The sequence below is a fragment of the Catellatospora sp. NPDC049111 genome, assembly GCF_040648615.1.
Taxonomy (GTDB): Bacteria; Actinomycetota; Actinomycetes; order Mycobacteriales; family Micromonosporaceae; genus Catellatospora; species Catellatospora aurea.
Window position 1 is genome coordinate 1 of the sequence record NZ_JBEZEB010000006.1, and the last position, 164,751, is coordinate 164,751.

Sequence of the window (164,751 nt, forward strand, 5' to 3'; positions counted from 1 at the left end):
CCAACCCGCAGCCATTCGTATGGAGAAAGTCTGCCGAGGAAATCCTCGACTCCCTCGCCAGATATCTACAACGGATTTCCGGCGCAGCACACTAGTGTGCTGCCGGTCGTTATCGGCCGCTGATCCTCGGGTACCGCCTGCGGCGGCCCAGGAAGGTACGCGGTGGCTGCACCGACTTCGCACGGCCGTCTGGCGCTGAGGACGGCATTGCCCGGTTCGTGACGCAGGAACCGGGCAACCGCACCAGGAAGGTGCGCGCTACCGGTGCCCGCTCACGCTCCGGTAACACGCTGAGTGATCGAATCACCGGCGGAAGTCGGCAATGAGCGAGGACTAACGATGACGCAGCTGGACACGAAGGAGACCGAAGCCGGGACCTGGCGCGTGAAGGTCCGCGCCGCCCTCGCGCCGGACTCGTGGAAGCGCGGCCCTGTGGTCGCCGCAATGGCCCTGCTGCTGGGTGTGCTCATGCTGTTTCACGAGCTGGTCCCGAACCGGATCGGGAACCTCGGCAGCCTGGTGGAGACCTTCCTGCCGTGGTTCGGCCTGGGCATACCGGTGCTGCTGGCCGGGGCGCTGTGGCGTCGCTCCCCCGCCGCCGGGGCCGCGCTGCTGCTGCCAGCCGCGGTGTGGCTGAGCCTCTTCGGCGGGCTGCTCGGCGACAAGTCCCAGCCGGGCGGCGACCTCACGGTGGTGCAGCACAACGTCGGCGCCGAGAATCCCGACCCGGCCGGCACCGCCCGCGACCTGGCCACCTCCGGAGCGGACGTGCTGGCCCTGGTGGAGCTGACCGAGCAGGCCCGGGAAACCTACGAGCAGGGGCTGGCGGAGGTTTACCCGTACCACACGGTGCAGGGCACGGTCGGGCTGTGGAGCAGGCTGCCGCTGTCGGACACCCGGCCGATCGACACCAGGATGGACGTCGGGCCACTCGGGCACGCCAAACCGGCCGAGGAGAAACTGGCCTACAACCGGGCGCTGCGCGCCACGGTGACCACCGGCAAGGGTCCCCTGGCGGTGTACGTGGCCCACCTGGGATCCGCCCGGGTCAACCCCCGGGGCGGCTTCTCGACCGGTGACCGTGACCGCAACGCCCAGGCGCTCGCCGAGGCCGTCGCCGCCGAGCGCAACGAGCGGGTGGTGCTGCTCGGCGACCTGAACGGCACGGTCGACGACCGCGCGCTGGCCGGCCTCACCTCGCGACTGCGCTCGGCCCAGGTCGCGGCCGGGGACGGCTTCGGCTTCAGCTGGCCGGCCGCGTTCCCGGTGGTGCGGATCGACCAGATCCTGACCAAGGGCATACAGCCGCAATGCTCGTGGGTGCTGCCCGCCACCGGCAGCGACCACCTGCCGGTGGCGGCCCGACTCGGCTGGTGAGCACAACGCGGCGAGCGGCGATCACGCCCGGCCGGACGGATGATAATAACGTCACACTTCGATATCCTTCTCTTTCTTGATGCTTTCTTTCCTATTACGAAAGCGTTCTGAGGAGGAGCGATGCCCCGCACCCGATCCCCCGTCGTCTCCGCGTGCCTCGCGCTCGCGTCGATCGCCGCCACGCTCGTCGGCGCCCAGCTCGTGACCGCCGCGCCCGCGGCGGCCGCCACGACCGCACCCCAGCTCGTCGTCAACGGCGACTTCGCCGACCCCGACGTCACCCGCTTCGACGGCGTCTACTACGCCTACTCGACCAACAACGGCTTCGGCAACGTGCCGGTCGCCTCGGCGACCTCGCCGACAGGGCCGTGGACGCGGCGCGGCAACGCTCTGCCGAGCCTCGGCGCTTGGGCGAGCGGCGGCCTGACCTGGGCCCCCGAGGTGACCCGCCGGGCCGACGGCCGATACCTGCTGTACTACACGGCCCGCAGCACCGCCGTGGGCAGGCAGTGCATCGGCGCGGCCCTGGCGACCTCCCCGATCGGGCCGTTCACGCCGGTCGGCACCCAGCCGCTGGTCTGCAACGGCGGTGAGGGCGGCGACATCGACGCGTCGAGTTTCGTCGACAGCACCGGCGCGCGCTACCTGCTGTACAAGGACGACGGCAACGCCATCGGCCAGCCGACGAGCCTGTGGCTGCAGGGCGTCGCCGCCGACGGCCTCACCTTCCAGGGCGCACGCGTCGAGCTGCTGCGCAGCGGGCGGCCCGAGGAGAACGGCGTCATCGAGGCCCCGGTGCTGACCAAGGTCGGCTCGCAGTACGTGCTGTTCTACTCGCTGGGCGGCTACGGCGGCGACGGCTACCAGACCAGCTACGCAACCTCGGCGTCGCTGACCGGGCCGTACACGAAGGCGTTCCGGTCGCTGCTCACCACCGACAGCGTCAACGGCGCGGTCCGCGGGCCGGGCGGTGCCGACGTGGTCCGCGACCCCGCCGGGGACCACCTGGTGTTCCACGGCTGGATCAACAACTACAGCGCCCGGGGCATGTACGTCGCGGCACTCGGCTGGTCCGGCGGCTTCCCCGTGGTCCGGGGCAGCCGGGTGCGCACCGAGGCCGAGCGCGGCACCCTGAACCGCTGCGCGATCCGCAACACCACCACCGCGTCGCAGGGCCAGGCCGTGGCGTACATCGACTACGCCGACAGCTGGGTGCAGCTGAGCGTCTTCGCACCCCGAGCCGGGGCCTACACGGTGTACGTCGCCTACGCGGCGGGCTTCGGCGACGCCCAGCACACGCTGACCGTCAACGGCGGCTCCCCCACCACCGTGAACTACCCGAACACCGGCTGGGAGACCTGGCGGCAGGTCCCGGTCGACGTCAACCTGGCGGCCGGCACGAACACGGTGCGGCTGACGTTCCTGTCCCGCTGGGCCGAACTGGACTACATCGAGGTGGCGTAGCCACGGTCGAGGCCCGGCGCCCGCAACGGGTCGCCGGGCCTCATGCCGTCAGGACGGGCGGCCGGTGGTGTACAGCCACTGGTCGAAGAAGCCGTCCAGTTGCCGGCCCGCGGCCTGCTCGGCCAGGGCGATGAAGTCGGCGGTGCTGGCGTTGCCGTCCTTGTGCCGCTCGGTCCAGGTGCGCAGGATGCCGAAGAACGTGTCGTCGCCGACGAGGCGGCGCAGCGCGTGCAGGGTCATGCCGCCGCGCTCGTAGACGCTGTCGGAGAAGATCTCCTCGCGGCCCGGGTCGCCGGGCGGGACCTTCCACAGGTCCGACTTCTTGTCGGCGTAGCGTTTGTCGTACTGCTGCTGCACGGTCGGGCCGCCGTCGTGCTCCAGCCACATCCACTCGGCGTAGGTGGCGAAGCCCTCGTTGAGCCAGATGTCGCGCCAGGTGTCCACCGAGACGCTGTCCCCGAACCACTGGTGCGCCAGCTCGTGCGCGAGGATGCCGGTGTCGGGGCCCTCGGCCCAGGTCTCGGCGGTGTACACCGGGCGGGTCTGGCTCTCCATCTCGTCCTCGACGCGGCGTTCGGCGACCACGATCCCGCCGTAGGCGTCGAACGGGTACGGACCGGCGATCGTCTCCAGGAAGTCGGCGACCTCCGGGGTCCGGGCCAGGTTGCGGTCCGCCTCCCCCACCGGGACCTTCTCCGCGATCGCGGTGATCACCGGCTTGCCCTGGTGCTCGCCCTGCGCCAGCCGGAACCTGCCGACCGCCATCAGCGCCAGGTAGGACGCCATCGGCGAGGTGACCTCCCAGCGCCAGGTGCTCCAGCCCGCGTTCTCGGTGCGCCCGCGCAGCAGCCCGTTGCTGATCCCGCTGTAGCCGTGGGGCACGGTCAGCGCGATGTCGTACAGCGCCTTGTCGCGCGGGTGGTCGTTGACCGGGAACCAGGCCGCCGCCGACTGCGGCTCGCCGACGGCCACCGCGCCGCGCCGGCTGGTGAAGAAGCCGTTGTTCTCGGCGTCCCCGTCCGGGGTGTCGGCGGGGCGGCCGCCGTAGACGACCTCGGTGGTGAAGACGGCCCCGGAGGCGACCGGCGCGGCCGGGGTGATCACCAGTTCGTCGCCCTCGCGCGTGGACTTGGCGGCCCGCCCGTCGACGGTGACCTTGCCGACCGTCAGCCCGTACAGGTCGAGGTGGAACCGGTCGAGGGCCTGAGTCGACTTGGCGCGCACCGTCGTGGTCCCGTCCAGCCGCCCGGTGGCCGGATCGAACTTGACCTTCAGCTGGTATCGCTCGACGTCGTAGCCGCTGTTGCCGTACGTCGGGAAGTAGGGGTCCCCGATGCCGGCCAGACCGACCTGCCCGGTCAGGCCCGGCGGGAGGAGGCTGCAGCCGGCCAGCAGCGAGCAGGTGGCGACCATCATCCCCATGATTCGGGCTTTTCGCATGGAATCACGTTAAGTGAGACACGGGTTCGGCGTGGACGGTCGGTGAAGCTGAGAAGAACCTGCGAACGCTTCCCGGTCGAACGCGGCGCATTACCTGCCAGGACCTGAGGGCCGGGCTGAACTCCGGTAATGCTTCTCGCTGAGATCGGCGAGCACCGCGACCCGGTCGTCGTGCAGGTCCGTCCACGGAAACGCGGCGTCCGGCTCCCGGCTACTGCTGCGGGTGAGGTGCACGACGGCGTACCTGCCGTCGTCCTGGACGCGGAACAGGATGTCGTCGCACCGGGTGCAGCGCGCGAGCAACACCAGGGGTTTGCCTTCCAGGACGTGCCCGGCGGCCCGCTCGTGCTCGAACTGTGCCAGCAGGGCGTGCCGCCGGTCGGGGTCGGCGGCGAGATCCGACCAGTGCGCGGGCAGGACGAGCCGGCCGTCGTCCACGATCACCGCACCGTCCGCCAGCAGGCGCAGCTCGCGCAGGCCTTCCGGGTACCGGTCGTCGTGGTACTCGACGACGTGGCTGTCCAGTAGTTCGAGGGCCAGCGCCGTGGCCAGGACCATCCCGTCGGCGTAGAACTCGTGCGAATCGTCGGGCGACGCGAACCCCGAGTCCGGCGGGTACTGATGGTCGAGGGTCTGGTCGAAGCGCTGCTTCCAGGCCGCCAGATGGCTGACGAGCGCCTCGCTGATCGGCAGGGACGCGGGGTCGCGCACCTGCGAGATCCCGTCGGCGTCGGTGACCGACAGCGGGTGGCCGCAGCAGTAGTCGGCGCTCATGACGATCCGTTGCCTGGTCATCGGCCGATGATCGCACCATCGGGCCGCCGGCCTCGACCGGGTTTGCCGACCCGGTCGAGGCCGTGCCTGGTCAGAACGTGTACGGGGTGGCGTACTGCGGGCGCAGGATCGTCGTGCGCGGGGCGACCTGGCGGATCGCCGCCTCGAACGCGGCCAGCCGCTGGGCGTCGGCGGGCGCGACGACCGGCGGGTTCTGCAGCGGCGTCTCGAAGTTGTCCCAGTGCACCGGCACCACGACCGCGGGGCGGTCCAGCGCCTCGATCAGGCGGGGCACGTACTCGTGCGTGGCGGTGCTGGACGGCAGGGCCAGCATGGCTACGTCCGGGTTCAGGCCGCGCAGGTTGCGCTCGACGAAGTCGCTGGCGCCCATGAAGAACACCGACGGCCCGCCGGTGACGGTGAGCTGGTACGACAGCGTGTCGCCCTCGGGCAGGTCGGCGATGGTGGCCGGGGCCGGGCTCGGCGGGCTGGTGCGCACCCCGGGGAACGCCATCGAGTACGACCCGTTGCGGCTGTGCAGCGCGGGCACGACCTCGACCGAGTAGTCGCCGAACGCCAGCACCTCCCCGCCCTTCACCGGGCTGAGCTGCGACGCGGGCACGCCCGCGGCGAGCCCGAGGTGGTACGCGGTGAGCGTGCCGAAGACCCGCGCGCCGGTGGTCGTCGCCACGTGCGGCACGTCGTTGAAGTGGTCCCAGTGGGTGTGCGTGACGAACACGGTCTCCGGCTTGCCCGCGTGCGCGGCCACGGTCGCGGCGTCGACGGTGAGCGCGGTGGCGGGGTCGAACGCGCCGGTGAACAGGCCGGTCGGGAAGCGGGTGACGTACGGGTCGATCAGGACGGTGCGAGCCCCGATGTCGATGCGCCAGCCGGAGGTGCCCAGCCAGCGGAACGTAGCCGTCTGCCGTTTCGCGGTGCTCGACCGGGGGCTGGGCGCGGCGACGGCCGGTGCGGCGACGGCCGGGATGGCGGCCATCGAGGTGAGCGCGGTGCCCGCGGCGGCCGTCGCGAGGAAGCGGCGGCGGCCGACCTGGTGCTCTGACATGGTGTTTCCCCTCGTGCGGTGGATCAAGGTGACCAGCGCAGCGAAACACCCGGCCGGCGGCACCGTCCAAGATGGCAGAGCGGCACCTGCCATATCGGTCCTGATATCACCCCAGTTCAGGCGTTAGCCGATGATGGCGGCAAGTGTCCTATGTCACTGTCCGCGCAGCTCGTCGACGGCCAGTTTCGCGGCCCGGCCGAGCACCAGGTCGAGGTCCAGGCGCGGCATGGACAGCCGCTCGGTCCTGGCGAACACCGCCACGGCGTAGCGGCCGCCGTCCGGGTACTCCACGACACCGGCCTCCATGTGCAGGCCGGGCAGCGTGCCGGTCTTGCCGGCGACCCGGACGCCGGGCGGGAAGGCGGCGGCGAGCCGGGTCCAGAACAGCTGCCGGAACATCAGCGCGCGCACGGTCGCGCAGGCCTGCGCCGGGCCGGCCTCGTCCCGCCAGATCAGCGCGAGCAGCCGGGTGATCTCCTCCGGGGTGCTGGAGTTCGTGTGCGCAGGGTCGTACACCCGCAGCGCCCGGACCCGCTCTTCGGGAAGGGCGGGGAAGATCCGGGCGAACTCGTCGTCGTCACGCGCGCCGACATCGGCGATCATGGTTTCCAGGATCTCGCGGGGCCCGCCGATCAGCCTGGTGCGGACCAGGCCCAGCTCCTGGGCGAGCAGCGGCAGCAGGTCCGGGCCGCCGATGCGGCTCAGCAGCATGTCGGCGGCGGTGTTGTCGCTGACGGACATGGTGAAGTAGGCCAGGTCGCGCAGCGACACCTCGACGTCGTCGGCGCAGCCGGCCGTCCCCCAGCCGCCGAGCCGGTCGCGCGAGCGGACCAGCACCCGTTCGGCCGGGTCGAGCGAGCCGGCGACGGCCTGCCGGGCGAACTCCAGTACCAGCAATATCTTGAAAATGGAGCCGATGACGACCTGGTCGTCGGCCGCGACGGCGACCTGCCGGCCGGTGTCGAGGTCGCGCGCGTGCAGCCACCCCCGCATCTCCGCGTCGGCGAACACCTCCGCGATCCGGTTCGTGATCAACATCTGGTCAGCCTATGGTCGGACGGTGGATCTCTCCAAACACCTGCGCTACTTCCTGACCGTCGCGGAGGAACTGCACTTCAGCCGGGCGGCGGCGATCCTCGGCATCGCGCAGCCCCCGCTCAGCCAGGCCATGCGGCGGCTGGAGGACGAGCTCGGCGTGACCCTGTTCGACCGGCTGCCCCGCGAGACGGCCCTGACCGCCGCAGGCCATGCGCTGCGCGACGAAGCACGGGAGTTCCTGGCCGCCGAGCAGCGGCTGCGCACCCTGATGAGCAGCGTCCGCGACGGCGCGCTCGGCACCCTGCGCGCCGGGGTGCCGCCGGAGATCCCGGCGGCGGCCCTGGGCGAGCTGCTGCGCCGACTGGCCGAACAGGCCCCCGGGCTCGACGTCGACTTGCAGGAGCTGACCACGGCCGAGCAGTTGGAACTGCTCGCCGCCGCCCGGCTCGACGTGGGCCTGCTGCATCAGCCGGTTGACGACGTGGACCTGTGCGCGGGCCCGGCCGTCCGCACGCGGCTGGGCGTGGTGCTGCCCCGCACCTCCCCGCTGGCCAGGTCGAACGAGCTGACCCTGGCCGACCTGGCCGGGCACGGCCTGGTCGTGTTCCCCCGCGCCACCGCGCCCGACTGGTATGACCACCTGCTGGCGGTGTGCCGCGAGCACGGCTTCACCCCCGGCCGGATCCGGCACGCCCGCAACCCCGAGTTCCTGTGCGGGCTGGTGCTCGCCGGTCAGGGCGTGGCGCTGGAGCGGGAGTCGGCGACCCGCCGCGAGCCGCGGGTCACCTGGCGGCCGCTGACCGGCGACCCCCTCTGGCAGCAGGTCGCGGCCGTGTGGCCGCGCCGCTCACCGCACCCTGCGGCGTTGCGCTTCGCCGCCGTCGCCGGTGAGGTCCTCACCCGGTCCGCGGGGCTGCCCGTGCCGGAGCGGGCCGAAGGAGCGCCTCCGCCGTGGTCGGTGGTCTTCCACACCGCCCCGGGCGTATGACCGGGCTCAGGAGTTGAGCAGCTCGCGGACCTCACGGGCGAGTTCTACCGAGGCCTCGATCTCGACCTTGCGGATGGACACGCTCTCGACGTTGAACCCGAACGGCACGCCCAGCCGCCGGCAGAACGCGGAAAGCTCGCGAGCCGTGGCGATGCACTGCTGGTAGGACTCCGTCAGCGGGTCCTCGGAGTAGCGCAGCGCGTTCTCCAGCCAGCGGGGCACGTCCACGCCGAGCCAGTGCAGGAACGACAGTGTCTTCAGCGAACCGCACACCGACAGCGTGAAGATCACCGGACGGGGCGCGACGCCCTTCTGCGAGCAGGTGTAGAAGTAGTCCGAGAGCATGCTCTTGGTCGCGTCGACGTCGTACACCACCTGCGTGATGAAGAACGACGCGCCGCGGTCCTGCTTGGTCAGCATGCGCAGGTGCTCGTCGCCGCTGCGGGTGTAGCGCTCGGTGATGGCGACCGCGCCGAGCGGCAGGTCGGCGCGGGCCCGGTCGCGCAGGGCGTACGCCTGGGTCAGGCCGGTGCGCACGCCCTTGTCCCGCGACGACGCGCCGACGAAGACGCTCAGCACCCGGTCGGTGTCCACCTCGCCGAGCCAGTCCGCCAACTCGGGCTCGGTGTACTTGCCGACGCACCGGTAGATGACCGCGGGCCGCTCCCAGCCGCCGAGGTGATCGCGGTGGAACGACACGGGGTCCATCGTCGGCAGATACGGGAACGGGCGCTCCTGCGGGTTGCGGTCGCTCTCGTCGTCGATGTCGTAGAGGATCAGCCCGTCGAGGTCCACCGTGGCCAGCCGGGCCAGGGTCACCTCGGCGATCTGGGCGGCCTGCTCGGCCGAGACGCTGCTGCGCGGCGGGGTGATGCCGAGCAGCAGCACCCCCGTCTCGGCCCGCTCCAGCATCGCGCGCAGGGACCGGCGGGCAGGTGCGGAGTCGTCAGCCATGCGCTCACGATATCGAACCTGCTCGTACCAAACCGACCCGCGTCAAGGCGATCCACGCCACAACATGTCGCACGCGACGGCATCGAGCGGCCCGTGGCCGGGTGTGCGGTGCCACCCGGCCACGTCCCGCTCAGTCCACGAGTGTGCAGAGGTTGGTCGTGGTGCCGTGGACCATCGTGAGGGTCTTCTGGAACGTGGGCGTGAACGCGACGCTGTAGACGCCGTCGATCAGCCACATGCCGCGCGGCAGGGTGCTGCCGTCCGCCCGGAACCCGAAGATCACCGGGCCGACCACGTAGTAGGTCATCGACCCGTCCGTGCCGTACTGGACCATCGCCGTGCCGCTCGCGTCGACCTCCGTGAACACCCCCGTCTCCAGGTTGGTGAACTTGACGATGAGGTCGCCGGCGTACAGCTCGCGCTTCGGCTTGCCGTCGGCGTAGGTGTCCAGGACGAGCTTGCGCACCTCGTCCCGGATCGGCTCACTGCGGATGGCGAAGTCGCAGCGAGCCCCGGCGGGCTGCTCGAAGGCGGCCGACGGGGCCGGCACCCAGCCGCCGTGCGCACCGGCTCCGCCGGCCGGTTCGGTGGCCTGAGCCGGCGCGGCCCCGGCCAGCAGCGCGGTGACCATGACCGCGGCCGCGATGACTGCTCGACGCATGAACGCTTCCCTCCTGTTGCTTCGTCACGTGCCGGGACAGCCTGGCGCGGCCGGCTCACCACGGCCTGACCACCGAAAAGGGGCCAATGAGGACGACTCACGTGACCCGGCAGCGGCGACACGCCGCCTTCGCGGTATGCCTCACCACCTCCTCCACAAGCGTCAAGGTCAACCACTCGGGCAGCTCCGAGCGTCCTACCGGTATGGAGTTCCGCCTGCTCGGCCCGTTCGAGGCGAGTCACCACGGCCGTCTCGTGGAGATCGCCAGCCGCCGCCAGGAACGCTGCCTGCTGGCCCTGCTGCTGCTCGACCTCGGGCACCTGGTCACCATCGACCGCCTCATCGACCTGCTGTGGAACGGCAGCGCTCCGGCCTCGGCGCGCGGCGCCGTGTACACCTACGTGGGCCGCCTGCGCGCCGCACTGAACCCGTACGGCGTGCGCATCACCACACGCGCCGACGGATACCTCGTCGAGGCCGACGACCACCGGGTCGACGTCACCGACTTCCACCGCACCGTGCAGCAGGGGCTGGACGCCGCCGATCCCGCCGTGCGGGCCGCCCTGCTCGACGGCGCGTTGCAACAGTGGCGAGGGCCGCTGCTGGCCGACGTGGCCGACGACGCGCTGCGGCACCGGCTCGACGGGCAGCTCGACGAGGCCCGGCTGGTCGCCGTCGAGATGCGCGCCGAGGCGCAGCTCGCCCTCGGTCGGCACGCCCGCGTGAGCAAGGACCTGGCCGGGCTCGCCGACGCGTATCCCCTGCGCGAACGGCTCGTCGGCATCCTGATGACCGCCCACTACCGCGCCGCCCGCCAGGCCGACGCCCTGCTGCTGTACGAGGCCACGCGCAAGGCCCTGGCCACCGAACTCGGCGTCGACCCCGGCCCCGACCTGCAGGAACTGCACCGGCGCATCCTCCGCAACGATGCGCGCCTGGACCAGCCGCGCCGCGCGGTGTACGAGGTGCGGATCCGCGAGGAGGTGCTGCCGTGGACCGTCGGCGGGCACCCCGCGCTCGACTTCTGCAACACCTTCGCCGGCTGGGGTTTGCCGACGCCGCCCCCACCCGGCGCCGAGTGGCTGCGCGGCTACAACACCTTCGCGGTGTGGTGCGGCTACATCGGGCTCGCCGACGACCCGACCGTCACCCGCCTGCTCACGCTCGCCGCCCGCGACCCGGCCGAGGCCGACCGGACCCTGGAACAGGCCCGGACACTTCGCGCACAGGTGTACGCCTGCCTCAACGGGCACGCCGACCACGCCGCGTTCGACGCCGTCGCCAGGGCCGCCGAGGCGGCCGCCAAGACGCTGGAGTACACCCGCGACGAGACCGGCGGCGGCCGCTGGCGGCCCGGCCTGGACGCCGGACTGCGGCTGCCCCTGCACGCCGCCGCCTGGAGCGCCGCCGAACTGCTCGCCGACCCCCGACGGCTGACCATACGGTCCTGCGCCGAATCCCACTGCCGGTGGCTGTTCCTGGACGAGGCCGGCATGCGCCGCTGGTGCAGCCTGGTGACCTGCGCCGGTTAGGGTTCCAGCGTCGCGGCCATGCCGAAGGCGGCGACGTGGTGCGCGCCGACGAAGGCGTTGCTCTCCACGATCTTTCCGTGCTCGATCCGGAGCACGTCGACGACCAGGGCCTCGTAGCGCGGGCTGCCGGGCCTGCGCAGGTAGCAGATCAGCGCGGGACGCCCGTTGGCGGAGCTGGGAAAGGTGCGCCAGTCGAGGGGACGGCTGAGGAACCGCACGACCGCGTCGATCCCGACGACCGGCGGCTCGGGCGGCATCGTGATGCGCACGTCCTCGGCGAGCAGGGCGCGCAGCGACGGCGGATCCGTGGCATCGGCGTACCGGCGCAGGATCTCCTCGTCCTCGCGGGTCAGCGGCGGGCGCCGCCAGTCGCGCGGGTCGGCCGGGGCGTGGTGGCGCACCGTGTGGCGGGCCCGCTGGAGGAGGCTGTTGACCGCGGTGACCGGGGTGTCGAGCGCGGCCGCGACCTCCTGCGGCCGCCACCCGTGGACGTCGCACAGCACGAAGGCAGCCCGCTGCCGTCCCGGCAGGTACCTGAGCGCCGCGATCAGGGCCAGTTCGACGGTCTCTCGGCCGGCCACACCGGTCTGCGGGTCGTCGGCGAGCAGGGCGTCGGGATAGGGGCCGATCTCGGTGGACCACTCCAGCAGGTCACCCGCCGGCGTGGTCCGGTGGGCTGCGGCTTTGCGGCTGTCGAGGAAGGCGTTGGTGGCGATCCGGTACAGCCACGTCCGCACGGACGCGCGTCCCTCGAAGCGGTCGCGGGCTCGCCAGGCGCGCAGGAAGGTCTCCTGCACCAGGTCGTCGGCGTCGGGGACGTTGCCGACCAGGTGGTAGCAGTGCAGGTGCAGGTCGCGGGGGTGCTCGCCGAAAGCAGCCTGCAGCCGTGCGGCCCGCTCGTCAGGCGCGTCGGACATGCGGTTCTCCCGCAGTTCGTTCGTCACGACGGTACTGACGATCGGCAGACCGAACCTTCATCGGTGACCGATGACGGAAGCCGCCCGCGCTCGTCTGAACCGTGACCGATCCGACACACGAGAGGACTACACCATGTCGGCGAACCCCGTGCTCCGCGCCGAGAACCCGCCCGTCGTCGACCGGCGGACCTGGCTGCGGGCCCGCGAAGAACTGCTGGCCCGGGAGAAGGCCCATACGCGCGAGGGTGACGCCGTCGCCGCCGCTCGCCGCAGGCTGCCGATGACCCTGATGCCGCCGGTCGCCGTGCAGGGCCCCGGCGGACCGACCCCGCTGGTGGACGTGTTCGAGGGACGCCGGATGCTCATCGCGTACTTCCACATGTGGCACGACGGCGAGCCGTTCGAGCAGCAGTGCGAAGGCTGCACCTTCTCCACCTGCCACGTGCAGGTGTTGGACTACCTGCACGCCCGGGACGTCACCTACGCCGTGTTCTGCCAGGGGCCGTACGCCGACAGTGCCGCGTTCGCGAAGTTCATGGGGTACCCGTTCCCCTGGTATTCGGCACGCGACAGCGATCCGGCCCTGGCCGACGGGCGCGACTTCGGGTTCATCGCCTGCTACCTGCGTGACGGCGACCAGGTCTACGAGACCTACTGGACCACCGGCCGGGGCGTCGAAGCGCTGATGACCAGCTACCACGCCCTCGATCTGACGGTGTACGGCCGCCAGGAGGGCTGGGAGGACTCCCCTGACGGCTGGCCGCGCGTGAGCGGACACCCGTGGCGGCTCGACGGCCGCCCGACCGCGCAGTGGAGCCGCCCCGGCGTACGCCCGCCGACGACCTGACCGGTCGGGACCTGCTCAGTCACCGACGCGCACGACGGTGGTCCGCGCGTCGGTGACGGCCTGCCGCACGATGGCCTCCAACCTGCGCATCTCCAGCTCCAGCCCGCAGGCGAGCGGCCCCGTCCGCACGGTCAGCATGCGGGCGGCCTCGGACATCGGCAGGTTCAGCGCCGCACGCAGCTCCTTCACGAGGCGAACCCGGTCGGCGTCCGGGACGGAAACCTGCAATCCGAACCAGCCGCCCTGCGCCCGCAGCAGAGCGTGGTCGTTCCCGTCGGCAGTCGGGCCGAGCAGGATTTCCACGGCGTACGCGCAGCCGGCGCACCGCTCCGAGGCGTCCCAGCGGATCCGCACCCCGTCCAGCCAGCCGACCACGTCGTACGTCGCCACACCCGCGCATTGCGGGCACTTGATCGTCGAGGTCGCGCTCTGCTCGTACGCCATCGTCGCCGCCCTCCGTGAGGGCGACAGCATACGGTCGCCTTCACGGCCGGGCCGCTGTGATCCGTCCCAGGAGGCGCGGCAGCGGTCCGGCGGGCGGTGTCCAGACGTCGCGGTCCTCGTAGGACCAGGCGTAGGTGGGGTTGCCGTCGCGTACGAGGTCGCGCAGTCCGGGGAGGCCGAGTTCGCACGCCGACCATTCGTACAGCAGCTGCAGGCGCGGCTGGATCACGCCGTAGTCGAGCATCCGGCCCAAACGGTGCTCGTGGGCGAGGTAGGCGCGCAGCTCCTCGGCCGGCGGGTAGCGGTCGGGCAGGACCCTGCCGAGCGACAGGAACACCCCGGCCATGCCCAGTCGCGGGTCCCCGAGCAGCCGGCCCAGCACGGCGAGCCTGCCCAGGGCCAGCTTCGGCGCGGCGACCAGCGCGTGCGTGTACAGGACCCGGAGCAGGGCGACGTTGAGGAAGAAGCGTTCGGGCATCGACTCGCGTTCGGCGAGCTCCCGGTTGTCCAGATAGCCGGCGCAGATGCTGGCGTTGTGGGCCCGGTACCAGTTGCGTGCCGTCGGGTGGTGGATGAAGGCGGTCCACAGCGCGACCGCTGGTGACGACGGGTCGCCCGGCAAGCCGCCCGAGCGGGCCATTGCTTCGCAGCCGTCGCGCAGCAGCCGGTCGTTGACGGCTCGCCACCAGCGACTGCCCGGCGGCTGCGCGGTGAGGGAGTTGAGCACGCCGCGGCGGGCCTGCCAGCGCATGAACGACATCGCGGCCCGCCGGAACGGCAGGTGCTGCGGGGCCCGGCCCTGCGGACCGTGGTAGGTGCGGGCCAGCAGCGCGATGCGGCGCAGCGGGTCGTCGCGTACCTCCGCGACCTGGGCGGCAGCCCAGTCTGCCGCGGGGTTCGGCGACCGCTCGCCGCCACCGCCCGGCCGCGTGGCGCGTGCTCGCGGCTCACGTCGGCCGAGGCGCACGCCTGTCCTTGCGTTGGGCGAGTTCCTCGTCGTCCACCAGGACGAGCATCGGCTTGCCGGGTTCGCACAGCATGGTGACGAGAAAGCGCACGCGTGCGTCGTCGCGGTTGTTGCCGTCCTGGTAGTGGATGACGTCACCGCCGGGCTCCCAGAACACCTCGCCCGCGCGGACGACCCGCTCGGGCTCGCCCTCCAGTTCGAACAGCATCTCGCCTTCCAGCACGTACCCGAAGGCCGGGCCCGAGTGCCGGTGCGGCGGCGTGCCGGGGTCGCCGGGCGGATACTCGATGACCACGGTCATCGCGTGGGCTCCCGCCGGGATGAACGGCGGCTGCGCCTCCTGCAGCATGGTGAGCGCCGTCTGCCACGCGGTCGACCTCGGCTGCCCGCCGGCCGGGTTGCTGCCTGCCATGAGAGATTCCTCCGTGATGAGATGGGTGGCCGATGTCGCCGTGGTCACGCCCGGCCGGCGAGGCCGAGGGTGAGCAGGTCGGCCATGCCGAAGCCCGCACCGGCGGACGGCAGGACCGGCTGCCAGTCCGGTTCCAGGCTCAGGTAGCTCAGGGCGTCGGCACGCTGCAGGCCGATGAGGACCTCCGCGACGATGCGGCCGCCGACCGGGCCGAGCCGGTCGCCGCCGCCGCGGTGTTCGGCCTCCTTGAGGATGTAGAACCACAGCGGGGTGCCCTGCGGCCAGCTCTGCTCCAGCTCGTCAGCGGTCAGCGGGTCCGCCCCGAGCAGCCCGGCGACGGCTTCGCCGCTGGGCAGCGCGGTCGTGTCGCCGCGCAGCAGGTCCCGGACGGCCAGCGAGCGGTACGCCTCCGTGTCGACGGCCCCGGTGACCTGCTCGGGCAGGCCGATGAGGCTGGCGGCGAGGCGCCCGTCGAGGCGTTTGGCCCGCTGCGCGGGCGGGTGGCCGGGCAGGTCGAAGATCTGGGCGAGGTCGAGTCTGCGGTCGGCGGGCACCGGGCCGAAGCCGACCAGGTCCGGGAAGAGCGGCACGGCGGGGCCGCCGTCGACGAGCCGGTAGGTGTGCCGGATCTGGCCGTGGCCGTAGCGGAACGCGGCGTCGGCGAACTCCAGCGGGATGTACGCCTGCCCCGCCGGTGGCGCGAACCACTGGCCGCCCTCAGCCAGCACCTGCTCGACCAGCTCCGCCCCGACCAGGCGCGGCAGGAAGTCGTGGACCGTGATCCACTGGTAGTGCCAGGTGAGGGTGATCCGGGCCTTGTCGAACACGTCGGCCTCGGGCACGCCCTTCTCGCGGAGCAGGTCGACGATGCGGTTGTGCGCTCGCAGCAGCGCCATGTGCAGCGACAGCGCGAACAGGTGCGAGTCGTTGCGGGGGTCGCCGATCAGCGCCACGCCCTGCTGGTTGCGCGGCACGTCGCCGCCGTCCGGCCCGAGCAGGAACTTCGCCGGATCGTGCACGTCGAACAGGAACGGCGAGCCGATCGGGCCGTCGGAGTAGACCATCTCCAGGTTGAGTTTCGGGGCGCGGGCGTTGCGCAGCGCCTCCGGGTCGACCCCGCCCATGATCGGCGAGCGGTCGGCGGTGATGTCGTGGGCGATGAGCTGGCCGAAGAAGGGCCAGCCGGCGGCCTCGGTAGCGTCGTCGCGCCCGGGGTTGAGCCGGTCCAGGACCGCCGTGGCGTCGCAGACCCCGCCGTCGACGCCCGCGCGCACCAGCAGCTGCGGGTCGGTGCCCAGCGGGGCCAGGCCGGGGAACATGCGCCCGTAGCGGGCCGCGCCGGTGGGCCGGTCGACGGCGCGCGCCATGCTCAGGCAATGGTCCCGCGCGGCCACCCGGCTGCCGTGCGCGTGTGCTGGAGCGCCGCTCACCTGCCGAGCGTATGCCTCGCCGTGGTCCGGTCCGGTCTGGTTGAGCAGATGGCCCGCCGTCATGCCCGCCTCCGCCTGCCGTCGTCGGGCCGGGAGGTGTCCTCCACGGCCTCCACCGCGCCGAGCAGGTTGCGCAGGCCGACCTCTTCGCTCTGGGTGTACGCCGGATCGAGCATCCACTCGTCCATGGGCGCCTCGACGGCCTGCTCCTCGGGCAGGCTCGCCGCGGCCTGGGCCAGTTCGGCCCTGACCTCGGTCTCGAGGTCGTGCAGGAAGGCGTTGTCGCCGGTCGGGGTGTTCATAGTTCCTCCAGGACGGTTCATTTCGCGGTGCCGTCGCGGCCCGGCCAGTCGCGGTAGCGGATCTCGCCGAGGGCCGCGCCGTCACCGGGCAGCAGGGTCCGCTCGCCCAGTTCGGCGCCGAAGTAGGCGGCGTGCGGGTCGGTGACGACCTGTCGCGGATCGTTGCGGCCGGCCAGGGCGTCGCGGAAGAACTCGTCCATGCGGACCGGTTCGGGTCCGGCCACCTCAACCGTCGCGTTCAGCGGCGCGCCGACCGCGACCCGGCCGACGGCCCGGGCCACCTCGTCGCTCGCGATGGGCTGGAACAGCACCGGGGCGAAGTGCACGGTGTCGCCGTCGGTGGCCGCGTCGGCCATGCTCTTCACGAACTCGAAGAACTGGGTCGCGTGCACGATCGAGTACGGGACCGGCGAGTTCTCGATCAGCTCCTCCTGGGCGCTCTTGGCCCGGAAGTAGCCGCTGGCCTGCAGCCGGTCGGTGCCGACCACCGACAGGGCCACGTGGTGCCCGACGCCCGCCGCCGCCTCGGCGGCCAGCAGGTTTCGGGTGGAGGTGGTGAAGAAGTCCATCACCGCGGCGTCTTCGAACGACGGCGAGTTCGACACGTCGATCACCACGTCCGCGCCGGTCAGGGCGTCGGCCAGGCCCTCGCCGGTGAGGGTGTTCACGCCCGTGTTCGGGGAGGCGGCCACCGCTTCGTGGCCGTGCTCGCCGAGCTTGGACACCAGCTTCGAGCCGATCAGGCCGGTGCCGCCGATCACCACGATCTTCATAGCGTCCTCCCGTTCGCCGGGACGGCCGGTCGCCGCCCTCTACCAGCTAAGACAGGGCAGCTGTAGCTCCTGTGACAGCCCCAAGACGATCATGCGGGTCTGGCGGTGGAGATCCGGGCGAGTTTGGCGGGGTTCATCACCCACATGACCTGGTCGATACCCTCCGGCGTGGCATGGATCGCCGCGAGCGCGACGCTGACGCCGTCCCGGGAGATCAGCACCGCGGGCCCGCCGTTGGCCTCGATCCAGGTGAACTCGGCCCCGGTCCAGAAGTGCGGGGCGAACGCCACGATGAACTTCGCCACCGTGGTCCTGCCGACGACGGGGATGCGGGCGGCGCGCACCGCTCCGCCGCTGTCGGAGTAGCTGACGACGTCGGAGGCGAGCAGCTCCTCCAGCGCGGCGAAGTCGCCCGTGCGGGCCGCCGTCAGGAACGCGCTCAGCAGCGGCCGCTGCTCGGCCGGGCGCACGGACTCGCGCGGGGAGTCGGCGACCCGCTTGCGGGCCCGGCTGACCAACTGGCGGGCGCTGTCCTCGGTCGCCTGGACGATGTCGGCGATCTGCCGGTACGGGTAACTGAACGCCTCCCGCAGCACGTACGCGGCCCGCTCGGTCGGCGTCAGCTTCTCCATCAGGACCAGCATCGCCATTTCCAGTGCTTCGCCCTGTTCCGCCCCTAAAGCCGGATCTGCGCTGGTATCGACTGGTTCGGGCAGCCACGGCCCGATGTAGGTCTCCCGGCGGGCACGGGCCGACTGCGCGGCGTTGATCGCCAGCCGGGTCGTCGTCGTGGCGAGGAACGCACCCGGATCCCGCACCGTGTCACGGTCGTAGGCCTGCCAGCGCAGCCAGGCCTCCTGCACGATGTCCTCGGCCTCGGCCGCGCTGCCGAGCATGCGGTAGGCGATGCCGAACAGGCGCGGGCGCAGGCTCGCGAACACCGAGGCAGCCTCTTCGAGAGCGGCCGCCGACGGTTCGCCCAGAGCCGGCACCCATTCATGCTAACGATCTTTTCCCGGCCGGGTCCGTGCTTCGCCGCTGGTGGACGGCCCGCCGGCCGGTCACCCGCCGATCGTCACCGCCGCGCGGTGCGCCCGCCCCGTGCCGCCGGGCTCTTGCGGCGTTCGGGGCGCTTCGCCGGGGCCGCGGGCTTCGCCGCCGGCTCCTGCTCCTGCCGTTCCTTGAGCCGCTTCTGCTCACGCAGCACCTCGGCGTGCGTGGCGCGTTCGGCGATCAGCCACTCCGGCGGGTCCGCGACCAGCTCCGCGATCTGCGCCGTGGTGAGCGCCTCGGTGATGCCCGCGCGGGCCAGCCCGCTGTTGGACACCCGCAGGCGAGCAGCGACCACGTTGCGCGGGTGCGGGCCGTCGCGGCGCAGGTCGGACAGCCACTGCGGAGGGTTGCGCTGCAGCTCGTCGAGTTCCTCGCGCGAAACCAAGCTCTCCTGGAACTCCTTCGGCGTGGCCGGCAGGTACACGTCCAGCTTCAGCGCCGCAGTGGCGGCCTTCATCACCTGGGGCTTCTTGGGCTTGGTCACCGCCTCAGCCTAACGGTCGGGTAGGTCGCCGCCGACCGCGGTGCCTGCCGTCACCGATCCGGGGACACCGGGCTCCCGGTACCCTGACCAGGTTGCGCCAGCCGCAGCGCTGCCCGTACGCCGGTGCCTGGCCGGTCGACGCTTCGGAGGTAACCGTGACCGACCCCGAGGACGCCCGTCCCGTGTTCCGCCTGCTGGCCGTGCCCGGTGTCACCGTCGACAAGTGGGCCCGGGTCTGGTCCGAGCGCCGACCGGAGGTCGAGCTGCGGGTGGAGCCCGCCGAGGCGGCCGAGGCCGCCGCGCTGCTGGCCGTGGAGGCCGACGCCGGCCTGCTCCGCACGCCGGTCGACCAGGACGTCTTCCACGCCATCCCGCTGTACACCGAGGTGACGGTCGTCGTGGTGCAGCGCGATCACCTGCTGTCGGCCGCCGACGAGTTGACGGTCGCCGACCTCGCCGACGAGATGCTGCTGAGCCCCTTGGACGATGTGATCGACTGGACCGGTGTGCCAGGCGCCCCGGCGGTCCTCGATCACCGCCCGGACACCACGGCCGACGCGGTCGAACTCGTGGCCGCCGGCGTCGGCGTGCTGGTCGTGCCGCAGTCGCTGGCCCGTGCCCACCACCGCCGCGACCTCACCTACCGGGTGGTCACCGACGCCCCGACGTCGTCGATCGGGCTCGTGTGGGCCCGCGACCGGTACACCGATCTGGTCGAGGAGATGATCGGGATCGTCCGGGGCCGGACCGCGAACAGCACCCGCGGCCGCACCCAGCCCGAACCGCCCGCCCGCCCGGCGGCCAAGGCCGCGCCTCGCGCCACTCCCCCGTCAGGCCGGACGCCCACACGGCGCGGCGGACCCAGCCCTCGCACCTCCCCAAAGCGGCGGGGCCGGTGAACACCTGATCGCAAGGCCGCGTTGCGGCACCCTCCTACGGTGTCGCCATGAACGGGGACCTTCTTTTTCTGCTGCTCGCGATCGCCGCGCCGCTGTGCGTGGTCGGCATCGCACTGCTGGCAGTGATCATGATTTTGCGCCGACGACGGCCGCGCACGCCGTTGGAGCAGGCCCGGCGGGCCGTGCGCGCCGCGTCTCGGCAGAGCGCTCGCCTCGGCCGGTCGGGCCAGCGCGGCAAGGGCTCGGGCAAGCAGTTCGACGACGCGACCTTCTACGGCTCGGACGGTGGCAGCGCCGGGTTCTGAACGGCCGCGCCTTCACCGACGGCATCGGTCAACGGCTGTCTCCGGTCGAGGTGACGGGATTGATCGACTCCTCGGCGGCCCGCCGTATGACTGGCGGTGGTCCGCCGGGCTGGGGGTGGCCGACCCGGACGCACACCTGCGGCTCGCCGAGGCCCGGCAGCAGCCGGCGCAGCTCGTCGCGGGTGTCGGCGACCTCGGTGACGTCGCTGATCGGCGCGCTGCCCAGGCCGTGCACTGCGGCGGTGAGCAGCATCGCGGACAGCGCCTGCCCGGCCCGCAGCCACGCCGACGGGGTGTCGTCGTCGGTGAAGACGATCAGGTAGCGGGCTCCCGCGTCGGTGTCGCGGCCGGGGTGCATGGTCTGGCCGCCGAACGGCGCGTAGTCGCGGATCGGCACCCGCCGCTGCACCGCCCGTACCGTGGTCTCGGTGGGCACACCCTCGCCGCTCCACGGCGGACGGTGCGTCCAGTCGGCGAGTTCGGCCCGGTAGTCGGCATCGGACAGCTGCAGGGCGCCGGCCCGCACGGCCGCCATGGCCAGCACCGGGATCTGGTCGATGTCGACCAGGTGGACGTGGGCGTGCTCCCGCTCGCCCGCGAGGATCAGCGCCCAGCAGGCGGCCTCGGTCACCGGCTCGGACGTGAACGGCCGGCGGTCCGTGCGGCGACGCTTGATCGCCGCATAGGTCTGCAGCTCGGCCAGCTGCGGCCGATGCGGGCCGACGATGCGCAGCTCGGCGAGCAGGTCCGGGTCGGCCGGGTCGGGTAGCTGCCGCACCTGCGCGTCGTGTCCGGCCGCGGCCAGGGCGGTGCGGGCGTGGTGCAGCGCGGCCCCGCAGCTGACGGTCAGCAGCCGGCCGGCCGGGTCGGCGACCGGGAGAAGGCGCTGGCGGTCGGCGTACAGGCGCAGCCCGTCCGGGCCGGCGTGCCAGCGCCACGGCTGGGTGTTGAAGACCGACGGCGCGGCGAGCGCGGTGCGGGCCGCGTCGCGCAGCGCCTGTTCGCGGTTCGTCTCGACTGCTGTCATGCCCTCACTGTCCGCCCGGCGCGGCGCGGCGGGCAGTGCCGGCGGGCCCGTGGCGGGCGGGGCGAGGGTCCCGGCCGGTGACAGGTCTTTGGTCCCTACCCGGGCGGGGCGGCCGGAGCGGAGAATGCGGGGGTGATCCGTGTGTTCCTGCTCGACGACCACGAGATCCGGACATCCTGCCGTTCGAGCAGGTCGTCACCGTCAACTGAGGTACGCGGGAATCAGCTGTCGTCGACCACGTTTCCGTCGCGGTCATGGACCGTCGCCGCCTCCATGAGGGCGTCGTGCCATGACCGCTCCTCGTCGGTGCCGGTACGCCAGTCGTCGCCGCGCGTCTCCCACATCGCGACGAGCCCGAGCAGCTCCTCCCCGGTTCCGGCGCTGAACAGGCGGCCGTCCTTCAGCGCGGTGTATTCGGCCGTGTACTCGCCGGGCCTGTCCTGCAGGTAGCTCAGCTCGACCCGGTAGCCCTTGGCGCGCAGAGCGAACAACGCCGGACCCCCGGTGTTTCCCGCGACCCGGATCACGACCCGGTGCTCCCCGCTCAACTACCGGCCCCTCTCGACGCATGCGCAGCTCCGCAAAGGATAGGCGGGTCCACGGTCCGGTCGGCGGGGAGTCTTTGGTCCCGTCACAAGGGGCCGTCGAACTCTGCTGTGACAGGTGTGACGGGCGGGACTCTGTGTGCAGACCCCCGACGTCCAAGGAGACGACGATGAAGCGCAGGACCCTCGACCTCATGTTCAGCCTCGGCGGCGTGGCCATCGCCATCCTGCTGACCGTCGCCGGCCTCGTGCTGTCGGCCAACGCGAACTTCGCCAACACCTACGTCGCCGACCAGCTCACCCAGCAGAACATCACGTTCAAGACCCTGGACACCCTCACCCCGGAGGAGCGCGAGCAGCCGGGCCTGGTCGAGTACGCCGGGCAGAAGATGACCACCGGCAAGCAGGCCGAGGTGTACGCCAACGAGTTCATCGGCCTGCACCTGAAGAACACCGCGGGCGGCAAGACCTACGCCGACCTCGGTGTGCCGCAGGCGCAGCTGCGCACGCAGGTGGCCGAGGCGGCCAAGAACAACGACCCGAACCTCGCCGCGCTGCAGCAGCAGCTGGCCGACGTCACCGCCCAGCGGGAGACCGTGTTCAAGGGCGAGACCCTGCGGGGCCTGCTGCTGACCACCTACGGGTTCAGCGAGTTCGGCGTCAAGGCGGGCCAGGCCGCGCTGGTCGCCTACCTCGCCGCCCTGGTGCTGGCGCTGCTGTCGATCGCCGGCTTCATCCACGCCTTCACGACGCCCCGAACCGTGGCCTTCGCCCCGGTCGAGGGTGCCCCGAACCGCGAGCGGATCGACGCCTGACACACCGACACCTGGGCGGCCCGCCGGCTCGGCGGGCCGCCCAGCCGTCTGCCCAGCCGATTCGCAGCAGATCACGGCAATTCTGCGGACTCGTACAACCATGCGTCACCCGGGTTCCGTTATGGACAGAGGTGCGCCGGTCACTCCCTCGACGGCGGCCTCGATCCCGAAAGGAGTCGGTGTGTTCCACATCAGACCCCGAAATCTCCTGCTCGCGCTGCCGATCGCGGTGCTCGTCGCCTCGGTCGGCGGCGCGGGCACCGGTGCCGCCGAGCAACCCGCTGTGGCCGCGACCGCGGCTCCCACCCCGCTGCCGGCCGGCAAGCAGTACACGGTGACGTTGCTGACCGGTGACGTGGTGACGGTGCAGACACGGCAGCAGGGCTGCCCGCTGGTCTCGGTCCGGCCCGCGAAGCCGAGCGGCGTGCTCCAGCGCACCTGCGGCCCCGACGGGCACGTCCGGGTCGTGCCGGGGCAGGCCGCGGCGCTGATCGGAACGGTGCTGGACGAGGCGCTGTTCGACGTGACCACCCTGATCCTCGAAGGCTACGACGACGCGCGGGCCAAGGACATCCCGCTGATCGTGCGGCAGGGCGGCGTGCCGCAGGCCAGGCAGTCGCTGACCGCCGGTCTGGGCCACACGCGCACGCTGGCCAGCATCGGGGCGGTCGCGGGACGGCACCCCAAGGCGAAGTCGGCCGACTTCACGAACACGCTCGCGCAGCTGGGCACCGCCCGTACGGCCGCCGGTTCCGGCACCCGGGTGTGGCTGGACCGCCGGGTGCGTACGACGGCGGAGGCGGGCGGCGCGGGCCTCGACGCGAACCTGCGCCAGGTGCAGGCGCCGCAGGCCTGGGCGGCGGGCTTCACCGGCCGTGGCACGAAGGTCGCGGTGCTCGACACGGGCGTCGACTTCACCCATCCCGACCTGAAGGGACGCGTAGCCCAGTGGGCCGACTTCAGCACGCAGGACGGTGACGGCGTCGACCGCTTCGGACACGGCACCCATGTCGCGGCCACCATCGCGGGCACGGGCGCGGCCTCCGGCGGTGCGCGGCGCGGGGTCGCCCCCGGGGCGGAGCTGCTGATCGGCAAGGTGCTCGACGACTCCGGGTACGGCACCGATTCGCAGATCATCGCCGGGATGGAGTGGGCCGCCCCGCGCGCCGACGTGATCAACATGAGCCTGGGCGGCTGGGAGCCGAGCGACGGCACCGACCCGCTGTCGCTGGCCGTGGACGCGCTGACCGAGCAGCACGGGGCGCTGTTCGTGGTGGCCGCGGGCAACGACGGCCCGGCCGACGGCACCGTGTCGTCGCCCGCCGCGGCGGCGTCCGCGCTGACCGTCGGCGCGGTGGACGCCGCCGACGTGCCGGCGGACTTCTCCGGCCGGGGCCCGCTGGTCAACACGTGGGCGGCCAAGCCCGAACTGGTCGCGCCGGGCGTCGACATCGTCGCCGCTCGCGCGGCGGGCACCGGGATCGGCGAGGTGATCGACGCCCGCTACACGGCGGTCTCCGGGACCTCGATGGCCGCCCCGCATGTCGCGGGCGCGGCCGCGATCCTGGCGCAGCGGCATCCGGACTGGAAACCGGCGCAGTACAAGGCGGCGCTGGTCGGTGCGAGCGAGCCGCTGACCGGTGCCGACCCGTACACGGTCGGCGCGGGCCGGCTGAACGTCGTGCGCGCGCTGCGCGGCGCGGTCGTCGAGCAGCCGGTCGTCAACCTCGGCACGTTCCCGTATCCGCAGTCGGGCATCGCGCGCACGAAGCTGTCGTGGTCGAACACCGCGACGGAACCCGCCAAGTTGCGGTTCAGCGTGGCCGTGGCCGACCGGAACGGCACGACCGTGCGACGCGCGGCGACCCTGTCTGCGTCGTCGGCGGTCATCGCACCGGGCGCGAAGGCATCGGTCGGCCTGCGGATCGACCGGTCCCGGCTCGCGGCGTCGCCGGGGCTGTACACGGCCGTGGTCACCGCGCACACGTTCGGCGGAGGGTTCGTGTCCAGCACCCCGGTGACCTTCTACGTGGAACCGCCCACCCACGAGCTGACGCTGACCTCCACTGCCCTGCCGCAGACCCCCGAGGGCGCGGACGCCTGGGTCTCGGCGGTCGTGGTGAACCTCGACGACCGGGCGCTGTACGCGCGGCGCTGGGAGGTCCCGCTCGGCGAGACCGTGCCGCTGCGGGTGCCCGCCGGCCGGTACAGCGTGCTGGCCTCGATCTGGGACATGCACGAGTCGGCCTGGCGGATGGGCCTGGCCGGTGATCCCGATGTGGCGGTCGGCGCGGACACCGCCCTGGTGCTCGACGGGGCGCGAGCCAAGCCGGTGACGGCGACCGTGGACGGCGTCGAGACCGTCGCGAACGCCGTCGGGCTCACCTACGAGCAGACGCCCCGGCACGGGCCGGGTTGGTCCGACTACGCGTTCGCGTGGGGTGAGGACGCCCGGAAGGGCAGCGTGTTCGCGACCCCGGCGGCCGGGCCGGGCATCGGCACGTTCGACGCGTACGCCTCCTACTCGCTGGTGGCGCCCGGCGACGGGCCGAGCCCGTACCTGTACGACCTGATCCGGCCGCTGGGCAACGGGATCCCGGACGATCTCGCCTACCGGGTCGACGCGGCCGAGCAGTCCCGGCTCGCCCGCATCGACCAGCGCTTCCACCTGCTCGACATCGCGGACACCTACGCCGGGCACAAGCGGTACGGGTACAGCCCGTCCGGCGGGTACATCGCCGAGGCCGACACCGACGGCCTGTCGGGCGATCGCGTCGACTATGTCACCCCGGGCTTCGCCTGGAAGGACGAGGCGTTCTTCAACGCCAACGTCGGCTACGGCGTGGTGACCCAGGAGTCTCTGCGCACGTATGAGCCAGGCAGCCGGCAGCAGAAGGTGTGGGTGCGCCAGCCGCTGCGGCCGGACTGGTACGACGATCCGGTGCCGTCGTCGAGTGGCTGCGTGCCCGCGCCGGTGCGGCGCACGCGCGGCAACCTGCACGTCGAACTGGTCGACCTGACCGACGAGCACCAGCGCTTCGACTGTCTCGGCTGGGGTGACGGCTGGTCGGCGACGACCCGGACGCTGACCCTGCACCGCAACGGGGTCCTGCTGGGGCAGCATCCGGAGTCGTTCGGCGACTTCGCCGTCCCGGCGGCCGCGGGCACCTACCGGCTCACGTACGACCTGGACGCGAGCGCCCTGCTGCCGGTCTCCACCCGGGTGACCACGGCGTGGACGTTCCGGTCGACGGGGCCCGCGGGCACCGGCAGCGCCCCGGTGGCGCTGCTGTCGGTCGACTACGCGCTGCCGCTGGACGTCGCGAACCGGCCCACCGGCGGTGTCGCCGCGTTCAAGGTCCGCCAGGCGCACGGCGTGCCCCGGCAGGACGTCACGTCGTTCCGGTTGTGGACATCGTTGGACGACGGCGCCACCTGGCAGCCGGCGGCCGTGACGGCACACGGTGACGGCTTCGGCGCGACGCTGCCGACGCCGTCGGCCGGACAGGCGGTGTCGTTGCGGGTAAAGGTCGAGGCCTCCGCGGGCAGTGCGGTGGAGCAGACCATCATCCGGGCGTATCGCGCCGGCTGAGGCACGTTTCCGGTTCACGTGCCGGGCTGGGCGAATGCCTGGCCCGGCACGTTTTCGACCGGCGAGTCCCACTAATTGGAACTCCTATTTCGCCGATAGGATATGTAGGATAGCGTCTTCGGCATGACCACTCGGCAGACCCCGCTCGACGCCACCGCGGTCGCGGTGTCGCGGGGCTGCTGCCGTTGCTGGACCACCGCCCGCGGCTGCTGCTGAGCGGCACCGCCTCCTTTCGCGACGAAGCCGACCACCGGCTGCCGCTTCTCTTCCCCGATCCACGGCCGCGCCATGCCGCGCCGTGCTCGTCCGTGCCCGGCCGACGAGTGCCCGTCGGCGGGAAACCCTCATGCCGCCCTCCCCCTGCGTCCCCGAACGACGAAGGAGACCCCCAGTGAAACCCCCACCCATGCACCGCCGCACTTTCCTGTCCGCGACCCTCGGCGCGGTCGCGCTGAGCCTGGCCGCGTGCGCCCAGGAGGAGACCCCGGCCGCGGCGCTCGCGCTCACCGCGCCCCTGCTGGAGTCCACCCCGACCGGCACCAGGCTGGTCGTGGGCGACAAGGAGCACCAGAAGGCGATCGAGTACTCCGGCGAGGTGAAGAACCTGACGTTCGAGGTGGAGTGGGCCAACCTCAGCGGCGGCCCGCAGACGCTGGAGGCGTTCCGTGCCCGGGCGCTGGACATCGGCTCGGTCGCCGACATCCCGCCGATCCACTCGCACTGGACCGGCATCCCCACGAAGATCGTGGCCTCGAAGTTCCGCCAGGACCCGCTCGACCACGCCATCTACCGGCTGGGCATCGCGCCCGGCGTCGCCGTCGCCACGCTGGCCGACATCCGGGGCAGGAAGGTCGCCTACAGCCCCGGCCAGGCACAGGGCGCGCTGGTGCTGCGGGTGCTGCACAAGGCGGGGCTGACCAAACAGGACGTCGACCTGGTCGAGCTGCCGAGCACCGGCGACGTCTACGTCAACGCGCTCGCCGCCCGGCAGGTCGACGTCGCCCCGATCGGCGGCGTGCAGGTCAAGCGGTACGAGACGAAGTATGGCAAGGACGGCGCGACGACGATCGCGCACGGGCTGCGCGACGACCCCGGCCACCTGTACGCGCCGGTCACCGTGCTCGCCGACCCGGCGAAGGCGGCCGCGATCCGCCAGTACGTGCAGGTGTGGGCGCGAGCCTGGCGCTGGCGCGAGGCCAACCCCGACGAGTGGATCGAGCGGTACTACGTCAAGGACCAGGGGCTGACCGTCGAGGACGGCCGGTGGATCGTGGCCAACTCCGGTGTCGCCGACATCCCGCCCACCTGGACCGACGCGATCTCCCGCCACCAGGAGACCATCGACCTGCTGGCCAAGGAGACGGGCAACAAGCCGCTGCAGGCCGAGGACCTGTACGACCGGCGGTACGAGACCGTCGCCGCCGACGCGCTCGCCGGAGGCGCCCGATGACCGCGTCGGTGCTCACCCGGCCGCGCACGTCCGCGGCGGCCGTACCCGCTCGCAGGCCGCGCCGCCGGCTCGGGCCCGGCCGGGCCATCCCATTCGGGGCGGTCCTCGGCCCGGTGCTGCTGCTGTCGCTGTGGGCGATCGGCTCGGCGGCGGGCTGGCTCGACACCCGCACCCTGTCCGCCCCCTGGACCGTCGTGACCACCGCGGGCGAACTCATCGCCGACGGTCGGCTGCAGGAGAACCTCGCCGTCTCGGCCCAGCGGGCCGGACTCGGCCTGGCCATCGGCACCGCCATCGGCACCGTGCTCGCCCTCATGTCCGGCCTGAGCCGGTGGGGCGAGGCGATTCTCGACGGGCCGGTCCAGATCAAACGCGCCATTCCGGGCGTCGCGCTGATCCCGCTGCTCGTGCTCTGGCTCGGCATCGGCGAACAGATGAAGGTCATCACGATCGTGCTCGGCGTGTTCGTGCCGGTCTACATCCACACCCACAACGGGCTGCGCAGCATCGACAGCCGTTACGTCGAGCTGGGCGAGTCGCTTCGGCTGCGGCCGGGGGTGTTCCTGCGCCGGATCGTGCTGCCGGGGGCACTGCCGGGCTTCCTGCTCGGGATGCGCTTCGCGGTCGTCGGGGCGTGGCTGTCCCTGGTGGTCGTCGAGCAGATCAACTCCACCAGCGGCATCGGCTACATGATGGAGCTGGCCCGCCAGTACGGCCAGACCGACATCATCATCGTCGGCCTCGTGCTGTACGGCCTGCTCGGGCTGCTGTCCGACGGCGCCGTGCGGCTCGCCCAGCGGAAGGCGCTGTCATGGCGACGCACCCTGGCGGACTGACCGGCACCCGCACGGTGCGCACCCGGGGGCTGCGGCGCGGCTTCGGCGAGCGGCTCGTGCTGGACGGCCTCGACCTGGAGATCGGCGCGGGCGAGTTCGTCGCCCTGCTGGGCCGCAGCGGCTCGGGCAAGAGCACCCTGCTGCGCGCGCTGGCGGGCCTGGACCGCGACGTGGCCGGCTCCGGCGTGATCGACGTGCCGGAGAAGTCCTCGGTCGTTTTCCAGGACGCCCGGCTGCTGCCCTGGCAGCACGTGCTCGACAACGTCGTGCTCGGCCTGTCCGGACCGGACGCGCCGCAGCGGGGCCGGGCGGCGCTGGCCGAGGTCGGACTGTCCGGGCGCGAGCGGGCCTGGCCGCACCAGCTGTCCGGCGGCGAGCAGCAGCGTGTCGCGTTGGCCCGCGCCCTGGTCTCCGAACCGGACCTGCTGCTGGCCGACGAGCCCTTCGGCGCGCTGGACGCGCTGACCCGGCTGCGCATGCACGATCTGCTGCGCGAGCTGTGCCGGCGGCACCGGCCCGCGGTGCTGCTCGTCACGCACGACGTCGACGAGGCCGTCACGCTCGCCGACCGGGTACTGGTGATCGACCAGGGCCGGATCACCGTCGACACCGCCATCGACCTGCCCGAACCCCGCTCCCACCGGCAGCCGCGGTTCCTGGCGTACCGGGAGTCGCTGCTGCGCTCGCTGGGCGTCGAGACGGAAGGATGACCATGCTGCACCTCAACGCGTTCCTGATGGGCGTCGGCCACCACGAGGCGGCCTGGCGGCTGCCGGAGAGCGACCCGTTCGCACAGACCGACGTCGAACACTTCAAGCGGCTGGCCCGCATCGCCGAGCGAGGAAAGCTCGACTCGCTGTTCCTGGCCGACAGCCCCGTGCTCTGGAACAGCATCGGGCGGCGGCCCTCCGGCACGCTCGAACCGACCGTGCTGCTCACCGCGCTGGCCGGGGCGACCGAGCACATCGGGCTGATCGCGACCGCGTCGACGACCTACAACGAGCCGTTCAACCTGGCCCGCCGGTTCGCGTCGCTGGACCACGTCAGCGGCGGCCGGGCCGGCTGGAACATCGTCACCACCGCGGGCGTGGACGCGGCCCGCAACTTCAACCTCGACGAGCTGCCCGCGCACCGGGAACGGTACGAGCGGGCGGCGGAGTTCGTCGACGTGTCGCTGAAGTTGTGGGACAGCTGGGACGACGCCGCGCCGCTGGGCGACAAGGACGGCGGCCGGTGGGGCGACGACACGCTGCTCTACCCGCCGGAGCACAGCGGACGGCACTTCCGGGTCGCCGGTCCGCTCAACGTGCCGCGCTGCCCGCAGGGCCACCCGCTGCTGGTGCAGGCGGGCTCGTCCGAGGACGGCAAGGAGCTGGCCGCCCGATACGCCGAGGCGGTGTTCACGGCCCAGCAGACCCTGGCCGAGGCGCAGGCGTTCTACCGGGACCTCAAGTGGCGCACCGCGCAGGCCGGCCGCGACCCGGACACCATCAAGATCCTGCCGGGCATCGTGCCGGCGATCGGGTCCACCGAGGCCGAAGCCCTCGCGCTGGAAGCCGAGCTGGACCGGCTGATCAAACCGGAGTACGCGCGCAAGCAGCTCGCCACCACGCTGCGGGTCGCCCCCGAGGACCTCGACCTGGACCGGGAACTGCCCGCCGACCTGCCCGACGAGGACGAGATCGAGGGCGCGAAGAGCCGGTACACGCTGATCGTCACGCTGGCCCGGCGGGAGCGGCTGACCGTACGCCAGCTCATCGGCCGCCTCGGCGGCGGGCGCGGCCACCGCACCTTCGCCGGCACACCGGAGCAGGTCGCCGACGCCATCGAGGAGTGGTACCGCAGCGGCGCGGCCGACGGCTTCAACATCATGCCGCCGGTGCTGCCGTCGGGCCTGGAGACGTTCGTCGACCACGTCGTGCCGATCCTGCAGCGCCGCGGCCTGTTCCGCACCGAGTACACCGGCGCCACCCTGCGCGAGCACTACGGACTGCCCCGCCCCGCCAACCGCCACACGCGGCAACCCGCCGCCGCCCACTGACCTCCAGAGAGGAACCCACCATGGTCGACTACCGCCCCTTCGGACGCACCGGGGTGCAGATCAGCTCGCTGACGCTCGGCGCGATGAACTTCGGTGCCCGGGGCAACCCGGACCACGAGGACGGCATCCGCGTCATCCACCGGGCCCTCGACGAGGGCATCAACGCCATCGACACCGCCGACGTCTACTCCCACGGCGAATCCGAGCAGATCGTGGGCAAGGCGCTGGCCGGCGGGCGGCGCGACGACGTCTTCCTGGCCACCAAGTTCCACGGCCAGGTCGGCGAGAACCCCCAGCACCGCGGCAACTCCCGCCGCTGGATCCACCGGGCGGTGGAGAACAGCCTGCGCCGCCTGGGCACCGACTGGATCGACCTGTATCAGGTGCACCGGCCCGAGCCGGACACCGACTTCGACGAGACCCTGGGCGCGCTGTCCGACCTGGTACGCCAGGGCAAAATCCGCTACATCGGCACCTCGACGTTCGAGCCGTCGGCGATCGTGGAGGGACAGTGGATCGCGCAGCAGCGCGGCCGGGAACGGGTGGTCAGCGAGCAGCCGCCGTACTCGATCCTGGCGCGGGGCGTCGAACGCGAGGTGCTGCCGGTGGCCCAGCGGCACGGCCTGGCGGTGATCCCGTGGAGTCCCCTCGCGGGCGGCTGGCTGTCCGGCCGGGACCAGACCGGGCCGGTGTCCCGCCGGGCCGAGCGTTTCCCGGCCCGGTACGACCCGGCCGTGCCCGCCAACGCGAGCAAGCTGACCGCCGTCGCCGAGCTGGCCGCGCTGGCCGACGAGGCGGGCCTCTCGCTGATCCACCTGGCGATCGCGTTCGTCCTGCAGCACCCGGCCGTCACCTCGGCGATCATCGGGCCGCGCACCCTGGCCCACCTGGAGTCCCAGCTCGGCGCGGACAAGGTGACGCTGTCCGCGGACGTGCTCGACCGCATCGACGCCATCGTCCCGCCCGGCACCACGCTGAACCCGGCCGACGCCGGTTACGCGCCGCCGTCGCTGGCCGACCCCGCGCAGCGCCGCCGGGGCGCGAAGGACGTCCGATGAGCGCCGAGTTCCTCTGGTACATCCCGAACCAGGCCAGGCCCGGCCATCGTGGCGACGACGCCGTCGACGGCCACAACAGCCTGCAGACCCTGGTCGGGCACGCCAAGGCGCTGGAGGAGCACGGCTGGGGCGGGGCGCTGCTCGGGACCGGCTGGGGACGGCCGGACACCTTCACCGTCGCCACCGCGCTGGCCACGCAGACCACGACGTTCCAGCCGCTGATCGCGATCCGGCCCGGCTACTGGCGGCCGGCGCACTTCGCCTCGGCCGCCGCGACCCTGGACCACCTCACCGGCGGGCGGGTGCTGGTCAACATCGTGTCGGGCAAGGACAACCTGGCCGCGTACGGCGACGCCGAGGGCGAGCAGGCACAGCGCTACGACCGCACCCGCGAGTTCCTGCGCATCGTCCGCCGACTGTGGACCGAGGAGAACGTGACGTACCACGGGGAGCACTTCCGGGTCACCGATGCCACCGTGGTGCCCCGCACGGTCGTACGCGGCGACCGCAGGCACCCGCGCCTGTACTTCGGCGGCGCGTCCGAGGCCGCCGAGCAGGTCGCCGCCACCGACGCCGACGTGCAGCTGTTCTGGGGCGAGCCGCTCGACGGCGTACGCGAGCGCATCGAGCGGCTGCGGGAGTTGGAGCGCAAGCTGGAACGCGAGCACGCGCCGCTGGAGTTCGGGCTGCGCGTCACCACGCTGGTCCGCGACACGACGGAGCAGGCCTGGGCCGACGCCGAGGCCAAGGTCGCGAAGATGGCCGACGGGCAGGACCCGGCCGCGCGCGACCCGCGCTGGCGGGCCGCGGTCGGGCAGCGGCGGCTGCTCGACCTCGCCGCCCGGGGCGAAGTGCTCGACGAGAACCTGTACACCGCTCCCGGCCGATTCGGCGGCGGCGGTGCGGGCACCACCTGGCTGGTCGGGTCGGCGCAGGACGTGGCGCGGTCGCTGCGGCGGTACCGGGAACTCGGGGTAACGCACTTCGTGCTGTCGGACACGCCGTACCTGCCGGAGATCAGGCGTCAGGGCGAGCAGCTTCTGCCGCTGCTGCGGGACGGACCGGTCACTGGTTGAGCTTGGACTGCCAGTCCGCGGGCACCCTGCCACGGGGACCGGGCGCGGGCTGGTCGTTCGGGTGGTGCGTGGGCGCGGCGAGCGCCGGCCCACGCATGAACTGCTCGGTCCGGTAGTCCCAGAACCAGTCCTCGCCCGGTTCGAAGCTGCAGATCACGGAGTGGCCGGTCGCCTTGGCGTGCCCGGTCGCGTGCTGGGCCGGGGAGTTGTCGCAGCAGCCGATGTGGCCGCAGGCTGTGCAACGCCTGAGGTGGAACCACCACCCACCGGTCTGTTCGCACTCCAAGCAGCCCGTGCCGCTCGGCGGTACAGCCGGGTTGATCACCGACTCGTCATATGCCATGTCTGACCTGCCCACCATGGCAGCATGTACCGCTGCCGCAGCTAAAGGATGACAGGATCACCGCGTTGCCGCAGCCGAATGGACTCGAAAGGGCAGGTCACGGCCTGCGGCATCGATGCCCGCCATTCATCCCCAGGCGGGTGGAGGTTCCACCGGCAGCCCCCACCGCTTCCGGAACTCGTCGACGAGTCGCCAGCTCCTGGTGTGGTCGATCGCGAGGTGCGCGCGTGCCTGCGCCAGCAATTCGATCGGGTTCTCCTCATCCTGCAAGACCTCGGCGACACGATCGGAGCCCGCGCAGAAAGCGTCCAGGACCGTCGCGGCGTAGTAGAGATAAGCCCGGTACTGGCGGACCAGACGAACCAACTCGATCATGCCAGGATCTTGGCCAACGGCACTCGCGGGACCTGTCACAGTGCCGATGTCGGGCGAACGGCCGCAGTGCTCGATCAGCGCAGGGCCGTCGAGCGCAGTCGAGGTCACGCTCCCCACCCACGAGAGTGCCGCGTCGTGCTCCACGCCCCGCAGCCTGCCCAGGCTGGCGAGCTGCCCCTCCGTCACCGACTGAAGATCACTTTGTACGAGTTCGGCGGCGATTCGTGCGAGCGGCACGCGCAAGGTCTCGCGCCGCGTGCGATCCACACGGCCACCGCCGGCTCGGCGGGCTTGCCGTTCGCGTTGCGCGCGTTCCCTGATCAGCTCGTCCAGCGCGGACGCATGCACGTCGAGCATGGCGCGCACGGTCCTGATGACGTCACGCGGCAGGCCCGCCGAAAGGCTGTGGCACAGGGCGATGAACGGCTCAGGCAGGACGATGAGGCGCCTGGCGAGCAGGTGGCGAACCTCGTCGAGGTTGAGCCTCGGCATCACGATCACCGCGTCGAACGCGCTGTCGAACGCCGTACGAAGCGTGAGCGCACGGCGCTCGAACGAGGCGATCGCGTCTTCCGAGAGAGACACGAGGTAATGGCAGTTGCTTACCCCGAAGATGGCCTTGATGTCGTTGAGGAATCGTTCGGCCTCCTCCGCCGAACCGATCTTGTCGAGTTCGTCGATGCAGATCGTCATCGGTCCGCTCCGTCCGGGACCGCCACGGGCGTCCCGGCCGAGCCGTTCCACAAAATCGCGGAACGCCCGCACGAGCTGCGGATAGGTCCGGGGTGTCTCGGCGCGTTGAACGGATTTCTTCTTCGCGGCCTCGATCCAGGCCGGAGCCTTCACCGTGGCGGAATGCTCGATGGTGTGCGTCTGCAATGAGCCGAGCGTCTCCAGGTGCCGTCGAGCCTCGACGACGATGGGCTCTTCGGAGACCGGCTGCCCGCCCGCGCGAACGTGCAGAGCGATCCCGATGACCATGGCCAGTGCACCGGCGATGCCCACCGTCCAACGCGGGTGCGCCAGCGCGCTGTGTGTCAAGACCTCTGGCAGCGGCCAGATCGCGGCGCCGACGGCCGTGACGAGTCCGATTCCGGCGAGCAAGGCCGGCCACCGCCGCCCGAGATCCCAGCCCGCCCGGCTCGGCGGGGAGACCGGATCGCCGGCAACGAAACGGCACACCTGCGTGAACAGCTCGATCAGAAACTCTCGCGAGTCATATCCGGTCGGTGCCGAGATCACCAGCGACAAGGCAGACGGCGTACGCCGCAGGCGCACGTCACCCATTGAGGACAGCAGCGCGCTCTTTCCGACACCGCGAGGACCACTGATCCCGACGCTGGCCGTGGTCATGTTCGCAAGCGTGCGAGACAACTGTCTGCTCGCACGCGTGGCGACGAGTTGCGCCGTCTCGGTGATCTCGACAAGGATCCGTGTCGGTTGCTGCTCACCCAGCCAGGTGACGTACGAAGGTGCCCGCTTGTCGAGTTCGTCGCCGACGAGAATCGGGATTCCCTGATGGACCAGGGCATTGATCCAGTCACGACGGGCACGACGGGCACGCTCGTACAGCTGCAGCCCAAACGTCGACGTCGGTGTCGGCCAGTCCGCGTCGAGGTCCGATGTCCAGGAACTTCGCGCGGCCCGCGCCACGGCGGCGGCAAGCTGTGCTCTGAGGAACGCCAGAGGGATACCGCCAACCAGTATCAAGGCCGGATCCCACAGGCCGGAGCTGATGTCGTCAACCACATAGTCGCTCACGAGAGCAGCGAGCACGGCTCCGCCGACGATGGCCAACAGCGGCCCGGTAAAACGGACCGGCTTCTTGTCGCCGCCGCGCAGCAGCAGATGCCGCGACCTACCCGGAGTCGTGATAAGAGCGAACAGTGTCAGGACGCCCAGCACCGCAGCCAGCGCGCCGAAATCGGTGTTCCCGGAAAGCGCTCCGGTCGCCTGCAAGGTGACGTTGAGCGCGACAAGCACAGCCGCCGCACCACACATGATCATCGCATTTCGGACCAGCGACAGCGCTCGACGCAACGCCGGCTCGCGGCTCGGGATGACCGCGGCGGCGTCCTCCTTGGCCTTGTCGAACCGCGCCCTGGCAACCCGGGTGACCTGCATGATGTCGCGAAGTCGGCCAGGTAGTCGCGCGGCCACGAGCCGCCGGACACCTTCCTGTTCCGCCGAGGTCGGCAGAACCGATGTGACGCTCGGACTCTGGAATGCGCGGTCCAGCAGTTCGTCCCGCAGCTCGAGGATCGACTGCTCCACGGGGGTCGACTGGCGCAGGCGTTCGCCCGCCTGGCCTGAAGCGCCAGGGCCTGCCGCGGTCACGCTGCGGACGGACATCCTTCACCTTCCCCAGCTGCGTCGCGGCCAGCTCACGTCATCAGGCACCTGGACGGTGGTGGGCGAGTTGCCGCTGTCGCGCCGTTCGGCGGATGCTCTGACCCGTCGAGCGCGTGAACCTCAGGCATCGCAGTCGGACGGTATCGCACGCGTCGAAGCCTGGGCAGGCGGATACAGCGCGTCGAGCGAGGACTGTCCACTAATCGACAACCGGTGCGCTCGCCCACGCCGCGCCCAACCGTCGCATCACACCAAGCCGGCGCGCACCAGCGGGAGCACGTGCTCGCCGACGCGGCGGGCCTCCTCCAGGTGCGGCCACGCGGACAGGATGAACTCGTCGACGCCGAGCGCCGCGTACTCGCTGAGCCGCTCGGCGACCTCGGCGTAGCTGCCGACCAGGGCGGTGCCCGCGCCCTCGCGGACCAGGCCCACCCCGGCCCACACGTTCGGCGCGATGACCAGGCCGTCGGCCCGGCCGCCGTGCAGGGCAGCCATGCGTGCCTGGCCGACCGAGTCCATGCGGGCGAAACGCTGCTGGGCGGCGGCGATGCGCTCGGGGTCCATCCCCGACAGCAGCCGGTCGGCCTCGGCCCAGGCCTCTTGCGAGGTGGGCCGGGCGATGACGTGGATGCGCAGGCCCAGCCGCAGGGCGCGGCCGTTCTCGGCGGCCAGGGCGCGCATCCGGGCGGCCCGCTCGCCGATCGCCGCCGGCGGTTCGCCCCACATCAGGTACACGTCGGACAGCCGGGCCGCGACCTGCTCGGCGGCCGCGGACGCGCCACCGAAGTAGATCGGCGGGGCCGGGTCCAGCGCCGCACCGAAGCCGCCGCCCTCGACCCGGTAGTGCCCGCCGGAGAAGTCGAAGCGCTCCCCCGCCCAGCAGCGCCGGATGACCTCCAGGCACTCCGCGGTGCGGTCGTAGCGGGCGTCATGGTCCAGGAAGTCGCCGTACGCGCGCTGCTCCGCGCCGTCGCCGCCGGTCACCGCGTTGAGGGCCAGCCGCCCGCCGGACATCTCCTGGAACGCCTCGGCCTGCTGGGCGATGAGTGTGGGCAGCGCGAATCCGGTCCGGAACGCGACGAGCAGCTTGAGCCGCTCGGTGTGCTGGGCGACCGCGGCGCACACGATCCACGGGTCGGGGCAGGCCGCGCCGACCGGGGTCAGCGCCGCGGTGAAGCCCGACTGCTCGGCCGCGCGGGCGACGTCGGCGAGGTAGCCGATCGACGCCGTACGCGCGTGCCGGGCCGCACCTGCCGCGACGGTGGCCGCGCCGACCTCGTGGCCGTCGCCCGACGTGGGCAGGAACCAGTGGAACGTCATCTGTGCTCTCCTCGGCTACCGGCCGACTTTATCCCACATCTCCGACCGGATTGCTAGCCTATTCGCCGCGAACCGAACGCGGTAGACCACGAAGCGATCACCCCTTGACGCTACCGGCCCGACTGGGCGAACAGCAGCTCTGCCGCGTCCTCCCAGGCCCGGACCAGGTCGTTGGTGTGTGGGGAGCGCAGCCACTGGATCTGCAGGCCGTCCATCATGGCCATGAGCTGGCGGGCCAGCGCGTGCGGCTCGGCGGCGACGTCCTTGGCGAGCGCGGCGAAGACGGCCAGGGTGTGCTCCTGGCGCGCGGCGAAGTAGTCGTGCGCGGGGTGGCTGGGCGCGAGCGACTCGGCTTCCAGGACGGCGAACAGCCGTACGATCTCGGGCTGACCGGCGTTGCGGCGCACCAGCGCGGCGCACATCCGCCGCAGGTCGACGCCCGGCGGCAGCTCGCCACCGGCCCACGGGGCGGTGAGGTCGGAGATGCCGAGCTGCGCGGCCAGCGACCGGGCATCCTCGGCGTCGCGGTGTTCCAGGACGGCGACCAGCAGGCCGTCCTTGGAGCCGACGTGGTGAAGCAGGCCGGGCACGGTCAGCCCGCACCGGTCGGCGACGTCCTGCATCGACAGGCCCCAGAACCCGCGTTCGGCGATGAGCTCGGCGGTCGCCTCCATGATCTGGCGACGGCGTTGCGCCGCGGGCAGGCGGGCGCGATCCCGCCGGTAGGCCGGCCCGGTCATCGGCACGCCACCTTTCGCTGAGCCCCTTGCCGCGGCGCGGCACAGGCTCTACGTTACAGCCAAGTTACTACCTACTAGGTGCTAGGTAACGTTCGCCGGAGTCCACCCCAGGGAGGAACCACTTGACCACCGACGCGGGATCATCCCGGCTCACCACCGCCGAGCAGGCCGCGCTCACCAGCGGCGGCGACTTCTGGCACAGCAGCGCCGTCGCCGACCTGCCGAAGATCATACTGACCGACGGGCCGCACGGCGTACGCAAGCAGATCGCCGACGCGAGCCAGCCCGGGCTGCTGGCCAGCGAACCCGCGACCTGCTTCCCGCCCGCCGTGGCCCTGGGCTCGACCTGGGACCCGGACCTGGTCCGCCGGGTCGGCGAGGCACTCGGCGAGGAGGCCCGCGCCATGGGCGTGTCGGTGCTGCTCGGCCCCGGCATCAATCTCAAGCGCAGCCCGCTCGGCGGCCGCAACTTCGAGTACTACGCGGAAGATCCGCTGCTCACCGGAGTGCTCGCCACCGAGTGGGTACGCGGCCTGCAGAGCCGCGGCGTCGGCGCGTCGCTCAAGCACTTCGCGGTCAACAGCCAGGAGACCGACCGGATGCGGGTCAGCGCCGACGTCGACGAGCGCACCCTGCGCGAGATGTACCTGCGCGCCTTCCAGCGGGTCGTGCAGCAGGCCCAGCCCTGGACCGTGATGTGCTCCTACAACCGGATCAACGGCGTGCACGCGTCGCAGGACCCGTGGCTGCTCACCACGGTGCTGCGCGACGAGTGGGGCTTCGAAGGACTGGTCGTGTCCGACTGGGGCGCGGTCGTCGACCGGGTCGCCGCCGTACGCGCCGGACTCGACCTGACCATGCCCGGCCCCGACCGCGCCGGGGACGAGGCGCTGGTGCGGGCCGTCGCCGACGGCACGCTCGACCCGGCGGCCCTGGACACCTCCGCCGCGCGGATGCGCGCCCTGGTCGAGCGCTCGGTCGCGGCCCTGGACCCGGCCGCGAGCTACGACGCCGACGCCCACCACGCGCTGGCCCGCGAGGCCGCCGGACGCGGCATCGTGCTGCTCAAGAACGACGGCGACCTGCTGCCGCTGCCCCGCCAGGACATCACGATCGCCGTCATCGGCGAGCACGCCCGCACCCCGCGCTTCCAGGGCGGCGGCAGCTCGCAGATGAACCCGACCCGGCTCGACGACGCGCTGACCGCGATCACCGCGCTGTTCGACGGGCCGGTGCGCTTCGCCGCCGGCTACACCGCCGACGGCGGCGGCGAGCGGCTGACCGCCGAGGCCGTGGACACCGCCCGGCACGCCGACGCGGCCGTGGTGTTCATCGGCACCGCCCAGGAGACCGAGGGCGCCGACCGGGACAGCCTGGAACTGCCCGCCGCGCAGCTCGCGCTCGTCGCCCGGGTCGCCGCGGTCAACCCGAACACCATCGTGGTGCTGTCGCACGGCGCGGTCGTGCTCACCAGCCCGTGGGACCGCGACGTGCCCGCGCTCGTCGAGGGCTGGCTGCTCGGCCAGGCCGGCGGCGGGGCGATCGCGGACGTGCTGTTCGGCATCGTCAACCCGTCCGGGCGGCTCACCGAGACGATCCCGCTCAAGCTCGCACACCACCCGTCCCACCTGGACTTTCCCGGCGAGGCGAGCCACGTGCGCTACGGCGAGGGCATCCACGTCGGCTACCGCGGCTTCGACGCCCGCGAGCAGGAGGTCGCCTACCCGTTCGGCTTCGGCCTGTCCTACACCAGTTTCTCGTACGGCGATGCCACCGCGACGGCCGACGACGGCGGGATCGAGGTGCGTGTCCCGGTGACCAACACCGGCGGCCGGGACGGGCGCGAGGTCGTGCAGGTGTACGCGAGCCTGCCGGGTTCCCGGGTCCGGCGCGCGGTGCGCGAGCTGAAGGGCTTCACCTCGGTCGCGATCGCGGCCGGGGAGACGGCCGACGTGGTGGTCCGGATCGACCGCGACGACCTCGCGTACTGGGATCCGAGCCTGCGCCGCTGGGCCGTAGAGGGCGGCGACTACCTGCTCGCCGTCGGCGCGTCGTCACGTGACCTGCGGTGCTCCGTCACCGTGAAGGTCGACGGCGACGACACCCGGGTGCCGCTGACGGCCGAGTCGACGCTCGGCGAATGGCTGTCCGACCCGCTGGGCGGGCAGGTGCTCGCGCAGGCGTTCGCCGCGGCGGCCGCCCAGGGCGGCGGTGGCCTGATCGGCATGGCCGCCGACCCGCAGATGTTCACCCTGATGGCCGGGGTGCCGTTGAGCCGGATGGCGGCGTTCCCGGGCAGCCCGCTGACCCTCGAAGTGATCGCGCAACTGGTCACCGCGGCCAATCCGTGACCGCGAGCGCGGGCGGACCGGTCGTGCGGTCCGTCCGCGCCGTTCACATTCACCTAACATATTTCAATTTTTCGCTCATTGACGGAGGAATACCCCGGCTATAGCGTCACGTGCGCGGCGGCGCCGAACGGCCGCGGATACGGGGGCGGGAACATGTCCGACGCGACGATCGACCGGCGCGCCGTGCTGCGCGGGCTGGGCGCGGCCGGGCTCGGTGCCGCCGCCTTCGCCGCCGGCGCGGACCCCGCCCGGGCCGCGACCCCGCCGAACGTCATCGTCGTGCTCATCGACGACCTCGCCCGCCGGGAACTGGGCTGCTACGGCAACACGTTCAACGAGACGCCGCACATGGACCGGCTCGCCGCCGACGGCACCCGTTTCACCGCGGGCTACGCGGCCGCGCCGGTGTGCTCGCCGACCCGCGCCAGCATCATGACCGGGCAGTATCCGGCCCGGGTGCGCATCACCGAGTTCCTCGGCCCGTCCGGCGACGACTTCCTGCCGCCCACGTTCCCGACCCTGCCCGCGACGTTGCGCGACGCCGGCTACCGCACCTGCCTCATCGGCAAGTGGCACCTGTCCGAGACGTACAGCGGCCCGGTCCGCGACCGCCCCGGCAACCCCTGGTCGCACGGCTTCACCGACGTCATCGCCTCGGAGCAGAAGTACATCGCCGACGGCGACTGCTTCCACCCGTACTTCATGCTGCCCGACCTACCGCAGCGCAAGCCGAACGAATACCTCACCGACCGGCTCAACCTGGAGGCGGTCGACTTCATCACCGCCGCCCACCAGCAGGGCACCCCGTTCTACCTGCACCTGGCCCACTACGCCACGCACACCGCCCTGGCGGCCCCGCAGGCCCTGGTCGGCAAGTACGCCGCCAAACCGGGCGCGGGCGACAAGGGCCGCAACCCCGTGCTGGCCGCGATGCTGGAGGTCGTCGACGACGGCGTGGGCGCGATCCGGGCGACCCTGGATCGGCTCGGCATCGCCGGCAACACCGTGATCCTGCTGCTGTCCGACAACGGCGGCGACGGCGGCGTCGCGACCAGCACCCCGCTGCGCGGCGCCAAGGCCACGCTGTACGAGGGCGGCGTACGCGTGCCGATGATCGCCTACCACCCCGCCGGACCGGCCGGGCGCGTCGTCGACACCCCGTTCAGCACCGTGGACTTCATGCCGACGCTGCTCGACACGACCGGCACAGCCCGCCCGGCGGCGGTCCGGTTCGACGGGGTCAGCTTCGCCGGGCTGCTCACCGGCGGCGCTGCCCCGCAGCGCGACACGCTGTTCTGGGTGTACCCGCACTGGCACAACCCGGGCGCACCGACCGCCTCGGTCCGCCGCGGCGACCACAAACTGCTGCGCTACCTGCACGACGGCCGCACAGAACTGTTCGACCTGGCGGCCGACCCGGGCGAAACCACGAACCTGGCCGCGACTCTGCCGACGAAGACCCAGGAACTGCGGGCTGCGCTGGACGCGCACCTGCGCGATGTCGACTTATTCCCGCCCGAGCCCTCCCCCACGAACCTGCCCACGGTGGTGACCGAGCACGAGTTCGACGGCGGTCTGAGCCCGTTCACGGTGCTCGCGCCCGCACCGGAGTCCCGGGCGGGCACGGTTCAGGCGGGCGGTGGGGTGCTGACCGTCGCGGCCGGTGGAGCGGCCGCGTTCGCGCTGCTGCGATCCGACGTGGCCGCCACGCACACGAACGTCGCCGCCATCGTGAGCCAGCGCTCATACGCCAACTCCGCCGCGCCCGGCCAGGACAGTCTGTTCGCGGGGCTCGTCAAGGACGCCTCGAACTACGCCCTGGTCTGGTACAACCACAAACTCAAACGGGCGGGCTGGGACGTACGCGTCGGCGGGGTGCTGACCGCCAACCGCGTCACCCAACTCGACAACAAGATCAACTATCCGGGCCCGAACGCCCGACTGGCCTGCGTCCTGCACCGCGACGAGCTGACCGCGTACGCGATCGGCAACGACGGCGTGTGGCAGTACCTGTTCACCGCCGACGTCGGCCGGCACATCCGGCTGGACGACCCCGCCGTGCGCGCGACGTACCGCTACGGCTTCGGTGTCCGCGTGGACGGGGGCACGCTCACGATCGAGCGCTTCGCCGTACGCCGCCGCTGACCGGGCTGCTCAGCGCGCCCGGCGGCGCTGGATCGCGCCCCAGATGAGCAGCACGATCACGGCCCCGATAACCGAGCCGATCAGACCGGACGGCCGCAGGGCCAGGCCGTCGCCGCTCAGCAGGCTGATGCCCAGGCCGCCGACGAAGGAGCCGATGAGGCCGGCGGCCACGGCTTGCGGCCAGCGGACCTCGCGGAAACCGCCCCCGCGCACGATCACCCATGCCAGCCAGCCGACCAGGAATCCCCATACCAAGATCGCAAGAATCAGCACGTAACGCACCCTTCACGTCGGCAGGCGGCCGCCCCGATGCGCGAGACACCGCGATTACAGTGTCTCGTACTGATTTGAGATGTTATGCACGAATCAGCAAGCCTGCGGCTCAGCGGATGATCACCGCACGCGGCGGGGTTGCCCTAAGCTCCCCCGGTGACCTGGCTACCGACCGACCTCGCCCCGCTGCTGGCACGCCTCTCCGAGCCCGACCGGCGCACCAGGGAGGCCGCCGCCGAACACCTGGCGGACCTGCTACGCTCCGGCGAGCTGCACCAGGAGCAGGCGGAACACGCCATCGGCAGGCTCGCCGAGGTCGCCGTGGCGCACCACCCCGGCGCGGACGCCGCGGCAGCCCGGTACGCGATCGGCGAGGCCACAGCCTGCTACCGGCCGCCGCTGGAGCGGGTCCGGGGTTTGGCCGCCCTGGCGGCGGACGGGCCCGCGGTGCTGGAGGACGTTCTCGACATCCTGGCCCGCACGCATGACCCCGCGGCCGAAGAGATCATCCGGAGCCACCGCGACGACCCGCGAGCCGACGTCAGAGCCACCGCCGAGCGAGCCCTGACCGAGCTCGCCGGGCGCATCCCGGGAGCGACTCCGCAGCGGTACGTGACCCCCGCGTACGCCGACCAGTGGACACGGGACGTGTCGGCCGACCTCGCCACGTTCACCGCGACATTCGAGCAGGAACGCGGCTACCCGTGCGGGGAGCACACCCTCGGCGCGGCCGCCGGTCAGGCCGAACTGGTCGCGATGACGGCGGGTGACCTCCGCCACGTCATGCCCTCGGAACTGCTGAACTGGTGCCGCCGGGTACGCGAGGTGAGCCTGCCCGACGTGGGCAATGGCCTCTTCCTCCATCCGCCGGACCTCATCGTGGCGCATGCCCTGGCCGAGGGCGTGCAGTGGATGGCCGACGGGAACGGTCGCCGCGAACGGGTGGTGGTGTTCGGCAGCGACGGCGGCGGCACCCTGTACGCGCTGAACCTCACCGGCACCGCCGTCCACCGCCTCCCGCCCGGTGAGGTGCTCGACGGGGTCTATCGCAGCGCTGACCTGCGGGCCGACATCATTGCCCCGCACCTGGTCGGCTTCCTCGACCTGCTCCGGGAGGCAGTCCATGAGCACGTCCGGACCGGTGCGGTGCCCGCCCTGTGATCACTACTGCCAGGGCGACTCGCGCGTAGGTTAAGGTTGCCAGCCGGCGAGTCGGTCAACGGTGTACGGAGAGATCGTGATGGCAACAGGGCAATCTGCTTCCACCGTCCCGGCGGCGGAGCGCCGCGGCTCGCGGCTGTTCGTGCTGGTGCTCGTGTTGGCCGCCGTGCTGGTGGTGGTGGATCAGCTGACCAAGTGGTGGGCGGTGGCGGAGCTGACCGGCCGCGCGCCGATCGACGTCATCGGCGACCTGCTGCAGCTGCGGCTCACCTACAACCCGGGCGCCGCCTTCTCCATCGGCACCGAGTACACCTGGGTGCTGACGCTGATCGCGGCCGCGGCCGTCGTGGCGATCACCTGGGTCTCCCGCAAGGTGCAGTCGCGGGCGTGGGCGATCGGGCTCGGCATGATGCTCGGCGGGGCATTCACCCACCTGCTGGACCGGCTGTTCCGCGAGCCCGGTTTCATGCGCGGCCACGTCGTGGACTTCATCGACTACGGCCCGTTCGTCGGCAACGTCGCCGACATCGCGCTGGTCGGGGGCGTGGCGCTGATCCTGGTGCTCAGCCTGCGCAACATCCCGATGGCCGAGCCCGACACCGCACCCGATCAGGCCGCCTCGACGCAGTGAGCCGTCGGCCGGGCCGCGGCGACGCCCATTCCATGCCAGCCTGACGGCCATGTACATCAAGGCGCGAATCCCACTGGTCTGCTCCTACGACAGCGAAGCCGATGCGGCGTACATCTACCTCGATCACCCCATCGCATCCGGGGCAGCGAAGCAGATGATTCCATTCGACCCCGCGGACGGCATGTTCAACCTGGATGCCGACGCCGAGGGCCGCATCCTCGGCTTGGAGATCCTCGATGCCCGCAGACACCTACCCCCTGCTTTCCTGCAAGCGATCATGGACAACAGCAAAGATCAAGTACGGGAAACCCCATGACGTGCCCTGGATCTAGATGATTTGTTGTCACCTGGACGACCAAAAATCATCTAGATCCAGTTGTATGCCGAAGGCAGGCCGTGATGGACGCCGGTTCAGGGTTTGCTGATGCGCAGCCGGGCGGAATGTTGGTCTGCGCGGCGGTGCAGGGTCGCATATCGTGGCTGCCGTGACCGACGCGCAGGTGTGGTTCGATCGGGCTGACGACCTCGCCTTGCAGGGCGGTCATGAGGAAGAGGCCGAGCGGCTTCTTCGCGACGCGATAGCGGCCGGGCATCGACCAGCGCTGGTGCGGCTGGCCGAGTTCCTGTGGCACGAGAGCGGCCGCGATCGGCAGGACGTCATCGAGGAAGTCGAGGAGTTGCTCTCGCAGGCGATCGACGACGTGCCTGGAGCAGCCAACGCGTACGGCAACGTCCTGGCCGACGCCGGGCAGGATCAGCGGGCGGAGGCGATGTTCCGCCGAGCGGTCGCCGACGGCGATCCGGCCGCCGCGACGAATCTGGCGTCCGTGCTACATGACCGCGGCGCCGACCTGGCGGCCTACGAAGTCCTGGTGTCGGCGGCCAAGAACGGCAACGACCTCGCCCACCAGATACTCGGCCACAACCTCGATCCGGCCGAACCCGTATGGGCCGAGATCACCGCCGCCTGGTCGGCCGCACGTCCAGCCGACGAGCCGCCCCAGTTCTACTGCTATATCCGTGGTACATGGGACCTGGACTTGACCCCTCGCTGAGCGAACCGGAGCGACCGGTACGAGGCCGGTCGGCGAACTGTCGCGGGAGGGCCATATGCGAGACGATCACCCGATCGACCGGCTCAGCGCCATGGTGGAAGGGCGGACGTCCGGCCCGGTCGCCGACGCAATGCGCGTGTTGTCTCAGCAGTTGGCCCGCCGTCGACATTGGATCCTCGGACCACCTGAACTGCTGAACGAATCAGGTGGCCCGGCGGGGTTCGTGCTGTCGATCCACACCGCGCGGCCACCGTGGGGCGAGGAGATGGACCCCGTGATCGACCGAGCCCACCTGCACGAGGTCAAGGACCTTCTCGGCGAGATCGGTCGATTCTCCGGCGAGCATCATGTCTCGTTTGCGGTTGACTTCGCAGGGGAAGAGATCGGCACCGTCGAAGACGGTCACCTGGACGAGGCGCTGACGATCGGCTTGATCGGCGAATGGGAGCGCGTCCTGGATGAACGAGACCGATAGACCCGTTGCGGGAATCAGCAGCTGGAGGCGGCTATCCAGCGGTGCAGGGTCGCCTCGGCCGCTCCGGTGTCGATCGCGGCGGCGCAGCGGACCAGCGCGGCCGCGATCCGCTCCTCCAGATCGCCCTCCCCGTCGGCCGTCGCGCAGGCCGCGGCCGCGTTGAGCAGGACCGCATCGCGCACCGGGCCGCGCTCCCCCGCGAGCAGTGCATGCACGACCGCGGCGTTGGCGGCGGCGTCCCCGCCGCGCAAGGCCCCGGGCGCGGACCGGGCGATGCCGAACCGCTGCGGGTCGAGCACCGCGTGCCGGACCTGCCCGTCGCGCACCTCCACGACCTGCGAGGTGGTGCTCGTGGACAACTTGTCGAGGCCGTCGTCGCCACGTACGACCAGCGCCCGGCAGCCGCGCCCGGCCAGCACGTACGCGAGCACCGACACGAACCTCGGGTCGGCCACCCCGACCAGCGCGTACGCGGGCCGGGCCGGGTTGATCAGCGGCGCGAGCACGTTGAAGATCGTCGGCACGCCCAGTTCGCGGCGTACCGGCCCGGCGTGCCGCATCCCGGCATGGAAGGCCGGGGCGAACAGGTAGGCGATCCCGGCCTGCTCGGCGACCTTCGCGACCCGCGCGGGCGGCAGGTCGAGCGGGATGCCGAGTCGTTCGATGACGTCACCGGAACCGGCCGAGGTCGACGAGGCGGCCCGCCCGCCGTGTTTGGCCACGGTGAGCCCGGTCGCCGCGACGACGATCGCCGCCATGGTGGAGATGTTCACGGCCCCGGTGCCGTCCCCGCCCGTGCCGACGATGTCGACGGCCGGGCCGGGAAAGTCGACGGGCGCGGCGTGGGCCAGCAGCGCGTCCGCCGCACCGGCGACCTCCACGGCCGTCTCGCCCTTGGCGCGCAGCGCGACCAGGTACGCGGCGAGCTGCACCGGGGTGGTCTCGCCGCGCACGATCTGCGTCATCGCCCACGCGGATTCGGCGGCGGTGAGGTCGCGCCGGGCGAGCAGCGTGGAGAGGATCGTGGTCCAGGTCATCGTCAGTCCTCGAAGGTCGGGCGACCGGTCGAGGCCTGTCAACGACGACGGCCGCCTCGTCCGGAGGCGGCCGCGGTGTACGCGTGCAGGGGGTGACCGCCTAAGTGGCGGGCCACCAGCCCTGTCGACGCGAGATCATGCGCGAACGGTAGCACGTATCAACGGACAGGGACCGCCCCGGACGGGCCGGGGCGGTCCCTGGTTCAGCGACGTGGGGTCACGCCGGGGCGGTGAACACGTAGCTGCCCGAGGGCAGGTGGTACGACGCCGCGCCCTGGCCGTAGCCGAACGGCACGGCCTGCGCCGGGGCGGTGACCGCGGCCGCCGAGGCCGCCGGGACCCGTACGGTCGCCGAGGTGCCCGCCGGGACGGTGACCCGCAGCGTGAGCACGCCGCCGGACACCGACCAGTCGCTGACCGCCTGCCCGTAGGGCGTCTGCATGGCCGACTTCGCCGAGGTCAGCCCGCCGCCGGGACGCGGCGCGACGAGCTGTGTCTGGTACCCCGGGCTGGCCGCGGACAGGCCGCCGACCTGCCGGTAGAGGAAGTCCCCGACCGAGCCGAGGCCGTAGTGGTTGAAGGAGTTCATCGACGGGGTCTGGAACGCGCCGTTGGTCTGGATGCCGTCCCAGCGCTCCCAGATCGTGGTGGCCCCCTTGCTGAGCATGTAGCCCCAGCCGGGATAGCCGGGCTGCAGCAGGATCTGGTACGCGATGTCGGCCCGCCCGTTGTCGGCGAGCACCGGGAGCAGGTTCTCGACGCCGAGGAAGCCGACGGTCAGGTGCCCGCCCGCTGCCGCGACCTCGGCGACGAGCTTGTTGACCGCCCCGGCGACCCGGTTGGCGGGCAGCAGCCCGAACGCGAGCGCCAGCACGTACCCGGTCTGGGTGTTGCCGGCGACGGTGCCGTCGGCGGCGACCCAGCGGTTGGTGAACGCCGTGGCGACCTGGTCGGCGAGCGTGCCGTAGCTGCTCGCCTGCGCGGTGCGGCCGGTCGCCGCGGCCATCCGTGACACCAGGCGCGCCGACCAGGAGAAGAACGCCGTGGCGATCAGGTCCCGGGCGGTGTCGTCGTTGACGTTGAGCCAGTCGCCGTAGCCGCCGGTGTTGCGGATCAGGTCCGCGCCGGAGGTGGACCGCAGGTAGTCGACCCAGCGGGCCATGGCGTCGAAGTGCTGGTTGACGACGTGGAGGTCGCCGTAGCGCTGCCAGAGGGTGTACGGCACGATCACGCCCGCGTCGCCCCAGCCGGCCGTGCCCGCGCCGCAGCAGGCGTCGGGTGCGGTGTCGGTGAACGCGCCGTCGGCGTGCTGGGCGTCGGTCAGGTCGTCGGCGAACTTGTCCAGGAACGCCTGCATGTCGATGTTGAACGTGGACGTGGCCGCGAACGAGGCGATGTCGCCGGTCCAGCCGAGCCGCTCGTCGCGGTTGGGGCAGTCGGTCGGGATGGACAGCATGTTGGAGCGCTGCCCCCAGATGATCGCCTGCTGGAGCTGGTTGATCAAGGTGTTGGAGGTGGTCAGCGTGCCGGGCTGGGACGCGCTGGTCCAGGCGGCCAGGCCGGTGACGGTGTCCAGGTTCGGGGTGCCGGGGAAGCCGGTCACCTCGACGTAGCGGTAGCCGTGCACGGTGAACCGCGGGGTCCAGACCTCCTGGGAGCCGGTGCCGGCCAGGGTGTACCGGTCGGTGGCCAGGCCCGCGGCGCGCAGGTTGTCGGTGTAGATGGTGCCGTCGGCGTTGAGCACCTCGGCGTGGCGCATCGTGACGACGGTCCCGGCCGCGCCGGTGACCCGTAGGCGGTTCCAGCCGGTGAAGTTCTGGCCGAGGTCGAACACCCATACGCCGGGCTTGGGCTGGTTGAGCGAGCTGGGGCGCAGCTCGCTCTGCACGGTGACGCCGTTGTCCACCTGCGACACCAGGCGCGGCGCGGTGCCGGTGCGGGCCGCGGCGGTGGCCCAGGAGGCGTCGTTGTAGTCGGGGCCGTCCCAGCCGTCGACGGTGAGCCGGTTGTCGTACTCCTCACCGGCGTACAGGTCCTCGGCGCGGATCGGGCCGGTGGTCACCTTCCACGTGTTGTCGGTGCGGATCACCGCGCTGGTGCCGTCGGTGTAGGTGATGTGCAGTTGGGCGGAGTACCACGGCTGGGTGCCGTAGCGCTGCGAGCCGGCCATGCCGAGGCTGCCGGAGTACCAGCCGCTGCCCAGCCACGCGCCGAGGGCGTTGGTGCCCTGCCGCAGCTGGCCGGTGACGTCGTACACCTTGTACTGCAGGCGCTTGTTGTAGTCGGTCCAGCCGGGCGCGAGCGCGTCCGCGCCGACCTTGGCCCCGTTGAGCCGGGTCTCGTGCAGGCCGAGCGCGGTGGTCAGCAGGCGGGCCGAGGCGACCACCTTGCTGATGGTGAAACCCTTGCGCAGCAGCGGTGCGGCGCGACGTACGACCACGTTGGACCCCCACGGGCCGCTGCCGTACGCGGTGAGCGCCCGCGCCGCGGCCCAGCCGCTGTCGTTGAAGCCCACCTGCTGCCAGCCCGTCGGGCCGGACTGGAACGCCTTCCAGCTCGCGTCGGTGGTGACGGTGGTGCCGCCGCCGATGGTGAGCTTGGCGATGACGCCGGTCGGCGACTGAGTGGTGTTCTGCGCGGCGACCGCGATGACGTTGTTCCCGGCGGTCAGCCGCCCGGCCAGGTCGACGACGGTGGCCTGCTTCCACGAGTCGACGACCCGGGGCGAGCTGCTGACCTGCGTGCCGTTGACCCACACGTCGGCGGTGTCGTCGCCGGTGACGACCAGGCTCGCCTGGGTGGGCGCGGTCGACAGGCTGACGGTGCGGCGGAAGTAACGGGTCATCGGCGGGAGTCCGGCGATCGGGTCGCCTTCGGGATACCAGATCCAGCTGGCGCCGCTCAGGCCGTCGGTGACGGCGGGCTGGCCGATGTAGGAGGCCTGCCACTCGGCGGCGGGGTTGCGCAGGCCGGTCTCGAAGAACTGGGTGGTGCTGTACGCGCTGACGCGGCCGTGGGTGTCCCAGACCCGCACCCGCCAGTAGTAGCGGCGCAGCGAGGTCAGCGCGGGACCGGCGTAGGCGACGTCGACGGCTTGGCGGCCGACGACCCGGCCGCTGTCCCACACGTCGCCGGTGCCGCTGCCCGCGTTGGCGCTGCTGCTGGCCACGATCACCTGGTACGCGGCCTGGAACTGCTGCCCGGTGCCGGAGGTCAGCTTCCAGCCGAACCGGGGCACGGCCGCGTCGACGCCCAGCGGGTTGACGCGCCGCTCGACGGTCGCCTCCCCCACCGCGAACGGCGACGTACCGGAACCTGCCGGTGCGACAACGGAACTGTTCCACGGGGCGACGCCGTAGGCGCCCAGGTCGGTGGCGGCGGGCCAGCCGCTGTCGTTGAAGCCGGGCTGCTCCCAGCCCGTCGCCGGGCTCTGCGACGCCTTCCAGCCGCCGTCGGTGATCAGGTCGGTGGTGCCGCCCGCCGTGGTCACCTGCACCCGGCCGAGCAGGCCCGCCGGGCCGGACGCGGTGTTCTGAGCGGCGATCGCCAGGGTGTTGGTCCCGCTGACCAGGGCGGGGGCCAGGTCGATGTAGAGGGCGTTCTTCCAGGAGTCGACGGCCCGGGGCGACCCTGCGAGGGGTTTGCCGTTGAGCCACACGTCGACGGTGTCGTCGCCGGTGACGACGAGCTGCGCGTCGGTGACCGTGCCGGAGGGCGCGGTGAAGGTCTTGCGGAAGTAGCGGTGGGCGGCGGGCGCGGTGGTGCGCGGGTCGCCTTCGGGATACCAGATCCAGTGCGCGCCGCTGACGCTGACCGGGGTGGCCGCGGCAGCGGGTACGGCGGACAGGACGGCGGTGGCGGTGAGCAGGACGGCGAGGACGGCTGCCACGCGTCCTCGGGGGCTGGGTGCGGGATCGGGACGGTGCATGGCGTCTCCTTATGAGAAGATCGCGTCGATTAAAACGTTTCATTGCACGGCCGGTGCCCAGACCCTAGGGCGCTCAATTAACGCTGTCAATATCTCGCGGTAACGCCTGCGACATACCAGCCAAGGTCAGCTAGCCTGCACCTATGTTGATCTCGGCTGGACCGGTTCAGTCGCTCGGCGCCGAGTCCGCGCCGCGGCTGCGTTTCGGCGAGGACGCCAGACCCGACGGCGCCTGGCGCGGCCGCCGGTTCCTGTGGCTGGGCGACAAGCCCGCCTACGAGCTGAGCTTCTGGTGCGGCACCTGCGCGTTCCTGTTCGAACGCATGGAGGGCGCGAACGAGACGTGCTCCATCGCCGACGTCGAGCACCGGCTCATCGACGGCCTGCCCGACATCGACCAGGACGTGGTGACCCGGTTCAGCGAACTGCTGCCACGCGGGGAATATCTGCCCCTGCTGCTGACTGTCGAACCCCGACTGGTCCGCCCCTCGCAGCCGGGCGACTACTTCACCGAGGAGCAGGTCGCCGTCTGGGGCCTGAACGCTTTCTGGGACCTGCCGGAGAACCCGCGCACGCCCTACTACCGCACCTTCGACACCAGGGTCGACGACGGCGCGCACCTGTTCGAGTTCGTCGTGCCGATGGTGCCGCCGTCCTGGAACGAGCCCGCCCGGGTCGCCGCCCACGCCGAGACGCTCGCCGACCGGAGCACGATGACCGCGGTCGCGGTGTCGATCCTCGACATCTGCGCGCCCGCCGACAACATCACCGGCGAGCACGCCACCCACTGGGCGCTGACGCACTTCCTGCTCGACGGCCACCACAAGATGCAGGCGGCCGCCCAGACCGGACGGCCGCTCCGGCTGCTGTCACTGCTGTCCGTCGACGCGAGCCTGGCGTTGCCGGATCAGGTCGCCCGGATACCCGAGCTGCGTGCCGGACGCTTTCCCGCATAGGCGTCTGGTGACTCCAGCTGGCCCTGTGCCCGCTCCCTTTGGGGCATTACGCGGGCGGCACCGCCAGGACGGCGACGACCGCCCGGTGGTCGGTGCCCAGCACGGTGCGCTCGCCGACGGATACGGCCACCAGGCCCGAGCCGTGCAGGACGTGGTCGAGCTGCACCAGGGGCGGCACGAGAGTCTTGCCCACGGGCCAGGTGCGGGCCCAGCCACGGCCCAGCTCGGCGTGGGTGTCGACGAGGCCCGCCGTGAGCAGGTCGCGCATCGGCGCGTGGTCCAGTGTGGCGTTGAAGTCGCCCAGGAATACCATGTCGGGTCCGGCCATGCGGGCTACCGCGGCGAGCGCGGCCATGTCGCGGGTCCACCGCTGCGGGTCGCCGACCGGGTAGTACGTGTGCACGGCGACCAGGCGTACGGTGCGCCCGCCGACGGTCACCGCCGCGGTGGTCTGCGGCCAGGCGGTGTCGGCGTGCAGCGGGCCGCCGAGGAACAGCGGGAGCCGCGAGTAGATCGAGGAGTCGTACTCGGGGTGCAGCTCGTGGTGGGGAAGCAGCCTGTCCAGCCCGGCTTCGGTGAGCGCGGCGATGCCCGCGGTCGGCAGCTGCTGCACGGCGAGCACGTCGATGCGTTCGTCGCGGACCAGGCGCACCAGCTCCTGCGGGTCCGCGCCGCCGACGTTGGCGTTGATCGTGGCCACCCGCAACTCGACCGCCCCGGGCGGGACCTGCCGCCCGTCCGGCAGGAACCGGGGAGCCAGCACCACGACCTGGGCGGCCACGAGCAGGACGGCGACGATCACCGCCCATCGCGAGCGCAACCCGGGGATGGCGAGCAGAACGCCCAGCCCGAGCACGCTGAGCGCCGCCGCGTACGGGACCAGCACCACGGGCACGGCCAGCGGGGTTCCCGCGTCCAGGCCGGTGAGCCGGACGAGGAGCAGCCCGCCCGACACCGCGCCGACGACACCGAGCGCCCACCGGGCGAGCGTCAGGGGGGCTCGTCCGCGCCGCCTGCCGGTTCCGGCTCGGCCGGATGCGCCCACGGGGGCGACGGCGGTGTCTGTCAACTGTCCTCCCCCATGGCCCGAATCCGGCGATCATAGCGTCTTTTGATCACGCGGCCGGGTCGGCGGCGGAGCGGGTCACTCGTCGCCGAGGTCGGCGGCGGTGATGCGCCGGCGGAAGACGTGGTAGGTCCAGCCCTGGTAGAGCAGGACCACCGGGAGCAGGACGACGAGGACCCAGGTCATGACCGTGAGGGCGTAGGAGCCGGACGCGGTGTTGGCCAGGGTGAGGTCGTTGGCCTCGCCCAGGGTGGAGACCATGACGCGCGGGTAGAGGTTGGTGAAGATGACCAGCACGCTGGTGGCCATGGCGAAGGTCGTGGCGGTGAACGCCCAGCCTTCCTTGCCTTCCTTGACCAGCCACGCGGCGGCGAGCACGGCCAGCACCGCGGCGATCTCGATGACGTTGGGAAAGAAGCCCTTGCCCGACAGGACGTGGGACCAGGTGATGTAGATCAGCACCGCGAGCGCGGTGAACGGGGCGACCCGGCGGGTGAGGCGGGTGGCGCGTTCGCGAACGTCGGCGGTGGTCTTCAGGGCCAGGAACGTGGCGCCGTGCAGCGCGCACAGCAGCACGAAGGTGAGGCCGACGAACAGCGAGTAGGGCGGCAGCAGGTCGGCGAAGGTGCCCGCGTACTCCTGGTCGGCGCCGATCGGCAGGCCGTGCAGGAGGTCGCCGAGCCCGACGCCGAGCACGAAGGGTGCCACGACGCTGCCGACGGTCATGAGGGTGCTCCAGGTGCGCCGCCAGCGCGGGTGGGCGTCCTTGTTGCGGTATTCGAAGGCCATGCCGCGGACGATGAGCGCGACCAGCGCCAGCACGAGGGCGAGGTAGAGGGCGGAGAACATGGTCGCGTACCAGCCGGGGAACGCCGCGAACATGGCCGCGGCGGCGACGACGAGCCAGACCTCGTTGCCGTCCCACAGCGGTCCGATGGAGCCGACGGCCATCTGCCGGCCGGCGTCGTCGCGGCCGACGACGCCGTGCAGCATGCCGACCCCGAAGTCGAAGCCTTCCAGGATGAAGAAGCCGGTCCACAGCACGGCGATGGCGATGAACCAGATGTCGGGCAGTGTCATGGCGGCCTCAGCGAGCGAAGGTCGGTTCGGGCGTGGTGACGTCGTCGGCGGCGGGCACGGTCGGTGGCGGCGCCTTTCGGGCGTAGCGCAGCATCAGCACCAGCCAGACCAGCGTCAGCGCGGCGTAGAGCAGGAAGAACACGGTCAGGCTGATCGCGACCGTGGTGGCGCTGACCGACGGTGACACGCCGTTCTTGGTCAGCATGAGGCCCTGCACGATCCATGGCTGGCGGCCGCTCTCGGTGAGCAGCCAGCCGGCGGTGTTCATGAGCACGACCAGGACCGGGGCCCAGACGGCCAGCCACAGGAATCGGTGCGCGGTCTCCAGCCGCTTGCGGTGCATCACCCAGAGTCCCCAGAACCCGAGCAGGACGATCACCAGCGCGAGGTACGCCATCACGCGCATGGCCCAGTACTGGATGAAGACGTTGGGCACGTAGTCGCCGGGGCCGTACTGCTGCTGGTACTGGGCGTTGAGTTCGTTCAGGCCGATGACCTGGCCGTTCCAGTGGTTGGTGGCGAGCAGCGACAGCAGGTGCGGCACCTCGATGATCTTCGTGGGGGTCTGGTCCTGCTTGCCGCCGCCGATCTGGAAGATCGAGAACGAGCACGGCTGGCACGTCTCCCACTGCGCCTCGGCCGCGGCGATCTTCATCGGCTGGTACTTGCCCTCGACGACGCCGAGCTCGCTGCCGATGAACATCTGGAAGATCATGGCGGGGGCCAGGAGGACGAGGGCGAGCTTCGCCGAGCGGGCGAACACCGGGGCCTCGGATCGGCGCCGCAGGTGCCACGCCGACACGGCCAGCATGACGACGCAGCCGGTGACCAGCGCGGCGAGCAGCACGTGGGCGTAGCCCCACAGGAACACCGGGTTGGTCATCACCGCCCAGATGTTGTTGAGCTGCGGACGCCCGGTCGTCGCGTTGATCTCGTAGCCGACCGGGTGCTGCATCCATGAGTTCGCGGCCAGGATGAACGCCGCGGATCCGGCGGCGCCCAGCGCCACGAGCCAGATGGAGGTGAGGTGGATCCGGCGCGGCAGCTTGCCCCAGCCGAAGATCCACAATCCGAGGAACGTCGACTCCAGGAAGAACGCGGCCAGGCCCTCCATCGCCAGCGGCGCACCGAAGACGTCGCCGACCATCCGCGAGTACGCCGACCAGTCCATGCCGAACTGGAACTCCTGCACCAGGCCGGTGACCACGCCCACGACCACGTTGATCACCAGCAGGGTGCCGAAGAACTTGGTCAGGCGCAGGTACTCGTCGCGGCCCGTGCGGTGCCAGACGGTCTGCAGGATCGCGGTGAGGAAGGCCAGCCCGATGGTGATCGGCACGAAGATGAAGTGGTAGATCGACGTCATCGCGAACTGAATCCGGGCCAGATCTACGTTCGACATGAGCGTCCCGCCTCCGCGACCAGGGAGTCTTCGCGCTCATTCTGCCCGCGTATGCTGCGCCTATATCGCAAAACTCCTAAAATGAGTCGATTGCCGATATTCGACCGGCAGGTGGCCGGCCGACCAGGCATCCGAGGCGTGCGGAGCCCGGCCGGCCGGGTGATCGGCTACTGGAAGGTGATGTGGTCGATGGTGACCGTGGAGTTGCCGCCGTACCAGAAGCCCATGGCCAGCTGGGACGGGCTGTTGCGGTTGATGCCGTTGGCGACCAGAGGGATGCGGATGTCCTGGTAGCCGGTCGTGATCACCGGATGCGCTCCCCCGTCGAGGGTGAAGTCGGCGAACAGCTTCGTCGACCCGCCGAGACCCAGGTTGAAGTGGGTCTGCTCGCCACCGGCCGCGCCCTTGATCCGCACGACCAGGTAGGTGTAGCCGCTCAGGTCCACGCCGACGTCGGAGCCGAACCACCCGCAGCTGTTGTAGCGCAGGCTCAGCGCCCCGCCGGTCACGATGCCGGAACCACCGCCGTCGAGGAAGCAGTTGCCGCCCGTCCACTTGCCGAGGTCGTTCTGGCTCGCGGACGGGTACGCCGGGGTGCCGTCGTAGTTGTCCAGGACCAGCCCGGTCGGCGGCTGCGGGGTCGCGTCCGTGGTCACCGAGACCGTGTTGCTGGCCGCCGACCGGTTGCCCGCCGCGTCACGGGCCTTGACCGTGTAGCCGTAGGCGGTGGAGGCGGTCAGGCCCGAGTCGGTGAAGGTCGTCCCGGTCGGGCTGCCGACCAGGGTCGCGCCCCGGAACACCTCGTAGCCGGTGACGGCCACGTTGTCCGTGGACGCGGTCCACGACAGCGACACGCTCGTGTCGGTCTTGCCGGTCGACGACAGCGTGGGCGCGCTCGGCGCGGTGCAGTCGCCCGAGCAGCCCGTCGTCGTCGCCGACACCGTGGCCGACTGACCGGACACGTTGCCCGCAGCGTCGACCGCCCGGACCGTGTACTGGTACGTCTGCCCCGGCGAGCGGCCGGTGTCCGTGAACGAGGTGCCCGACGCGGTGCCGACCTGCACACCGCCGCGGAACACCTGGTAGCCGGTGACGCCGACGTTGTCCGTCGACGCCGTCCAGGACAGCGACACGCTCGTGTTCGTCACCCCGGACACGGTCAGGCCCGTCGGGGTCGACGGGGCCGTGCAGTCACCCGTGCAGGAGCCTACGGTGACCGAGGACGCGAGCACGTTGTAGCCCTTGGCCGCGTCCCAGGTGCCGGTGTTGGCGAGCCGGATCGAGTACTCCGGCCGGGACTGCAGCGCCGCCGTCGGGTCCGGCAGCCACAGCGCCAGCTTGTAGTTGCCCGCGACCGCGCCGCCGGGCACGGTGACGTTCGCGGTGACGGTGCTCGCGCCGGCCAGCCAGCTGCGCGGGTCGACGCTGCTCAGCGGCAGGTTGTAGCGGTTGGTGCCGTTGTCGAGCACCAGGTAGGCGGTGCGGCTCTTGATCAGGCCGGACCAGCCGTCGTTGGTCAGGTGCGCGGTCAGGGCCAGGCTGCCCCCGGGGGCGACGGTGGTCGGGAAGGTGGCGTCGAGCAGCCTCAGGCGATACCCCATCTTGCGCTTGATGCGGGTGAAGCAGGTCTCGGCCGGGTCGTTGCCGCTCGCGGCGAGGTTGGCGGCCTTCCACTTGTCGGTGTTGACGGCCGCGTAGTCCTCGTTGATCTCGGTGAAGTTGAGTTTGTTCATCTCGGTCTGCGCGTTGACGCAGGCGGCGTCGTTGTAGCCGTCGGAGCCGCAGGTCTCACCGCCGACCATCTTGTTGAACCCGGTCGAGGTGGCCAGGTCGTACATCCACTGCTTCTTCTGCTCGATGTAGTACCAGCCCATCCAGGACGGGTTGTCGTAGGTGCCCATGTCGTTGACGTCGGCGAGGAAGCAGTCGTTGTGGAAGCTGATCCGGTCCTTCTGCGCCTGGGTCAGCCCGCAGCCCTCAGGCACGACGCAGGAGGTCGGGTCGATCATCTCCTTGATGTAGATCGGGTAGCGCATCGCCAGGGGGATGCTCGCCGGGGTGGTGTCGGCGATCTTCTTGACGATGCGGTACCGGGCGGGGGCCTCCTCGACCGAGGAGGAGTTGGTGAGGGTGCCGGTGTGCCACTCCCCCCACGCGCCCAGGTAGCCGGTCTCCAGGTGCAGCACGACGTCGGCGTTCGCACTGATCACGGCATTGACCTGGGCGATGTGGGCGAGGATCTGCGACTCGGCGACGCTGGCGTAGCCGTCCCAGGTGTAGGCGGGCCGCAGCACGATCTTCATCCCGGCGGTGCGGACCGCGGCCAGGCCGGAGGCGAGGTTGTCGAGCAGCGCCTGCGGCAGGGCCTGGGTCTTGTACTTGTCCAAGTGCAGGTAGCTGTGCACCAGGGTGTTGCCGTTGGCCTTGGCGCGGGCGAAGGTCCGGTCGAGCAGGTCGGGGTTGAACCCGGGAATGGTGGCGGCGTTGACGTAGTCGTTGACCGCCGGGTCGTTGATGATCTCGTAGCGGTTGTGGTAGCCGCGCTCCGGGTTGGCGAACGCGGTAGCCAGATCGGCCGAGTAGGTGACGGTCGCGGCCTGGGCCGGCGTGGCACCGAGCGCCACGGCGGCGACGGTGGCCAGTAACGTTGTCGCGGTGAACATCCGCATGAAGCGGGTGGGCATGGCAGCCTTCCTGTGCATCGGGAGGGTAGGCCGCCTGGCCGGGTCGGGAGCCCTGCCAGGCGGCCGGGCGGTCACTGGAACGAGATGTGGTCAATGGTGATGGTGGAGTTGCCGCCGTACCAGAAGCCCATGGCCAGCTGGGACGGGCTGTTGCGGTTGATGCCGTTGGCGACCATCGGGATCTTGATGTCCTGGTAGGACGTCGTGATCACCGGGTGCGCGCCACCGTCGAGGGTGAAGTCGCCGAAGACCTTCGTCGAGCCGCCCAGACCCAGGTTGAAGTGGGTCTGCTCGCCACCGGCCGCACCCTTGATGCGCACGACCAGGTAGGTGTAGGCGCTCAGGTCCACGCCGACGTCGGAGCCGAACCAGCCGCAGTTGTTGTAGCGCAGGCTCAGCGCCCCGCCGGTGACGACGCCATTGCCGCCGCCGTCGAGGAAGCAGTTGCCGCCGGTCCACTTGCCGAGGTCGTTCTGGTTCGCCGACGGGTATGCGGGCGTGCCGTCGTAGTTGTCCAGGACGAGGCCGGTCGGCGGCTGCGGCGCCGCGTCCGTGGTGACCGCGACCGCGTTACTGGCCGCCGACCTGTTCCCGGCCGCATCCCGTGCCTTGACGGTGTAGCTGTAGGCCGTGTTCGCGGTCAGCCCCGTGTCGGTGAACGACGTGCCCGTCGGGCTGCCGACCAGCGTCGCGCCCCGGAACACCTCGTAACCGGTCACGCCCACGTTGTCGGTGGACGCCGTCCACGACAGCGACACGCTCGTGTCGGTCTTGCTCGGCGAGGACAGAGTGGGAGAACTCGGGGCGGTGCAGTCACCCGCGCAGCCCGTGGTCGTCGCCGACACCGTTGCGGACGAATTGGACACGTTGCCCGCCGCGTCGACGGCCCTGACCGTGTACTGGTAGGTCTGCCCCGGCGAGCGCCCGCTGTCGGTGTACGTCGTCCCGGTCGGGGTGCCGACCTGGACTCCGTCGCGCAGCACCTGGTAGCCGGTCACGCCGACGTTGTCGGTCGAGGCCGACCAGGACAGCGACACGCTGGTGTTGGTGACGCCGGTGACGGCGAGGTTCGCCGGGACCGACGGGGCGGTGCAGTCGCCGGTGCAGGTCCCCGAGGTGCTGACCGCGCCGAGGTTGACCCAGCCGTCGGCGCCCTGGTTGGTGTTGGCGAACGACAGCGGCAAGCGCGGCCGCCACTGGTCGATGATCCAGTCGGTGAGCCGGCTGGCGGCGGGACGGGCGCGCAGCACGTCCTGGGTCACCGCCTCCAGGGGGTTGCGCACCTTCAGGACCAGGCTGTAAGCGCCTGCGGGCACGCCCGCGGTGCTGACGGTCGTGGCGAAGTTGACCGGTCGGCCGAAGTCGAGGTATTTCGGGTCGGCGCCGACGTTCCAGTCCGGGAAGGCGCGGATCTTCAGGGGCTGCACGGTGCGCAGGTCCCAGCTGGTGTCCCAGGTCTTCACGACGCTGCCCGCGCTGTTGCGCAGGCCGAGCTGCACCGTCCACGGGTAGTAGAACGGGGCGACGCCGTCGTTCTGCACCGTGACGCCGACCTTGAAGGTGCCCGAGGCGGTGGCGTTGAAGTTGGCCTGCGGGATGTGCAGGTTGTAGCCCATCTTGCGGACCCCGGCGGAGACCTTCGGGTCGCTGGTGCTGTACCCGCCCGCGCCGGTCTGGTTGATCATCCAGGTGATGTGGGTGAGCTCGGTCGCCGCGAGCACGTCGTCGACCTGCCCGGAGCCGCCCGGCCAGTTGGCGTAGAGGGTGCCCTGGATCTCGGGCCGGGCCTCGCCGCCGATGGACTGGGTGACCCACCGGTTCTCGGTGCCGGTGTTGAGCTGCAGCTGCAGGAACGCGTCCTCCCAGCCGTTCATCGACATCGGCAGGGTCATGCTCTTGAGCTGCCCGCCGTTGCGGAATTCCTTGTACGGCCAGGAGTCGTCGTGGAAGCCGATGTTCGCGGTCTCGGTGCCCGCGAGCGGGTAGCGGACCTCCAGCTGGATGTTGTCGAACGCGGTGTCGTACGCGCCGATGATGGTGCGGATCGTGGTGTCGGTCGGCATCAGGTTCGGGTAGCCGTCGGCCAGGTCGCGATCGTACGGCCAGGTGTGCCACTCGCCCCACAGGCCGACCAGGCCCAGGGACATGAACCCGATGCGCGGGTCGGCGGTGCCGCCCGACCCGGCCTTGTCGTAGCGGGCCGCGAACGCGTTGATGAAGGTGACCAGCGCGCTGATGACGTCCGGGTCGTCGTAGTCGGGGCTGACGGTGCCCCAGAACCCGTTGGTGCGCAGCGCCATCTTGCCGTTCAGGCACGGCGGGATGCCGTTGCCGGGGTGGGTGCCGCTGCCGCCGGGATACTCCAGGTAGAAGCGGAACGCGGTCTGGCGGCTCCAGACGGCGGCCTCGTCGAGCGCCTTCTCGAACACGCTCCAGTCGATGTTGGCGCAGTTGGCCGGGTCCTTCATCACCTCGTTGAGGGCGAAGTAGCTCCAGACCAGGCCGCCCGGGTACTTGGTGGACAGGTTGTCACCGGGGAAGAGGTAGGGGGCGAACCCCTTCAGCGGCTGGCCGAGCGCGGCGTCGGCGTAGGTGTAGGTGTGGGTGGTCAGGCTGGTGTCGGGGCCGGGTCCGGCGGGCGGCCGGGCGGGCGGACCCGCGGGTGCGGCGGCCGCACTGGTGGCGACCAGCGCGATCGTCAGCGCTGCCGCCGTCGTGGCGAGCAGCTTGCGTACGGATGGCATGAACCGTTGTTCCCTTCGGGACGAAGTGCAGGAACAGCAAGGGGTTCGGTGCGGGCGCCGCCGACGGCGTGCCGGCGGCGCCGTGGTGCGGTGGTGCGCCGGCGCCGTCAGCGGGTGGTGACGGCCCCGAGGTGCAGCCAGCCGGTGTGGATGTCCTGGCTGGTGTTGGCGAACCGCAACGGGATGCCGTTGGGCAGCGGGTTGGCCACGCGCAGCACGATGTCGTAGCTGCCGGGGCGCAGGCCGCGGGTGTCGATGCGGCTGGTCAGCTCGGCGGGGTCCTGGCCGGGCTGGATGCCGGCCACGGTCCAGCCGGTCTTCCAGCGCTTCACGATCCGGCCCTGGCCGTCGACGGCGGCCAGCTCGGCGCGCCAGTCGTAGTAGAAGGGCGCGGTGCCGCGGTTGGCCACGCGCACCGACACCCGGTCGCGGGACAGCGCCGCCTCGGTGACGGTCAGTTCGTAGCCCAGCGACTTGGCGGCGGCCAGGGCGCGGAAGTACTCGTCGCCGGTGTAGCCGTCGGGGGCGAACGCCGCGTGGTTGATCATCCAGCTGATGTGGGTCTGGTCGACGGAGGCGGTGAAGTCCTCGTACTGCCCGCAGCTGACCGGCTGCTCGAACAGGCAGGACTGGATCTCGGGGCGTAGCTCGCCGCCGATCGGCTCGCGCTGCCACTTGTCGGTGACGCCCTCGTCGATGAGGCGCTGCACGAAGTGCCACGACTGCACGGGCAGCGTCTCGAACGCGAACGAGTCGTCGTGGTAGCCGATCCCGAGTTCCTTGTTCTGCGCGCTCGGGTAGCGGGCCAGCAACCGGGTCTCGTCGAACGAGGTCTCGAAGGCATTCAGGATGCCGGTGAGGATCTCGGTGGACGGCATCCAGTTCTCGGGCTTGGTCCAGCCGTCGTAGGGCCAGGTGTGCCACTCGCCCCAGAAGCCGATGAGGCCGAGGGTGAGGAAGCCGATGCGCGGGTCGCCGTCGTACTTGCGCCCCAGCGCGGTGATGAAGTTCTGCAGGGCGCTGACCAGGCGCGGGTCACTGTAGTCGGGGGCGACGCTGACGCCGTTGTTGCCGAAGTCGTCGTAGGCGTGGGTGGCCAGGCCCTGGTCCAGCAGATACTGCGGGATGCCGGTGGGCTTGCCCGGGTAGTCGAGGTAGAACCGGAACACGGCCTGGTGGCCGCGCGCGGCGATGGCGTTGAGCTGCCGTTCGACGGCGTCCCAGCGGAACTGGTTCGGGCCGGTCATGACGTCGCGGACCGGCAGGTAGAACCATTCCATGCTGTACGGGAACGTCTGGTAGCTGCCCGCGTACGGCAGGAAGCCCTTGAGCGGGTTGTCGGCGGGCGGGGAGGCGTAGGCCAGCGGCGTCCACGCCGGTGTGGTGGGCGCGGGCCGGGCCGCGGCGGGGGTGCCCGCGGCGAGGGTGAGGGCCGCCAGCAGGGCGACCGTGAGGCGGACTGTTCTTCTCATGTGGGATTCCTCGGTCGGGGGTGGGCCGGCCAGGCCCCCGTCGCCTGGCCGGAGCGTGCGGGGCGGGGTCAGCCGACGGTGATGCGGTCGATGTCGGGAGCCCAGCCGGAGGGGTTGGCGAAGGTGATCGTGTTGTTGCCCGCGGCCAGGTTGAGGGTGACCGTGGTGGTGCCGACGGTGTCCCAGTTCGCGGTGGGCGCGAAGTTCACCGTCTGGCCGTTGACCGTGGCGGAGCGCGCCACAGCCGACAGGTAGTGGATCGTCACGGTGCGGGTGCCGCCGGTGCCACCGGCGACGTTGTTGAACGACAGGGTCGCGCCGCTGCCGACGTAGCCGACCTTCGAACCGCCCGAACAGGCCGCGCAGGATGCCACGGCCGCCGTGCCGGTCCGGGTGTTGCCGGAGGACTCGGCCTCATAGCTGACCGGTGACGTGCCGCCCGCATTGGTCGTCACGGTCAGCGGGCTGGAGGCGGCCGAGTAGTTCCCGGCGGCGTCATAGGCCTTGACCGTGTACGTGTAGGCGGTCGACGCGGCCAACCCGGTGTCGGTGAAACCGGTGCTCGTCGACGTCCCGACCGGGCTGCCGCCGCGCAGGATCTGGTAGCCGGTCACGCCGACGTTGTCGGTGGAGCCGCTCCACGACAGCGTGACCGAGCTGGCGGTCTTGCTCGGCGAGGCCAGGCCGGTGGGGATGCTCGGCGCGGTGGTGTCGCCGCCGCCACCTGCCGTGGACACGGTGATGCGGTCGATGTCGGGAGCCCAGCCGGACGGGTTGGCGACGGTGATCGTGTTGTTGCCCGCGGCGAGGTTGAGCGTGACGGTGGTGGAGCCGACGGTGGTCCAGCTGCCGGTAGAGGCGAAGTTGACGGTCTGCCCGTTGACCACGGCGGTGCGCGCCTCGGCCGTCAGGTAGTGGATCGTCACCGTACGCGAGCCGCCGGTGCCTCCGGCGACGTTGGTGAACGCCAGCGATGCCCCGTTGCCGAGGTAGCCGACCTTCGACCCGCCCGAGCATGTGGAGCACGCCGCCACCAGGGCGCCGCCGGTCAGCGTGTTACCCGAGGCCTCCGCCTCGTAGCCGGTGGGCATGCCACCGCCAGACGTGGTGGACACGGTGACCGTGCTGCTGGCCGCGGACCGGTTTCCGGCCGCGTCCCGGGCCTTGACGGTGTAGCTGTAGCTCGTCGACGCGGTCAGGCCGGTGTCGGTGAACGAGGTCCCGGCCGGGCTGCCGACCAGCGTCGCGCCGCGGAACACCTCGTAGCCGGTCACCCCGACGTTGTCGGTCGAGGCGGACCAGGACAGCGAGACCGACGACGACGTCTGGCCGGTGGAGGTGAAGCCCGTGGGGACCGAGGGTGCGGTGGTGTCGCTGCCGCCGCCGGTGCCGACGGTCACCGCGCCCAGGCCGAGCCAGCCGTCCGCGTTCTGGGTGGTGTTGGCGAACCGCAGCTTCTTGGCGTCGGCGTCGACGGCCTCGAGGGGGTTCTTCACCCGCAGCACCCACTGGTAACCGCCCTGCGGCACCGCGGAGAGGTTGACGCTGGTCTGGAAGTACTGCGGGTAGCCGAAGCTGCGGTACGTGGGATCGGCTCCCACGTTCCAGTCGGGGAACGCCCGGATGGACAGCGGCTGGACGGTACGCAGGTCCCAGGGGGTGTCCCAGGTCTGCACGACGGCGCCCGAGCTGTTCTTGAGCCCGAGGGTCATGGTCCAGGGGTAGTAGAACGGGGCGACGCCGGTGTTGCTGATCTGCACGCCGACGTTCGTCGTGCCGGAGGCGGTGTCCTTGAAGTAGGAGTTGCCGACGGTGAGGTTGTAGCCCATCGCCCGCACCGCGGCCGAGACGTTCGCGTCGGTGGGCGAGTACGCGGCGCTCCCCTCGTTGATCATCCAGGTGGCGTGGGCGAGCTCGATGCACGCCTTGAGGTTGTCGACGGTGCCGGACCCGTTCGGCCAGGACTGGAACGCGAACGTCTGGATCTCGGGGCGCAGCTCACCGCCGATCGAGCTGGTGATCCATTTGTTCTCGGTGCCGGTGGCGATGTTGCGCTGCAGGTGGGCGTAGGACGCGCCGCCCATCGACTGGGGCAGGGTCACACCCTGCAGCGGCGAGCCCTCGCGGAAGCAGAACGAGTCGTCGTGGTAGCCGATGTCGCGGGAGTTGGCCGCGCCGCCGGCCGCGTCGGCGTACCGGATCTCGACCTTGGTGGTGTTGAACGCGGTGTCGAAGGCGGCGACGAGCTGCGCCCCGTTGGCGTCGGTGGGCATGTAGTTGGGCAGCCCGTCGCCGGTGTCGGTGTCGTAGGGCCAGGTGTGCCACTCCCCCCACAGCCCGACCAGGCCCAGGTGGATGAACCCGAGCCGGGGGTCGCCGTCGTAGCGGGCCCCGAACGCGGCGATGAAGTTCTTCAGCGCGTTGATCAGGAACGGGCTGTCGTAGTCGGGGTGCGTGACGTTCCAGGTGGCGTCGGCGCGGGTGGCGACGTTGCCGTTGAAGCACGGCGGGATGGCGTTGGCCGGGTGGCTGCCGGTGCCGCCGGGGTAGGTCATGTAGATGCGGATGGCGGCCTGGTTGCCGTAGCCGGCGGTCTCGGCCAGCATGCTGTCGATGATCGACCAGTTGTAGCTGCCGCAGTTCGAGGCGCTGGTCATGATCTCGGACAGGCCGAAGTAGCCCCAGGTCAGCGCATGCGGGAAGCCGTTGTTCTGGTCACCGCCGGGCGAGTAGAACCTGGCCCAGCCTTTGAGCGGGTTGTCCACCGGCCCGGGGGCCGCGCTCAGGGCGTGGACCTGCAGGGACGGGTCGGGGCTGGCGGGCGCCGCGGGGCGGGGCGGCGGGCCGGCGGGAGCGGCTGACGCGCCGGACGGGGCGGCGAGCGTCAGGGCCGCGGTGAGGGCGGCGGTGATGAGGGCGGCCAGGACGGTACGGCCGCGTGAACGTGATTTCACGGTGATCTCCGGTGGGAGTCGGGCTGTTCTCCGGGCGGTGCGGGGTGCCTGTGCCACGCGGGCACACCACTGAGCCGACGCGCAGGGTCCACATAGGCCCTGGTCGGAGCGTTGGCACAGCGGTTCTGAGCTGGTCGTCCTCCTCGTCGTTACCGAAGTAATACGAAGAGGTGTTGACAAAATTTCGAAGGTCTACATCATTATTCGAGAGCGGGGCGGCTGGCAAGAGCCGACCGATAGACGGATCCGAGGACGTTGATGAGCTCGACAAAACCGCGAGACGACCGGCGGGCGGCGTGGCTGTTCCTGCTGCCGGTGCTGGTCGGATTCGCCGTCTTCTACGGCTACCCGGCCGCCCGGGGCGTGTGGTACTCGGTCACCGACTACAACATGCTCAACACGGCGACGTACGTCGGCGCGGAGAACTACACCAAGCTGCTGCAAGACGAGCAGTTCTGGAACGCCCTGCGGGTCACCGCCTGGTACGTGGTGCTCAACATCGGCTCGCAGACCCTGCTGGCGCTGGGCATCGCGTCGCTGATGCACCGGCTGACCCGCTCGGTCGTGCTGCGGGCGACGCTGCTGCTGCCGTGGCTGGTCCCCAACGTCACCATCGGCCTGCTCTGGATGTGGCTGCTGGACACCAATCTCGGCTTCGTCAACCAGCTGCTGCACACCGTGGGCCTCGGCCCGGTCGGCTTCTTCACCGACGAGACCTGGGCGATGCCGACCGTGGCCGGCATCAACACCTGGGCCTACACCGGCTACACGGCGCTGCTGCTCTACGCCGGGATGCTGCAGATCCCGCAGTACCTCTACGAGGGCGCGTCGATCGACGGCGCCGGGGAGTGGCGCATGTTCCGGCGGATCACGCTGCCGCTGCTGCGGCCGGTGCTCGCGCTGGTGCTGGTCGTGTCGCTGATCGGCTCGTTCCAGATCTTCGACACCATCGCGGTCACCACCAAGGGCGGCCCGGTCTCGGCCACGCAGGTCATCTACTACTTCATCTACCTGCAGGCGTTCAAGTACTTCCACATGGGCTACGCCGCCGCGGCGGCGGTCTTCCTGGCCCTGATCCTCGGCGTGCTCACCGCGATACAGATGCGCCTGCTGCGCGCCTCGCGCTCGGACCTGGCGTGAAGGGGACGACAGCCATGACACCGAAATCCTTCAACCTCGGACGCGCCCTGGCCTGGGTGGCGATGGCCGTGGTCATCGTGGTGACCGTCTTCCCGTTCTGGTGGATGATCCGCACGGCGCTCACCCCGGCCGCCGACATCTACACCGACAACGCGAGCCTGCTGCCCGAGCACCCGACACTGATCAACTTCCTGCGGGTGCTCGGCCTGACCACCGAGGCCGAAGCCCGCGCGGCGGGCGGCTCCGGCGCGCACCTCGACTTCGCCGGCTACCTATGGAACTCGATCGTCTACTGCGGACTGATCGCCGCCGTGCAGACCCTGTTCTGCGCGATGGCCGGGTACGCGTTCGCCCGGCTGCGCTTCCCCGGCCGCGACCTGGTGTTCGCGATCGTGATCGCGGCGCTGATGGTGCCGCCGATCTTCACGCTGCTGCCCAACTTCATCCTGGTCAAGGACCTCGGCTGGATGAACACCATGGCCGGCATGGTCGCCCCGACGATCCTGATGACGCCGTTCGCGGTGTTCTTCCTGCGCCAGTTCTTCCTGTCGCTGCCCCGCGACGTGGAGGAGGCGGCGATCCTCGACGGCAACGGCCCGTGGGGCATCTTCTGGCGCATCGCGCTGCCGATGAGCCGCGGCCCGCTCATCACGATCGGTCTCACCACGACCGTGTGGGCGTGGAAGGACTACCTGTGGCCGCTGCTGGTCGGCCGTGACGAGGAGAACCGCCTGGTCACCGTCGCGCTCGGGGTGTTCCTCCAGCAGTCGCCCAACACCCAACCCGACTGGACCGGCCTGATGGCCGCCTCGACGCTGTCGGTCCTGCCCGTGCTGCTCCTGCTCGTCTTCGTGGGCAAGCGGCTGGTCCAGTCCCTGAACTTCACCGGAAGCAAGTGACACACCCACCCCCGAGAAAGAAGGAAATGATGATCCGCACATCACGGGTCGGGGCGGCGCTGCTGACCCTGGCTGTGGCCGCCGGCCTGGCCGCCTGCGGCAGCACCGAGGAGGAGCCCGGCGCGGCCGTGACCCTCGACTACTGGCTGTGGGACGACAACCAGAAGGCGTCCTACCAGCAGTGCGCCGACGAGTTCACGAAGGCCAACCCGAACATCACCATCAAGATCAGCCAGGCGGCCTGGAACGAGTACTGGCAGAACCTGACCACGCAGATCGCCGCGGGTGACGCGCCGGACGTGTGGACCAACCAGGGCTCGTACTACCCGCAGTTCGTCAGCTCCGGGCAGATCCTCGACATCCAGCCCTATGTCACCGCCGACAAGGTGGACCTGTCGCAGTACCAGGGCGGCCTGGCCGACCTGTTCACCAAGGGCGACCAGCGCTTCGGCCTGCCGAAGGACTGGGACACCATGGCCCTGGTCTACAACACCGAGCACCTCAAGGCCCAGGGCATCGACGCCGCGTCACTGGCGAACCTGACCTGGAACCCGACCGACGGCGGCACCTTCGAGCAGCTCATCGCGAAGGCCACGGTCGACGAGAAGGGCCGCAACGGCCTGGACCCGGCGTTCGACAAGACCAAGGTCAAGGTGTTCGGCTACCTGCCGGAGTGGGCCGACGGCTCGCAGGGCCAGAACGGCTGGGGCAACCTGGCCGCCAGCAACGGGTTCACCTACCTGGACAAGAACCCGTGGGGCACCCAGTACAAGTACGACGACCCCAAGCTGGCCCAGACCATCGACTGGTTCAAGTCGCTGAGCGCCAAGGGTTACGCCCCCGCGCTGGACAAGGCGTCCACGCTGAGCCGTGACTCCCTGCTCAACGCGGGCAAGGGCGCGATCACCTTCGCGGGCTCCTGGATGATCAACAGCTACCTGGGTGAGGGCGCGAAGCTGAAGTTCGCGTTCGCTCCGCTGCCGGCCGGCCCGCAGGGCCGCAAGACGGCGATCAACGGTCTGTCGGACGCGATCTGGGCCGGCACCAAGCACAAGGACGAGGCCTGGAAGTGGGTCAAGTTCCTGGGCTCGGCCGAGTGCCAGAACATCGTGGGCGGCAACGGCGTGGTCTTCCCCGCCATCAAGACCGCCAGCGAGAAGGCCCTGGCCGCGCACACCGCCAAGGGCCGCGACGTGAAGGTGTTCGTCGACGAGGCCGCCGCGCCCGGTGGCACGTTCTTCGTGCCGATCACCGAGCACGGCAACGAGGTCAGCCAGCTCGTGCAGGACGCCATCCAGTCGGCGATCCTCGGCCAGAGCGACTCGGCCACCGCCCTGAAGAAGGCCAACGACCAGGTCAACGCCCTGTTCAAGTAGGCCCCGCACGAACCGGTGCGGCGGGACGCGCTGATGCGTCCCGCCGCACCCCCACACCAGCGACTCATTGCATCTCACCCGCCAAGGAGAACCATGGCACTGCTCATCGAGCTGGCCGGCCACACTTTCGCCCTCGAACACGACGGCCCCGGCAGCCCGCAAGCAGCCGACGGGGGCCTGGTCCTGCCACCGGGACGGGTCGCGTTGCTGCACGGACTGGGCGATGCCCTGTTCTACCGGCACGGGCACAACTCATGGAGCCCCTGCGGCTGGCGGCGGCTGAGCGAGGCTCCGCTGCGCATCGCCAACCCGCAGCGGCGGCTCACCGCCGACGACACCGTCTGGGACGACCCGGCCCGCCACCACTCCTCCGCGGTGGCCGCGCTGGACGCCGGTGACGGCAACGTCCTGCTGCTGGGCGCGCTCGGCCTGGGCGTGCCGCGGCTGGCCGCCGACCGGGACACCATCTCCGGCTGGTACGAGACCGGCGCCCACCCCTGGTTCGCCGCGTACGGCCCCGAAGACGAGGTCTTCGCCGCGTACACCCGGCAGTTGGCGCAGCGCCTGGGCAGCAGCGGCCGCCGCGCCGGCAACGTCTGGTGCTCCTGGTACGCCTACTACGAGACCATCACCGAGCAGCAGCTCGCCAAGGACGTCGACGACCTGCGCGGGCTGCCGTTCGACGTGGTGCAGGTCGACGACGGCTGGGAGCGGCTGGTCGGTGACTGGCAGCCCAACCACAAGTTCCCGTCCGGCATGAAGGCGCTGGCGGACCGGATCACCGACGCGGGCATGACAGCCGGGCTGTGGCTGGCCCCGTTCATCGCCCTGCCCGGCTCCGAACTGGCCCGCGAGCGGCCCGAGATGCTGCTCCGCGACTCCCGCGGGGAGCTGGTCATCGCCGGCAACAACTGGGGCAGCGGCTACCACGCCCTCGACCTGTCCCGGCCCGCGACCCGCGAGTACCTGACCGAGCTGACCCACCGGGTGGTGCACGAATGGGGCTTCAAGTACCTCAAGCTCGACTTCGTCAACGCCGGGGCCGCGCCGGGCGTACGCGCCGACGGCGGCGAGCGCGAGCAGTCCTACCGCGACGCGCTCGCGCTGATCCGCGAGGTCGCCGGGGACGACGTCTACCTGCTGGGCAGCGGCGCGATGCTGCTGCCGTCGCTGGGCATCCTCGACGGGCTGCGCAGCGGGCCGGACGTCGCACCGATGTGGCAGAACTACGCCAGCGACGACCCGTCGGACGCGATGGCCCGCAACGCTGTGGTCAACACCCTGCACCGGTTGTGGCAGCAGCCGCTGGCCGAGGTCGACCCGGACGTCATCTACTTCCGCAGCCGTCTGAACCTGCTCACCGAGCAGCAGCTGGAGTGGCTGCGGGACCTGGCCGACATCTGCCGGTTCCGGGCCGTGTCCGACCCGCCGAGCTGGCTGTCGGCCACCGAGCTGGACGACATGACCGGTTACCTGGCGGCGCGCCCGGACATCCGGCAGCTCGGCCGGTACGAGTTCGCCGTCGACGGGCGGCGGGTCGACTTCACCCCGGCGGTGACACCCGCGGCGCAGGCCTACCCCATCTCCTGAAGGCGGCTCCGGCCGCGCCGGCCCGGTTGCACTCCCCCGCCAGGGGAGCACGCAGCCGGGCCCGGATCGTCAGCTCACTGTCCGTGGGCTTGCCATCACTTCACGATTTTGTAAAGATCAAAGCGTATTGTGCGGGTCTTCCCGCACGCAAACAAGGGACAGAACGTGACAGAGCTAGCAACGACCGGAACGGATCTGTCGCGGCTGCGCGAGCTCAACTCGTTGAGCATCGTGCGGGCGCTGCGTGACCACCCGCCGTCCACCGTCACCGAGCTGTCCCAGCGCACCGGCCTGTCCCGGCCCGCCGTCGACGTCATCGCCCAAGGGCTGGTCACCGACGGCTGGGCCACCGTGCTCGAACCCGGCGCGAGCAGCGCCGTCGGCCGCCCCGCGCGGCGCTACCAGTTCCGCGCCGGGGCCGGGTACGTGGTGGGCGTCGACGTGGGCGTGCACAAGATCCTGGCGCTGCTGGCCGACCTCGACGGCAACATCGTGCAGTCCGTACGGCAGTCCGTCGCCGCCGAGGCCGCGCCCGCCGAGCGCCTCGCCGTGCTCGACGCCGTGCTCGACGCCTGCGTGGCCGGGGCCGGCAAGTCCCCGGGCGACATCTGGGCCGTCACCGCCGCGGTCACCGGCGCTGTGGACGCCGCCGGGCGGACCAGCTTCTTCACCCCGCTGCCGGGCTGGAAGAGCGTCGACCTGGCCGGGCACCTCGGCGGGCGCTTCTCCTGCCCGATCGTGGTCGAGAACGACTGCAAGCTCGCGGCCCTGGCCGAGCGGTGGAAAGGCGCGGCGACCGACGCCGACGACATCGTCTACCTGCTCGGCGGCATGCGCAACGGCGCCGGCCTGATCATCGACGGGGTGCTGCGGCGCGGGTACGGCGGCGCGGCCGGTGAGATCGGCGCGCTCAAGCACGTACGCTGGCTCAACGCCCCCTCGCACCTGCAGAACTGCCCCGGCGTGCCCGACACGGTCAGCCCCGACGACGCCGCGGCCTGGGTCTTCAACGCCGCTCGGCAGGGTGACAAGGCGGCCCGTGGCGCGGTCAACCGCTATGTCAAGGACCTCGCCGTCGGCGCGGCCGCGCTCGTGCTCACCCTGGACCCGCAGGTGGTCGTGTTCGGCGGCGGCTTCTCCCGGTCGGCCGATCTCGTGCTCGACCCGCTGCGCCACGAACTCCAGCGGCTGGTCCTGCGCATGCCCGAGGTACGCGCGTCCACCCTGGGCGCGGACTCGGTGGCCCTCGGCGCGCTCAAGCTGTCGCTCAACGAGGTCGACACCCGGCTGTTCAGTGCGGGCCTGTCCGCCCCCGTCGCCCCCCGCCGCCAGTGACGCCCCCGGCCCCCACCGCACCTGGGGCCGCTTGACCCCCGCGCACGAAGGAAGGGCACCTTCACATCGCTATGCGTTGTAGAAGGTGCCCTTCCTTGCCTCAGGCGCGGAGGAAGGCGAGCACGGCCAGGACGCGGCGGTGCTGGTCGCCGACCGGGGGCAGGTCGAGTTTGGTGAAGATGCTGCTGACGTGTTTGTTCACGGCCGCCTCAGTGACGAACAGGCTGCGGGCGATGGCCGCGTTGGCCTGGCCCTGGGCCATCAGCTCCAGGACCTCGCGCTCGCGGGGGCTCAGCCGCTGCAGCGGGTCCTGCCTGCGGCGCAGGAGTTGGCGGACGACCTCGGGGTCGACGACGGTGGCCCCGGCCGCGACCCGCTCGGCGGCCCGCGCGAATTCCGCCACCGCGCCGACGCGGTCCTTGAGCAGGTAACCGACGGCGTGGCCGCCGCCGGTGTCGAGCAGTTTCGCGGCGTAGGACTGCTCGACGTACTGGCTGAGCACGAGCACGGGCAGGGCGGGGTCGGCGTCGCGCAGGGTGACGGCGGCGCGCAGGCCGTCGTCGCTGTGGTCCGGGGGCATGCGCACATCGGTGACGACCAGGTCGGGGCGGTCGGCGGTCACCGCGGCGACCAGCGCCGGGGCGTCGCCGACGGCCGCGGTGACGGTGTGGCCGAAGCGTTCCAGCAGGCTGGTGAGGCCCTCGCGGAGCAGCACGCTGTCCTCGGCGATCACGATCCGGAGTGGCACGGCACCTCCACGTGCAGCAGGGTCGGCCCGCCCGGCGGGCTGGACAGGCGCATCCGTCCGTCGAGGACGGACAGGCGGTCGGCCAGCCCCGCCAGGCCACTGCCCGTGGCGGCGTCGGCCCCGCCCGTTCCGTCGTCGCGGATCTCCAGCACGAGCAGGTCGGTGTGCAGCCGCCCGGTGACCTCTGCCCGCTGCGCGCCGCTGTGCTTGGCGATGTTGGCCAGCGCCTCGGCCACAACGTAGTACGCGGTCACCTCGACCGGGGCGGGCAGCCGGTGCGGCAGCCGGATGTCGACGCCGACCGGGACCTGCGACAGCGTCGCCAGCTCGCCGACGGCGTCGGCGAGTCCGTGGTCGGTGAGCACCTGCGGGTGCACGCCGCGGATCAGCGCCCGCAGCTCCTGCAACGTCAGCGCGACCTGGTCCTGCGCGGCGGCCAGGTGCCGGGCGACGGGCGAACCCGGTTCGGTGTCGAGCCCGGCCAGGCCCAGCTGCACACTCAGCGAGACGAGGCGCTGCTGCGCGCCGTCGTGCAGGTCCCGCTCGATCCGGCGGCGCTCCAGCTCGAACGCGTCCATCAGCCGGGCCCGGGAGGCGCGCACCTCGCGCAACTGCGCGCCGAGCTCGTCGTCGCGCGGGGCGAGCACGGCGCGGGTGAACGCGGCCCTGGCCCCGGCCCAGGCGGTGATGGTGTACGGGGCGGGCAGCAGCAGGACGAACCCGAGGATGGCCAGCCCCCACACGTCGGAGTCGTCGACCGGGGAGAGCATCACGATGACGGGCACGGCGAGCGCGCCGAACAGCACGCCGAGGTCCATCCACCACAGCCCGACCAGCGACAGCGCGGTGAAGCCCAGCTCGCGCCAGGTCGCGGGCTCGCGCAGCCGGGTCGTAAGCCAGGCCCGCGCGCCCGGTGAACCGGGCTGCTGGTGCGGGTCGGGCGCCGGGTCGAGGTCGACCAGCCGCAGCCGCCAGCGTTCGAACCGGGCCACGTAGATGCCCGACAGCAGCAGCGCCAGGATCGCCAGCACACCGACCAGCACGATCAGCAGCACCAGCCCAGCCGCGGCGAGCATGAGCACGACCGCGCCGACCAGCCCACCGACGAGCACCCCGGAGACCAGGTACGCCAGGGACCGCCACGGCCACCAGGAGGTCAGGAACCGCAGCGGCCGCTGAGCCAGGGCCTGCCAGGCGGTACGCGCGTGCACGGCTCGACGGTACCCGCCGGTTGATCTCGTGACGGTAGTGCACGCACTACCTCCGAAGTCCCGTCCACGCCAATGCGCCCGCCACGCCGCACGGGTGGACTGGACGCCATGACGATCACCACATCCCCCGTCGCCGAGGCGGTCGGGCTGACCGGCGCCCGCAAGGTGTACGGGACCGGAGCCCAGGCCGTCACGGCGCTGGACGAGCTGACCCTGGCCTTCCCGTCCGGGACCTTCACCGCCGTCATGGGCCCGTCCGGGTCCGGCAAGTCCACCCTGCTGCAGTGCGCCGCCGGGCTGGACCGGCTGACCTCGGGCACCGTCCGCGTCGGCGGGATCGACCTGGGCGGGCTGAGCGAGCAGCGGCGCACCGTGCTGCGCCGCGAGCGGATCGGCTTCGTGTTCCAGGCGTTCAACCTGGTCGCGTCGCTGACCGCGGCGCAGAACGTAGAGCTGCCGCTGCGCCTGGCGGGCCGCCGTCCGGGCGCGGCGGCGGTGCGGGCCGCGCTCGCGGAGGTGGGCCTGGCCGACCGGGCCGCACACCGGCCGGCGGAGCTGTCCGGCGGCCAGCAGCAGCGTGTCGCCATCGCCCGCGCCCTGATCACCCGCCCGGACGTGGTGTTCGCCGACGAGCCGACCGGAGCGCTGGACACCGCGGCCTCGCGGGAGGTGCTGGGCCTGCTGCGGTCCGCCGTGGACGGGCAGGGGCAGACGGTCGTGATGGTCACCCACGATCCGGTCGCCGCCTCGTACGCCGACGAGGTGGTGTTCCTGCGCGACGGGCGGATCGCCGACCGGCTGGGCGGGGCCGCCCGGGTGCCCGGCCGGGCCGAGCAGATCGCCGGCCTGATGGCACGCCTGGAGCAGCGGTGATCGCGCTCGCTGCGGTACGCGGCCGGGCCGCGTCGCTGGCCGGCGCGTTCGCCGGTCTCACCCTCGGCGTCGCGCTGATCGCGATGACGCTGCTCGTGCATGTCTCGGCGCAGCCGCGCACCCCGCAGCGGCTGGCGGCCGCGCCGGTGCTGGTGCACGGGCCGGTCGCGCCGGACGCGGCCGGAGTCGGCAGCGGCGTACGCCCGTGGGCGGCCACCGACGCCGCCGCGCTGGCCGATCGCTTGGCCGGGCTGGCCGGTGTCGCGGCGGCGGTGCCCGACCGCTCGTTCTACGCGCAGCTCGTCGTCGGCGGCAGGCCGGTCGGCGACGCCGAGGACGCCGGGGCGGGGCACGGCTGGTCCAGTGCCGCGCTGGGCGGATACCCCCTGGTCGCGGGTGCGGCCCCGGATGCCGACGGGCAGGTCGCCGCCGACGTCGCGACCGGGCTCGCGGTCGGCGCGCACACCACGCTGCTGACCGCCGGCGGCCCGGCCGAGGTGACCGTCACGGGTCTGGTCGGCGGGCCGGGCGTGTACACGTCCGATGCCGCGGCGGAGCGGCTGTCGCCCGGCGTGCCGGTGATCGGCTTGCTGCTGCGGGCCGGGGCTGATCCGGAAGCCGTCGCGGCCGCCGCGCGCGACGCCGCACCCGCGGCGATCGTCGCGACCGGTGAGCAGCGGGCCGCGCTCGAGCCGGTGCAGCAGGCCAAGACCCGCTGGCTGGGGACCCAGCTGCTGATCGCGATGGCGAGCCTGGCGGTGTTCGTGACCGTGTTCGTGGTCGCCTCGACGTTCGCGCTCAACGTCGCGCAGCGGCGGCGCGAGCTTGGCCTGCTGCGCACGGTCGGGGCGACCCCGGGCCAGATCCGGCGGTTCGTGCTGGGTGAGGCGCTGCTCGTCGGGGCGGCCGGTGGCGTCGCCGGGGCGCTGCTCGGCACCGCGGCAGCCGGTCCGGCGGGCGTGCTGCCGGTGCGGTGGGGCCTGGCCGATCCGGGGCTGCAGGTCCGGCCGCAGCTCATGCCGGTGCTCGCGGCGGTCGCGGTCGGGGTCGGGGTCGCGCTGGTCGGCGCGTACGCGGCCGGGCGGCGCGCCGCGAAGGTGCCGCCGATGGCCGCGCTGCGGGAAGCCTCGGTCGAGGCGCGGGCCATGGGGCCGGGCCGCTGGCTGCTCGGCGGCGGCGCGCTGCTGCTCGGCGGCTTCCTGGCACTGCGCACCGCCACCGCCGAAGCCGACGAGCGGGTCAACTCGGCGCTGTTCGCCGCGATGGCGTTGACCGCCGCCGCCGCGCTGCTCGCCCCGGTGCTGGTGCCGCCGCTGGTCCGGCTGGCCTCCTGGCCGCTGCGCGGCACCCGGGGAGCCGGACCGATGCTGGTGCGGGCCGAGTCGCTGACCGCCGCCCGACGCACCGCCGCCACCGCAGCCCCGGTGATCGCCACGGTCGGGTTCGCGGTGCTGCTGTCCGGCATGGTCTCCACCATGCGGGAGGCGTACCCGGCCGGGCAGGCCGCGAAGCTGGCCGGGATCACCGTCGCGGTGCCCGACGGCACCCCGGGGCTGACCGAAGCCGCCGCCGGCGGCCGGGCGGTCCTACGGAGCCGGGTGTACGCGGACGGCCTGTCCATCGCCGCGTTCGGCACCGCCACCGGCCCGGTCAGCGTCGCGGCCGGCGTCGCCGACGCCCTCGGCGTGCGGGCCGGCGGCACTGTCGACGTGGTCTTCGCCGACGGGACCACCGTGCGGCTGACCATCGAGAAGATCACCCCCGACGGGCAGGTCGACGACGATCTCATCCTGCCGCGGGACCTGGTCCGCCGCCACGACCCGTCCGCGCTGGCCACGTCGGTGGTGGGAGTGGACGCCGCCGCGCTGGCCGGGCTGCCCGGGGTCGAGGTGCTCGACGCGAAGGCGTACGCCGAGCGCGGCAGCAGCGAGGACAGCCGGCTGCTGTGGCTGTTCGCGACGGTGCTGATCGCGCTGTCCGTCGGCTACACGGGCATCGCGGTCGTCAACACGATGGCCATGTCGGCCGAGAGCCGACGGCCGGACCTGGCCGTGCTGCGCCGCGCCGGAGCCACACCGCGGCAGACGCTGCGTTACGCGGCGGCCGAGGCGTTGCTGGTGGTGGCGCTGGGCGCGGGCCTCGGCCTGGCGGTGACCGTCGCGCCGCTGCTGGGCATGGCCGCGGGCCTGGAGCAGGAGGTCGGCGTGCCGGTCGCGCTGCGCCTGCACTGGCCGGTGCTGGTGGCGACCGTGCTGGCGACGGCCGCCGTGGCGGTGGCCGCGTCGTTGACGGCGACCAGGCGGGCGTCCCGGCGGTGACATCGTCCTGAGAACGGCCCGCGTCGACGTCCCGACGCGGGCCGTTCGGCGCACCGGACGGCGACGGGCGGCCGCCCGCTACCGTGTGCGCCATGACCGAGATCCTGCTGGCTGCCATCGTGGTGCTGCTCGTCGTCATCGCGGTGCTGCTCGCCCGGCGGAGCCGCCGCGACTCGACCGACCTGCTCGGATCCGCGATGGCCGCCCGCGAGGCCGAGCACGCCCGCGCAGCCCGGACCGGCTCGGCCGACGCAGTGCCCACCGAAGCCGAAGCCCTCGTCCAGCAGGTGCGGATGCTCATGAACCAGCGCAAGAAGATCGTCGCCGTGAAGCTCTGGCGCGACGCCACCGGGGTCTCGCTCGCCGACGCCGTCAAGGCTGTCGAGCAGATCGCAACCGGAGGCACGCCGTCGCTGCCGAAGGCAGGCGTGCTGCCCACGGTCGGGCTGCCGACCGGCTCGATGCTCGGACCCGAGCTGATGACCAACGCCCGCGACCTCAAGCGCCAGGGTCGGGCGATCGAGGCGATCAAGCTGGTACGGCAGCACACCGGCCTGGGTCTGCGGGAGGCGAAGGACGTCGTCGACGGGCTCTGACCCGTGACGTGTCACCCGGGCAGGAGTTGCTGCCCGCCGTCGATGTCGTACGTCGCACCGGTCAGCGCCGTGTTGGCCATGAGGTGCACGGCGAGCGCGGCCACGTCCGCCGGTCCGACCACTCGCCCGATGGGCAGCGTGGTGCGCAGCTGCTCGCGGCGCCGGTCGAGGTCGTCGCCGAGCAGCTCCGCCGACAGCGGGGTGTCGACGAACCCGGCGGCGATGAGGTTGACCCGGATCGGCGCGAGTTCCAGTGCGAGGTTGGCGGTCATCGCGGGCAGCGCCGCCGTGCCCATCGCGGCGACCGTCAGGCCGGGACGCGGGCGGCGAGCACCGGTGCCGCCCATGAAGATCAGCGTCCCGCCGGGTCGGACCCGGCCCGGGGCCAGCCGTGCCACGTTGATGGGCAGCCACATGTGCTCGTCGAACGAGCGACGTGCCTGCTCCACGTCCATGTCGGCGAGCAGCCCGTAGTAGGGCCGGCCGGCCGTGATCATCACGTGGTCGACCGGTCCGGGCAGGTCATGGAAGAAGCGTTCGAGCGCGGCCGGGTCGGTGGCGTCGAACGCGGCGGTCCGCAGCGCGCCCAGGTCGGCGGCGGCCCGCGCGAGGCGGTCGGCGTCACGGCCGGTGAGGATGACCTCGGCACCCTCGTTGCGGGCCAGCCGGGCGGTTTCCAGGCCGATGCCGGCGCTGCCGCCGATCACGACGACCGTGGCCCCGGACAGGACGAGCTCGCGCGGGTCGGTGGATGTGACGGCCACGACTCCTCCTCGACCGGTACCCGACAGTGATCAGGCTCTCCCCGGAGCGTAGCCGCAGACCGGCTCCGACCGGCGCTGGCCTGCGGTTTCCGGGAATCTGGAGCCGCGTGCCGGGAATCGCGGCGGGTGTGGGAGAGTTGTAGTCATTCAGTCGTGATTTTGCGTGTTCAGTAGTTGATCTTTTGACACCCGCGAATCAGGTCACGCGGGTGGTTTCGTCTTCCTCTTGGGGCGGATGTTGCCGCCGGGACAACGGCTGGGTGCCGCAGAGTGCGGCCCCATTCCTGAGGAGGAACGACATGGCACAGGGCACCGTGAAGTGGTTCAACGCCGACAAGGGCTTCGGCTTCATCTCCGTGGACGGCGGCGGCGCTGACGTCTTCGTCCACTTCTCCGAGATCCAGTCGAACGGCTTCCGCAGCCTCGAGGAGAACCAGAAGGTCGAGTTCGACATCGTGCAGGGCCAGAAGGGCCCCCAGGCGGCGGGCGTTCGCGTCCTCTGAGCAAACCTGATCACGGCCGGGAACCCATCGGGCTCCCGGCCGTGTCGTTTACCGGCCTGCTCGAACCTCACCACCGGATCTCAGACAGGAGTCGCATGGGCGCGACCACACCGACCGCAGTCGTCGATCACCTCGATGTCCCCCGTACCGCGCAGGGACCGAAGCCGATGCTCGCCCCACCGCAGAGCAGAGCAGGCGCGATCGCGATCTGGATCTTCGTGGTCACCCCCTTCCTCGCCCTGTTCGCCGCCGTGCCGATCGCGTGGGGCTGGGGCCTGTCCGGCGTCGACCTGACCCTCGCGATCACCACCTACCTGGTCAGCGGCTTCGGCATCGCGGCCGGGTACCACCGGCACCTGACCCACGGGTCGTTCAAGGCACGGCGCGGGCTGCGCGTCGCCCTGGCCGTGGCCGGATCGCTCGCTGTCGAAGGCTCGCCGACCCAGTGGGTCGCCAACCACCGCCGGCACCACGCCTTCTCCGACCGGGAGGGCGACCCGCACTCCCCCTGGCGCTACGGCACCAGCGTCACCGCGGTGCTCAAGGGCCTGTTCCACGCGCACATCGGCTGGATGTTCCGGCGCGAGGTGAGCAACCGGGCCCGGTTCGCCCCCGACCTGGTCGCCGACCGCGACATCCAGGTGGTCGACCGCCTGTTCGGCCCGCTGGTCGCGGTGTCGCTGCTCTCCCCCGCGCTGATCGGCGGCCTGGTCACCGGCACCTGGGCGGGTGCGTTGAGCGCCTTCTTCTGGGCCGGGCTGGTCCGGATGGCCGTGCTGCACCACGTCACCTGGTCGGTGAACTCCATCTGCCACGTCGTCGGCGACCGCCCCTTCGTCAGCAAGGACCGGGCCACCAACTTCTGGCCGCTGGCGCTGCTCTCCTTCGGCGAGAGCTGGCACAACTCCCACCATGCCGATCCGACCGGAGCCCGGCACGGCGTGCTGCGCGGCCAGCTCGACCCGGCCGCCCGGCTCATCTGGATCTTCGAGAAGCTCGGGCTCGCCCGGGACGTGCGCTGGCCGGTGCCTGAGCGACTCGACGCCAAGCGCGCACGATAGCGCCGTTCGCCGTCCGACAATGGGCGTATGCCGACAAGACGCGCCGACCCGGCGGCAAACCTGCGGATGCGCCGCGTGTACGACCCGCCCTCGCCCGAGGACGGCCTGCGCGTGCTCGTGGACCGGCTGTGGCCGCGCGGTCTGGCCAAGGAACGCGCCGAGATCGCGCGGTGGCCCAAGGACCTCACCCCGTCGAACGAGCTGCGCCGCTGGTATCACGAGGCTCCCGACGAGCGCCAGGCCGAGTTCGTGACCCGATACGATGCCGAACTCGACGACCCGGCCGCGCGGCAGGCACTGGCCGAGCTGCGCCGGGCGCTGCACGACGGCCCGGTGACGCTGCTGACCGCGGTGAAGGAGTTCCCGGGCAGCCACGTCGACGTGCTCGCCAAGCGCCTGACGGCCAAGGGGTGACGCGGCGCGCAATCCGTGCCGCGTCACCGCGGTGGAATCACCCACCCACGCCGGAGGCGAGGGCGTCGCGGAGATTGCCCAGGGCGTCGGCGGGGAGCAGGTAGCCGGAGCGGACGTTGCCGAGGTCGGCGTGCACGACCTTCGCGACGTAGCCGCCGCGGGTGCGGTACAGCCCGTCGAGGGTGGCCTGGTCGAACGGCTGGTGGCTGCCGAACAGGAAGCAGAACGACTGCCCGGCGTTGTCCCCGGTGTTGCGCGCCGTCGGCACCGTCACCTGGGAGTACCTGATGCCGCCGAGGGCCAGCCCCAGTTCGTCACGGGCCTTGGTGCCGTCGGCGTTGAACAGCAGCGGCGGGGCGGTCGGCGGCGCGGCACCCGTGCGCACCCAGCGCACCAGGTGGTCGTAGGCCGCCGCGGTGGCGTGGTCGACCGGGACCCGGCTGAACGGCGGCTGGGCGCAGTCGTAGACCGGGGCCGCTCCCAGGTCGCGGACCGAGATCGGGGCCCGGTACTGCTGGCCGCGCCAGCCGGAGTGGGCGCCGCCGGCGACCTCCCAGCGGCGGAACTGACCGGTGTCGGGCGACGGCCGGATCGGGGTGCGCACGTCGGTCTCCGACAGCACCTGGAACACCGGCTCCGGGCCGACCCGGGTCGGCGCGCTGCCGACGATGAAGGCATACCCGTCGAACACCGGCTCGACCTTCGGCAGGATGCTCTGGTAGTACACCGTCATCCGCGCGGCGGACTGCGAAGCGCCGATCGCGAGGACGGTGCGGACGTCGAGCCGCCCCAGCGGCGAGCCGCCCGCGCCGACCGCCTTCGCGGCCTGGGCGAAGATGTCGTAGGACAGCTCGTCGGCGACGTACTGTCCGCCGCCGGTGACGTCGAGGCCGCCGTACCGTGCGGGGCTCCAGCCGCGCAGCTGGTCGACGCCGACCCGCTGGGCGGACACGCCGATCCAGGCGTACCCGGCGCGTATCATGGCCGCGCCGTTCCACAGCGCGTCCAGGTCGTAGCCGGCGGTCACGTTCTGCCACTCGACCAGCGCCGTGCCGTTGAACCTGCGGTCGGCGGACGGGCGGCGCACCACGATCCGGGTACGGTACGGCACGTCGGTGGCCACCTGGTTGCCTGACGTGTCCCAGCCGTCGGCGACGCCCGACAGGTAGAACTCCTGCTCGACGTACCCCTTGGCGGCGAGATCGTCGGGAGTGGAGAAGAACGGATAGGTGTCCTCGACGGCCGGCGCGAGCCGGTCACCGGGCACCGTGCCCGGGATCGGCGCGGAGACCACCGGAATCGGGACAGGCGACCGCTCGCCGGCGACCGCGGGCACGGCCGGGACGAGTGTCACGATCACAGCGGCGGCGACGACCGCGCGGTACGTGCGACGATGCTTCATACACCAGCATCCTGGACAGCCGCGCCCGCGCCCGCATCGGCGATGTCACCAGTGTCGATCGCGTTCAGCGCGCTCCGGCCGCCGCCAGCACCTGTCCGATGTGCCAGTCCGCGATGCTCAGCATGAACTCGCGGCCGGGGAAGTCGCCGTCGGCGATGCGCAGGGGGCCCTCGATCAGCGCCAGGGAGTGCGCGAGCCGGTAGAAGTCCAGGCGGGCGGTGTCGAGGCCGGGTTGCCGCAGCGGTGCGTACGCGCTGCCGAACCGCATGCTCGTGAACGCGTGCTCCCATTCGACGTCGAAGAACATGGCGCCTTCGATGTCGATGAGCACAGGCCGGCCCTGCCCGTCGACGAGGATGTGATCGGGTCCGAGTTCGCCGTGGATCAGGCCGTACTCCTCGCGTGGCCGTACGGCGGCGGCACGTTCGCGGATCAGGTCCTCGATCCGGCTCTTCGACGGGCGCATACGCTCGGCACGTTCGGCGGCGACCGCCAGGTGCCGCACGGCCCGGTCGAGGACGACCTGCTCGGGCCTGCGGTCCTGCGGGGCCGTCCCGTTCGCTACGAGCGCGACCTTGCCGAGGTGCGGGCTCCGCTGCCCCGCCATCGCCCGCAGCGCGTCGCCGAGCGCCTGCAGCGCCGCCTCTGCCGCCCGCCGGTCACGTGCGAGGAGCGCCTCCAGCGTGCCGCCGCGGACGTCTTCGACAAGGGCCAGGTCCGCCGAGTGGTGGCTGCCGCTGCGGTCCATCAGGTACAACCTGGGTGTCCGGACCCCGATGGCGTCGATCTGTGCGCGGCTTGCCTCGAACAGGTCCGCACCCGAGGCGTCGGCGAACGGATCGGCGATGTCGTCGCCGCCGTCCGGCCAGTAGTTCTCGTCGTTGCCCCAGACATAGAGGATCATCGACCCGCCGTCGTCGAGGGTGAGCCGGTACACCCCCTTCTTGCTGCCGCCCGTGAGCCGGACCACGTCGACCGGTCGCCGCGCCGCGCCGAACGCCTCGCGCACGAGACCGGCCATCTGATCGTGCTCGACGAACCGCCGTTCCAAGATCGCCTCCTGAGTCCGGGTAGAGGATGCCCGCATGTGCGCACGTCGGCAACCGGGATTCGCGCGGCACCGCGGCGCTGCTCGTAGCGGCCTCGACGGGTCAGGCCGTGGTGGTGCCCGGGTCACCCGTTCGCCGCGAACGCGACCACCAGACCGCGGTGACGGCCACGAGGCCGACGGTGCCCGGCCCGGCACCCCACGCGAAGGCGGCGAACACGGAGTTCGTGAGCAGCCCGTACAGGAATCCGGCCGCGGCCGGAACTCCGATCACCGCCCAGGCGAGCACGCGCGGCCGCAGCGGCAGCACGGCCGCGTCCGCACGTACCGGCGCACGACGCCACCAGGCGACGACCCACCCGGCGACGATCGCGGTCCCGGCGACGTCGCTGACCCGCTGCGCCCATTCCCAGCCCAGCAGCGAGCCCTGCCGAGCCGCCAGCCACGGCACGTATTGCGGTCCCCACATCCAGTCGTGGGTGATGCCGTCCCAGATGAGGTGGGTCGCGGCTCCGATCAGGACCGCGGCGAGCACCCGAAGGACCCGGCCCCACGACGCGCGGTGGTAGGCGAGTCCCCGGGGCGCGTCGCGCGGAACGCGGGCGGCGATCGCGTGCGGCGCGAGGTCGAGCACCACCGGAGCGAACACCGACTGCCACAGGACGAAGGCGACCGTGCCGAGCACCAGGTCCGAGGTGACCAGGCCCCAGGGCGTATGCCCGAAGTGGACGATCTCCGGGAACGGCAGCATCATCGGCAGATCAGGGGTGACGGTGCCGATCACGAGAGCCGAGCCCGGCAGCCCCCAGCGGGCGAGGGCGAGCACGGCAGCCGGATGGCCTGCGGTGAAGGGCATCGCACATCCTAACCTCGCACGCGTGCCCCGGATGGCCCGCCGGAGTCCGGCAGGCTTGCCACAGCGGGTTCAGCGAAGATCGTTGCGGCTGATCGCGTTGCGGGCCATCGCCTCGTTGGCCAGGCGCACCCGCCGCCGCTCCCCCTCGCCGACGATGCCGAACTTCTCGTACAGGCGCAGCAGGTGCTGCTTGACCGCGGCCTCGGTGACGACGAGCGCGGCGGCGATCTCGCGGCTGGACGCGGGCTCGGTGAACAGCGCGCCGTCCAGCAGCGGCCGGCACAGCTGGACGAGCACGTCGCGTTCGCGGCCGGTGAGGTCCGGCGGGGCGGCGCCCGCCTCGGTGACCTGCCCGGCGGGCACGCGGCCGGACCGTAGCACGAAGCGGGACGCGCCGGCGCGGATCTCGTCGCCGTCGGCGAGCACGTGCTCCTGCCAGATGCGCCGGCCGTTGACGAAGGTCCCGTTGCGGGAGCCGAGGTCGCGTACGCACCAGCCGGCCGGGTAGTGCTCGAAGACGGCGTGCAGCCGCGACAGGATGCGGTCGGCGGGCACGGCGATGTCGTTGGAGTCGGAGCTGCCGAGGGTCACCCGGTCGCCGCCGAGCGGGATCGTCGACACACCCGTCGGTCCCCACATCTCCAGGTGGGCCGTCATGCCGCTCATCGGGCCGCCACCGTCAGGGCGTACTTCCCGCCGACGCCGGCTCCCCCGATGCTCAGGTCGTAGTCCCCCGCGGACAGGGCGTACGGCCCGGCCTGCGCGCAGCCGAGCGTGCCGGACACGACGGCGGCACCACCCGCCGGGGACAGTCGCCACGGCACGGGATCGTTGCACTCGTGGCCGGTCAGGTAGATGCCGCGCGCGGTGGCCAGGTGCAGCCGGTAGCGGGCCACCTTGCCTATGCCGACGGACAGGCTGCCCTGCTCCGGAAGCCGTTTCCCCAGACTGATCACCTGCGGGACCCCCTCGGTCTCCGAACCGGACGACGCCGCAGCATGCGGTCCTGCGGGCGGCGACGCTGCCGGGCCGCCCGGGGAGGACGGCACCCGGCCGGTCGAGGTGGACGTGGTATCGGGGTGGGCACCGTCGAGTCCGGCTGCGAGCGGGCCACGCAGTGCCACTGCGGCGACGACCGCGACGACCATCGCAGCGGTCGCCACCAGCGCCGGTGTGCGCCGAGACCGTCCTGGCGCGGCCCGCTCGACCTGTGGCCGGCCGAGCAGGGGTCCGGCCGGACCGCTGTCGTCGATCCTGGTCGGTGCGGGGTGGGGCAGGGCGGCGACCGCAGGCGGGGGTGTCCACTGCGCCGACAGGATCCGGGTGCCGGCGTCGATCGGGTCGGCGGCGTCGCCGACGAGTGCGAGCAGCAGGTCCCGAGCGGTCGGACGGCGGGCGGGCTCCTTGTCGAGCGCCCGGGTGACGAGTCCGCGCAGCGGCTGCTCAAGCCCGCCGAGGTCCGGGGCGTCGGACAGGATGCGGTGCATCAGCTCGTACGGCGTGCCGGTCCCGAACGGCAGGCGGCCGGTCGCGGCGAACGTGACGACCGCGCCCCAGCTGAAGACGTCGGTGGCGGTGGTCGCCGTGCCGCGGAACTGCTCGGGCGCCATGTAGGCCGGGGTGCCGACGAGGTCACCGGACTCGGTCAGGCTTGTCAGGTCGTCCGGTGCGCGGGCGATGCCGAAGTCGATGACCTTCGGCCCGACCCGGGACAGCAGCACGTTGCCGGGCTTGAGGTCGCGGTGCACCACACCTGCGGCGTGGATACCGTTGAGCGCGGCGGCGATGCCGATCGCCAGGCTGTCCAGGGTGGAGCCGCGCATGGGCCCGTCGGCGTCGATCGCGGCGGTGAGCGTCGGGCCCTCGATGTACTCGGTGACCAGGTAGGCGACGTCGCCGTCGGTGCCGGCGTCGAGGACCTGCGCCGTGCAGAAGCGCGCGACCCGGCGGGCGGCGGCGGCCTCGGCGGCGAACCGGGCTCGGAACCGCCTGTCGCGGGCGTAGTCCGCTCGAATGACCTTGACGGCCACCTGCCGGCCGGTGCTGTCCTGGCCCAGGAACACCACTCCCATGCCGCCCGCGCCGAGCCGCCCGAGCAGCCGCACCCGGCCCACCTGCCGCGGATCGCCAGGATGCAGGACCGGCGCGGGTGCGCCGGTCCTGCGTGTCCCGTCACCGCGGCCGGCGTCCAACGTCATCGCCGGCATTCTACGACCGTCAATTGACCGGCACGCGTAGCGCACCCTTCGCATACCGGTTCCAGGTGAGCAGGTACTCGCCGCTCGCCGGCGAGGGCACCAGGAAGCAGGCGAGCCCACCGGTGGCGGTGGCGTGCGGCGCGGGGTAGATCTGCGCGCGGCTGCAGTTGTCGGCGGTGGCGATCACGGTGCCGTCGGGCAGTCTCAGGTGGAGATCGCGGTCGAAGACCCAGGCGAACCCGGCGGCGGTGTCGTTCGTGGCGGAGAAGGTCAGCCGCAGGAACTCCTGGCCCGTCGGCGCCTGCCCGTGCAGGAGGGGTTCGTCGGCGCGCACCTCGGCGGCGGAGACCGTCAAGTACACGCCACCGGTCTTCTCCCGCAGCACCTTGCCGGTGACCGGCACAGGCCTGGGCTCCAGCGCGACGAGCCCGTCCGGGCCGGTGAAGGGGATCGCCGCCTGGCGGTCGACCGGCTTGCCAACCACGAGCACCGCGTCGGTGAGCACGAAGTGCTCGTCGACGGCGAAGGCGTACGTGCCGGGTTGGCTGCGCTGCGCCGGGACCTCGGGCAGTTGCTCCAGCCCGTTGTCCGGCTCGGCGTAGGTGCGGTCGCCGACGGTCAGCAGGACGTCGGACGTCGGCTCACGCGGGTGCTCGGGGCTCAGGTTCTGGAAGACGCCCTCGATCGTCACCGTCTTCGCGCCGGAGGACGACGTGACGATACGTGCCGTGCCCAGGGTCGTCTTGAACCCGGCATACCAGTAGGACTTGTTGATCTGGATCTCGGTCGGCGCCGCCGCCGCGGGGCTGCCGGAAGCGGCCGGGCGGGACGGGTCCGCCGGCCCGCCGCCGGAACCCGGGACGCAGCCGGCCAGCGCCAGCACGATCGCGGCCGTGACGGCCGGGAGCCGCAGCTTGCTCATCGCGCTCATCGCGTTCTGCCTCAGTCTCTCGTCGAGCCGGGCGGACGCCGGCTGCCGAGGACAAATATGTCGGCTGGTCGATGATCGGCGATATGGCAGCGAGGTGACAATTCCGGGCCGGCGGGACAGGCCGGTCTTACCTTCCGGTAAGGCCGGCGCGGCGGGAGACCGGTCGCGAGGGTTCCGTGGTGGTCGACACGCAGGTCACGGGGCCCCGGTCGGCCTGGTGTCCTGGATCAGCCGCAGTATCCGCACCGGCCCCTGGAAGTCCTGGCCGTTGTGCTGCTCCCGGGCCTGGTACATGGCCGCGTCGGCGCGGGCGATCAGGTCCTCGATGGTGTTCGGGGCGCCCTGGTCGATGAACGTCGCCCCGACCGTGAGCGCGAGCCGGTAGGGCTGGCGGCTCGTCTCGTTGTGCCGGCTGACCCGCTCGCGCAGCCGTCCGGTCCACAGATCGACGTCGGAGATCCGGCCCGCCTCGGTCAGCAGCACGCAGAACTCGTCACCGCCGATACGCCCCAGCACGTCGCGTCGGCGGATGTTGGCCTGCAGCAGCTTGGAGGTGCTTTCCAGGGCGTGGTCGCCGACGCCGTGGCCGTAGGTGTCGTTGATGATCTTGAGTCCGTCGAGATCGACGAACAGCAGCACACCGGGCCGGCGGGCCTGCTCGGCCAGCGCCAGCTCCTGGCGAGCGGCGAGCAGGAAACCCCGGCGGTTGTTGACGCCGGTGAGCTCGTCGATCACCGCGAGCTGGCGCAGCTCTTCGGCCATCCGGCGCTCGGCGGTGATGTCGGCGAACGCCGTCAGCACATAGCTGACCCGCTCGCCGTCCCGGATCGGCGTCGCCACCACCCGCAGCTGCCGGCGCTGGGCGTCCCGTTCGACCTCCATGTCCTCGACGGCGGCGACGTGGCCCTGCCGGGCCTGGGTCACCGGAAGCCGGTCCGGCGGATAGGGCTCGCCGGTGCCCGTGGTGTAGAGGTGGGGCAGCTGCGCCGGGGAGTGGACCCGCCCGGGTTCGTAACCGAGGATTTGGCCGGCCACCTGGTTGGCGTACACGGACCGGCCGGTCCCGGCATCCCGGACATCCACCCCGATGGGTATCGCTTCGAGGAACTGCTGGAGGCGGGCCTGCTCGCGACGGCCCGCGGCGACGATCTTCCTGAGCAGGTCACCCACCCGGAGCATCAGCAGGACGAACATGACCGCCGAGGCGCAGGCGAGCACGATCGGCTCGATCTGCTGCCCCTGCCGGACCGAGTCGACGACCAGCGCCGGCACGGCCAGACCGCACAGAGCGAGCGCGGCCAGCCGGGCGCGGCCGGCGGTGCCCGCCTCCTCCCGGTGCGCGGTGACGTCGCGCATCGCCGGATGCAGGGCGGCCACGCCCACGAAGAGGAACGACACCAGGTAGCCGTAGAACGGCCAGTCGCCGTCGTCGCCGACCCCCCGGACCTGTTCGAGGCCGTACACCAGATCCGCCAGGAGCAGGGCGGCCGCCCAGGCGGCGAGCGGCACGAGCGCACGCCGTGACCTGCCCACGCCGAGGAACAACCGGACCGCCAGCATCAGGAAGATCATGTCCAGGAACGGGTAGAGGCCGGCGAGCAGCTGGCCGTATCGGGACAGCTCCGACGTGGTGAGCAGCGGTGCGACGACGAGCACGAAGTAGGCGCTGGTGAACGCGACGGTGACGATGAGGGCGTCGAGCAGTGCCGACCAGTCCCCGCCGGCCCGCCGGGCACGGATGAGCTGCACCAGCGCCAGCCCGTTGAGCACGTATGAGGCCAGGTAGATCTCCGTCGCGGGCGACGGGAACATGGTCGGCCTGCCCTGCGCCGCTGCCACGACATACCAGCACACGCCGCCGAGCAGGTAGACCGCTTGCCCGGCGGCCAGCAGATACCACGCTCCCGGGCTGGTGGGCCGGTTCAGCCGGATGCCGGCCAGGATCGCCACGACGGCGGCCAGGCTCGAACCGGTGAAGATGACCGCCTGCGTCAGGGCGTGCCCGGCGGCCACCCAGTAGGCCGCCAGCAGCGACAGCGACAGCCACGCATACCCGATCCATACCCGGACTCCGGCGGGCCCGCGCGGCCCGGGACTCTCGCCGGCGGCAGTGCCGGAGCTTGCGTCGGTGGACATTCGGAACCGCCTCCGAACCGCGACCATTGTCCCCAGGATGCCCCAGTCATCGACTCACGACAAATGGGACTATAGGCACGAAAGTAGATGCCATCAGGGTGGTTGACCGCGATCCGCCTCGGCGAGCCAGCGATGCGTCTCCGCTTCCGGCAGGGGCATCGCGAACAGGTAACCCTGGCCGTAGGTGCAGCCGGTGGCGATACAGCCCTGGCGCTGCTGCTCGGTCTCGATGCCCTCCGCCACCACGTCCAGGCTCAACGCCCGGGTCAGCGTGACGATGCCCTCCACCAGGTCCCGCTGCCGCCGGGAGGTGGTGAGTCCGCGGACGAACAGCCGGTCCAGCTTGACGATGTCCAGCGGGATCTGCCGCAGGTAGCCCAGCGCGGAGTAGCCGGTGCCGAAGTCGTCGATGGCGATCCGCACTCCCCTGGCCCGGAGCAGTTCGAGCGCGTGCCACACCTTGTCGTCGTCGCGCAGGAGCAGGCTCTCGGTGATCTCCAGGACGAGCCGGTGCGCGTGCAGCCCGGTCTGCGCGAGCAGGCCCACGACGGTGTCGACGAAGCCGTCCGACCGGAACTGCTGGGCCGAGACGTTGACGCTCACGTACGGAGCGCGTGCCCGCGCCGCGTCGCGCCACCGGCCCGCGGCCCGCATCGCCGCCGCGAGCACCCACTCGCCGATCGGGACGATGAGCCCCGACTCCTCGGCGATCTCGATGAACTCGCCCGGCAGCAGCCGGCCCCAGGTCGGATGCTGCCAGCGCAGCAGCGCTTCGAAGCCCACCGTGCGGCCGGTACGAAGAGCCACGATCGGCTGGTACTCCAGCAGCAACTCCTCGCCGTCGACGGCTGCGCCCAAGGCCGCGCGCAGCTCCGACTGCCGCGCCTGGTCGGTCATCGACGGCTCGTAACTGCGCCACTGCCCCGCGCCGGCGTTCTTGGCGGCGCGCAGTGCCAGATTGGCGTTGCGCAGCAGCTCGTGTGCGCTGCCGCCCGGCGCGCTCGTGGCCGCCCCGATGCTCGCACCGCAGACCACGACCGTTCCGCCGCTGGTCCGCATCGGCTCGGCCAGTGATCGGCAGAGCCGGGCCGCGACGCGCTCGACGTCTGCCGCGGTGTCGGCGTCCTGGATCAGCGCGGCGAATTCGTCGCCGCCGTACCGGGCGGCGACCCCGTGGCCGCCGACGACGTCCCGCAATCGCTCGCTCATCGTGTGGAGGACCTCGTCGCCGACGGCGTGGCCGAAACTGTCGTTGACGGAACTGAAGTCGTCGAGGTCGACGAGCAGCACCGCGATGAGGCCGGCACCGGCGGCGAACGCGTGTTCGGTGCGCTCGGCGAACAGCACCCGGTTGGGCAGGCCGGTCACGGCGTCGTGGAACATGCGGTCCGTCAGGTCGTGTTCGAGCCGCCGCTGCGCGGTCACGTCGTGCAGGGTGAGCGCCAGATCATGGGCCGGACCGGCCGGGCACAGCTCCCGGCAGGCGACCTCGACCATGGGCGTCCTGCCGTCCAGCGCCTGGACGGTCCAGTCGGCGCGGCTCTCCCCCGCACCGGCGCCGCCGGAGCGCACGTGCCGTAGCAGGAACTCGGCCGCCGGTCGCTGCGTGACGTCGATGAAGTCGAGCAGCCTGGCATGGAGCAGCGCAGAGGTGCCGAAAACGTGCCGCGCCGACGGGCTCGCGTACCGGATGCAGCCGTCCTCGTCGATGATCAGCACCACGTCGCGGGTCTGCTCCATCAACGCTTCGATCTCACGGAAACTCCGGTAGCGGCTGACCTCCGCGGCCAGCCGTATCCTCTCCACCGCCAGCGCGGCCTGTGCCGACATGACCTGCAGGGCCGGCCGCAGGTGGGGTGTCGCCGCGGTGGCGCGATCGATCAGCAGGACGCCGACCAACCCCGAACGGGGCGTGTCCACCTCGATCAGGACCAGCCCGGCAACCTCGTCCCGGCCCGGCAGCCGGTCGGCGGACCCGGCAGAGTCCTCCGGCAGCAGGATGCGCAACTCGTGCGGCGAACCGGCCGGGACGAGCCGGGTGACGGCCCGGTCCAGCGCCTCGACCACGTCCTCGGCGCTCGCGGCCACGGCCAGTTCGGCCGCGACGTCGCGCAGCACCCTGTCCGCGTCGGCCCGCTCACGCGGCGGGGAGGACACGTCTGGCTCGTAGGCGGTCATCCACGCCGCCGCGGGGGTCCGGTTCCGGCCTCAGACGGCCAGGGCGCACGTACGACCGGCGGGCGCCGAGAGCCTGGCCAGCGCCCGGCCCGCCGCCTCCGCGAGCCGCTCCAGCACGGCCATCTCGCCGGCGGTCGCCTGGTGTAGATCCGCCCAGTAGGCCCCGATCGCGCCGACCGGCACACCGGCGACCCGGATGGGCACCATGAGCAGGCTGCGGACGAACGTCGGGCGGTAGGCGGCCTGCGGGATGCGGTCGTCGGCGCGGATGTCGGGAATGGCCACGGTCTGGTCGTGCAGCATCGCCCATCCGCTGATGCACGACGTGGCGGGGAAACGCTGGCCCTGCCACAGCGGGCTCATCGCGTCCTCGCACAGGTAATGGCACTGGCCGTCCTCAAGTTGCACGACGGTCACACCCTGAGCCTGCACCGCAGCCCGCCCACTGCATCGCAGGGCGGTCTGGACGTCCTCGACGGTTTTCGCACCATCCATCATGTCGATCGCCCAGTCAATGGGACTGACCGAAATAATCTGCATTATTCGCCCCCTCCCACTCCCGCTTAACATTCAATATTATATCGGCTGAAATCGCCGCGCACGCGGTCCGGTGAAACCGCAGTCTGACCGGTGACAGCGTCAGACCAGGTTGACCATCTTGTACCCGGAGTACCGGCACTTGCGGATGAGGACGAACTCGGCGGAGACGGTCAACTGCTGCATCGCGCCGAACTCGGCGAACGTGGTGAACGACGCCGCCGTCGACGCCGCGTCGGCCAGGTCGTTCAGCGCCAGCTCCACCTCGGCGTCGTCCACCCGGTCCGCCGCCTCGCCGAACTTCGCCGACACGGCGAGGAACATCGGCTCCAGCGCCGCCAGTTCCTTGGCCACCGTCGCCGCGTCGCCGCGCTTCTCCGCCGCGAAGCCGCGCTGGATGTGCGCCTGCGTCTGCTTGTTGAGCGTGGCGTACAGGCCGTCGGCGGCCTCGCAGGCGAACGCGAGGCTCGCGACCGGGTCCGCGGCGGCGCTGCTCGCCGGGGCAGCCGAGGGCACGGCCTGCGGCGCGGCTTCGTCACCGCAGGCTGCCGCGCCCAGCATCGTGAGGGCCAGCAGCACGGAGACGGCGGTACGGCGCATGGGGGAGGCTCCTCGAAGGTTCACGCCGGCACGGCACGGTCCGGACAAAGTGGATGGCACCCGTGGCACCCTAGATGATCGTGACGATCGGCGGCAACGTGATCCACCAGGTCCCGGACTGATCAGCGCGGCCCGCTCCGCCTCCGCGCGGCGCCGCGGTCGCGCGGTCCCGTAGGGTGAGCCGCATGCCTCGAACCAGGTCGGCGTGAAGGTAGCCCTGCTAGGACCGGTGGCCTGGCGTACGCCACCACACCACTACGGGCCGTGGGAGCAGGTCACCAGCCTGCTCGCGGAGGGCCTGACGGCTCGCGGCGTCGACGTCACCCTGTTCGCCACGCTCGACTCGCGCACCGCGGCGACCCTCGACGGCGTGTGCGCCCACGGCTACGCCGAGGATCCGGCGATGGACGGCCGCGTCTGGGAGGCGATGCACGTCGCGCACGCGTTCGGCCGGTCGGCGGAGTTCGACCTGGTGCACAACCACCTGGACTGGCTGCCCCTGGCCTTCTCGCAGCATTGCCGCGCGCCGCTGCTGACCACCGTGCACGGGTTCTCCGGCGCGGCGATCCTGCCCGCATACACGCGCGCCCGGTCGCGGTACGTGTCCATATCCGACTCGGACCGCTCCCCCGACCTCGACTACGCCGCGACGATCCACCACGGCATCGCGTTCGACCAGTTCCCATACCGGTCCGCAGCCGGGCACGGGCTGGTCGTCTTCGGCCGGGTGCATCCCGACAAGGGCACCCGGACCGCGATCGAGATCGCGCGACGGGCCGGGCTGCCGCTGACCATCTGCGGCATCGTCGCCGACCAGCGCTACCACGAGGAGCAGATCCTGCCGCACGTCGACGGCGAGCAGGTCGTCTACCTCGGCTCGGTCGGGCCCGAGCAGCGCGGCGAGATCCTGTCGTCGGCCGCTGCGCTGCTGCATCCGATCGCCTTCGCCGAGCCGTTCGGGCTCGCCGTGGTGGAGTCGATGGCCTGCGGCACACCCGTGGTGGCGTACGCCCGGGGTTCGATGCCCGAAGTCGTCGACGAGGGCGTGACCGGGCGCCTCGTGCACAACGTCAGCCAGGCGGTGGCGGCCGTGTCCCGCATCGGCGACATCGATCGGCAGCGCTGCCGTGACCGGGCCAGGGAGCGGTTCTCCGCCGACCGTATGGTCGACGACTACCTGCGGCTGTATCACACGATCGTCGATTGACCTCTGCTTACTGCTACTGTCGAGATGCTGAGACGCCCGAAAGGGTGCAATGTGGTTCCCGGGCGACGTCCCGGGAGACCCGGACCGCTCGCCGCACACGCAGGCCGAGCGGACGCCTTCACCGCGTGAGGCCGCCTTCCCGTGTGGAAGGACGCCGATGAACCGGAAGGCATCATCAATGCCCACCAGTTATGGCTTTGTCAGCACCCATCCGCCGACCGCGTGCGGGCTCGCCACGTTCAACTCCGCCCTGTCGGCCGCGCTGTGCCCGGACGGGATGCCCGGCGGCATCGTGCGCGTCACCGCCGCCCGGGAACCGGGCGCCGCGGACCCCAAGGTCGTGCACACCTGGTCCAGCGACGACGCCGGCGGCTGGCAGCTCGCCGCGAAGGCCCTCGGCCACTTCGACGTGGCCGTCGTGCAGCACGAGTACGGCATCTACCCCGGTGCGGACGGCCACGACGTGGTGCCGATGCTGAACCAGCTCACCGTGCCGAGCATCGTGGTGCTGCACACGGTCCTGGCGGCCCCCACCGCCCGGCAGAAGTCGGTGCTCGAACAGGTCGCGCAGGCGGCGAACGCCGTGGTCGTCATGACCGCGACCGCCCGGGACCGGCTGGCGGCCGGCTACGACGTCGATCCCGCCAAGGTCACCGTCATCCCGCACGGAGCCCACGACCATGCCGCCGCCCCCGCCGTCAAAGGCTCGCGCCCGCACCTGCTCACCTGGGGACTGCTCGGGCCCGGCAAGGGCATCGAATGGGCCGTGCGGGCAATGGGCCGGCTCCGGAACCTGCCGCAGCGGCCGGTGTACACCATCGCGGGCAAGACCCATCCGCGCGTGCTCGAACAGCACGGCGAGCAGTACCGCGACGGCCTGGTCGAGCTGACCCGGGTGCTCGGCATCGCGGACTCGGTCCGCTTCGACCCCGTGTACCGTGACGACGCGTCGCTGGGCCGCCTGATCCGCTCCGCGGACGTGGTGCTGCTGCCCTACGACTCGCGGGAACAGGTCACCTCGGGTGTGCTCATCGAGGCGGTCGCCGCGGGAGTCCCCGTCGTGGCGACCCGCTTCCCGCACGCCGTCGAGCTGCTGACCGGCGGTCCCGGCGTCCTGGTGCCGCACGGCGACGCCGCGGCCATGGCCGATGCCGTCCGCGCGATCCTCACCAGTCCCGACGCCGCGGGCCTGGGCGGCGTGCCCGGCCCTGCCATGCTGTGGCCCGCCGTCGCGGACCGGTATGCCACGCTCGCGCAGCGGCTGCTGGCAGCCGACCGGGCACTGACCGCGGCCGCCGTGTGAAGGTCCCCGAACCGAACTTCGCCCATCTCGTCCGGCTGACCGACGACACCGGCCTGTTCGAGCACGCCAGACTCGCCGTCGCCCGCCGTGAGCACGGCTACTGCACCGACGACGTCGCCCGCGGGCTCGTCGTCACCAGCCGCGAGGCCGATCCCTCGGCGGAGCTGGTCCGGCTGGCTGAGTGCTACCTGACCTTCCTCAACCACGCGCAGGCCAAGACCGGGGCGTTCCACAACCGGCTCGGCCATGACCGGCGCTGGGCCGACCCGGCCGGGCTCGGCGACTGGTGGGGACGGGCGCTGTGGGGCCTGGGCACGGCGGCGGCCCGCCACCCGGTGCCCTGGATACGCGACTCCGCCCTGACCGCTTTCAGGCTCGGCACGTCGCAGCGGTCCGCCTACCCGCATGCCATGGCGTTCGCCGGGCTGGGCGCGGCGGAGGTGCTGCGCGCGGACCCGGGCGACGTCGACGCGGCCGCGCTGCTGTCCGACGCCGCCACGGCGGTCGGCCCACCGGGCGCGGATCCGGACTGGCCGTGGCCGCTGCCCCGGCTGACGTACGCCAACGCGGCGCTCGCGGAGCTCGTCATCGCCGACGCGGCCGCGCGCGGGGACGACACCGCACTCGGCACGGGCCTTCACCTGCTGGCCTGGATACGCGATGTGCAGTCGGGCCCGCGGGGCTTGCGCGTCGTCCCGGCCGGTGGCTGGGCGCGCGGTGAGGAGCGCGCCGGCCGGGATCAGCAGCCGATCGAGGTCGCCGCGCTGGCCGACGCCTTCGCCACCGCCGCGGCGGTGACCGGGGACCGGGCCTGGGAGGTCGATCTGGATCGGACCGTCGCCTGGTTCCTGGGCGTCAACGACGCCGGTGCGGTGATGTGGGACGAGCACACCGGCGGCGGCTACGACGGGCTGACAGCGTACGGCCCCAATCTCAACCAGGGCGCGGAGTCGACGCTGGCACTGCTGTCCACGCTGCAGCACGCGCGGGCGAAGGTGCCGGCATGACGCCCGCCGAGCTCGCCGTCAGGCACGACGTCACGCTTTCCCCCGACCCGCGGCGCGTGATCGTGAAACTGTTCGTGCCCGGCGAGGACGCCGCGCTCGCGCGGACCCGCGCCTCCGGTCTGGTCGAGCGGATCACCGCCCTCGACGACCGGTCCGCCGCGCAGCTGCTGGACGAGGTAATGGACGGCTACGGCAGCCGTCATCACGAGCTGGCGGCCACCTTCCGGCACCACTTCGACCTGGTCAGGCACCGGGTGAGTCCGGACCGTGAACTACCCGACACGATGCGCACGCTCATCGGCGCGTTCTTCAGCCACGAGTACGCCGTCGAGGGCGCGGCCCTGTGCAACCCGTCGATGGTGCCGCATCCCGACCAGTCCGGCCTGGCCGACGGGCAGCTGCGGGTCGCGGTCAGCCTGCGGCAGATCGGCGAGGGCCACTTGTCCTCCATCGGGTTCGCGACCGCGGTGCTCGGACCGGGCCGGGACCTCGCCCTGGCTCCGCGACCCGGCCCGCTGGCCGTCGGGGCGCGCGTCGGTGTGCTGCACCGGCGCGACCTGCTCGCCGCCGGGCTGGACGAGGGCGCCTACGACGACGAGGTCTGCGCCACCGTGCTGGGGCTGCTGCCGGAACGCTTCGACGACCAGCAGTTCGAGCGGACGCTGGCGTCGATCCCGCCCGACCTGCTGCATCGGGCCACCGCGCAGCGCACGATGGAGCAGCTGCGCCGTACCGTCGCCGACGGCTACTCGGTGGTCTTCCCGGAGCAGGTGCCGCTCAGCGGGCGGGTGCTGTGGCCGAACAACCCGTCGGAGAGCAACGGCATGGAAGACGCCCGCTTCGTCAGGGTCACCGGTGCGGACGGCGAGGCGGCCTACCGGGCGACCTACACGGCGTACGACGGGCGGCAGATCGCGTCGCGAATGCTCGACAGCGCCGACCTCACCCGGTTCGAGGTGACCCCGATGCGCGGGCCGGGCGCCCGCAACAAAGGCGTGGCGCTGTTCCCCCGGACCATCGACGGCCGTCACCTGGCCCTCTGCCGGGCCGACGGCGAGACCCTCGGACTGACCGCGCTCGACGGCGACAACCGCTGGGCCGAACCCGTCCCCCTGCTGCGGCCCGGACGCAGCTGGAGCCTGATCCAGGTCGGCAACTGCGGCTCGCCGCTGGAGACCGACGCGGGATGGCTGGTGCTCACGCACGGCGTGGGACCGATGCGGCAGTACGCCATCGGGGCGATCCTGCTGGACCTGCACCGGCCGGAGCGGGTCGTCGCCGAGCTGCCCGGCGTGCTGCTGGCTCCGGCGGAGGCCGACCGCGACGGGTACGTCCCCAACGTCGTCTACTCCTGCGGCGGGCTGCTGCACAGGGGCGAGCTGTGGATGCCCTACGGCGCGAGCGACGCCCGGGTGGGTTTCGCCACCGTCGGCGTCGCCGGGCTGCTCGACGCCATGCGAGCGGCCTGACAGCACGCATCAACGACGGCATATCGAGGGTGTTGACGGTCTGGCGGATCAACTACTGGCAGGGGCAGAGCACCTTCGTCGACGGCCTCTCGCAGGAGACCTGCCGCGACTTCACGCACACCGGATACGGCATCTCCTCGGCCACCCACATCGCCGAGACCAGCCGCATCCAGGGCCAGGACCTCTACCCGGAGTTCACCGACCGGCTGCGCCACGCCCTGGGCCTGCACAGCAAGTACCAGCTCGGCACCGCCGCGCCGTCGTGGCTGTGCGGCGGCAGCCTGCACCTCGGTCTGGGCCCGGTCACCGAGGTCGGCTTCAACGCGCTGAACTTCCGGCTCGGCATCGGCATGACCAACACCCAGACGCTGACCCTCAACCAGCGTCCGGCCGGCACCAACAACCTGTTCGTGGCCTGGGAGACCCTCACCCACGCCGCCAACCCCAACTAAGACCGGTGGGCGGTGCCCAGGTGGGACCGGCCTCACCTGGGCACCGCTCGCGCGGCATCGCTCAGTACGCCGACGCGGCGACGCTCCACACCCCCAGCCGGTCGCCGTCGTGGACGCAGGCGATCCGTTGCCGGGTGTGGAAGCAGCGATTCAGTCGGGGCGGCAGCGTACCCAGCAGCCGGACCTGCCCGTCCTCGATCCGCGCGACCTGGTAGCGGCCGAGTTCGGGCCGCGTGTCCTGGCGGCGCACCGTGCCGTCGTCGGACGCGGAGAGCTGGATCCCGCTCGCGGTCGACCGCAGCAGCAGCGCGTCCCGGCTCCCGTCGGACGAGAGCTGGACGCGCCAGCCTGCCAGGTCGAGCAGCGTCGCACCGTCGGCCAGGTCGATCAGCCGGTCGGCGGTCGCGCCCAGCGCAAGCGCCCCGTCCGTCCGGACCGTGATCGCGCCCTGCCCGGTCGGCAGCAGATGCAGGTTGGGTGCCAGCCGGTAACGCACGGCCAGGGTGTCGCGGTCCAGCACGGCCAGCGGGGAGGTCGTGCCGCCGTCGTCGGCCACCTCGCACAGGTAGTCGCCGCACGCGAAACGCGTCAGCGACGCGCTCACGTCGATCTTGCGCAGCGTCAGGGTGTCGTAGCGGGTCTCCATGTACTGGCTGTCCGGCAGGGTGGCCGACAGCACGAGCATCCCGCCGTAAACCGTGGCGAGCAGCGGTCTGCCGGGCGGGAACGTGGCCTTGCCGGTGCGCAGCACCCGCCCGTCGCGCAGATCGCGCACCGTGAACTCGCCCCGTTCGGAGACCGACCACGCCTCCAGCGCCTGCTCGTCGACCGCGGCGTACGGCTCGCCTCGAAGCACCCACCGCACCCGGCCCGTGCCCAGGTCGCGCACGATCATCTCCGTCGGCGCGGACGCGGACAGCTCGCCCCCCGGCTCCGCCGACATCATGACGGGCGGGCTGTCCAGGGCGTACTCGCCGATCACCCAGACGTACTGCCGCGTGCTCCAACGCACGGCTCCGGTGCGCGCGTCCACAGCGGACGAGGAGGTGCTGCCGTCCGCGAAGTCCTCGTTGATCACCAGCACGTCGGGGACCTGCGCCGCGACCTGAATGTCGCGCCCCCGGCCGGCCGAGGCCGGCAGCCGCCAGCGCAGCGCGCCGCTGTTCATGTCGTACGCGGACACCGCCTGGCTGGTGCGGACCAGCAGCAGGTCGCCCGCCGCATCGACGCCGCCGGTGACCGGCCCGTCGACGTCGCCCAGGGCCACGTCGGCGAGCTGCGTGAACATCGGCGTCATCGGCGCCGCGGCCCCCAGAGCGCCCGTGAGCAGCAACGCGATCACCGCAGCCAGCGACCTGAGGCCTCGGACCGGCCGGCTCCGGCCAGGCGATGACTCCACTCCGGCCCGGACCTCGCCCAGCTCGATGATCTCCGTATCCACCCAGTGCCTCCCCCGCCGAGATGCGAACGATCACCGCACCATGAGTCAGCGCAGACTAATGCAGGGGCTTGCCTGGTGGGAGGCGAGGCGGCCGGCCCTCTTGCCCCGATCGCCCCCCTTCGATACCGTCCGGTGAGGTGCGGCGACCGTCCCACTCATTACACGCCGCCGAGTTGAGCCCCCTCCACAAGAGAGGCGCGATACATGCCGACCACTCCACGACGCACCATCCACCGCGTGCTGGCCGCAGGCGCGGCCACCCTACTCATCGCCGCACTCACTCCGGGCGCGGCTCACGCCGACGAACCGGATCCCCGCATCGGACTCGGTGCGGGCTGGCTCGACGCGCAGTCGGCGATCGGCAATCTCGAACACCTCGCCCATCTCGACAAGCCACCGGGCTTCGTCAATCCGGCCAACCCCGGCGACTTCGGCTTCGTCACCTCGGACCTCGCCTTCACCGGCCACTACGCGATCATGGGCAACTTCAACGGGTTCAACGTCGTCGACATCGCGAACCCGGCCGCCCCGTCGGTCGTGACCAGCGTCGTCTGCCCGGGCGGGCAGGGTGACGTGTCGGTCTACGGCGACCTGCTGTTCATGTCGGTCGAGGAGAGCCGCGCCCGCGTCGACTGCGGCACCAACCCGACCGTCGGCGAGCGCTTCCAGGGCGTGCGCGTCTTCGACATCAGCGACATCACCACGCCGACCCAGGTCGCGGCTGTCCAGCTGTGCCGCGGTTCGCACACGCACTCGGTGGTGTCCGACCCCGACGACCCGGCCAACGTGTACGTGTACGTCTCCGGCACCGCCGGGGTGCGACCGGTGGCCACGATGGCGGGCTGCAACAACAACCCGGCCAACGGCGAGGACCCGTCCCGCTGGCGCATCGACGTCATCAGGGTCCCGGTCGCCGACCCGGCCGCCGCCGCGGTGGTCAGCGGTCCGCGGCTGTTCGCCGACCCGGACACCGGCGCGGTCGACGGGCTGCAGAACACGCCGCCCGCCCCGACGCACCCGTCCGGTGCGAACTGGGGTCCCACCCCCATCACGGACGCCTGCCACGACATCACCGCCTACCCGGCCCTCGGGCTGGCGGCCGGCGCATGCGAGGGCAACGGCATCCTGATCGACATCTCCGACCCCGCCAACCCCGTGCGCCTGGACGAGGTGGCCGACCCCAACTTCGCGTACTGGCACTCGGCGACGCTGACCAACGACGGCAAGAAGGTCATCTTCACCGACGAGTGGGGCGGCGGCACGGGGGCCCGGTGCCGCCCGACCGACCAGGCCAGCTGGGGCGCGAACGCGGTCTTCGACATCGTCGACGGCAAGATGGAGTTCCGCAGCTACTACAAGCTGCCGGTGCCCCAGACGCTGACCGAGAACTGCGTCGCGCACAACGGCTCGCTGATCCCGGTGCCCGGCCGCGACATCATGGCCCAGGCCTGGTACCAGGGCGGCATCTCGCTGGTCGACTACACCGACTCGGCACACCCGAAGGAGATCGCGTTCTTCGACCGCGGCCCGATCTCGGCCACCGCGCTCGTGCTGGGCGGCATGTGGTCGGCGTACTGGTACAACGGCGCGGTCTACGGCAGTGAGATCGCCCGCGGCCTCGACGTGTTCGGCCTCAAGCCGAGCGTCCACCTGACCGAGGCGGAGATCGCCGCGGCCCGGCAGATCCAGCTGCCCGAGTTCAACGCCCAGCACCAGACGAGGTTCACCTGGGCGCCGAGCTTCGCGGTGGCGCGGGCGCGCTTCGACCAACTGGCCCGCACCTGCACCACGACCATCGACGGCCGCCACAACGGCCCGCTGACGGTCTCGGGTGTGACCTGCCTGGACGGCGCGACCGTCAACGGCCCGGTCGCGGTCCGCAGGGGCGCGACGCTGCTCGCGATCGACTCGACGATCTCCGGCCCGGTGTCGGCGTCGTCGGCGGCCGCGGTGCACCTCTACCACAGCACCGTCCGCGGCCCGGTGGCCGTCTCCGGTGCGACGGGCAGCGTGGCGGTCGTCGACACGACCGTGCACGGTCCGGTCTCGCTGTCGGGCGGCAGGACGACCGGCGTCGAGCCGATCATCGCCGACAGCACGATCAACGGCCCGCTCGCCTGCTCCGGAAACACCCCCGCGCCGATCAACCTCGGCGCGGCGAACACGGTCAACGGCCCCGCCGGCGGCCAGTGCGCCACGCTCGACTGAGCACGGCACGAAAAGCGCAGGGGGCGGTCCACCGGCTTCGGTGGGCCGCCCCCTCGACGTTTCGGGCAAGATGGACGTCATGCCCGTACAGCTCAATCACACCATCGTCATGGCCGCCGACCGCGACCGGAGCGCGGACTTCCTCACCGACCTGCTCGGCCTCGCGCCCGCCGCGACCTACGGCCCGTTCCGGGTGGTCGCCCTGGCCAACGGCGTATCCCTCGACGTCGTGCACGCCGACGGACCGATCCGCACGCAGCACTACGCGTTCCTGGTGACCGAGGACGAGTTCGACCAGATCTGGACCCGCATCCGCGACCGCGGCCTGACGTTCTGGGCCGACCCGTTCCACAGCAGGCCGAACGAGATCAACCACAACGACGGCGGCCGCGGCCTCTACTGGGAAGACCTCGACGGGCACAACCTCGAAATCATCACCCGCCCGTACGGCGGCTGACCCGGCCCACTGCGGACGGTCGCCGCGCGGCCGCACATCGGCTACCGTCTTGACCATGCTCGGCTCCCGCCGCCTCGCCATCGCCGCCGTGGCCGCCGCCGTCGCGACCGGTGTCGCGGCGGCCCTGATCGTCATGCTGCCGGGCGACGACGCCGCCCCGGGCACAGCCGCGCCGACCCTCCGCGTGGTCCAGCCGGGCGCGCCCGGCCAGTCCGCGCGCACGCTCTCCCCCGCGGACGTCGCCGGGCTGTCAGCGCCGCCGCACAACGCGGCGGACACCGCCTTCATGGCAAAGATGATCCCGCACCACCGGCAGGCGCTGGAGATGACGGCGCTGGTCGCCGCCCGCAGCCGGAGCACCGAGATCGCCCAGCTCGCCGAGCGGATCACGATCTCGCAGCAGGATGAGATCGCGCTGATGGAGCGGTGGCTGACGGACCGCCGCGAAGCGCTGCCGTCGCCGCACGCGAATCACGTCGGGCACGGCGAGCTGATGCCCGGCATGCTCGACCAGAGCGACCTGACGCGGCTGGCCGCCGCCGACGGCCCGGCCTTCGACCGGCTCTTCCTCGACTACATGATCCGGCACCACCAGGGCGCGGTGACCATGGTCGACCAGCTCTACCAGGCCGGTGGGGGCATCGAACCGGCCAGCGACCGGCTCGCCCGCGAGGTCAACGCCGACCAGCAGATCGAGATCCGCCGTATGAAGGACCTGCTCGCCAAGCTCGCCGCCTGACGGCTCCGCCCGGCGGTCAGCTGGGCAGCGCCTCGATCTCCAGCTCGAAGTCGACGCCGCGCTCCTTGAACCACGACAGCGGGTCCTGCAGCACGCCGTCGACGTAAAGCTCCAGGTGCAGGTGCACGCTGCGGGACAGGCCGGTGTTGCCGAGCAGCGCGATCGCCTCGCCGGCCTCGACCTGCTGGCCCCGCTTGACGAGGACGTGGCTGGCGTGGGCGTACACGGTCTGCACGCCGTCGCCGTGGTCGATGATGACCGAGTTGCCGAACGCGCCGTTCCAGCCCGCCTGCACCACGGTGCCGGCCCGCATCGCCGCGAACGGCGTGCCCTCGGGCAGCCCGGTGAGGTCCAGCCCGTGGCGCGAGTGGCCCGCCCCGGTGCTGAACCCGGCGGCCAGGTCGTAGTCGTGCAGCGGCAGCTTCCAGGTGTCGGTGCTCTCGGCCGTGGTCTCGGTGGTCCGCTCGGCACGGTTGGCACGGTCCGCGGCCTGCGCGCGGTCGCTGGTGGCACCGCCGGTCTGGACGTAGGCGGCCACCGCGCTGTCGGTCGCGTCGCCCTTCGCGTCGTCGACCGCGGCGCCCGTGGCGAACGCGACGACTCCCGCACCTGCCGCCGCCGTCGCCAGCACTGCGGTGTACCTGCGCCGGGACGGGACGTCTGCCCGTCGTCGACCCCGGTAACGGTCGCCTTCGCGGACAACTTCCGGCCGATACTGCACGTGTGCTCCCCGTCATCTCCACCACCGGACGGCGAGGTCCGCCGGGCGTAGGTGTCCGAACGTCAAGTGAGACTTGAACAAACTAGCCACCACGCACCCCCGGTCACAAACCGTGATTCGTGGTCCACTGGTGACTGTGCGTCGTCCTCGCTGGTACAGGGCGAGCGGGCCACAACTATCGTTACCTAAGGAAGCGAGCGATATCACCCAGCGCGTCGGACGTCAGTCCCAGAGATGCTGGCTTCCGCACATGCGGCAGGCCGGCACGGTCCCGTGCGGCAGCAGACCCAGCTTCTCCAAGGTCCACTCGTCGGTGATCTTCTCGTCTTCGGCCAGCAGCAGGATCCGGGTGAGCAGGCGCGTGGTCGCATGGTCGGCGCGCTCGACGGGCTGAAACAGCGCAGGATGCGGCGTGTCGCCGAAGCCGTACGACACGTCGCGCGGCCCCGGGCGGTCGCCGATCACGACGGCATCGGTGCCCAGGTGCAGCCGGTACACGGCGCGCGAGCCGTCGACCACGACGGTGTCGCCGTGCCGGGTGATCCGGTCCGGTCCGCCGTCGCCGAGCACGGCGGTCAGCAGTTCCGCGCGGGACCGCGCCAGGCCCGTCGAGTAGTCGCCGACGCTGCGGCGGCCGGCCCAGGCGGCCTGGTCGAGATCGCGCACCGCCTCCGAGAACACCACCGGCGGCACCCGGTCGGCGGGCACGGCGGTGTCCCCGTCGCGGAACTCCAGCCGGGTGAAGCCGACGTCGCCCGCCGCCCAGTAACCTTCCGTGGCGGCGTGCAGCACAGCGGTGTGCTCGCTCAACCGCTTCGTCGCGTGCGGCTGTGCGGTGTCGTGAAGCGACCAGCCGCGGGACGCCAGTTCCCGGGCCGCCGCGCCGCCGTCGATCACCCGGCCGGTGAAGCGGGTCGCGTCGCCGATGATTTCTTCGGGCTTCGGCGCGTACCACTCGCGGAACAGCTGCGGCACCGGCTGGCAGAGCCTGCGCCGGGCAGCTTCCGCCTGCCAATGTCCCAGCAGCCCGGCGGCGGCCAGTGAGGCGGGATGCGCCGCGCTGACCGGACCGGTGGCGTCCACGTCGTCGAGCAGCCCGAACCGTCCGGCCTGGTCCTGCCACACCAGCAGCGGCAGCAGCCCCGCCCCGGTCGGGGTGGCGCGCAGCCGGACCAGCTCCGCGGGCGGCACCGGCGCGCCGGTGGTGACGAGGCGGTGCAGTCTGCCGCGCAGCCGCGAGGCGTGGCCGCGCACGAGTTCGTGCTGCTCGCGCAGCGCCGCCATGCCCGGGTCCTCGCGTACGGCCTTGGGCAGCGACTTCAGCACGCGGCCGCCCTTGCTCGCGACGACCGCAGGTTCGCCGCCGGCGAAACCGACGGCGGCCGTATACGGCCCGACGACCAGCGGCGGCGGCACCGGCGTGGGCGAGTGTGCCTCCCCCGCCTCGTCGAGCGCGGCAGCGTCGGCAAATCCGCCGACCTGGGCCAGGTGGTCCAGCGCGACGTCCAGAGCCACCGCGTGCTGGCGTCGCCGCTCCGGGGAGAACTCCATGCCCCGCCGGTGCACCTCGCGCAGCGCCACCCAGCGGTCCAACACGGTCTCACCGTCGTCCGGCGGCAGCATCCCGTACGCCGTGAGGCCCACCGGCGAGTCCTTGGCCACCCGCGTCATGACCGGTCCGCGGCGCAGCCCGAGGGCCGCCGCGACCACGTCGTTGGGCACCAGTTTCAGCAACCGGGCCACGTCCGCGCCGCCCACCTCGGCCGCCGCCGCGAGGATCGCCGCCCGGTCGTTGCGCACCACGCGGCTCGTCGCCTGGCCCGTCTGGATCAGACGCAGCAGGCGCTCGGCCCCGGCCAGGCCGAGCAGCGGCAGCAGCGCCTGCGCGTCCCCGGCCGCCAGGCGCAGCGTGAACGCCCGCTCCTGCCGCTCCACGGGCGCGCCGTGCAGCAGTCCGATCAGCTCGCCCCGCTCGGCCGAGGTCAGCGCCGCCGCGCCCAGGTGCCGGGCGACCCGCCAGTTGCCGGTGAAGTCGAGCGCCCACCGCACGAAGCGCAGCCCGCGCGGCACCGGCAGCGTCAGCAGCCGGTCCTCGTCGAGGGCCGGCGCGCAGACCAGCTCCCACATTCGGTCGTGCAGGGTGGGCCGGAACCGGTCACCGGTGGCCGCGGCGACGACCGGGCTGCCGCGGCCGACCAGTTTGCGGACCGTGTCGGTGTCGGCGGCGAACCGCTCGACGACCTCGTCGTCCAGCGCGCCTGCCGCCTGGAGCGCGTCCAGCAGCAGTGCGCGCGACGTGCCGCAGATCTCGCCGAGCGGGGTGAGCGCGACGACGCGCAGCAGGTTCAGGTCACCGGCGTCGAGCGCCGCGACGACGAGCGCGTCGAGGCGGACGTCGGGGCTCTGCTGCCCGCCGAGCAGGGCCCGCAGCGCGGCCAGCCGCGCCGTGGTCGGCCAGGGCGCGTCGAGCACGTCGGCGGGGTCGGCGGGGTCGGTGAGCGGGAACGCCGTGTCGTACAGCCGGTCCAGCTCCTGCTCGTCGGCTTTCGGCAGACCGCGTCCCGAGCTCGCGGTCTCCAGCTGGGCCAGCATGTCCCGGGCCGTGGTCCGCAGGGCGGCGAGGTCGCCGGCGGCCCCCGCCCGGCGGGCCCGGTGGACCAGCGCCATCATCGCCAGCGTGCCGCCCGACTGCTCGAACATCGCCCACCCCTGCCGTCCACGCCTGCCGCCCATGATCCGTCCAGACCCTAAGGGACGGCTGCGACAGGCGCGGACGGGCGTGCTATCGGGGCATCAGCAAGCAGAACTCGTTGCCGCCCGGCGCGGCCATCATCACCCGACCGGCGTCGTCGCGCCCCTTGTCGAGCAGGGTCGCGCCGAGGGAGAGCAAGCGTTCGATCTCGGCCTGCTGATCACCTCCGGCCGGTGGAGCGAGGTCGAGGTACAGCCGGTCGGTGCCCGTCTTGGGCATCAGCGGCGGACCACCCCACGTGATCTTTGTGCCGCCGTACGGCGCCTGGATCGCGGTCTCCTGGTCCTGGTCCCAGACCAGGGGCCAGCCGAGCGCCGCGCTCCAGAAGTAGCCGACCTCCGGCATGCCGTCGCTGGACAGCGCGCCGATGACGCCGCAGCCCGCGAGGAAGTTGTTGCCCGGCTCGATGACGCAGAACTCGTTGCCCTCGGGGTCGGCGAGCACCACGTGGTCGGCATCGGGGCCCTGGCCCACGTCGATGTGCCGGCCGCCGAGTTCGAGCGCCGTGGCCACGGTCTGCCGCTGGGCCTGCAGGGACGCGCTCGGAAGGTCGAAGTGCGCGCGGTTCTGCCCGATCTTCGGCTCGGTGCTCGGGACGAACCGGATCCGGAACGCGGTGTCGTCATCGGGCAGGAGCACGACGCCGTCGTGCGGATCGTCGACGAGCTGCCGGCCCAGGACACCCGCCCAGAACCGCGCGAGTGGCAGCGGTTCGAGCGCGTTGAAGCAGAGTGCGGCCAGTCGACTGGTCATCGTGTGCTCACTTCCGATCCGCCGGCCGGTGGGCCAGGGCTGTGCGGCTTCCCGCACGGAACCCTAGACGCGCGGCGGTCTCACCCGCAGCCGAGTATTCGAGCAGCCCGGCGCGCGGCCCCGGGACCGCCGGTGGCGTCACGGCCGGACGGGCACGGTCACGGCGGTGACCACGAGGTCGGCGGAGGCGGCGAAACGACCGTCGAACCGCGACAGCGGGGTGTCGCCGTACCGGGGGGCGTCGATCAGCACAGTGGCGCTGAACGTGCCGGCGTCCGGATCGAAGGCGAGGTCGGCGTCGGTGAAGTCGAGCCAGCGCCGGGCCAGCGGGAACCATGCCTTGTAGACCGACTCCTTGGCGCTGAAGAGCACCCGGTCCCAGCAGACCCCGGGGTGGGCGACGGCCATCGCCCGTAGCCGGGCCAGTTCGGCGGGCAGCGCGATCGTGTCGAGCACCCCGTCCGGCAGCGGCTGGTGCGGTTCGGCGTCGACGCCGACCGACCCGAGATCGGCGGCGCGGGCGACGGCGGCGGCGCGGTAGCCCGCGCAGTGGGTGATGCTGCCGACCGTCCCGGCGGGCCACAGCGGCTGCCCGCGCTCGCCGGTGAGCAGCGGCGCGGGCGCGAAGCCGTGCCTGGCCAGCGCCTCGCGGGCGCAGCGCCGGGCGGTCGCGAACTCGGTGCGCCGCTTGTCCACCGCGCGCGCCACCAGCTGCTCCTCCTCCGGGAACAGCGGTGCGGGCACGGTGTCGTCGAACGCCTCCACCACCGTGGCGGCGGCGGGCAGCAACGGGCCCATCATGCGGGCACCGCGGCCCACTGCACCGGACGCAGCATCGCGGGCGGGGCGGACCGGGTCTTCCACTCGCGCGGGTAGCCCAGCGACACCTCCTGGAACGGCACGCCGTCGTACCAGGTCAGGCGTGGGATGTGCAGGTGGCCGTAGACGGCTGCCGCGGCGCGGTAGCGCACGTGCCAGTCGGCGGTCAGCTCGGTGCCGCACCACTGCGCGAACTGCGGGTGCCACAGCACGTCGGTCGGCTGCCGGACCAGCGGGAAGTGGTTGACCAGGAGGGTGGGCAGACCCGGGTCGACCGCGTCCAGCCGCGCGCGGGTGTACTCGACCCGGGCCAGGCACCACTCCTCGCGGCTGGCGTACGGGTCGGGGTGTAGCAGCATCTCGTCGGTGCACACGATGCCGGTGTCGTACGCGTGCTGCAACGCCATCGCCTTGGTCAGCATGCCGGGCATCCGGAACGAGTAGTCGTACAGCAGGAACAGCGGCGCGACGGCCACCGGGCCGCCCTCGCCCTCCCATACGGCGTAGTCGTCCTCCGGGGTCAGCACGCCGAGCTGCCGGCACCTCCGCACCAGGTCGAGGTAGCGGCGCTCGCCGCGGGCCTGCACCGGGTCCTGCGGCGGGGTCCACAACTCGTGGTTGCCCGGCGCCCAGATCACCTTGGCGAACCGTTCGCGGAGCCCGGCGAGCACGTCGACGACGTCGTCGAAGATCTCGCCGACGTCACCGGCGACGATGAGCCAGTCCTGCGCCGAGGTGGGCCGCAGCCCGTCGAGCAGCGCCCGGTTCTCGGCGTAGCCCACGTGCAGGTCGCTGATGGCGTAGAGCGTGCCGGGATGCATCGTCACCTCGTGCGGGGTTCGGGCGGGTGGCATCACACAGCACGGGACGGCGGTGTCCCGTGCTGTGTGGACGTGCGGTCTCAGGCCGCGCCGGCGGCGGCCTTCTCCCACTCCTCGCGGGCGGCGAGAATCGTGGGCAGGTGCTCCTTGGCCCACTCGCGGCAGGCGGCGATCGGTTCCAGCAGGGTGCGGCCCAGGTCGGTGAGCTCGTAGACGACCCGGGGCGGGATCTCCGGGTACGCCGTACGGGTGATCATTCCGTCGCGCTCCATGCCGCGCAGGGTCTGCGCGAGCACCTTCGCGGTAACGCCGCGCAGCGGGACCTGGATCTCGGTGAAGCGCCGGGGGCCGTCCTCCAGGCAGCAGATGATCAGCCCGGCCCACTTGTCGCCGATGCGGATCGGCATCGCGCTGGACGGGCAGGCCGGATCGAACATCTCTGGGTCCAATGACGTGGTCACTATCCAGAGGGTACTTAGGTACCCTTGCGGTAACAAGTACCTTCCGTTCTAGACTCGGCCACAAAGATCGGGATACACCGATACTAGGGGAAGGTCTGCATATGAGCAGGATTATCGTGTTCGGCGCCGGTGGCAAGGCCGGCCGTGCCGTCGTCGACGAGGCCGTCAAGCGCGGCCACGAGGTGACGGCCGTGGTCCGCGACCCGTCCAAGTACGCCGACCTGGGCGTCGCCGCGGTGGCGGGCGACGTGCGCGACGCGTCCTCGGTGGCGGGCCTGGCCGCCGGGCACGACGCCGCCGTGAACGCCGCGTACGACCCGCAGAGCGCCCCGGGCGACTTCTTCGTGGGCGCGGCCAACGCGTTCCTGGAGGGGCTGCCGAAGGCGGGCGTGGGCCGGGCCGTCGTGATCGGCATGGTCTCCAACCTGGAGGTCGCGCCCGGCGTGCGCATGCTGGACACGCCGGACTTCCCGGAGGCGTACAAGGAGTTCGCGCAGGGCCACACCGCGGGCCTGGACACGCTGCGCACCGCCGACACCGAGCTGGACTGGGTCGTGCTGACCCCGCCGATGGTGCTGGACCAGGCCGAGCGCACCGGCGCCTACCGCACCGGCGGCGACCAGCTGCTGGCCAAGGAGGACGGCACCAGCCACCTGTCCTACGCCGACCTGGCGGTCGCCATCGTCGACGAGATCGACAACCCGCGCCACCACCGCACCCGCGTCGCGGTCGCGGACTGATTGAGGGCGGCGTGGTGGGGCGGGCGCCATCCTGGCCGCCCCACCACGCTCAACCGAGCCGGACCCGCAGCTCATTGCGGCCGACCACCTGCAGCTTGCGGTACGCCCGGGTCAGGTGCTGCTCGACCGTGCTGACGGTGATCGACAGCTCCCGGGCGATGGCCCGGTTCGTGGAGCCCTTCGCCGCCAGCACCGCCACCTGGCGCTCGGCCAGGGTGAGCCGGTCCAGGCAGTCGGCGTACCGGTCGACGATCTTGTACTTGGCGACCGGCTCGGTCTCCGTCCGGGTGAACACGTTGCGGCACAGGTGCTCGATCGTGGACAGCAGTCCGGGCGTGCCCGCCGAGGTCAGCAAGGATTCGAAGATGGACTCGCACTTACGGGCGTGCTCGGCGTCGAGCGGGTCGTCCGACCGCCGCGGCAGCGCCTCGGCGATGGTGCTGACCGCCTTGTCGTAGTCGTTCATCGCCATGTACGCGGCGGCGACGCCGAGCTGCCAGCGCGCCAGCTCCTGCGAGTCGACCCGCCACAGCGTCATCAGCCGCCCGCAGCGCAGGTAATCCGCGAGCGCGAACAGGTGCTCGCCCGCGGCCAGGTAGAAGTGGCCCCGCGCGTACAGGTAGTGCAGGCCGTACCGGCTGTCGAACATCGGCTCGGGCAGGCGGTGCCGGAAGTAGCGCACACCCGCCTCATGGTCGCCGACGGCTGTGGTGCCCAGCAGCAGCGTGGACAGCGGCATGCCGAGCCGGATCCCCCACTGCTCCGGCGCCATCAGCTCCAGCGCGTGCTCGGCCTGGGCGATCGCTTTGGCGGTGTCACCGCCCCGCATGGTGATCTGCGCCTGGAGCGCGAGCAGTTCGGCGACCGCGGCGACGTCGCCTTCCGCGCGGGCGATCGAGGCGAAGCGCTCGCACCACGCCGCGGCGGGCGCGAACTGGTTCTCGTGCAGCAGGGTGGCCAGCGCGCTGACCACGGCCCGGGAGTTCTCCCGGCCGCGCTCCAAGGCGGTCAGCGCCGCGTGCGCGTCGGCCAGCGCGGGTTGCGTGTCGTGGCCGCCCAGCACCCGGCTGAGCGAGTGCACCGCGGCGAAGCGCGGCGACTGCTCGGTCAGCCGGCGGCTGTCGACCTTCACCCGGGCCAGCACCGACGGCAGCAGGCTCGGGTAGTCGCAGCCGATGATCAGCTGCCGGGCCCGCAGGTCGGCCACGGTGAACGCGCCCGGCGGCAGGCCGGCGATCTCCTGCTCCAGCGCGGCGACGGTCTCGGTGGCGTGCCACAGCGAGCGCGGCTCGGCGGTGCGCGGCTGCTCCCCCGCGCCGACGTGCCAGTGCCGGCGGCTGCGGCCGTCCCCGGCGAAGTCGAGGTTGCCCGCGGACCCGTCGCCGAGCATCTGCAGCACCCGCACCGGCACGAAACGGCTGGCGCTGACCCGCCGCTGGGGCTGCGGTGGCGCGGCTTCGCTGATCGGGTCGAGGTTCTCCACGGCGGCCAGCCAGGAGGCGACGTCGTCCGGGCTCGCCCCGGCCGGGACGAGCAGCTCGACGACCAGGCGGCTGAGCGACGCCCGCCGGCTGGCCGACATGTTGTGCAGCACCGCCTCGTGCGCGGCGCGGGTGCGGAACCCGGTGGCGTCGAGCAGGCCGCACGCGGTCAGCTCGGCGATCGCGCCCTCCGCGGGCTGCCCGCCGGCCACCTGCGACACCATGTCGACCGCGCCCAGTGAGCCGATCACGGCGACCGCCTCGGCGATGTCGCGGTCCTCCGGGTCGAGGGCGTGCAGGCAGTCGAGCACGGCCTGCCGGTAGGCCCGGCCGCCGACCGGGTCGACGCCGTCGGGCACGCGCCTGCCGTACCGGGCGAGGTGATCGGCCAGCAGCGCGTTCACCAGCGGCGCGCTGCCGTTGGTGACGGCGGCCAGGCGCTGCGCGAACGCCTCGCCGAGGGTGAGCCCGTGGCCGTGCCAGGCCGTGCGGACGACCTCGCACGAGGTGAGCGGCCCGAGGTCGATCCGTCGCAGGTGCGCCTGGTCGAGGAGATCGGCCCAGATCCCGGGGAACCCGGCGGCCGGGCGCGTCCGGTCGGCGCAGACCAGCAGTATCGGCTGCCCGGCCAGGCTGGCTGCCAGCTGCTTGACGAAGCGCTGCGAGGCCGGGTCGGCGTGGCGGAGGTCGTCGACCGCCACCACCACCGCGCTCGTGCCGGCCAGCGCGGACAGCCTGCCGACGAGTGTCCCGGCGTCGCTGAGCGCGGGCTCAACCGCCTGCCCCAGCGAGCCGAACAGCTGCCGCGGCACGGCCAGATGATCGGTCCGGTCGAACTTGGAGCACACCGCGGTGAGCACCAGGTCGCCCTCGTCGCGAGCGAGCTGGACGAGCAGATCGAGCAGGTACGTCTTGCCGCCGGCGGTCGGGCCGTCGAGCAGGACCACCTGGCCCGCGCCGTCGCGCGCCCGGGTCAGGGCGGACACCAGCTGTCGGTAACCGGATAGATGCACGGCAGCGCTCATCGTCGTCCCTCCCCCGTCGTGGTCCCGTACCCGGCGCCCCCCAGCGCCTCGCATGCGCAGCAACGAACCTGACACATCGAAGGGTACTGGCCACCTGTTACCGATCCGTGTCCAGAAAGAAAGGCCCCGTTGCCACCGCGACGAACTTACCGTCGGGCCGCCTATCGGGACCACCAACTGCCGACTTTCTCACTCGGTACAACGATTCGGCGTGGCTCGGAGTCTGGATTGGACATCGATATCCATGAAACTACTACGTCCGGGGGTGTCCGCGCCGGGCGTCCGCCCGCCCGGCGCGGACCTCACGCCGTCGCCGCGTCCACGGCGCTGTGTGCGGCCGCGGTGACCGAGCGCAGTTCGCCCAGCACCGCGGCCTGCTGGCCGGTCAGGTAGAAGTGCCCGCCGGGTAGCACCCGCAGCCGGAACGCCCCGCCGGTGTGCGCCGCCCAGGTCTCCACCTCGGCCACGTCCACCCGCGGGTCGGCGTCACCCACCAGCGCCAGGATCGGCGCGGCGATCCGCCGCCCCGAGTCGCAGCGGTAGGTCTCCACCGCCTGGTAGTCGGCGCGCAGCGCGGGCAGGATCATCCGGACCACCTCGTCGTCGCCGAGCAGGTCCGACTCGGTGCCGCTGAGCAGCCGCAACTCGGTGACGATGCCCTCGTCGGTGCGCTGGTGCACGTTCTCGTGCCGCACCCGCGACGGCGCCCGCCGACCCGAGGCGACCAGGGCGCGCACCGGATGCCCGGCGGCCTCGAACCGCCGCGCGGTCTCGAACGCCACCAGCGCGCCCATGCTGTGGCCGAAGAACACCACCGGCCGGTCCGCATGGGGCGCCAGCACCTCGGCCAGCCGGTCGGCGAGCCCGTCGATACTGGTCAGCGGGGGTTCGGCCCGCCGGTCCTGGCGTCCCGGATACTGCACGGCCAGCACGTCCACCGCCGGCGCGAGCTCACGCGACACCGGGAAGAAGAAGCTGGCCGAGCCGCCCGCGTGCGGGAAGCACACCAGCCGGACGGGCGCGCCGTCGGCGGGATGGAAGCGGCGCACCCAGCGCTCGGCGTCAGAGGTCTGTGCCACAGCCATCGAGCGTACTCACGCCTTCCGGTACACGTCTTTGACGGCGATCCTGCCGTCGACCACGGTGAACACGTCGATCGAGCGGTCGAGCACCTTGCCGTCGAGGCTGATCACGATCTCCAGGTACACCTTGTCGCCCGCCTCGCCGAGGTCGCCGTACGCGATCTTCACGCCCTTCGCCTCGTACTCCTTGCGCACGGCGATGAGCCTGGCCAGCAGCTCGGACATGGCGGGTTTGCGGTAGGTCGTGCCGGGCTCGGACCCCTCGGCGGCGATCCACACCCCGTCCTCGGCGAAATGCGCGATCGCGGCCTTCACGTCGTCGGCCTCGCCCGCCGCGAAGAATCCCGCGACCACGTCTGTGTTGGACATGCTGTGTCTCCCTGCTCGTTGCGGTGGATGGGTCACTTCAGGACGACCGGCAGCCGCTCCAGGCCGCGGAACTGCGCGGTGTAGCGCCAGGTCAGGTGCTCGACCGGGACGGCGAGCTGCCACGACGCGAACCGCTCCAGCAGCGCCCGGAAGACGATCTCGCCTTCGAGGCGGGCCAGCGGCGCGCCCACGCAGTGGTGGATGCCGTGCCCGAACGACAGGTGCGAACCGGCCCGCCGGTCCACGCGCAACCGGTCCGGGTCGTCGTACTGGGCCGGGTCGCGGTTGGCGGCCGGGAACGCCACGAAGACGATCTCCCCGGCGGGGATGACGACGTCGCCGACCGGGATGTCGGCGGTGCTGAACCGGATCGTGGACAGGTTCAGCGGACTCTCGAAGCGCAGGAACTCCTCGATCGCGCCGGGCAGCAGCGACGGGTCCGTACGCAGCAGTTCCTGCTGGTCGGGGTGGGTGAGCAGGGCCAGCATCCCGCTGCTGATCATGTTGGCGGTGGTCTCGTAGCCGGCGTTCATCACCAGGAAGACCGTCGACATCAATTCGGCCGGTGCGAGGCGTACGCCGTCGTCGGTCGCCTGGATCAGCGCGGAGATCATGTCGTCGGCCGGTTCGGCGGCCTTGCCCGCGATCAATTCCCGCAGGTACTGGAACGCCGCACCCAGCGCCTGCTGCTTCTCCTCCGCGGTGATGTCGACGCTGGCCAGGGCGCTGCTCCAGACCTTGAAGTCGGCGAAGCGCCCCTCGGGCACGCCCAGCAGGTTGCCGATGACGTAGATCGGCAGCGCCAGCGCGATCCGGTCGACCAGGTCGAACTCCTCCCCCGGCCGGACGCCGTCGAGCAGCTCGTCGACCTGCCGTACGATCCACGGGCGCATCTGCTCGACGCGGCGCATGGTGAACGCCTTGCCCAGCAGCCGACGCAGCCGGGTGTGGTCCGGCGGGTCGCTGAACAGCATGCTCTTGGGCTGCTCGGTCGCCGACTGGCTGCCGTCCACCGAGTGGCGGTTGACCACGCCGGGCAGCGCCACCGAGTCCTTGGACAGCCGCGGGTCGGCCAGCAGGGCACGGCCGTGCTCGTGGCTGGTCACCACCCAGGCGTTCAGCTCGGTGGCCAGTGTCTTGACGACCTGCCGGGTGACCGGGCCGTCCTGGCGCAGCCGGGCGTACGTCGTGTAGGGGTCCTGCACGAAGCTCCAGCTGAGCAGGTCGACGTCGTCGGCCTGTGGTGCGTAGGTCACGGTATTGTCCTTTCTCGACTAGGGGGGTTCAGCCCCGGGACGTCAGCCAGTGCTCGACGGCCTGCGCCGCCGCCGCGGCGTGCTCCTCGACGAGGGAGCGGTGATCTCCCGCGGCCGTGACCGCGTCGTGCGGCACGGGCCATGCGGTGCGCTCCGCCGGCCCGGCCAGGATCCGTTCGGCGCGCACCAGCAGCGTGGGCACCGGCGACGGCTCCGGTCGCCAGTCCTGGAACAGCCGCAGGTAGTGGCCCATCGCGGCGAGCTTGGCGGCGTCGACCAGCGCCACCACCTCGGGCCGGGCGGCCAGGTCCTGGAACAGCACGTCCTGCAGCGCGGTCAGCTCGGGCGCGCCGGGCGGGAAGGTGTCCAGCAGCACGACGCCGGCACAGCCGCGGCCGCGCTCGGCGAGTTCGGCGGCGACGGCGTGCGCCAGCCAGCCGCCGGAGGAGTAGCCGACCAGCACCGCTTCGCCATCGGGCACCCGGTCGGCGATCGCGGCCACAAGCGACGGCACGTCCTCTGCCAGGTCCTCGCCCGGCAGGTAGCCGGGCAGCGGCAGCGCCGACACCGGGCGTGCTCCGCGCAGGCCTCGGGCGATGCGGGCGAACTGCACCGGGCTGGCCGGGGCCACGAACGACGGCAGGCACACGAGTGCGGGCGCGGCCGATCCCTCAGCCAGCCGCACCGGCTCGCCGACGACCGGCTTGTCCGACCACGGCCGTGCGGCGGCGGCATCGGCGAGCAGGTCCATGCCCTCGCCGACCCGTCCTGCCAGGCACGCCCGCCGGAACGTCTCCACCAGGGTCTCTCCCGCCTCGGCAGCGGGCCCGCCGGGCGTCGCGAGGTGCTCGGTCACTGCGGCGACAGCTCCGGCCGTGGTGGCGAGGTGTTCGGTCAGCGTGCCCACGGTGGCGTTGTCGAACAGGGCCGCTGCGGGCAGGGCCAGCCCGGTCGCGGCGTGCAGGCGGTCGCGCAGCTCCACGGCGGACAGCGAGGTGAGCCCCAGCGCGGTGAGCGTCGTGGTCTCGTCCAGCTCGCCATCCGGGTGTCCCAGCACCGCAGCGGCCGCGGCGGCGACGAGCTGCCGCAACTCGTCCCGGCTGCGACCGGCGGAGCGCGCGGCCGGCGACGCCGGACCGGATTCCGGCGACTGCGCCCGCCGTTGCGCCGACGTGCCCGTCGCCGCGTCCGCAGGCGCCGCGCCGCGTTCCGCGCTCGAAGACGCCGTGACAGGAGCCGCGCCCGGCGTGACGTCGTCGGGTTGCCGCCGCGCGCCGGGCAGGCCGCGGGCCGGCCAGTGGCGGCGGCGCTGGAAGGCGTAGGTCGGCAGCGTGGTGCGAGCCGGGTCCGGGAAGAACGCCGACCAGTCCACGTCGGCGCGGACCGCGGCCTCGGCGAACGCGGCGACCGCGGACAGCGGTTCGGGGCGGTCGCGGCGCAGCATCGGCACGGCGGGTGCGCCCGTGTCGCCGAGGCACCCGGGCAGCAGCGCCGACAGCACGCCGTCCGGCCCGGCCTCGACGAACAGGTCCACGCCCGTGGCGTACAGCGCGGCCGCGGCGTCGGCGAACCGGACCCGCTGCCGGACCTGGCCGACCCAGTACGCAGGGTCGGCCAGCTCGCCCGGACGAGTCAGGGCACCGGTCACCGTGGACACGATCGGTATCCGGGGCTCGGCGAAGGCGAGCGCCGTCACGACGGCGCGGAACCCGTCCAGCATCGGCTCCATCAGCGGCGAGTGGAACGCGTGGCTGACCTCCAGCCGCCGCGTCCGGCGACCGCGTTCGCGCAGCTCGGCCACGATCTGGTCGACCGCGTCCTGCTCGCCGCTGACCACCACCGAGGACGGGCCGTTGACCGCGGCGACGGCGACCGCCGCGGCGTGTGCCGCCAGCAGCGGCAGGACCTCGTCCTCGGGTGCGCCGACGGCGACCATCGCCCCGCCGGGCGGCAGCGCCTGCATCAGCGCGCCCCGCGCGGCGACCAGGCGCGCCGCGTCCGGCAGCGACAGCACTCCGGCCACGTGCGCGGCGGCGATCTCGCCGACGGAGTGCCCGGCCAGCACGGCCGGGCGCACGCCCCAGGACTCCAGCAGCCGGAACAGCGCCGTCTCGACGGCGAACAGGGCCGGCTGGGCGAACCCGGTCTCCCCGAGCCCCTCCCCGGACGCGACGACCTCGCGCAGCGGCCGGGGCAGCAGCGGATCGAGGTCGGCACACACCCCGTCGAACGCGTCGCGGTACGCCGGAAACGCGGCCGCCAGGTCCAGGCCCATCCGTACCCGCTGCGCGCCCTGCCCGGTGAACAGCACCGCGACCCGGCCCGCGCCACGCCGTCCGGCGGCCGCGCCGGGGCCGGTCTCACCCCGGGCGAGCCGGGCCAACCCGTCGAGCAGGTGCTCGCGCCCGGTGCCGGACACGACCGCGCGGTGGTCGAACCGGGCCCGGGTGTGGGCCAGCGACCAGCCGACCGCCACCGGATCCGCGCCCCCCGCGACCGCCTCGTGCAGGCGCGCCGCCTGCGCCCGCAGCGCCTCGGGCGTACGCGCCGACAGCAGCCACGGCACCACCGCGGGCGGCTGCGGCGAGGCCGCGGGCGGCGGGGCGGCGGCCTCCTCCAGGATGACGTGGGCGTTGGTGCCGCTGATCCCGAACGCGGACACGCCCGCCCGACGCGGCCGGTCGCCGCGCGGCCACGGCCGGGCCTCGGTGAGCAGCCGCACCGTGCCGGAGCTCCAGTCCACGTGCGGGGTGGGCGCGTCGACGTGCAGGGTCGGCGGCAGCTCGCCGTGCCGCATCGCCAGCACCGTCTTGATCACCCCGGCCACGCCCGCGGCGGCCTGCGTGTGCCCCAGATTGGACTTGACCGAACCCAGCCACAGCGGCTCGGCCCGGTCCGCGCCGTACGTCGCGAGCAGCGCGTCGGCCTCGATCGGGTCGCCGAGCACGGTGCCGGTGCCGTGCGCCTCCACCAGGTCCACCTCGGATGGCGACAGCCTGGCCGCGGCGAGCGCCTGCCGGATGACACGCTGCTGGGACGGCCCGTTCGGGGCGGTGAGCCCGTTGGACGCGCCGTCGGAATTGACCGCCGACCCGCGCAGCACCGCCAGCACCTCGTGCCCGAGGCGGCGGGCGTCGGACAGCCGCTCCACCAGCAGCATCCCGATGCCCTCGGCCCAGCCGGTGCCGTCGGCCCCGGCCGCGAACGCCTTGCACCGGCCGTCCGGGGCCAGCCCGCGCTGCCGGGCGAACTCCACGAACCCGAACGGCGTGGACATCACCGTGACCCCGCCCGCCAGCGCCAGCGAGCACTCCCCGGCGCGCAGCGCCTGCGCGGCCAGGTGCAGCGCCACCAGCGACGACGAGCAGGCGGTGTCCAGGCTGAGGGCCGGGCCGGTGAAGCCGAACGTGTACGAGATCCGTCCGGACGCGACGCTGGCCGCGTTGCCGGTGATGAGCATGCCCTCCACGGGCCGCGGGTCCTGCGCCAGCAGCAGCGGGTAGTCCTGGCCGTTGCCGCCGACGAACACGCCGGTGTCGGAGCCGCGCAGCGCGGCCGGGTCGAGCCCGGCCCGTTCCAGGGTCTCCCAGGTGACTTCGAGCAGCAGCCGCTGCTGCGGGTCCATGCCCAGCGCCTCGCGCGGCGAGATGCCGAAGAAGGCCGCGTCGAAGGTGTCCGCGCCGTCGAGGAAGCCGCCGGTGCGCGCGTACGTGTGGCCCGAGCGGCCCGGGTCCGGGTCGTACAGGTCCTCCGGCCAGCCCCGGTCCTGCGGGAACGGGCCGATGGCATCGCCCCCGGCGGAGACCAGCCGCCACAGGTCCTCCGGTGAGCTCACCCCGCCGGGGAACCGGCACGCCATGCCGACGATCGCGATCGGCTCGGCCGTGGCGTCGACGAGGCTCTGGTTCTGCTGCCGCAGGCGCTCGTTCTCCTTCAGCGCCGCGCGCAGCCCTTCGACGAGCTGCTCCACCGAGGCCGCCATCAGCGGGCCGCGCTCTCGCCGGCCAGCCGCAGCAGGCTGTCGACGTCCATCTCGTCGATCGACCCGGCTTCGGCCGGCGCATCCCCGCGGTCGGGTTCGCCGAGGCGCAGCAGCAGGTCCAGCAGCCCGGACTGGCGCAACCGCGCCATCGGCACAGTGGCCAGCAGCTCGCGCACGGCGGCCTCCTGCGGGTCCACGACCGTCGCTGCTGCGGGAGCCAGTTCCCCGAGCAGGTACGCGGCGAGCAGGGTCGGGGTGGGCTGGTCGAACACCAGCGCGGCGGGCAGGGTCAGCCCGGTCGCGGCGGCGAGCCGGTTGCGCAGGTCCACCGAGGCCAGCGAGTCGAAGCCGATCTCGCGGAAGGCCCGGTCGGGGTCGACGGCCGCCGGGCCGGGGTGGCCCAGCACCACCGCGACCTCGGTGCGGACGAGGTCGGTGAGCAGGCGCGACGCCTCCGGGGCGGGCAGCGCGGCGACCCGCTCGGCCAGCGGCACGGCGGCGCCGTGGGCGGCCGTGCGCCGGGTGGCGGTGCGGACCAGGCCGCGCAGCAGTGGCGGCACCGCGGACCGGTCCTGGCCGTGCAGGGTGCGCAGGTCCAGGCGTACGGGCACCAGCAGCGTCTCGGCCCGCCCGAGTGCCGCGTCGAGCAGCCCGAGACCCTGGTCCGCGTCGAGCGGCGCGATGCCCGCGCGGGCCAGCCGCCGCAGGTCCGCCTCGGACAGGTCGGCGGTCATCGCCCCCGCCTGCGCCCACATGCCCCACGCCAGCGACTGGGCGGGCAGTCCCGCCGCGTGCCGGTGCGCGGCCAGCGCGTCCAGGAACGCGTTCGCGGCGGCGTAACCGGCCTGCCCGGCCCCGCCGAGCAGACCCGCCACCGACGAGAACAGCACGAACGCCGACAGTCCCCGATCGCGGGTGAGTTCGTGCAGGTGCCAGGCGGCGTCGGCCTTTGCCCGCAGCACGGTGTCGAGTCGCTGCGCGGTCTGCGCGACGAGCAGGCCGTCGTCGAGCACCCCGGCCGCGTGCACGACGGCGGTCAGCGGGTGCTCGGCGGGCACGGTGTCGAGGGCGGTGGCCAGGGCGGCCCGGTCGGACACGTCGGCCGCGACGGTGCGCACCCGCGCACCCAGTGCGGTCAACTCCTGCTCCAACTCGGCCGCGCCCGGTGCGTCGGGGCCGCGGCGGCTCACCAGCAGCAGGTTGCGTACGCCGTGCTCGCGCACCAGGTGCCGGGCGATCAGCCCGCCCAGTGCCCCGGTGGCGCCCGTGACCAGGACCGTCCCTTCCGGCACGAACGCCACCGGGGCCGGTTCCCCGGCCGCCCGGCTGAGCCGCGGGGCGCACAGCCGCCCCAGGCGTACCGCGAGTTGCGGCTCGCCCGCTGCCAGCGCCGCGGGGATCAGCGCGGCCGAGGTGCTCTCGGCATCCAGATCGACCAGCACAAACCGGTCGGGATGCTCGCTCTGCGCGGTGCGCAGCAGTCCCCAGGCGGCGGCCAGGTCCGGCGCGGCCGCCGCCCCGGTCGCCCCTCGGGTGATCACGGCCAGCCGCGACGCCGCGAACCGCGGCTCGGCCAGCCAGTTCTGGGCCAGCTCCAGTGCCGTGGCGGTGGCCGCCCGCACCCGCTGCGGCATCGTGAGGCCGGTGTCCGACGACAGTTCAACCAGCACCACCGGCGGCGCGGGGTCCAGGCCGGCCAGATCCGGCACCGACCTGATGCCCAGCTGCCAGGCGAGATCCGAGGCGTCGCCGCCGGTCGTGAGCACGGCCCATCCACTCAGGTCCACCGGCTCGGCCGGTGTCTCCACGGGGGTCCAGTCCAGGGTGTACAGCGAGTCGGCCGCGCTGGAAGCTCCCTGCCACTCGGCTCGGGGCGCGTAGCCGACCATGCCGAACACGGCGACCTGCTGCCCGGCCGGGTCGAGGGCGTCGACGCGGTGGCCGCCGTCGACCGGAACAGCGCGCACCAGCAGCCGCTGCGCGCCCGTGGCGTACACGGTCACGTCGGTCCAGCGCACCGGCACCGCGTCCGGGTCGGCGGGCGCGCTCCGCAGCGCCTGCTCGGACAGGGCGGGGTGCAGCAGGTACCCCGCTTCCGTCTCCTCGGTGAGGGCGACCTCGACCGGATCACCCGTGACCGGCTCAGCCACGGCCTGGCCCGACGCCAGGACGCCGTGGGCGTACCTGGTCCAGCCGGTGTCGTCGTCCTCGGGCCGGGCGTGCACGGTGACGGTGCGGCGCGCGTCGCCGTCGGGACCGGACACGACGACCTGCAGCCGCAGCGCCTGCTCACCGACCGGGGTCGGCAGTGGCCGGTCCAGGGTCAGCTCGGCGACCCGGCCGCAGCCGACCTGGTCGGCAGCGCGCAGCGCCAGCTCCAGCAGGACCGTGCCAGGCACGGCCGGCTCTGCGGCCAGGACGTCGTCCAGCGTTGCGCGAGTGAGCCGGCCCGTGAGCACCAGGCCACTCCCGTCGGCAAGGGGCACCGCCGCGCCCAGCAGCGTGTGCCCGGCCGCGTCGATGCCCGCCCCGGCCACGTCGCCGGATGCGGTGGCGGGCACGAGCCAGAAACGCTCGTGCTGGAAGGCGTAGCTCGGCAGGTCCACGCGCCGCGCACCGGTCCCGGCGAACAGGGCGGGCCAGTCGACGGCGTGGCCGCGGGCGTACACGGTGCCGAGGGCCTCCAGGAAGGTGACCGCCTCGTCGCGGTCGCGGCGCTGGGCGCCGACCGCCGTCACGTCGTCCGGCAGGGACTCCGCCGCCATCGCGGTGAGCACGGCGTCCGGCCCGATCTCCAGCAGCGTCGACACACCGGCGGCGGCCAGCGCGGCGACCGCGTCGGCGAACAGGACCGGTCGGCGTACGTGCTCCACCCAGTAACCCGGCCGGGTCAGCTGCTCAGCCGCCACCGGCTCGCCGGTCACGGTCGACACGAAAGGCACCGTCGGCGGGTGGAACGTCAGCCCGGCGACGACCTGCTCGAAGTCCGCCACCATCGGGTCCATCAGCGGCGAGTGGAACGCGTGGCTGACCTGCAGCCGCCTGCCGGACACGCCGAGCGCGGCCACGGCGGCGTCGACGGCCTGCTCGGCGCCGGAGACGACGACCGAGGCGGGCCCGTTCACGGCCGCCACGCTCACCAGCCCGGCGTGCTCCTGCCCGAGTCCGGCGATCGCCTGCTCGACCGACTCGCGGGAGGCGCGCACCGCGACCATCGCGCCGCCTGCGGGCAGCGCCTGCATCAGCCGTCCCCGCACCGCGACCAGGGTCGCCGCGTCGGCCAGCGACAGCACCCCGGCGACGTGTGCCGCGGCGATCTCGCCGATCGAGTGCCCGGCCACGAAGCCGGGCTGCACGCCCAGCGACTCCGCCAGCCGGAACAGCGCCACCTCGACCGCGAACAGCGCGGGCTGCGTCAGGCCCGTCTCCTGCAGCCGGTCTCCGGCGTCGATCGCCTCGCGCAGGCTGTGTCCGAGCAGCGGATCGAGCACGGCGCAGACCTCGTCGAACGCGGCCGCGTAGCTCGGGAAGGCCTCGTACAGACCGGAGCCCATGGCCGCGCGCTGCGCCCCCTGGCCGGTGAACAGCGTGCCCAGCGCGCCACGGCCGGGCGCGGTGACCGGTGACCCGCCGTGGGCGAGCGCCTCCAGGCCCGCGGCGAGTTCCGTCCGGTCGCGACCGGCCACGACGGCACGGTGCTCGAACGCCGCCCGGGACGCGAGCAGCGAGAAGCCGACGTCCACCGGCTCGGGACCGTCCTGGCCGAACAGCGGCAGCAGGCGCGACGCCTGTCCGCGCAGCGCGGCGGGAGTACGCGCGGACAGCACCAGCGGCAGCGCGGCCCGCACCCGCGCCTGGTCGCGCGACGCGGCGGGCGACGGAGCAGACGCGGGCGGCGGGACGGCCGGCACCAGCGCCCCTTCGGACGCGGAGGTTCGTCCGTCCTGATTCGGCTCCGCCGGTGGCGCGGGCTCGGTGGCCGGGGCCTGTTCGATGATGATGTGCGCGTTCGTGCCGCTGACGCCGAACGACGACACCGCCGCGCGGCGCGGCCGGTCGAGGTCGGGCCACGGGCGCGCCTCGGTCAGCAGCTCGACCGTGCCCGCCGACCAGTCCACGAACGGCGACGGGTTCGTCGCGTGCAGCGTGCGCGGCATGATGCCGTGGCGCAGCGCCTGCACCATCTTGATCACACCACCGACGCCGGCGGCCGCCTGCGCGTGCCCGATGTTCGACTTCAGCGATCCGAGCCACAGCGGGTTGTCCTCGGCCCGGCCCTGCCCGTACGTGGCCAGCAGCGCCTCGGCCTCGATCGGGTCGCCGAGCTTCGTGCCGGTGCCGTGCGCCTCGACCAGGTCCACATCGGCGGTGGACAGTCCCGCCGAGGACAGCGCCCGGCGGATCACCCGCTGCTGCGAGGGGCCGTTCGGCGCGGTGAGCCCGTTGGACGCCCCGTCCTGGTTGACCGCCGAACCGCGTACCAGCGCGAGCACCGGGTGTCCCAGGCGGCGCGCGTCCGACAGGCGCTCCAGCAGCAGCACACCCACGCCCTCCGACCAGCCGACGCCGTCGGCCTCGGCGGCGAACGACTTGCACCGGCCGTCGGCGGCCAGGCCGCGCTGGCGGCTGAACTCCACGAAGGTCGCCGGGGTGTGCATCACCGCGACCCCGCCCGCCAGCGCCGCCGTGCACTCGCCGTCGCGCAGCGCCTTGACCGCCAGGTGCAGCGCCACCAGCGACGACGAGCACGCCGTGTCCACGGTCGCGGTCGGCCCGGTCAGGCCGAAGTTGTACGCGATCCGTCCCGAGACGACGCTGGCGGCGTTGCCGGTCATCAGCACGCCTTCCAGCTCGGCCGGGATCTGGCGCAGCGGCGGGGCGTAGTCGTAGTACATGACGCCCATGAACACGCCGGTCTCCGAGCCGCGCACCGCCGCCGGGTCGATGCCCGCGTGCTCGTACGTCTCCCAGACGGTCTCCAGCAGCAGCCGCTGCTGCGGGTCCATGCCCAGCGCCTCGCGCGGCGAGATGCCGAAGAAGGCGGGGTCGAAAGCGTCGGCGTCGTGCAGGAAGCCGCCCCGGGTGCAGTACGTGCGGCCGGGACTGTCCGGGTCGGCGTCGTACAGGCCGGTCGGCCAGCCCCGGTTGACGGGGAAGTCCGAGACCGCGTCACCGCCCGCGGTGACCAGGTCCCACAGCCCGTCGGCGGAGGCGACCCCGCCCGGGTAGCGGCAGGCCATCCCGACCACGGCGATGGGCTCCACCTGCTCCAGCTCCTGGATCCGCTGGCGGGCCCGGCGCAGGTCCACCGTCACCTTGCGCAGGTAGTCGGCGATCTTCTCGGTCTCTTGCTGGCTCACGTCAGGCCCCTACAGCTCGAACTCGGTGTCGATGATGTCGAGCAGCCGGTCCAGCGGAACCGTCTGCAGATCGTGCTCGGAGTCCGCCCCCGCGGTCGAGACGGCCGAACCGCGCAGGCCGACCAGCATCCGTTCCAGCCGTGCCGCGATCGGTCCGGCGACCTCCGCGTCGCGGGTCAGCGCCGCCAGTCCCGCCTCCAGGCGGGCCAGCTCCTGCTCGAACGAGACCGGCGCGGCCGCCGAGGGCAGCTCGGCCGCCAGGTAGCCGGCCACCGCCCCGGCGGTCGGGTAGTCGAATACCAGCGTGGCGGGCAGGCGCAGCCCGGCGGCCGAGCCGAGCCGGTTGCGCAGCTCGACGGCGGCCAGGGAGTCGAACCCCAGGTCGGTGAACGGCCGGTCGGGGTCGATGGCGTCCCGGCCGCTGTGCCCGAGCACCGCGGCGATCTCGGCGCGGACCAGATCGGACAGCAGCCGGTCGCGCTGTTCGGCGTCCAGCCCGGCGAGCCGCTGCGACAGCGGCATGGCCGGGGCGGCGGACGCCTGGGCGCGGGCGCGTACCAGGCCGCGCAGCACCCGGGGCAGGCCGCCGCCGAGGGCCCGCAGCGCGGCGGTGTCGAAGCGCACCGGCGCGAGCAGGCTCTCGTCGTGGACCATCGCGGCGTCGAACAGGGCCATGCCCTCGTCCTCGCTCATCGGCACCACCCCGCCGCGGGCGACCCGCCTGCGGTCGGCCTCGTCGAGCTGGGCGATCATGCCGCCTTCCTGCGCCCACAGGCCCCAGGCCAGGGAGATTCCGGGCAGCCCGGCGGCGCGGCGCTGGGCGGCGAGCGCGTTGAGGAACGCGTTGCCCGCCGCATAGTTGGCCTGCCCCGGCGGCCCCAGCAGGCCGGACACCGACGAGTAGAGGACGAACGCGGCCAGTTCCCGGTCCCGGGTCAGCTCGTGCAGGTGCCAAGCGGCGTCGGTCTTGGGCCGCAGCACGCCGTCGACCTGCTCGGGCGTCATCGCGGTGAGCATGCTGTCGTCGAGCACGCCCGCGGTGTGCAGGACGGCAGTCAGCGGCCGGTCCGCCGGCACGGCCGCGACGAGCCGCGCGACCTGGTCGCGGTCGGCCACGTCGCAGGCCGTGATCTCCACCTCGGCTCCCTGGCGGGTGAGCTCGTCGCGCAGCTCGTCGGCCCCGGGCGCGGCCGGGCCGCGCCTGCTGACCAGCAGCAGCCGCCGCACCCCGTGCCGGGCGACCAGGTGCCGGGCGAGCAGCGCGCCCAGGCCGCCGGTCGCGCCGGTGACCAGGACGGTGCCCGCCGGGTCCCAGCCGAGCGCGGACGGTTCGCGGCGCGGGGCCGCGGCCAGGCGCGGGGTGAGGACCCTGCCTTCGCGTACGGCGAGGTCGGTCTCGCCGGAGCCGAGCGCGACCGGCAGCGCGGCCAGTGAGCGCGCGTCCCTGTCGACGTCGACGACGGCGAAACGGCCGGGGTTCTCGGTCGCGGCCGACAGCAGCAGGCCACGCGCGGCGGCGTACGGCAGGTCGGTCGCGGCCTCGTCGCCCGCCGCGACCGACCTGCGGGTGAGCAGGACCAGGCGGGAGTCCGTGAAACGGGGTTCGCGCAGCCAGCGCTGCGCCAGGTCGAGCACCTCTTGGGCAGCCGCGCGGGCCTGCTCGGCGACGTCGCCCGACGGGTCAGCCGCCACGGGCACGAGCACCTGCGGGGGCATCTGATTGCCGGATTCGGTCAGTTCGGACAGTCCGCCGTAGCGGGTGCCCGGCAGTGCCGCGGCGTACTCCTCGTCGCCGAGCACCGCCCAGTCCGCGGCGGTCTGCGCTGCGGGCACGTCGGTCCAGTCAACGCGGTAGAGCGCGTCGTGCGGGGCGGCGGCGAGCGCGTCGGCGGGGATCGGGCGGGACAGCATCGACTCGACCGAGACCACGGGGGTGCCGTACTCGTCGGTGAGGTCCAGGCGCACCGTGTCGAGTCCCGCCTCGGCGCTCTGCCGGGTCAGGCGGCCGCGCAGGGCGGTCACGCCCGGCCGGTGCAGGGTCACGCCGTTCCAGGAGAACGGCAGGCCGGGCGTGGTCGACTCGGCGGTCACCCCGGGCAGCAGGGCGTGCAGGGCCGCGTCGAGCAGGGCCGGGTGCACCATGCACCGGCCCGCCGCGGCCCGCTGCGCCTCGGGGAGTTCGACCTCGACGTACAGCTCGCGGTCGCGCTGCCAGACCCGGCGCATGCCCTGGAACGCCGGACCGTAGCGGTAGCCCTGCCCGGCCAGGTCGTCGTATACGCCGGTGACGTCCAGCTCGGTGACCTCCGGTGGCGGCCACGCCGTGCCGGCCGCCTCGGGCACCGCGGGGGTCTCCGTGAGTACCCCGGCGGCATGCTGCGACCACGCCGCGTCCGGGTCGCCGTCCGGCCGCGAGTGGATCTCGACGGTACGCCGTCCCTTGTCGTCGCGCTCGGACACGGTGACCTGCACCCGTACCCCGCCGCCCGCCGGCAGCGCCAGCGGCGCGACGAGGGTCAGCTCCTCGATACGCGGGCAGCCCGCCTCCCGCGCGGCCCGCAGCGCCAGCTCGACGAACGCCGTGCCCGGCAGCAGCACGGCGCCCATCACCGCGTGGTCGTTCAGCCACGGCTGGGTGGCGGGCGACAGCCTTCCCGTGAGCACCAGACCACCGCCGGCCAGCTCGACGGTCGCGCCGAGCAGCGGGTGGTCGGCGTCGCCGACACCGATCGCCGCCGCGTCGCCCGCACCCGGCGGCACGGTGAGCCAGTAGCTCTCGTGCTGGAACGCGTACGTCGGCAGCGGCACCCGCCGCCCCTGGCCACGCAGCACGGCGACCCAGTCGACGGCCGCCGCGCCGCGCACGAAGACCTCACCCAGCGCGGCCAGCAGGCTGTGCTCCTCCGCCCGATCCCGCCGCAGCATAGGCACCGCCACAGCGTCGGTGACGGAGTCGGCGGCCATTGCGGTCAGCACCGCGTCCGGCCCGACCTCCAGCAGCGTGGACACACCCTGCCGCTCCAGCTCGACCACCGCGTCCGCGAACAGCACCGGACGCCGCACGTGCTCCACCCAGTAACCCGGCCGGGACAGCTCATCGGCACCCACCAGCCCGCCGGTCACCGAGGACACGAACGGCACCGTCGGAGCCTCGAACCGCAACCCCGACACGACCTGCTCGAACTCGGCCAGCATCGGTTCCATCAATGGTGAGTGGAACGCATGGCTGACCGACAGCCTGCGCCCGTTCACGCCCAACGCGGCCACGACCGCGTCCACGGCCTGCTCGTCACCCGAGATCACCACCGACGACGGACCGTTGACCGCCGCGATGCCCACCGACGATGCCAGGTCATCGCCAGACGCGATGCCCACCTGGCCCGCGCGCGGGTCGGCCAACCCGGCCAACGCAGCCGTGACCTGCTCATGCGAAGCCCGGACCGCCACCATCGACCCACCCGACGGCAGTGCCTGCATCAACCGGCCCCGCGCCGCGACCAACGTCGCCGCGTCCACCAGCGACAACACCCCGGCCACATGCGCAGCCGCGATCTCACCGATCGAATGCCCCGCCACAAGATCGGGCGTCACACCCAGCGACGCCGCCAAGCGGAACAGCGCCACCTCGACCGCGAACAGCGCGGGCTGCGTCAACCCCGTCTGCTCCAGACCGTCCCCGGACGCGATCGCGTCCCACAACGACCGGCCCAGCAACGGGTCAAGGACCGCGCACACCTCGTCGAACGCCGCCGCATACACCGGGAACGCCTCATAAAGGCCGAGTCCCATGCCCGCCCGCTGCGCACCCTGACCCGTGAACAGCAGCGCCAGCGCGCCCCCGCCCACCGCACCACCGGCGGTGCCGTCCGCGACCGCCCGCAGACCGGACAGCAACTCGTCACGATCCCCGCCGACGACCACCGCACGGTGCTCGAACACCGTCCGGGAGGTCAGCGTGCGTGCCACGGCAGCGGGTTCGTGGTCCCCCACCGCCGTGAGCAGGCGGGCCGCCTGATCGCGAAGCGCCGTGGCGGTCCGGCCGGAAACAACCCACGGCACCGTTTCGCGCGCCGGCAGGATCTCGGACGACGGGGACGCGGCAGGCGACTTCACCGTCCGGAAGTCGGGGGTGGACGGCTGCGGTGGCGCGGCGGGCTGTTCCAGGATCACGTGGGCGTTGGTGCCGCTCACGCCGAACGACGACACCGCCGCCCGGCGGGGCGCAGCCGAATCAGGCCACGGCCGGGCGGCGCGCAGCAGCTCCACGGTGCCGCCGGACCAGTCGATGTGCGGCGACGCCTCGTCGACGTGCAGCGTCTGCGGCAGCACCCCGTGCCGCATTGCCATGATCATCTTGATGACACCGGCCGCCCCCGCCGCGTGCTGGGTGTGGCCGAGGTTCGACTTCACCGAGCCGAGCAGCAGCGGCCGGCCGGCGGGCCGTTCCCGCCCGTACGTGGCCAGGATCGCCTCGGCCTCGATCGGGTCGCCGAGCCGGGTGCCGGTGCCGTGCGCCTCGACGGCGTCCACGTCGGCCGGGGACAGCCCCGCCGAGGCGAGCGCCTGCCGGATCACGCGCTGCTGCGACGGGCCGTTCGGGGCCATCAGCCCGTTGGACGCCCCGTCCTGGTTGACCGCGGAACCGCGCAGCACGGCGAGGATCTCGTGACCGCGGGCGCGGGCGTCGGACTCGCGTTCGAGCAGCAGCATCGCCACGCCCTCGGCCCAGCCGGTGCCGTCGGCGGCGGCCGAGAACGCCTTGCAGCGCCCGTCCGGGGCCAGCCCGCGCTGGCGGCTGAACTCGACGAACAGCGTCGGCGTCGACATCACCAGCGCGCCGCCGGCCAGCGCCATGTCACATTCGCCGTTGCGCAGCGCCTGCGCGGCCAGGTGCATCGCCACCAGCGACGACGAGCAGGCCGTGTCCAGGGTGATCGCGGGACCGGTCAGGCCCAGGTGGTACGCGATCCGCCCGGAGGCGATGCTGTTCGCGCTGCCGGACAGCAGCTGGCCCTCGAACCCGGGCACGCGGGCCAGGATCGTGGCGTGGTCCTGGCTGCTGACGCCGACGAACACGCCGGTCTGCCCGCCCCGGGCCGCCTGCGGGTCGACCCCGGCGCTCTCGAAGCTCTCCCACGCCGTCTCCAGCAGCAGCCGTTGCTGCGGATCCATGCTCAGCGCCTCGCGCGGCGAGATCCCGAACAGGCCCGCGTCGAACCGGTCGATGCCGCTGACGAAACCGCCCTGCCGGGTGTAGCTCTTGCCGGCCGCGTCCGGGTCGGGGTCGTAGACGCCCGCCACATCCCAGCCGCGGTCGGCGGGGAAGTCGCCCACCGCGTCCCCGCCGCGCGCGACGAGATCCCACAGCTGCTCCGGGCTTTCGACCCCGCCGGGCAGGCGGCAGGCCATGCCCGTGATGACGATGGGGTCGTCGTCGGCCACGGCCGTCACCGCGACCGGTGCCGCCGTCGCGGCCGCGCCGCCCAGCTCGGTGTCCAGCAGGGTCGCGATGGCCTGCGGCGACGGGTAGTCGAAGATCAGCGCGGCGGGCAGCCGCAGCCCGGTGACCGCGTTGAGCTGGTTGCGCAGCTCGACGGCGGTCAGCGAGTCGAAGCCGACGTCCTTGAACGCCCTTGCGGCGTCGACGGTGTCGGCGCCGGCGTGCCCGAGCACCGCGGCGACCTGGCCGCGTACCAGATCAAGCAGGACCTTGGCCCGGTCGGCGGCGGACAGGCCCGCCAGCCGCTCACGCAGCCCGACCGAACCGCCCTGCCCGCGACCGGCGGCCGCGCGGCGCGGAGCGCGGCGCACCAGGCCGGTCAGCAGCGCGGGCAGGTCGTTCATGGCGCGCAGCGCGGACAGTTCCAGGCGCATCGGCAGCACCGCCGCGTGGCCCTCGGCGAGCACCGTGTCGAACAGGCGCAACCCCTCCTCCTCGCGCAGCGGCGACATGCCGGCGCGGGCGATACGGGCGAGGTCGTTGCCGGACAGTTCCGCGGTGATGCCGCCGTCCTGGGCCCACAGGCCCCAGCCGATCGAGGCCGCGGGCAGCCCGGCGGCGCGGCGGCGCAGCGCCAGCGCGTCCAGGAAGGCGTTGGCGGCCGCGTAGTTGGCCTGGCCAGGCCCGCCGAACACGCCCGCCGACGAGGAGTAGACGACGAACTGGTCCAGCTCGGCGTCCCGGGTGAGGTCGTGCAGGTGCCACGCGCCGTCGACCTTCGGCCGCAGCACCCGGTCGAGCTGCTCTGCGGTCATCCCCGCGGCGACGGCGTCGTCGAGCACGCCCGCGGTGTGCACGACAGCCCGCAGCGGGACCGCCGGGTCGATACCGGCCAGCAGCTCCGCGAGGGCGTCGCGGTCCGCGCTGTCGCACGCCGCGACGGTGACCTGAGCACCGAGCCCGATCAGGTCGGCGCGTAGCTGCTCCGCGCCGGGCGCGTCGAGACCCCGGCGGCTGGTCAGCAGCAGGCGGCGTACCCCGTGCGCGGTGACCAGGTGCCGGGCCAGCAGCGCGCCGAGCCCGCCGGTCGCCCCGGTGATCAGGACCGTGCCGTCGGCAGGCCAGGTTGCGGACGGTGCCGCCGGTGCGGACTCGACCCGGGCGAGCCGGCCGGCGAGCGCCTGCCCGTCGCGGAGGACGAGCTGCGGTTCGCCGGTGGCCAGGGCCGCACCGAGGTCGCCGTCGCCGTCCACCAGCACGAACCGGCCCGGGTTCTCGGTCTGCGCGGTGCGCAGCAGGCCCCACGCGGCGGCCAGGGCCAGGTCCGGCGTCTGGCCGACCGCGCCCCGAGTGTGCACCACGAGCCGCGAATCCGCGTACCGGTCGTCGTCGAGCCAGCGCTGCACCAGGTCGAGCGCCTGCCGGGCGGCCTCGCGCACACGGTCCGGCTCCGGCCCGTCCGCAGGGGCCGCCAGCTCGGTCAGCACGATGGCGGGCACCGAACCCGTGGCGGGCAGGTCCGCGAGTCCGGTCCACTCGGCTCGGGTCGCTTCGGCTGCCCGCAGCGGCACCCAGTCCAGCCGGTAGAGGTGGTCGTGGAAGGTCCGGCCCGCGCCGCGCAGCGCGTCGGCCGACACCTGCCGGGACAGCAGCGAGTCCACCGTGGCCACCGGTGCGCCGGTCTCGTCGAAGGCGTCCAGGGCCACCGTGTCCGGGCCGGACAGGGCCAGCCGGACCCGCAGCGCCGCCGCGCCGCCCCGGTGCACGGTCACGCCGGACCAGGAGAACGGCAGCCCGCCGGGCAGGTCGTCGCCGGCCACCCCGCGCAGCAGCGGGTGCAGCGCCGCGTCCAGCAGCGCCGGGTGCAGCACGAACCGGGCCGCGTCGGGGCGTACCGCTTCGGGCAGTGCGACCTCGGCGTAGATCGTGGCGCCGTCGCGGTAGACGTGGCGCAGCCCCTGGAAGGCGGGGCCGTAGCCGTGGCCCTGCGTCACCAGGCGCTCGTAGAGGCCGTCGACCGGGACCTCCCGGGCCCCCACGGGCGGCCACACGCCCAGGCCGGCGGGGTTCGCCGGAGCCGACGGTCCGAGCAGGCCTTCGGCGTGGCGGGTCCAGGGCTGGTCCTCGTCGGCGCGGGAGTGGATCGTCAGCTCGCGCTGCCCGTCCGGATCGGCCGCACCCACCACCACCTGCAACTGCACCGGGTCGGTTCCGGCCAGCACGAGCGGCGTGGCCAGTGTCAGCTCCGCGACGTGATGGCAGCCGACCTGGTCGCCGGCGCGCGTGGCGAGTTCCAGCAGGGCCGTGCCGGGAACCAGCACGGTGTCCAGGATGGCGTGGTCCGCCAGCCACGGGTGGGTCTGCGTGGAGACGCGGCCGGTCAGCACGACCGTGTCGCCCTCGGCCAGTTCGACGGTCGCGCCGAGCAGCGGGTGGCGGGCCGCGCCGAGACCGGCTGCGGCGACGTCGCCGCTGCCCGCCGGGGGCAGCAGCCAGTACCGCTCGTGCTGGAAGGCGTAGGTCGGCAGGTCGACGGGTTGCGCGCCGGTGCTCTCGTAGGCGGCGGCGAGCGCGACCGGCACACCACGCGCGAGCAGACGGCCCAGCCCGGCCCACAGTGCCTGGGGCTCGGGCAGGTCGCGGCGCAGCAGCGGCACCGCGACGGCGTCGGTGACGGAGTCTGCTGCCATCGCGGTCAGCACCGCGTCCGGCCCGACCTCCAGCAACGTGGCCGCACCCTGCCGCTCCAGCTCGACCACCGCATCCGCGAACAGCACCGGACGCCGCACGTGGTCGACCCAGTAACCCGGCTGGGACAACTCGTCGGCACCCACCAGACCACCGGTCACCGTCGACACGAACGCGATCTTCGGCGGCTCGAACCGCAGCCCCGACACGATCTGCTCGAACTCTTCGAGCATCGGCTCCATCAACGGCGAGTGGAACGCGTGGCTGACCGACAGCCTGCGCCCGCTCACGCCCAAGGCTGCGACGACCGCGTCCACAGCCTGCTCGTCACCAGAGATCACCACCGATGCGGGGCCGTTCACCGCCGCGATGCCGACCGCCGACACCGGAACGTCGCCGGTAGAGCTGCCCACCTGGCCCGCGTGCTGCTCGGCCAGCTCGGCCAGCGCCGCGGTGACCCGCTCGCGCGAAGCGCGCACGGCCACCATCGACCCACCGGCAGGCAGTGCCTGCATCAACCGGCCCCGCGCGGCGACCAGCGTCGCCGCATCCGCCAGCGACAGCACCCCTGCCACATGCGCAGCGGCGATCTCACCGATCGAGTGCCCCGCCACGAAGCCAGGCGTCACGCCCAACGACTCCACGAGCCGGAACAGCGCCACCTCCACCGCGAACAGCGCAGGCTGCGTCAGACCGGTCTGCTCCAACCCGTCCCCGGACGCGATCGCGTCCCGCAACGACCGGCCCAGCAGCGAATCCAGGACCGCACACACCTCGTCGAACGCCGCCGCATACACCGCAAACGCCTCGTAGAGGCCCGAGCCCATGCCCATACGCTGCGCACCCTGACCCGTGAACAGCAGGCCCAATCGGCCCGGTGTCACCACGTCCTGTACGACGTCGGGTGAGGGCGTACCCGCTGCCAGCGCGGACAGGCCCGACAGCAGGGTGTCGCGATCGGGTCCGGTCACCACGGCCCGGTGGTCGAACCGTGCCCTGGCCGTGGCCAGCGTGAAGCCGACATCCTGCGCGTCGAGACCGGACACGGCCGCGTGCAGCCGTTCGGCCTGCTCTCGCAGCGCCTGCGGGTTACGGGCGCTCAGCAACCACGGCACGACCGGCATCGCCACCCGCACGGCCGGGACTGGAACGTCCACGGTGGACCCGTCGCCGGACGGCCCGGCAGGGTCGACCGGCGCGGCGACCTCGGCAACCGCTGCCTCGGCGGCCGGGGCCTCCTCGATGATCACGTGGGCGTTGGTCCCGCTGATGCCGAACGAGGACACCCCGGCCCGGCGCGGTGTCTCCGCGCGCGGCCAAGGCCGCTGGTCGGTCAGCAGCTCGACCGCGCCCGACGACCAGTCCACGTGCGGTGACGGCGCGTCCACGTGCAGCGTGCGCGGCAGAGCCTCGTGCGACAGCGCCTGCACCATCTTGATCACACCGGCGACACCCGCGGCCGCCTGGGTGTGCCCCAGGTTCGACTTGATCGAACCGAGCCGCAGCGGCCGGTCCGCGGGCCGGTCCTGCCCATACGTCGCCAGCAGCGCCTCGGCCTCGATCGGGTCGCCCAGGGTGGTGCCGGTGCCGTGCGCCTCGACCACGTCCACGTCGGCCGGGTCCAGCCGGGCGTTGACCAGCGCCTGCCGGATCACCCGCCGCTGCGACGGCCCGTTGGGCGCGGTGAGCCCGTTGGACGCCCCGTCCTGGTTGACCGCCGAGCCGCGCAGCAGCGCGAGCACGCGGTGGCCGTTGCGCCGGGCGTCGGACAGCCGCTCCAGCAGCAGCATGCCCGCGCCCTCCGACCAGCCCACCCCGTCGGCCGCGGCGGCGAACGACTTCGACCGCCCGTCCGGGGCCAGCCCGCGCTGGCGGCTGAACTCGACGAACGTGCCCGGCATCGACATCACCGTGACGCCGCCGGCCAGCGCCAGGGTGCAGTCACCCGAGCGCAGCGCCCGCGCCGCCAGGTGCATCGCCACCAGTGACGACGAGCACGCGGTGTCGACGGTGACGGCCGGGCCGACCAGGCCCAGGTTGTACGCGACCCGGCCGGACGCGACGCTGCCCGCGCTGCCGGTGAGCAGGTATCCCTCGAACCCTTCCGGAATGTCGTGCAGCAGCCGTACGCCGTAGTCGGCGTACATCACCCCGGCGAACACGCCGACCGGGGTCTCCTGCGCGGCGGCCGGGTCGATGCCGGCCCGCTCGAACGCCTCCCACGAGATCTCCAGTAGCAGCCGCTGCTGCGGGTCCACACCGAGCGCCTCCCGCGGCGACATGCCGAAGAACTCGGCGTCGAACGCATCGGCGTCGTGCAGGAAGCCGCCCTCCCGGGAGTAGCTCTTGCCGGTCGCCTCCGGGTCCGGGTCGTACAGGTCCGCGGGCCAGCCCCGGTTCGCCGGGAACTCCGACACCGCGTCGACGCCGTCGGCGACGAGCCGCCACAGGTCCTCGGGCGTGCGCACCCCGCCCGGGTACCGGCAGGCCATGCCGATGATCGCGATGGGCTCGGTGTCCTGCGACTCCAGCTCCTGCAGCCGCCGACGGGTCTGGTACAGCTCCGCCGTGACCTTCTTGAAGTATCCGAGCAGTTTCTCGTCCGCCATTGTCAGCTATCTCCCCAGCTCAGATCGCGATGCCGAACTCGCGCCCGACGAAGTCGTAGAGCTCGTCGGCTGACGCGTCCCGCAGTTCCGAAGTCACGTCGGTGGTCGCCGCGGGGGTGTCCCACTGCGACAGCAGCTCCTGCAGGCGCACCTTCGCGCGTGCCCGGGCCAGGTCGTCGAGGTCGGCGGCGAGCGCCGTCTCCAGCCGGTCGAGTTCCTGGTGCACCAGCCGCTCCGGGTCGATGCCGGGGCCGGCCAGCGCCACCCGCAGGTGCTCGGCGAGCGAGCCCGGCGTCGGGTGGTCGAACACCAGCGTCGCGGGCAGCCGCAGCCCGGTCAGCGTGTTGAGCCGGTTGCGCAGGTCCACCGCCGTGAGCGAGTCGAAACCCAGCTCCTTGAACGCCCGGTCGGGATCGACGGCGGCCCCGGCGGCGTGGCCGAGCACCGTGGCGACCTGCTTGCGGACCAGGTCGCCGAGCAGTTCCCGCTGCTCGGCCTCGCCGAGCCGGGCGAGGTCGTCGGCGAGGCCGGACATCTGCTGGCCGCTGGCCGCGGTGCGCTGTCCCGGGATCGGCACCAGGCCGCGGAGCAGGGCCGGCACGGCGTTGCCCGGGGCGCGCAGCACCCGCAGGTCCAGCCGCATCGGCAGCAGCCACGGGTCGGGCCGGCCGAGCGCGGCGTCCAGCAGCGCCAGGCCCTCCTGCTCGTCGAGCGCGGTGAGACCGGCCCGCGCCATGCGCTGGAAGTCGGCGTCGCCGAGGTGGCCGGTGATGCCGCTGCTCCGGGCCGCCCACAGGCCCCACGACAGCGCGGTCGCGGGCAGGCCCTGCTCGCGGCGGTGCAGGGCGAGGCCGTCGAGGAACGCGTTGGCGGCCGCGTAGTTGCCCTGGCCGGGCGCCCCGAACACGGCGGCGGCCGAGGAGAACAGCACAAACGCGTCGAGGTCGGCGTCCTGGGTCAGCTCGTGCAGGTGCCAGGACGCGTCCACCTTGGGCCGCAGGACACCGGCGAGCCGCTGCGGGTCCAGCGAGCCGATGACGCCGTCGTCGGCGACACCGGCGGCGTGCACGACGGCGGTCAGCGGCCGGTCGGCCGGAATGTCGGCCAGCAGGCTGGCCAACGCGTCCCGGTCGGCGGTGTCGCAGGCGGCCACGGTGACCTGCGCGCCGAGCGCGGTCAGCTCGTCGGACAGCTCCTGGGCTCCCGAGCCGGCCAGACCGCGCCGGCCGGCGAGCAGCAGGTGGCGCACGCCGTGTTTCACCACCAGGTGGCGGGCCAGGATCGCGCCGAGACCGCCGGTGCCGCCGGTGACCAGCACGGTGCCGCCGGTGCGCAGCGGCGCGCCGTCGCCGGTGGCCGGGCGCACCCGGCTGAGGCGGGGTGCGCGTACCCGGCCCTGCTGGATCGCCACCTGCGGTTCGCCGGTGGCCAGCGCCGCGGGCAGCAGGTCGGCCGCGTCGTCGGCACCGTCGAGGTCGGCCAGCAGGATCCGGTCCGGGTTCTCGGCCTGCGCGGACCGCAGCAGCGCGGTGGCGGCGGCCAGGGCCAGGTCACCGCCGCCGGCGTCCTCGGCGAGCAGGCCGCGGGTCACCACGACCAGCCGGGACAACGCGAACCGCGGGTCGGCCAGCCAGGCCTGGGCCAGTTCCAGCGCGGCCCGGGTGGCGGCGTGGACCTCGCCGACGACCCCGCCGTCGGTACGGTCGTCGGCGTCGGCCGGTTCGACCAGGCAGGTCAGCACCGTGTCCGGCACCGCGTCCCCCGCTTCGGCGAACAGGTCGTCGAGGGTCGCACCGTGCCGGGTGACGCCGAGCCGCGCACCCAGCCGCAGATCGTCGGAGCCGAGCACGGCCCAGCCGGCGCGGTCACCCGCCGAGCCCGCGGGGACGGCGTCCCAGTCGACGGTGAACAGGGCGTCGCGGTGGGGTGAGCGGGCGGCCGGGAGCGCGTCCGCGGTGACGGTGCGCCACTGCAGCGAGCGGGCTTCGGCCACGGGCGCACCGGTGGCGTCGGCGATCAGCACCGCGACCGTGTCCGGGCCGGTGGAGGTGAACCGGACCCGCAGGTCGGTCGCGCCGACGGCGTGCACCGACACGCCGTTCCAGGCGAACGGCAGGGCCGGTTCGGCGTCGTCGAGGGCGCGGAGCATGAACGCGTGCAGGGTCGCGTCGAGCAGCGCGGGGTGCAGCCGGTAGCCGGCCGGGTTCAGCGAATCCGGCAGGGCGACCTCGGCGTACACGTCGTCGCCGCTGCGCCAGGCCCGGCGCAGGCCCTGGAACCCAGGACCGTAGCCGTATCCCTGCACGGCCAGCCGGTCGTACGCGTCGTCGACGAGCAGCTCGTCCGCGCCCGGCGGCGGCCACGCCGTCAGGCCCTCCCCGGTGGCGCTGGGCACGGCGGGCGCGACGAAGCCGGTCGCGTGGCGGGTCCACTCGTCGCCGTCACCGGCGCGGGCGTACACACTGACGGGTCGGCGTCCGTCGTCGTCGGCGGCGCCGACGGCCACCTGCAACGTCACCGGTTCGCCGGCCGCCAGCACCAGTGGCGCGGCGAGGGTCAGCTCGTCGAGCACGCCGCAGCCGACCTGGTCACCGGCGCGCACGGCCAGCTCGACGAAGGCGGTGCCCGGCAGCAGCACCGTGTCCATCACCCGGTGGTCGGCCAACCAGGGCTGGCCGTACAGCGAGATCCGGCCGGTGAGCAGCGCGCCGTCACCGCCGGCCAGTTCCACCGCCGCGCCGAGCAGCGGGTGCCCGGCGTCGTCGAGGCCGGTGGCGGCCAGGTCGGCCGCCGCGGCCGCGGTCAGCCAGTACCGCTGCCGCTGGAACGGATACGTCGGCAGGTCCACCGAGGACGCGGCGTCGGCCCGGCGCGGCCACCCGGTGATCGCTCCCCTGGTGTGCAGGCGCGCCAGCGCCGTGAGCAGCTCGCGTGCCTCGTCGCGGTCGCGCCGCTGCGGGCCGACCGCCGCGACCCCGTCCGGCAGGAACGCGGACGCCATCGCGGTGAGCACGGCGTCCGGCCCGATCTCCAGCAGCGTGGACGCACCCTCCCGGACCAGTGTGCCGACCGCGTCGGCGAACAGCACCGGTCGGCGTACGTGATCAACCCAGTAACCCGGCCGGGACAGTTCCTCGGCACTGACCAGCGCACCGGTCACCGAGGACACGAACGCGACCTTCGGCGGTTCGAACCGCAACCCCGACACGACCTGCTCGAACTCGCCCAGCATCGGCTCCATCAGCGGCGAGTGGAACGCATGGCTGACCGTCAGCCTGCGACCGTCCACGCCCAGCGCCGCCATGACCGCATCCACGGCCCGCTCATCACCGGATACGACCACCGACGCCGGGCCGTTGACCGCCGCGATACCGACCCGGCCCGCGAACGGCTCCCCCAGCCCGGCCAGCGCCGCGGTGACCTGCTCACGCGAAGCGCGCACCGCCACCATCGACCCACCCGACGGCAGTGCCTGCATCAACCGGCCCCGCGCGGCGACCAGCGTCGCCGCATCCGCCAGCGACAACACCCCGGCCACATGCGCAGCCGCGATCTCACCGATCGAATGCCCCGCCACAAGATCGGGCGTCACACCCAGCGACGCCGCCAAGCGGAACAGCGCCACCTCCACCGCGAACAACGCAGGCTGCGTCAACCCGGTCTGCTCCAGACCGTCCCCGGAAGCGATCGCGTCCCGCAGCAACCGGCCCAGCAACGGGTCAAGGACCTCGCACACCTCGTCGAACGCCGCCGCATAGACCGGGAACGCCTCGTAGAGGCCGAGTCCCATGCCCGCCCGCTGCGCGCCCTGGCCCGTGAACAGCAGACCGAGCCGACCTGCTGCCACCGCGTCGGTGACCAGGCCCGGGGCGTCGCTGCCGGAGGCGAGGGCGGACAAGCCCGTGGTCAGTTCGGCGAGGTCATCGCCGAGCACGACAGCGCGGTGATCGAAAGCGGTGCGACTGGCCAGTGCCGCTGCGATCGCGGTGACGTCGGCATCGTCCGCAGCGGGATCCGTGTCAAGGTGGCGTGGATCCACGACCGCGAGCAGCGCCTGTGCCTGGTCGCGCAGGGCGGTGTCGGACTTCGCGGACAACGCCCATGCCACGGGACCGGTGCCCGTGCCGCTCGTCGGCGGCATGACCGGGTCGGGCTCGGGGGCCTGCTCGATGATGACGTGGGTGTTGGTGCCGCTGGCCCCGAACGAGGACACCGCCGCCCGGCGGGGCCGGTCCAGTTCAGGCCACTGCTTCGCCTCGGTCAGCAGCTCGACCGCACCCGCCGACCAGTCCACGAACGGCGACCGGTTCTCCACGTGCAGCGTCTGCGGCATGACCCCGTGGCGCAGCGCCTGCACCACCTTGATCACACCGCCCACCCCGGCGGCCGCCTGCGCATGCCCGATGTTCGACTTCAACGACCCCAGCCACAGCGGCTGATCCGCAGATCGGCCCTGCCCGTACGTCGCCAGCAGCGCCTCGGCCTCGATCGGATCGCCCAGCCGCGTACCGGTGCCGTGCGCCTCGACCAGGTCCACCTCCGAGGTGGACAGACCCGCCGAAGCGAGCGCCTGACGGATCACCCGCTGCTGCGAAGGACCGTTCGGCGCGGTCAGACCGTTCGACGCACCGTCCTGGTTCACCGCCGAGCCGCGTACCACCGCGAGCACGTGATGTCCCAGCCGCCGCGCGTCCGACAGCCGCTCCACCAGCAGCATCCCCGCACCCTCGGCCCAACCCGTGCCGTCCGCCTCCGCCGAGAACGCCTTGCACCGCCCGTCCGGCGACAACCCGCGCTGGCGGCTGAACTCGATGAACGTGCCCGGGGTCGACATCACCGTCACGCCGCCGGCCAGCGCCATCCGGCACTCGCCGTTGCGCAGCGCCTGCGCGGCGAGGTGCAGTGCCACCAGCGACGACGAGCAGGCGGTGTCGATGGTCATGGCGGGCCCGGTGAACCCGAACGTGTACGAGATGCGCCCGGCGACCACGCTCGACGCCGTACCGGTCATCAGATAACCGTCGACGCCCTCCGGCGCCCGGGTCATCATCGAGGCGTAGTCGGTGCCGTTGCCGCCCGCGAACACCCCGATCTCGGTGCCGCGTACCGTCTCCGGGTCGATCCCGGCGCGCTCGAACGCCTCCCACGCCGTCTCCAGCAGCAGCCGCTGCTGCGGATCCATGGCCAGTGCCTCCCGCGGCGAGATGCCGAAGAACGCCGCGTCGAACTCGGCCGCGCCGTAGAGGAAGCCGCCGTCGCGCGCGTACGTCCGGCCGGCCGCGTCCGGGTCAGGGTCGTAGAGCCCCTCGACGTCCCAGCCCCGGTCGGTGGGGAAGCCGCCGATGGCGTCGCGGCCGGAGGCGACCAGGTCCCACAGGTCCTCGGGCGAGGCGACGTCGCCGGGGAAGCGGCACGCCATGCCCACGATCGCGATCGGCTCGTCCGCGTCGGCGGCCGGCCGGGCGGTCACCGTCGCGGCGGGCGCGGCGCTGAACAGCTCGGTGCCCAGGTAGTGCGCGACCGCCTGGGGGTTCGGGTGGTCGAAGACGAGTGTCGCGGGGAAGGTGAGCCCGGTCGCCGTGGCGAGCCGGTTGCGCAGCTCGACCGCGGTGAGCGAGTTCAGCCCCAGTTCGGTGAACGCCTGGCGGCCGCCGAGCTGGTCGGTGCCCGGGTAGCCGAGCACCAGCGCGACCTGGTCGAGGACCAGGCCGAGCAGTGCCCGGTCGCGGTCCTGCGGGCCGAGGCCCGCCAGTCGCCGGCGCAGTTCGCCGCCCGCCGTGATGCCGTCCTCCGGCTCCAGTTCGCGGACCTGCGGCAGGTCGGCGATGAACGACCAGACGGAGGCCGGCACCGCCCCGGCTACGCGCGGCCAGTCGATGTCGGCGATCACCGCGCAGGCGGGTGCCTGCGTCGCGGCGTCGGCCAGGGCGAGCAGGGCCGGTTCGGCGGCCATCGGGCGGAACCCTGCCGCGGGCGCCACCTCGGCGCCGTCCCACAGTCCCCACGCGACGGAGACGGCGGGCAGGCCGTCGGCGCGGCGGCGCTGGGCGAGAGCGTCGGCGTGCAGCCGCAGGCCGGCGTGCGCGGCCTGGCCGGGCCCGCCGAACAGCGTCGTCGCCGAGGAGAGCAGCACGTACGCGTCGAGGTCGCGGCCCCGGGTCAGTTCGTCGAGCAGCCACATCATGGCGGGGCCGGTGGCCGGGTCGTGGTTGACGTGCACGACGGCGGTCACCCGGCGGGTGGCGAGCACGGTCGCGGCGGCGTCGAGGTCCCCGGCGGCGACCGCCGCGACCTCGGCTCCGGCCGCGGCGAGCCAACCGGTCAGCAGCGCGGCAGCGGGGGTCTCGGCCCCGGACAGCAGCACGGTGCCGCGCGGGGTCCAGGCGGGCCGGTTCCCGGTGGGTGCGGTGTGCAGGCGAGGTGCGTACACCCCGTCGGCACGCAGCGCGTACTGCGACTCGGTGGCGGTGGCGAGCAGGTCGACGAGCCGGAGCCAGCCGGGCTCGTCGAGGTCCGGGGCCAGGTCGACGATGCCCCGCCAGTGCGGCAGGTCCTGCCAGGCGAGTTCCTGCGCCTGCGCCCACCATTGAAGCCCGGCGGGTTCCGGCCGCTCCGCACCGGTGACCGCGACCGCGCCCCGGCTCAGCGTCCAGATCGAGGCCTGGGTGTCGGTGAGCGACGGCAGCGGTGACAGGCCGAGCATGAGCACCCCGTCGGCCGTCGCGGTGACCGCGTCGGCGATCCGGGCGTCCGCGCCTCGGGCCGACAGCGCGCGCACGGCGTGCTGTGCCTCGGCGGCGAAGTCGTCGGCCGCGACGACGAGCCACTCTCCGGTGATCGTGGCCGGTGCCGGGGCGGGTTGCGGCTGCCACACGGTCTGGTAGCGCCACTGTGCCGCGGCGGACTGGCCGAGGCGGCGGCGACGCCAGCCCGCGAGCGCGGGCAGGGCCGCGCCCAGCTCGGTCCCGGCGAGACCTACCAGGTGGGCGAGGGCGGACAGGTCTTCGCGTTCCACGATCTGCCAGAACTCGCGGTCGGCCGGATCGGCGGTGACGTGCCCGGCGGACTGCCCCGCCCAGAACCGCCGCCGCTGGAACGCGTAGGTGGGCAGGTCGATCCGCTGCGCCGCGGTGCCGGCGAAGTACGCGGACCAGTCGACGCCCGCGCCACGGGTGTGGATCGCGGCCAGTGCGGTGAGGGCCGCCTGCGGCTCCGGGCGGTCGGCGCGCAGCAGCGGCACGGCGACCGCGTCGGGTGCGAGTTCGGGAACGAGTCCGGACAGGACCCCGTCGGGTCCGATCTCCAGCAGGGTGGTCACGCCCTCGCGGGCCAGCGCGCCGACCGCGTCGGCGAACAGGACCGGGCGGCGCACGTGCTCCACCCAGTACTCGGAACGGCACAGCTGCTCGGCGTCGACCAGGGCACCGGTCACCGTCGACACGAACGGCAGCGTCGGCACGCTGAACCGCAGCCCCGACACGACCTGCTCGAACTCTGCGAGCATCGGCTCCATCAGCGGCGAGTGGAACGCGTGGCTGACCGCCAGCCTGCGCCCGGTCACACCCAGCACGGCGACGACCGCGTCCACTGCCTGCTCGGCACCGGAGATCACCACCGAAGCCGGGCCGTTCACCGCCGCGATACCGACCCGGCCCGTGAGCGGCTCCCCCAGCCCGGCCAGCGCCGCGGTGACCTGGTCCCGTGACGCCCGCACCGCCACCATCGCCCCACCGGCGGGCAGCGCCTGCATCAACCGGCCCCGCGCCGCGACCAGCGTCGCCGCGTCGGACAGCGACAGCACCCCGGCCACGTGCGCAGCAGCGATCTCACCGATCGAATGCCCCGCCACGAACGCGGGGACGACGCCCAGCGACTCGACCAGGCGGAACAGCGCGACCTCCACCGCGAACAACGCAGGCTGCGTCAACCCGGTCTGCTCCAGACCGTCCCCGGACGCGATCGCGGCCCGCAACGACCGGCCCAGCAGCGGGTCCAGGACCGCGCAAACCTCGTCAAAAGCCGCCGCATACACCGGGAACGCCTCGCACAAGCCGAGCCCCATGCCCGCCCGCTGCGCACCCTGACCCGTGAACAGCAGACCCAACCGGCCCGGCACGGCCTCGCCGGTGACCACGGCGGCGCTCGACCGGCCGTCGGCGAGGGCGGCCAGCCCGGCCAGTGCCTCATCGTGGTCGGCGGCCAGGACGACTGCGCGGTGTTCGAAGGCCGAGCGTGTCGCGGCCAGCGACAGACCCGCATCCAGCCGGTCCACCGAGGCGAGCGCGGTGGCGAGCCGCGCGGCCTGCGCGCGCAGCGCACCGGGCGACCGTCCGGACAGGATCCACGGCACCAGGGCGCAGTCCACCGGTGGCGGCGATGCGACCGGCGCGACCGCGGGCGGGGGTTCGTCGGTGGACGCGTCGTCCGGGCCGGTGTCGGCGGGGGCCTCCTCCAGGATCAGGTGCGCGTTGGTGCCGCTGACCCCGAACGACGACACGCCCGCCCGGCGCGGCACGGCGCCGGCCGGCCACGGGCGGGACTCGGTGAGCAGCCGCACCCCGCCCGCGGTCCAGTCCACGTACGGGCTCGGCTCGTCGACGTGCAGCGTCCGCGGCAGCATCCCTGCGCGCAGGGCCTGCACCATCTTGATGACCCCGGCGATCCCGGCGGCGTGCTGGGTGTGGCCCAGGTTCGACTTGACCGAGCCGAGCCACAGCGGCCGGTCGGCGTCACGGCCCTGCCCGTACGTCGCCAGCAGCGCCTCGGCCTCGATCGGATCGCCGAGCTTCGTGCCGGTGCCGTGCGCCTCCACGGCATCGACGTCGGCCGTGGTCAGTTCGGCGTCGGCGAGGGCCTGGCGGATCACCCGCTGCTGCGAGCGCCCGTTGGGGGCGGTGAGGCCGTTGGAGGCCCCGTCCTGGTTGACCGCGCTGCCCCGGATCACGGCCAGCACCCGGTGGCCGAGCCGCCGGGCGTCGGACAGCCGCTCCACGAGCAGCAGTCCCGCGCCCTCCGACCAGCCGGTGCCGTCGGCGGCGGCGGCGAAGGAGCGGCAGCGGCCGCTGGGCGACAGGCCGCGCTGGCGGCTGAACTCGACGAAGGTGCCCGGCGTGGACATCACCATGACCCCGCCGGCCAGGGCCATGGTGCACTCGTCGTTGCGCAGGGCCTGCGCGGCCAGGTGCAGCGCGACCAGCGACGACGAGCAGGCGGTGTCCAGGGTGACGGCCGGGCCGGTGAGCCCGAGCTGGTAGGCGATGCGCCCGGACGCGACGCTGGAGGTGTTGCCGGTGAGCAGGTGCCCGGCGACGGCTTCGCCCGCCTCGTGCATGCGCGGCCCGTACGCCTGGTCGGTCGCGCCGACGAACACGCCGACCCGCTCGCCGCGTACCCGGCCGGGGTCGATCCCGGCGCGCTCGAACACCTCCCACGCGGTCTCCAGCAGCAGCCGCTGCTGCGGGTCCATGCCCAGCGCCTCGCGCGGCGAGATGCCGAAGAAGGTCGCGTCGAACTCGGCGGCGTCGTGCAGGAAGCCGCCCTCGCGGGCGTACGTCTTGCCGATCGCGTCGGGGTCGGCGTCGAACAGCCCGGCGAGGTCCCAGTCGCGGTCGGCCGGGAACGGCCCGATCGCGTCGCCACCGGCCGCGACGAGGTCCCACAGCTGCTCCGGGGAGTCGACCTCGCCCGGGAAACGGCAGGCCATGCCAACGATCGCGATCGGTTCGCGGCGTCGCTGCTCGATCTCGCGCAGCCGTCGCCGCGCGTCGCGGGCGTCGGCGACCGCGCGCTTGAGGTATTCGCGAAGCTTGTCCTCGTCTGCCATCTCTCAGCTCCGATGTGCTCAGCTCAGCTGGTCGACGAGCGCGAACAGCTCGTCGTCGGTCGCGGCGTCCAGGTCGTCGTCGGTCTGCGGGGCGTCGGCGGTGGCGCAGAGCGCGAGCAGTTCCTGCAGGCGTCCGGCGATCCGGTCCGGGGCGGCGCCCTCGCCGAGCGAGGAGCGCAGCAGCGCGCCGATGCGGTCCAGGTCGGCGAGCACGGCCGCGTCGGCGGCGATCTCGCCGAGGGTGAACTGCTCGCGCAGGAAGGCCGCGATCTCCTCGGCGGTCGGGTGGTCGAAGACCAGGGTGGTGGGCAGCCGCAGGCCGGTCGCGGCGTTGAGCCGGTTGCGCAGCTCGACGGCGGTCAGCGAGTCGAACCCGAGTTCCTTGAGCGCCCGGTCGGCGGCGACGGTGTCGCGTCCGGCGTGGCCGAGCACCGTGGCGACCTGGGTGCGTACGAGGTCGACGAGGGTGCGGCGGCGGTCGGGTTCGGTGAGGGCGGCCAGCCGGTCGGCCAGCGATCCGCCCGGCGCGGCGGCTTGGCCCGCGGCCGTGCGCCGGGTGGCGACGGCGACCAGCCCGCGCAGCAGTGCCGGGAGACTCTCCCCCTGGGTGCGCAGGGCCGCCGCGTCGAGGCGGGTCGGCACGGCGGCGGGCCGGCCGAGGGCGAGCGCGGCGTCGAACGCGGCCATGCCCTCGGTGCTCGACAGCGGCAGCAGGCCGCTGCGGGCCATCCGGCGCAGGTCGACCTCGTCGAGGTGCCCGGTCATGCCGCTGGCCTGCGCCCACAGGCCCCAGGCCAGGGACACCGCGGGCAGCCCGAGGTCGCGGCGGTGCGCGGCGAGCGCGTCCAGGAACGCGTTCGCGGCGGCGTAGTCGGCCTGCCCGGCCTGGCCGAGCAGCCCGGCGAAGGAGGAGTACAGCACGAACATCGACAGGTCCGCGGCGCGGGTGAGGTCGTGCAGGTGCCAGGCGGCGTCGGCCTTGGGGCGCAGCACGTTCTCGAACTGCTCCCGGTTCATGGTCGCCACGACGCCGTCGTCGAGCACGCCCGCCGTGTGCACGACCCCGGTCAGCGGGTGCGCCGCGGGGATCGCGGCCAGCAGCTCGGCCAGGGCCGCGCGGTCGGCGACATCGCAGGCGGCGACGGTGACGTGCGCGCCGAGGCCGGTCAGCTCGTCACGCAACTCGGCCGCGCCGGGGGCGTCGGGGCCGCGCCTGCTGACCAGCAGCAGCCGGCGGGCGCCGTACTCGGTGACGAGGTGGCGGGCGGCCAGCGCGCCGAGGGTGCCGGTCGCGCCGGTGATCAGGACGGTGCCGTCGGGGTCGAGCGGCCGGGGCACGGTCAGCACGACCTTGCCGGTGCCGCGCGCCTGGGACAGGAAGCGGAACGCCTCGACGGCGTGCCGGACGTCCCAGGTGGTCACCGGCAGCGGCTGGAGGACACCCTGCTCGAACAGGGCCAGCACCTCGACGAGGATCTGCCGCATCCGCTCGGGCATCGCCCCGGGGGTGCCGGGTTCGGTGCTGGCGAGCGCGGTGAGGTCGTACACCCGGTAGGTCACGCCGGGGTGTGCGGCCTCGACCTGCGCGGTGTCGCGGATGTCGGTCTTGCCCATCTCCAGGAAGCGGCCGCCGTCGCCGAGCAACCGCAGCGACGTGTCGATGAACTCGTCGGCCAGCGAGTTGAGCACGACGTCGACGCCCCGGCCGCCGGTGACGGCGCGGATCCGGTCGCCGAAGTCGAGGGTGCGCGAGTGGGCGATGTGGTCGTCGTCGAGGCCGAGGGCGCGCAGCGTGTTCCACTTGCCGGGGCTGGCGGTGCCGAACACCTCCGCGCCCAGGTGCCGGGCGAGCTGCACCGCGGCGATGCCGACGCCACCGGCCGCGGCGTGGATCAGCACCTTCTCCCCTGGCCGCACCCGGCCCAGGTCGACCAGGCCGTAGTACGCGGTGAGGAACACCACCGGCACCGACGCGGCCTGTGCGAAGCCCCAGCCGTCGGGCATCCGGGCCAGCAGTCGCCGGTCGGCGACCGCGAGCGGCGCGAACGCGCCAGGGAAGTAGCCGGTCACCCGGTCGCCGACGGCCAGGTCGGTGACGCCGGGGCCGACCTCGACGACCACACCCGCGCCCTCCGCGCCCATCACCGCGTGCCGCTGGTCGACCATGCCCAGTCCGATGAGCACGTCGCGGAAGTTGAGGCCACCGGCCCGCACGGAGACCCGCACCGTGCCTTCGGCCAGCGGTTCCAGCACCTCCGGCGCGGGTACGAACCGCAGGTTCTCCAGGGTGCCGCCGTCGACGATCAGCTTGTAGGCGGGGCTGTCCTCGGGCACCGGCAGCACGTCGCCGGGGTTCGGCCGGGTGAGCCGGGGCGCGAGGGCAGTGCCGTCACGCAGCAGCAGCTGCGGCTCGCCCGTGGCGAGCGCACCGGTGAGCAGGCGCGGCGTTCCGGGCAGGTCGTCGAGATCGACGAGCACGAACCGGTCCGGGTTCTCGGTCTGCGCGGTGCGGACCAGGCCCCACACGGCCGCGTGCGGCAGGTCGCCGACGCGCTCGCCCGCCCGCGCCATCGCGCGCCGGGTGACCACGGCCAGCCGGGACCGGGCGAAACGCTCATCGGCCAGCCACGCCTGCACCAGGTCGAGCACACCGTAGGCGGCGTCGCGCACGGCCACGGGCATGTCGCCAGGGGTCGGTGCGGCGGCGCAGCACAGCACCACGTCCGGAGCGGGCCGGCCCGTGTCCAGGGCCGCGCCGAGGGCCGCCAGGTCCGCGTGCACGGCTGCGGGCCGCAGACCGAGAAGATCAGGACCAATCATCGGGTACGCCGCGGCGGCGTGCTCGTCCACCGGAACTGTGATCCAGTCGAGTTCGTACAGTGCGCCGCCGTTCGCGGCACCTGTCAGCACCTGACGGGTCAGCGGGCGCAGGGTCAGCTCGTCGACGGTGGCGACGACCGCGCCGGTGGTGTCGGCGAGCAGCAGCCGCGCGGTCGCGCCCTGCTCGTCCTCGCTGATGCTCAGGCGCACCCGCAGCTCGGTGGCCCCGGCCGCGTACACGGTCAGGCCGGTCCAGGCGAACGGCAGCAGCGGCCGCCCGCCGCCCGCCACGCCCGGCAGCAGCGGGTGCAGCGCGGCGTCGAGCAGGGCCGGGTGCAGCGTGAACCGGTCCGCGTCGGCGCGGTGGTCCTCGGGCAGCGCGACCTCGGCGAGCACGTCGCCGCCGTCGGTCCACACCCGGCGCAGGCCGGTGAACGCGCCCTGGTACTGGTATCCGTGCTCGGCGAGCCGCTCGTAGACGCCGTCCAGGTCGACCTCGACCGCACCCGGCGGCGGCCACGCGCCCGGCCCGGCCGGTGCCGCCGGGGCCGCCTGGGTGAGCACCCCGCTGGCGTGGCGGGTCCACTCCTGCTCGCCGTCACGGCGCGCGTGCACGGCCAGCTCCCGGCGGTCGCCGGACCCGGTGACGGTGATCTGCACCTGCACGCCGCCGGACGCGGGCAGCAGCAGCGGCGACCAGAGCGTCAGATCTTCGACGTGCGGGCAGCCGACCTGGTCACCGGCCCGCACGGCCAGTTCGGCGAACGCGGCCCCGGGCAGCAGCGCGGTGTCGTACACGGCGTGCCCGGCCAGCCACGGCTGCGCCCGCAGCCCGATCCGGCCGGTCAGCACGGCGTCGCCGCCGGCGAGCTCGACGGCCGCGCCGAGCAGCGGGTGCGCGGCGTCGGCCAGCCCGACCGAGGCCATGTCCCCGGTGCCGGTGGCCGCGCGCAGCCAGAATCGCTGCCGCTGGAACGCGTACGCGGGCAGGTCCACCCGCCGCGCGCCGGTCCCGAACGCAGGTGTCCAGTCGACCGGCACGCCGGCCGTGTGCAGCCGCGCCGCGCTGGTCAGGAATTGGTCCAGCCCGCCCTGCTGGCGGCGCAGCGAGCCGACGGCGACGATGCGCTCCCCGGCCGCCTCGGCGGTCTCCTCGACGCCCACGAGGAGCACCGGGTGCGGGCTCATCTCGGCGAAGACCCGGTGCCGGGTGGCGAGCAGCCCGCGCACGGACTCCTCCAGCCGGACCGTCCGGCGCAGGTTGCGATACCAGTAGCCCGCGTCCAGCTCGGTGGTGTCCAGCAGGCTCGCGGTGACCGTCGAGAAGAACGGCACCTGCGCGGTGCGCGGGCGCACCGGTGCCAGCAGCTCCCGCAGACGCTGCTCGATGCGTTCGACGTGTGCGGAGTGCGAGGCGTAGTCGACGGGGACCAGCCGGGCGCGTACGCCGTCGGCGACGAGCTGGGCGTGCAGCTCGTGCAGCGGGCCGACCTCACCGGAGACCACCGTCGAGGCGGGGCCGTTGACGGCCGCCACGGAGATCGACTGCTGCCACGGCGCGAGCAGGTCCTGCACGGCGGCCAGGCTCAGCGGCACCGACATCATGCCGCCCTGTCCGGCGATCGCGCCGATGGCCTGGCTGCGCAGCGCGACGACCCGGGCGGCGTCGTCAAGGGTGAGCGCCCCGGCAACGTGCGCCGCGGCGATCTCACCCTGCGAATGCCCGACCACGGCCGCGGGCTGCACGCCGTACGAGCGCCACAGCGCGGCCAGCGACACCATCATCGCGAACAGCACCGGCTGCACGACGTCGACGCGCTCCAGCGACGGCGCGCCCGCGACCCCGCGCAGCACGTCGAGCAGCGACCAGTCGACGTACGCGGACAGGGCCCGGTCGCAGTCGGCGATGCTGCGGGCGAAGACCGGGGACTCGTCGAGCAGCCGCTGCGCCATCTCGTCCCACTGCGCGCCCTGGCCAGGGAAGACGAACACGACCCGGTCCGTGCCGGGCAGGACGTCGCCGGTGACGACGCGCGGATCGTCCTGCTGCTCGGCGAGCGCGGTCAGCCCGGCGGCGAGCTGCTCGGCGTCGGCGGCGAGCACGACGGCCCGCTGGTCGAACCGGGCCCGGCCGGTGAGCGCGGACCAGCCGAGGTCGGGCAGCGCGACCGGCTCGGCGAGCACCGCGTCGCGCAGCCGCGCCGCCTGCGCCCGCAGCGCGGGGTCCGTCCGCCCGGACAGGACGATCGGCACCGGCGCTGGCACGGCTCCGGCCGTCGGCTCGGCACCCGGCCGCTCGGCGGGCAGGTCCGCGCCGGGGACCTGTTCGATGATGACGTGGGCGTTGGTGCCGCTGATGCCGAACGACGACACCGCCGCGCGGCGCGGCCGGTCGAGGTCGGGCCAGGTCTGCGCCTCGGTGAGCAGTTCGACCGCGCCCGCCGACCAGTCCACGAACGGCGACGGCTCGGCGGCGTGCAGGGTGGCGGGCATGACGCCGTGCCGCAGCGCCTGCACCACCTTGATCACACCGCCCACCCCGGCGGCGGCTTGGGCGTGGCCGATGTTCGACTTCAGCGACCCCAGCCGCAGCGGCCGGTCACCGGGCCGGTCCTGCCCGTACGTGGCCAGTAGCGCCTCGGCCTCGATCGGGTCGCCGAGCTTCGTGCCGGTGCCGTGCGCCTCGACCAGGTCCACGTCCGAGGTGGACAGTCCCGCCGAGGCGAGCGCCTGCCGGATGACCCGCTGCTGCGAGGGGCCGTTGGGTGCGGTGAGCCCGTTGGAGGCCCCGTCCTGGTTGACCGCCGAGCCGCGTACCACCGCGAGGACCTGGTGTCCCCGCCGCCGCGCGTCCGACAGCCGCTCCACCAGCAGCATGCCGACGCCCTCGGCCCATCCGGTGCCGTCGGCCCGCGCCGAGAACGCCTTGCAGCGCCCGTCCGGCGACAGGCCGCGCTGGCGGCTGAACTCCACGAACGTGCCCGGCGACGACATGACCGTCACGCCGCCGGCCAGCGCCAGGTCGCACTCGCCGCTGCGCAGCGCCTGGACCGCGAGGTGCAGCGCCACCAGCGACGACGAGCAGGCCGTGTCCACGGTGACGGCGGGGCCGACCAGGCCGAACTGGTACGCCAGCCGGCCCGACAGCACGCTGCCGGTGTTGCCGGTGAGCAGGATGCCCTCCAGCTCCTCGGGCATCTGGTGCACCGGCGGGGCGTAGTCGTGGTACATCAGCCCGGCGAAGACGCCGGTCTGGCTGCCGCGCACCGTCGCCGGGTCGATGCCCGCGCTCTCGAACGTCTCCCACACGGTCTCCAGCAGCAGCCGCTGCTGCGGGTCCATGGCCAGCGCTTCGCGCGGGGAGATGCCGAAGAACTCGGCATCGAACTCGTCGGCCTCGTGCAGGAATCCGCCCTCACGCACGTAGGTGCGGCCGGGGCGCTCCGGGTCGGGGTCGAAGATGTCGTCCGGCCAGCCCCGGTTCACCGGAAAGCCGGAGATCGCGTCGCGGCCGTCGGCGACCAGCCGCCACAGGTCGGCGGGCGAGGCCACCCCGCCCGGGTACCGGCAGGCCATGCCGACGATCACGATCGGGTCGCCGGAGACGGCGGCGGTCGGCGCGGCCTGCCGCGCGGCGGTGCCGCCGGACAGCTCGCCGGCGACGTAGCCGATCAGCTCGTGCGCGGACGGGTAGTCGAAGACCAGGGTCGTCGGCAGGTGCAGCCCGGTCGCGGCGGCGAGCCGGTTGCGCAGCTCGATCGAGGTCAGCGAGTCGAAGCCCAGCTCCCGGAACGCCCGCGCCGGGTCGATCGAGCCGGGGTCGGTGCGGCCGAGCACCGCGGCGACCTCGCCGAGCACCAGGTCGGCGAGCGCACGGGCGCGTTCGGGCTCGGGCAGTGCGGCCAGCCGCCGGGCCGCGGCCTGCCCGTCGCCGTCGCGGCCCCGGCGGGCCCGCACCGGCACCAGGGCGCGCAGCAGTCCCGGCACGCTCACGCCCGGCCGGCGCAGCGCGGCTGCGTCGAAGCGCAGCGGTGCCAGGTGCGGCCGGTCGTCGTGCCAGGCCTGGTCGAACAGCGCCAGACCGGGCGCGTGGGCCAGCGGCAGCACCCCGTTCGCGGCCATCCGGGCAAGGTCGGCAGCGCCGAGCGCGTCGGCCATGCCGCCAGACTGCTCCCACAGGCCCCAGCTCAGCGAGGTCGCGGGCAGTCCCGCGTGGTGGCGCTGTGCGGCCAGCTCGTCGAGAAACGTGTTCGCGGCGGCGTAGGAGGCCTGACCGGCCGCGCCGATGAGCCCGGAGATCGACGAGTACAGCACGAACCGGGTGACGCCCAGGTCGCGGGTGAGTTCGTGCAGGTGCCAGGCGGCGTCCACCTTGGCCCGCAGCACGGTGTCGAGGCGCTGCGGGGTGAGTGCGCCGAGCACGCCGTCGTCGAGCACCCCGGCCGCGTGGATCACCGCGGTCAGCGGGGCGTTGGCGGCGATCCCGGCCAGCACCTGCGCGAGCGCGTCCCGGTCGGCGGTGTCGCAGCCGACGATCCGGGTGCTCGCGCCGAGCGCGGTCAGGTCGTCGGCCAGCTCGGCCGCGCCGGGGGCGGCGAGGCCGCGGCGGCTGAGCAGCAACAGGTTGCGTACGCCGTGCTCGCGGGCCAGGTGGCGGGCCAGCAGGCCGCCGAGTGCGCCGCTCGCGCCGGTGATCAGGACGGTGCCGGCCGGGTCGGGGGCGGCCGTCGGGGCGGTACCCGGCGCGGCCCGCACCAGGCGCGGCGCGCTCACCCCGTCCCGGGTCAGCAGCAGCTCGGTCTCCCCCGTGGCCAGCGCCTCGGGCAGCCGCCCCGCGTGGTCGCCGTCGGTGACGACCAGCGTGAACCGGCCCGGGTGCTCGGTGGCGGCGGTGCGGATCAGGCCGCGTACGCCCGACAGCCGCAGCGCGTCGGCGGAGTCGAGCAGCACCGCCAACCGCAATCCGCGGGGATCGACTGTCCACTGCTGCACGACGGCGAGCGTGTCCGCGACGGCGGCCTTCGCCGCGCTCGCGGGATCGGCCTCCTGATCGGCCGTGACCCGGTAGAGCACCGTGTCGGCGGGCCTGGCCGGATCGGCGAGGTACTCGTCCCGGCCGGTGATCACCGCTGCGGCCGCCGGGTCGGTGGTGACCGTGACCGGCGCGATCGTGTACATCGCGCCCAGCGACGGGTCCGCCGCGTCGCCGGTGACGGGACGCCAGCGCAGCTCGTCGACGGTGGCGACGGGCAGGCCGTGGGCGTCGGCGGCGTGCAGGCGCACCGTGTCAGGGCCGGTCCAGGTGTACGCGACCCGCAGCGCGCCCGCCCCGGGGGCGTGCACGCGGACCCCGGAGAACGTGAACGGCAGCGCGGCCGGACGGTCGTCGCCGGTCACCCCGGGCAGCAGCGGGTGCAGGGCGGCGTCGAGCAGCGCGGGGTGCAGCAGGTAGGAGGCCGCGTTCGGCTGCTGCGACGCGGGCAGGGCCACCTCGGCGAAGACGTCGCCGGCGCGCCGCCACACCCGGCGCAGGCCCTGGAAGGCGTCGCCGTAGCCGTAGCCGTGCTCGGTCAGGCGGTCGTACACGTCGTCGAGGTCGATCTCCTGTGCCTCTGCAGGTGGCCAGGCGTCCCCGCGCACCGTCGGCACGTCGTCGGAGGAGGCAATCAGCACACCCTCGGCGTGGCGGACCCAGGGCAGGTCCGGCCCGTCCGGTCGGGAGTAGACGGCGAACTCGCGCCGCTCGTCCTCCGGCCGCCCCGCGACGGCGAGCTGCAGCAGCACCGCACCCCGCTCGGGCAGGACCAGCGGCGCGACGATCGTCAGTTCCTGCACGACAGGGCAGCCGGCCTGCTCCCCCGCCCAGAGCGCCAGCTCCGCGTACGCCGTGCCCGGCAGCAGCGCGGCGCCCCGGATCTCATGGTCGGCCAGCCAGCCGTGGCTCCGCCGGGACAGCCGCCCCGTGACGACGAGCCCGTCACCGGCGGCCAGCTCGACACTCGCGCCTAGCAGCGGGTGCCGCGCGGCCCCGAGCCCCGCCGCGGTGAGCCCCGACCCCGCCCGGCTGTCGGTGTACCAGAAGCCCTGCCGCTGGAAGGCGTACGTCGGCAGGTCCACCCGGCCGCCGCCGGTCGTGGCCAGCAGCGCCCGCCAGTCGACCTCGACGCCCCGGGTGAAGATGGTGCCGAGCGCGGTGAGCAGCTCGCGTGCCTCGTCGCGGTCGCGCCGTTGGACGGCGACCGCCATCGTGTCCGCCTGCAGGGACTCCGCCGCCATCGCGGTGAGCACGGCGTCCGGCCCGATCTCCAGCAGCGTCGACGCACCCTCCCGGACCAGTGTGCCGACCGCGTCGGCGAACAGGACCGGACGCCGCACGTGGTCGACCCAGTAACCCGGCCGGGACAGCTCATCGGCACCGACCAGCGCACCGGTCACCGAGGACACGAACGGCACCGTCGGAGCCTCGAACCGCAACCCTGACACGACCTGCTCGAACTCGGCGAGCATCGGCTCCATCAGCGGCGAGTGGAACGCGTGGCTGACCGCCAGCCTGCGACCGTCCACGCCCAGCGCCGCCATGACCGCATCCACGGCCCGCTCATCACCGGATACGACCACCGACGCCGGGCCGTTGACCGCCGCGATACCGACCCGGCCCGCGAACGGCTCCCCCAGCCCGGCCAGCGCAGCCGTGACCTGCTCACGCGAAGCGCGCACCGCCACCATCGACCCGCCCGAGGGCAGTGCCTGCATCAACCGGCCCCGCGCCGCGACCAGCGTCGCCGCATCCGCCAGCGACAACACCCCGGCCACATGCGCAGCCGCGATCTCACCGATCGAATGCCCCGCCACGAACCCCGGCGTCACACCCAGCGACTCCACCAGGCGGAACAGCGCCACTTCCACCGCGAACAGCGCGGGCTGCGTCAACCCCGTCTGCTCCAGACCGTCCCCGGACGCGATCGCGTCCCGCAACGACCGGCCCAGCAACGGGTCAAGGACCGCGCACACCTCGTCGAACGCCGCCGCATACACCGGGAACGCCTCATAAAGGCCGAGTCCCATGCCCGCCCGCTGCGCACCCTGACCCGTGAACAGCAGCGCGAGCGCGCCCCTGCCCACCGCACCACCGGCGGTGCCGGCCGCGACCGCTTGCAGGCCGGACAGCAACTCGTCACGATCCCCGCCGACGACCACCGCACGGTGCTCGAACACGGTCCGGGTGAAGGCGAGCGACCACGCCAGGTCCGTGAGATCGGGCGACCCGGCCGCGACGTGATCGTGGAGGGCGAGTGCCTGGGCCCGCAGTGCCTCGGTGCTGTGACCGCTGACGAGGATCGGGGCGATGGGGAGACCGGCGGGACGTACGTCGGCGGGCTGCTCGTCCTGCGCGGCCTGCTCGATGATGACGTGCGCGTTCGTGCCGCTGATCCCGAAGGACGACACCGCCGCCCGGCGGGGCCGATCCAGTTCAGGCCACTGCTTCGCCTCGGTCAGCAGCTCGACCGCACCCGCCGACCAGTCCACGAACGGCGACGGGTTGGACGCGTGCAGCGTGCGCGGCATGACCCCGTGCCGCAGCGCCTGCACCACCTTGATCACACCACTGACACCGGCGGCGGCTTGCGCGTGGCCGATGTTCGACTTCAACGACCCCAGCCGCACCGGGCGGTCTTCAGCCCGGCCCTGCCCGTAGGTGGCCAGCAGCGCTTCGGCTTCGATCGGGTCGCCAAGCCTCGTGCCGGTGCCGTGTGCCTCGACGAGATCCACGTCCGCCGACGACAATCCGGCCGAGGACAGCGCCTGCCGGATCACCCGCTGCTGCGAAGGGCCGTTCGGCGCGGTCAACCCGTTCGACGCACCGTCCTGGTTCACCGCCGAACCGCGAACCACCGCCAGCACCCGGTGTCCCAGCCGCCGCGCATCCGACAGCCGCTCCACCAGCAGCATCCCCGCACCCTCGGCCCAACCGGTGCCGTCGGCCTCCGCCGCGAACGCCTTGCACCGCCCGTCCGGCGACAGCCCGCGCTGGCGGCTGAACTCCAGGAACATGCCGGGGGTGGACATGACGGCGGCACCGCCGGCCAGCGCCATCGAGCACTCGCCGCGGCGGACCGCCTGGACGGCGAGGTGCAGCGCCACCAGCGACGACGAGCACGCGGTGTCCACCGTCAGCGCCGGGCCGACCAGTCCCAGCTGATACGCGATGCGGCCGGACAGGATGCTGGGGGTCGCGCCGGTGAGCACGTAACCCTCCACGGACTCGGCCGCGTCGTGCATGCGCGGCCCGTAGTCCAGTGGCGACGCGCCGACGAACACTCCGACCGCGTTGCCGTGCAGTGTGGTGGGGTCGATGCCGGCCTGCTCGACGGTCTCCCAGGCGGTCTCCAGCAGCAGCCGCTGCTGCGGGTCCATCGCCAGGGCCTCGCGCGGCGAGATGCCGAAGAACTCGGCGTCGAACCGGTCGGCGTCGTGCAGGAAACCGCCCTGCCGGGTCTGCACCGTGCCGGTCGCCGCCGGGTCAGGGTCGAACAGCGCGTCGAGGTCCCAGCCCCGGCCCTGCGGGAACTCCGAGACCGCGTCGGTCCCGGTGTACACGAGCTGCCACAGTTCGTCGGCGGAGGTGACGCCGCCGGGCAGCCGGCAGGCCATGCCGACGATCGCGACGGGCTCGTCCGAGGCGTCGGCGAACCCGGGTTCGGCGTCTGCCGCACCGTCGGCGAGGAAGTCGATCAGCGTCTGGACGGTCGGGTAGTCGAACAGCAGGCTGCCGGGCAGCGGCCGCCCGAGCGCGGCGGCCAGGGCGTCGCGCAGCTCGACCGCGCCGAGCGAATCGAACCCGAGTTCCTTGAACGGAGCCCGCAGCGGGATCGCGGCCGGGTCGGTGTGCCCGAGGACAGCGGCCACGTGCGCGAGGACCAGCCCGGTGACCGCCGCGCGGTCAGGAGCAACCGCATCCGGCACCGCATCCGCCGGGACCGGTGCCCCGACCGTGGGCACCCGCGCGAGATGTGCAGCGCCGCTCGGCCCTTCCAGCGAGCTGGGCGCGGCAGTCGCCACCGACCGGGAACGCGGCCTTGCGGTCGGCGTCGGCCCCTGAACTGATGCGGTGACGGTATCGAGCCAGTGGCGCTCGCGTTGGAAGGCGTAGGTGGGCAGCGGGACCCCGCGGGCCCCGGGATAGATCCGGTCCCAGTCGAGTTCGACGCCGCGTACGTGCAGCCGGGCGAGCGCGGTGGCCACGCTCACGGGCTCGTCTCGCCCGGCGCGCAGGGCCGGGATCGCGACGGTGTCGGAGGCGTCGGGCAGGCAGTCGGCGGCCATCGCGGCGAGCACCCCGTCCGGGCCGCATTCGAGCAGCGTGGTCGCGCCTTCGCCGACCAGGGTGCGGACGGCGTCGGCGAACCTGACGGCCTGACGCACCTGGCCGGTCCAGTAGTCCGGGTCCGACAGCTCCGCGGCGGAGGCGAGGTCGCCGGTGACCGTGGAGACCAGCGGAATCTGCGGCTCGGCGAACGCGAGCCCGGCCACGACGTCCCGGAACCCGTCCAGCATCGGGTCCATCAGCGGCGAGTGGAAGGCATGGCTGACGGTGAGGCGGCGGGTCTTGCGGCCGCGCTCGCGCAGCTCACGGCAGGCGGCTTCGACCTGCTCGTCGGCTCCGGACAGCACGACGGCGCGGGGGCCGTTGACGGCGGCCACGGCGAGCGGCCCGGCGGACTCGGCCAGCAGCTCGCGGACCTCGTCCTCATCGGCCTGGACGGCGGCCATCGCGCCACCGGCGGGCAGGGCCTGCATGAGCCGGCCGCGGGCGGCGACGAGCGTCGCGGCGTCGGCCAGGGACAGTACCCCGGCCACGTGCGCGGCGGTGATCTCGCCGATCGAGTGCCCGCTCACCAGCGCGGGCACCACGCCCCAGGACTCGACAAGGCGGTACAGCGCGACCTCGACAGCGAACAGGGCGGGCTGGGTGAAGCCGGTGTCGTCGAGCCCGTCGCCGGACTCGATCACCGAGCGCAGCGGCCGGGGCAGGTGCGGGTCGAGGGCGGCGCAGGCGGCGTCGAACGCGGCAGCGTACGCCGGGTACGCCGCGTACAGCTGCAGGCCCATGCCGAGCCGCTGCGCGCCCTGGCCGGTGAACAGGACGGCGAGTCTGCCGCCGACGGATTGGCCGGTGTGGACCTGCCCGGAGGGGGTGCCCGCGGCCAGCGCCGCCAACCCGGCGCGCAGCTCGTCGGGGGTGGAGCCGACGACGACGGCGCGGTGCTCGAACGCGGTGCGTGTGGCGGCCAGCGACCAGCCGACGTCGGCGACGCCCTCGGGCGCGAGTTCGGCCAGCGCGCGGGCCTGATCACGCAGGCCGGGCGCGGTGCGCGCGGACAGCGGCCACACGCCGACCGGCGCGTGCACGGTGGTCGGAGTGGCCGGGATCGCGGGCGGCTCGCTGAGCACGAGGTGGCAGTTGGTGCCGCCCATGCCGAAGCCGCTGACCCCGGCCAGGAGCGCCTCGTCCGGGCGGGGCCAGGCCGACAGCTCGCGCGCGACGGACAGGCGCAGCTCGTCGAGCGGGATCGCCGGGTTCGGGGTCTCGTAGTTGAGGCTGGCCGGGATCTTCCGGTGGTGCAGCGCGAGCGCGGCCTTGATCAGGCCCGTCACGCCGGCCGCGCCCTCCAGGTGTCCCACGTTGGTCTTGACCGAGCCGACGAGCAGCGGCCGGCTCGGGTCGCGGTCCGCGCCGAGGACCGCGCCGAGCGCGGCGGCCTCGATCGGGTCGCCGACCCGGGTGCCGGTGCCGTGCAGTTCGACGTACTGGACCTGGGCGGGGTCGACACCGGCCGCGGCGTACGCGTCGCGGAGCACCGCGCGCTGCCCGTCGGCGCTGGGGGTGGTCAGGGTCTCGCCGACGCCGTTGTTGACCGCGCCGCCGCGGATGACGCAGTAGATCGTGTCGCCGTCGGCCAGCGCCGCGGCCAGGGGTTTGAGCAGCACCGCGCCACCGCCCTCGCCGCGTACGTAGCCGTTGGCGCGGGCGTCGAAGGTGTGGCAGCGGCCGTCGGGCGACAGCCCGCCCCACTTGCTGGAGATGATCGAGGTTTCGGGCAGCAGGCTCAGGTTCACCCCGCCCGCGATGGCCGTGTCGGACTCGCCCCGGCGCAGGCTCTCGCAGGCCAGGTGCACGGCGACCAGCGACGAGGACTGTCCGCTGTCCACGGTGAGGCTGGGGCCGTGCACGCCGAGGAAGTGCGACAGCCGGCTGGACAGAACACTTCGCTGCACGCCGGGCGCGGTGTGCTGGGAGGCGGTGGGCACGCCGTCGCGGTAGACGAGCCGGGCGTAGTCGTCCCAGATCGAGCCGACGAACACGGCCAGGCGGGTGCCGCGCACCGAGGCGGGCAGCACGCCCGCGTCCTCCAGCGCCTCCCACCCGAGTTCGAGCACGAGGCGCTGCTGCGGGTCCATCGCCGCGGCCTCGCGGGGCGAGATGTGGAAGAACGCCGCGTCGAACCGGTCGACGCCGTCCAGGAAGGATCCCCATTTCGAGGTCATCCGGCCGGGTGACGACGGGTCGGGATCGTACGCCGCCGCCGCATCCCAGCGCTCGGCCGGGACCTCGGTGACGGTCTGTCCGCCGCTACGCAGCAGCCGCCAGAAATCGCGTCCGGACGCGACGCCCGGCAGCCGGACCGACATGCCCACCACTGCGATCGAGTGCGCGTGCCCCGCGTCGGGATCAACAGTATGAGTCATTCTCCCCGCCCCACCATGAACAGCGATGCCGAACCCGTGACACCGAGATGTCTATTGAGACACAGCAATGGCAATAGGCTGTCCGCGAAACGGCCGCGAGGACAACCCCTACAAATCCCCTAATGCGCATAGGGGTATCCGTTGTTACGCTCCCGGATATCTCATTCCCGTCCCCGGTGATGTGCCGTGGGCGCGGTATTCCGCCGCGGGCGCCCAGCTTTGGCCGTCCACATCCTCCGGAGCGTCACGTCATGGACCTTGGCCTGAAGAACAAGGTGGCCGTCGTCACCGGTGCCAGCTCGGGCGTCGGCCGCGCCACCGCCCTGGCCCTGGCGGCCGCCGGCGCGCGCGTGCTCGGCACCTACCACAGCAACCCGAACGGCACCAAGGAGCTGCTGGAGCAGGCCGAACGCGCGGGCACCGAGGCCCTCGCGACCCGGCTGGACCTGGCCGACGCCGGCTCGATCCAGGCGGCGGTCGACACCGCGGCCGGGCGCTGGGGCGCGGTGCACATCCTGGTCAACAACGCGGTGGCGCTGCCGCCGTTCCCGGCGCACGGCGAGCTGTTCGAGCAGGCCCCGCCGCAGCGGTTCGTGGACTCGCTGACCAGCAACCTCACCGGGCCCTACCTGCTGAGCCGGGCGGTGGTCGGGCACATGCGGGCCGCGGGCTGGGGGCGCATCGTGCACGTGTCGTCCACGTTCGCCGAGGACGGCTTCCCGGGGCGGGCGCCGTACGCGGCCGCGAAGTCGGGCCTGCACGGCCTGACCAAGGTCATGTCCCGGGAGCTGGCCCGTGCCGGCATCTACACCAACGTGGTGGTGCCCGGCTTCATCCCGGCCGACGGCCAGCCGCAGTCGCTGATCCAGTACGCGTCGGCCGCCGCCGCGACCAAGCGCACCACCTCCGCGCAGGACGTGGCCAACACGATCGCGTTCCTGTGCTCGGCCGCGAACTCCAACATCACCGGCCAGGTGGTCCGGGTCGACGGCCACTTCCTCACCCCCGCGCCCTGATCCCACTGCCTGCCCTGGAGGGCCGATTCGCCATGAACGAAGAGAACGAGTCCGGGGGGCTGCCCGAGCTGCCGATGAACCGCGAGTGCCCGTACCACCCCCCTGCGGCGTACGAGGACCTGCGGGCGATCGGGCCGGTGACGCGGGTGCGCCAGTTCGACGGCCGTCCGGTGTGGGCGGTGACGGGCCACCTGGAGACCCGTGAGCTGCTGTCCAGCCCGCACATGTCGGTGGACCGGTTCCACCCGAACTTCCCGATGCCGATCCCGGCGCTGACGCAGCTGCAGAGTTCGCGTACGCCCGCGATCGGGGCCCTGATCCGCACGGACCCGCCGGAGCACACCCGGCAGCGCAAGGACATCCTGCCGAGCTTCACCCTGAAGAAGATCGGCGTGCTGCGGCCGCGCATCGAGCAGATCTGCGCGGACCGCCTCGACGCGATCACGGCCAAGGGACCGGTCGTCGACCTGGTCGAGGAGTACACCAAACCCGCCGTGGCGATGGTGCTGTCGCAGCTGCTCGGCGTCCCGTTCGCCGACCGGGAGTACTTCGAGGACCTCACCTACCGCCGGTTCGATCCGGCGCAGGTGGTGGACGCGCTGGCCGACCTGACCGACTACCTGTCGCGGCTGCTGCGGGCCAAGGAGACCGACCCGGGCGACGGACTGCTCGACGACCTGGTGGCCAAGGTCCTCGCCGGTGAGCTGGACCGCGACGAGCTGGTCAAGTACGCGCTGGTGCTGGTGATCGCCGGGCAGGAGACCACGGCGAACACCATCGCGCTGAGCGTGCTGACCCTGCTGGAGCACCCGGACCAGCTGGCGCTGCTGCTCGACGACCCGTCGCTGTGGCCGAACGCGGTCGAGGAGCTGCTGCGCTTCCTGGCCATCACCGGCGGCCTGTCCCGGGTCGCGACCGCCGACATCCAGCTGGGCGACCTGACCATCGCCGACGGCGACGGACTGATCTTCCTCAACCCGGGGGCCAACCGGGACGAGGCCCAGTTCGAGCGGCCCAACGAACTCGACGTGCGGCGCACCGTGCGCAACCACCTGACCTTCGGTTTCGGCATCCACCAGTGCATCGGGCAGAACCTGGCCCGGGTCGAGGTGGAGATCGCGCTGCGGGCGCTGTTCACCCGCATCCCCGCCCTGCGGCTGGCGGTGCCGATGGAGCAGATCCCGATGCGCCAGGGCCTGGTCTTCGGCATCGCCGAGCTGCCGGTGACCTGGTGAGCGGCGCGCGAACGCTGCTGCCCAGCGGCGACGCCACCCGGTGCATCGGGGCCGGGCAGTGCGTGCGAACCGCGCCCGACGTGTTCGACCAGGACGACGGCGGCACCGTCGTGGTGCTGCTCGCGGAGGTCGACGAGAGCCATCGCGCGCTGCTCGACGAGGCGGCGTACCTGTGCCCCGCGTCGGCCATCGGCTTCACCGAGCGCGGCTGAGCTCAGCCCGCTCCCGTCCCGGACCTGAGGAAGTAGAACATGACGACAACCGACGCGGTGACCAGCCCTGAGCAGACCGGGCGCGGCCCGTCGAGCCGCTGGACCGGCCTGGCGGTGATCTCGCTGGCCCAGCTGATGGTCACCCTGGACTCGACCATCGTCGCGGTGGCGCTGCCCTCCGCGCAGCAGGACGTCGGCCTGACCGACGTGACCCGGCAGTGGGCGGTCACCGCGTACGCGCTGACCTTCGGCGGTCTGCTGCTGCTCGGCGGCCGGATCGGCGACCACATCGGACGCCGTCGCTCGCTGATCATCGGCGTGGCCGGGTTCGCGCTGGCCTCGGCGCTGGGCGGCGCGGCCGGCAGCGCCGAGACGCTGCTGGCGGCGCGGGCGCTGCAGGGAGTGTTCGCGGCGCTGATCGCCCCGGCGACGCTGTCGCTGATCAGCCTGACGTTCCTGGATCCGAAGGAGCGGGCCAGGGCGTTCGGCATCTTCACCGCGACCTCGATGTCGGGCGGCGCGACCGGCCTGGTGCTCGGCGGCGCGCTGACCACGCTGCTGGACTGGCGCTGGTGCCTGTACGTCAACCTGCCCATCGCGGCGCTCATCCTGGTCGGCGCCTGGCTGACCGTGCCGAGGACGGACGGGCGGCACGAGGCCAAGCTCGACGTGCCGGGTGCGGTGCTGGGCACCCTGGGGCTGCTGTCGCTGATCTACGGCTTGGGCGAGGCGGCCAACCTGGGCTGGTCCTCGCCGGTGATCATCGGTGCGCTGCTGGTGGGCGTGCTGCTGCTGGCGACGTTCGCCGTGGTGGAGTCGAAGGTGAGCGCGCCGCTGCTGCCGCTGCGGGTGCTGACCAACCGCAACAGCGGCGGGGCGTTCCTGGCCATGGCGATCTCCGCGTTCTGCATGCTCGGCATGTTCCTGGGCATGACCTACCAGTTGCAGTCGGTCATGGGGTACAAGCCGATCCAGGCCGGACTCGCGTTCCTCGCCTACATCGTCACCGCCGCGATCTACTCCACGCAGGTGGCCCCGAAGCTGCTGCTGCGGGTGCGCCCCGGCATGATGATCTCGTCGGGGCTGGTCGTGTCCGCGGTCGGCCTGCTGCTGCTGACACGGCTCACGCCGGAGTCGACGTACCCGGTGGACATCCTGCCGGCGCTGCTGCTGTTCGGCATCGGTGTCGGCAACATCGCCGTGCCGATCTTCAGCACCGCGATGTCGGCCGCCGACGCCCGTGACGCGGGCATCGTGTCGGCCGTGGTCAGCACCTCGCAACAGATCGGCGGCTCGATCGGCACCGCGCTGCTGAACACCGTGTCCGCTGTGGCCGCCGCGGGTTACCTGCTCAGCAATCCGACCGGCGCCGACCCGGAGGCTGCCGCGATGGTGCACGGCCTGGCCGTGGCCTGCGCGGTCGCGGGCGGGGTCGCCCTGGTCGGCGCGCTGGCCGCCCGGCTGCTCATCGTCATCGACCCCCGGCGCAAGAAGGAAGCCGCGGCGGGCTGACCGCCATGGACAACCGGCCCCCGGAATTGTTCGATTACCGACAGGAACCATTCCGGGGGCCTTTTAGCACACGGCCGCGACAGCATTCCGCAAGCCATTGGTCACCGAGCGGTGATAAGCACGGGAAATGGGTCCCCATAGGGGTTTGTTAGGGGTCGACTCGACCGTGACAATGCGTGATCCTCGCCTTGGCGCAGACGCCTCTCCATCGCATTGGGAGAAACGTCCGAGAAATAGCGCCACGACCATTCCCTCGACCCCTCGAAGGACTCACGCATGTCCAGGCTCAGCCGAAGAATGCTCATCGCCGGAGCGGGTTCCGCCGCGGCCGGCCTCGCCACCGGCGTCGTCGCCGCGCCGGCGGCCGCGCACGACCCGGGCGAGATCCCGCCGGGGCTGACCACGATCACGCCGTCCGACCCGCGCTATGCGGACACCCAGCTGCGCGGCTACAACAAACGCTTCGTCGGCACTCCCGAGGCCGTCCGCATCGTCGGCAGCACCGAGCACGTGGTGCAGGCGGTCCGCGAAGCGGTGCGCGGCGGCAAGCGCATCGGCGTCCGCTCTGGCGGGCACGGCCTCGACGGCCTGGTCGACGACCCGGCTGTCAAGATTGTCATCGACTTCACCGAGATGCGCGACATCGCGTTCGACCCGGTGCGCAACGCGTTCACCATCGAGCCCGGCGCGACCCTGGGCCAGATCTACCGCACCCTGTACTACGGCTGGGGCGTCACCATCCCCGGCGGCGTGTGCCCGGCCGTCGGCGCGGGCGGCCACTTCGTCGGCGGCGGCGTGGGCCCGCTGTCGCGGCAGTACGGCCTGGTCGCCGACCTGGTCGTCGCCGTCGAGGTGGTGACCGTCGACGCGGCGGGCATCGTGCGGGCGGTGGTGGCCACCGACAACCCCGCCGACCCCAACTACGACCTGTGGTGGGCGCACACCGGCGGCGGTGGCGGCAACTTCGGCGTGGTCACCAAGTTCTGGCTGCGCCAGCCGGGGGTGCGGTCCACCAACCCCACCCAGCTGCTGCCCAAGGCCCCCGGCGGTTACCTGGTCGGCCGGGCCATCTGGAACTGGTCCGACATGACCGCCGACGCGTTCCGCCGACTCTGCGCGAACTTCGGCACCTGGCACGAGCAGAACAGCGCCTCGGGTTCGGCGGGCGCGGCCCTGTACGCGTCGATGATCGCCCCGCGGATCGAGAACGGGAAGATCCTGATCTCGGGCCAGGTCGACCCGAGCGTGCCCAGCCAGGTCACGCTGCTGGACAGCTTCCTCGCCGCGCTCGGCGTGGGCGTCGGCCCGACGCCGCTGATCGTGAAGACCCCGGTGCAGCCGTGGCTGCAGCCGACCATCTCCGCCCCGGACACCGCCGTGTCCATGGGCATCCTCGGCCCGCCGCGCTCGAAGACCAAGGGCGGCCTGCTCAAGAAGCGCTACACCGACGAGCAGATCGACATCGCGTACCACCACCTGACCCGCGCCGACTACGCGCACAAGGCGTCCGTGTTCACCATCGCCTCGTACGGCGGCCGGATCAACGCCCTGGCCCCGAACGCCACGGCGACGGCGCACCGCCGCTCGATCATGCTCGGCTCGGTCTTCAGCTGCTGGGACGTGCCCGCCGACGACCAGCGCCACCTGGACTGGAACCGGGCGTTCTTCCGCGACCTGTACGCCTCCACCGGCGGCGTGCCCGCGCCGAGCGACGCCAACGAGGGCTGCTACATCAACTGGCCGGACGTGGACCTGGTCGACCCGGCCTACAACGGCAGCGGGGTGAGCGCGCTGGAGCTGTACTACGGCGCGAACCTGCCCCGGCTGCGGCGGGTCAAGGCGAAGTACGACCCGTGCGGGGTGTTCCAGCACACCCTGAGCATCCGCTGATCGACGGTGGCGCGGCGGTCCTCCCGCC

At 72.7% G+C, this 164,751-nt stretch carries 108 protein-coding genes; 48 read left to right on the plus strand and 60 right to left on the minus strand.

Going from position 1 to position 164,751, the window contains the following annotated elements:
- The first annotated feature begins 339 nt into the window (after positions 1-339).
- Both AB0B66_RS10810 and AB0B66_RS10815 read left to right on the plus strand, forming a co-directional pair.
- A complete protein-coding gene (locus AB0B66_RS10810) occupies positions 340-1,377 on the plus strand; it encodes an endonuclease/exonuclease/phosphatase family protein (protein WP_360526340.1) in 1,038 nt (345 codons plus the stop codon).
- A gap of 120 nt (positions 1,378-1,497) precedes the next feature.
- On the plus strand, positions 1,498-2,841 hold the full coding sequence (locus tag AB0B66_RS10815) for a family 43 glycosylhydrolase (protein WP_360526343.1): 1,344 nt from the start codon (positions 1,498-1,500) through the stop codon (positions 2,839-2,841).
- 48 nt (positions 2,842-2,889) lie between these two features.
- Here the strand turns inward: AB0B66_RS10815 and AB0B66_RS10820 are convergent, their stop codons facing one another.
- The 4 genes from AB0B66_RS10820 to AB0B66_RS10835 all read right to left on the minus strand — a co-directional run bounded on the left by AB0B66_RS10820 (position 2,890) and on the right by AB0B66_RS10835 (position 7,159).
- The gene (locus AB0B66_RS10820) at positions 2,890-4,281 is read right to left on the minus strand and encodes a M1 family metallopeptidase (RefSeq protein ID WP_360526346.1); all 1,392 of its coding nucleotides are present in this window, start codon (positions 4,279-4,281) and stop codon (positions 2,890-2,892) included.
- Between the two features lie 90 nt (positions 4,282-4,371).
- A complete protein-coding gene (locus AB0B66_RS10825) occupies positions 4,372-5,076 on the minus strand; it encodes a hypothetical protein (RefSeq protein ID WP_360526349.1) in 705 nt (234 codons plus the stop codon).
- A gap of 70 nt (positions 5,077-5,146) precedes the next feature.
- Positions 5,147-6,121 carry an MBL fold metallo-hydrolase gene (locus tag AB0B66_RS10830; RefSeq protein ID WP_360526352.1) on the minus strand — a complete coding sequence of 325 codons (975 nt, stop codon included), beginning with the start codon at positions 6,119-6,121 and terminating at the stop codon, positions 5,147-5,149.
- 153 nt (positions 6,122-6,274) lie between these two features.
- Entirely contained in the window at positions 6,275-7,159 is an 885-nt protein-coding gene (locus tag AB0B66_RS10835) for a serine hydrolase (protein ID WP_360526355.1), read from the minus strand.
- A gap of 22 nt (positions 7,160-7,181) precedes the next feature.
- Between AB0B66_RS10835 and AB0B66_RS10840 the strand changes: the two genes are divergently transcribed.
- Positions 7,182-8,147 carry a LysR family transcriptional regulator gene (locus tag AB0B66_RS10840; RefSeq protein WP_360526358.1) on the plus strand — a complete coding sequence of 322 codons (966 nt, stop codon included), beginning with the start codon at positions 7,182-7,184 and terminating at the stop codon, positions 8,145-8,147.
- A gap of 6 nt (positions 8,148-8,153) precedes the next feature.
- On the opposite strand, the gene AB0B66_RS10845 is transcribed toward AB0B66_RS10840, so the two are convergent.
- Together AB0B66_RS10845 and AB0B66_RS10850 are read right to left on the minus strand one after the other, a co-directional pair.
- Positions 8,154-9,101 (minus strand): 5,10-methylenetetrahydrofolate reductase, encoded by a 948-nt coding sequence (locus AB0B66_RS10845; protein ID WP_360526361.1) that lies wholly within the window; start codon positions 9,099-9,101, stop codon positions 8,154-8,156.
- A 130-nt stretch (positions 9,102-9,231) separates the two neighbouring features.
- Positions 9,232-9,762 carry a hypothetical protein gene (locus AB0B66_RS10850; RefSeq protein ID WP_360526364.1) on the minus strand — a complete coding sequence of 177 codons (531 nt, stop codon included), beginning with the start codon at positions 9,760-9,762 and terminating at the stop codon, positions 9,232-9,234.
- Positions 9,763-9,863: 101 nt separating this feature from the next.
- Between AB0B66_RS10850 and AB0B66_RS10855 the strand changes: the two genes are divergently transcribed.
- Positions 9,864-11,294 carry a BTAD domain-containing putative transcriptional regulator gene (locus AB0B66_RS10855; protein ID WP_360526367.1) on the plus strand — a complete coding sequence of 477 codons (1,431 nt, stop codon included), beginning with the start codon at positions 9,864-9,866 and terminating at the stop codon, positions 11,292-11,294.
- On the opposite strand, the gene AB0B66_RS10860 is transcribed toward AB0B66_RS10855, so the two are convergent.
- Positions 11,291-12,238 carry an RNA polymerase subunit sigma-70 gene (locus tag AB0B66_RS10860; RefSeq protein ID WP_360526370.1) on the minus strand — a complete coding sequence of 316 codons (948 nt, stop codon included), beginning with the start codon at positions 12,236-12,238 and terminating at the stop codon, positions 11,291-11,293. The two genes, AB0B66_RS10855 and AB0B66_RS10860, sit on opposite strands and share 4 nt — an antisense overlap.
- A gap of 106 nt (positions 12,239-12,344) precedes the next feature.
- On the opposite strand from AB0B66_RS10860, the gene AB0B66_RS10865 reads away from it, so the two are divergent.
- A complete protein-coding gene (locus AB0B66_RS10865) occupies positions 12,345-13,058 on the plus strand; it encodes a DUF899 family protein (protein WP_360526373.1) in 714 nt (237 codons plus the stop codon).
- A 15-nt stretch (positions 13,059-13,073) separates the two neighbouring features.
- Here the strand turns inward: AB0B66_RS10865 and AB0B66_RS10870 are convergent, their stop codons facing one another.
- The 8 genes from AB0B66_RS10870 to AB0B66_RS10905 all read right to left on the minus strand — a co-directional run bounded on the left by AB0B66_RS10870 (position 13,074) and on the right by AB0B66_RS10905 (position 18,923).
- Positions 13,074-13,502, minus strand: coding sequence for a hypothetical protein (locus tag AB0B66_RS10870; protein ID WP_360526376.1), 429 nt, complete (start codon positions 13,500-13,502; stop codon positions 13,074-13,076).
- 40 nt (positions 13,503-13,542) lie between these two features.
- Complete coding sequence (locus AB0B66_RS10875) at positions 13,543-14,469, minus strand: hypothetical protein (RefSeq protein WP_360526379.1); 927 nt, start codon at positions 14,467-14,469, stop codon at positions 13,543-13,545.
- Positions 14,450-14,881 (minus strand): cupin domain-containing protein, encoded by a 432-nt coding sequence (locus AB0B66_RS10880; protein WP_360526382.1) that lies wholly within the window; start codon positions 14,879-14,881, stop codon positions 14,450-14,452. The genes AB0B66_RS10875 and AB0B66_RS10880 overlap by 20 nt, the downstream gene beginning before the upstream one ends.
- Before the next feature lie 44 nt (positions 14,882-14,925).
- Positions 14,926-16,374 carry a peroxidase family protein gene (locus AB0B66_RS10885; RefSeq protein WP_360526385.1) on the minus strand — a complete coding sequence of 483 codons (1,449 nt, stop codon included), beginning with the start codon at positions 16,372-16,374 and terminating at the stop codon, positions 14,926-14,928.
- Positions 16,371-16,613, minus strand: a complete 243-nt coding sequence (locus AB0B66_RS10890; RefSeq protein WP_360526388.1) for a hypothetical protein — start codon at positions 16,611-16,613, stop codon at positions 16,371-16,373. Before AB0B66_RS10890 ends, AB0B66_RS10885 begins: the two co-directional genes overlap by 4 nt.
- Positions 16,614-16,630: 17 nt before the next feature.
- A complete protein-coding gene (locus AB0B66_RS10895; protein WP_360526391.1) occupies positions 16,631-17,386 on the minus strand; it encodes an SDR family oxidoreductase in 756 nt (251 codons plus the stop codon).
- Positions 17,387-17,475: 89 nt separating this feature from the next.
- Complete coding sequence (locus AB0B66_RS10900) at positions 17,476-18,378, minus strand: RNA polymerase sigma-70 factor (RefSeq protein ID WP_360526394.1); 903 nt, start codon at positions 18,376-18,378, stop codon at positions 17,476-17,478.
- An 83-nt stretch (positions 18,379-18,461) separates the two neighbouring features.
- Positions 18,462-18,923 (minus strand): DUF5997 family protein, encoded by a 462-nt coding sequence (locus tag AB0B66_RS10905; protein ID WP_360526397.1) that lies wholly within the window; start codon positions 18,921-18,923, stop codon positions 18,462-18,464.
- 155 nt (positions 18,924-19,078) lie between these two features.
- Here AB0B66_RS10905 and AB0B66_RS10910 point away from each other — a divergent pair, with 155 nt between their 5' ends.
- Both AB0B66_RS10910 and AB0B66_RS10915 read left to right on the plus strand, forming a co-directional pair.
- Complete coding sequence (locus AB0B66_RS10910; protein ID WP_360526400.1) at positions 19,079-19,822, plus strand: LysR substrate-binding domain-containing protein; 744 nt, start codon at positions 19,079-19,081, stop codon at positions 19,820-19,822.
- Positions 19,823-19,869: 47 nt separating this feature from the next.
- Positions 19,870-20,127: a hypothetical protein gene (locus tag AB0B66_RS10915; RefSeq protein WP_360526403.1), complete on the plus strand. Its 258-nt coding sequence runs from the start codon at positions 19,870-19,872 to the stop codon at positions 20,125-20,127.
- Positions 20,128-20,155: 28 nt separating this feature from the next.
- On the opposite strand, the gene AB0B66_RS10920 is transcribed toward AB0B66_RS10915, so the two are convergent.
- Together AB0B66_RS10920 and AB0B66_RS10925 are read right to left on the minus strand one after the other, a co-directional pair.
- Positions 20,156-21,154 carry a nitroreductase family protein gene (locus AB0B66_RS10920; protein ID WP_360526406.1) on the minus strand — a complete coding sequence of 333 codons (999 nt, stop codon included), beginning with the start codon at positions 21,152-21,154 and terminating at the stop codon, positions 20,156-20,158.
- Between the two features lie 221 nt (positions 21,155-21,375).
- On the minus strand, positions 21,376-21,702 hold the full coding sequence (locus tag AB0B66_RS10925) for a hypothetical protein (RefSeq protein WP_360526409.1): 327 nt from the start codon (positions 21,700-21,702) through the stop codon (positions 21,376-21,378).
- A 167-nt stretch (positions 21,703-21,869) separates the two neighbouring features.
- Here AB0B66_RS10925 and AB0B66_RS10930 point away from each other — a divergent pair, with 167 nt between their 5' ends.
- From AB0B66_RS10930 to AB0B66_RS10965, 8 genes are all read left to right on the plus strand, one after another.
- Positions 21,870-22,514, plus strand: coding sequence for a hypothetical protein (locus tag AB0B66_RS10930; RefSeq protein ID WP_360526412.1), 645 nt, complete (start codon positions 21,870-21,872; stop codon positions 22,512-22,514).
- Between the two features lie 181 nt (positions 22,515-22,695).
- Positions 22,696-26,106, plus strand: a complete 3,411-nt coding sequence (locus AB0B66_RS10935) for a S8 family serine peptidase (RefSeq protein WP_360526415.1) — start codon at positions 22,696-22,698, stop codon at positions 26,104-26,106.
- A 391-nt stretch (positions 26,107-26,497) separates the two neighbouring features.
- Positions 26,498-27,556 carry an ABC transporter substrate-binding protein gene (locus tag AB0B66_RS10940; protein WP_360526417.1) on the plus strand — a complete coding sequence of 353 codons (1,059 nt, stop codon included), beginning with the start codon at positions 26,498-26,500 and terminating at the stop codon, positions 27,554-27,556.
- Positions 27,553-28,392, plus strand: coding sequence for an ABC transporter permease (locus AB0B66_RS10945; protein ID WP_360526420.1), 840 nt, complete (start codon positions 27,553-27,555; stop codon positions 28,390-28,392). Before AB0B66_RS10940 ends, AB0B66_RS10945 begins: the two co-directional genes overlap by 4 nt.
- The gene (locus tag AB0B66_RS10950) at positions 28,368-29,102 is read left to right on the plus strand and encodes an ABC transporter ATP-binding protein (RefSeq protein ID WP_360526423.1); all 735 of its coding nucleotides are present in this window, start codon (positions 28,368-28,370) and stop codon (positions 29,100-29,102) included. Before AB0B66_RS10945 ends, AB0B66_RS10950 begins: the two co-directional genes overlap by 25 nt.
- The gene (locus AB0B66_RS10955) at positions 29,099-30,433 is read left to right on the plus strand and encodes an LLM class flavin-dependent oxidoreductase (RefSeq protein WP_360526426.1); all 1,335 of its coding nucleotides are present in this window, start codon (positions 29,099-29,101) and stop codon (positions 30,431-30,433) included. Before AB0B66_RS10950 ends, AB0B66_RS10955 begins: the two co-directional genes overlap by 4 nt.
- Positions 30,434-30,453: 20 nt before the next feature.
- Positions 30,454-31,491, plus strand: coding sequence for an aldo/keto reductase (locus AB0B66_RS10960; RefSeq protein WP_360526429.1), 1,038 nt, complete (start codon positions 30,454-30,456; stop codon positions 31,489-31,491).
- Positions 31,488-32,567 (plus strand): LLM class flavin-dependent oxidoreductase, encoded by a 1,080-nt coding sequence (locus tag AB0B66_RS10965; RefSeq protein WP_360526432.1) that lies wholly within the window; start codon positions 31,488-31,490, stop codon positions 32,565-32,567. Before AB0B66_RS10960 ends, AB0B66_RS10965 begins: the two co-directional genes overlap by 4 nt.
- Here AB0B66_RS10965 and AB0B66_RS10970 read toward each other — a convergent pair.
- From AB0B66_RS10970 to AB0B66_RS10985, 4 genes are all read right to left on the minus strand, one after another.
- On the minus strand, positions 32,557-32,910 hold the full coding sequence (locus AB0B66_RS10970) for a UBP-type zinc finger domain-containing protein (protein ID WP_360526435.1): 354 nt from the start codon (positions 32,908-32,910) through the stop codon (positions 32,557-32,559). The genes AB0B66_RS10965 and AB0B66_RS10970 overlap by 11 nt on opposite strands.
- 126 nt (positions 32,911-33,036) lie before the next feature.
- A complete protein-coding gene (locus AB0B66_RS10975) occupies positions 33,037-35,637 on the minus strand; it encodes a hypothetical protein (protein ID WP_360526438.1) in 2,601 nt (866 codons plus the stop codon).
- A gap of 246 nt (positions 35,638-35,883) precedes the next feature.
- Complete coding sequence (locus tag AB0B66_RS10980) at positions 35,884-36,957, minus strand: LLM class flavin-dependent oxidoreductase (RefSeq protein ID WP_360526441.1); 1,074 nt, start codon at positions 36,955-36,957, stop codon at positions 35,884-35,886.
- Between the two features lie 110 nt (positions 36,958-37,067).
- Positions 37,068-37,697 (minus strand): TetR/AcrR family transcriptional regulator, encoded by a 630-nt coding sequence (locus tag AB0B66_RS10985; RefSeq protein WP_360526444.1) that lies wholly within the window; start codon positions 37,695-37,697, stop codon positions 37,068-37,070.
- A 122-nt stretch (positions 37,698-37,819) separates the two neighbouring features.
- Here AB0B66_RS10985 and AB0B66_RS10990 point away from each other — a divergent pair, with 122 nt between their 5' ends.
- Positions 37,820-40,048 (plus strand): glycoside hydrolase family 3 C-terminal domain-containing protein, encoded by a 2,229-nt coding sequence (locus AB0B66_RS10990; protein ID WP_360526447.1) that lies wholly within the window; start codon positions 37,820-37,822, stop codon positions 40,046-40,048.
- 153 nt (positions 40,049-40,201) lie between these two features.
- Complete coding sequence (locus AB0B66_RS10995; RefSeq protein ID WP_360526450.1) at positions 40,202-42,193, plus strand: sulfatase; 1,992 nt, start codon at positions 40,202-40,204, stop codon at positions 42,191-42,193.
- 9 nt (positions 42,194-42,202) lie between these two features.
- Here the strand turns inward: AB0B66_RS10995 and AB0B66_RS11000 are convergent, their stop codons facing one another.
- Positions 42,203-42,475 carry a GlsB/YeaQ/YmgE family stress response membrane protein gene (locus AB0B66_RS11000; protein WP_360526453.1) on the minus strand — a complete coding sequence of 91 codons (273 nt, stop codon included), beginning with the start codon at positions 42,473-42,475 and terminating at the stop codon, positions 42,203-42,205.
- 147 nt (positions 42,476-42,622) lie between these two features.
- On the opposite strand from AB0B66_RS11000, the gene AB0B66_RS11005 reads away from it, so the two are divergent.
- The 5 genes from AB0B66_RS11005 to AB0B66_RS11025 all read left to right on the plus strand — a co-directional run bounded on the left by AB0B66_RS11005 (position 42,623) and on the right by AB0B66_RS11025 (position 45,788).
- On the plus strand, positions 42,623-43,627 hold the full coding sequence (locus AB0B66_RS11005; protein WP_360526456.1) for a hypothetical protein: 1,005 nt from the start codon (positions 42,623-42,625) through the stop codon (positions 43,625-43,627).
- Between the two features lie 79 nt (positions 43,628-43,706).
- On the plus strand, positions 43,707-44,258 hold the full coding sequence (locus AB0B66_RS11010) for a signal peptidase II (protein WP_360526459.1): 552 nt from the start codon (positions 43,707-43,709) through the stop codon (positions 44,256-44,258).
- A gap of 49 nt (positions 44,259-44,307) precedes the next feature.
- The gene (locus AB0B66_RS11015) at positions 44,308-44,574 is read left to right on the plus strand and encodes a DUF2283 domain-containing protein (protein WP_360526462.1); all 267 of its coding nucleotides are present in this window, start codon (positions 44,308-44,310) and stop codon (positions 44,572-44,574) included.
- Between the two features lie 169 nt (positions 44,575-44,743).
- Positions 44,744-45,313 (plus strand): hypothetical protein, encoded by a 570-nt coding sequence (locus AB0B66_RS11020; protein WP_360526465.1) that lies wholly within the window; start codon positions 44,744-44,746, stop codon positions 45,311-45,313.
- Positions 45,314-45,368: 55 nt separating this feature from the next.
- Positions 45,369-45,788: a hypothetical protein gene (locus AB0B66_RS11025; protein ID WP_360526468.1), complete on the plus strand. Its 420-nt coding sequence runs from the start codon at positions 45,369-45,371 to the stop codon at positions 45,786-45,788.
- A 14-nt stretch (positions 45,789-45,802) separates the two neighbouring features.
- Here AB0B66_RS11025 and trpD read toward each other — a convergent pair whose 3' ends face one another.
- Together trpD and AB0B66_RS11035 are read right to left on the minus strand one after the other, a co-directional pair.
- Positions 45,803-46,825, minus strand: a complete 1,023-nt coding sequence (gene trpD, locus AB0B66_RS11030; protein WP_360526471.1) for an anthranilate phosphoribosyltransferase — start codon at positions 46,823-46,825, stop codon at positions 45,803-45,805.
- A 217-nt stretch (positions 46,826-47,042) separates the two neighbouring features.
- Complete coding sequence (locus AB0B66_RS11035; RefSeq protein ID WP_360526474.1) at positions 47,043-50,753, minus strand: family 78 glycoside hydrolase catalytic domain; 3,711 nt, start codon at positions 50,751-50,753, stop codon at positions 47,043-47,045.
- A gap of 143 nt (positions 50,754-50,896) precedes the next feature.
- Between AB0B66_RS11035 and AB0B66_RS11040 the strand changes: the two genes are divergently transcribed.
- Positions 50,897-51,709 (plus strand): hypothetical protein, encoded by an 813-nt coding sequence (locus AB0B66_RS11040; RefSeq protein WP_360526477.1) that lies wholly within the window; start codon positions 50,897-50,899, stop codon positions 51,707-51,709.
- Positions 51,710-51,755: 46 nt separating this feature from the next.
- Here AB0B66_RS11040 and AB0B66_RS11045 read toward each other — a convergent pair whose 3' ends face one another.
- The 7 genes from AB0B66_RS11045 to AB0B66_RS11075 all read right to left on the minus strand — a co-directional run bounded on the left by AB0B66_RS11045 (position 51,756) and on the right by AB0B66_RS11075 (position 65,111).
- Positions 51,756-52,778, minus strand: a complete 1,023-nt coding sequence (locus tag AB0B66_RS11045) for an endonuclease/exonuclease/phosphatase family protein (RefSeq protein ID WP_360526480.1) — start codon at positions 52,776-52,778, stop codon at positions 51,756-51,758.
- Between the two features lie 75 nt (positions 52,779-52,853).
- Complete coding sequence (cydB, locus tag AB0B66_RS11050) at positions 52,854-53,855, minus strand: cytochrome d ubiquinol oxidase subunit II (RefSeq protein WP_360526483.1); 1,002 nt, start codon at positions 53,853-53,855, stop codon at positions 52,854-52,856.
- A gap of 7 nt (positions 53,856-53,862) precedes the next feature.
- Positions 53,863-55,257 (minus strand): cytochrome ubiquinol oxidase subunit I, encoded by a 1,395-nt coding sequence (locus AB0B66_RS11055; protein WP_360526486.1) that lies wholly within the window; start codon positions 55,255-55,257, stop codon positions 53,863-53,865.
- A gap of 167 nt (positions 55,258-55,424) precedes the next feature.
- On the minus strand, positions 55,425-57,941 hold the full coding sequence (locus AB0B66_RS11060; RefSeq protein ID WP_360526488.1) for a DUF4832 domain-containing protein: 2,517 nt from the start codon (positions 57,939-57,941) through the stop codon (positions 55,425-55,427).
- Positions 57,942-58,012: 71 nt separating this feature from the next.
- Positions 58,013-60,685 carry a fibronectin type III domain-containing protein gene (locus AB0B66_RS11065; protein WP_360526491.1) on the minus strand — a complete coding sequence of 891 codons (2,673 nt, stop codon included), beginning with the start codon at positions 60,683-60,685 and terminating at the stop codon, positions 58,013-58,015.
- 107 nt (positions 60,686-60,792) lie between these two features.
- Positions 60,793-62,157, minus strand: a complete 1,365-nt coding sequence (locus AB0B66_RS11070) for a DUF4832 domain-containing protein (protein ID WP_360526494.1) — start codon at positions 62,155-62,157, stop codon at positions 60,793-60,795.
- 68 nt (positions 62,158-62,225) lie between these two features.
- The gene (locus AB0B66_RS11075; protein ID WP_360526497.1) at positions 62,226-65,111 is read right to left on the minus strand and encodes a fibronectin type III domain-containing protein; all 2,886 of its coding nucleotides are present in this window, start codon (positions 65,109-65,111) and stop codon (positions 62,226-62,228) included.
- Between the two features lie 258 nt (positions 65,112-65,369).
- Here AB0B66_RS11075 and AB0B66_RS11080 point away from each other — a divergent pair, with 258 nt between their 5' ends.
- The 5 genes from AB0B66_RS11080 to AB0B66_RS11100 all read left to right on the plus strand — a co-directional run bounded on the left by AB0B66_RS11080 (position 65,370) and on the right by AB0B66_RS11100 (position 71,451).
- A complete protein-coding gene (locus AB0B66_RS11080; protein WP_360526500.1) occupies positions 65,370-66,251 on the plus strand; it encodes a sugar ABC transporter permease in 882 nt (293 codons plus the stop codon).
- A 14-nt stretch (positions 66,252-66,265) separates the two neighbouring features.
- The gene (locus AB0B66_RS11085) at positions 66,266-67,150 is read left to right on the plus strand and encodes a carbohydrate ABC transporter permease (protein ID WP_360526503.1); all 885 of its coding nucleotides are present in this window, start codon (positions 66,266-66,268) and stop codon (positions 67,148-67,150) included.
- Positions 67,151-67,179: 29 nt separating this feature from the next.
- Complete coding sequence (locus AB0B66_RS11090) at positions 67,180-68,526, plus strand: sugar ABC transporter substrate-binding protein (protein ID WP_360526506.1); 1,347 nt, start codon at positions 67,180-67,182, stop codon at positions 68,524-68,526.
- Positions 68,527-68,619: 93 nt separating this feature from the next.
- Positions 68,620-70,116, plus strand: coding sequence for a glycoside hydrolase family 36 protein (locus AB0B66_RS11095; protein ID WP_360526509.1), 1,497 nt, complete (start codon positions 68,620-68,622; stop codon positions 70,114-70,116).
- A 165-nt stretch (positions 70,117-70,281) separates the two neighbouring features.
- Positions 70,282-71,451 carry an ROK family transcriptional regulator gene (locus AB0B66_RS11100; RefSeq protein ID WP_360526512.1) on the plus strand — a complete coding sequence of 390 codons (1,170 nt, stop codon included), beginning with the start codon at positions 70,282-70,284 and terminating at the stop codon, positions 71,449-71,451.
- A gap of 100 nt (positions 71,452-71,551) precedes the next feature.
- Here the strand turns inward: AB0B66_RS11100 and AB0B66_RS11105 are convergent, their stop codons facing one another.
- Complete coding sequence (locus AB0B66_RS11105) at positions 71,552-72,187, minus strand: response regulator transcription factor (protein WP_360527223.1); 636 nt, start codon at positions 72,185-72,187, stop codon at positions 71,552-71,554.
- Positions 72,181-73,410 (minus strand): sensor domain-containing protein, encoded by a 1,230-nt coding sequence (locus tag AB0B66_RS11110; RefSeq protein WP_360526515.1) that lies wholly within the window; start codon positions 73,408-73,410, stop codon positions 72,181-72,183. Before AB0B66_RS11110 ends, AB0B66_RS11105 begins: the two co-directional genes overlap by 7 nt.
- Before the next feature lie 108 nt (positions 73,411-73,518).
- Between AB0B66_RS11110 and AB0B66_RS11115 the strand changes: the two genes are divergently transcribed.
- The 3 genes from AB0B66_RS11115 (at position 73,519) to AB0B66_RS11125 (ending at position 77,197) form a co-directional block, all read left to right on the plus strand.
- Positions 73,519-74,283, plus strand: a complete 765-nt coding sequence (locus AB0B66_RS11115; RefSeq protein WP_360526518.1) for an ABC transporter ATP-binding protein — start codon at positions 73,519-73,521, stop codon at positions 74,281-74,283.
- The gene (locus AB0B66_RS11120) at positions 74,280-76,601 is read left to right on the plus strand and encodes an FtsX-like permease family protein (protein WP_360526521.1); all 2,322 of its coding nucleotides are present in this window, start codon (positions 74,280-74,282) and stop codon (positions 76,599-76,601) included. The genes AB0B66_RS11115 and AB0B66_RS11120 overlap by 4 nt, the downstream gene beginning before the upstream one ends.
- 92 nt (positions 76,602-76,693) lie before the next feature.
- Entirely contained in the window at positions 76,694-77,197 is a 504-nt protein-coding gene (locus tag AB0B66_RS11125; RefSeq protein WP_360526524.1) for a ribosomal protein L7/L12, read from the plus strand.
- Between the two features lie 11 nt (positions 77,198-77,208).
- Here AB0B66_RS11125 and AB0B66_RS11130 read toward each other — a convergent pair whose 3' ends face one another.
- The gene (locus AB0B66_RS11130) at positions 77,209-77,961 is read right to left on the minus strand and encodes an SDR family oxidoreductase (protein ID WP_360526527.1); all 753 of its coding nucleotides are present in this window, start codon (positions 77,959-77,961) and stop codon (positions 77,209-77,211) included.
- A gap of 299 nt (positions 77,962-78,260) precedes the next feature.
- Here AB0B66_RS11130 and AB0B66_RS11135 point away from each other — a divergent pair, with 299 nt between their 5' ends.
- The 3 genes from AB0B66_RS11135 to AB0B66_RS11145 all read left to right on the plus strand — a co-directional run bounded on the left by AB0B66_RS11135 (position 78,261) and on the right by AB0B66_RS11145 (position 79,939).
- Positions 78,261-78,464 carry a cold-shock protein gene (locus AB0B66_RS11135; RefSeq protein WP_155368292.1) on the plus strand — a complete coding sequence of 68 codons (204 nt, stop codon included), beginning with the start codon at positions 78,261-78,263 and terminating at the stop codon, positions 78,462-78,464.
- 167 nt (positions 78,465-78,631) lie between these two features.
- Positions 78,632-79,525 (plus strand): acyl-CoA desaturase, encoded by an 894-nt coding sequence (locus tag AB0B66_RS11140; RefSeq protein ID WP_360527226.1) that lies wholly within the window; start codon positions 78,632-78,634, stop codon positions 79,523-79,525.
- Between the two features lie 27 nt (positions 79,526-79,552).
- A complete protein-coding gene (locus AB0B66_RS11145; protein ID WP_360526530.1) occupies positions 79,553-79,939 on the plus strand; it encodes a DUF488 family protein in 387 nt (128 codons plus the stop codon).
- Positions 79,940-79,976: 37 nt separating this feature from the next.
- Here the strand turns inward: AB0B66_RS11145 and AB0B66_RS11150 are convergent, their stop codons facing one another.
- From AB0B66_RS11150 to AB0B66_RS11195, 10 genes are all read right to left on the minus strand, one after another.
- Entirely contained in the window at positions 79,977-81,341 is a 1,365-nt protein-coding gene (locus AB0B66_RS11150) for an alpha/beta hydrolase domain-containing protein (RefSeq protein WP_360526533.1), read from the minus strand.
- A 64-nt stretch (positions 81,342-81,405) separates the two neighbouring features.
- Positions 81,406-82,392, minus strand: coding sequence for a phosphotransferase (locus AB0B66_RS11155; RefSeq protein WP_360526536.1), 987 nt, complete (start codon positions 82,390-82,392; stop codon positions 81,406-81,408).
- A 100-nt stretch (positions 82,393-82,492) separates the two neighbouring features.
- Complete coding sequence (locus tag AB0B66_RS11160; protein ID WP_360526539.1) at positions 82,493-83,245, minus strand: DUF4184 family protein; 753 nt, start codon at positions 83,243-83,245, stop codon at positions 82,493-82,495.
- Between the two features lie 69 nt (positions 83,246-83,314).
- Positions 83,315-83,911 carry an FHA domain-containing protein gene (locus AB0B66_RS11165; protein WP_360526542.1) on the minus strand — a complete coding sequence of 199 codons (597 nt, stop codon included), beginning with the start codon at positions 83,909-83,911 and terminating at the stop codon, positions 83,315-83,317.
- Positions 83,908-85,443 carry a serine/threonine-protein kinase gene (locus tag AB0B66_RS11170; RefSeq protein ID WP_360526545.1) on the minus strand — a complete coding sequence of 512 codons (1,536 nt, stop codon included), beginning with the start codon at positions 85,441-85,443 and terminating at the stop codon, positions 83,908-83,910. The genes AB0B66_RS11165 and AB0B66_RS11170 overlap by 4 nt, the downstream gene beginning before the upstream one ends.
- 19 nt (positions 85,444-85,462) lie before the next feature.
- Positions 85,463-86,374 carry a hypothetical protein gene (locus AB0B66_RS11175; protein ID WP_360526548.1) on the minus strand — a complete coding sequence of 304 codons (912 nt, stop codon included), beginning with the start codon at positions 86,372-86,374 and terminating at the stop codon, positions 85,463-85,465.
- Between the two features lie 195 nt (positions 86,375-86,569).
- Positions 86,570-88,510: a sensor domain-containing diguanylate cyclase gene (locus AB0B66_RS11180; RefSeq protein ID WP_360526551.1), complete on the minus strand. Its 1,941-nt coding sequence runs from the start codon at positions 88,508-88,510 to the stop codon at positions 86,570-86,572.
- Positions 88,511-88,603: 93 nt separating this feature from the next.
- Complete coding sequence (locus AB0B66_RS11185; protein WP_360526554.1) at positions 88,604-90,688, minus strand: EAL domain-containing protein; 2,085 nt, start codon at positions 90,686-90,688, stop codon at positions 88,604-88,606.
- A gap of 30 nt (positions 90,689-90,718) precedes the next feature.
- On the minus strand, positions 90,719-91,258 hold the full coding sequence (locus AB0B66_RS11190; RefSeq protein WP_360526557.1) for a GAF domain-containing protein: 540 nt from the start codon (positions 91,256-91,258) through the stop codon (positions 90,719-90,721).
- A gap of 69 nt (positions 91,259-91,327) precedes the next feature.
- A complete protein-coding gene (locus AB0B66_RS11195) occupies positions 91,328-91,825 on the minus strand; it encodes a hypothetical protein (RefSeq protein WP_360526560.1) in 498 nt (165 codons plus the stop codon).
- Between the two features lie 205 nt (positions 91,826-92,030).
- Between AB0B66_RS11195 and AB0B66_RS11200 the strand changes: the two genes are divergently transcribed.
- The 5 genes from AB0B66_RS11200 (at position 92,031) to AB0B66_RS11220 (ending at position 97,263) form a co-directional block, all read left to right on the plus strand.
- On the plus strand, positions 92,031-93,032 hold the full coding sequence (locus AB0B66_RS11200) for a glycosyltransferase family 4 protein (protein ID WP_360526563.1): 1,002 nt from the start codon (positions 92,031-92,033) through the stop codon (positions 93,030-93,032).
- 178 nt (positions 93,033-93,210) lie between these two features.
- Positions 93,211-94,335 (plus strand): glycosyltransferase, encoded by a 1,125-nt coding sequence (locus AB0B66_RS11205; RefSeq protein ID WP_360526566.1) that lies wholly within the window; start codon positions 93,211-93,213, stop codon positions 94,333-94,335.
- A complete protein-coding gene (locus tag AB0B66_RS11210) occupies positions 94,332-95,342 on the plus strand; it encodes a glycosyltransferase (protein WP_360526569.1) in 1,011 nt (336 codons plus the stop codon). Before AB0B66_RS11205 ends, AB0B66_RS11210 begins: the two co-directional genes overlap by 4 nt.
- A complete protein-coding gene (locus AB0B66_RS11215) occupies positions 95,339-96,811 on the plus strand; it encodes a glycoside hydrolase family 130 protein (protein WP_360526572.1) in 1,473 nt (490 codons plus the stop codon). The genes AB0B66_RS11210 and AB0B66_RS11215 overlap by 4 nt, the downstream gene beginning before the upstream one ends.
- Before the next feature lie 29 nt (positions 96,812-96,840).
- Positions 96,841-97,263 (plus strand): hypothetical protein, encoded by a 423-nt coding sequence (locus tag AB0B66_RS11220; protein WP_360526575.1) that lies wholly within the window; start codon positions 96,841-96,843, stop codon positions 97,261-97,263.
- Positions 97,264-97,324: 61 nt separating this feature from the next.
- Here the strand turns inward: AB0B66_RS11220 and AB0B66_RS11225 are convergent, their stop codons facing one another.
- Positions 97,325-98,704 carry a PQQ-binding-like beta-propeller repeat protein gene (locus AB0B66_RS11225; RefSeq protein WP_360526578.1) on the minus strand — a complete coding sequence of 460 codons (1,380 nt, stop codon included), beginning with the start codon at positions 98,702-98,704 and terminating at the stop codon, positions 97,325-97,327.
- 204 nt (positions 98,705-98,908) lie between these two features.
- Between AB0B66_RS11225 and AB0B66_RS11230 the strand changes: the two genes are divergently transcribed.
- The 3 genes from AB0B66_RS11230 to AB0B66_RS11240 all read left to right on the plus strand — a co-directional run bounded on the left by AB0B66_RS11230 (position 98,909) and on the right by AB0B66_RS11240 (position 102,108).
- Entirely contained in the window at positions 98,909-100,912 is a 2,004-nt protein-coding gene (locus tag AB0B66_RS11230; protein WP_360526581.1) for a hypothetical protein, read from the plus strand.
- A gap of 79 nt (positions 100,913-100,991) precedes the next feature.
- Positions 100,992-101,369, plus strand: coding sequence for a VOC family protein (locus AB0B66_RS11235; RefSeq protein WP_360526584.1), 378 nt, complete (start codon positions 100,992-100,994; stop codon positions 101,367-101,369).
- A gap of 55 nt (positions 101,370-101,424) precedes the next feature.
- Positions 101,425-102,108, plus strand: coding sequence for a DUF305 domain-containing protein (locus AB0B66_RS11240; RefSeq protein WP_360526587.1), 684 nt, complete (start codon positions 101,425-101,427; stop codon positions 102,106-102,108).
- 16 nt (positions 102,109-102,124) lie between these two features.
- Here the strand turns inward: AB0B66_RS11240 and AB0B66_RS11245 are convergent, their stop codons facing one another.
- The 6 genes from AB0B66_RS11245 to AB0B66_RS11270 all read right to left on the minus strand — a co-directional run bounded on the left by AB0B66_RS11245 (position 102,125) and on the right by AB0B66_RS11270 (position 108,435).
- Positions 102,125-102,739, minus strand: a complete 615-nt coding sequence (locus AB0B66_RS11245) for a M23 family metallopeptidase (protein WP_360526590.1) — start codon at positions 102,737-102,739, stop codon at positions 102,125-102,127.
- Positions 102,740-103,051: 312 nt separating this feature from the next.
- Entirely contained in the window at positions 103,052-105,529 is a 2,478-nt protein-coding gene (locus AB0B66_RS11250) for a DUF4132 domain-containing protein (protein WP_360526593.1), read from the minus strand.
- Between the two features lie 82 nt (positions 105,530-105,611).
- A complete protein-coding gene (locus AB0B66_RS11255; protein WP_360526596.1) occupies positions 105,612-106,334 on the minus strand; it encodes a VOC family protein in 723 nt (240 codons plus the stop codon).
- A 138-nt stretch (positions 106,335-106,472) separates the two neighbouring features.
- The gene (locus AB0B66_RS11260) at positions 106,473-107,135 is read right to left on the minus strand and encodes a 4'-phosphopantetheinyl transferase superfamily protein (RefSeq protein ID WP_360526599.1); all 663 of its coding nucleotides are present in this window, start codon (positions 107,133-107,135) and stop codon (positions 106,473-106,475) included.
- Positions 107,132-107,974 carry a metallophosphoesterase gene (locus tag AB0B66_RS11265; protein ID WP_360527229.1) on the minus strand — a complete coding sequence of 281 codons (843 nt, stop codon included), beginning with the start codon at positions 107,972-107,974 and terminating at the stop codon, positions 107,132-107,134. Before AB0B66_RS11265 ends, AB0B66_RS11260 begins: the two co-directional genes overlap by 4 nt.
- Positions 107,975-108,054: 80 nt before the next feature.
- On the minus strand, positions 108,055-108,435 hold the full coding sequence (locus tag AB0B66_RS11270; RefSeq protein ID WP_360526602.1) for a helix-turn-helix domain-containing protein: 381 nt from the start codon (positions 108,433-108,435) through the stop codon (positions 108,055-108,057).
- 101 nt (positions 108,436-108,536) lie between these two features.
- Between AB0B66_RS11270 and AB0B66_RS11275 the strand changes: the two genes are divergently transcribed.
- Positions 108,537-109,175: an NAD(P)H-binding protein gene (locus tag AB0B66_RS11275; RefSeq protein WP_360526605.1), complete on the plus strand. Its 639-nt coding sequence runs from the start codon at positions 108,537-108,539 to the stop codon at positions 109,173-109,175.
- Between the two features lie 49 nt (positions 109,176-109,224).
- On the opposite strand, the gene AB0B66_RS11280 is transcribed toward AB0B66_RS11275, so the two are convergent.
- The 9 genes from AB0B66_RS11280 to AB0B66_RS11320 all read right to left on the minus strand — a co-directional run bounded on the left by AB0B66_RS11280 (position 109,225) and on the right by AB0B66_RS11320 (position 158,858).
- Positions 109,225-111,681: a LuxR C-terminal-related transcriptional regulator gene (locus AB0B66_RS11280; protein ID WP_360526608.1), complete on the minus strand. Its 2,457-nt coding sequence runs from the start codon at positions 111,679-111,681 to the stop codon at positions 109,225-109,227.
- 302 nt (positions 111,682-111,983) lie between these two features.
- The gene (locus tag AB0B66_RS11285) at positions 111,984-112,760 is read right to left on the minus strand and encodes an alpha/beta fold hydrolase (RefSeq protein WP_360526611.1); all 777 of its coding nucleotides are present in this window, start codon (positions 112,758-112,760) and stop codon (positions 111,984-111,986) included.
- Positions 112,761-112,775: 15 nt separating this feature from the next.
- Complete coding sequence (locus tag AB0B66_RS11290) at positions 112,776-113,132, minus strand: nuclear transport factor 2 family protein (protein ID WP_360526614.1); 357 nt, start codon at positions 113,130-113,132, stop codon at positions 112,776-112,778.
- A gap of 32 nt (positions 113,133-113,164) precedes the next feature.
- A complete protein-coding gene (locus tag AB0B66_RS11295; protein WP_360526617.1) occupies positions 113,165-114,388 on the minus strand; it encodes a cytochrome P450 in 1,224 nt (407 codons plus the stop codon).
- A gap of 28 nt (positions 114,389-114,416) precedes the next feature.
- Positions 114,417-118,370: a beta-ketoacyl synthase N-terminal-like domain-containing protein gene (locus AB0B66_RS11300; protein ID WP_360526620.1), complete on the minus strand. Its 3,954-nt coding sequence runs from the start codon at positions 118,368-118,370 to the stop codon at positions 114,417-114,419.
- A complete protein-coding gene (locus AB0B66_RS11305; protein WP_360526623.1) occupies positions 118,370-123,730 on the minus strand; it encodes a type I polyketide synthase in 5,361 nt (1,786 codons plus the stop codon). The genes AB0B66_RS11300 and AB0B66_RS11305 overlap by 1 nt, the downstream gene beginning before the upstream one ends.
- Before the next feature lie 9 nt (positions 123,731-123,739).
- Complete coding sequence (locus AB0B66_RS11310) at positions 123,740-134,467, minus strand: type I polyketide synthase (RefSeq protein ID WP_360526626.1); 10,728 nt, start codon at positions 134,465-134,467, stop codon at positions 123,740-123,742.
- 19 nt (positions 134,468-134,486) lie between these two features.
- Entirely contained in the window at positions 134,487-144,290 is a 9,804-nt protein-coding gene (locus tag AB0B66_RS11315) for an SDR family NAD(P)-dependent oxidoreductase (RefSeq protein ID WP_360526629.1), read from the minus strand.
- An 18-nt stretch (positions 144,291-144,308) separates the two neighbouring features.
- On the minus strand, positions 144,309-158,858 hold the full coding sequence (locus AB0B66_RS11320; protein WP_360526632.1) for an SDR family NAD(P)-dependent oxidoreductase: 14,550 nt from the start codon (positions 158,856-158,858) through the stop codon (positions 144,309-144,311).
- 251 nt (positions 158,859-159,109) lie between these two features.
- Between AB0B66_RS11320 and AB0B66_RS11325 the strand changes: the two genes are divergently transcribed.
- The 5 genes from AB0B66_RS11325 (at position 159,110) to AB0B66_RS11345 (ending at position 164,723) form a co-directional block, all read left to right on the plus strand.
- Complete coding sequence (locus AB0B66_RS11325) at positions 159,110-159,874, plus strand: SDR family oxidoreductase (protein ID WP_360526635.1); 765 nt, start codon at positions 159,110-159,112, stop codon at positions 159,872-159,874.
- A gap of 32 nt (positions 159,875-159,906) precedes the next feature.
- Positions 159,907-161,109 carry a cytochrome P450 gene (locus AB0B66_RS11330; protein WP_360526638.1) on the plus strand — a complete coding sequence of 401 codons (1,203 nt, stop codon included), beginning with the start codon at positions 159,907-159,909 and terminating at the stop codon, positions 161,107-161,109.
- Positions 161,106-161,321 carry a ferredoxin gene (locus AB0B66_RS11335; RefSeq protein WP_360526641.1) on the plus strand — a complete coding sequence of 72 codons (216 nt, stop codon included), beginning with the start codon at positions 161,106-161,108 and terminating at the stop codon, positions 161,319-161,321. Before AB0B66_RS11330 ends, AB0B66_RS11335 begins: the two co-directional genes overlap by 4 nt.
- 39 nt (positions 161,322-161,360) lie before the next feature.
- The gene (locus tag AB0B66_RS11340; protein WP_360526644.1) at positions 161,361-162,833 is read left to right on the plus strand and encodes an MFS transporter; all 1,473 of its coding nucleotides are present in this window, start codon (positions 161,361-161,363) and stop codon (positions 162,831-162,833) included.
- Between the two features lie 276 nt (positions 162,834-163,109).
- A complete protein-coding gene (locus AB0B66_RS11345) occupies positions 163,110-164,723 on the plus strand; it encodes an FAD-binding protein (RefSeq protein ID WP_360526646.1) in 1,614 nt (537 codons plus the stop codon).
- Positions 164,724-164,751 lie beyond the last annotated feature (28 nt).

Excerpts from the sequence above, each read along its gene's own strand:
- AB0B66_RS10810 (WP_360526340.1), top strand. The coding sequence starts at position 340 with ATGACGCAGCTGGACACGAAGGAGACCGAAGCCGGGACCTGGCGCGTG.
- AB0B66_RS10815 (WP_360526343.1), top strand. The coding sequence starts at position 1,498 with ATGCCCCGCACCCGATCCCCCGTCGTCTCCGCGTGCCTCGCGCTCGCG.
- AB0B66_RS10820 (WP_360526346.1), bottom strand. The coding sequence starts at position 4,281 with ATGCGAAAAGCCCGAATCATGGGGATGATGGTCGCCACCTGCTCGCTG.
- AB0B66_RS10825 (WP_360526349.1), bottom strand. The coding sequence starts at position 5,076 with ATGACCAGGCAACGGATCGTCATGAGCGCCGACTACTGCTGCGGCCAC.
- AB0B66_RS10830 (WP_360526352.1), bottom strand. The coding sequence starts at position 6,121 with ATGTCAGAGCACCAGGTCGGCCGCCGCCGCTTCCTCGCGACGGCCGCC.
- AB0B66_RS10835 (WP_360526355.1), bottom strand. The coding sequence starts at position 7,159 with ATGTTGATCACGAACCGGATCGCGGAGGTGTTCGCCGACGCGGAGATG.
- AB0B66_RS10845 (WP_360526361.1), bottom strand. The coding sequence starts at position 9,101 with ATGGCTGACGACTCCGCACCTGCCCGCCGGTCCCTGCGCGCGATGCTG.
- AB0B66_RS10850 (WP_360526364.1), bottom strand. The coding sequence starts at position 9,762 with ATGCGTCGAGCAGTCATCGCGGCCGCGGTCATGGTCACCGCGCTGCTG.
- AB0B66_RS10865 (WP_360526373.1), top strand. The coding sequence starts at position 12,345 with ATGTCGGCGAACCCCGTGCTCCGCGCCGAGAACCCGCCCGTCGTCGAC.
- AB0B66_RS10870 (WP_360526376.1), bottom strand. The coding sequence starts at position 13,502 with ATGGCGTACGAGCAGAGCGCGACCTCGACGATCAAGTGCCCGCAATGC.
- AB0B66_RS10880 (WP_360526382.1), bottom strand. The coding sequence starts at position 14,881 with ATGGCAGGCAGCAACCCGGCCGGCGGGCAGCCGAGGTCGACCGCGTGG.
- AB0B66_RS10885 (WP_360526385.1), bottom strand. The coding sequence starts at position 16,374 with ATGACGGCGGGCCATCTGCTCAACCAGACCGGACCGGACCACGGCGAG.
- AB0B66_RS10890 (WP_360526388.1), bottom strand. The coding sequence starts at position 16,613 with ATGAACACCCCGACCGGCGACAACGCCTTCCTGCACGACCTCGAGACC.
- AB0B66_RS10895 (WP_360526391.1), bottom strand. The coding sequence starts at position 17,386 with ATGAAGATCGTGGTGATCGGCGGCACCGGCCTGATCGGCTCGAAGCTG.
- AB0B66_RS10915 (WP_360526403.1), top strand. The coding sequence starts at position 19,870 with ATGAACGGGGACCTTCTTTTTCTGCTGCTCGCGATCGCCGCGCCGCTG.
- AB0B66_RS10920 (WP_360526406.1), bottom strand. The coding sequence starts at position 21,154 with ATGACAGCAGTCGAGACGAACCGCGAACAGGCGCTGCGCGACGCGGCC.
- AB0B66_RS10930 (WP_360526412.1), top strand. The coding sequence starts at position 21,870 with ATGAAGCGCAGGACCCTCGACCTCATGTTCAGCCTCGGCGGCGTGGCC.
- AB0B66_RS10945 (WP_360526420.1), top strand. The coding sequence starts at position 27,553 with ATGACCGCGTCGGTGCTCACCCGGCCGCGCACGTCCGCGGCGGCCGTA.
- AB0B66_RS10950 (WP_360526423.1), top strand. The coding sequence starts at position 28,368 with ATGGCGACGCACCCTGGCGGACTGACCGGCACCCGCACGGTGCGCACC.
- AB0B66_RS10955 (WP_360526426.1), top strand. The coding sequence starts at position 29,099 with ATGACCATGCTGCACCTCAACGCGTTCCTGATGGGCGTCGGCCACCAC.
- AB0B66_RS10960 (WP_360526429.1), top strand. The coding sequence starts at position 30,454 with ATGGTCGACTACCGCCCCTTCGGACGCACCGGGGTGCAGATCAGCTCG.
- AB0B66_RS10965 (WP_360526432.1), top strand. The coding sequence starts at position 31,488 with ATGAGCGCCGAGTTCCTCTGGTACATCCCGAACCAGGCCAGGCCCGGC.
- AB0B66_RS10970 (WP_360526435.1), bottom strand. The coding sequence starts at position 32,910 with ATGGCATATGACGAGTCGGTGATCAACCCGGCTGTACCGCCGAGCGGC.
- AB0B66_RS10975 (WP_360526438.1), bottom strand. The coding sequence starts at position 35,637 with ATGTCCGTCCGCAGCGTGACCGCGGCAGGCCCTGGCGCTTCAGGCCAG.
- AB0B66_RS10980 (WP_360526441.1), bottom strand. The coding sequence starts at position 36,957 with ATGACGTTCCACTGGTTCCTGCCCACGTCGGGCGACGGCCACGAGGTC.
- AB0B66_RS10985 (WP_360526444.1), bottom strand. The coding sequence starts at position 37,697 with ATGACCGGGCCGGCCTACCGGCGGGATCGCGCCCGCCTGCCCGCGGCG.
- AB0B66_RS10995 (WP_360526450.1), top strand. The coding sequence starts at position 40,202 with ATGTCCGACGCGACGATCGACCGGCGCGCCGTGCTGCGCGGGCTGGGC.
- AB0B66_RS11010 (WP_360526459.1), top strand. The coding sequence starts at position 43,707 with ATGGCAACAGGGCAATCTGCTTCCACCGTCCCGGCGGCGGAGCGCCGC.
- AB0B66_RS11015 (WP_360526462.1), top strand. The coding sequence starts at position 44,308 with ATGTACATCAAGGCGCGAATCCCACTGGTCTGCTCCTACGACAGCGAA.
- AB0B66_RS11025 (WP_360526468.1), top strand. The coding sequence starts at position 45,369 with ATGCGAGACGATCACCCGATCGACCGGCTCAGCGCCATGGTGGAAGGG.
- trpD (WP_360526471.1), bottom strand. The coding sequence starts at position 46,825 with ATGACCTGGACCACGATCCTCTCCACGCTGCTCGCCCGGCGCGACCTC.
- AB0B66_RS11035 (WP_360526474.1), bottom strand. The coding sequence starts at position 50,753 with ATGCACCGTCCCGATCCCGCACCCAGCCCCCGAGGACGCGTGGCAGCC.
- AB0B66_RS11040 (WP_360526477.1), top strand. The coding sequence starts at position 50,897 with ATGTTGATCTCGGCTGGACCGGTTCAGTCGCTCGGCGCCGAGTCCGCG.
- cydB (WP_360526483.1), bottom strand. The coding sequence starts at position 53,855 with ATGACACTGCCCGACATCTGGTTCATCGCCATCGCCGTGCTGTGGACC.
- AB0B66_RS11055 (WP_360526486.1), bottom strand. The coding sequence starts at position 55,257 with ATGTCGAACGTAGATCTGGCCCGGATTCAGTTCGCGATGACGTCGATC.
- AB0B66_RS11060 (WP_360526488.1), bottom strand. The coding sequence starts at position 57,941 with ATGCCCACCCGCTTCATGCGGATGTTCACCGCGACAACGTTACTGGCC.
- AB0B66_RS11065 (WP_360526491.1), bottom strand. The coding sequence starts at position 60,685 with ATGCCATCCGTACGCAAGCTGCTCGCCACGACGGCGGCAGCGCTGACG.
- AB0B66_RS11070 (WP_360526494.1), bottom strand. The coding sequence starts at position 62,157 with ATGAGAAGAACAGTCCGCCTCACGGTCGCCCTGCTGGCGGCCCTCACC.
- AB0B66_RS11080 (WP_360526500.1), top strand. The coding sequence starts at position 65,370 with ATGAGCTCGACAAAACCGCGAGACGACCGGCGGGCGGCGTGGCTGTTC.
- AB0B66_RS11085 (WP_360526503.1), top strand. The coding sequence starts at position 66,266 with ATGACACCGAAATCCTTCAACCTCGGACGCGCCCTGGCCTGGGTGGCG.
- AB0B66_RS11090 (WP_360526506.1), top strand. The coding sequence starts at position 67,180 with ATGATCCGCACATCACGGGTCGGGGCGGCGCTGCTGACCCTGGCTGTG.
- AB0B66_RS11095 (WP_360526509.1), top strand. The coding sequence starts at position 68,620 with ATGGCACTGCTCATCGAGCTGGCCGGCCACACTTTCGCCCTCGAACAC.
- AB0B66_RS11115 (WP_360526518.1), top strand. The coding sequence starts at position 73,519 with ATGACGATCACCACATCCCCCGTCGCCGAGGCGGTCGGGCTGACCGGC.
- AB0B66_RS11125 (WP_360526524.1), top strand. The coding sequence starts at position 76,694 with ATGACCGAGATCCTGCTGGCTGCCATCGTGGTGCTGCTCGTCGTCATC.
- AB0B66_RS11135 (WP_155368292.1), top strand. The coding sequence starts at position 78,261 with ATGGCACAGGGCACCGTGAAGTGGTTCAACGCCGACAAGGGCTTCGGC.
- AB0B66_RS11140 (WP_360527226.1), top strand. The coding sequence starts at position 78,632 with ATGCTCGCCCCACCGCAGAGCAGAGCAGGCGCGATCGCGATCTGGATC.
- AB0B66_RS11145 (WP_360526530.1), top strand. The coding sequence starts at position 79,553 with ATGCCGACAAGACGCGCCGACCCGGCGGCAAACCTGCGGATGCGCCGC.
- AB0B66_RS11150 (WP_360526533.1), bottom strand. The coding sequence starts at position 81,341 with ATGAAGCATCGTCGCACGTACCGCGCGGTCGTCGCCGCCGCTGTGATC.
- AB0B66_RS11160 (WP_360526539.1), bottom strand. The coding sequence starts at position 83,245 with ATGCCCTTCACCGCAGGCCATCCGGCTGCCGTGCTCGCCCTCGCCCGC.
- AB0B66_RS11165 (WP_360526542.1), bottom strand. The coding sequence starts at position 83,911 with ATGAGCGGCATGACGGCCCACCTGGAGATGTGGGGACCGACGGGTGTG.
- AB0B66_RS11170 (WP_360526545.1), bottom strand. The coding sequence starts at position 85,443 with ATGACGTTGGACGCCGGCCGCGGTGACGGGACACGCAGGACCGGCGCA.
- AB0B66_RS11175 (WP_360526548.1), bottom strand. The coding sequence starts at position 86,374 with ATGAGCGCGATGAGCAAGCTGCGGCTCCCGGCCGTCACGGCCGCGATC.
- AB0B66_RS11180 (WP_360526551.1), bottom strand. The coding sequence starts at position 88,510 with ATGTCCACCGACGCAAGCTCCGGCACTGCCGCCGGCGAGAGTCCCGGG.
- AB0B66_RS11185 (WP_360526554.1), bottom strand. The coding sequence starts at position 90,688 with ATGACCGCCTACGAGCCAGACGTGTCCTCCCCGCCGCGTGAGCGGGCC.
- AB0B66_RS11190 (WP_360526557.1), bottom strand. The coding sequence starts at position 91,258 with ATGTTAAGCGGGAGTGGGAGGGGGCGAATAATGCAGATTATTTCGGTC.
- AB0B66_RS11195 (WP_360526560.1), bottom strand. The coding sequence starts at position 91,825 with ATGCGCCGTACCGCCGTCTCCGTGCTGCTGGCCCTCACGATGCTGGGC.
- AB0B66_RS11205 (WP_360526566.1), top strand. The coding sequence starts at position 93,211 with ATGCCCACCAGTTATGGCTTTGTCAGCACCCATCCGCCGACCGCGTGC.
- AB0B66_RS11215 (WP_360526572.1), top strand. The coding sequence starts at position 95,339 with ATGACGCCCGCCGAGCTCGCCGTCAGGCACGACGTCACGCTTTCCCCC.
- AB0B66_RS11230 (WP_360526581.1), top strand. The coding sequence starts at position 98,909 with ATGCCGACCACTCCACGACGCACCATCCACCGCGTGCTGGCCGCAGGC.
- AB0B66_RS11235 (WP_360526584.1), top strand. The coding sequence starts at position 100,992 with ATGCCCGTACAGCTCAATCACACCATCGTCATGGCCGCCGACCGCGAC.
- AB0B66_RS11240 (WP_360526587.1), top strand. The coding sequence starts at position 101,425 with ATGCTCGGCTCCCGCCGCCTCGCCATCGCCGCCGTGGCCGCCGCCGTC.
- AB0B66_RS11250 (WP_360526593.1), bottom strand. The coding sequence starts at position 105,529 with ATGTTCGAGCAGTCGGGCGGCACGCTGGCGATGATGGCGCTGGTCCAC.
- AB0B66_RS11255 (WP_360526596.1), bottom strand. The coding sequence starts at position 106,334 with ATGACCAGTCGACTGGCCGCACTCTGCTTCAACGCGCTCGAACCGCTG.
- AB0B66_RS11260 (WP_360526599.1), bottom strand. The coding sequence starts at position 107,135 with ATGATGGGCCCGTTGCTGCCCGCCGCCGCCACGGTGGTGGAGGCGTTC.
- AB0B66_RS11265 (WP_360527229.1), bottom strand. The coding sequence starts at position 107,974 with ATGCATCCCGGCACGCTCTACGCCATCAGCGACCTGCACGTGGGCTAC.
- AB0B66_RS11275 (WP_360526605.1), top strand. The coding sequence starts at position 108,537 with ATGAGCAGGATTATCGTGTTCGGCGCCGGTGGCAAGGCCGGCCGTGCC.
- AB0B66_RS11280 (WP_360526608.1), bottom strand. The coding sequence starts at position 111,681 with ATGAGCGCTGCCGTGCATCTATCCGGTTACCGACAGCTGGTGTCCGCC.
- AB0B66_RS11290 (WP_360526614.1), bottom strand. The coding sequence starts at position 113,132 with ATGTCCAACACAGACGTGGTCGCGGGATTCTTCGCGGCGGGCGAGGCC.
- AB0B66_RS11300 (WP_360526620.1), bottom strand. The coding sequence starts at position 118,370 with ATGGCGGCCTCGGTGGAGCAGCTCGTCGAAGGGCTGCGCGCGGCGCTG.
- AB0B66_RS11310 (WP_360526626.1), bottom strand. The coding sequence starts at position 134,467 with ATGGCGGACGAGAAACTGCTCGGATACTTCAAGAAGGTCACGGCGGAG.
- AB0B66_RS11315 (WP_360526629.1), bottom strand. The coding sequence starts at position 144,290 with ATGGCAGACGAGGACAAGCTTCGCGAATACCTCAAGCGCGCGGTCGCC.
- AB0B66_RS11320 (WP_360526632.1), bottom strand. The coding sequence starts at position 158,858 with ATGACTCATACTGTTGATCCCGACGCGGGGCACGCGCACTCGATCGCA.
- AB0B66_RS11325 (WP_360526635.1), top strand. The coding sequence starts at position 159,110 with ATGGACCTTGGCCTGAAGAACAAGGTGGCCGTCGTCACCGGTGCCAGC.
- AB0B66_RS11330 (WP_360526638.1), top strand. The coding sequence starts at position 159,907 with ATGAACGAAGAGAACGAGTCCGGGGGGCTGCCCGAGCTGCCGATGAAC.
- AB0B66_RS11340 (WP_360526644.1), top strand. The coding sequence starts at position 161,361 with ATGACGACAACCGACGCGGTGACCAGCCCTGAGCAGACCGGGCGCGGC.
- AB0B66_RS11345 (WP_360526646.1), top strand. The coding sequence starts at position 163,110 with ATGTCCAGGCTCAGCCGAAGAATGCTCATCGCCGGAGCGGGTTCCGCC.